General features: G+C 71.5%; 217 protein-coding genes and 2 tRNA genes (1 of these 219 only partly in view). 108 read left to right on the forward strand and 111 right to left on the reverse strand.

Annotation, left to right across the window (positions count from 1 at the left end; all coding sequences use genetic code 11):
• Positions 1-82 precede the first annotated feature (82 nt).
• Positions 83-250 (reverse strand): 50S ribosomal protein L33, encoded by a 168-nt coding sequence (rpmG, locus tag FHY03_RS03845; RefSeq protein WP_022687989.1) that lies wholly within the window; start codon positions 248-250, stop codon positions 83-85.
• 175 nt (positions 251-425) lie between these two features.
• Here rpmG and FHY03_RS03850 point away from each other — a divergent pair, with 175 nt between their 5' ends.
• The 7 genes from FHY03_RS03850 (at position 426) to FHY03_RS03880 (ending at position 4,659) form a co-directional block, all read left to right on the forward strand.
• The gene (locus FHY03_RS03850) at positions 426-734 is read left to right on the forward strand and encodes a hypothetical protein (RefSeq protein WP_183921924.1); all 309 of its coding nucleotides are present in this window, start codon (positions 426-428) and stop codon (positions 732-734) included.
• A gap of 223 nt (positions 735-957) precedes the next feature.
• Entirely contained in the window at positions 958-1,455 is a 498-nt protein-coding gene (locus FHY03_RS03855; RefSeq protein WP_183921925.1) for a Dps family protein, read from the forward strand.
• A gap of 28 nt (positions 1,456-1,483) precedes the next feature.
• A complete protein-coding gene (locus FHY03_RS03860) occupies positions 1,484-1,669 on the forward strand; it encodes a DUF1328 family protein (protein WP_183921926.1) in 186 nt (61 codons plus the stop codon).
• Positions 1,670-1,700: 31 nt separating this feature from the next.
• Complete coding sequence (locus tag FHY03_RS03865) at positions 1,701-3,302, forward strand: cisplatin damage response ATP-dependent DNA ligase (RefSeq protein WP_183928839.1); 1,602 nt, start codon at positions 1,701-1,703, stop codon at positions 3,300-3,302.
• Between the two features lie 88 nt (positions 3,303-3,390).
• A complete protein-coding gene (locus FHY03_RS03870; RefSeq protein WP_183921928.1) occupies positions 3,391-3,837 on the forward strand; it encodes a VOC family protein in 447 nt (148 codons plus the stop codon).
• The gene (locus FHY03_RS03875) at positions 3,834-4,136 is read left to right on the forward strand and encodes a polyhydroxyalkanoic acid system family protein (RefSeq protein WP_183921929.1); all 303 of its coding nucleotides are present in this window, start codon (positions 3,834-3,836) and stop codon (positions 4,134-4,136) included. The genes FHY03_RS03870 and FHY03_RS03875 overlap by 4 nt, the downstream gene beginning before the upstream one ends.
• 88 nt (positions 4,137-4,224) lie before the next feature.
• Complete coding sequence (locus tag FHY03_RS03880) at positions 4,225-4,659, forward strand: response regulator transcription factor (protein WP_183921930.1); 435 nt, start codon at positions 4,225-4,227, stop codon at positions 4,657-4,659.
• Between the two features lie 203 nt (positions 4,660-4,862).
• On the opposite strand, the gene FHY03_RS03885 is transcribed toward FHY03_RS03880, so the two are convergent.
• Positions 4,863-5,642, reverse strand: coding sequence for a hypothetical protein (locus tag FHY03_RS03885; protein WP_183921931.1), 780 nt, complete (start codon positions 5,640-5,642; stop codon positions 4,863-4,865).
• A gap of 57 nt (positions 5,643-5,699) precedes the next feature.
• Here FHY03_RS03885 and FHY03_RS03890 point away from each other — a divergent pair, with 57 nt between their 5' ends.
• On the forward strand, positions 5,700-6,380 hold the full coding sequence (locus FHY03_RS03890; RefSeq protein ID WP_183921932.1) for a tRNA (guanosine(46)-N(7))-methyltransferase TrmB: 681 nt from the start codon (positions 5,700-5,702) through the stop codon (positions 6,378-6,380).
• A 159-nt stretch (positions 6,381-6,539) separates the two neighbouring features.
• Here FHY03_RS03890 and FHY03_RS03895 read toward each other — a convergent pair whose 3' ends face one another.
• The 12 genes from FHY03_RS03895 to FHY03_RS03950 form a co-directional block, all read right to left on the reverse strand.
• Positions 6,540-6,905, reverse strand: a complete 366-nt coding sequence (locus FHY03_RS03895; RefSeq protein ID WP_183928841.1) for a TrbC/VirB2 family protein — start codon at positions 6,903-6,905, stop codon at positions 6,540-6,542.
• Positions 6,902-7,432, reverse strand: a complete 531-nt coding sequence (locus FHY03_RS03900) for a TrbG/VirB9 family P-type conjugative transfer protein (protein WP_311721312.1) — start codon at positions 7,430-7,432, stop codon at positions 6,902-6,904. Before FHY03_RS03900 ends, FHY03_RS03895 begins: the two co-directional genes overlap by 4 nt.
• A gap of 270 nt (positions 7,433-7,702) precedes the next feature.
• Positions 7,703-8,170 carry a PilZ domain-containing protein gene (locus FHY03_RS03905; protein WP_183921935.1) on the reverse strand — a complete coding sequence of 156 codons (468 nt, stop codon included), beginning with the start codon at positions 8,168-8,170 and terminating at the stop codon, positions 7,703-7,705.
• A 111-nt stretch (positions 8,171-8,281) separates the two neighbouring features.
• On the reverse strand, positions 8,282-8,476 hold the full coding sequence (locus tag FHY03_RS03910) for a hypothetical protein (RefSeq protein ID WP_183928845.1): 195 nt from the start codon (positions 8,474-8,476) through the stop codon (positions 8,282-8,284).
• A 132-nt stretch (positions 8,477-8,608) separates the two neighbouring features.
• Positions 8,609-9,487 (reverse strand): polysaccharide deacetylase family protein, encoded by an 879-nt coding sequence (locus tag FHY03_RS03915; protein ID WP_183928847.1) that lies wholly within the window; start codon positions 9,485-9,487, stop codon positions 8,609-8,611.
• Between the two features lie 119 nt (positions 9,488-9,606).
• Entirely contained in the window at positions 9,607-9,888 is a 282-nt protein-coding gene (locus FHY03_RS03920) for a DUF427 domain-containing protein (RefSeq protein ID WP_183921938.1), read from the reverse strand.
• Positions 9,889-9,935: 47 nt separating this feature from the next.
• Positions 9,936-10,391 carry a globin domain-containing protein gene (locus tag FHY03_RS03925; protein ID WP_183921939.1) on the reverse strand — a complete coding sequence of 152 codons (456 nt, stop codon included), beginning with the start codon at positions 10,389-10,391 and terminating at the stop codon, positions 9,936-9,938.
• 173 nt (positions 10,392-10,564) lie between these two features.
• Positions 10,565-11,140 carry a YkgJ family cysteine cluster protein gene (locus FHY03_RS03930; RefSeq protein ID WP_183921940.1) on the reverse strand — a complete coding sequence of 192 codons (576 nt, stop codon included), beginning with the start codon at positions 11,138-11,140 and terminating at the stop codon, positions 10,565-10,567.
• 59 nt (positions 11,141-11,199) lie between these two features.
• A complete protein-coding gene (locus FHY03_RS03935) occupies positions 11,200-11,676 on the reverse strand; it encodes a cupin domain-containing protein (protein ID WP_183921941.1) in 477 nt (158 codons plus the stop codon).
• A gap of 82 nt (positions 11,677-11,758) precedes the next feature.
• Entirely contained in the window at positions 11,759-12,448 is a 690-nt protein-coding gene (locus FHY03_RS03940; protein ID WP_183928849.1) for a DUF2490 domain-containing protein, read from the reverse strand.
• Positions 12,445-13,836 (reverse strand): chromate efflux transporter, encoded by a 1,392-nt coding sequence (gene chrA, locus FHY03_RS03945; RefSeq protein WP_311721299.1) that lies wholly within the window; start codon positions 13,834-13,836, stop codon positions 12,445-12,447. Before chrA ends, FHY03_RS03940 begins: the two co-directional genes overlap by 4 nt.
• Positions 13,833-14,651 carry a chromate resistance protein ChrB domain-containing protein gene (locus FHY03_RS03950; protein WP_183921943.1) on the reverse strand — a complete coding sequence of 273 codons (819 nt, stop codon included), beginning with the start codon at positions 14,649-14,651 and terminating at the stop codon, positions 13,833-13,835. The genes chrA and FHY03_RS03950 overlap by 4 nt, the downstream gene beginning before the upstream one ends.
• 157 nt (positions 14,652-14,808) lie before the next feature.
• Between FHY03_RS03950 and FHY03_RS03955 the strand changes: the two genes are divergently transcribed.
• Positions 14,809-16,053: a cyclopropane-fatty-acyl-phospholipid synthase family protein gene (locus FHY03_RS03955; protein WP_183928851.1), complete on the forward strand. Its 1,245-nt coding sequence runs from the start codon at positions 14,809-14,811 to the stop codon at positions 16,051-16,053.
• On the opposite strand, the gene FHY03_RS03960 is transcribed toward FHY03_RS03955, so the two are convergent.
• Positions 16,023-16,583 carry a hypothetical protein gene (locus FHY03_RS03960; RefSeq protein WP_183921945.1) on the reverse strand — a complete coding sequence of 187 codons (561 nt, stop codon included), beginning with the start codon at positions 16,581-16,583 and terminating at the stop codon, positions 16,023-16,025. The genes FHY03_RS03955 and FHY03_RS03960 overlap by 31 nt on opposite strands.
• A 389-nt stretch (positions 16,584-16,972) precedes the next feature.
• On the opposite strand from FHY03_RS03960, the gene FHY03_RS03965 reads away from it, so the two are divergent.
• Entirely contained in the window at positions 16,973-17,194 is a 222-nt protein-coding gene (locus tag FHY03_RS03965) for a hypothetical protein (protein WP_183921946.1), read from the forward strand.
• 147 nt (positions 17,195-17,341) lie between these two features.
• On the opposite strand, the gene FHY03_RS03970 is transcribed toward FHY03_RS03965, so the two are convergent.
• Entirely contained in the window at positions 17,342-20,236 is a 2,895-nt protein-coding gene (locus tag FHY03_RS03970) for a TonB-dependent receptor (RefSeq protein WP_183928853.1), read from the reverse strand.
• Positions 20,237-20,631: 395 nt separating this feature from the next.
• On the opposite strand from FHY03_RS03970, the gene FHY03_RS03975 reads away from it, so the two are divergent.
• The 3 genes from FHY03_RS03975 to FHY03_RS03985 all read left to right on the forward strand — a co-directional run bounded on the left by FHY03_RS03975 (position 20,632) and on the right by FHY03_RS03985 (position 23,879).
• Entirely contained in the window at positions 20,632-22,014 is a 1,383-nt protein-coding gene (locus FHY03_RS03975) for a glycoside hydrolase family 27 protein (RefSeq protein ID WP_183928855.1), read from the forward strand.
• An 86-nt stretch (positions 22,015-22,100) separates the two neighbouring features.
• Positions 22,101-22,772 carry a FadR/GntR family transcriptional regulator gene (locus FHY03_RS03980; protein WP_183922056.1) on the forward strand — a complete coding sequence of 224 codons (672 nt, stop codon included), beginning with the start codon at positions 22,101-22,103 and terminating at the stop codon, positions 22,770-22,772.
• Between the two features lie 483 nt (positions 22,773-23,255).
• Complete coding sequence (locus tag FHY03_RS03985) at positions 23,256-23,879, forward strand: phosphatase PAP2 family protein (protein ID WP_183928857.1); 624 nt, start codon at positions 23,256-23,258, stop codon at positions 23,877-23,879.
• A 177-nt stretch (positions 23,880-24,056) separates the two neighbouring features.
• Here FHY03_RS03985 and FHY03_RS03990 read toward each other — a convergent pair whose 3' ends face one another.
• Positions 24,057-24,707: a uracil-DNA glycosylase gene (locus tag FHY03_RS03990; RefSeq protein ID WP_183928859.1), complete on the reverse strand. Its 651-nt coding sequence runs from the start codon at positions 24,705-24,707 to the stop codon at positions 24,057-24,059.
• 23 nt (positions 24,708-24,730) lie between these two features.
• On the opposite strand from FHY03_RS03990, the gene folK reads away from it, so the two are divergent.
• Positions 24,731-25,231, forward strand: coding sequence for a 2-amino-4-hydroxy-6-hydroxymethyldihydropteridine diphosphokinase (gene folK / locus FHY03_RS03995; protein WP_183928861.1), 501 nt, complete (start codon positions 24,731-24,733; stop codon positions 25,229-25,231).
• A tRNA-Lys gene (locus tag FHY03_RS04000) sits at positions 25,232-25,307 on the forward strand.
• 90 nt (positions 25,308-25,397) lie between these two features.
• Here FHY03_RS04000 and FHY03_RS04005 read toward each other — a convergent pair.
• From FHY03_RS04005 to FHY03_RS04015, 3 genes are all read right to left on the reverse strand, one after another.
• The gene (locus FHY03_RS04005; RefSeq protein WP_183928863.1) at positions 25,398-26,420 is read right to left on the reverse strand and encodes an alpha/beta fold hydrolase; all 1,023 of its coding nucleotides are present in this window, start codon (positions 26,418-26,420) and stop codon (positions 25,398-25,400) included.
• A gap of 411 nt (positions 26,421-26,831) precedes the next feature.
• Complete coding sequence (locus tag FHY03_RS04010; RefSeq protein ID WP_183928865.1) at positions 26,832-27,131, reverse strand: hypothetical protein; 300 nt, start codon at positions 27,129-27,131, stop codon at positions 26,832-26,834.
• A complete protein-coding gene (locus FHY03_RS04015) occupies positions 27,128-28,912 on the reverse strand; it encodes a YbhB/YbcL family Raf kinase inhibitor-like protein (protein ID WP_183928867.1) in 1,785 nt (594 codons plus the stop codon). Before FHY03_RS04015 ends, FHY03_RS04010 begins: the two co-directional genes overlap by 4 nt.
• Before the next feature lie 141 nt (positions 28,913-29,053).
• On the opposite strand from FHY03_RS04015, the gene FHY03_RS04020 reads away from it, so the two are divergent.
• Together FHY03_RS04020 and FHY03_RS04025 are read left to right on the forward strand one after the other, a co-directional pair.
• On the forward strand, positions 29,054-29,434 hold the full coding sequence (locus FHY03_RS04020; RefSeq protein ID WP_183921955.1) for a hypothetical protein: 381 nt from the start codon (positions 29,054-29,056) through the stop codon (positions 29,432-29,434).
• 103 nt (positions 29,435-29,537) lie between these two features.
• Positions 29,538-30,434, forward strand: a complete 897-nt coding sequence (locus FHY03_RS04025) for a Gfo/Idh/MocA family protein (protein ID WP_183928869.1) — start codon at positions 29,538-29,540, stop codon at positions 30,432-30,434.
• 245 nt (positions 30,435-30,679) lie between these two features.
• On the opposite strand, the gene FHY03_RS04030 is transcribed toward FHY03_RS04025, so the two are convergent.
• The 3 genes from FHY03_RS04030 to FHY03_RS04040 all read right to left on the reverse strand — a co-directional run bounded on the left by FHY03_RS04030 (position 30,680) and on the right by FHY03_RS04040 (position 33,068).
• Complete coding sequence (locus tag FHY03_RS04030) at positions 30,680-31,177, reverse strand: glycine zipper 2TM domain-containing protein (RefSeq protein WP_183928871.1); 498 nt, start codon at positions 31,175-31,177, stop codon at positions 30,680-30,682.
• A 230-nt stretch (positions 31,178-31,407) separates the two neighbouring features.
• Positions 31,408-31,728, reverse strand: a complete 321-nt coding sequence (locus tag FHY03_RS04035; protein ID WP_260158636.1) for a hypothetical protein — start codon at positions 31,726-31,728, stop codon at positions 31,408-31,410.
• A gap of 278 nt (positions 31,729-32,006) precedes the next feature.
• The gene (locus tag FHY03_RS04040) at positions 32,007-33,068 is read right to left on the reverse strand and encodes a glycosyl hydrolase (protein ID WP_183928873.1); all 1,062 of its coding nucleotides are present in this window, start codon (positions 33,066-33,068) and stop codon (positions 32,007-32,009) included.
• 111 nt (positions 33,069-33,179) lie between these two features.
• Here FHY03_RS04040 and FHY03_RS04045 point away from each other — a divergent pair, with 111 nt between their 5' ends.
• Positions 33,180-33,326: a DUF2256 domain-containing protein gene (locus tag FHY03_RS04045; RefSeq protein ID WP_183921959.1), complete on the forward strand. Its 147-nt coding sequence runs from the start codon at positions 33,180-33,182 to the stop codon at positions 33,324-33,326.
• A 389-nt stretch (positions 33,327-33,715) separates the two neighbouring features.
• On the opposite strand, the gene FHY03_RS04050 is transcribed toward FHY03_RS04045, so the two are convergent.
• The 5 genes from FHY03_RS04050 to FHY03_RS04070 form a co-directional block, all read right to left on the reverse strand.
• Positions 33,716-36,985 (reverse strand): autotransporter domain-containing protein, encoded by a 3,270-nt coding sequence (locus tag FHY03_RS04050; RefSeq protein WP_183928875.1) that lies wholly within the window; start codon positions 36,983-36,985, stop codon positions 33,716-33,718.
• Between the two features lie 110 nt (positions 36,986-37,095).
• Positions 37,096-39,789 (reverse strand): methionine synthase, encoded by a 2,694-nt coding sequence (metH, locus tag FHY03_RS04055; protein WP_183928877.1) that lies wholly within the window; start codon positions 39,787-39,789, stop codon positions 37,096-37,098.
• 254 nt (positions 39,790-40,043) lie between these two features.
• Complete coding sequence (locus FHY03_RS04060; RefSeq protein ID WP_183928879.1) at positions 40,044-41,090, reverse strand: homocysteine S-methyltransferase family protein; 1,047 nt, start codon at positions 41,088-41,090, stop codon at positions 40,044-40,046.
• A 151-nt stretch (positions 41,091-41,241) separates the two neighbouring features.
• Complete coding sequence (metF, locus tag FHY03_RS04065; protein WP_183928881.1) at positions 41,242-42,183, reverse strand: methylenetetrahydrofolate reductase [NAD(P)H]; 942 nt, start codon at positions 42,181-42,183, stop codon at positions 41,242-41,244.
• On the reverse strand, positions 42,180-43,130 hold the full coding sequence (locus FHY03_RS04070) for a metalloregulator ArsR/SmtB family transcription factor (RefSeq protein WP_183921964.1): 951 nt from the start codon (positions 43,128-43,130) through the stop codon (positions 42,180-42,182). Before FHY03_RS04070 ends, metF begins: the two co-directional genes overlap by 4 nt.
• 311 nt (positions 43,131-43,441) lie before the next feature.
• On the opposite strand from FHY03_RS04070, the gene FHY03_RS04075 reads away from it, so the two are divergent.
• A complete protein-coding gene (locus FHY03_RS04075) occupies positions 43,442-43,768 on the forward strand; it encodes a hypothetical protein (protein WP_183928883.1) in 327 nt (108 codons plus the stop codon).
• 64 nt (positions 43,769-43,832) lie between these two features.
• Positions 43,833-44,783, forward strand: coding sequence for an aldo/keto reductase (locus FHY03_RS04080; protein ID WP_183928885.1), 951 nt, complete (start codon positions 43,833-43,835; stop codon positions 44,781-44,783).
• A gap of 6 nt (positions 44,784-44,789) precedes the next feature.
• Here FHY03_RS04080 and FHY03_RS04085 read toward each other — a convergent pair whose 3' ends face one another.
• The 6 genes from FHY03_RS04085 to FHY03_RS20920 form a co-directional block, all read right to left on the reverse strand.
• The gene (locus FHY03_RS04085) at positions 44,790-45,227 is read right to left on the reverse strand and encodes a DUF805 domain-containing protein (protein ID WP_221189958.1); all 438 of its coding nucleotides are present in this window, start codon (positions 45,225-45,227) and stop codon (positions 44,790-44,792) included.
• A 9-nt stretch (positions 45,228-45,236) separates the two neighbouring features.
• The gene (locus FHY03_RS04090) at positions 45,237-45,704 is read right to left on the reverse strand and encodes a DUF805 domain-containing protein (RefSeq protein ID WP_183928887.1); all 468 of its coding nucleotides are present in this window, start codon (positions 45,702-45,704) and stop codon (positions 45,237-45,239) included.
• Between the two features lie 99 nt (positions 45,705-45,803).
• Positions 45,804-48,335 carry an EAL domain-containing protein gene (locus FHY03_RS04095; RefSeq protein ID WP_183928889.1) on the reverse strand — a complete coding sequence of 844 codons (2,532 nt, stop codon included), beginning with the start codon at positions 48,333-48,335 and terminating at the stop codon, positions 45,804-45,806.
• 259 nt (positions 48,336-48,594) lie between these two features.
• Positions 48,595-50,385 (reverse strand): histidine kinase famiy protein, encoded by a 1,791-nt coding sequence (locus FHY03_RS04100; protein ID WP_221189959.1) that lies wholly within the window; start codon positions 50,383-50,385, stop codon positions 48,595-48,597.
• Positions 50,386-50,730: 345 nt separating this feature from the next.
• Entirely contained in the window at positions 50,731-52,554 is a 1,824-nt protein-coding gene (gene typA / locus FHY03_RS04105) for a translational GTPase TypA (protein ID WP_183921969.1), read from the reverse strand.
• 117 nt (positions 52,555-52,671) lie between these two features.
• Positions 52,672-52,794, reverse strand: a complete 123-nt coding sequence (locus tag FHY03_RS20920; RefSeq protein WP_260158637.1) for a hypothetical protein — start codon at positions 52,792-52,794, stop codon at positions 52,672-52,674.
• Between the two features lie 88 nt (positions 52,795-52,882).
• Between FHY03_RS20920 and FHY03_RS04110 the strand changes: the two genes are divergently transcribed.
• From FHY03_RS04110 to FHY03_RS04125, 4 genes are all read left to right on the forward strand, one after another.
• On the forward strand, positions 52,883-54,088 hold the full coding sequence (locus FHY03_RS04110) for a toxic anion resistance protein (protein WP_183921970.1): 1,206 nt from the start codon (positions 52,883-52,885) through the stop codon (positions 54,086-54,088).
• Positions 54,085-54,783 (forward strand): hypothetical protein, encoded by a 699-nt coding sequence (locus tag FHY03_RS04115; protein WP_183921971.1) that lies wholly within the window; start codon positions 54,085-54,087, stop codon positions 54,781-54,783. Before FHY03_RS04110 ends, FHY03_RS04115 begins: the two co-directional genes overlap by 4 nt.
• 464 nt (positions 54,784-55,247) lie before the next feature.
• Positions 55,248-55,862: an opacity protein gene (locus tag FHY03_RS04120; protein ID WP_183921972.1), complete on the forward strand. Its 615-nt coding sequence runs from the start codon at positions 55,248-55,250 to the stop codon at positions 55,860-55,862.
• Positions 55,863-56,061: 199 nt separating this feature from the next.
• Positions 56,062-56,766, forward strand: coding sequence for a DUF2490 domain-containing protein (locus FHY03_RS04125; RefSeq protein ID WP_311721300.1), 705 nt, complete (start codon positions 56,062-56,064; stop codon positions 56,764-56,766).
• Between the two features lie 201 nt (positions 56,767-56,967).
• On the opposite strand, the gene FHY03_RS04130 is transcribed toward FHY03_RS04125, so the two are convergent.
• Positions 56,968-58,749 carry an ABC-F family ATP-binding cassette domain-containing protein gene (locus FHY03_RS04130; protein WP_183928891.1) on the reverse strand — a complete coding sequence of 594 codons (1,782 nt, stop codon included), beginning with the start codon at positions 58,747-58,749 and terminating at the stop codon, positions 56,968-56,970.
• Positions 58,750-58,812: 63 nt separating this feature from the next.
• Positions 58,813-59,748 carry a DUF2726 domain-containing protein gene (locus tag FHY03_RS04135; RefSeq protein ID WP_183928893.1) on the reverse strand — a complete coding sequence of 312 codons (936 nt, stop codon included), beginning with the start codon at positions 59,746-59,748 and terminating at the stop codon, positions 58,813-58,815.
• Between the two features lie 314 nt (positions 59,749-60,062).
• Between FHY03_RS04135 and FHY03_RS04140 the strand changes: the two genes are divergently transcribed.
• The 6 genes from FHY03_RS04140 (at position 60,063) to FHY03_RS04165 (ending at position 64,003) form a co-directional block, all read left to right on the forward strand.
• Complete coding sequence (locus FHY03_RS04140) at positions 60,063-60,518, forward strand: copper chaperone PCu(A)C (protein WP_183921975.1); 456 nt, start codon at positions 60,063-60,065, stop codon at positions 60,516-60,518.
• A 114-nt stretch (positions 60,519-60,632) separates the two neighbouring features.
• Positions 60,633-61,088: a vgr related protein gene (locus tag FHY03_RS04145; RefSeq protein WP_183928895.1), complete on the forward strand. Its 456-nt coding sequence runs from the start codon at positions 60,633-60,635 to the stop codon at positions 61,086-61,088.
• A 294-nt stretch (positions 61,089-61,382) separates the two neighbouring features.
• Complete coding sequence (locus tag FHY03_RS04150; protein WP_183928897.1) at positions 61,383-62,282, forward strand: DUF6662 family protein; 900 nt, start codon at positions 61,383-61,385, stop codon at positions 62,280-62,282.
• An 11-nt stretch (positions 62,283-62,293) separates the two neighbouring features.
• Positions 62,294-62,815, forward strand: coding sequence for an FMN-binding protein (locus FHY03_RS04155; protein WP_183928899.1), 522 nt, complete (start codon positions 62,294-62,296; stop codon positions 62,813-62,815).
• Positions 62,802-63,599, forward strand: a complete 798-nt coding sequence (locus tag FHY03_RS04160; protein ID WP_183928901.1) for an FAD:protein FMN transferase — start codon at positions 62,802-62,804, stop codon at positions 63,597-63,599. Before FHY03_RS04155 ends, FHY03_RS04160 begins: the two co-directional genes overlap by 14 nt.
• On the forward strand, positions 63,596-64,003 hold the full coding sequence (locus tag FHY03_RS04165) for a hypothetical protein (protein WP_183921979.1): 408 nt from the start codon (positions 63,596-63,598) through the stop codon (positions 64,001-64,003). Before FHY03_RS04160 ends, FHY03_RS04165 begins: the two co-directional genes overlap by 4 nt.
• A gap of 296 nt (positions 64,004-64,299) precedes the next feature.
• On the opposite strand, the gene gorA is transcribed toward FHY03_RS04165, so the two are convergent.
• The 5 genes from gorA to rpiA form a co-directional block, all read right to left on the reverse strand.
• The gene (gorA, locus tag FHY03_RS04170; RefSeq protein ID WP_183921980.1) at positions 64,300-65,649 is read right to left on the reverse strand and encodes a glutathione-disulfide reductase; all 1,350 of its coding nucleotides are present in this window, start codon (positions 65,647-65,649) and stop codon (positions 64,300-64,302) included.
• A 264-nt stretch (positions 65,650-65,913) separates the two neighbouring features.
• On the reverse strand, positions 65,914-66,297 hold the full coding sequence (locus tag FHY03_RS04175) for a response regulator (RefSeq protein ID WP_183921981.1): 384 nt from the start codon (positions 66,295-66,297) through the stop codon (positions 65,914-65,916).
• 514 nt (positions 66,298-66,811) lie between these two features.
• Positions 66,812-67,921 carry a transaldolase gene (gene tal / locus FHY03_RS04180; protein ID WP_183928903.1) on the reverse strand — a complete coding sequence of 370 codons (1,110 nt, stop codon included), beginning with the start codon at positions 67,919-67,921 and terminating at the stop codon, positions 66,812-66,814.
• A 218-nt stretch (positions 67,922-68,139) separates the two neighbouring features.
• The gene (gene tkt, locus FHY03_RS04185) at positions 68,140-70,221 is read right to left on the reverse strand and encodes a transketolase (protein ID WP_183928905.1); all 2,082 of its coding nucleotides are present in this window, start codon (positions 70,219-70,221) and stop codon (positions 68,140-68,142) included.
• Between the two features lie 139 nt (positions 70,222-70,360).
• Entirely contained in the window at positions 70,361-71,029 is a 669-nt protein-coding gene (gene rpiA, locus FHY03_RS04190) for a ribose-5-phosphate isomerase RpiA (protein ID WP_183928908.1), read from the reverse strand.
• A 206-nt stretch (positions 71,030-71,235) separates the two neighbouring features.
• Between rpiA and FHY03_RS04195 the strand changes: the two genes are divergently transcribed.
• Positions 71,236-72,297 (forward strand): DUF3644 domain-containing protein, encoded by a 1,062-nt coding sequence (locus FHY03_RS04195; protein WP_183928910.1) that lies wholly within the window; start codon positions 71,236-71,238, stop codon positions 72,295-72,297.
• A 12-nt stretch (positions 72,298-72,309) separates the two neighbouring features.
• On the opposite strand, the gene FHY03_RS04200 is transcribed toward FHY03_RS04195, so the two are convergent.
• The gene (locus tag FHY03_RS04200; RefSeq protein WP_183928912.1) at positions 72,310-72,792 is read right to left on the reverse strand and encodes a hypothetical protein; all 483 of its coding nucleotides are present in this window, start codon (positions 72,790-72,792) and stop codon (positions 72,310-72,312) included.
• A gap of 12 nt (positions 72,793-72,804) precedes the next feature.
• Positions 72,805-73,803 (reverse strand): energy transducer TonB, encoded by a 999-nt coding sequence (locus tag FHY03_RS04205; protein ID WP_183928914.1) that lies wholly within the window; start codon positions 73,801-73,803, stop codon positions 72,805-72,807.
• 122 nt (positions 73,804-73,925) lie between these two features.
• On the opposite strand from FHY03_RS04205, the gene uvrA reads away from it, so the two are divergent.
• Together uvrA and FHY03_RS04215 are read left to right on the forward strand one after the other, a co-directional pair.
• The gene (gene uvrA / locus FHY03_RS04210; protein WP_183928916.1) at positions 73,926-76,847 is read left to right on the forward strand and encodes an excinuclease ABC subunit UvrA; all 2,922 of its coding nucleotides are present in this window, start codon (positions 73,926-73,928) and stop codon (positions 76,845-76,847) included.
• Positions 76,848-77,044: 197 nt separating this feature from the next.
• Complete coding sequence (locus tag FHY03_RS04215; protein ID WP_183928918.1) at positions 77,045-77,221, forward strand: stability determinant; 177 nt, start codon at positions 77,045-77,047, stop codon at positions 77,219-77,221.
• A 102-nt stretch (positions 77,222-77,323) separates the two neighbouring features.
• Here FHY03_RS04215 and FHY03_RS04220 read toward each other — a convergent pair whose 3' ends face one another.
• The 3 genes from FHY03_RS04220 to FHY03_RS04230 form a co-directional block, all read right to left on the reverse strand.
• On the reverse strand, positions 77,324-77,803 hold the full coding sequence (locus FHY03_RS04220) for a hypothetical protein (protein ID WP_183928920.1): 480 nt from the start codon (positions 77,801-77,803) through the stop codon (positions 77,324-77,326).
• 64 nt (positions 77,804-77,867) lie between these two features.
• Positions 77,868-78,167: a BrnA antitoxin family protein gene (locus FHY03_RS04225; protein WP_183928921.1), complete on the reverse strand. Its 300-nt coding sequence runs from the start codon at positions 78,165-78,167 to the stop codon at positions 77,868-77,870.
• Positions 78,115-78,399: a BrnT family toxin gene (locus FHY03_RS04230; RefSeq protein ID WP_183928923.1), complete on the reverse strand. Its 285-nt coding sequence runs from the start codon at positions 78,397-78,399 to the stop codon at positions 78,115-78,117. Before FHY03_RS04230 ends, FHY03_RS04225 begins: the two co-directional genes overlap by 53 nt.
• A gap of 1,558 nt (positions 78,400-79,957) precedes the next feature.
• Here FHY03_RS04230 and FHY03_RS21395 point away from each other — a divergent pair.
• On the forward strand, positions 79,958-80,419 hold the full coding sequence (locus tag FHY03_RS21395) for a DUF3597 domain-containing protein (RefSeq protein ID WP_183922061.1): 462 nt from the start codon (positions 79,958-79,960) through the stop codon (positions 80,417-80,419).
• Between the two features lie 36 nt (positions 80,420-80,455).
• Here FHY03_RS21395 and FHY03_RS04240 read toward each other — a convergent pair whose 3' ends face one another.
• Positions 80,456-81,166, reverse strand: coding sequence for a glutathione S-transferase (locus FHY03_RS04240; protein ID WP_183928925.1), 711 nt, complete (start codon positions 81,164-81,166; stop codon positions 80,456-80,458).
• Positions 81,163-81,453, reverse strand: a complete 291-nt coding sequence (locus FHY03_RS04245; protein WP_183921993.1) for a BolA family transcriptional regulator — start codon at positions 81,451-81,453, stop codon at positions 81,163-81,165. The genes FHY03_RS04240 and FHY03_RS04245 overlap by 4 nt, the downstream gene beginning before the upstream one ends.
• Positions 81,454-81,497: 44 nt before the next feature.
• Between FHY03_RS04245 and FHY03_RS04250 the strand changes: the two genes are divergently transcribed.
• The gene (locus tag FHY03_RS04250) at positions 81,498-82,097 is read left to right on the forward strand and encodes a DnaJ domain-containing protein (RefSeq protein WP_183921994.1); all 600 of its coding nucleotides are present in this window, start codon (positions 81,498-81,500) and stop codon (positions 82,095-82,097) included.
• A gap of 48 nt (positions 82,098-82,145) precedes the next feature.
• Here the strand turns inward: FHY03_RS04250 and FHY03_RS04255 are convergent, their stop codons facing one another.
• A complete protein-coding gene (locus FHY03_RS04255) occupies positions 82,146-82,715 on the reverse strand; it encodes an ATP-dependent Clp protease proteolytic subunit (protein WP_183928927.1) in 570 nt (189 codons plus the stop codon).
• Positions 82,716-82,811: 96 nt separating this feature from the next.
• On the opposite strand from FHY03_RS04255, the gene FHY03_RS04260 reads away from it, so the two are divergent.
• Positions 82,812-83,057 (forward strand): hypothetical protein, encoded by a 246-nt coding sequence (locus FHY03_RS04260; RefSeq protein WP_221189960.1) that lies wholly within the window; start codon positions 82,812-82,814, stop codon positions 83,055-83,057.
• A gap of 8 nt (positions 83,058-83,065) precedes the next feature.
• Positions 83,066-83,287 (forward strand): type II toxin-antitoxin system BrnA family antitoxin, encoded by a 222-nt coding sequence (gene brnA / locus FHY03_RS04265; protein WP_183921996.1) that lies wholly within the window; start codon positions 83,066-83,068, stop codon positions 83,285-83,287.
• Positions 83,288-83,568: 281 nt separating this feature from the next.
• Here brnA and sdhA read toward each other — a convergent pair whose 3' ends face one another.
• Genes sdhA through sdhC form a run of 3 tightly spaced genes read right to left on the reverse strand, consistent with a single transcriptional unit; the run spans position 83,569 to position 86,177 of the window.
• Positions 83,569-85,371, reverse strand: a complete 1,803-nt coding sequence (sdhA, locus tag FHY03_RS04270) for a succinate dehydrogenase flavoprotein subunit (protein ID WP_183921997.1) — start codon at positions 85,369-85,371, stop codon at positions 83,569-83,571.
• Complete coding sequence (gene sdhD / locus FHY03_RS04275; RefSeq protein WP_183921998.1) at positions 85,371-85,748, reverse strand: succinate dehydrogenase, hydrophobic membrane anchor protein; 378 nt, start codon at positions 85,746-85,748, stop codon at positions 85,371-85,373. The genes sdhA and sdhD overlap by 1 nt, the downstream gene beginning before the upstream one ends.
• Complete coding sequence (gene sdhC, locus FHY03_RS04280) at positions 85,749-86,177, reverse strand: succinate dehydrogenase, cytochrome b556 subunit (protein WP_183921999.1); 429 nt, start codon at positions 86,175-86,177, stop codon at positions 85,749-85,751. It abuts the gene before it with no gap.
• Positions 86,178-86,359: 182 nt separating this feature from the next.
• Here sdhC and FHY03_RS04285 point away from each other — a divergent pair, with 182 nt between their 5' ends.
• The 4 genes from FHY03_RS04285 (at position 86,360) to FHY03_RS04300 (ending at position 91,001) form a co-directional block, all read left to right on the forward strand.
• The gene (locus tag FHY03_RS04285; protein WP_260158638.1) at positions 86,360-87,715 is read left to right on the forward strand and encodes a methyl-accepting chemotaxis protein; all 1,356 of its coding nucleotides are present in this window, start codon (positions 86,360-86,362) and stop codon (positions 87,713-87,715) included.
• Positions 87,716-87,744: 29 nt separating this feature from the next.
• Positions 87,745-89,094, forward strand: coding sequence for a methyl-accepting chemotaxis protein (locus tag FHY03_RS04290; RefSeq protein WP_221189961.1), 1,350 nt, complete (start codon positions 87,745-87,747; stop codon positions 89,092-89,094).
• Between the two features lie 274 nt (positions 89,095-89,368).
• On the forward strand, positions 89,369-90,064 hold the full coding sequence (locus tag FHY03_RS04295) for an SDR family NAD(P)-dependent oxidoreductase (RefSeq protein WP_183922000.1): 696 nt from the start codon (positions 89,369-89,371) through the stop codon (positions 90,062-90,064).
• Positions 90,054-91,001, forward strand: a complete 948-nt coding sequence (locus FHY03_RS04300) for a 50S ribosomal protein L11 methyltransferase (RefSeq protein ID WP_183928929.1) — start codon at positions 90,054-90,056, stop codon at positions 90,999-91,001. The genes FHY03_RS04295 and FHY03_RS04300 overlap by 11 nt, the downstream gene beginning before the upstream one ends.
• Before the next feature lie 196 nt (positions 91,002-91,197).
• On the opposite strand, the gene FHY03_RS04305 is transcribed toward FHY03_RS04300, so the two are convergent.
• On the reverse strand, positions 91,198-91,560 hold the full coding sequence (locus FHY03_RS04305) for a response regulator (RefSeq protein WP_183922002.1): 363 nt from the start codon (positions 91,558-91,560) through the stop codon (positions 91,198-91,200).
• 32 nt (positions 91,561-91,592) lie between these two features.
• Here FHY03_RS04305 and FHY03_RS04310 point away from each other — a divergent pair, with 32 nt between their 5' ends.
• Both FHY03_RS04310 and FHY03_RS04315 read left to right on the forward strand, forming a co-directional pair.
• On the forward strand, positions 91,593-91,874 hold the full coding sequence (locus tag FHY03_RS04310; protein WP_183928931.1) for a DUF3572 family protein: 282 nt from the start codon (positions 91,593-91,595) through the stop codon (positions 91,872-91,874).
• Positions 91,871-92,521, forward strand: a complete 651-nt coding sequence (locus FHY03_RS04315; protein WP_183928933.1) for an HAD family hydrolase — start codon at positions 91,871-91,873, stop codon at positions 92,519-92,521. Before FHY03_RS04310 ends, FHY03_RS04315 begins: the two co-directional genes overlap by 4 nt.
• A 30-nt stretch (positions 92,522-92,551) precedes the next feature.
• Here FHY03_RS04315 and FHY03_RS04320 read toward each other — a convergent pair whose 3' ends face one another.
• Together FHY03_RS04320 and FHY03_RS04325 are read right to left on the reverse strand one after the other, a co-directional pair.
• Positions 92,552-95,416 carry a TonB-dependent receptor gene (locus FHY03_RS04320; protein ID WP_183928935.1) on the reverse strand — a complete coding sequence of 955 codons (2,865 nt, stop codon included), beginning with the start codon at positions 95,414-95,416 and terminating at the stop codon, positions 92,552-92,554.
• A 62-nt stretch (positions 95,417-95,478) separates the two neighbouring features.
• A complete protein-coding gene (locus tag FHY03_RS04325) occupies positions 95,479-97,839 on the reverse strand; it encodes an endo-beta-N-acetylglucosaminidase (protein WP_183928938.1) in 2,361 nt (786 codons plus the stop codon).
• Between the two features lie 239 nt (positions 97,840-98,078).
• On the opposite strand from FHY03_RS04325, the gene FHY03_RS04330 reads away from it, so the two are divergent.
• Both FHY03_RS04330 and FHY03_RS04335 read left to right on the forward strand, forming a co-directional pair.
• A complete protein-coding gene (locus FHY03_RS04330) occupies positions 98,079-98,549 on the forward strand; it encodes a RidA family protein (protein ID WP_183922007.1) in 471 nt (156 codons plus the stop codon).
• Positions 98,550-98,792: 243 nt separating this feature from the next.
• Positions 98,793-99,923, forward strand: a complete 1,131-nt coding sequence (locus FHY03_RS04335) for a GNAT family N-acetyltransferase (RefSeq protein WP_183928940.1) — start codon at positions 98,793-98,795, stop codon at positions 99,921-99,923.
• Positions 99,924-100,022: 99 nt separating this feature from the next.
• Here FHY03_RS04335 and FHY03_RS04340 read toward each other — a convergent pair whose 3' ends face one another.
• The 5 genes from FHY03_RS04340 to FHY03_RS04360 form a co-directional block, all read right to left on the reverse strand.
• Positions 100,023-100,250 (reverse strand): BrnA antitoxin family protein, encoded by a 228-nt coding sequence (locus FHY03_RS04340; RefSeq protein ID WP_183928942.1) that lies wholly within the window; start codon positions 100,248-100,250, stop codon positions 100,023-100,025.
• Entirely contained in the window at positions 100,237-100,512 is a 276-nt protein-coding gene (locus FHY03_RS04345; protein ID WP_183928944.1) for a BrnT family toxin, read from the reverse strand. The genes FHY03_RS04340 and FHY03_RS04345 overlap by 14 nt, the downstream gene beginning before the upstream one ends.
• Before the next feature lie 108 nt (positions 100,513-100,620).
• Positions 100,621-102,324 carry a hypothetical protein gene (locus tag FHY03_RS04350; protein ID WP_260158639.1) on the reverse strand — a complete coding sequence of 568 codons (1,704 nt, stop codon included), beginning with the start codon at positions 102,322-102,324 and terminating at the stop codon, positions 100,621-100,623.
• A gap of 10 nt (positions 102,325-102,334) precedes the next feature.
• Positions 102,335-104,281 carry a hypothetical protein gene (locus FHY03_RS04355; RefSeq protein ID WP_183928946.1) on the reverse strand — a complete coding sequence of 649 codons (1,947 nt, stop codon included), beginning with the start codon at positions 104,279-104,281 and terminating at the stop codon, positions 102,335-102,337.
• 4 nt (positions 104,282-104,285) lie between these two features.
• Positions 104,286-105,836, reverse strand: a complete 1,551-nt coding sequence (locus FHY03_RS04360; RefSeq protein ID WP_183928948.1) for an NAD(P)/FAD-dependent oxidoreductase — start codon at positions 105,834-105,836, stop codon at positions 104,286-104,288.
• 59 nt (positions 105,837-105,895) lie between these two features.
• Here FHY03_RS04360 and FHY03_RS04365 point away from each other — a divergent pair, with 59 nt between their 5' ends.
• The 4 genes from FHY03_RS04365 (at position 105,896) to FHY03_RS04380 (ending at position 110,925) form a co-directional block, all read left to right on the forward strand.
• Positions 105,896-106,063 (forward strand): hypothetical protein, encoded by a 168-nt coding sequence (locus tag FHY03_RS04365; RefSeq protein ID WP_183928951.1) that lies wholly within the window; start codon positions 105,896-105,898, stop codon positions 106,061-106,063.
• Between the two features lie 476 nt (positions 106,064-106,539).
• A complete protein-coding gene (locus tag FHY03_RS04370) occupies positions 106,540-107,199 on the forward strand; it encodes a hypothetical protein (protein WP_183928953.1) in 660 nt (219 codons plus the stop codon).
• Positions 107,114-108,169: a hypothetical protein gene (locus FHY03_RS04375; protein WP_183928955.1), complete on the forward strand. Its 1,056-nt coding sequence runs from the start codon at positions 107,114-107,116 to the stop codon at positions 108,167-108,169. Before FHY03_RS04370 ends, FHY03_RS04375 begins: the two co-directional genes overlap by 86 nt.
• A 344-nt stretch (positions 108,170-108,513) precedes the next feature.
• Positions 108,514-110,925, forward strand: coding sequence for a hypothetical protein (locus tag FHY03_RS04380; protein ID WP_183928957.1), 2,412 nt, complete (start codon positions 108,514-108,516; stop codon positions 110,923-110,925).
• Positions 110,926-110,984: 59 nt separating this feature from the next.
• Here the strand turns inward: FHY03_RS04380 and FHY03_RS04385 are convergent, their stop codons facing one another.
• Entirely contained in the window at positions 110,985-112,067 is a 1,083-nt protein-coding gene (locus FHY03_RS04385; protein WP_183928959.1) for an acyltransferase, read from the reverse strand.
• Between the two features lie 310 nt (positions 112,068-112,377).
• Here FHY03_RS04385 and FHY03_RS04390 point away from each other — a divergent pair, with 310 nt between their 5' ends.
• Positions 112,378-113,265 (forward strand): SGNH/GDSL hydrolase family protein, encoded by an 888-nt coding sequence (locus tag FHY03_RS04390; RefSeq protein WP_183928961.1) that lies wholly within the window; start codon positions 112,378-112,380, stop codon positions 113,263-113,265.
• A 10-nt stretch (positions 113,266-113,275) separates the two neighbouring features.
• Here FHY03_RS04390 and FHY03_RS04395 read toward each other — a convergent pair whose 3' ends face one another.
• The 5 genes from FHY03_RS04395 to FHY03_RS04415 form a co-directional block, all read right to left on the reverse strand.
• On the reverse strand, positions 113,276-115,627 hold the full coding sequence (locus FHY03_RS04395) for a TonB-dependent siderophore receptor (protein ID WP_183928963.1): 2,352 nt from the start codon (positions 115,625-115,627) through the stop codon (positions 113,276-113,278).
• A 148-nt stretch (positions 115,628-115,775) separates the two neighbouring features.
• Positions 115,776-117,068: a nitrate/sulfonate/bicarbonate ABC transporter ATP-binding protein gene (locus FHY03_RS04400; protein WP_183922078.1), complete on the reverse strand. Its 1,293-nt coding sequence runs from the start codon at positions 117,066-117,068 to the stop codon at positions 115,776-115,778.
• Between the two features lie 11 nt (positions 117,069-117,079).
• Entirely contained in the window at positions 117,080-118,834 is a 1,755-nt protein-coding gene (locus FHY03_RS04405; protein ID WP_221190027.1) for an ABC transporter permease subunit, read from the reverse strand.
• 14 nt (positions 118,835-118,848) lie between these two features.
• Positions 118,849-119,031, reverse strand: coding sequence for a hypothetical protein (locus tag FHY03_RS04410; protein WP_183922082.1), 183 nt, complete (start codon positions 119,029-119,031; stop codon positions 118,849-118,851).
• Positions 119,032-119,630: 599 nt separating this feature from the next.
• A complete protein-coding gene (locus FHY03_RS04415) occupies positions 119,631-122,099 on the reverse strand; it encodes a PAS domain S-box protein (RefSeq protein ID WP_183928965.1) in 2,469 nt (822 codons plus the stop codon).
• A 185-nt stretch (positions 122,100-122,284) separates the two neighbouring features.
• On the opposite strand from FHY03_RS04415, the gene FHY03_RS04420 reads away from it, so the two are divergent.
• The 8 genes from FHY03_RS04420 to FHY03_RS04450 all read left to right on the forward strand — a co-directional run bounded on the left by FHY03_RS04420 (position 122,285) and on the right by FHY03_RS04450 (position 129,002).
• Positions 122,285-123,181 carry an NAD(P)-dependent oxidoreductase gene (locus FHY03_RS04420; RefSeq protein WP_183928967.1) on the forward strand — a complete coding sequence of 299 codons (897 nt, stop codon included), beginning with the start codon at positions 122,285-122,287 and terminating at the stop codon, positions 123,179-123,181.
• Between the two features lie 320 nt (positions 123,182-123,501).
• Positions 123,502-124,767 (forward strand): Na+/H+ antiporter NhaA, encoded by a 1,266-nt coding sequence (nhaA, locus tag FHY03_RS04425; RefSeq protein ID WP_183928969.1) that lies wholly within the window; start codon positions 123,502-123,504, stop codon positions 124,765-124,767.
• Positions 124,768-124,812: 45 nt separating this feature from the next.
• A complete protein-coding gene (locus FHY03_RS20925) occupies positions 124,813-124,944 on the forward strand; it encodes a hypothetical protein (protein ID WP_260158640.1) in 132 nt (43 codons plus the stop codon).
• 178 nt (positions 124,945-125,122) lie between these two features.
• The gene (locus FHY03_RS04430; RefSeq protein ID WP_183924024.1) at positions 125,123-125,848 is read left to right on the forward strand and encodes an alpha/beta hydrolase; all 726 of its coding nucleotides are present in this window, start codon (positions 125,123-125,125) and stop codon (positions 125,846-125,848) included.
• The gene (locus FHY03_RS04435) at positions 125,845-126,573 is read left to right on the forward strand and encodes a tetratricopeptide repeat protein (protein ID WP_183924026.1); all 729 of its coding nucleotides are present in this window, start codon (positions 125,845-125,847) and stop codon (positions 126,571-126,573) included. Before FHY03_RS04430 ends, FHY03_RS04435 begins: the two co-directional genes overlap by 4 nt.
• A gap of 254 nt (positions 126,574-126,827) precedes the next feature.
• Positions 126,828-127,280 (forward strand): VOC family protein, encoded by a 453-nt coding sequence (locus FHY03_RS04440; protein WP_183928971.1) that lies wholly within the window; start codon positions 126,828-126,830, stop codon positions 127,278-127,280.
• On the forward strand, positions 127,280-127,999 hold the full coding sequence (gloB, locus tag FHY03_RS04445; protein ID WP_183928973.1) for a hydroxyacylglutathione hydrolase: 720 nt from the start codon (positions 127,280-127,282) through the stop codon (positions 127,997-127,999). The genes FHY03_RS04440 and gloB overlap by 1 nt, the downstream gene beginning before the upstream one ends.
• Positions 128,000-128,204: 205 nt before the next feature.
• Complete coding sequence (locus tag FHY03_RS04450) at positions 128,205-129,002, forward strand: SirB1 family protein (protein ID WP_183928975.1); 798 nt, start codon at positions 128,205-128,207, stop codon at positions 129,000-129,002.
• Positions 129,003-129,182: 180 nt separating this feature from the next.
• Here the strand turns inward: FHY03_RS04450 and dapF are convergent, their stop codons facing one another.
• Both dapF and FHY03_RS04460 read right to left on the reverse strand, forming a co-directional pair.
• Positions 129,183-130,124, reverse strand: coding sequence for a diaminopimelate epimerase (dapF, locus tag FHY03_RS04455; RefSeq protein ID WP_183928977.1), 942 nt, complete (start codon positions 130,122-130,124; stop codon positions 129,183-129,185).
• Between the two features lie 45 nt (positions 130,125-130,169).
• A complete protein-coding gene (locus FHY03_RS04460) occupies positions 130,170-130,640 on the reverse strand; it encodes a DUF6456 domain-containing protein (protein ID WP_183924036.1) in 471 nt (156 codons plus the stop codon).
• 136 nt (positions 130,641-130,776) lie between these two features.
• On the opposite strand from FHY03_RS04460, the gene FHY03_RS04465 reads away from it, so the two are divergent.
• Genes FHY03_RS04465 through FHY03_RS04480 form a run of 4 tightly spaced genes read left to right on the forward strand, consistent with a single transcriptional unit; the run spans position 130,777 to position 132,545 of the window.
• On the forward strand, positions 130,777-131,280 hold the full coding sequence (locus FHY03_RS04465; RefSeq protein ID WP_183924038.1) for a response regulator transcription factor: 504 nt from the start codon (positions 130,777-130,779) through the stop codon (positions 131,278-131,280).
• Positions 131,281-131,305: 25 nt separating this feature from the next.
• A complete protein-coding gene (locus FHY03_RS04470) occupies positions 131,306-131,596 on the forward strand; it encodes a hypothetical protein (RefSeq protein ID WP_183924041.1) in 291 nt (96 codons plus the stop codon).
• A 45-nt stretch (positions 131,597-131,641) separates the two neighbouring features.
• On the forward strand, positions 131,642-132,148 hold the full coding sequence (locus FHY03_RS04475; RefSeq protein WP_183928979.1) for a hypothetical protein: 507 nt from the start codon (positions 131,642-131,644) through the stop codon (positions 132,146-132,148).
• Positions 132,099-132,545: a winged helix DNA-binding protein gene (locus FHY03_RS04480; protein WP_183924045.1), complete on the forward strand. Its 447-nt coding sequence runs from the start codon at positions 132,099-132,101 to the stop codon at positions 132,543-132,545. Before FHY03_RS04475 ends, FHY03_RS04480 begins: the two co-directional genes overlap by 50 nt.
• Positions 132,546-132,566: 21 nt before the next feature.
• Here the strand turns inward: FHY03_RS04480 and FHY03_RS04485 are convergent.
• Positions 132,567-132,642, reverse strand: a tRNA-Val gene (locus FHY03_RS04485).
• Positions 132,643-132,903: 261 nt separating this feature from the next.
• Between FHY03_RS04485 and FHY03_RS04490 the strand changes: the two genes are divergently transcribed.
• Positions 132,904-134,055 (forward strand): acyltransferase, encoded by a 1,152-nt coding sequence (locus FHY03_RS04490; protein ID WP_183928981.1) that lies wholly within the window; start codon positions 132,904-132,906, stop codon positions 134,053-134,055.
• A gap of 187 nt (positions 134,056-134,242) precedes the next feature.
• Positions 134,243-135,277 carry an acyltransferase gene (locus FHY03_RS04495; protein ID WP_183928983.1) on the forward strand — a complete coding sequence of 345 codons (1,035 nt, stop codon included), beginning with the start codon at positions 134,243-134,245 and terminating at the stop codon, positions 135,275-135,277.
• Between the two features lie 19 nt (positions 135,278-135,296).
• Here the strand turns inward: FHY03_RS04495 and FHY03_RS04500 are convergent, their stop codons facing one another.
• From FHY03_RS04500 to FHY03_RS04525, 6 genes are all read right to left on the reverse strand, one after another.
• The gene (locus FHY03_RS04500; protein ID WP_183928985.1) at positions 135,297-136,223 is read right to left on the reverse strand and encodes a winged helix DNA-binding protein; all 927 of its coding nucleotides are present in this window, start codon (positions 136,221-136,223) and stop codon (positions 135,297-135,299) included.
• A 4-nt stretch (positions 136,224-136,227) separates the two neighbouring features.
• Positions 136,228-137,724, reverse strand: a complete 1,497-nt coding sequence (locus FHY03_RS04505) for an NAD(P)(+) transhydrogenase (Re/Si-specific) subunit beta (protein WP_183928987.1) — start codon at positions 137,722-137,724, stop codon at positions 136,228-136,230.
• 13 nt (positions 137,725-137,737) lie between these two features.
• Positions 137,738-138,034, reverse strand: coding sequence for an NAD(P) transhydrogenase subunit alpha (locus FHY03_RS04510; RefSeq protein WP_183928989.1), 297 nt, complete (start codon positions 138,032-138,034; stop codon positions 137,738-137,740).
• On the reverse strand, positions 138,034-138,348 hold the full coding sequence (locus FHY03_RS04515; protein ID WP_221189964.1) for an endonuclease domain-containing protein: 315 nt from the start codon (positions 138,346-138,348) through the stop codon (positions 138,034-138,036). The genes FHY03_RS04510 and FHY03_RS04515 overlap by 1 nt, the downstream gene beginning before the upstream one ends.
• A gap of 249 nt (positions 138,349-138,597) precedes the next feature.
• Positions 138,598-139,722: an NAD(P) transhydrogenase subunit alpha gene (locus tag FHY03_RS04520; protein WP_183928993.1), complete on the reverse strand. Its 1,125-nt coding sequence runs from the start codon at positions 139,720-139,722 to the stop codon at positions 138,598-138,600.
• Positions 139,723-139,729: 7 nt separating this feature from the next.
• Positions 139,730-139,864, reverse strand: coding sequence for an aa3-type cytochrome c oxidase subunit IV (locus tag FHY03_RS04525; RefSeq protein ID WP_183924194.1), 135 nt, complete (start codon positions 139,862-139,864; stop codon positions 139,730-139,732).
• 142 nt (positions 139,865-140,006) lie between these two features.
• On the opposite strand from FHY03_RS04525, the gene FHY03_RS04530 reads away from it, so the two are divergent.
• Complete coding sequence (locus tag FHY03_RS04530; protein WP_183924196.1) at positions 140,007-141,422, forward strand: sigma-54 dependent transcriptional regulator; 1,416 nt, start codon at positions 140,007-140,009, stop codon at positions 141,420-141,422.
• A gap of 16 nt (positions 141,423-141,438) precedes the next feature.
• On the opposite strand, the gene FHY03_RS04535 is transcribed toward FHY03_RS04530, so the two are convergent.
• From FHY03_RS04535 to FHY03_RS04560, 6 genes are all read right to left on the reverse strand, one after another.
• Positions 141,439-141,870 carry a GtrA family protein gene (locus FHY03_RS04535; RefSeq protein ID WP_183924198.1) on the reverse strand — a complete coding sequence of 144 codons (432 nt, stop codon included), beginning with the start codon at positions 141,868-141,870 and terminating at the stop codon, positions 141,439-141,441.
• A gap of 2 nt (positions 141,871-141,872) precedes the next feature.
• Complete coding sequence (locus tag FHY03_RS04540; protein ID WP_183928995.1) at positions 141,873-143,483, reverse strand: hypothetical protein; 1,611 nt, start codon at positions 143,481-143,483, stop codon at positions 141,873-141,875.
• Between the two features lie 10 nt (positions 143,484-143,493).
• Positions 143,494-144,159: a PEPxxWA-CTERM sorting domain-containing protein gene (locus tag FHY03_RS20715; RefSeq protein WP_311721302.1), complete on the reverse strand. Its 666-nt coding sequence runs from the start codon at positions 144,157-144,159 to the stop codon at positions 143,494-143,496.
• Between the two features lie 300 nt (positions 144,160-144,459).
• The gene (locus FHY03_RS04550) at positions 144,460-145,095 is read right to left on the reverse strand and encodes a heme exporter protein CcmB (RefSeq protein WP_183928997.1); all 636 of its coding nucleotides are present in this window, start codon (positions 145,093-145,095) and stop codon (positions 144,460-144,462) included.
• A complete protein-coding gene (ccmA, locus tag FHY03_RS04555) occupies positions 145,092-145,667 on the reverse strand; it encodes a heme ABC exporter ATP-binding protein CcmA (protein ID WP_183924401.1) in 576 nt (191 codons plus the stop codon). The genes FHY03_RS04550 and ccmA overlap by 4 nt, the downstream gene beginning before the upstream one ends.
• Entirely contained in the window at positions 145,664-146,074 is a 411-nt protein-coding gene (locus tag FHY03_RS04560; protein ID WP_183924204.1) for a metallopeptidase family protein, read from the reverse strand. Before FHY03_RS04560 ends, ccmA begins: the two co-directional genes overlap by 4 nt.
• A 65-nt stretch (positions 146,075-146,139) precedes the next feature.
• Here FHY03_RS04560 and FHY03_RS04565 point away from each other — a divergent pair, with 65 nt between their 5' ends.
• The gene (locus FHY03_RS04565; RefSeq protein WP_183924206.1) at positions 146,140-146,439 is read left to right on the forward strand and encodes a 4a-hydroxytetrahydrobiopterin dehydratase; all 300 of its coding nucleotides are present in this window, start codon (positions 146,140-146,142) and stop codon (positions 146,437-146,439) included.
• Positions 146,440-146,597: 158 nt separating this feature from the next.
• On the opposite strand, the gene FHY03_RS04570 is transcribed toward FHY03_RS04565, so the two are convergent.
• Positions 146,598-147,380, reverse strand: a complete 783-nt coding sequence (locus FHY03_RS04570; RefSeq protein ID WP_183928999.1) for an SDR family oxidoreductase — start codon at positions 147,378-147,380, stop codon at positions 146,598-146,600.
• 60 nt (positions 147,381-147,440) lie between these two features.
• Here FHY03_RS04570 and FHY03_RS04575 point away from each other — a divergent pair, with 60 nt between their 5' ends.
• Together FHY03_RS04575 and FHY03_RS04580 are read left to right on the forward strand one after the other, a co-directional pair.
• Positions 147,441-148,238, forward strand: coding sequence for an ATP-binding cassette domain-containing protein (locus tag FHY03_RS04575; RefSeq protein ID WP_183929001.1), 798 nt, complete (start codon positions 147,441-147,443; stop codon positions 148,236-148,238).
• The gene (locus tag FHY03_RS04580; protein ID WP_183929003.1) at positions 148,235-149,773 is read left to right on the forward strand and encodes an ABC transporter permease/substrate-binding protein; all 1,539 of its coding nucleotides are present in this window, start codon (positions 148,235-148,237) and stop codon (positions 149,771-149,773) included. The genes FHY03_RS04575 and FHY03_RS04580 overlap by 4 nt, the downstream gene beginning before the upstream one ends.
• Before the next feature lie 138 nt (positions 149,774-149,911).
• Here FHY03_RS04580 and hemW read toward each other — a convergent pair whose 3' ends face one another.
• Both hemW and FHY03_RS04590 read right to left on the reverse strand, forming a co-directional pair.
• Complete coding sequence (gene hemW / locus FHY03_RS04585; RefSeq protein WP_183929005.1) at positions 149,912-151,048, reverse strand: radical SAM family heme chaperone HemW; 1,137 nt, start codon at positions 151,046-151,048, stop codon at positions 149,912-149,914.
• Between the two features lie 60 nt (positions 151,049-151,108).
• The gene (locus FHY03_RS04590; RefSeq protein ID WP_183929007.1) at positions 151,109-151,972 is read right to left on the reverse strand and encodes an oxidoreductase; all 864 of its coding nucleotides are present in this window, start codon (positions 151,970-151,972) and stop codon (positions 151,109-151,111) included.
• Between the two features lie 94 nt (positions 151,973-152,066).
• Here FHY03_RS04590 and FHY03_RS04595 point away from each other — a divergent pair, with 94 nt between their 5' ends.
• Entirely contained in the window at positions 152,067-152,969 is a 903-nt protein-coding gene (locus tag FHY03_RS04595) for a LysR family transcriptional regulator (RefSeq protein ID WP_183929009.1), read from the forward strand.
• A gap of 87 nt (positions 152,970-153,056) precedes the next feature.
• A complete protein-coding gene (locus FHY03_RS04600; protein ID WP_183929011.1) occupies positions 153,057-153,947 on the forward strand; it encodes an AraC family transcriptional regulator in 891 nt (296 codons plus the stop codon).
• A gap of 43 nt (positions 153,948-153,990) precedes the next feature.
• On the opposite strand, the gene FHY03_RS04605 is transcribed toward FHY03_RS04600, so the two are convergent.
• A complete protein-coding gene (locus tag FHY03_RS04605; RefSeq protein ID WP_183929013.1) occupies positions 153,991-155,061 on the reverse strand; it encodes an aldo/keto reductase in 1,071 nt (356 codons plus the stop codon).
• A 223-nt stretch (positions 155,062-155,284) separates the two neighbouring features.
• On the opposite strand from FHY03_RS04605, the gene FHY03_RS04610 reads away from it, so the two are divergent.
• The 3 genes from FHY03_RS04610 (at position 155,285) to FHY03_RS04620 (ending at position 157,738) form a co-directional block, all read left to right on the forward strand.
• Positions 155,285-156,121, forward strand: a complete 837-nt coding sequence (locus FHY03_RS04610; RefSeq protein WP_183924233.1) for an alpha/beta fold hydrolase — start codon at positions 155,285-155,287, stop codon at positions 156,119-156,121.
• A 195-nt stretch (positions 156,122-156,316) separates the two neighbouring features.
• Complete coding sequence (locus tag FHY03_RS04615) at positions 156,317-157,252, forward strand: DNA/RNA non-specific endonuclease (protein ID WP_311721303.1); 936 nt, start codon at positions 156,317-156,319, stop codon at positions 157,250-157,252.
• 69 nt (positions 157,253-157,321) lie between these two features.
• Positions 157,322-157,738: a DUF6278 family protein gene (locus tag FHY03_RS04620; protein ID WP_183929015.1), complete on the forward strand. Its 417-nt coding sequence runs from the start codon at positions 157,322-157,324 to the stop codon at positions 157,736-157,738.
• 92 nt (positions 157,739-157,830) lie between these two features.
• Here the strand turns inward: FHY03_RS04620 and FHY03_RS04625 are convergent, their stop codons facing one another.
• Positions 157,831-159,009, reverse strand: a complete 1,179-nt coding sequence (locus FHY03_RS04625) for a Xaa-Pro peptidase family protein (protein WP_183929017.1) — start codon at positions 159,007-159,009, stop codon at positions 157,831-157,833.
• A complete protein-coding gene (locus FHY03_RS04630) occupies positions 159,006-160,232 on the reverse strand; it encodes an FAD-binding oxidoreductase (RefSeq protein ID WP_311721304.1) in 1,227 nt (408 codons plus the stop codon). Before FHY03_RS04630 ends, FHY03_RS04625 begins: the two co-directional genes overlap by 4 nt.
• A gap of 160 nt (positions 160,233-160,392) precedes the next feature.
• Here FHY03_RS04630 and FHY03_RS04635 point away from each other — a divergent pair, with 160 nt between their 5' ends.
• Positions 160,393-161,058: a GntR family transcriptional regulator gene (locus tag FHY03_RS04635; protein ID WP_183929021.1), complete on the forward strand. Its 666-nt coding sequence runs from the start codon at positions 160,393-160,395 to the stop codon at positions 161,056-161,058.
• A 5-nt stretch (positions 161,059-161,063) separates the two neighbouring features.
• Here FHY03_RS04635 and FHY03_RS04640 read toward each other — a convergent pair whose 3' ends face one another.
• Positions 161,064-162,011 (reverse strand): NAD-dependent epimerase/dehydratase family protein, encoded by a 948-nt coding sequence (locus FHY03_RS04640; RefSeq protein ID WP_183929023.1) that lies wholly within the window; start codon positions 162,009-162,011, stop codon positions 161,064-161,066.
• Positions 162,012-162,103: 92 nt separating this feature from the next.
• Between FHY03_RS04640 and FHY03_RS04645 the strand changes: the two genes are divergently transcribed.
• A complete protein-coding gene (locus FHY03_RS04645) occupies positions 162,104-163,021 on the forward strand; it encodes a LysR family transcriptional regulator (protein ID WP_183929025.1) in 918 nt (305 codons plus the stop codon).
• Here the strand turns inward: FHY03_RS04645 and FHY03_RS04650 are convergent.
• Positions 163,005-163,241, reverse strand: a complete 237-nt coding sequence (locus FHY03_RS04650) for a hypothetical protein (RefSeq protein ID WP_183929027.1) — start codon at positions 163,239-163,241, stop codon at positions 163,005-163,007. The two genes, FHY03_RS04645 and FHY03_RS04650, sit on opposite strands and share 17 nt — an antisense overlap.
• Positions 163,242-163,380: 139 nt before the next feature.
• Positions 163,381-163,662, reverse strand: coding sequence for a hypothetical protein (locus FHY03_RS04655; RefSeq protein WP_183924248.1), 282 nt, complete (start codon positions 163,660-163,662; stop codon positions 163,381-163,383).
• Positions 163,663-164,008: 346 nt separating this feature from the next.
• Between FHY03_RS04655 and FHY03_RS04660 the strand changes: the two genes are divergently transcribed.
• Genes FHY03_RS04660 through FHY03_RS04690 form a run of 7 tightly spaced genes read left to right on the forward strand, consistent with a single transcriptional unit; the run spans position 164,009 to position 167,985 of the window.
• Positions 164,009-164,386, forward strand: coding sequence for a hypothetical protein (locus FHY03_RS04660; protein ID WP_183924250.1), 378 nt, complete (start codon positions 164,009-164,011; stop codon positions 164,384-164,386).
• 55 nt (positions 164,387-164,441) lie between these two features.
• A complete protein-coding gene (locus tag FHY03_RS04665; protein ID WP_183924252.1) occupies positions 164,442-165,341 on the forward strand; it encodes a heme o synthase in 900 nt (299 codons plus the stop codon).
• The gene (locus FHY03_RS04670; protein WP_183924254.1) at positions 165,338-165,475 is read left to right on the forward strand and encodes a hypothetical protein; all 138 of its coding nucleotides are present in this window, start codon (positions 165,338-165,340) and stop codon (positions 165,473-165,475) included. The genes FHY03_RS04665 and FHY03_RS04670 overlap by 4 nt, the downstream gene beginning before the upstream one ends.
• A gap of 2 nt (positions 165,476-165,477) precedes the next feature.
• Positions 165,478-166,032: a cytochrome c oxidase assembly protein gene (locus FHY03_RS04675; protein ID WP_219748975.1), complete on the forward strand. Its 555-nt coding sequence runs from the start codon at positions 165,478-165,480 to the stop codon at positions 166,030-166,032.
• A 35-nt stretch (positions 166,033-166,067) separates the two neighbouring features.
• Positions 166,068-166,979: a cytochrome c oxidase subunit 3 gene (locus tag FHY03_RS04680; protein WP_183924256.1), complete on the forward strand. Its 912-nt coding sequence runs from the start codon at positions 166,068-166,070 to the stop codon at positions 166,977-166,979.
• 5 nt (positions 166,980-166,984) lie between these two features.
• On the forward strand, positions 166,985-167,359 hold the full coding sequence (locus tag FHY03_RS04685; RefSeq protein WP_183924258.1) for a DUF983 domain-containing protein: 375 nt from the start codon (positions 166,985-166,987) through the stop codon (positions 167,357-167,359).
• Positions 167,356-167,985, forward strand: coding sequence for an SURF1 family cytochrome oxidase biogenesis protein (locus FHY03_RS04690; protein ID WP_183924260.1), 630 nt, complete (start codon positions 167,356-167,358; stop codon positions 167,983-167,985). Before FHY03_RS04685 ends, FHY03_RS04690 begins: the two co-directional genes overlap by 4 nt.
• A 138-nt stretch (positions 167,986-168,123) precedes the next feature.
• Here FHY03_RS04690 and FHY03_RS04695 read toward each other — a convergent pair whose 3' ends face one another.
• A complete protein-coding gene (locus tag FHY03_RS04695) occupies positions 168,124-168,882 on the reverse strand; it encodes a molybdopterin-dependent oxidoreductase (protein WP_183924384.1) in 759 nt (252 codons plus the stop codon).
• Entirely contained in the window at positions 168,879-169,571 is a 693-nt protein-coding gene (locus FHY03_RS04700; protein ID WP_183929029.1) for a cytochrome b/b6 domain-containing protein, read from the reverse strand. Before FHY03_RS04700 ends, FHY03_RS04695 begins: the two co-directional genes overlap by 4 nt.
• 26 nt (positions 169,572-169,597) lie before the next feature.
• Between FHY03_RS04700 and FHY03_RS04705 the strand changes: the two genes are divergently transcribed.
• The gene (locus FHY03_RS04705) at positions 169,598-170,218 is read left to right on the forward strand and encodes a flavin reductase family protein (protein WP_183924263.1); all 621 of its coding nucleotides are present in this window, start codon (positions 169,598-169,600) and stop codon (positions 170,216-170,218) included.
• 189 nt (positions 170,219-170,407) lie between these two features.
• Here the strand turns inward: FHY03_RS04705 and FHY03_RS04710 are convergent, their stop codons facing one another.
• Positions 170,408-170,647, reverse strand: coding sequence for a DUF6894 family protein (locus FHY03_RS04710; protein WP_183924265.1), 240 nt, complete (start codon positions 170,645-170,647; stop codon positions 170,408-170,410).
• 173 nt (positions 170,648-170,820) lie between these two features.
• Between FHY03_RS04710 and FHY03_RS04715 the strand changes: the two genes are divergently transcribed.
• A complete protein-coding gene (locus FHY03_RS04715) occupies positions 170,821-171,024 on the forward strand; it encodes a hypothetical protein (protein ID WP_183924267.1) in 204 nt (67 codons plus the stop codon).
• Here FHY03_RS04715 and FHY03_RS04720 read toward each other — a convergent pair.
• The 3 genes from FHY03_RS04720 to FHY03_RS04730 form a co-directional block, all read right to left on the reverse strand.
• Entirely contained in the window at positions 170,978-171,736 is a 759-nt protein-coding gene (locus FHY03_RS04720) for a sulfite exporter TauE/SafE family protein (RefSeq protein ID WP_260158641.1), read from the reverse strand. The two genes, FHY03_RS04715 and FHY03_RS04720, sit on opposite strands and share 47 nt — an antisense overlap.
• A complete protein-coding gene (gene rlmN, locus FHY03_RS04725; RefSeq protein ID WP_183924271.1) occupies positions 171,729-172,937 on the reverse strand; it encodes a 23S rRNA (adenine(2503)-C(2))-methyltransferase RlmN in 1,209 nt (402 codons plus the stop codon). The genes FHY03_RS04720 and rlmN overlap by 8 nt, the downstream gene beginning before the upstream one ends.
• A gap of 266 nt (positions 172,938-173,203) precedes the next feature.
• Entirely contained in the window at positions 173,204-173,671 is a 468-nt protein-coding gene (locus tag FHY03_RS04730) for a hypothetical protein (protein ID WP_183924273.1), read from the reverse strand.
• Between the two features lie 158 nt (positions 173,672-173,829).
• Here FHY03_RS04730 and FHY03_RS04735 point away from each other — a divergent pair, with 158 nt between their 5' ends.
• The 6 genes from FHY03_RS04735 (at position 173,830) to FHY03_RS04760 (ending at position 184,190) form a co-directional block, all read left to right on the forward strand.
• Complete coding sequence (locus FHY03_RS04735) at positions 173,830-174,444, forward strand: outer membrane protein (protein ID WP_183924275.1); 615 nt, start codon at positions 173,830-173,832, stop codon at positions 174,442-174,444.
• A 239-nt stretch (positions 174,445-174,683) separates the two neighbouring features.
• Positions 174,684-175,787: a DNA polymerase III subunit beta gene (dnaN, locus tag FHY03_RS04740; protein ID WP_183929031.1), complete on the forward strand. Its 1,104-nt coding sequence runs from the start codon at positions 174,684-174,686 to the stop codon at positions 175,785-175,787.
• Between the two features lie 340 nt (positions 175,788-176,127).
• Positions 176,128-178,899, forward strand: coding sequence for a TonB-dependent receptor (locus tag FHY03_RS04745; RefSeq protein ID WP_183929033.1), 2,772 nt, complete (start codon positions 176,128-176,130; stop codon positions 178,897-178,899).
• Positions 178,900-178,931: 32 nt separating this feature from the next.
• On the forward strand, positions 178,932-181,022 hold the full coding sequence (locus tag FHY03_RS04750) for a glutaminase family protein (RefSeq protein ID WP_183929035.1): 2,091 nt from the start codon (positions 178,932-178,934) through the stop codon (positions 181,020-181,022).
• A gap of 23 nt (positions 181,023-181,045) precedes the next feature.
• On the forward strand, positions 181,046-183,070 hold the full coding sequence (locus FHY03_RS04755) for a beta-L-arabinofuranosidase domain-containing protein (RefSeq protein ID WP_183929037.1): 2,025 nt from the start codon (positions 181,046-181,048) through the stop codon (positions 183,068-183,070).
• A 421-nt stretch (positions 183,071-183,491) separates the two neighbouring features.
• Positions 183,492-184,190, forward strand: coding sequence for a GntR family transcriptional regulator (locus tag FHY03_RS04760; RefSeq protein ID WP_183924280.1), 699 nt, complete (start codon positions 183,492-183,494; stop codon positions 184,188-184,190).
• Positions 184,191-184,209: 19 nt separating this feature from the next.
• Here the strand turns inward: FHY03_RS04760 and FHY03_RS04765 are convergent, their stop codons facing one another.
• From FHY03_RS04765 to FHY03_RS04800, 8 genes are all read right to left on the reverse strand, one after another.
• Positions 184,210-185,535, reverse strand: coding sequence for an MFS transporter (locus tag FHY03_RS04765; protein ID WP_183929039.1), 1,326 nt, complete (start codon positions 185,533-185,535; stop codon positions 184,210-184,212).
• Entirely contained in the window at positions 185,532-186,866 is a 1,335-nt protein-coding gene (locus FHY03_RS04770) for an amidohydrolase family protein (RefSeq protein WP_260158643.1), read from the reverse strand. Before FHY03_RS04770 ends, FHY03_RS04765 begins: the two co-directional genes overlap by 4 nt.
• 42 nt (positions 186,867-186,908) lie before the next feature.
• On the reverse strand, positions 186,909-188,054 hold the full coding sequence (locus FHY03_RS04775) for an L-lactate dehydrogenase (RefSeq protein ID WP_183929041.1): 1,146 nt from the start codon (positions 188,052-188,054) through the stop codon (positions 186,909-186,911).
• A 7-nt stretch (positions 188,055-188,061) separates the two neighbouring features.
• On the reverse strand, positions 188,062-188,838 hold the full coding sequence (locus FHY03_RS04780) for an enoyl-CoA hydratase (protein WP_183929043.1): 777 nt from the start codon (positions 188,836-188,838) through the stop codon (positions 188,062-188,064).
• Positions 188,835-190,022: a CaiB/BaiF CoA-transferase family protein gene (locus FHY03_RS04785; RefSeq protein ID WP_260158644.1), complete on the reverse strand. Its 1,188-nt coding sequence runs from the start codon at positions 190,020-190,022 to the stop codon at positions 188,835-188,837. The genes FHY03_RS04780 and FHY03_RS04785 overlap by 4 nt, the downstream gene beginning before the upstream one ends.
• Positions 190,023-190,110: 88 nt before the next feature.
• Positions 190,111-190,548 carry a c-type cytochrome gene (locus tag FHY03_RS04790; protein WP_183924284.1) on the reverse strand — a complete coding sequence of 146 codons (438 nt, stop codon included), beginning with the start codon at positions 190,546-190,548 and terminating at the stop codon, positions 190,111-190,113.
• A gap of 22 nt (positions 190,549-190,570) precedes the next feature.
• Entirely contained in the window at positions 190,571-192,574 is a 2,004-nt protein-coding gene (locus FHY03_RS04795) for a PQQ-binding-like beta-propeller repeat protein (RefSeq protein WP_183929046.1), read from the reverse strand.
• Between the two features lie 23 nt (positions 192,575-192,597).
• Entirely contained in the window at positions 192,598-193,554 is a 957-nt protein-coding gene (locus FHY03_RS04800; protein WP_183929047.1) for a cupin domain-containing protein, read from the reverse strand.
• A 140-nt stretch (positions 193,555-193,694) separates the two neighbouring features.
• On the opposite strand from FHY03_RS04800, the gene FHY03_RS04805 reads away from it, so the two are divergent.
• The 7 genes from FHY03_RS04805 to FHY03_RS04835 all read left to right on the forward strand — a co-directional run bounded on the left by FHY03_RS04805 (position 193,695) and on the right by FHY03_RS04835 (position 203,918).
• Complete coding sequence (locus tag FHY03_RS04805; protein WP_183924289.1) at positions 193,695-194,207, forward strand: CHRD domain-containing protein; 513 nt, start codon at positions 193,695-193,697, stop codon at positions 194,205-194,207.
• Positions 194,208-194,209: 2 nt separating this feature from the next.
• Entirely contained in the window at positions 194,210-196,495 is a 2,286-nt protein-coding gene (locus FHY03_RS21300) for a PQQ-binding-like beta-propeller repeat protein (protein WP_183929050.1), read from the forward strand.
• Complete coding sequence (locus tag FHY03_RS04815) at positions 196,492-197,493, forward strand: MBL fold metallo-hydrolase (protein ID WP_183929052.1); 1,002 nt, start codon at positions 196,492-196,494, stop codon at positions 197,491-197,493. Before FHY03_RS21300 ends, FHY03_RS04815 begins: the two co-directional genes overlap by 4 nt.
• Before the next feature lie 203 nt (positions 197,494-197,696).
• Complete coding sequence (locus FHY03_RS04820; RefSeq protein WP_260158645.1) at positions 197,697-200,831, forward strand: TonB-dependent siderophore receptor; 3,135 nt, start codon at positions 197,697-197,699, stop codon at positions 200,829-200,831.
• Positions 200,832-201,272: 441 nt separating this feature from the next.
• Positions 201,273-202,328: a YdiY family protein gene (locus FHY03_RS04825; protein ID WP_260158646.1), complete on the forward strand. Its 1,056-nt coding sequence runs from the start codon at positions 201,273-201,275 to the stop codon at positions 202,326-202,328.
• Positions 202,329-202,620: 292 nt separating this feature from the next.
• Positions 202,621-203,334, forward strand: coding sequence for a guanitoxin biosynthesis heme-dependent pre-guanitoxin N-hydroxylase GntA (gene gntA, locus FHY03_RS04830; protein WP_183924295.1), 714 nt, complete (start codon positions 202,621-202,623; stop codon positions 203,332-203,334).
• Positions 203,331-203,918 (forward strand): DUF1989 domain-containing protein, encoded by a 588-nt coding sequence (locus FHY03_RS04835; RefSeq protein ID WP_183929054.1) that lies wholly within the window; start codon positions 203,331-203,333, stop codon positions 203,916-203,918. Before gntA ends, FHY03_RS04835 begins: the two co-directional genes overlap by 4 nt.
• Positions 203,919-203,979: 61 nt before the next feature.
• On the opposite strand, the gene FHY03_RS04840 is transcribed toward FHY03_RS04835, so the two are convergent.
• Positions 203,980-204,159 carry a hypothetical protein gene (locus FHY03_RS04840; RefSeq protein ID WP_183924299.1) on the reverse strand — a complete coding sequence of 60 codons (180 nt, stop codon included), beginning with the start codon at positions 204,157-204,159 and terminating at the stop codon, positions 203,980-203,982.
• Positions 204,160-204,373: 214 nt separating this feature from the next.
• On the opposite strand from FHY03_RS04840, the gene fdhD reads away from it, so the two are divergent.
• The 3 genes from fdhD to FHY03_RS04855 all read left to right on the forward strand — a co-directional run bounded on the left by fdhD (position 204,374) and on the right by FHY03_RS04855 (position 210,448).
• Complete coding sequence (fdhD, locus tag FHY03_RS04845; protein WP_183929056.1) at positions 204,374-205,144, forward strand: formate dehydrogenase accessory sulfurtransferase FdhD; 771 nt, start codon at positions 204,374-204,376, stop codon at positions 205,142-205,144.
• Between the two features lie 7 nt (positions 205,145-205,151).
• Complete coding sequence (locus tag FHY03_RS04850) at positions 205,152-207,416, forward strand: FdhF/YdeP family oxidoreductase (RefSeq protein ID WP_183929057.1); 2,265 nt, start codon at positions 205,152-205,154, stop codon at positions 207,414-207,416.
• Positions 207,417-207,556: 140 nt separating this feature from the next.
• Entirely contained in the window at positions 207,557-210,448 is a 2,892-nt protein-coding gene (locus FHY03_RS04855; RefSeq protein ID WP_183929059.1) for a TonB-dependent receptor, read from the forward strand.
• A gap of 140 nt (positions 210,449-210,588) precedes the next feature.
• On the opposite strand, the gene FHY03_RS04860 is transcribed toward FHY03_RS04855, so the two are convergent.
• Positions 210,589-212,016 carry a methyl-accepting chemotaxis protein gene (locus FHY03_RS04860; protein WP_183929061.1) on the reverse strand — a complete coding sequence of 476 codons (1,428 nt, stop codon included), beginning with the start codon at positions 212,014-212,016 and terminating at the stop codon, positions 210,589-210,591.
• A 128-nt stretch (positions 212,017-212,144) separates the two neighbouring features.
• Positions 212,145-212,744 (reverse strand): NADPH-dependent FMN reductase, encoded by a 600-nt coding sequence (locus FHY03_RS04865; protein WP_183924309.1) that lies wholly within the window; start codon positions 212,742-212,744, stop codon positions 212,145-212,147.
• 69 nt (positions 212,745-212,813) lie between these two features.
• Here FHY03_RS04865 and FHY03_RS04870 point away from each other — a divergent pair, with 69 nt between their 5' ends.
• Entirely contained in the window at positions 212,814-215,072 is a 2,259-nt protein-coding gene (locus FHY03_RS04870; RefSeq protein ID WP_183929063.1) for a transglycosylase domain-containing protein, read from the forward strand.
• A gap of 264 nt (positions 215,073-215,336) precedes the next feature.
• Here the strand turns inward: FHY03_RS04870 and FHY03_RS04875 are convergent, their stop codons facing one another.
• Both FHY03_RS04875 and FHY03_RS04880 read right to left on the reverse strand, forming a co-directional pair.
• Positions 215,337-215,912, reverse strand: coding sequence for an opacity protein (locus tag FHY03_RS04875; protein WP_183924313.1), 576 nt, complete (start codon positions 215,910-215,912; stop codon positions 215,337-215,339).
• Positions 215,913-216,057: 145 nt separating this feature from the next.
• A complete protein-coding gene (locus FHY03_RS04880; RefSeq protein ID WP_183929065.1) occupies positions 216,058-217,806 on the reverse strand; it encodes a VWA domain-containing protein in 1,749 nt (582 codons plus the stop codon).
• Positions 217,807-218,133: 327 nt separating this feature from the next.
• Here FHY03_RS04880 and FHY03_RS04885 point away from each other — a divergent pair, with 327 nt between their 5' ends.
• Positions 218,134-219,138, forward strand: a complete 1,005-nt coding sequence (locus tag FHY03_RS04885; RefSeq protein ID WP_183924317.1) for a low specificity L-threonine aldolase — start codon at positions 218,134-218,136, stop codon at positions 219,136-219,138.
• Between the two features lie 88 nt (positions 219,139-219,226).
• Positions 219,227-220,153: a DMT family transporter gene (locus FHY03_RS04890; protein ID WP_183929067.1), complete on the forward strand. Its 927-nt coding sequence runs from the start codon at positions 219,227-219,229 to the stop codon at positions 220,151-220,153.
• Here the strand turns inward: FHY03_RS04890 and FHY03_RS04895 are convergent.
• Positions 220,063-220,893 (reverse strand): NAD(P)-dependent oxidoreductase, encoded by an 831-nt coding sequence (locus FHY03_RS04895; RefSeq protein WP_183929069.1) that lies wholly within the window; start codon positions 220,891-220,893, stop codon positions 220,063-220,065. The two genes, FHY03_RS04890 and FHY03_RS04895, sit on opposite strands and share 91 nt — an antisense overlap.
• A gap of 244 nt (positions 220,894-221,137) precedes the next feature.
• Here FHY03_RS04895 and FHY03_RS04900 point away from each other — a divergent pair, with 244 nt between their 5' ends.
• The 5 genes from FHY03_RS04900 (at position 221,138) to FHY03_RS04920 (ending at position 224,318) form a co-directional block, all read left to right on the forward strand.
• Positions 221,138-222,307, forward strand: a complete 1,170-nt coding sequence (locus FHY03_RS04900; RefSeq protein ID WP_183929071.1) for a sulfotransferase — start codon at positions 221,138-221,140, stop codon at positions 222,305-222,307.
• 62 nt (positions 222,308-222,369) lie between these two features.
• Positions 222,370-223,365 (forward strand): aldo/keto reductase, encoded by a 996-nt coding sequence (locus tag FHY03_RS04905; RefSeq protein ID WP_183929073.1) that lies wholly within the window; start codon positions 222,370-222,372, stop codon positions 223,363-223,365.
• Positions 223,366-223,381: 16 nt separating this feature from the next.
• On the forward strand, positions 223,382-223,879 hold the full coding sequence (locus tag FHY03_RS04910; RefSeq protein ID WP_183924327.1) for a hypothetical protein: 498 nt from the start codon (positions 223,382-223,384) through the stop codon (positions 223,877-223,879).
• An 80-nt stretch (positions 223,880-223,959) separates the two neighbouring features.
• On the forward strand, positions 223,960-224,127 hold the full coding sequence (locus FHY03_RS04915; RefSeq protein WP_183924329.1) for a Flp family type IVb pilin: 168 nt from the start codon (positions 223,960-223,962) through the stop codon (positions 224,125-224,127).
• Positions 224,124-224,318: a hypothetical protein gene (locus FHY03_RS04920; protein ID WP_183929075.1), complete on the forward strand. Its 195-nt coding sequence runs from the start codon at positions 224,124-224,126 to the stop codon at positions 224,316-224,318. Before FHY03_RS04915 ends, FHY03_RS04920 begins: the two co-directional genes overlap by 4 nt.
• Before the next feature lie 42 nt (positions 224,319-224,360).
• Here FHY03_RS04920 and FHY03_RS04925 read toward each other — a convergent pair whose 3' ends face one another.
• On the reverse strand, positions 224,361-224,391 hold the end of the coding sequence (locus FHY03_RS04925; RefSeq protein WP_183929078.1) for an Hsp70 family protein. The gene runs 1,253 nt beyond the window's last position; only the last 31 of its 1,284 coding nucleotides appear in the window; the start codon falls outside the window, past its right edge — the gene reads right to left on this strand; it ends in the stop codon at positions 224,361-224,363.

Consider the following 224,391-nt stretch of genomic DNA (forward strand, 5'->3'; position numbering starts at 1 on the left):
ACCCACGCGAAAAGAGCCGCCGGCCTGACGCCCGCGGCTCCCGCGATCAGCCGGCGACGGACGGCCGCGCCGCCCGCGACGCTTACTTGATCTTGGCTTCCTTGAACGCGACGTGCTTGCGCACGACGGGGTCGTACTTGTTGAAGCTCAGCTTCTCGGTCTTGGTGCGCGGGTTCTTCTTGGTGACGTAGAAGAAGCCGGTGTCAGCCGAGCTGACGAGCTTGATCTTGACGGTGGTCGGCTTGGCCATGACCGGTTCCTAAGCGAATGAAACAAGAAAGCGGCGAAGCTTGCCTCGCCGCGTCAGACGCGGGCGCTTGGCGCATGCGGCACGCGGAGTCAAGTGCGGCGCGGCATTAAGCATAAGGTAAGGGGCGCGGGCGCAGGGTGTGCGGATCGGGACTCACCCGAGCAGGATCACGCGCATGGACGACATGGATATCCTCGCGATCAAGGCGCATCTGGCGCGGCGCATCGCCGCGATCGACTGGCGCGCCGGGCCGGCGCGGCTCGCGCCCGAACTCGACGGCATCCGCGTCGCCGCCGAGCAGCACCGGCTGCTGCCGGTGGTGACGGTGGCACAGTCGCTCGGCACCGCGATCGGCCGCGGCGAGCGCGGCGTGCTGGTCCACGACTGGCTCGGCCTGCTCGGCGAGGCGGTGGCGAGCGGCGCGCAGGACGAGGCGACCTCGCGCGCCTTCGCCGCCGCCTGCGCGGTGCGGCTGGCGGCGTAAACGCTCAAGATCCTCCCCGCTTGCGGGGAGGGGGACCAGCTGAAGGCTGGTGGAGGGGGATCTCCCCGCAGCGCAGCGACTGTGGCAGCCCCCCTCCACCACCGCGCTGCGCGCGGCGGTCCCCCTCCCCTTGCAGGGGAGGAGCTTGCCTCCCTTGCCTTGACCGGACCCAATCGCGCCCCACATCGTTTCGCTCCCGATCAGTGAAACGACGGAGCCGCCCGTGGCCGATACCAATCCCGCCCTCGATACCCCCACCGACCTCGCGCGCAACGACACCCGCAGCGTCGCCGACGCGCTCAACGCTGCGCTGGCCGACAGCTATGCGCTGTATCTGAAAACCAAGAACTTCCACTGGCACGTGTCGGGGCCGCACTTCCGCGACTATCACCTGCTGCTCGACGATCAGGCGGCGCAGATCCTCGGCGCCACCGACGCGATCGCCGAGCGCGTGCGCAAGACCGGCAACACCACGCTGCGCTCGATCGGCGACATCGCGCGGCGGAGCTCGATCCGCGACAATGACGCCGATTTCGTCGCGCCCGAGCAGATGCTGGCCGAGCTGCGCGACGACAATCTCACGCTCGTCCAGCGCTTCCGCGACGTCAAGGAAGCCGCCGAAGAGGCGAAGGACAATGCCACCAGCGGCATCGTCGACGACTGGACCGACCAGGCCGAGGAACGCGCCTGGTTCCTGTTCGAGGCCAGCCGCAAGGCCTGACCGCACTAACCGTAGAAGGAGCCGAGCGATGCTGAAACTGGCCGTGATCTTCCTCGTCGTCGGGCTGCTGCTCGGCGCGCTCGGCTTCGGCGGCATCGGCGGCGCCTTCGTCGGGATCGCCAAGATCCTGTTCTTCATCGCGCTGGCGCTCTTCCTGATCTTCCTCGTGCTCGGCATCACCGCGGGCAAGAAGGTCAAGGACACGCTGGACTGAGACGCGCGGGCGAGTGGAGCGTTAGCACCGCATGCACGCCTTCGCCGCGCTCCTCGACTCGCTGATCTACACCCGCGGGCGCAACGCCAAGCTCAAGCTGATCGGCAATTACCTCCGCGCCACGCGCGACCCCGACCGCGGCTGGGCGATGGCGGCGCTGACGGGCGACCTCGACCTGCCCGCGGTCAAGCCGGCGCTGATCCGCGCGCTGATCGAGTCGCGCGTCGACCCGGTGCTGTTCCGCATGAGCCGCGACTATGTCGGCGACACCGCCGAGACGGTGGCGCTGCTCTGGCCGGTGCCGGACGTGCCGCCGACCGACGTCACGCCGCTGACCGTCGGCACGGTGGTCGACCGGCTCATGCACCTGTCGCGCTCGGACGCGCCCGCCGCGCTCGCGGGCATGCTCGACCGGCTCGACGCCGAGGAGCGGTTCGCGCTGCTCAAGCTGGCCACCGGCGCGCTGCGCGTCGGTGTCTCGGCGCGGCTCGCGAAACAGGCGCTGGCCGACGCGTTCGGGCTCGACGTCGAGGCGGTGGAGGAGGTGTGGCACGGGCTCGCCCCGCCCTACCCCACCCTGTTCGCCTGGGCCGAGGGCACCGGCGAGCAGCCGACCCCGGCGGACGTGCCGGTGTTCCGCCCCTTCATGCTGGCGCATCCGCTCGAGGACCTGCGCGTCGACCTCGCCGATTATGCCGCGGAGTGGAAGTGGGACGGCATCCGCGTCCAGCTCGTCCATGTCGCGGGCGCGACGCGGCTGTACAGCCGCACCGGCGACGACGTCACCGCCGCCTTCCCCGACGTGGCCGCGGCCTTCGCGACCTACGGCGTGGTCGACGGCGAGCTGATGGTGCGCGGCGATGCGCAGGGCGCGCGGCTGGGCGAGAGCGAGGGCGAGGGTGCGGGCAGCTTCAACGCGCTGCAGCAGCGGCTCGGGCGCAAGCTGGTCTCGGCCAAGATGCTGGAGGAGGCGCCCGCCTTCGTCCGGCTCTATGACATCCTGTTCGACGGCGCCGAGGACCTGCGCGCTTTGCCCTGGACCGAGCGGCGCGCGCGGCTGGAGGCGTTCGCGGCGCGGCTCGACCCGACCCGCTTCGACGTCAGCAGCGTGATCGCGGCGGAGGATTTCACCGCGCTGGAGGGGATCCGCGCCGGCGCGCGCGACGCCGCGATCGAGGGCGTGATGCTCAAGCGCCGCGACTCGCCTTACGTGGCGGGGCGCCGCGCCGGGCTGTGGTACAAATGGAAGCGTGACCCGCTCACCGCCGACTGCGTGATGATGTACGCGCAGCGCGGCAACGGCCGGCGCTCGAGCTGGTACAGCGACTATACCTTCGGCTGCTGGACCGACGAGGGCGAGCTGCTGCCGGTGGGCAAGGCCTATCAGGGCATCACCGACCAGGAGATCGCGCAGCTCGACCGCTTCGTGCGCCAGCACACGCTCAACCGCTTCGGCCCGGTGCGCGAGGTGGAGAAGTCGCTGGTGCTGGAGGTGGCGTTCGACTCGATCCACGAGTCGAAGCGGCACAAGTCCGGACTGGCGATGCGCTTCCCGCGGATCGCGCGAATTCGCACCGACAAGCCCGCCGCCGAAGCCGACACGCTGGCGGCGCTGCGCAAGCTGGTGACGTGAGGGGCATGTGGCCGCAGGCCGAGTGCGCCCAATCGCGCGACTCGCTCGCCCCTTTCCCCGGCAGCGCCGCATGAGGTACACCCATTCCATGACGCTGCGCCCCTTTCACCTCGCCTTCCCGGTCCACGACCTCGCCGAAGCGCGCGCCTTCTACGGCGGCGTGCTGGGCTGCGCGGAGGGGCGCTCAAGCGAGTCCTGGATCGACTTCGACTTCGGCGGCCACCAGATCGTCGCGCATCTCGATCCCGCCGCGCAGCCGGTCGCGGTGACCAACCCGGTCGACGGCCATGACGTGCCCGTGCCGCACTTCGGCATCGTACTGACCATGGCGGACTGGCAGGCGCTCGCCGCGCGCGTCGAGGCGGCGGGAGTGCGCTTCGGCATCGCGCCGCACGTCCGCTTCCAGGGCCAGGCGGGCGAGCAGGCCACCATGTTCTTCCGCGATCCCAGCGGCAACGCGCTGGAGTTCAAGGCCTTCGCCGACGACTCGCAGCTCTTCGCCACCGCCGCGCGCGTACCGGAGGCGGTGGCATGAGCCGCCCGGTCGAGGTCGATCTGCCGCACCAGCTCGGCCGCGCCGGCGCCAAGCAGCGGATCGAGGGCGGGTTCGGCAAGCTCGCCGGCTATGTCCCCGGCGGCCACGTCACCGAGCATCGCTGGGACGGCGACACGCTCCACTTCACCGTCGAGGGCATGGGGCAGCGCGTCGGCGTGCGGCTCGACGTGGCGGACAATAACGTCCACGCGGTGTTCGAGCTGCCCGGGCTGCTCGCCATGTTCGCCGAGCCGCTGCGCGAGAAGCTTCAGAAGGACGGGCCGAAACTGCTCTCCTGAGGGCGACGCCTCCGCGGCGCACCGCATCGTTAACCGGCCGTTCGCCATTTGATGGCATCCCGCGCCTCATCGCGGAGATCACGGGACCATGGCGCATATCATCGTCGCCGACGACGACGACATCTGGGGCGAGCTGGTGTGCGACGCACTGCGCGCCGCCGGTCACACCGCGGGCGCGCTGACCGACAGCCGCGACGCGCTGCGCGCGATCAAGGCGCGCCGGCCCGATCTGGTCGTGCTCGACTGCAGCATGCCCGAGCTGAGCGGCGTGCTGCTGCTGCAGGAGCTGCGCAAGTCGCCACAATTGTTCGACCTGCCGGTGCTGATGCTGACCGGGCGGCGCAACGACCAGGACGTGCAGCTCGCCTATTTCGCCGGCTGCAACGACTATCTCAAGAAGCCGTGCGACCCCGAGGAAGTGGTCTATCGCGTGCAGCGGCTGCTGGAGAAGTTCCCGCCGGCGGTGGCGCCGATACGCCGCGTCGCGCCGGGCAGCTTCGGGCGGCGCGCGCCCGGGCGCTGAGACCCACCGAATGGCGCCCGCCTCCCCCCGTCGTCCCGACGGGCATCGACGCCCCCCAACCTACTGGCCGCCATCCTGTAATCGGCCCGAGGCCCCATCGTGCCGCGTTCGCCCGGGCACCGGCGCGGGCGGGCCGGTGGATGCCGGACCGGGTTCAGCCTGACGCTTCGCGGAGCCAGACCAGTGTCGCGTGGCGGCGCCGCTCACCCCGCCGCGGTATAGGCCGCGAACGGCTCCTCCAGCAGCAGCCGCCCGTCGCGCCACACCTGCACCGCGCCGCCGCCCTGCGCCGGCTCGAGCGAGGCGATCACGCGATAGACGAAGCCGTCGCGCTCGAACTGGTAGGTGCGTCGCTCGCGCGCGCTATCGATCACGCGACCGCCGTCGATCGTCAGCGAGGCGCGCGTGCCGCGGCCGCCCCAGGGCACGTCGACCGCGCCGAGCTCGGCATCGTGGTTGTAGCTGGAATAGCGATAGCCGCCGCGCGCGTCGCCGGTGACCTGGATCGAGCGCTTGGCAGTGACCCCCAGCACGCGCGTCTGCGCGGCGAAGCGGCACTGGCTGGTGGTCGGGCCGTAGCGCAGCGACACCACCGTCGGCGTGGTCGCGCCGGGCTCGACCATCTGCGGGCTGACCGTCTCGACCGCGCCGACCTCGCGCCCCGCGGCGTTGGTCAGCGTGTACCAGACGTGCCCCATGCCCGCGTCGCCCTGGCCGACGCGCACCGTCGCGCGATGCGTCGCCAGTCCGGGCTTGGCGTAGCTGGTGAGCGTCACCTGGCCGTCGCGGTCGGGCGGAGACATCGCGATCGCCCAGTCGCGGTCGGTCGAGTCGCACAGGAAGGCGGCGGGCTTCCACGCGCCGTCGACCCGCTGCATCGACACCGCGCCGAGCGCGCGCAGCTGCGCCACGCCCGCCGCCGGCAGCGCCACCGCGCCCGCCGTGATCCCTGCCGTCATCGCGCCGATCACCCACGCTCGCATCGTCGATCTCCGTTTCCCGCGTTTCGTTTTGGCGCGCGAGGCGATAGGCGGCGCTGCATGAACGATCCCACAACGATCCGACGCCTCTACGGCCGCCGCCAGGGCCATGCGCTGCGCGCCGGCCAGGCCGCGCTGGTGGAAGAACTGCTGCCCCGGCTGGCGCTGCCCGAGAGCGGCGCGCTCGACTCGCGCGTACTGTTCGGCGACGACCGCCCGCTCCAGCTCGAGATCGGCTTCGGCGCGGGCGAGCATCTCGCCGCGCAGGCGGCGGCGGCGCCGGGCACCGGCTTCATCGGCTGCGAGCCCTTCCTCAACGGCGTGGTCGGCGCGCTCGGCCACGTGCGCGACCGCGCGCTCGGCAACGTGCGGATCCACATGGGCGACGCGCTCGAGGCGGTGGAGCGGCTGCCCGACGAGTCGCTCGATCGGGTCTATCTGCTCCACCCCGATCCCTGGCCCAAGGCGCGCCACGCCAAGCGGCGGATGATGAACCACGGCCCGCTCGACCTGATCGCGCGCAAGCTCAAGCCGGGGGCGGAGTTCCGCCTCGGCACCGACGATCCGACCTACTGCCGCTGGGCGATGATGATCATGGACCAGCGCCGCGACTTCACCTGGACCGCGACGACTCCCGCCGATTTCCTCGAGCGCCCGGCCGACTGGCCCGAGACGCGCTACGAGCGCAAGGCGCGGCGCCAGGGGCATGAGGTCTGGTATTTCAGGTACGTGCGGGGGTAAGCCGAGCCGCGGTCAGCGCAGGTCGACATAGCCGATGCGGCGATATTCACCGGCTCGGTCGTGTAGATGAGCACCGCGCGTCCACGCCGGCGCCAGCAGACCGATCGACAGGCCCACCATGTGTCGCATGGGGCATGTGCTGTTCGTCGCTGTCGCGCCTCACCGCACCGGCACCGCGGCGCCGGCATAGGGGTCATATTCCTCGGGCTGTGCGGGCGCGGCGAGGCGCGGGGGCGGTGCGGCCGGGAGGTCTGCGACCGCCTCGCGCTCGGACGTCGCCGCGGCGGCGTGCAGCAGCCCCGCCGCCACCGGACCGGCACCGAAGATCAGGAAGCAGCCGAGCAGCGCGCGTCCCGCGCGACGCAGCGGCAGCCGCCCTTGCAGCAGCAGCAGCCCGAGCCCCGCGACCGCCAGCGTCGCCGCGCCGGTGGCGAGCTCGCCGGTCGCGGCCGCGACGACCCACGCGGCCGCGTCCGCCAGCGGCGCGCCCGCGGCCGGGTCAGCCAGCGGCGGGGTGACGATCACCGTCGCTCCGGGCCGGAGGGAGCGGCGGCGGGCGGCAGCCGCTCGGCGCACGCGCGCTGCCGGTCGAGCCGGAAGACCAGCTCGCCGACCACTTCGTCCAGAACGAAGAACTTGCCGCGCATGTTGCCGTTGAGCAGCGTCTCGGTGCCGCGGTCGCGACGATAGACCGCGGGCAGCGGCCCGTCCGCGGGCCATTCGATGAAGGTGCGGGTGCCGTCGTCGCTGATCGCCGCGGGATAGAGCGCGCGCTGGCCGCTCAGCCGATAGTCCGCGATCATCGGTCCCGTCGCCGCGACGCTGCCGCCCGGCAGCGCGCCGGCGCCCGGCCCGGCCGGGTAGCGGAAGCGGATCGCGGAGGGCAGGTCACCGCCGGGCTCCGCCACGCCGACGAGCTCGAACTGATAGCGCCGCACGTCGGTCGCCACCGTCATGTTGGTCGGCGCGTTCAGCTGGAGCGGCTTCACGAACAGCAGGTTGCCCGCCTTGTTCGCGGTCACCTGCCAGGCCGCGCCGTCGCCCAGCGCGATGGTTGCCGATCCGCTCGTCGGAGGCGAGCTCGATCGTCACCTGATAACCCGGCGCGGCGCGAAGGCGGACGACCTGATCGTCGCGATAGGCGATCGACTGGATGCGCGAGTCGCCGGGCTGCGCGCTGGCGGGCGCGGCGAACGCCAGCGCGACGGCGCAGCGCAGCGTGCGGGAAGGACCGCCGCTGGCTCGCCTGCCGATCCCCGACCCTCGCCCCACCGCCTCGTCCCGATCGCGTCGCTCTCTCTTATAGGCGCGTCGCGCCCGCCTCAGATCGCGGCGATGAAGGTGATGATGGCGATCCAGCTCAGCGCGCAGAAGCCGGCGATCAGCAGGAAGCGCGTGCGGATCGGCAGCTTCTCGACGTCGGGCACGTCGGCGTCCGCGTCGAAGACGTGGAGCGGCCGGTCGTCGGACAGCGCCACCACCGGCGTGTCCTCGCCGACGCGCGCGAGCAGGCTGGGGGGCACGTGGCTGATGAAGGCGCAGCCGTAGCCGGTGCGGGTGCGGCGTACCACCAGCGCCTCGACCCGCCCCAGCCCCGCGATGCCGAGCGAGATCAGCTCGCCGACGCTCACCTCCTCGGGGGTGAGGATATGGCAGCCCGAGAGCGAGATCTGGTCGACCACCACGTCGAGCGGCACCTGCGACGCGCCGCGCAGCGTCGACGGCGCGTCCGTGTCGTACCGCTCACCGGCGCGACGCGTGCGATAGACTCGGGCGGCGACCTCGATCATCTCTCTCCTATCCGCTATGGGATAGGGCTGAGCTCCTTACCTTAACATTCCGTAGTTTACGTCGAAATGCCGGGTCGGTCGGGTGGCGCGGCCCGCCGGCCGCCGCTGCCCTCAGGCCGGCTTGGCGCCGGGCGTGCCGCATTTGGCGAACTGGCCCTTGGCGTTCTTGCACTTGGTCGCCTTGGCCGGGGCGGTGGCGCATTTGACGAACTTGCCGGTCTTGGGATCCTTGCACGCCGCGGCGAGCGCGGGCGTGGTGCCCGCGAGCAGTGCGGCGGCAGCGACGACGAAAGAGAGCGAACGCATCGGACCCATCCTCCCGCCCGATGATCGGGCACCGATGATGCTACGCTTAGTTAACGCCCACTCAACCTGAATCATCGTGTGCCGACAGCGGCCTAGTTCCGTCGGGCGCGCCGCTCGACGCCGAGGACGCGTTCACGCTGCGAGGTCGTTCGCCTCGACGTGCGCGGCGATCGCGCCCGCGGTGGTCCACCAGATGCGCGGGTCGTCGGCCTCGCGCAGCTCGGTCAGCACGCGCGCGAGCGCGGGTGTGCGGTGTGGCTGCCCCATGATGTACGGGTGGAGCGCGATGCCGAGCACCAGCGGGCGGCGGTCGCACTCGGAGAGCAGCTGCGTCACCGCGGCGCGGATCATCGCGGCGAAGGTCTCTGCCTCCTGGTGGCGCGCGACGATCGCGGGGATGTCGTTGACCTCCTGCGAGTAAGGGATGGAGAGCAGCCCGCCGTGGCGGGTCGAGAGCCGCGTCGGCTGGTCGTCGTGCGCCCAGTCGAGCACGTAGCGATAGCCGTGGCGCGCGAGCAGGTCGGGGGTGCGCTCGCTCTCCGAGATCCACGGGCCGAGCCATCCGGTCGGGGTCACGCCGAGCGCGGCCAGCCGCTCGGTCACCCGCGCGATCATCGACGCCTCGCCACGCCGCCCCATCTCGCCCTGCGCCTGCGCGTTGCTGGCACCGTGCGCCGCGATCTCGTCGCCGCGGTCACGGCAGGCCTCGGCGAGGCCGGGGCAGCGATCGAGCACCTCGGCGTTGAGCAGCGCGGTGGTGCGCAGCTCCAGTCGATCGAACAGCTCGAACAGACGCCACGCCCCGACGCGATTGCCATAGTCGCGCCAGGCGTAGTTGAGCACGTCGGGCTCGCCGTGCGCGGGGGCGAGCTGCGCGCCCAGACCCTTGCCGAAGCGGAACACCTCGTGGTTGACGCCCAGATAGATCGCGAGCCGGCGGCCGCCGGGCCAGTCGTAGACGGGGCGATCGACGATCGGGCGATAGGCATAGCGGTCATGGTGGTGGCTCATGCGCCGCCAACGCACGAGGAAGCTTCGGGGGGCGCGACGCCTGCGCCCGTCGTCGCCCCCTGCGCGCGGCGCCGCCGCGGGTGCCGGCGCGATGCCGCCCGCCGCGGCGGGGTCGCGCGTCAGCCGATCGTCACGCCCTTCCAGAAGGCGATGCGCCCACGGATCGCCGCCGCCTCGGGTTTCGGGTCGGGGTAATACCAGGCGGCGTCGATATTGTCGGCGCCGTCGACGCTGAGGCTGTGGTAATGCGCGACGCCCTTCCACGGGCAGATCGAGGTCGTGTCGCTCGGGCGCAGCAGCGCGGCGTCGACCGCCTCGGCCGGGAAATAGTGGTTTCCTTCCACCACGACGGTGTCGTCGCTGCGCGCGATCAGCGCGCCGTTCCACCGAGCCTCGACCATCCGCTATCTCCTGTCGACGACGTAGGTCGGCACGCCGGTCGCCACCGTCAAGGCACGCGCTCGGCCGCGGGGGCGGGCGGGTCGAGCATCGCCTCCGCCACGCCGGCGTAGAGCGTCTCCCAGGCGGCGCGGGTCGCGGTGTCGAAGCGGTCGCCCGCCATCTCGGCGAAAGTGTCGAGCAGCACCTCGCCGACATAGGCGTAATGGTGCGTCAGCACGCCGTAGCCGACGTGGCGCTGGCCGAGCGCCGCCAGCGCCGCGCGCGCCGCCCCGGGTTGGGCCTCGGGCTGGTCGAGCTGCGCGATCAGCGCGTCAACGGTGAGGCGGAACACGCTGATCTGGCGCGTCAGGTCGTCGGGGAACAGCGCGCGGGTGAAGGGATGACGCTCCAGCAGCCGGTGATAGAAGCGCGCCGAATAATCCTGCTCCATCCGCGTGATGGCGGCGTAGCTGGCGCGGACCAGCACCACCTGCGCGGGCGACAGCGTGACCGGGGCGCTCATCGCTCCCCGCACCGGCGCGCGCGACCGCAGGGAATGCCCGGCGGGTCACGCGTGATCGGGCGGCTCGGCTCCAGCATGGCGCCACGCTACACCGCCCGATCGGCTCGATCAGTAACGTGGGTGAGGAGAAAATTTGCAACTCGGACAACGACATGCCGACCAGTCTTCGGCGGCTAGGGCGCCTCGGCCGGCGGCGGCGCCGCGAACGCGGCGTAGCGCGCGCGCCACGCCGCCACCTCAGCGGCGAGCGGCGCAGGCGGGGGCGTGCCGGCGAGCACGTGGCCGGCGACCTCGGCCTCCGGGTGCATCAGCATCTTGCGCGCACCGTCGCTGAACCAGACGGGGACGAGGCGGTCGCACAGGGCATCGAGCACCGCGGCGGCGGTGCCGTCCTCGATCGCGCTGCTGCCCTCGAGCCGTCGCACCGTGATCGCGACCCCCTCGAGGCAGTTGCGCGGCGCGCGCTCGAAGCCGAGCGAGACGAGCAGCCCGGAGCGGTCGGGCCGTGCCGCGTCCGGCATGGCGGCGACGCGCCGCCAGCCGCAATACCAGTCGCGGCAGATGCGCGGGCGTACCGCGTGGATGGTGCAGCCGCGCGCGCCGAGATGCGCGCAGGGCGTGTCGGCCGGCTTGCTGAAGTCGGGCGAGGCGACGTTGAGCACGGTACAGCAGACGGTGCAGTCGCCGCACGTCCGCTCCGCCACCAGCGGGCCGAGCAGCGCGGTCTCCAGGTCGGTGTCGGCGTGCATCGCCGCCCCGTGCCGCCCGGCGCGACGCGGCGCAAGGGGCGGGTGACGACGCGACGCGGCTAGCGCTCCGCCGGCAACTTGGTGCCGAGCAGCACCAGATGATCGCCCGTGATCCCGAACCAGTGCGGCACGCCCGCGGGGATCAGCAGCACGTCGCCCGGCGCGAGCGCGCGCGTGGTGCCGCCCGCGATCCGCTCGCCCTCGATCATGCCGTTGGGGCGCGTGACCGGCGCGACGAGCGTGCCGCCCGATACCAGCGTGCCCGCGCCCTCCAGCACCGTCGCATATTCCGCCTCGGCCGGGTGCACCGCGGGACGGCCGGGCTTCTTCCACACCTCGATCGCGGCGACGCGCGCGCCGTCGCGCACCAGCGGGCGCCACAGGAAACCCTGGTCGGGGCGCATCTCGGCGAGCATCGCCGCGACCTGCGCGCGCACCGCCGCGCCGCTCGCCACCTCGGTCGTGCCCGGCGGGCTGGCGCCGACCAGCAGCGCGCCCGCGGCGGCCACGGCGATGGTGTCGATGATCCGCCGCATCGCTGACCTCTCCTCTATCCTGACGCCGCTTGTCGCACCGGCGCGCGCACCGCGCCAGAGGCCTCTTGCGCGCCGACCGCGATCACAGCCGGACGAACAAGGTCGCGCTCAGCACATGGTTGACGCGGTCCTCGCCCGTCCGGACGATCCGCTGGTTGAGATAGCCGGGCTCGAGCCGCGCGCGTGGCAGCACCGGGAAGCCCACGCCGACGAAGGTGCGCCACTGGTCGACGCCGTCGCGCACGCCCCAGCGGGTCGCGTTGAGGTTGACGAAGCCCTCGGTGGTGCCGACCAGCTGCACCGGGCTGCCGCCGCGCACCGGCAGCTGCAGCCGGACGAACTGGCGCAGCCGCCAGCTGGTGCCGTCGCGTCCCTCGACCATGCGCTGCTCCAGCCGGGTGCGGCTGATCAGCAGCGGCGTGCCGTCACGGTGGCGGACCGGCGCGAACTGCACCTGCTGCCACGGCCGGTGCTCGCGGCTGAGCGTGCCCCGCGCCGGGTCGGTGCGGACGAAGGCGTAGCCCGCCACCGCGTGCGCGTCGCGCCCGATCCGCGCGCCGATCGCGGGGCGCAGGATCAGCTGGCTGCCACCGCCCACCTCGTCGGTGGCGCGCGCCTGTCCCTCGAGCCAGAGGAACAGGTCGCCGCGCACCGGCCCCGAGGCGATCACCGCGGCCCAGGCCTGGGCGTCGTCCTCGGCGCGCGCGGGCGTGGCGGCGGCGAGCCCGATCGCACCCGCGAGCGCGGCGTGGAGAAGTGGCGAGGATCTCATGGCATTGCTCCGGCAAGGTGAAGCGCGAGGCCGCCGAGCGCGCTCGCCAGCAGCGTCGCGATGACGCCCGCGCGCGTGCGGAACAGCGCGACAGCGGCGGCGAGCGCCAACGCCAGCGCGTACGGGTCGAGGGCCGCGAGCACCGGCGCGTCGAAGCGGAACGGCCCCGCGTGCACCGCCACGGTGGCGCGGAACAAGGTGTGCAGCGCGAACCACAAGGCGAGGTTGAGCACGACCCCGACCACCGCGGCGGTGATCGCCGCCAGCGCGCCGCCCACCGCGGCGTTGCCGCGCAGCCGCTCGATGAAGGGCGCGCCGAGGAAGATCCACAGGAAGCACGGCGCGAACGTCACCCAGGTGGCGAGCAGCCCGCCCAACGTCGCGGCGAGCAGCGGCGCCATCCCGCCGGGGTCGCGATAGGCGGCGAGGAAGCCGACGAACTGGAGCACCATGATCAGCGGCCCGGGGGTGGTCTCGGCGAGGCCGAGCCCGTCGAGCATCTCGCGCGGGGCCAGCCAGCCGTACTGATCGACCGCCTGCTGCGCGACATAGGCGAGCACCGCATAGGCGCCGCCGAAGGTCACCGTCGCCATCGTCGCGAAGAAGGTGGCGATGCGCGCGAACACGTCGTCGGGGCCGAGCGCGACGCGCAGCGCCACCACCGGCACCAGCCACAGAGCGAGCCACAGCAACGTGGTCCGCAGCGTCGCGCGCCAGCCCGGCCGCGCGTGCGCGGGCAGGTCCTCGCCCAGCAGCGTGTCGGCGTCGGCCACGCCCGCGCCGCCTGATCCACCGTGGCCGCCGGGACGGAAGGCGGTGCCGCCGCGCCGCGCCGACCACCAGCCGATCACGCCGGCGCCCAGCACGATCAGCGGGAACGGCGCGCCGAGGAAGAAGATCAGCACGAAGGCGAGCGCGGCGAGCAGCCGCGCCGGCGTGCTGCGCAGCGCGCGCGCGCCGATCCGCGCCACCGCCTGCAGCACCACCGCGAGCACCGCGGCCTTGAGCCCGTCGAACAGCGCAGCGACGATGCCGACACGGCCGTAGAGGACATAGACCCAGCTCAGCGCCATGATCGCCGCCGCGCCGGGCAGCACGAACAGCACGCCAGCGACGATGCCGCCGCGCGTGCGGTGCATCAGCCAGCCGATATAGGTGGCGAGCTGCTGCGCCTCGGGGCCGGGCAGCAGCATGCAATAGTTGAGCGCGTGGAGGAAGCGTTGCTCGCCGATCCAGCGCTGCTCGTCGACCAGGATGCGGTGCATCACCGCGATCTGCCCGGCCGGGCCACCGAAGGAGAGCAGCGCGATGCGCCACCACACGCGGGTCGCGGCGCGCAGCGTCACCGGCTCGGGCCGGCCCGGCGCGGCGGGGACGCGCGCGCTCACGCGGTCACCGTGGCGGACGCGGGCCGGTGCGAGCGCGCGTCGTGGCGCTCGCCCTGCGCGTCGCGGCACCAGCGATACAGCGCGTCGTAGAGCGTCAGCCCCGCCTCGAGCTGCGCGTGGTCGTCGTCGTGGAGCCGCGACAGGCCGAGCGACAGCGCGAGCAGCCCCGCCGCTTCCGGCGCGAGGTCGAGCCGGTCGGTGTCGGCACCCCGCACGATCGCGGCCAAGCGCGCGAGCGGGGCGTGACCGGCGAGTCCGAAGCCGTCGACCAGCGCGTCGAAGCTGCAGCGCTCGCCGCGGTGCGTCCACACCACGCCCTCGCCCGCGACGTCGAACGGCTCGGCACGCTCGGCCGCCGCGACCGCCAGCACCTCGCCCGGCGCGACGTAGAGGAAGCGCGCGTCCGGATCGATGAAGCGGCGGATCAGCCAGGGGCAGGCGATCCGGTCCACCTTGGGTCGCGCGCGCGTGACCCACCACGTGCGGCCGTCGTCGTGGCGCGGCGGCAGATGCGCCAGCGCCACCGTTGGCCATCCCGCGCTCGCCCAGGCCGCGAAGCCGCCCTCCAGCCGCTCGGCGCGGACGCCGTCGCTCCGCAGCAGCGCGACCGCCGCGGCCGCGGGGGCACCGCCCGCCTCGTCCACCACCACGACCGCACGCCCGGCCGGCGCGGTCGGTCGCGTCGCGACGCCGAGCACGCGCCCGCCGGGGAGAGTCGCGGCGGGCGCGTCGCGCAGGTCGAGGATCGCCGGGGCGCCGGGCAGCGCGACGCGCCGGGCGAGCGTGTCGGGGGAGATGGCGTGGTGTGCGGGCACGGTGCGTCCTCGGCAGGATGATGCTGGACGCGAACCTTCGGCTGACGCCTCATGGGGAGGTCGCAGCCCCCATGGCGCCCAATCAGCCACCACCGGCGCGCGCTGTCAACCCGCGCGCCACGTTGGCAGCGCGCCGCGTCTCGGCTAGCCTGCGGCGATGCGGCTGCTCGCTTTCCTGCTGCGCCGGCTGATCCGGCGCGGCGTGCTCGTGGTGGTCGACGCCGCCGGGCGCACGCACCGCTTCGGCGAGCCCGCGCCCGCCGCGCCCGACGCGACGATCCGCTTCCGCGATCAGGCGACGCCTCGCCGCGCCGCGCTGGACCCGGCGCTGGCGCTGGGCGAAGCCTATGTCGACGGGCGCATGCAGATCGACGGCGACGACATCAGCGGGTTCCTCGACCTGATCGGGCGCAACACCCACTGGGACGACGACGCCGCCGCCGACCTGCGCTGGTGGCGGCCGTGGCGGCGCAGCGCCTGGCTCACCGGGATCAACTGGCGTCGCCGGGCGCGCCGCAACGTCGCGCACCATTACGACCTCTCGACCGAGCTGTACGCGCTCTTCCTCGATCCCGACCTGCACTACAGCTGCGCCTATTTCGACGCGCCCGACGCCACGCTGGAGCAGGCGCAGGCGGCCAAGCTGCGCCACATCACCGACAAGCTCGCGCTGCGCCCGGGCGATCGCGTACTCGACATCGGCTGCGGCTGGGGTGGCCTGGCACTCCACCTGCACCGCGTCGCCGGGGTCGAGGTACTGGGGATCACGCTCTCCGAGCAGCAGGTCGCGGTGGCGCGGCGGCGCGCGGAGGAGGCCGGGGTGGCGGACCATGTCCGCTTCGAGCTGCTCGACTATCGCGACGTGCGCGGGACGTTCGACCGGATCGTGTCGGTCGGCATGTTCGAGCATGTCGGCCCGCCGCACTATCGCGCCTTCTTCCGCCACTGCCGCGCGCTGCTCGCCGACGACGGGGTGATGCTGCTCCACACCATCGGCCGCGCCGACGGCCCCGCCGCGACCGACCGCTGGCTCGCGCGCTACATCTTCCCCGGCGGCTACGTCCCCGCGCTCAGCCAGATTACCCCCGCGATCGAGGACGCGCGGCTATGGGTGACCGACGTCGAGACGCTGCGGCTGCATTATGCGCTGACGATCGACCGATGGCTGGCGCGCGTCGAGGCCGCGCGCGACGCGATCGAGACGCTGTACGACGCGCGCTTCTATCGCATGTGGCGCTTCTATCTCGCGGGCGCGCTGGTCGCCTTCCGCCACGACGGGCACCTCAACTATCAGATCCAGCTCACCCGCCGGCGCGAGGCGTTGCCGCTCACGCGCGACTATATGATGCCGCCCGGTGCTCAGCGCGCTGCTCAGCCCGCGATCGGCGCGTCGGGCTTGTAGCCGGCGGTGGCGATGACGCTGCCGTCGGGGTTGCGGCCCTCGCGGTAGAAGGCGCTGACCTTCTGCCGCTCTGCCCAGGTGAGGCTGTCCCAGTCCTCGCGGTCGTTGCTGGGGTGGCGGCCGGGGACGCGCTGGCGCTGCGCCGGCTCCGCGCCGCGCGCCGGCCGCGCGCGCTCGGCCTGGCGCGCGCGCAGCGCCTCGTCGAGCTCGCCCGCCTCGACCGCCTGCTCGAGCGCGTCGAGGAAGGCGGCGAAGACGCCCTCGGGCAGGTGGTTGGTGGCGGCGCCGTTGAGCGGCAGCACGTCGCCGCCGATCTTGACGGTGAGCGCGACCACGCCGTTCTGCAGCTGCCACCAGCGGCTGGCGACACGCGCGCCGTCACCCGCGCGGGCGGCGAACTGCTCGCGCGCGCGGCGGATGCCGTCGAGCAGCGGGCGACGCGCCTTGGCGGGATCCTCCGCCTTGGCGGCGAAGGCCTCGGCCAGGCCGTTATTGTCGATGAAGCCGGCGAGTGAGTCCAAGATTGCCAAATGCGCCTCCGTGCCCCGCAGCGCCAGCTAGGCCGCGAACCTTACCGAGAGGTCAACGGATCGAGCCTCCTGCGCGCCGCTACGACGAGCCGCGCGCGCTGGTGCCGGCGTGCTCCTGCGCAGGCAGGAGCCCAGAGCACCCAGCGGCGCGCTTCGCGGCGCCAGGCTCGGGCGTTCGCCGGAGCATGGTTCAGCTCGCCCGGCCTCGCGACAGACGGCTAGCCCCATGCGGCGGTGCCGGTCACGCCGCCGCGTGCCGCCGCCGGAAAGCGTCGCTTACTTCATCCGCATGCTGGCGCGCGGCCATGGTCGCGACATGACGGAAGTTTAACGCAACACCCCGGCCGGCGGCGCGTAGGACAGGGCATCACTGAACGACGGAGGTTCTCATGCGGATGCTCTCTCTCCTCGCGGTCCCGCTGGTGCTGGCCACGGCCTCGCCCGCGCTCGCCAAGGGCTGTGTGCGCGGCGCCGCGGCGGGCGGCGTGGCCGGGCATCTCGTCGGCAAGGGCCATGCGGTGCTCGGCGCGGCGGCCGGCTGCGCGGTCGCGCACCATCACTATGCCAAGCAGGCGCGCGCACAGAAGACGGTGACCAAGACGCGGGGGTGAGAAACTCCTCCGCGGCACGGGGAGGGGGACCGCCGCGCGCCAGCGCGGTGGTGGAGGGGGCTCGCCCCGCAGCGCCGCGCCTGCGGAAGCTCCCCTCCACCAGCCTTCGGCTGGTCCCCCTCCCCGCGAGCGGGGAGGATCTAGCGATCAGAAGCGGGCGCGCACGCCGAACAGGTAGCGCGAGCCGGTGTTCTGCAGCATCAGCAGCCGGTCCTCGATCACCGAGTAATCGTGGACATATTGGTTGGTGAGATTGACCCCCTGCGCGTAGACCTGGAACACCGGCGTGACGTCGTAGGAGACGCTCATGTCGAGCTGGCCGTACGCAGCACGGTTCTCGGGCCGCGACGCCGCGCCGAAACACTGGCGCAGGAACGACGAGCGCCAATTGTACGAGGCGCGCGCCTGGAGCCCGTATTTCTCGTAGAACAGGCTGCCGTTGGCGGAGTGCGGCGACAGCCCGTTGTAGCCGCAGTTGTTGGCGTTGGTACCGCTGCCCTCGGCCCGCTCGACGTTGCTCGACACATAGGTGTAATTGCCCGCGACGCCGAAGCCGCCCAGCGCGCCGGGCAGCAGCCGGTCGAACGTATACTGGCCCCCCACCTCGACGCCCGCGATCGAGCCGCTCTGGCCGTTGCGCGTGCGCGTGTCGAGGAAGTCGAAGCCGGCGATCGTCACCGGCAGCGTCTGGCTCTCGAGGAAATCGGTGAAGGCCTTGTAGAAGCCCGAGACGCTGACGTAGCTCACGTCGGTGATGTAATATTCGAGCGACACGTCATAGTTGGTCGACTTGAACGGGCGCAGCGCCGGGTTGCCGCCGCTCGACGTCGCGTTGGTCAGCCGTCCGCCATAGCTGTTGTCGACGCCGAGCGAGGTCAGCGTCGGCCGGGTCACCGTCTTCGACACCGCGGCGCGCGCGAGCATCTTCGGCGTGATCGCATATTTGATGTTCGCCGAGGGCAGGAAGTCGGTGTAGCTGTTGCGGACGCTGAGCGCCTGCGGGTCGGTGTAGACGAAGTTCAGATTGTCGTCGCCCGGGTTGACGAAGATGCGCACGATCTGCTGCCCGAAACCGGCCGAGCGCAGCCGCGTGCTGACGAAGCGGCCGCCGACATTGCCCGACCAGTCGTCGCCCTTGAAATTGGCGTTGAGATAGGCCGCGACCACCTTCTCCTCGACGTCGAGCCGCGCGTTCGGCCGGTCGCGCCGGCCGTAGGGGCCGCCCGCCAGCGCCTGGACGCGCGCCGCCTCGGCCGCCTGCTCCTCCGCGGTGCGCCCCTGGCGCGGGCGCACCAGATTGGCGGGATCGGACAGGAAGGCGAAGATGTCCTCCTGGTTGAAGGTGAAGAAGTCCTTCGGCAGGGCGTCGCTGCCCGAGGCGCCGGGCAGGAAGTTGCCGAGCGAATAGGGCTGGACGAGGTTGGACGGGATCGGGATGTCATAGCCGCAATAGGTGCAGACCGTGTCCGAATTGTCCGAGCGGGTGCGCACCTTGCGGCGCTGGTTGTAGGAGGCGCCGAACATCAGCGATTGCAGGATGCCGCGGTCCGCCTTCCACTCGCCGTCGGCGTGGAACTCGCTGCCCTTGTCGCTCACGCGCGTGAGGTCGTTCTGCGCGAAATGCGCGCGCAGCAGGCTGGCGTCGGTGATCGGGCCGAGGTTGGTGAGGCCCGGCAGGTCGTTCTCGGGGTTGAGGTCGAACCGGACCGAGGTCTGCGCGAGCGAGCCGACGACGACGAACTTGTACGGGTTGCGCTGCGTCGCCCTGGTGGTGGAGGCGTCGAGCTTGAGCTTGAGCTGGTCGGAGACGTCCCAGGCGAGATTGGCGCCGACCTGATAGCTCTCGGTCTCGCGCTGGCTGGTCCAGACGATATTGTCGTTCTGCTGCCGCGTCACGCGCGTGTCCGACACGCCGGGCACCGGCTCGAGCAGGCCGGGGTTCGCGGCCAGGAAGTCCGAACCGGGACGGTTGAAACCGGTGACCGTGTTGTTCGCGTCGGTCTCGACGCCGATGAAGCGCTCGGTGAAGAAGTCGCCGTAGCGACGCGTGTATTGCGAGACGTTGAACTGCGAGTAGATGCCGTCGACGGTGAGCAGCAGCCGGTCGGTCAGCTGCCCCTGGATCGAGCCCGCCACGTTGATCCGCTCGCGCTTATCCTCCTCGCGATCGAAATTATACTCGCGCGGGATGTGGATGTCGTTCGGGCTGTCGACCAGCGCGTCGGTGGTCAGGCCGGTCGAGCTGGCGGTGCCGTCGATCAGTCCCTGTGACCCGAGGATCCAGCCGCCGATGCGCGCCGAGTCGAGCTGGCTCTTGCGGTTGGTGTAGGAGGCCGAGAGCAACGCGCCGAAGGTCTTGTCGGGGTTGGTCCAGGAGACGATCCCCGAGAAGTCCGGGCTGACCTTGTCGGCGAGCGAGTCGTAGATGCCGCCCGCCGCCAGCGTGGCGTGGAAGCCCGCGCGCCCGTCGAGCGGCCGCGCGGTGACGACGTTGACGGTCGCGCCGATGCCGCCTTCCTGGAGCTGCGGCAGCGAGGTCTTGTAGACGTCGACGCGCTGGATCAGGTTCGAGGACAACACGTCGAACGAGAATTCGCGTCCGGGATTGTCAGTCGCCATGATGCGGCCGTTGACCAGCACGGTGTTGAACTCGGGGCCGAGGCCGCGGACGGTGATGAACTGGCCCTCGCCGCCCGAGCGGTCGATCGCCACGCCGGTGATGCGCTGGAGCGAGTCGGCGATGTTGGTGTCGGGGAACTTGCCGGTGTCCTCGGCGGTGATCGAATCGACGATATTCTCGGCGTTGCGCTTGGTGGCGAGCGAGGAGCGCAGGCTGCTGCGAATGCCGGTGACGACGATGTCCTCGACCCCGTCCTGCGGCACCGCGCCCGGCGGCGTCTCGGACGGGCCCTGCGGCTCGGCGGGGGTGTCCGCCTGCGGCGTGCCGGTGGGGGCGACCGCGTTGGCGTTGGACGATTGCGCCATCACAGGCGACGCGGCGCAGGCGAACAGCGCCGCGCCCGCGAGCAGACGAGCTCTCATGATCCTCTCCCGAAGTGCGGGGTCTTATGCCCTCGCCCGATTGATCATCTTGTATGAGTAGTGGGGTGTCAAGCGGAACGGGTTACCCGGATCGGTGATTCTTGGCGGGACGATCATCGAGGTGCCCGGCGCAGCGATGGGCGGATACATCCTCCCCGGCACGGGGAGGGGGACCGCCGGCCGCAGGCCGGTGGTGGAGGGAGTGTGCCGCGAGCGCACCACTCGTGGAAGCCCCCCTCCACCAGCCTTCGGCTGGTCCCCCCCCCGCCGAGCGGGGAGGATATGCGTTTGCGACTCCTCTCGACAATTGTTTGAGTATTGATACGCTCGGTCACGAGATCGCGGGCAGGGAGCCGGTCACCGGCCAGCCGCCGCGCGAGCGGGAGGAGAGGATGATGGACGAGGTGCGACTCAGCCGGCGCGCGATGCTGGCGGCGGGGCTCGGCAGTGCCGCCGTGACCGCGCTGCCGGCGGCGGCGCAGCAGGCGCCGGCAGCGGCCGACGCGCGCGGCAGCGGGGCGGCGCTCGCGCCGCGGCCGCCGATGGGGTGGAACAGCTGGAACAGCTTCGCCACCACGATCACCGAGGCGCAGGCGCGCGAGACCGCGGCGATCATGCGCGAGAAGCTGCTGCCGTTCGGCTACGACGTCTTCACCGTCGACATCCAATGGTATGAGCCCAACGCCACCAGCTACGAATACAACAAGGTCGCCACGCCGACGCTCGACGCGCACGGCCGCGTCATCCCCGCACCCAACCGCTTCCCGTCGAGCGCGGATGGCTCGGGCTTCACCCAGCTCGCCGCCGCGGTGCACGCGATGGGGATGCGCTTCGGCATCCACGTGATGCGCGGCATCCCGCGCGAGGCGGTGAAGCGCAACCTGCCCGTGCTCGGCACCAGGCTGCGCGCCGCCGACGTCGCCGACATCTCGAGCACCTGCCCGTGGAACCCCGACATGTACGGCGTCGACATGACCAAACCCGGCGCACAGGCCTATTACGACAGCATCTTCGCGCTCTACGCTTCCTGGGGGGTCGACTTCGTCAAGATGGACGACATGAGCCGCCCCTATGACGCGCACGCGCCCGAGATCGAGGCGGCGCATCGTGCGATCCAGCGCTGCGGTCGGCCGATCGTGCTCAGCCTCTCGCCCGGCGAGACGCCGGTGGCACGCGGCGCGCACGTCCGCGAGTATGCGCAGATGTGGCGGATCAGCGACGACTTCTGGGACGAGTGGGCAATGCTGGAGGCGCAGTTCACCCGGCTCGAGAACTGGAACCAGTGGCGCCGCCCGGGCGCCTGGCCCGACGCCGACATGCTGCCGCTCGGCCGGCTCGCGCTGGGCAAGCGCGACACCAAATTCACCCCCGACGAGCAGCGCACGCTGATGACGCTCTGGTCGATCGCGCGCTCGCCGCTGATCATGGGCGGCGACCTGCGCCACCTCGACGCGGCGACGCTGGCGCTGCTCACCAACCGCGAGGTGCTGGCGGTGAACCAGGCCAGCACCGACAACCGCCCGCACTTCATCGCCGACGGCACGCGGATCTGGTCGGCGCGGCCCGAGGGCAGCCGCGACCATTATGTCGCTCTGTTCAACACCACCGACAAGGCGAAGGAGGTGGCGCTGCCGCTGCGCGAGCTGGGCGTCACCGGCACGGTGCGCGTGCGCGTGCGCGACCTGTGGTCGGGGCGCGACGACGGCAGCGCGAGCGGGCGGCTCGCGCGCACGCTCGCCTCGCACGGCGCGGGCCTGTATCGACTGTCCGCGGCGTGACGGAGGAGAGAGCGGTGAACGAACTACCCGGTCAGGAGGCCGCGCTGCAGTCGACCGGGCGGCGCTGGCGCGGCGCGATCGGCAACATGCTGGGGCGCGCGATCCTCTCGGGCGAATATGCGCCGGGCGACGTGCTGCCTGGCGAGATCGTCTTCGCCGAGACCAACGGCGTCTCGCGCGGCGCCTATCGCGAGGCGGTGCAGGGGCTGATCGCCAAGGGGCTGGTGGAGAGCCGCCCCAAGACCGGCACGCGCGTGCTGCCGCGGCGACGCTGGAACATGCTCGATCCCGACGTGCTCGCCTGGGCCTTCGCCGACAAGCCCGACATGGCGCTGCTGCGCAGCCTGTTCGAGCTGCGCTCGGTGGTGGAGCCCGCCGCGGCCGCCTTCGCCGCCGAGCGCCGCGACCGCGAGGATCTCAAGGCGCTCAAGGACGCGCTGGGGCGGATGCGGCGGCACACGCTGTCCACCGAGGCGGGGCTGACCGCCGACCGCGACTTCCACGGCGCGATCCTGGCGGCCTCGCGCAACGACGCCCTGGTGACGCTGTCGGCGGGGATCACCGCGGCGGTGGCCTGGACCACCCAGCTCAAGCAGCGCGACCGCGCGCTGCCGCGCGACCCGATCCCCGAGCATGCCGCGGTGTATGACGCGATCGCCGACGGCGACACCGTCCAGGCGGCGGCGGCGATGCGCCGGCTGGTCGACCTCGCGCTCGCCGACACGCGCGCCGCGCTCACCGACGCGATCGAGGGGTGAGTCTCACTTCGGCACGATTACGTCTGCAATGTGTCTGACTCGAGCGGCTTGCTCCATTATGGCTGGATCGTCGCCGCGAGGCGATACTGGGCCGTGCGGAACTCCCTTGGTTCACCACGACGCACGGCCCTTTACCGCCGCGCTGGAGTGCGTGCGGGAGGGGAAACCCTCGCTCTCCATCTGCCGCCATCTGAGCCCGTCCGAGGATCCGCTGGTGCGGACCCGCACCGGGCGGGCCTGCGCCTGCGGTCATCCGCGGTCCGCGCGGCACCGCGGCGTTGACGTCGAACCTGCGACGGATGGGGTGCGCCGCCTCCGCGACGGTGAGCATGACGGAGCCGGACCAACCTGCCGCGGGTTCCGCGCGGGATGGAGGTGCGGGCCCATCCGTCATGGAAACGGCTTCTGTATGGCCGGCGAGGACCGCAACCCGGTCCCTGCCGAGACCGTTAGCGCCCGCGACGAACAGGAGCGGGAACGGCGATGGGCAAGAAGAAGGCGGTCAAGAAGGCGGCGAAGCGCGAGCATGACGCGCTCGCACCGGTGCGCGCGCTCGCCGGCAGCAACGCGGTGCGCGCGCTCACCCCGCTCGCCAAGGCGACGGACGAGCCGCCGCTGCTCGCGCTCGGGCTCGGCACGCTCGCGCTCGGAGCGGTGCTGCGCCGGCCGGCGATGGCGCGCAGCGGCGCGCGGATGGTCACCAGCCACCTGCTCGCCACCGGGCTCAAGACGGTGATGAAGGCGAGCGTCGACCGCGTCCGCCCCAATAAAGCGGGCGACCACCCGATCGTGGAGAAGGGCCATGGCACCGACGACACGACGCGAAATGCGTTCCCGTCGGGCCACACCGCCGGGGCGGTGGCGATCGCGGAGGCGGTGCGCCACGAACTGCCCGGCGCGACCGTGCCGGCGCGGCTCGCCGCGGGAGCGGCGGGCGCGCTCCAGGTGACGCGCGGCGCGCATTACGCCAGCGACGTCGTCGCCGGCGCGGCGATCGGCTGGCTCTCCGAGCGGCTGGCGAGCTGGGCGATGGCGGCGGCGGGCGGCGCGATCGAACGCCGCGTCGAGGCGCGCGCCGAGGCGGAGACGGAGGCGCACCCGAGCTGAGCCGCGCCCGTGCTGCCGTCCGCGCGGGAGATGCCTGCGACGTCCTTTGGGGACGTCATCCCGGGCATGTTCCGCGATCCACTCCACCGCGAGAGCGATGCGCGATGGGTGAACGGAACGGTCGCAGAGGGTCTCGCGGCCGCGGGAACACGGCTTGCCCTCGCGACGGGCCTGCGCTCAGTCCCCGCGCAGCGCGAGCGCGCGCGCGAACACCGCCTCGAGCATCGCCGGGGTCAGCCGCCCGGTCTGCTGGTTGTAGCGCGAGCAATGATAGCTATCGATCACCACGCGCCCGTCGGGCAGGCGGTGCTCGGCGCCGTGCGCGAAGCGCGCCTTCGGCAGCCGCCCGCCGAGCGCCTTGATCGTCGACTGGTGCGCCAGCTGCCCCAGCGCGACGTACACGCGCGCCGCGGGCAGCGCCGCCGCCCCCGCGGCGAGATACGGGCGGCACGCCCGCGCCTCCTCGGGGGTCGGCTTGTTCTCGGGCGGCAGGCAGCGCACCGCGTTGAGGATCAGCGCGCCGGCCAGCCCCGGCGCGTCGCCGTCCGGATCGGTGCTCGCGAGGCCGAGGCGCGCCAGCGTCGCGAACAGCAGCGCGCCCGCGGCGTCGCCGGTGAAGGCGCGGCCGGTGCGGTTGGCGCCGCTGCGGCCGGGCACGAGCCCGACGATCACCAGCCACGCCGCCGCGTCGCCCAGCGCGGGCACGGGCGCGTTCCACCAGTCGGGCTGCTCGACTCGCAGCCGCTCACGCAGCGCGACGAGGCGCGGACAGCGCGGGCAGTCGCGCGGCGGCTCGGTCGCGGCGAGCGGAGAGGGTGCCAAGTCCATCGCGGTGCGATAGGCGCAGCGGCATGGAGCGGACAAGCGACGCGCAACGCTATCTGATCGGCGTCGGCAGCAACCGGCGCGGGCGCCACGGCGCGCCGCGCGCGGAAGTGGCGGCGGCGCTGGCGCTGCTCGGCGGCACCGCGGCGCCGATCCGCGCGAGCGCGCCGCTCGGCCCCTCGACCCGCACCTTCGCCAACAGCGCGGCGCTGATCGCGAGCGACGAGCCGCCCGAGGCGCTGCTGGCGCGGCTCAAGGCGATCGAGCGCGCCTTCGGGCGGCGTCGTGGCCGTCGCTGGGGCGCGCGCGTGATCGACCTCGACGTGATCCTGTGGTCGGGCGGGCGCTGGCGCTCGCCGCGGCTGACGATCCCGCACCCGGCCTATCGCGCGCGCGACTTCGTGCTGGCGCCCACTGCCGCGCTGGCGCCGCGCTGGCGCGACCCGGCGAGCGGGCGGACGCTGCGCCAGCTCCATGCCCGGTTGACCAAGCCGCGCGCGGTGCCTAGGCCGACGCGCACCGCGTGAGGGTCCGTAGCTCAGTCGGTAGAGCAAGCGACTTTTAATCGAGAGGTCCCGGGTTCGAGCCCCGGCGGACCCACCACGCGGTACCCCTTTCGTCCTCCGCCGCTCGATGTCACGCGGCTTACTGCGCCGGCGGAGACATCGCCGAGGCACGATGCCGGTCGCCCGCTCAGCGCCCGGCCGGCGCGATCGCGTCCCTCAGCGCGGCGACGAAGCCGTCGGGATCCTCCACCTGCGGCGCATGGCCGAGCGGGTCGAGCCGCACCAGCCGCGCGCCCGGGATCCGCGCCACCGCCTGCTCCGCCGCCTGCGGCACGGTGCGCACCGCGGCGCGTCGCTCGGGCGGCGCCGAGCCGGCGCGGAAGGCGGTGCGGTCGCGCTGCCCGATCAGCAGCACGGTCGGGACCGTCAGCCGCGGCAGCTCGGCGGCGACCGGCTGGGTCTGGATCATGTCGGACAGGCGCGCCTGCGCGTCGCGCACCCGGTCGCCGTCGGCGCCGGCATATTGCCCCGCCAGCATCGCCACCCAGCGGTCATAGGCGGGGCGCCAGTCGCCGTGATAATAGTTGCGGAGCTGATAGGCCTTGATCGTCGCCGCGCTGGTCTTCGCCTCCTCGGCGCGCAGCGCGCCGAGATCGGTGTAGGGCACCCCCTCCGCGAGCGTGTCGTTGAGCCCGAGCGGGTTCACCAGCACCAGCCGCGCGACCCGGTCGGGATAGAGCAACGCGAAGCGCACGGCGAGCACGCCGCCGGTGGAATGGCCGACGAGCACGACCTGGCCCGCGCCCGCGCGCTCCAGCAGCGCGCGCGTCAGCGCCGCCATGGTATGGAAGCTATACTGATAGCCCGCTGGCTTGGAGGACTTGCAGAAGCCGATCTGGTCGGGCGCGATCACGCGATAGCCCGCCGCGGCGAGCCGTCGCGCGGTGTCGTACCAGGTGGCGGCGCAGAAGTTCTTGCCATGGAGCAGCACCACGGTCGTGCCGTTGGGCGTGGCCGAGGGCGGCACGTCGAGATAGGCCATCCGCACGCGCGCGCCCTGCGAGTCGGCGGCGAACCAATGCACCGGCGCGGGATAGGCGAAGCGTTCGAGGTCGGCGCCGAGCGCGACGTCGCGTGCGGACACGGTCGCCGGGATGAACGCGGCGGCGGGAGCGAGGCAGAGCGCGGCGGCGAGGCGGAGGCGTTGCATGCCGGGTGAACCGCCGGGCGCGGCGGGATATCCGTCGTCGCGCGCGGGCGGACGAGCGAGCGGTGCACCGGCGGAGGCGGGAGCCCAGGGCCAGGCGCGCGATCGCGGGCGGCGGCAGCCGTCGCCGAAGCCACGCGCTCGATCACCCGTTCGACGCTAGATCGTATCGACAGTCGGGGAGAGGCTTATCGATTCTTCCCTGGAAGGGGAGCGCCGGCTTTGGCTTGCTCCAGGCAGGCCAAGTCGTGTCCGGGGGACACGATCTCGCCCGCCCTGCGAGCGCGCAGCGCTGACGGAGGGGTGTCGCCCGTGGTAAGAGCGCGCGAGATCGCCGGCGTCGACACCCCTCAATCAGGCCTTCGGCCTGCCACCTCCCCTGCGAGGGGAGGATCAGCTGAATGACGACACGGCCTACTCCCCGCCCGTCTCGCGCAGCAGCGCCGCGGTAATCGCGCGCGCCTCGTCCCCGGTCGGCCCCGCGGCGGCCGGGCGGCCAGCGCGGCGGTACCAATAGGCCGCGTTGCCGTCGTCACCCTCGACGCGGTGGAGCCAGGCGTGGACCCAGGCACCCGCGGCGCTCGGATCGTCCTGCGCGATCGCGTGCGCCGCCTCCCACTCGCCGCGTGCACCGTGCCACAGCGCGCGGAGGAGCCCGCCCGCGGCGGGTGGCTGATCGTCGCGCAGGAGCGCGCGCGCGGCGTCGTCGGTCATCGCGCATCCGCCTCGGCGTAGCGCCCCACCGTCTCGCCGCGCGCGAGCACGTGCCCGGCCGCCGCGGCGAGCAGCTGGTCGCGCGTCGCGCCGAGCGGCAGGTCGAGCGCGCGGTCGAGCGCCAGCACCTGGAAGTGGTAGGCGTGCGGTCGATCCCCCTTCGGCGGCCGCGGGCCGTACCAGCCGACCGTGCCGCGCGTCGTCGCGCCCTGCATCATGCCCTCGAGCGCGCCGCCGCTGAGCCGGTCGCGCTCCTGCAGCCCGGCGGGCAGCGCGTGCGTGCCCGCCGGGACGTTCCACGCCAGCCAGTGCACCACCGGCTTGGCCGAGCCGTCGGGATCCTCGACCAGGATCGCGTAGCTGGCCGCGCCGGGCACCGCACCCCAGCGCAGCGCGGGCGAGATGCCGAGGCCGTACTCGCTGTGCTCGCGCGGGATCATGCCCTGGTCGGCGAAGGCGTCGGCGTTCACCGCGAAGGCCGCGCCGCGCGCCGCCGTCTCGGGCCGCGCCAGCGCGAGCGGCACGTTGGTGCCGCGCGCCGCCTGCTCGCGCATCGGCGCCGCCGGCGGCGCCAGCGGCGCGGCCTGGCCCGCGGCACCGTCGTAGCTGATGCGGTAGAGGATACCGTTGGCATCGTCGGAGAGCAGCAGCGAGCCGTCGCGCAGCACCGCCACGCCGCACGGGCGGCCATATTGGCTGGTGCCGTCGCGGCTCATGAAGCCGCTGACGAAGCTCTCCACGCGCGTCGGGCGCCCGGCGGCGTCGAAGCGCACGCGCGCGAGCTCATAGCCCGAGGCGGGCTTGCGGTTCCAGCTGCCGCGCAGCGCGACGAAGGCGTCGCCGGCGGCGTCGGGGCCGAAGCCGCCGCCCGGGTGGAAGGCCCATTGCATCCCGGCCGAGTGCGCGACGTGCATCAGCGTGGGCGCGGTCGAGGCAGCGGCCCAGCGCGCCGCGGTCAGCCCGCCGGGCGGCTCGTCCTGCGGGTTCCGTTTCCCGTCCTCGAACACATAGGGCCAGCCGTAGCGATGGCCGCGCTCGATCAGGTTGATCTCCTCACGCTGCATGTCGTTGCCGAGCCAGTCGATCCCCTGGTCCCAGCCCCATAAGGCGCCGGTGCGCGGGTGCCAGCCGAAGCCGATCGTGTTGCGCAGCCCCGAGGCCCAGACCGAGCGGCGCTTGCCGTCGAGGCTGGCGCGCAGCAGCGTCGCATTCTCCTGGCTCGACTCGTCGCAGGCGTTACAGGTCGAGCCGACGCTGATGTACAGCATCTCGTCGGGCCCGACCGCCAGCGTGCGGTTGAGGTGCTGTCCGGCGTCGGGCAGGTCGTCGATCAGCGTCTCCACCGCGCCGATGCCGCCGTCGGGGCGGAGCGGCGCGCGGAACACCTCGTGCGCGGTCATGAAATAGAGCTGGCCGGCGTGGATCGTCAGCCCGTGCAGTCCCGGCCGGTTGACGATCACGGTGGGCGGGCCGTCGGCGCGGCCGTCGCCGTCGGCGTCGACCAGGCGGATGATGTCGGCCTCGGAGCGGCGGCTGACGTACACCGATCCGTCGGGCGCCACCGCGAGCATCCGCGTGTTGCCGAGGTCGCTCGCCCAGACCGCGGCGCGATAGCCGCTCGGCACGCGCAGCGACGCGGCGAAGTCGGCGCCCGGCTTGCGCGGGGTGAGCTCGTAGAAATGCGCCGCGACCGGGCGTTTGTCATTGTCCTCGGGGCTGCTTTGCGCGGCGGCGCCCAGCGGGAGGAACAGCAGGGCGGAAGCGAGCAGCGCGGCCTTCATCATCGTCTCCCGGTGGCGACACGGACATAATGCGCCGCAGCGCCCGCGGCTCCGGCTGATTTAGTTGACAGACCTGGGTTCTTTTCACCCGCCGCGTCGTTGACGAGCGCCGGACTGACCCGGCGATGAGAAGGAAGCCCCATGGCCGTCAAATTCGCCGGAACGATGAACGCGATCAACCGCGGGCTGGAGAGCACCAAGCCCGCCAAGGGCGCGACGATGGTGGAGGATTGGGAGGCCGCGCTGGCCGAGGTCGACACGCCCGGCGCCAAGGGCATCCTCCGCGACCTCGCCTCCCTGCGCAAGCAGCTGGAGAAGGGCGAGCCCGACGCCGACCGCGTGCACGACCTGCTCCACCGCCTCGGCGCCGCGACGACCAAGATCGCGGACAAGGCCGACAAGCAGCAGGACAAGCTCAAGGCGCTCGGCGAGGCGCTGAGCGAGGCGGGCGAGGAACAGCCCGACGAGGAGGAGGACACTGCGGCCGCGGCGGCGCCGAAGCGCGCACGCACCAAGAAGTGAGCCGCGCGGCAGGCGGGAGAACGTCTCCCGCCCGCCCGTACGCGCCATCTGCCGCTCGCGCCGGTCGCCTGCTACGGCACGGTCGCGACCGGCGGAGATGATGATGCGAGTGCTGATGGTGGGAGTGGGCGACATCGCCCGCAAGGCGTACCTGCCCGTGCTGGCGGCGCGTGGCGACATCGAGCTGCACGTCGCCACGCGCGATCCCGCGGTGCGCGACCAGGTCGTGCGCGAGCACCGCCTGCCGCATCACCACGCCAGCCTCGACGCGGCGCTCGCCGCGACCCGCTTCGACGCCGCCTTCGTCCACGCCGCCACGCCTGCGCACCCGGACCTGGTCGCCACGCTGCTCGATCGCGGCGTCGCCACCTTCGTCGACAAGCCGCTCGCCGACACACTCGCCGCGGCGGAGGTGCTGGTGGAGCAGGCGCGCCGCCGCGGCACGCCGCTGGTGCTCGGCTTCAACCGCCGCTTCGCGCCCGATTACGTCGCGCTGCGCGGCCGCGGCACGCTGATCACGCTGGAGAAACACCGCCATCGCCAGCCTGACGAGGCGCGCCGGGTGGTGTTCGACGACTTCATCCACGTCGTCGACACCCTGCTCTTCCTCGCGCCCGGCGCGGTGCGCCGCCACGCGATCGAGACGCAGGTGGCGGACGGGCGGCTCCACGCCGTCACGCTCACGCTGGCGGGCGACGGCTTCGGCGCGATCGGCCTGATGCATCGCGACAGCGGGCTCGACGAGGAGCGGCTCGACGTGATCGGCGGAGGCGAGCGCCACAGCGTGCTCGACCTCGCCGAGCGGATCGACACGGCCGGGACGCAGCAGCGGCGACGGCGCGGCGACTGGACCGCGGTGGCGCGCCAGCGCGGCTTCGAGGCGATGTGCGACGACTTCCTCACCGCCGCGCGCGAGCGCCGCCCGGTCGACGCCGACGCGATCCTGCGGACGCATGCGCTGTGCGAGGAGATCGTGCGCCACGCCGAGGCGGCAGGGTAGACTGCGCGCTACGAAACCTCCCGCATCGCCGCGAGAGCGAGCGAAGTGCGTTGCATGTCGCTTTTCATCTTGCGTCATCCCGGACTTGGTCCGGGATCCACTCTTCCCCGTGAGCAACGGTTGACGGGTTCGCGGAACCGTGGATCCCGGACCACGTCCGGGATGACGGTAAGGTTAGTCGGGAGGCTCGCATCCGCCGAAGGAGGACGGCACCGGGGCAGTACACCCCGCTGTCCTCTCGCTCCTCACCGCCGGCAGTAATCGCCGTTGTCGGCGCGCTCCACCGCATTGCCCGCGAGCGCGCCCGCGCCGGCGCCGAGCACCGTCCCCAGCGTACGGTCGCCGCCGCGGTCGATCGTGCGGCCGAGCAGCCCGCCGGCGATCGCACCGACGATCGAGCCGGTGGTGCCGCTCTGGCACCGTCCACCATAGCGATAGCGGCGGTCGTCGTAGCGGCCGCGATCGTCGTAGACGCGGCGCTCGTAGCGCTCATAGCCGCGGTCGCGATCGTCGTAACCGTAGGCCGGCTCGCGGTTCCAGCCGTCGCGATAGGCGCGGCGATAGGCGCGCGCATGGTCGCGGTAGCCGTCGTCGTCGTAGCGGCGCTGGTCATCGTCGCGCGTGTCATAGTCGCGCTCGTAGACCTCGCGCTCGTGGTAGCGCTGCGCCTGCGCCGCCACCGGGGTGAGCGCCGCCACCGCCAGCGCGACCGATCCCACGGCGACCGAGAATTTCCCCAGCATCACTCCAGCTCCTGTCCGTCACCCGCCGTGCCCCGATGGGCCGCGACGAGGATCGTGATAGAAGCCGGCGCTTGAGCGCGGGCTGAATGCGCGCGTTAGCCGCGGTTCAGCCGCGCCCGCGCGGGTCGCCCGGGTCCGGGCCGCAAGGCACTGGCGACGCGCCCGATCTGAGCCCGCGCCGCGGGGCGCAGGGAGTCGCACCGCGCCGGCGCACTGACCCAGAAGGGTGATCAGAGCCCGACGCGCAGCCCGAGCGCGTAATAACCGGCGCCGACGTTGCCCTTCAGCTTGACCAGCGGCGCGAGCGTGAACGCCACCGTGCCGTACGGCGTGGTGTCCGCCTCGCTCACGCGCAGCCCCGCGCCCAGCGTCGCGACCAGCGGGATGGCATAGGTGGCCTCGAGCTTGGCATAGGGTTTCACCACCGTCTTGTCGCAGCGGTCGTCGTCGGCGTAGCGCCCGGTCGCGCTGTCACGGCAGCGCGCGTTGCTGCCGTTGTCGTCGCGGACGTAGCGGTCGGTGTCGCCGGCGTAGAGGAAGGCGCCGACCATGGGCGTGAGCTTGAAGCCGGCCGCGCCCAGTCCATAGCCGACGCCCAGCTCGCCGCCCCAATGGTCCTCGGCGCGGGCGCCATTGGCCTCGGCGGTGAGCTGCGCCGCCGCCGGCGCGGACAGGAGAGCGAGCGCGGCGCCGAGTGCCGCGAGACGATATTAACGCATGGATCCCCCTTGCCCCGGGAACGGGAGCGGCGCGCGCTTAGCCGCGGCGCCGCCCCGAGCGCAACCGGGTCGGCGAAAGGATCAACATTTTTTCAACCGCTTGCTCGCCGTCACCGCGCGCCCAGCACGCGATAGGCGCTGGCCACCGCGGGATATTGGCCCTCGCTCAGCTTGCCCGCATAGGCCGCGTTCGAGTTCCAGTAGGAGGCGTAGACCACCTGGTGCGCGGCGAACCAGGCGAGCGCGAGCGTGACATAGGGCGCGTCCGAGTCGCGGCTGACGCCCCATTCGGCGTAGGCGGTCGGCTTGCCGTGGCGCGCGGCGAAGTCCTGGTGCCAGGCCAGGCCGTAGCGCTCGGCCACCTTGTAGTTGAAGGCGGCGACCGGGTCGGCCGGATCCCACTCGTGATTGTAGTAGAAGTCCATGCCGATCAGGTCGACGACGTCGTCGCCGGGATAGCTGTCCTCCGGGTTGGTGCCGAAGTCGCCGACATTGGGCGTCCATTCGAAGCGGAAGCGGTCCGATATCGCGCGGAAGCTGGCGACGAAGCGGCGATAGGCGGCGCGATAGTCGGCCTCCTTGCCCTTGGCCGCCCAGGGTTGCCAGTCGCCGTTGAACTCCCAGCCGGTGCGCACCGCGATGGTCGAGCCGCCCGGGCTGGCGGCGAGCAAGGTCGCCGCGGCGGCGCGCCAGCGCGGGTCATAGTCGCCCGCGGCGGCGGCGGCGAGCGTGCCGCCCTCGGCGAACAGCGGGATCGACCAGTAATGCGTCCGCGCGACGCCCTTCCAGCGGTCGGCGAGCCAGCCGATCGAGTCGGACCAGTCGGCCCAGCCGTTGCGCCCGCTGAACAATTGCACGCCGTCGGTCGGTCGGCCGAGCCACGCCTCATAGGCGGCGAGGTCGGGCACGTCGTTGCCGACGTAGACGACCGACTGGAAGGTCGGCGCCGCCGCGGGCGGGATCGCGACCGCCGCCGGCGTGGGGGTCGGCGTGGGAGCGGGCGCCGGCGTCTGGGTCGCCGTCGGCGCGGGCGTCGGCGCGGGCGTGACCACCGGCGCGGCGGAGGGCACGACCGTCACCGCGCCCGCGGCGCCGGTCTGGCCACTGCCACCGCCGCAGCCGGCGAGCAGGAACGCCGCGGCGAGCGGCGCGAGGGAACGGATCTGGGTCATGGCGGCGCGCGATCACTCTCGGGAAGCGGTGCACCGGCTGGTAAAGGAGCGGGGTTGTCATTCGGTTAGCGCCGCCGCGGAGCGCCGCGCGCGCTCGCTTGTTGGTGCCGCATGGCGCATCGCAAACCGCACCTGCCCGAGAAGATCTGCGCGAGCTGCCACCGCCCCTTCGCGTGGCGCAAGAAATGGGCGCGCGACTGGGAGCAGGTGCGCTACTGCTCCGACCGCTGTCGCGGGGTGGGTGCGCGCGAGGCGTGAGGCGCGGAGCGGCTGCGTGGCGCAGACGGGTGTGACGAGCGCCACCGCGGCGCGCTGCGGCCCGATCCATCGACGCTGAGGCGTGCTCCAGCGGACGCCGAAGCCCAGCGCCAAGCAGAACAAAACCTCGTGGCGTGTGTGACTCCGGGCTGCTGCTTCCGCAGGAGCACAGGAGCGGATCTCGCAGCGCCCCCCTGAAGGGGATCACCGCGAAACTGCTGTCATCCCGGCCTTGAGCCGGGCTCCATGGTGCCGCGTACGCATAGGCCTTCGTTCTCGCGGAGACATGGATGCCGGGATGACGGCGGGACGTGGAACGCCCGGTGCGTCACACCGTCACCTGCGATCGCCCTCGGCCACGGGGAGGATCAGCTGGATGCCGGTACGGTCTAGAACCGCACCCGCACCGAGGCGCGGTACGCCTGATCGCGCACGTCCTGCCGCCGAAGCGTGGTGTCGGCGCCGAGCGTCAGCGTCGCGCGTCCGGTGTCCAGCGCGATCCCCGCCCCGAGCTCGGCCCAGTCGCGATCGCGCCCGGGCAGCGCGAAGGCGACGTCGGTATCCGGCACCGCGGCGAACGAGGCGCCCAGCAGCGGCGACGGATCGCGGAAGTCGTGCACCATATAGACCGACGTCCACGGCCGCACCGTGCCCCCGCCGGACAGCGCCACGCCGGCGCGTCCCTGCACGCTGGCGTAGCGACGGCGATCGAGCCGCAGCGCCGCGGTGCCGCCGGTCTCGCTCACCGCCCCCAGGTCGAGCGCGCTCGCGCGCAGCGCCACGCGCGGCCCGACGCGCAGCGTCCCCACCGCGCTGTCGTGCCCGGCACCGATCTCCGCGCCATAGGCGAGCGCGTGGTCGCGGCTGCGCAGCGTGGTGGAGCTGCCGACCAGATCGGCGCTGCGTCGTGTGGCGTGTCGCCACAGGCCGGCGCTCTCTTGCGTGTCGAGGTACAGGCCGTCGGCGGCGGAGAGCTTGGCGTAGAGCGTGCCCTGGTACAGCTCGCCCTCGGCGCTCTGCCCCGCCACTGCCGTGCTGCCGGTCACGCGCGTGAACGAGAGGCCCAGCCCGACCAGCGCGCGATCGTCGACCGCGCTCTCCAGCCCGCCGGCGAGATACCAGCCCGACAGCGGATCGCGGCCGCGCGGCGCGAGCGCGGTGCGGGTCGAGGCGGCACTGCCGTCGAGATAGCCCGCCGCGAGATAGGCCGCGACGCTGTCGGGCAGGCGCGTCGGCGCGGCGACGGTGGCGGCGGTGTCGCTCGCGACCGGCGGCTGGCCGGGCAGGCGCGCCGCCTCGGCCGCGGCGAGCTGGATCGGCGCGCCCGCGAGCGTCAGCTGCCCCGCACCGGCGGCGCCGCGCCGCGGGTCGGCGGCGGCGAGCCGCGCGCGGTAGAAGCGCGCCATATTGTCGAGCGCGAGCGCGCCGAGCGCGCGGTCGAGCCCCTCCGCGCGCGGTGCCAGCGCCTCCAGCGTGTGCTGGATCGTCGGCGCGTCCTGCAGGTCCAGCACGTCATACACGCCGGCGAGCGCCGCCGCGTGCGGCCGCGCGCGATCCAGCAGGGTGGCATAGCCGCGCTGCGCGCGGGTCGAGGCGACCACGTCGGCGTAGCGCCCGGCGTCGACGCGCGCCCGCACGCTCGTGTCGTCGTAGCGTAGCGTTGGCACGAGGATCGCGCTCAGCCGCGCCGCCGCATCGAAGCGACCGGACAGGCCCTCGTCGGCGGTGAGGATCGTGTAGACGTCGCCGGCGCGGACGCGATGCCCCGCCACCGGCGCGAGCGCCACCGTGCCGCCGAGGCTCGCCTTGCCCTCCACCGCGACCCGGTCGGCGGCGCGCGCCGCACCGACGTCGATCAGCAGCAGGCTCTGCGACGCGAGCACCAGGTTGCCGCCGATGTGCAGCGTGCCGATCGTGCCCACCTGCCCCGGCGCGATCACGCCGGCGACGCTGGTGAGATAGGGCGTCTCGATCCGCCCGCCGCCCGAGAGCTGGCCGGCGACGAGCAGATAGTCGCCCGGCGTGGTCAGCGTGCCGTCGACATGGACGAAGCCGGCGAGCTGGTCGACCTCGATCAGGCTGGTGAGATGGCCCTCGGGCGCGACCGACAGCCGCGCGGCGCTGCCCGAGACGGTGAACTTGTCGACCGTGGCGCTGGTGTCGAGCGTGGTGGTGCCGGGCGCCGTGAGCGTGACGTCGAAGTAGCGCGCGCCGCGGTGCGTGGCGGCGTCGGGCTCGATATTGTCGGGCACGAAGCCGGTGGCGCCCAGCAGGCCGTTGGCGAGCGTCGGCGCGGGGAGCGGTGCGGGCGCCGCCCCTTCGTCCGCGGGCGGTGATCCCCAGTCGGGGCGCTCCACCCCGTCGACGATATAGTGGCGCGTCCTTAGGTCGAAGCAGACGTCGTAATCGGGTTCCTGATCGCACACTTGGCCGAAGCTGCCGCCGCGTCCGTCGATGCCGGCGCCAGCGGTCATCGGCACGCCGTTGACGAGCTTGCCATCGGTGATCACTCGATAAGCGGGGTCGACCAGCGTCTGCCAATGCGCGGGATCGTTCCACCTGCCGTCGCCGGCCAGTGCGCCGACGTAACGGTAGGGGTTGTTCGCGACGATGAAGTCCCAGAACAGATAGAGCGGCTGATAGAAGGCGATGTTGCCGTAGCCTGCGTTCCTCTGGTGGCTGAACCAGCGGTATCCTGACAGGACGCCGATAACCGTCTTCTCGCCGTAGGTGCGATCGAGGATGAGCGGCCCTCCCGAGTCGCCCGGCGCGATCATCCCCTCATGGGGCTGCGCCACGTCCTTGAGCAGGTTGTAATCACGCGGGTCGGCCGTTGCCGTGCCGCGTCGCGGGTCGTCGAAATCGATGTAATAGAGCGGCTGCCGCAGATTGGATCCCGTTCCCGTGAGCCCGACATCGACGTCACTGTCGGAGCCGAGCATGCCGATCATGTTCTCGGCGACCCGGCGGCGGAAGTCGAGCGGACCGACCTGGCCGGTGTCCCCGGTGCCGTAATGGCCGTAGCCGGTGATCGTCACATGATAACCGGTGCCGGTCAGCTCATCGATCGAGTCCGGCGCAGGTAGCGCGGAGAACAGCAGAGTCCACGTAGGAATGTTCTTGGCCGGCGTGTCGAGCGAAGCGACGGCGACATCGGCCTGAAGATAATTGGCACCCAGGCCGAGATCGAGCGAGTCCGCGTGATAGGCGACCTGGTTCACCGTGTAGATCGCGCCGGCCGTGTCGGTGCGGTGCAGCGTTGACCCCTCCGTGATCCAGCGTCGCTGAGCGGCGCGGTTGTTGCCGTTGAACGAGAATGCGATGTGGGTCTGATCGTCGCCGACGCCGTATTTCGACGCCGCCGCCTCGTTGACGCAATGCGCCGCGAACACCACGGTGCGCGGGTTCACCAGCGTGCCGGTGCAGACGTCGACATAACCGCCGCCCTCGTCGATCGTCATCTGGCCGACGCCGTTCACCCCGGCGGGATCGAGCGCCGTCACAGGGGTACCAGGGTCGCTGATCACGATCGCCGGCGCCCGCCCCATGCCGCTCGGGTCCGCCGCGACCTGCGCGCGTGCGCCTGCCGGGACCAGCTCAAGCGCGGTGGAGAGCAGCAGCAGCGCGCGACAGCTACGTCCGGCAAGTGACGGCATCATCTTCGGTCTCCTTTCCCTTGCCCGCGTGCGGCGGCTTGAGTCAGGATAGGAAGAGGGCGAACCGTCGCTCGCGCCTCGGCCAAATTATTTCATCAACCGGTCATTCCGCCTCAATCCAGGTTCGGCCGCAGCAGCCGCGTCGCCTGCCGCACGTCGACGCCGAGCCGCTGGGCATAGTCGGCGACCTGGTCCTCCCCGATCCGCGCCACGCCGAAATATTCCGCCTGCGCGTGGCCGAAGTAGAAGCCGCTCACCGCCGCGGTCGGCAGCATGGCGTAGCTCTCGGTCAGTTCCAGCCCGACGTTCTTCTCGGCCTCGAGCAGGTCGAACAACGTGCGCTTGAGGCTGTGCTCGGGGCAGGCGGGATAGCCCGGCGCGGGGCGGATGCCGCGATACTGCTCGCGGATCATCGCCTCGTTGGTGAGCTGCTCGTCAGGGGCATAGCCCCACAGGTCGGTGCGGACGTGCGCGTGGAGCCGCTCGGCGAACGCCTCCGCCAGCCGGTCCGCCAGCGCCTTGAGCAGGATGTCATTATAGTCGTCGTTGTCCTGCTTGTAGCGCGCGAGGTGCGAGTCGATGCCGTGGATGCCGACCGCGAAGCCGCCGATCCAGTCGCCCGCGGGGTCGACGAAGTCGGCGAGGCACATGTTCGCCCGCCCCTCGCGCTTGGCGATCTGCTGGCGCAGGAACGGCAGCCGCGTCGAATGCTCGTTGCGGCGATCGAGGTCGGGGGTGTGCATGCCGTCGGGCACGCTGCCACCGTCGGGCGAGCGCGTGTCGACGCTGTGGCGGTCGTGCACCCACACGTCGTCGTCATGGCGATGGCACGGCCACAGCCCGGCGACGCCGCGCGCGGTCAGCCACTTCTCCGCGACGATGCGGTCGAGCATCGCGCGCGCGTCGGCGTAGAGCGAGCGCGCGCTCTCGCCGACCACCGCGTCGTCGAGGATCGCGGGGTAATTGCCCGCCAGCTCCCAGGCGCGGAAGAACGGCGTCCAGTCGATGTAGTCGGCGAGGTCGGCGAGGTCCCAGGCGTCGTAGACATGGACGCCGGGCTTCTTCGCCGGGGGCGCCTTGAGCGCCATGTCCGCTGCGAAGCCGCGCTTGCGCGCCTCCTCCAGCGGCAGCAGCGCGTTGGCGCCCTTGCCCTCGCGCGCGTCGCGCACCGCCTGATATTCCGCCGCGACACCGGCGACGAAGCCCTCCGCCTGCGTCTCCGACACCAGCGCGGTGGCGACACCGACCGCGCGGCTGGCGTCGAGCACATGCACCACCGGTCCGGTGTACGCCGGCGCGATGCGCAGCGCGGTATGGACCTTGGAGGTGGTCGCGCCGCCGATCATCAGCGGCATCGTCATGCCGGCGCGCTGCATCTCCTCCGCCACGGTCACCATCTCGTCGAGCGAGGGGGTGATCAGGCCGGAGAGGCCGATCATGTCGGCGTCCTGCTCGCGCGCGGTCTCGAGGATCTTGGACCAGGGCACCATCACGCCGAGGTCGATCACCTCGAAGCCGTTGCACTGGAGCACGACGCCGACGATGTTCTTGCCGATGTCGTGGACGTCGCCCTTCACCGTGGCGATCACCATCCGACCCTTGCCGCGCTGCTCGGCGCCGCCCGCGGCCTTCTCCGCCTCGATGTACGGCAGCAGGTGCGCCACCGCCTTCTTCATCACGCGCGCGCTCTTCACCACCTGCGGCAGGAACATCTTGCCCGAGCCGAACAGGTCGCCCACCACGTTCATGCCCTGCATCAGCGGACCCTCGATCACCTCGATCGGGCGGCCGCCGCGCGCGGCGATCTCGGCGCGCGCCTCCTCGGTGTCGTCGACGACGTGCGCGTCGATCCCCTTGACCAGAGCGTGCTCGAGCCGCTTGACCACGTCCCAGCCGCGCCACTCCTGCGCCGCTTTTTCCGCGACCGCGTCGGTGCCGCGGAAGCGCTCGGCCAGCGCGACCAGCCGCTCGCCCGCCTCGGGGTCGCGGTTGAGGATGACGTCCTCGCAGGCGGTGCGCAGCTCGGGGTCGATCGCGTCGTACACGTCGAGCTGGCCGGCGTTGACGATCGCCATGTCCATGCCCGCGGGGATGGCATGGTACAGGAACACCGAGTGCATCGCGCGGCGCACCGGCTCGTTGCCGCGGAACGAGAAGCTGAGATTGGAGAGCCCGCCCGAGATATGGACGTGCGGGCAGCGCGCCTTGATCTCGCGGCACGCCTCGATGAAGTCGACGGCGTAGTTGTTGTGCTCCTCGATCCCGGTCGCCACCGCGAACACGTTGGGATCGAAGATGATATCCTCGGGCGGGAAGCCGATGCCGGTGAGCAGGTCATAGGCGCGCGCGCAGATCTCGACCTTGCGCGCCTGGGTGTCGGCCTGGCCGACCTCGTCGAACGCCATCACCACCACCGCCGCGCCGTAGTTGTGGCACAGCCGGGCGTGGTGGAGGAACTGCTCCTCGCCCTCCTTCATGCTGATCGAGTTGACGATCGGCTTGCCCGAGACGCACTTGAGCCCGGCCTCGATCACACTCCACTTCGAGCTGTCGATCATGATCGGCACGCGCGCGATATCGGGCTCGGCGGCGATCAGCTTGAGGAAGGTGGTCATGGCGTGGTGCGCGTCGAGCAGCCCCTCGTCCATGTTGACGTCGACCACCTGCGCGCCGTTCTCGACCTGCTGGCGCGCGACCTCGACCGCGCGGGTGTAGTCGCCCGCCATGATCATCTTCTTGAACGCCGCCGAGCCGGTGACGTTGGTGCGCTCGCCGACATTGACGAAGCGGGTGGAGGAAGCGGTCATGTCATTCTCTCAAATCCTCCCCGCTCGCGGGGAGGGGGACCGCGCGCGCAGCGCGGGGTGGAGGGGGCTCTCCGCGTACGCTAACGCCAGCGGAGAGCCCCCTCCGCGGCGGTCGTCTTGATGGGGCGCGTCGCAACCTACCGAGTGTAGCGTGCGTGGAGAGTCCCCTCCACCACTCGCCTGCGGCGAGCGGTCCCCCTCCCCGTGCCGGGGAGGATCGAGGGTGCGGCGCTGGCGCCGCCCCCCCTAGCCCGTCACGCCGCCATGGTGAACGGCTCCAGCCCGGCGAGCCGCGTCTGCACCGGCGGCGCGGGGATCGCGCGCGGGGCGACGCCGCGGACGCGCTCGGCGATCGCCGCGATATGCGCCGGGGTCGAGCCGCAGCAGCCGCCCAGCACGTTGACCTGCCCCGCCTCGGCCCATTCCGCCACCAGCCCCGCGGTGGTCGCGGGCGCCTCGTCATAGGCGCCGAGCTCGTTGGGCAGGCCCGCGTTGGGATAGACCATGATCAGCGTGTCGCAGATCGTGCTCAGCGTACGCACGTGCGGGCGCAGCTGCTCCGCACCGAACGAGCAGTTGAGCCCGATCGTCAGCGGGCGCGCGTGGCGGATCGCGTGCCAGAACGCCTCCACCGTGTGCCCCGAGAGGTTGCGCCCGGAGAGGTCGGTCAGCGTCATCGACAGCATGATCGGCAGGTCGCGCCCGAGCGCCGCGCCCGCCTCGATCGCCGCCATCACCCCGGCCTTGGCGTTGAGCGTGTCGAACACCGTCTCGATCAGCACGAAGTCGGCTCCACCCTCGACCAGCGCGTCGATCTGCTCGCGGTAGACGTCCTTGAGATAGTCGAAGTCGATCTCGCGATAGCCGGGATCGTTGACGTCGGGGCTGAGCGACAAGGTCTTGTTGGTCGGCCCGATCGCGCCGGCGACGAAGCGGGGCCGGCCATCCCTCGCCTGGAACTCGTCGGCGAGGCGGCGCGCCAGCCGCGCGCTCTCGACGTTGATCTCGCGCACCAGCCCCTCGGCGCCATAGTCCGCCTGGCTGATACGGTTGGCGGAGAAGGTGTTGGTCTCGGCGATGTCCGCCCCCGCCTCGAAATAGGCGCGGTGGATCGACTCGGGCACCTCCGGCTTGGTCAGCGCGAGGATGTCGTTGTTGCCCTTCTGGTCGTGGCCGAGCGTCAGCGCGCCGGCATAGTCCGCCTCGGAGAGCTTCCAGTTCTGGATCTCGGTGCCGAAGGCGCCGTCGGTGATCAGGATCCGCTTCGCCGCCTCGGCGAGGAAGGTGTCACGTGGGGTCATCTCAATCTCCGATCCTCCCCGCATCGCGGGGAGGGGGACCAGCCGAAGGCTGGTGGAGGGGGCTCTCCACCAGCGATGCATCCGGAGGAGAGCCCCCTCCACCACTCGCTCCGCGAGCGGTCCCCCTCCCCGTTCCGGGGAGGATCTAAGGTCACGCCGCCGCTGCCGCTTGCCGGGGCGTCGCCCGCACCCCGAGCAGGTGGCAGATCGCGTAGCTCAGCTCGGCCTTGTTCATCGTGTAGAAGTGGAGCTGCTTGACGCCGCCGGCGTAGAGCTTGCGGCACAATTCGGCCGCCACCGTCGCCGCCACCAGCTGGCGCGCGGCCGGCAGGTCGTCGAGCCCCTCGAACAGCCGCGCCAGCCAGCCCGGCACGTCGGTGCGGCACATCGCCGCCATCCGCTGCACGCCCGCGAAGCTGCCGATCGGCATGATCCCCGGCACGATCTCGGCCTGGATCCCCGCCGCCGCCGCCGCGTCGCGGTAGCGGAAGAAGGTCTCCGCCTCGAAGAAGAACTGCGTGATCGCGCGGTTGGCGCCGGCGTCGAGCTTGCGCTTGAGATTGTCGAGGTCGCCGGCGAGATCGGCCGAGCTGGGGTGGCACTCGGGATAGGCCGCCACCGAGATCTCGAACGGGTGCAGCCGGCGCAGCCCCGCCACCAAAGCGGCGGCATTCTCATAGCCGCCGGGGTGCGGCGCATAGTCCGCCGCGCCCGCGGGCGGATCACCGCGCAGCGCGACGATGTGGCGCACCCCCGCGGCCCAATATTCCTGCGCGACCGCGTCGATCTGCTCGCGCGTCGCCTCGACGCAGGTGAGATGCGCCGCGGCGGGCACCGCGGTCTCGCGCGCGATCCGCGCGACGGTGGCGTGGGTGCGGTCGCGCGTCGACCCGCCCGCGCCGTAAGTGACCGAGAGGAAGCGCGGACCGAGCGGGCAGAGCGTCTCGATCGACTGCCACAAGGTCTCCTCCGACTTCTCGCTCTTGGGCGGCGAGAATTCGAAGCTGACGTCCACGTCGCCGCCGACGTCGGCGTAGAGCGGCGCGTCCAACGCGCGGCGCGCCTCCTCGAGCTGGTTGACCGAGAATGTCATGCCGCCTTCACCTCTCGCCACGGCTCGCCGGCCTTCCGGCCGAGCCATAATTTCACCGTCAGTTCGCCGCCCTCGAGCGTCTCGGTTCGCGCCGGCAGCAGCCCGGCGGCGGCGAACCAGCGCTCGATCTGCGCGTCGGCGAAGCCCAGCCGCGTGTGTGCGTCGCGCGCGCGCAACTCCTCGCGGTCGTGCGGCGCGAAGTCCGCGATCAGCAGCCGCCCGCCCGTCGCCAGCACGCGCGCCGCCTCGGCGATCGCGGCGCCGGGCTGCTGCGCGAAATGCAGCACATGGTGGAGGATCGCCACGTCCGCGGCGCCGTCGCCGAGCGGCAGCGCGTAGAGGTCGGCCTGGCGCAGCTCGGCGTTGGCGAGCCCCTGCTCGCCCAGTTTGGCGCGCGCCAGCCGCAGCATCTCGCTGCTCTTGTCGATCCCCAGCGCGTGGGTGGCGCCGGGCGCGAACAGCTCGATCATCCGCCCGGTGCCGGTGCCGATGTCGATCAGCCGGCCGAGCGGCGCGTCGGCGAGCACCTCGCGCATCGCCGCCTCGACCTGCTCCTCGGCGACGTGGAGCGAGCGGATCGCGTCCCACTCGGCGGCGTTCGCCTCGAACCAGCCCGCCGCCGCGGCGGCGCGATCGGCGCGCACCGCCGCCAGCCGCGCGAGATCCGCCGCGGCCTCCTCGGTGACGCCGAGCGAGTCGAGCGCGGCGAGCACGGGCGCGAGCCGCTCGCGGTCGCCGAGCGCGACGAACACCCAGCTGCCCTCCTTGCGCCGCTCGGCCAGCCCGGCGTCGCACAGGATCTTGACGTGGCGCGACACGCGCGGCTGGCTCTGCCCCAGCACCTGCGCCAGCTCGCCCACCGACAGCTCCATCGCGCCGAGCAGCGCGACGATGCGCAGCCGCGACGGGTCGGCGAGCGCGCTGAAGATGGCGAGGGCGTGTTTCATCCGGCGAGTAGATATAAAGATATCTTTATATGAGGTCAAATGATGGATCGCGGGTCGACTGCCTAGATCCTCCCTGGAAGGGGCGGGGGACCAGCCGAAGGCTGGTGGAGGGGTGACCCGGCCGGCGTGCGTCGGTAGACTCACCGCCGGCGACACCCCTCCGTCAGCGCTGCGCGCTGCCACCTCCCCTTACCGGGGAGGATCGTGCCGCCCACCTCACCGCCCCCTCCCTTGGACCCTTTCCCCCCGCTGCCGCGTTCGCGCCCCACCCCCGGCTCTTGTGCCGGCGTAACGACAGGGGAGATATGTCCATGAAGCGCACGCTGATCGCCGCCCTCGCCGCCACCACCGCGCTGGGCCTCGCGGCCTGCAGCGAGAAGGCGCAGGACCAGTCCGCCGCGGCGGCGAACACGATGGCCGCCGACACCGCAGCCACCACCTCGAACGCGGTCGACGACGTCGATGCCGCCACCGACCGTGCGCTCAACTCGGCCGAGAACAGCCTCGACCGCACCGGCGCGGCGCTGAGCAACGCGGGCGATCGCACCGGCGACGCGCTCAGCAACACCGGTGACCGCGCCGCCGACGCAACCGGCAACGCGATGGTGCGCGCGGGCGAGAAGCTGCGCGACAACTGAGCCTGACCGACCCCGCCGTCGCCGCGTCCGCGCGCGCGGCGGCGGTCACCTCCGGATGACCCGCATGACCGACCTCCGCCGCCTCGGCGCCTCCGACCTCAAGATCGCGCCGCTGGTCCTCGGCGGCAACGTGTTCGGCTGGACCGCGGACCGCGCCGCCAGCTTCGCGGTGCTCGACGCCTTCGTCGCGGGCGGGGGCACCATGATCGACACCGCCGACGTCTATTCCGCCTGGGTCGACGGCCATCGGGGCGGTGAATCGGAGACGATCATCGGCGAGTGGCTGCGCGCCAGCGGCCAGCGCGACCGGGTGCTGATCGCCACCAAGGTCGGCATGCAGCCCGGCGAGGGCGGCGAGGGGCTGGCGCCGGCGCGGATCGCGGCGGCGTGCGAGGCGTCGCTGCGGCGGCTCGGCACCGACCGGATCGACCTCTATTTCGCGCATCGCGACGACGAGGCGCAGCCGCAGGAGGCGGTCGCCGAGGCGTTCGCGCGGCTGGTCGAGGCGGGCAAGGTGCGCGTGCTCGGCGCCTCCAACTTCCACGCCGCCCGGCTGAAGTCGGCGGTGGAAGGCGCGCGCGCCGCCGGGCTGCCGCATTATCAGGTGCTGCAGCCCGAATATAATCTCGTCAGCCGCCACAAGTTCGAGGGCGAGCTGCAGGATTATTGCGTCACCGAGAACATCGGGGTGGTGCCCTATTACGGCCTCGCCTCGGGCTTCCTCACCGGCAAGTACCGCACGCGCGACGATCTCTCCCAGAGCGTGCGCGGCGCGAAGATGGGCGAGCTGCTCGAGGGCAAGGGCGCCGCGGTGCTGGCCGGGCTCGACTCGGTTGCGGAGGAGACCGGCGCGACCTTAGCGCAGGTCGCGCTGGCATGGCTGATCGCGCAGCCCGGCGTCACCGCCCCGATCGCGAGCGCCACCTCGGCGCGACAGGTCGAGGAGCTGCTCGGCGCGATCTCGCTGACGCTCTCGCCCGACCAGCTCGAGCGGCTCACCGACGCGGGCGCATGAGCTAGGTCAGCCCACCGTCACGCTCGCGGGTGCGTCCGCGACCGGCTCGGTGGCGCGCGGATCGGGGCCGAAGCGGTTCTCGCCGGCGTCGCCGGCCTTGAGGCCGAAGAACAGGTCGATGAAGCCGCCGATGAGCGGCACGAAGCCGATCAGCAGCCACCAGCCCGACAGGCCGATATCGTGCAGTCGGCGGACCTTCACCGCCAATCCGGGGATGCCCAGCGCCGCCACGACGGGCAGGTAAAGGAGCACCATCAGGTCCTTTGTCGCCACGCCGAGCGAGAGCGCGCGCTCCAGCGCCTCGGCGACGATGAGGGCGAGAAGCATCGCCGCCAGCGCCACCGCCGCGAAGCACCAATATTCGCGCCGCGTCGATCGCCCGCGGAACACCGCGTAGAGCCGGAACGGTCGCGTGACATAAGCGGGCAGCATCGGAACCTCCATCGTCGTGACTCAGGCGGGAAGGCGCGCATGCTCGGCGAGCTCGTAGACGCCGGCGCCGTTCGCGGCGGGCGACGCCGGCGTCAAGGCCTCGGCGTCGGCCGCGCCCCCGCGGCCGAGCCCCAGCAGCGCGAGCAGCACGACGCCGCCGAACGGCGCGACCAGCAGCAGCAGCCAGCGCGGCGAGCGGCCAAGGTCGCGCAGCCGGCGCGCGCTAACCGCCAGGCTCGGCACCAGCAGGATCGGCACAGCCAGCAGCGGCATCAGCATGATCGCGAACAGCAGCAGCGCCGCGGCATTGCTCTCACCGAGCCGCAGCGCCGCGATCAGCCAAGCGAGCGAGTCCTCGACCAGCCGCGACAAGGTGCCCACCGCGACCAGCGCGCCCGCTGCACCGAGATGGAAGAACCAATAGTCGCGCCGCGTCGCGCGCCCGTCGAAGTCCGCGTACAGCCGCCAGGGCCGGATCCACTCGTCCACTCGCACCCCCCGGCCCGCCGCGCGGCGGGCTATGAGCGCATCATAGGCGAACGGCGCGACCGGGCGTGGCGAGCGCACGACGAAATGTGAGAGCGCAGCTCAGGCGGCGAGCGCGCGCGCGTGGGGGCCGGCGGCCCCCAGCGCGGCGATGCTGGCGGAGCTCACCGGGCGGCTGAACAGATAGCCCTGGAGGTGCGTACAGCCCGCCAGCACCAGCGCGTCGCGCTGAGCGCAGGTCTCCACGCCCTCGGCGACGATCGCCATGCCGAGCGCCTCGCCGAGCCCGACGATCGCCTTGATGATCGCCCCCGCCGCGCGCGACGTATCGAGCCCGCGCACGAACGACTGGTCGATCTTCACCTTGTCGAACGGGAAGCGCTCGAAATAGCTGAGCGACGAATAGCCGGTGCCAAAATCGTCCATCAGGATCTTGATCCCGGCGGCGCGCAGCCGCTCCAGCTCGACGAAGGTGCGCTCGACGTCGTGCATCACGACATTCTCCGTCACCTCCAGCTTGAGCCGGTGCGGCGGCAGTCCGCTGTCCGCCAGCGCGGCGATCACCGTGTCGTAGACGTCGCCGGCGTGAAACTGCACCGGCGAGAGGTTGACCGCGACCGCCAGATGGTCGGGCCAGGTGGCGGCGTCGATGCAGGCCTGGCGCAGCAGCATGCGGCCGAGCGGGACGATCAGCCCGCTCTCCTCGGCGATGGCGATGAACAGGTCGGGCCGGATCGGGCCACGCGTGGGGTGGGTCCAGCGCGCCAGCGCCTCGGCGCTCGCCATCGCGCCGGTATCGACGCGGAGCACCGGCTGGTACACCAGCGTGATCTCGCCGCGCTCCATCGCCGCGCGCAGGTCGAGCTCGAGCGCGCGGCGGTCGCGCGCCGCCTCGTCCAGCGACGGGTGGTAGAAGCAGATCGTGCCGCGCCCGCTGCTCTTCGCCTGGTACAGCGCGACGTCGCCGCAGTGGCGCAGCTCGGAGGTGGTGGCGGCATGAGTCGGCGCCAGCACGATGCCGACGCTGGCGCCGAGATGCGCGGTGCCCATCGCCGTCGGGAAGGGTTGGGCCATCGCCGCGATCACGCCCTCGGCCACGGCGCGCGCGCGCGCGGCGGGGGCATCGCCGATCACCAGCACGATGAACTCGTCGCCGCCGGCGCGCGCGACCAGGTCGGTCGGCTCGATCAGCCCCTGCAGCCGCTCGCCTACCGCGGCGAGCACCAGGTCGCCGGTGACATGGCCGAACTGGTCGTTGACCGACTTGAAGCGATCGAGATCGATCGCGAGCAGCGCCAGCTCGGTGCCCGACGCCATCAGCTCGTTGAGCCGGTCGACGTAGCTGTGGCGGTTGACCAGCCCGGTGAGCGAATCGAAATGCGCCAGCCGCAGGATCTCCGCCTCGGCGCGGCGCACCTCGGTGACGTCCTCCGACAGGCCGAGCAGATATTGCGCGGGCCGGTCGGGGCCGTCGAGCACGATCCGCGTGGTGCGCAGGCTCACGCGCCGCCCGTCGGAGCGGGTGAACTCGTTATCGAAGCGTTGCTCCGAACTGGGGCTCGCCAACGCGGCGCGATCCTGCTCCTCATAGGCGCTGCCGCACGCCGGATAGAGCTCGCGCGCGGTGCGCCCGATCATCTCCTCGCGCGGCCGCCCCATCAGCTCCTCGCCGGCGCGGTTGGTCAGCAGGTAGCGGCCGGTCGCGCTATCCTTGACGAACAGCATCGCGGGCAGATGGTCGATGATCGTGTCGAGGAAGGCGTGTGCCTCGGCGTTCTCGCGCTCCAGGGCGCGCTGGGCGCTCTCGTCGCGCATGACGATGCCAAAACCGCCGATCTGCTCGCCGAGCTTGCAGCTCGACAGCGTCAGCTCGACCGGGATCGTCCAGCCCGCGGCGTGGCGCGCCTCGCTGGCGTGATGCGTGCTGGCGCCGGTGTCCTGCGCGAGCGTCGCCACCTCCTGGTGCCAGTGCGGGAGAAGCGACTCCGCCGACCGGCCGATCAGCTCGAGCGGGTGCGTCCCCAGCATCGCCGCGGTGAGCGCGTTGGCGTAGATGATCTTGCCGGTGATGTCGGCGTACAGCACCGCCACCGGCGCGCTCTCCACCATCTGCCGCGCGATCTCGCCGGCGGATCGCGCCAGCCGCGTCTCGATCAGCTCCACCGTGATCTGGGCGAGCGCGATCAGCGCCTCGCGCTCGGTGAGCGACAGGCGCGCGCGGCGACGCGAGTCGAGCACATTGAGCGAGCCGAGATGATGTCCGTCCGAGGTGACCAGCGGGGCGCCGGCGTAGAAGCGCAGCCCCGGATGCTCCGCCACCATCGGGTGATCGACGAAGCGCGGGTCCCCGGCCAGGTCGAGCACCTCCATCAGCTCGGTCGAGGCCAGGGTATGCGCGCAGAGCGAGTCGTCGCGCGGCAGCTCGCACGAGGGAAGGCCGAAATGCGACGTGAACCGCGCGTGATGCTGGTCGAGCAGCGTCACCGCGCTGTACGGCACGCCCATCACCAGCGCGGCCACGCGCGTGACTCGTTCGAAGATCGGCTCCGCCAGCGTGTCGAGGGTCTGGAGCCGCGCGAGGGCCCCGAGTCGCTCACGCTCGCGCTTGGCATGGAGGGACGAGGCCGCGTTCATAGGCGACTCGTGCCAGCAACAGTTTACGAAACCAATAGCGTCGCCGTCCGTCGGCATACGTCTCGTCGAAATGAGTAATTTACAGAGTTACAGGGACTTCCCACGCAGCAATCAAAGCAAGACGAACCATGAACGTTCAGCGTTAAACCATTTATACCAACGAAGATCGTGATCCGCTCGTGCAGGAAACGGCAGCCCGACGGACACGGCCCGCTATACTGATCGACATCAAGATTCGCGACGGCGGCGGTCGCGCGCGTCAGACCTGCGCGGCGCCGAAGTCGGAACGGCGCCGTCGCGCGCCGCGCTCGCCGCGACGGTTGAGCGCCTGGCTGACGCGGTCGAGCAGCTCGGCGCGGCGATAGGGCTTGCTCAGCACGTCGGTGGCGCGCGCGCGCGGGCCGTTGATCACCAGCTCCTCATTATAGCCGGTGGTCATCAGCACCGAGACAGAGGCGTCGCGCTCGACCACCGCGTCGGCGAGCACCAGCCCGTTCATCCCGCCCGGCATCACCAGATCGGTGAACAGCAGATCGACGCGATCCCGCGGGTGGATCTCCTCGAACAGCCGCAGCGCCTGCTCGCCGTTGGTCGCGGTGGAGACGTGATAGCCCGCGCTCTCCAGGATCTCGCGCGCGATCGCGAGCACCTCGTCGCTGTCCTCCACCACCAGGATGTGGCGCGCGGTGTCGGGATCGACGATCGCGCTGGCGGCGACGTGCGGCTCGGGTGCGGCCGACTCGCGCTTCTCGGCGTGACTGCCGGGGAAGAGCATGCGGACAGTGGTGCCCTCGCCCGGCCGGCTCTCGATCTCGAGCCGCCCGCCCGACTGGCGCACGAAGCCGCTCGCCATCGCCAGCCCCAGCCCGGTGCCGCTGCCGACACCCTTGGTGGTGAAGAAAGGCTCGGTGGCGCGCTCGATCACCTCGGGCGACATGCCATGGCCCTCGTCCTGCACCTCGAGCACGACATAGTCGCCCGCGGCGAGCTCGACCCCGTCGCGCAGCGCGGTGCCGCCGGTGCCGTCGCCATTCTCGACCGGCTGGAGCTTGAGCGGGCGGGTCGCGATCGTCACCAGCCCGCCGTCGGGCATGGCGTCGCGTGCGTTGTTGACGATGTTGAGCAGCGCCATCTCGAGCTGGTCGGGGTCGACCACCACCGGCGCGAGCCCGCGTCGCAGGCTGAGATGGATCTCGACCTGCTTGTTGACCGAGCTCTCGATCAGGTCGCTGAACTCGGAGACGAGCTGGGTCAGGTCGAGCGGGCGCGGCTCCAGCCGGGTCTTGCGCGCGAAGGCGAGCAGCTGGCGGGTCAGCTTGGCGCCGCGCTCGGCCGCCGACTGCGCCGCGGCGACGTAGCGCTGCGCGCGCGCGGGGTCCTTCGCGGTGGCGACCAGCTCGAGATTGCCGTTGACCACCTGGAGCAGGTTGTTGAAGTCGTGCGCCAGCCCCGCGGTGAGCTGGCCGATCGACTCCATCTTCTGGGCCTGGCGGTACGATTGCTCGGTGTTGCGCCGGCGCGTCACGTCGAGCTGGCTGGCGAAGAAATAGCGCAGCGTCCCGCCCGTATCGTAGACCGGGCCGACGAACACCGCGTTCCAGAAGGGCGTGCCGTCGCGGCGATAGTTGAGCAGCTCGAGCGCCACCGCGGACTTGTTCTCGACCGCATGGCGCAGCTCCGCCACCGCGTTGCGATCGGTCTGCGAGCCCTGGAGGAAGCGGCAGTTGCGCCCGAGGATCTCCTCCTCCTCGTAACCGGTGAGGTCGAGGAACGCCTTGTTGGCGAAGACGATCGGATTGTCGTCCAGATTGGGATCGGTGAGGATCATCGGCATCCGCGTCATCTCGATCGCGGCGAAGAAGACGCCGCCGCGGTCGTTCAGGTCGGGATCGGTGATCGTGCTCTCGCGCCAGTGATGCAGGCCGCTGCGCTCGGTCGGCTCGTTGGCGCCGGTGTCCATCGTGCCTTCGGCCTGTTTGCCGGCGGCGAGACCCGTGGGATCGACGTCATCGTGGCTGGACGGATCGGAGGGAACGGAATCGGCGGACATTCTGCCGCGTTAGCCGGTTTGCGGGCGGCGCGGCAAGGTTTCGGTAACCTAGGTGGGCTTTGGGCGAGAAAGACTCTCCCGCACGGACCTGTCGCGCATCTCCGCGGTCCTCGATGTGTTCCGTCGGTCACTGGGCGGCACCTTGGATCTCGTCCTGAGGTGTGCGGGGCGGCTCAACCAGCCGTCATCCCGGACTTGATCCGGGATCCAGGCGGCCGCGAGTACCGGAAGCGTTGCTCGCGCGGCAACATGGATCCCGGCTCAAGGCTGGGATGACGATCGTCGGGGATACGACCGGAACGATGCGATGAAGCCGGCGACCAGGAGTGCGCCCGCCCCCTCCCCTTACGCGGCGACCTTGGCGCGGCTGGCGCGCTTGCGCTCGTGCGGGTCAAGGTAGCGCTTGCGCAGGCGGATCGACTTCGGCGTCACCTCCACCATCTCGTCGTCGTCGATATAGGCGATCGCCTGTTCCAGCGTCATCTTCTTCGGCGGGGTCAGGCGGATCGCGTCGTCCTTGCCGCCGCTCGCGCGGAAGTTGGTGAGCTGCTTCGCCTTCATCGGATTGACCTCGAGGTCGTCCGTCTTGGCGTTCTCACCGATGACCATGCCTTCGTACAGCGTCTCGCCGTGGCCGACGAAGAGGATGCCGCGGTCCTCGAGCGGGCCGAGCGCATAGCCCTGCGCCTCGCCAGCGCCGTTGGAGATCAGCACGCCGTTCTTGCGGCCCTCGATCGTCCCCTTGTGCGGGCCGTACTTCTCGAACAGCCGGTTCATGATGCCGGTGCCGCGCGTGTCCGACAGGAACTCGCCGTGATAGCCGATCATGCCGCGGCTCGGCGCGGAGAAGGTGATGCGCGTCTTGCCACCGCCCGACGGGCGCATGTCGGTCAGCTCGGCCTTGCGCAGGTTCATCTTCTCGACGACCGTGCCCGAATATTCCTCGTCGACGTCGATGATGACGGTCTCGTACGGCTCGGTCTTCTTGCCGTCCTCGTCCTCGCCGAACAGCACGCGCGGGCGGCTGATGCCGAGCTCGAAGCCCTCGCGGCGCATCGTCTCGATCAGCACGCCGAGCTGGAGCTCGCCGCGGCCCGCCACCTCGAAGCTGTCGCGGTCGGCCGCCTCGGTCACCTTGATCGCGACGTTCGACTCGGCCTCGCGCATCAGGCGATCACGGATCATGCGGCTGGTCACCTTGCTGCCCTCGCGCCCCGCCAGCGGCGAGTCGTTGACCGCGAAGCGCATCGACAGCGTCGGCGGGTCGATTGGCTGCGCGTGGAGCGGCTCGCTCACCGACGTGTCCGCGATCGTGTTGGCCACGGTGGCGACGGTGAGGCCGGCGAGGCTGATGATCTCGCCCGCGCGGGCCTCCTCGACCGGCACGCGCTCCAGCCCATGGAACGACATCAGCTTGGAGGCGCGCCCCGCCTCCACGATGTTGCCGTCGTTGTCGAGCGCGTGGATCGGCTGGTTGAGCTTGACCACGCCCGAGTTGACGCGGCCGGTCAGGATGCGGCCGAGGAAGTTGTCGCGGTCGAGCAGCGTCACCAGGAAGGTGAACGGCGCCTCGAGATCGACCTTGGGCGCGGGGACGTGCTCGACGATCTTCTCGAACATCGGCGTCAGCGTGCCCTCGCGCGCCTTGGGGTCCGTCGAGGCGTAGCCGTTGCGGCCCGAGGCGAAGAGCACGGGGAAATCGAGCTGCTCGTCGGTGGCGTCGAGCGAGACGAACAGGTCGAACACCTCGTCGAGCACTTCCTGGGTGCGCTCGTCGGCACGGTCGATCTTGTTGACCACCACGATCGGGCGCAGGCCGAGCGCCAGCGCCTTGCCGGTGACGAACTTGGTCTGCGGCATCGCGCCCTCGGACGAATCGACCAGCAGGATCACGCCGTCGACCATCGAGAGGATGCGCTCCACCTCGCCGCCGAAGTCGGCGTGGCCGGGGGTGTCGACGATGTTGATGCGCGTGTCGTTCCACACGATCGAGGTCGGCTTGGCGAGGATGGTGATCCCGCGCTCCTTCTCGAGGTCGTTCGAGTCCATCGCGCGCTCCTCGACGCGCTGGTTGTCGCGGAACGTGCCCGACTGGCGGAAGAGCTGGTCGACGAGGGTCGTCTTGCCATGATCGACGTGCGCGATGATGGCGATGTTGCGCAGGTTCATACGGATTCCTGAGGTGGCCCGCGGCGGCCGCAGGCGATGTCGCCGGCGCGCATAGCCGAAAGTGAGCGCGGGCGCCAGCCTTCGCGCCCGCAGCATGGGGCGCCGGGGCCGGACGGGTCAGGCGAGCGCGGCGATCGGGGTGAGGTCGATGATATCGGAAGCGACGCCGGCCATCTCGCCGCTCTGCCGCTCGACGAGCGACATGGACCGGTCGACACCGCCACCCACACACCTCGACAAGCCCGCCGCACCGTCTTACATCCACAACACACTTGAACAGCGCGCGCCACCGCGAGACAACAGCGCGCGACGCACGAAGGAGACGAGCATGGCGACCTCCCCCGGTACCGACACCGAGCCGGCGCTGACGCTGACCCCGCCCGATCCCGTCCCCGCGGTCCCGAGCGAGCGCGCCGCGGGCCTCGTCCCAGTCGATCCCGGCACGCGCAGCGAGCTGGAAAAGCGCGTCGATGCCTTCGTCGACCAATTGCTCGCCGAGGACGTCAACTCGCCCGAGTTCGGCAAGCGCGTCGACGCGATCACCGCGATGGGACAGAAGGAGATCCGCGACGCCGCGGGCCAGTCCAACCGCTTCCTCGACCGCCCGGTGCGCGCGATGGACAAGGAGGCGGGCGTCGGCAAGGACCTCGCCGAGCTGCGCCGCACCGTCGAACAGCTCGATCCCGGCCGCCGCGGCAATCTCTCCAAGCCGCAGAAGCTGTTCGGGGTGATCCCGTTCGGCTCGAAGATGCGCGACTATTTCGACGGCTATAAGAGCAGCCAGACGCATATCGCCGCGATCCTGCGCAGCCTCGGGTCGGGCAAGGACGAGCTGCTGATGGACAATGCCGCGATCGACACCGAGCGCGCCAACCTCTGGGCGTCGATGGGGCGGCTCGAGCAGATGATCCACCTCGCGCGCGCGATGGACGCGCGGCTGGAGGACAAGGCCAACGAGCTCGACGCGACGGATCCGGCCAAGGCCAAGGCGATCCGCGAGACCGCGCTCTTCTACGCGCGCCAGCGCACGCAGGACCTGCTCACCCAGATGGCGGTGACGGTGCAGGGCTATCTCGCGCTCGACCTCGTCAAGAAGAACAACGTCGAGCTGATCAAGGGCGTCGACCGTGCCAGCACCACCACCGTGGCGGCGCTGCGCACCGCGGTGACGGTGGCGCAGGCGCTGACCAACCAGAAGCTGGTGCTGGAGCAGGTCACGCAGCTCAACGCCACCACCGCCGGGCTGATCGACTCGACCGGCAAGCTGCTGCGCCAGAACACCGCGGCGATCCACGAGCAGGCCGCGGCCTCGACCATCCCGCTGGAGACGCTGCAGCGCGCCTTCCAGAACATCTACGACACGATGGACGCGATCGACACGTTCAAGCTCAAGTCGCTCGACACGATGAAGAGCACGGTGGAGACGCTCGGGCGCGAGGTCGACAAGTCGCGCGGCTATATCGCGCGCGCCGAGGGCGCGGCGCGCAACAGCCTCGCCAGCCCGGCCGAGCAGTTCAAGCTGGAGGCGCTGTGACGCTGCCGCCGAGCCACGACACCGACGCCGCGATCGCGGGCGCGCGCGCCGCGGCGGACCGGGTGAGCGGGCGCGGCGTGCTGACGGTGCAGCGCCGTCCGCGGCGCGGGCGTGGGGGAGCGAAGGCGCGGCTGGCGCTGATCGCGGCGGTGAACGGCGCGATCCTGCTGGTGGCGGCGCTGCTCGGCGTCGGGCTGTTCGGCGGGGTGGCGGCGATCATGGTGATGCTGGCGGCGACGCTGGCGATCGCCTTCGCGCCGGCAACGCCGGTGCCGACGCCCGAGCGGCTGGCGCGCTCCGAACTCAAGGCGCTGCCGGCGCAGACCGCGCGCTGGCTCGACGCGCAGCGCCCCTCGCTGCCCGCGCCCGCGCTGGCGGTGGTCGACCGGATCGAGCAGCGGCTCGACACGCTCGGCGTCCAGCTCGCCGCGCTCGACGAGGGCTCCCCCGCCGCGGCCGACATGCGCCGGCTGATCGGCGAGCAGCTGCCGGACTTCGTGCGCGACTATGCGCGCGTCCCGCCGGCGCTGCGCGGCACCGCGCGCGGCGGCCGCACCCCCGACCAGCAGTTGGTGGAGGGACTCGGCGTGATCGAGCGCGAGCTGGCGGCGACGAGCGAGGAGCTCGCGCAAGGCGACCTCGACGCGCTCGCGACCAAGCGGCGCTATCTGGAGATCAAGTACGAGGCGGAGTGAGCGGAGCTGAGCGCGCCGATCGCTCCAGGCCGGTCGCGCCCTCCTTCTCCCATCGTCATCCCCGCCAAGGCGGGGATCCAGACGCGCGAACCTGTCGATAGAGGCACTACGTCAGCGCCTATGGATCCCCGCCTGCGCGGGGATGACGGCGGTGGGCTGAGCGGTCGCCGACTGGGCCAGGCACGACCCTCCGAGCCGCCACGCAGTCTCCCTCACACGCTCGCCCCATGCCCGCCACGACCGCGGCGCGCCCGCCGCATCGCCGCCCGATCTCCGCCACATTGGCGCGGTCGCGTTCATGTTTCCGACAGAAAGCGTGTCACTTCGGCCACACCTCGGGATCACGTCGCATCGCAGCACGATTTCGCAGCAACCAAGCCGAACGCGCGCGGTTCAGTGGGTCCCCGGTCCGGGCGCCTGCGGCGTCACACACCGGACAACGAAACTGATCTTGAGGAATCCGTATGCGTAAGCTCGTTCTTGCGGCCGTTGCCGCGTCCGCCGCGTTCGTCGCCACCCCCTCGCTGGCACAGGACGCCACCGCGACCGACACCAGCGCCCCGGTCGACAGCTCGACCGCACAGGCGCCCGACGGCAGCAAGGCGTTCGGCTTCGAGCCCTATGTCGCGGTGCGCGGCGGCTGGGAGGAGTTCCAGACCGACAGCGTCGCGGGTGCGCCGAACCGGAACAAGCTGAACGGCTCGCTGGTCGAGGGACTGGTCGGCGCCAACGTGCCGCTCGGCGCCTTCTTCGTCGGCGCCGAGGGCAACGTCGCCAAGGGCATCTCGGGCGACATCGACTGGCAGTATGGCGCCGCCGGCCGCTTCGGCCTGCGCGCCGGCGAGAGCGGCCTGATCTACGGCAAGGTCGGCTACCAGTGGGTCAATTTCGACAAGCGCGTGAACACCGACCGTGACTTCCACGACGTCACCTACGGCATCGGCTTCGAGGTTGGCCCGAAGGAGATTGGTCTCGGCGGCCTGACCGGCAACTCGGGCATCCGCCTGCGCGGCGAGGTCTCGACCTTCGGCTGGACCAACAGCTTCCGCCCGACGCTCGGCATCGTGGCGCACTTCTGATCCCGGCTCCGGTCGCGAAGGGAGCCTAGCGCGACCGACCGCACCAGTGGCGTCCCGTGCGGGGGAGAGCGAGGGCGGGGCCGGCGACGGCCTCGCCCTTTCCTGTGTTCCGCATCGGCGCAGCCGCGCGGCTCGCCTCTGGCAAGCGGGCGCCGGCGCGTGTAGCGCCGCGCGGCTCATCCGGGGAAGGAACGGTTCGGTGGTGCCATCTCGTCGCGCGGCGGTGCTGCTCTCGGCGCCGCTCGCCGCCCTGCTCTTCTGCGCCGCGCCCGCCGCCGCGCAGGTCGAGGACCGCCAATTGTGGGAGCAGGTCAACCTCGTCGTGCCGCTCACCCCCGAGGTGCGCGTCACGCTCGAGCAGATCGGCCGCTGGGGCGACCGCATCGAGGGTCTGACCCAGACCGAGGTCGGCGGACTGCTCGGCTACAAGCTCAGCTCCGCGATCGAGCTGGGCATCGGCTACCGCTACGTCGGGCTGTACAGCGCCTCCGGGCCGACGGTGCACGAGAACCGGCTGCGCCAGCAGGTGGTGCTGACCCGCGGGCGGCTGCTCGGGCGCCTGCGCGTCGACGAGCGCTTCAATCCCGGCGGCAGCGAGATCGGTGTCCGCGTCCGTCCGCTGGCACGCTACAATCACCCGCTGGGATCGCGCGGCTACGCGCTCTACGCCAGCCACGAGAGCTTCATCGTCCCCAACAGCACCGCCTGGGGCCAGCGCTCGGGCTATGAGCGGATGCGCAACATGGCGGGCGTGACCCTGCCCTTCGTCGGCCGCAAGGTGATGCTCGATATCGGCTATCTCAACCAGTACCGCTTCGGGCTGGGCGGCGCGCGGCCGCAGATGGAACATGCGCTGAGCCTGCAGCTGACCATCAACGCGCTCGGCCCGATCCTGCACGACTGAGGCGGTAGGGATGGCGGTGACGGCGTGCAACTCGTCCTCCCCTGGAAGGGAAGGTGGCAGCGCGTCAGCGCTGACGGAGGGGTGTCGCCAGTCGTGAGTCCGCCGACCCTAACCAGCCGGGTCACCCCTCCGTCAGGCCTGCGGCCTGCCACCTCCCCTTATAGGAGAGGATCGAGTCGCCCGCCCCTCGCGCGCCTCCCCTCACCCTTCCACCTTCTCCGCCAGCTCGAGCCAGCGCAGCTCGGCCGCCTCCTTCTCGTCGCGCAGCGCGGCAATGCCCTTGCTCAGCCGGTCGAACGCGGCCGCATCGCGGGCGTACAGCCCCGGATCGGCCATCGCGGCCTCGTCGCGCGCGATCGTAGCGTCGATCTCCTCGATGCGCCTGGGCAGCAGCTCATAGTCGCGCTGATCCTTGTAGCTGAGCTTGGTGCGCGCCGGCGGCGCGGCCGGCGGTGGCGCGGCCGCCGCTTTCGCCGCGGGCCTGCGCGCCGCCTCGACGCGCGGGCGCCGTTGCCGCTCCCAATCCTCGTATCCGCCCGCGACCACGTCGACATGGCCCGAGCCGTCGAGCCCCAGCGTCACCGTCACGGTGCGGTCGAGGAAGTCGCGGTCGTGGCTGACGATCAGCACCGTGCCCTCGTAATCCGCGATCACTTCCTGGAGCAGGTCGAGCGTCTCGAGGTCGAGGTCGTTGGTCGGCTCGTCGAGCACCAGCAGGTTGGAGCGCCGCGCGAACTCGCGCGCCAGCAGCAGCCGCGAGCGCTCGCCGCCCGAGAGCGTGCCGACCTTCGCCTCGGCCAGCGAGGGATCGAACAGGAACTCCTTGAGATAGCCGTGGAGGTGCTTGCGCGTGCCGAGCACGTCGATCCACTCGCCGCCGTCGGCGACGACGTCGCGCACGGTCTTCTCGGGCGCCATCAGGCTGCGCTGCTGGTCGATGACGATGCCGTCGAGCGTCTTGGCACGCCGGATCGTGCCCTCGTCCGGCGCGATCTCGCCGGTGAGCAGCCGCAGCAGCGTCGTCTTGCCCGCGCCGTTGCGCCCGACGATGCCGATCCGGTCGCCGCGCGCGACGCGCAAATTGAGGTCGCGGATGATCGGACGCTCGCCGTAGCTCTTCGAGACGTGCTCGACGTCGATCACCACCTTGGTCTTCACGTCGTCGCTCGCGATCGACAGCGCGGCGGCGCCCTGCGGACCGGTCATCGCGGCGCGCTCGGCGCGCATCTCCTTGAGCTTGGCGAGCCGGCCCTGGTTGCGCCGGCGCCGCCCGGTGACGCCGCGCTGGAGCCAATGCTCCTCGATCTTGAGCTTGGCGTCGAGCCGCGCGGCGTTGCGCTCCTCCTCGGCATAGACCTGCTCGGTCCACGCCTCGAAGCCGCCGAAGCCGACCTCCGCGCGGCGCAGCTCGCCGCGGTCGAGCCACAGGGTCTGGCGCGTCAGCCGGGTGAGGAAGGTGCGGTCGTGGCTGATGACGACGAAGGCGCCCTTGAAGCGCTTGAGCCAGTCCTCGAGCCACTCGATCGCGGCGACGTCGAGGTGGTTGGTCGGCTCGTCGAGCAGCAGCACGTCGGGGTCGAGCGCGAGCGCGCGCACGATCGCGGCGCGGCGGCGCTCGCCGCCCGAGGCGGACTGCGCCTCGCGTGTGAGGTCGATGCCGAGCTGCCCCGCGATCGCCTCGGCCTCATAGGGCTGCGGCGGGTGCTCGCCGGAGAGGACGTAATCGGCCAGGGTGGCGAAGCCGGCGAGGTCCGGGTCCTGCTCGAGCATCACCACCTTGGTGCCCGGCACGATCGTGCGGCGGCCCTCGTCGCTGTCGATCGCGCCGGCGATCAGCTTGAGCAACGTAGACTTGCCGGCGCCGTTGCGCCCGATCAGCGCGAGCCGGTCGCGCTCGCCGATGAACAGGTCGAGGTGGCGGAACAGCCAGCCGGCGCCCTGCACCAGCCCGAGGTCTTCGTAGGAGAGGATGGGTGCGGCCATCGCGCGGACCTAGGTGGCGGGGGCGCGGCTGGCAATGGCGGGGGCGCGGCGGGGCGCGAGCGATCAACGTCGCGGCGCGCCTGATCCGCCGCGATCGGCGCGATCGGCGCGATCGGCGCGATCGTCGAGGATCCTGGCGAGCTCCTGCTCCAGCGCGGCAAGGACGGCCCCTCGATGGTCCTCGTCGTACGTCTCCACCAGGCCGATGCCGGCGCGGTCAAGGGCAAGCCGCTTGACGCGGTCGCGGTCTTCCGCGTCGCCCTGGAAATGACCCTTGCCCTGATGCTCCACGGCGATGAGGGGCCGCCAGTCCTCGCCGCAGATCAGCAGGTCGACCCGCTTGCTGTTGAACGATCGGAAGGCTCTCCCGCTGTGATCGCCCCACTCGGTGCCGATGAATTCACCCATGTTGACCTGCGGACAGACCTTCATGCCGCGTCCTCGGACGAAGTCGAGACAGGCCCAGAACTGTCGTCCCTCTCCGTCGTTTAGCAGCGGCTTCGGGTGGAGCCTGGTTCCGCCGATGAAGCGCAGCTGGTTCTCCGTGTCCTGCACGCTATTCGCCTGCGCCTGCTCGCGGCGGTGCTCCCACTCGGTCAGCGTCTGCCGCGCCGCGTCGCGCTCGACCCACAGCGCGGCGGCCCTGCTTCGCTCGGCGGTGAGGCTCGTCTCGAGCTCGGCGACCCGCCTCCGCCACTCTCGATCCGCGAGCAGCAGGCGGCGGCGGTCGCGGTGGCTGTGAAACCAGCCCGCGGCCGCGCCGACGACCGACAGCAGCGCCGCGACCAGCCCACCGCGCATCATGGCCGGTGTGATCGCCCCGACGATCGGGAGAGAGGCCGTCGCGGCGACGGGAACGGAAACAGGAACGGAAGGGGTCGGCCGGGTCACCGGCGCTGTCCGATGATGAGCGGGGCGGTGCGTGCCGCGTCTGTGATGCCGCCTGGCTTCCGCCCCGCTCGCCGCGCCGGAAAGGAGAAGCGCGAGCAGCGCCATCATCAGGGGTCGTCCGACGGCTACCATACGGGGCACGTTCCTGTGGCGGTCGCGCCGCAGGGCGCGGGCGAGAGGCGGACGAGGCGCGCACCACGACTGCGCGGACGACGGTCGCACGGCGCTTCCTTCATCATAGGGTCACTCTGGGATGTTTTCGGCGCCCTGTGCAACTCGCGTCCGGCAGCCGCGCCCGGGAGGAAGCCCGACCCACCATCGCGGCGCGTGGCGCGGGCAAGGGCCATGGAGTGGTGCACCCCGCGGTCCGCCGTTGCCCCGCTCGCTCGGTGCACCTACACCGCTGGAAAGGAGACGCTCACGTGACCGCACGCCGATGGACCTTCGCCGCGCCGCTGCTCGCGGCCGGGTCGCTCGCCGCCTGCTCGGCGCAGCCGAGCGCACCGGTAGCGGGAGACGCCTATGTCCGGCTCGCGGCGGTGCCGGGGCGGCCGGCGGCGGGCTATTTCCTGCTCCACGGTGGCGCGAAGGATAGCACGCTGGTGCAGGTCGAGGCGCCGGGCGGCGCGCGCGCCGAGCTCCACACCAGCCGGATGACCGGCAACGGCATGGCGACGATGGACTCGCTGCCGAGCGTGCGCGTGCCCGCGCGCGGCAGCGTCGCCTTCGCACCCGGCGCGCAGCACGTCATGCTGTTCGGCCTGCCCGCCAGCGTCGCGCCCGGCGGCACGCTGCCGCTGACGCTTCGCTTCGCCGACGGCAGCGCGGTGCGCGCCGACGCGCGCGTGATCGCGGCGGGCGATGCCGTGCCGGAGTGAGCCGCGGTGCGCGGTGCGGCGGAGTTGGCGAGGGCGGCCGCGGCATCGTCCGCCGGGGCACGAAACGGGGCGGAGCGCGCCTCCCTTTCTCCGCCTCGCCCGTTTGACCCGCACATGACCCGCCCGCTCACCCCCGGCGAGATCGATCTCGCGCGCTCGGTCTACGGCGACGCGATCGATTATGCGCCGGTGCGGCTGGCGCGTCGGAAATGGGCGTTCTTCCAGCCGCGCGACGTGGTGATGGCACCGCGCGGCACGATCCACTTCCACCCCGCGGGCGAGCTGTGGCGCGAGGATTTCGCCGCCGCGCCGCTGGGGCTGCAGGGGTTGTTCGTCCACGAGCTGTGCCACGTCTGGCAGCACCAGCGCGGCGTGTGCCTGCCGCTCGCGCGCCATCCGTTCTGCCGCTACCATTACACCATCCACCCCGGCTGGCCGCTCGAGCGCTACGGGCTGGAGCAGCAGGCCGAGATCGTCCGCCACGCCTTCCTGCTGCGCCGCGGCGCCACCGTCGCGGGCGCACCCGAGCTGGCGCGCTACGAGACGATCCTGCCATTCGGCACGGGGTGAAGGGGCAAGCGCAATTCCTCCCCGCTCGTGGGGAGGGGGACCATCGCGGAGCGATGGTGGAGGGGGGCTTCCGCAGGCGCCGCGCTGAGTTATTGCACTGGCGATTGTCCCGCCCGCGGAGAGCCCCCTCCACCACCGGCCTGCGGCCGGCGGTCCCCCTCCCCGCCATGCGGGGAGGATTTGCCAGCACCCCCGCCCCCCTCCCCACCGCGGGTCACCCGTCGCTTGTGACCGCGCCCGACCCCCGCCTACATGCGAGCCGATCGCAAGAACCGACACGGGGGAACCATCCGTATGACATCTCACGCGCGCGCGCTCGGCGTTGCGCTGCTCGCCGGCGCGTGCCTCGCCGCCGCGCCGGCCCGCGCCGGCGAGGGCATGTTCTCGCGGCTCTACACCACCGATCTCACGCCGCAGGGCCATGTCGAGGTCGAGCAGGTGGTGCGCGAGCGCGCCGGCCGCCGCTTCGGCCATTATGACGCCACCGATTTCCGCAGCGAGCTGGAAGTCGGCGTCACCGACGATCTTCAGGCCTCGCTCTACGTCAACTCCAACCGGATGCACGCCACCGGCGCGCCCGACGACGACGACCCGAGCGCCGACGCCGGCTTCACGCGCCACCGCTTCTCGCCGCAGAGCGTCTCGGCCGAGTTCGTCTATCGCGCGCTCAGCCCGTACAAGAACAAGGGCGGCTGGGGGCTCGCGCTCTACATCGAGCCCGAGTACGACTTCCACGATCTCCACAACGGGCTGCGCTACGCGCCGGGCACGTTCGAGCTGGAGACGCGCGCGATCGTGCAGAAGAACTTCGCCGAGGACCGCGTGATCGTCGCGTACAACCTCGTGCTCGAGGCCGAGTCGATCCGCTTCGCCGGGCGCGACGACACCAACAGCGAGCTCGACTGGAACAACGAGCTGGGCGTCACCACGCGCGTCGCGCCCAAGGTCTACCTCGGGCTCGAGGGGCGCAACCACAACGAATACGGCAATTTCATCCACCACGAGCATTCGGTCTACTGGGTCGGGCCGACGCTCCACCTCGCCGGGCAGCACGGCTGGGCGACGCTCGGCTGGCTGCACCAGGTCGCGGGCGATCCCGGCTATGACGAGGACGGTCGCGACATCGGCCGCCACCTCTTCCTGCGCAGCCACGAGCGCGACGAGGTGACGCTCAAATACGGCATCCCCTTCTGAGGCCCGCTCGGATGCGCTGCCGCTTCGTCCTGCTCGCCGCCGCGCCGGTGCTGGCGAGCCCGGCCTGGGCGACCACCTACATGACGGTCGACCAGGCCAAGGCCGCGCTCTTCCCCGGCGTGGCGCTGGTGCGCGACGACCGTGAGCTCACCGACGCGCAGGCGGCGGCGATCCGCGCGCGCTCGGGGGTGAGCGTCCACGCGCGCACGGTGCACAGCTGGCGCGCGCCCGACGGGGCGCGGCTGATCGTCGACCAGGTGCTGGGCAAGCACGAGAACATCACGCTCGCGCTCGCGCTCGACCCCGCCGGCGCGGTGCGCGCGCTCGAGATCCTCGACTATCGCGAGAGTTACGGAGGAAAGGTGCGCGACCCGGCGTGGCGCGCGCAGTTCACTGGCAAGCGCGACGGCGCGCCGCTCGCGCTGGGGCAGGACATTCGCAACAACTCGGGCGGTACGCTCTCGGCGCGCCACGTCGCCGACGGCGTGCGCCGCCTGCTCGCCACCGACCGGATCGTCTTTGCGCCGCATTGAGCGCGCCCGTCCGCTGCTCGGCACGCTCGTCGCGGTGCGTGCAGAGGGGACGGGCGAGCTGGAGCGCGCGGTCGAGTCCGCCTTCGCCGCGATCACCGAGGTGGAGACGCGGCTCAGCGCCTTTCGCGACGACAGCGACCTCGCCGCGGTGGCGCGGCTCGGCGCGGGCGAGCGCGTGCCGGTCGATCCGCTCACCGCGCGCTGCCTGTGGCTCGCGCTGGCGCTGGCGCGCGCGAGCGACGGCGCGTTCGACCCGGTCGTACCCGCGCCGGCGGGGGCGCCGCGCGCGGCGTCGTGGCGCGACCTCCACCTGGCGCGCGGCGCGGTGGCGGTGGCGCGGCCGCTGCGGCTCGACCTCGGCGGGATCGCCAAGGGCTTCGCGGTCGATCGCGCGATCGCCGCGCTGCGCCGCGCCGGCGTGGCGGCGGCCACGGTCAACGCCGGCGGCGACCTGCGCAGCTACGGGTCGGACGAGTGGGTCGCGCTCGCGCCGCGCCACGCCGCGCCGCCGGTCGCGGTGCTGATCGCCGACGGCGCGCTCGCCAGCAGCGACGTCGCCGCCGCGACCGCGGACTGCGGCGCGCCGCAGCACCGCGACCCTACGAGCGGCGCGCCGCTGCCTCGCGGTTTCGCCAGCGTCGCCGCGCCGCGCTGCGCCGTGGCGGACGCGCTGACGAAGGTGGTGCTGGCCCGCGGCACCGCGGCGGGTCCGCTGGTGGCGCGGCTGCGCGCGCGCGCCTTCCTCCACCGCCCCGGCCGCGCGTGGCAGGAGATCGTGGCGTGACGCGCGGGCTGCGCCGGGTCGCGCAGGCAGTGCTGCTGAGCGTGTGGGCGAGCGGCGCGGCGTGGCTGGTGCTGCACCATTGGGGCCAGCGCGCCGGCGAGTTCGGACCCGAGCCGAGCGCCGCCGAGCCCTGGGCGCTGCGCGTGCACGGCGTGGCGGCGACCGCGACGGTGGCGCTGCTGGGGCTGCTCTACGGCCTCCACGTCGCACCGGGCTGGCGCGCGCGGCGGCGGCGCTGGTCGGGCGGTGCGCTGTTCGGCACCGGGGTCGCGCTCGCGCTCAGCGGCGACCTGCTCTATTATCTCGCCGACGAGGACTCGCGCGCGGCGGTGGCGCTGGCGCACTGGGCGGTCGGGCTGGCCGCGCTGCCGCTCTTCCTGGCGCATCGGCGGCGGCGGGGATGAGGTTCGTGCGGCGGCACGGAAGCCGCGCGATCGCGCCCGGCGTCCTCCTGGATGCGGCGACCGGAGAAGCTGTTCGCCCCCCGTTCGTACTGAGGAGCCGCTGAGCCCGTCGAAGCGGCGTCTCGAAGCACCCCGCCGCTACCGGCAAGCGTGGTTCAAGACGAGGCTTCAGCAAGCTCAGCCGCTCCTCGGCGCAAACGGCACGGGGCAAGCGGGTATGTCGTCTCCGGCATCACGTGCCGCGCTCGCCCGCCTCATGCCCGAGCGTCACGTCGCCATCGCAACATACCGCCCCCTCACCGCAGCAGCACCAGCTCCTCCGCCATGGTCGGGTGGAGCGCCACGGTGGCGTCGAACTGCGCCTTGGTCAGCCCCGCCTTCACCGCCACCGCGGCGGCCTGGATGATCTCGGGCACGTCCGGCCCGATCATGTGGATGCCGACGACGCGGTCGGTCTCGCCGTCGCACACCATCTTGTAGAGCGCGCGCTCGTCGCGCCCCGCCAGCACGTTCTTCATCGGGCGGAAGTCCGACGAATAGACCTTCACCGAGCCGAGCTGCTGCCGCGCCTGGCTCTCGGTCAGCCCCACGCCCGCGATCGGGGGGTGGCTGAACACCGCCGAGGGGACGCAGTCGTAGTCGACCCGCGTGTCCTTGCCGCCGTACATCCGGTCGGCGAAGGCCTGACCCTCGCGGATCGCGATCGGCGTGAGCTGGATGCGGTTGGTCACGTCGCCCACCGCGAAGATCGAGGGGCAGGTCGAGCGATTGTCGTCGTCGACCTTCACCGCGCCCTGCTCGTCGAGCTCGACGCCCGCGCTCTCCAGCCCCAGCCCGGCAGTGTTGGGACGGCGCCCGGTGGCGAACATGACGAGGTCGACGATCGCGGGCTCGTGCCCGCTCATGCTGACCTTGAGACAGCCGTCGTCCATCTTCTCGATCCCCTCGAAGGTGGCGTCGAAGCGGAACTCCAGCCCCTTCGTCATGCTGATCTGGAGCAGCCGGTCGCGGATCTGCAGGTCGTAGCCGCGCAGGATCTCCTTGGTGCGGTTCATCAGGATGACGTGCGCACCGAACTGGTGGAAGATGCCCGCGAACTCGTTGGCGATATAGCCCGCGCCCGCGATCAGCACGCGCCTGGGCACCGAATCGAGGTGGAACGCCTCGTTGGAGGTGATGCCGTGCTCGTGGCCGGGGCAGGAGGGCACCGCGGGATGCGCGCCGACCGCGATCAGGATCGTCTTCGCCGTGCGCGTGGTGCCGTCGCCGAGCGTCACCTCGTTGGGGCCGGAGACGGTGGCGCGCTGGTGGATGATCTCGGCGCCCGCGTTCTCCAGCGTGTGGGTATAGGCGCCGTTGATACGATCCACCTCGCGCAGCACGTTGTCGCGCAGCCGCTGCCAGTCGAACGCGCAGTCGCTCGGCACGTCCCAGCCGAAGTGGCGCGCGTCGCGCAGGTCCTCGGCGAAATGCGCGCCGTAGACGAGCAGCTTCTTGGGCACGCAGCCGCGGATCACGCAGGTACCGCCGACGCGATATTCCTCCGCCACCGCGACCCTGGCGCCGTGCGCGGCGGCGACGCGCGCCGCGCGGGTGCCGCCCGAGCCGGCGCCGATGACGAAGAGGTCGTAATCGTAGTCGGGCATAAGCGGGCGGCTCCGTGGACGCGGGAGAACGTGTGCGCGCGCCGGGGCGTCGAGACGGCGCGCTGCGGTCCCGGCGCTGCTAAACGCCGGCCCCACCAAGCTCAACCGTGCTCCTGCGCACGCAGGAGCCCAAGGTCACGGAACGAGATGCTCGCGGCTCCGGCCTCCTGCGTGTGCAGGAGCACATCAGCGATCCGATAACCATCTGCCGAGCTTGATGCGCGTCAGATGGGGTCGCGCGCCGGCTGGGGAAAGGGGGCGCGCTCAGCACATCCCCGGGCTGAGCAGCTCGCTGAGCTCGCGTTGCAGCCGCGCCATGGTGAAGGGCTTGCCGATGAAGCGGTCGGCGGCGCGGGTCTCGAGATGGTCGTCGCCGACGAAGCCCGACATCACGATCGTGCGCGCGTCCGGCAGCAGCGCGAGCACGCGACGCACCAGCCCGAAACCGTCGATCGTGCCGGGCATGCGCACGTCGGTGAGCAGCACGTCGAAATGCACCCCCTCGCTGATCATGTCATAGGCCTCGTCGCCCGAGGCAGCGGTGTGGACGCTGTAGCCGGTGCTCTGGAGTTGCTCGCACACGGTGCTGCGCACCAGCGGCTCGTCGTCCACCACCAGGATCACTGGCGTGCGCTGGTCATCAGACATCCCGTGCAAAGTCCCGTGCGACACCGTTCATCGTATAAAGTCATCCACTCGACGATGTCTTGCCGCTGGCTCGACGCGTGTCAAGGCGGGACAGGAGCGCTGCCGCTCCGAACTTGACGCGACGGTAATTTACAAGCGCGGGTGTGGCGCGGAGTCCGCAGTTCTGACGGCGGCGGGCGGGGGTGGGGCCGCTGGCGTGGGGCGGCCGCGGCGGAGACCGAGGGCTTGGGGGTGCGCAGCCGATGTGAGTGATTCGGGGGATGCGTCGTCGCCCGCACCTCGTCATCCCTGCACAGGCAGAAATCCAGACGCGCGGACCTGGCGATAGAGCCGAGACGTCAGCGCGTCTGGACCCCTGCCGCCGCGGGGATGACGGGAATAGGTGAGGCAGCGGAGCGAAGGGCACGGACGCGCGAGCCTCTGCCAGGCGCTCGCCCGCAATGTGCCGTGATCCGGAGCGGAGCGCCGGCCACGCCCGCCGCCGCCGCCGCTCCCCTGCCGGCTCACCCCGGCATCACGCCGCGGCGGGCTGCTTCGACTTGATCACCGCGAGCAGGTCGTCGAACGACTTGGAGAAGCTCGCCACGCCCTCGTCGACCAGCTCCTTGGTCACCGCGTCGAGGTCGAGACCGAGCCGCGCCTGCTCCGCGATCACGTGGCGCGCGTCCTCGACGTCCCGCTGGAGCGTCGGCGCCACCGTGCCATGGTCGCGAAAGGCGTCCATCGTCTTGGGTGGCATGGTGTTGACCGTGTCGGGCCCGATCAGCTGGTCGACGTAGAGCGTGTCGGGATAGTCCGGGTTCTTGGTACCGGTCGAGGCCCAGAGCAGCCGCTGCGGGCGCGCGCCCTTCGCCGCCAGCTTCTGCCAGCGGTCGGAGGCGATGAACTCCTCGTACCAGGCATAGGCCAGCTTGGCGTTGGCGATCGCGACCTTGCCCTTGAGCGCCTTGGCCTCCTCGCCGCCGACCCCCGCATCGATCTTGTCGTCGATCTTGCTGTCGATGCGGCTGACGAAGAAGCTGGCGACGCTGGCGATCTTGTCGATCGACAGGCCCTTGCTCACGCGCTCCTCGAGGCCCTCGACATAGGCGTGCGCGACCTGCTTGTACGCCTCGACGCCGAACAGCAGCGTCACGTTGACGTTGATGCCCTTGGCGATCGTGTCGCGGATCGCGCGGACGCCGTCGTCGGTGCCGGGGATCTTGATCATCAGGTTGGGGCGGTCGACCGCCTGCCACAGCCGCTCGGCCTCCTCGGCGGTCTCGGGGCCCTTGAGCGCGAGATAGGGCGAGACCTCGAGGCTGACATAGCCGTCCGCCGCGTCGAGCCGCTGGTAGACCGGCAGCAGCGTGTCGCACGCCGCCTGGATGTCCTTGATCGCCTGCGCCTCGTAGCGCGCCATCGGCTCGGCGCCGGGGTTGGCGCGATCGAACGCGGCGAAGCCCTCGTCATAGGCGTCGCCCGCGCCCATCGCCTTCTCGAAGATCGTCGGGTTGGAGGTGACGCCGGTCAGGCCGTCCTCGTCGACCAGCTTCTGCAGCCCGCCCTGCGCGAGGAACTTGCGGTCGACGAAGTCGAGCCACACCGCGGTGCCCGCCTTGCTGAGGTCCTGTAGCTTGCTCATTCGCCTTCCTCCATCTCGTCGCGCGTCCCGCCGATATAGGGGCGGCGGGGGCGTAGAATAAGCCTGTGCGGGGCGCGGGGCTTCTATCGCCGCGGTGAGCGCCCGCGCCGCCCTCCCGCCCTCTCGTCATTCCATTCTCACGTCATCCCCGCGGAGGCGGGGATGACGGACGTGCGCGGTCGCCGGCACGACGGCCGCCCGCTCGCCGCCCCTGCGGACTACCGCCCCATCGCCTCCTTGGCGACCTTGACGACATTCTCGACGGTGAAGCCGTACTTGTCCTGCAGCTTCGCCAGCGGGGCCGAGGCGCCGAAGGTCGACATGGTGATCTGCCGCCCCTCGAAGCCGACATAACGGTCCCAGCCGAGCGAGCCCGCCATCTCGATCGCGACGCGCGCGGTCACCGCCTTGGGCAGCACGCTCTCCTTGTAGGCGGCGTCCTGGCGCTCGTAGCGGAACCAGCTCGGCATCGAGACGACGCGCGCCTTCACGCCCTCGCCGACGAGCTGCTCATAGGCCGCCACCGCGAGCCCCACTTCCGAGCCGGTCGCGATCAGGATCACGTCGGGCACGCCGCCCTCGGCCGCGTCGGCCAGCACATAGGCGCCCTGCTCGATCCCGTCCGCGCTCGCGTACTTCGAGCGGTCGAGCGTCGGCAGCGCCTGGCGCGACAGCACCAGCGCGGTCGGGTGGTCGGCCGACTTCATCACCGCGCGCCACGCCGCCGCCACCTCGTTGGCGTCGCCCGGGCGGATCGTGTCGAGCCCCGGGATCGCGCGCATCGTCGCGAGATGCTCGATCGGCTGGTGGGTCGGCCCGTCCTCGCCGACGCCGATCGAATCGTGCGTGAAGACGTAGACCGCGCCGATCTCCATGATTGCCGCCAGCCGCACCGGCGCGCGCATGTAATCGAGGAACACCAGGAAGGTGGAGCCGTAGGCGCGCAGGTGCGACAGCGCCATGCCGTTGACCACCGCGCCCATCGCATGCTCGCGCACGCCGAAGTGGAAGTTCGTCCCGCCGTAATTGTTCGCCTCGAACGAGGGCGCGCCCTTCACGTCGGTCTTGGTCGAGGGGGCGAGGTCGGCCGAGCCGCCGACCAGCCACGGCACCTTCTTGACGATCGCGTTGAGCACCTTGCCGCCCGCGTCGCGGCTCGCCACGCCCTTGGCGTCGGCGTCGAAGGTCGGGATCTCGCTGTCCCAGCCGTCGGGCAGTTCGTCCTTGAGCAGCAGGTCGAGCTCGCCCGCCTGCTCGGGGAACTCGGCGCGATAGCGGTCGAACAGCGCGACCCACTCGTCGCGCGCCGTGCCGCCGCGTGACGCCACCGCCTCGCCGAACGCCTCCTTGACGCCCGCGGGGACGTAGAAGTCCTTGTCGACCGGCCAGCCATAGGCCTCCTTGGTCTTGGCGACATTCTCGGCGCCGAGCGGCTCGCCGTGCGCCTTCTCGGTGCCGGCGCGCGGGCTGCCCCAGCCGATCACCGAGTGGACGACGATGAAGGTCGGCCGGTCGTCCGTCTTCTTGAACGTCTCGATCGCGGCCGACAAAGCGCCGACGTCATTGGCGTCGTCGACGTGGATCACGTTCCAGCCATAGGCCTGGAAGCGCGCGCCGACGTCCTCGTCGAACGCCAGATCGGTGCCGCCCTCGATCGAGATATGGTTGCTGTCGTAGATCCAGCACAGGTTGCTGAGCTTGAGATGCCCCGCGAGGCTCGCCGCCTCGGCCGCGACGCCCTCCATCATGTCGCCGTCGCCGCAGAGCGCGTAGACGTCATGCGAGAACAGGTCATAGCCCGGGCGGTTGTAGCGCGCCGCGAGCCAGCGCTCGGCGATCGCCATGCCGACCGAATTGCCGCAGCCCGCGCCGAGCGGGCCGGTGGTGGTCTCCACGCCGGTGGTGTGGCGATACTCCGGGTGGCCCGGCGTCTTGGAGTTGAGCTGGCGGAACTGCTCGATGTCCTCGAGGCTCACCGCGGGCTTGCCGCTCTTCTGCCCGTCCGCGTCGATCTCCTCGACCCCGGCGAGATACAGCAGCGAGTAGAGCAGCATCGAGGCGTGGCCGACCGACAGCACGAAGCGGTCGCGGTTGGGCCAGTCGGCGTGGCGCGGGTCGTAGCGGAGGAACTGGGTCCACAGCGTCCAGCCCACCGGGGCGAGCGCCATCGGCGTGCCGGGGTGGCCCGAGTTGGCCTTCTGGACCGCGTCCATCGACAGGGTGCGGATCGTGTCGATTTGGAGCCGCTCGGGGCTGCCGTCCTCGTGGACGTCCGCGTTGATGGTAGCGGTATCAGTCATGTCAGCCCCTCGCCTCGTCTAGTCGCAACAGGTTCGATCGCACCGTGAGAATATAGGCGCGCGCCGGGCACGTCACCGCCCCGGACCTCGCGCGATCGAACGCACCGGCGCACCGCCGGTTGCCCGATTCACCGCATCCTTAACGCCTCGGCGCGGCGCGTTCCAGTCGCGTAACGACGCCGTCCCGCGCCACGTAGGCGGCGTCGACCTCGTCGAGGAACAGCCCGTGCCCCATCACGCCGGGGGTGGCCTCGAGCGCACGGGCGAGATCGCGCGGCTCGGGGAAGGCGGCGAAGCGCGCGTCGAGGATGAGGTTGCCGTTGTCGGTGAGCGAGTCGCGCTGGGTCGTGACGGCGCCCAGCGCGGCGAGCCGCGCGGCGACGAAGGCGCGCGCGAAGGGGATCACCTCGACCGGCAGCTTGGCGGCGCCGATCGCATCGACCTGCTTGGCGCCGTCCGCGATCACCACCATCCGCGCCGAGGCGGCGGCGACGATCTTCTCGCGCAGCAGCGCGCCGCCCGCGCCCTTGATGGCGTAGAAATGCGGGTCGAGCTCGTCGGCGCCGTCGACGGTGAGGTCGACCTGCGCGACATCGGCGAAGTCGTCGACCGCGATGCCCGCGGCGCGCGCGCGCTCCTCGCTGGCGCGGCTGGTGGCGACGGCGCGGATCGCGAGCCCGTCACGGACGCGCGCGGCGAGCGCGTCGATGAAATACGCGACGGTGGAGCCGGTGCCGAGGCCGACGAGGAGGCCGGGGGTGACCTCGGCGACGGCGGCTTCGGCGGCGAGGCGTTTGTCGTTGGGCATGGTCGTCGTACCCCCTCCTCCACCAGCTTTGCAGATCGCCGATGCTAAGTGCATTGTGGCCTTCCGGCACTGACCTCGGAGCCAGAACCTGTGCCAACACGCATGAGGTTCAACAACCCTCCACTTCGACGCGAATTAATCTTGATCGAAGAGGAGGGCCCGAGGCTAGACACGGTTCAAACGATACGAAATTTTCGGACGGAAGCATGAAGCGAGAAGCCAGAGCTCTCCACACAAAGGCCGTTGATTCCCTTGTTCTTGCGGTAGATCATTTCAATCGCTGCTGGGATCGCGGACGAGCGGAGGCAGTGCTCATCTTTCTTGATAGAGCATTCGAGCTTTTGATGAAATCTGTTATCCTTGCGAAGGACGGTAGCATCCGGGACAAACGCGATCGCGCCCTAACAATTGGCTTCGATCAATGCCTCCGCAAATGCGTTTCGGATCACCAGCTTAAATGCCTCAACGACGAAGAAGCGATGAGTCTACAGAACCTGAACAATCTTCGTGACGCAGCTCAGCATTATATTGTCGAGCCATCTGAGGGGCAGCTCTATGTCTACGCGCAAGCAGCGGTTACCCTTTTCTCAAAGATAACCAAGAATGCTTTAAACCTGCCCTTGCGAAACGACATTCCGGATCGAGTTTGCCTTGTATCTGCTCTGCCGCCTACCGAATTCGGCGCGTTGCTTGATGCCGATTTCGCCGAAATCGCAAGCATGGTCTCTCCAGGCTCTCGTAAGCGACTTGATGCCAAAGCTCGCATACGCACTCTCGCTGTTCTAGAAAGCTCTATAAGCGGCGAAAAGACACAGCCCACGGATCGCGACCTCGATAGAACTGTTGCTCGCATTAACAATGGAGAGGGTTGGCGCACAATCTTCCCCGGGGTCTCGACGCTACGCATCAACCCTGAAGGCAACGGTCCGGAACTCACGTTACGCATAACAAATAATCAGGGTGAGGCCGTCCGGCTTGTAACGGAAGATGCGCCCGGCGCCGCTGTTGTCGCCGTTCGCAAAATCAACGAACTTGATCACTTTTCTTTAGAGTTTAACGTCTTTTCTGGAAAGCTAATTCGCAAGTTTCCCGCTCTTAATAGGTCATCGGTCATAAAACTGATTACCGAAGCCGGCATTAAAACCGACGCTAGTCTTTACAAGAAGTATATTCTAAGCGGTGTTCCACATCAGCGCTACAGTGCGGCTGCACTTGACCGCTTGATAAAGCTACAGGAATCGAAGGCGTCGCCGGCGACAAACTCGTAGCCATCCACCTAATCACCCCCGCCCCTTCAGCCCGCCGAAGAACGCCGTCGCCACCCGCGTCACCGCGTCGCCGATCTCCTGCTCGCGCGTGCGCTGGCCACCACCGGCGCCCGCCGCCGCGGCTCCCGCGCCCGCACCCTGCGCCTCCGCCGCGCCGCCCGCCGGCGCCGCGCTCCTCGCCGCCTTCTCCGCCGCCTTGGCCGCGACCGCGCTCGCGGCCATGCCCGCCACCGCAGTCAGCGCGCTCGCGATCGCCTGCTGGCCAGCGGGCGACTGGGCGCGCTCGATCCACGCCTCGCCCTGGCGGCGCAGCTCCTTGGGCAGCTTCACGCCGAACAGCTCCTTGGGCAGCTTCGCCGACCGGCCCGCGCCTTTGCCCGCGTCCTTGCCGGCGCCCCCGCCCGAGCCCCCGCCCGAACCCCCGCCCGAACCCTTGCCGCCCGCACCCTTCTTCTTGCCCATGCGCACCTCCTGTGTGCCATAGAGGTAAGACACGCGCGCGGGCGATCAACCCTCGGCGCGCGCGGCCTCGCGGCGCTGGCGCACATAGGCGCGATAGGCGGGATCGTCCTGCCACGCGCCGGGCAGCTCCCATCTGATCACCTGGGTGGTGTGGCTCGTCATCGGCCGGCCGTCGCGCCCCGTCGCAGGGGTGAAGCGCGCGCGCAGCCGCGCCGCGTCGCAGCCGGCCTTGTCGAGCGCCTCGCTGCCGCTCGGGATCACGGTGCGGCACTCGCTGACGCGCCCGTCGGTGGCGATCGTCCACACTTGCGCCGAGGTGCCGAGCTCGCCGCGCGCCACCGCCGCCTTGGCGTAATCCTCGGGGCCGATGAAGCGCGCCGGGTCGCCGCGCGACTGCGCCTCGGTCGCCACCGCCGCGCGTTCGCCCGGCGCGATGCCCCAGCCGCGCGCGATATCGTCGTTGCAGCGCGCCAGCGCGGCGAGCGCGCGCGCGGTGCCGACCAGCGACACCGCCAGCGCGGGCTCGCTCGAGGGGGTGAGCGTCAGCACCGCGCGCTCGGGCAGATCGGCGAACAGCGCGGGGTTGGTCCAGCCGCGCAGCGTGCGGAGCTTGTCGCCGGTGCCGTTGAATGCCTCGTAGACGGTCTGGTCGCCGCGCCCCTCCACCGCGATCGTGAGCACGCCGCGGCGCAGCCCGCGCTGGCCGAGGCGGCGCTGCACGCTGAGCTCGACGCGGTCGCTGAACGGCAGCGAGCGCCACGCCACGATCACGGGCGCGTCCGCCGGGCCGAAGGCGCGCGCCATCGCGCAGCCGCGCTCGCCGTAATTGACCACCCATTTGCCCTGCGGTGCGAGCGGGGCGGGGGCGAGCGGGGCGGGGGCGAGCGGGGCGGGGGCGAGCGGGGCGGGGTCGGGCGGCGCCGCGGCAGCGAGCGCGAGCGCGCTCCCCAGCAACGCCGCGCCGGCCAGCGCGCGCGCCGCCGTCGCCCCGCGCCGCTCAGCTCGCCCGCGCGCCCGCCCGCTCCGCCGCTCAGCCTGCCGCATCGCTTGCTCCCGTGCCGGCGCGTGCCCGTGCGCGCCTTGTCGCCCGCAGCCTAGCGTCCCACATCGCGCGGGCAAGCGCCCGGCGCTGGACCTGCCCGAACAAATCTGGAACAAACAACCGCATGGCCCTTACCACCCTCTCCGTCCGCGGCGCGCGCGAGCACAATCTCAAGGACGTGTCGGTCGACATCCCGCGCGACACGCTCACCGTGATCACGGGGCTGTCGGGCTCGGGCAAGTCGAGCCTGGCGTTCGACACGATCTACGCCGAGGGCCAGCGCCGCTACGTCGAGTCACTCTCGGCCTATGCGCGCCAGTTCCTCGAGCTGATGCAGAAGCCCGACGTCGACCATATCGAGGGCCTCTCCCCCGCGATCTCGATCGAGCAGAAGACGACCAGCCGCAACCCGCGCTCGACCGTCGCCACCGTCACCGAGATCTACGATTACATGCGGCTGCTGTGGGCGCGCGTCGGCGTGCCCTACTCGCCCGTCACCGGGCTGCCGATCGCGGCGCAGACGGTCAGCCAGATGGTCGACCGCGTGATGGCGCTGCCCGAGGGGACGCGGCTGTACCTGCTCGCGCCGGTCGTGCGCGGGCGCAAGGGCGAGTATCGCAAGGAGCTGGCCGAGTGGCAGAAAGCGGGCTTCACCCGCGTCCGCATCGACGGCGCGGTGCATGAGATCGACGAGGCGCCCGCGCTCGACAAGAAGTACAAGCACGATATCGAGGTGGTGGTCGATCGCCTGGTGGTGCGCGAGGACGTCGCGACGCGGCTCGCCGACAGTTTCGAGACCGCGCTCAAGCTCGCCGACGGGCTCGCCTATGTCGACCCGGCCGATCCGGTCGAGCCGCGCACCCCCGAGAGCGTCGTGCTGGGCGACCACGCGCCGCCGGGGCGGATCGTCTTCTCCGAGAAGTTCGCCTGCCCGGTCAGCGGCTTCACCATCGCCGAGATCGAGCCGCGCCTCTTCTCGTTCAACGCCCCGCAGGGCGCCTGCCCGGCGTGCGACGGGCTCGGCGAGAAACTGGTGTTCGACGAGGACCTGATCGTCCCCAACCACGAGCTCAGCATCAAGAAGGGCGCGGTGGTGCCCTGGGCCAAGAGCAACCCGCCCTCGCCCTATTACATGCAGGTGATGGCGAGCCTGGCGCGCGAGTTCGGCTTCTCGCTCGACACGCCCTGGGGCGAGCTCCACCCCGAGGTGGCGGACAAGATCCTCTACGGTACGGAAGGCCAGCCGGTGACGCTCACCTTCATCGACGGCAAGAAGAGCTACGACGTCAAGAAGCCGTTCGAGGGCGTGATCGGCAACCTCAACCGCCGCATGCTCTCCACCGAGAGCGCGTGGATCAAGGAGGAGCTCGCCAAGTACCAGTCGTCGCAGGCGTGCGAGACCTGCCACGGCGCGCGGCTGAAGCCCGAGGCGCTCGCGGTCAAGATCGCGGGCGAGGACATCAGCCACGCCACCCGGCTGAGCGTGGTCGACGCGCTCGCCTTCTTCACCGACCTGCCGAACCATCTCGGCGACCAGCAGCGCGCCATCGCCGAGCGGATCCTCAAGGAGATCATCGAGCGGCTCGGCTTCCTCAACAACGTCGGGCTCGATTATCTCAACCTCGACCGCACCTCGGGCACGCTCTCAGGGGGCGAGAGCCAGCGCATCCGCCTCGCCTCGCAGATCGGCAGCGGGCTCTCCGGCGTGCTGTACGTGCTCGACGAGCCCTCGATCGGGCTGCACCAGCGCGACAACGACATGCTGCTCGCCACGCTGCGCCGGCTGCGCGACCTCGGCAACACCGTGCTGGTGGTCGAGCACGACGAGGACGCGATCCGCACCGCCGACTATGTCATCGACATGGGGCCGGGCGCGGGCGTGCGCGGCGGCCAGGTGGTGGCGCAGGGCACCTTGCCCGAGCTGCTGGCGAGCGAGGGATCGATCACCGCCGACTATCTCAACGGCGTGCGCGAGGTGCCGGTGCCGGCCAAGCGCCGCAAGGGCTCGGGCAAGAAGCTGACGGTGCACAACGCGCGCGCCAACAACCTCACCGGCGTCACCGCCTCGATCCCGCTCGGCACCTTCACCTGCGTGACCGGCGTGTCGGGCTCGGGCAAGTCGAGCTTCACCATCGACACCTTGTTCGCGGGGGCGGCGCGCCAGCTCAACGGCGCGCGCGTGCTGGCGGGCAAGCACGACAAGATCACCGGACTGCAGCATCTCGACAAGGTGATCGACATCGACCAGTCGCCGATCGGCCGCACCCCGCGCTCGAACCCGGCGACCTACACGGGCGCCTTCACCCAGATCCGCGACTGGTTCGCCGGGCTCCCTGAGTCACTCGCGCGCGGCTACAAGCCGGGGCGGTTCAGCTTCAACGTCAAGGGCGGGCGCTGCGAGGCGTGCCAGGGCGACGGCGTGCTCAAGATCGAGATGCACTTCCTCCCCGACGTCTACGTCACCTGCGACGTGTGCCACGGCGCGCGCTACAATCGCGAGACGCTGGAGGTGAAGTTCAAGGGCCACTCGATCGCCGACGTGCTCGACATGACGGTGGAGGACGCCGCGGGCTTCTTCGCCAACGTGCCGCCGATCCGCGACAAGATGGCGATGCTGGTCGAGGTCGGGCTGGGCTACGTCAAGGTCGGCCAGCAGGCGACGACGCTCTCGGGCGGCGAGGCGCAGCGGGTCAAGCTCGCCAAGGAACTGTCGCGGCGCGCGACGGGGAACACGCTGTACATCCTCGACGAGCCGACGACGGGGCTGCACTTCGAGGACGTGCGCAAATTGCTCGAGGTGCTCCACGCCTTGGTGGAGCAGGGCAACACCGTGGTGGTGATCGAGCACAACCTCGACGTGATCAAGACCGCCGACTGGATCATCGACCTGGGGCCCGAGGGCGGCGTCAAGGGCGGCGAGATCGTCGCGGCCGGCACGCCCGAGGAGGTGGTGAAGGAGAAGCGGAGCTACACCGGGCGGTATCTGGCGCCGCTGCTGCGGAAGCGCGGGGCGGGCGTGAAGGCGGAGGCCGAGGCGGCGGAGTGAGGCCGCACCGGCCCGAGCTGCTGCGCGCCCTGGCATTCTGGCGCGGAGGTATTGGCGGGCGACCCGGACGGGTGAGCGTCCCGCTCGCGAGCGAACCGCAGGGCCGCGCCTACCCGAGGCGCCGATCTGAGGCAATGCGGCAAGGCAGAACGGAGAGCGCGCTTCCACCCCTGGCCGCCATCTAGCATTATGCAGGCATGGCGGAGCTACCAACCGACACGGCCACCGCGACGACGCACGACGAGGCTGCTGCCTATGACGCGTGGTTCCGCGCCAAGGTCGAGAAGGCGATGGCCTCGACCGAACCGGGCATCCCGCATGAGGAAGTGATGGCGATGGCGCGGGCGATCATCGATCGGCATCGCGGGAGATAATGCACCCACTCGTCTGGACGGACGACGCGACCTCGGACCTGCTCGCCATCCTCGACTAGATTCAGTCGGACGACACGCTCGACGGAGAACGCGTCGCCGCCATCACGATCGATCCGGCGACGGCAGGTGCTGTCTCCACACGACGAGCGGCTCCTCGGGCGCGGGCCAGAGCGTCAGCCGATAATGGTCGTCGCCGTCCAGGCCGTCCTCGCTCAGCGTATCGAGGCCGCCGAGGCAGAGCCGGACACGATAGCTGCCCGGCGCGACCGCGATCCGGTCGATCGGCTCTTCCTGCCATCCTTCCAGCTCCAACTCGCCCGACGGCAGTGCTAGGCTGACGTCGACGACGTGATCCCACTCGGTCAGTTCGGGCTCGGCGGGCGCCGTGTCGCGCAGGTCGAGCGCAACCGGCACGGTCATGTTGCGGATCGGCATGATGACGATCGCGTGCGGCGCGATTTTGACGTGCCGCGCGCATTCCTCGTCGGTGAAGACGCCGAGGTCGTCGGGATGGTAGCGCCCATCCCAGAGATAGAATTGGAAATAGTCGGCGAAGATGTCGTAGCGTCTCAGCTCACCCATCAGCGTTCCTCGCGGACCTCCCTGCCGAGCGACGAGGCGGCGGAGCGGACGCGGTAGTTCGACATCACAACCCCGCCGCCTTGCGCAGCGCCTCGTTCATCCGCCCCTGCCACCCCGGCCCGTCGGCGCGGAAGCGCTCGACCACGTCGGGGTCGAGCCGCAGCGTCACCTGCTGCTTGGCGCGCGCGCGCTGCGGCGGGCGGCCGCGCACCACGCCGTTCGGGCCGAGATAGCCCGTCGCGGGGCGGATGACCTTGCCGCCGATCGAGAATTCGGCGATCTCGAACAGCTCGTCGGTCATCTCGGGCGCGTCATCCGCCGGGTCGAGCCAGCCGGGGTCCGTAGTGGGCACGTTCTCGCTCATTGGCCTTCCTCATCGAGATCACGCGGCGTCCATTCGCCGCCTCGGTCCACACCAGCGCCACCATGCGGCCGTCGAGCAGACCGTAGGTGGCGAAGCGGCGCTCCGGATAGGCGAAGCGGACGTCCTCGAACTCGACCACCGGACCGGCGAACACCGCCCCCGCGTCCGCGAAGTCGAGCCCGCGGCGTTCGAGCGCCCTCCGCCGTTTCTCCGGATCGAAGCTGATCTCCATCCCTACATTATGTAGCTACATAACCGCCGACAAGCCCTGAGCTCATCTTCCGCCGACCCGATGCGGCGCCCGCTGTCCTACACCGTCCAACACCGCGCACCCTCGCCGCCTCCCCCAGCCGCAGCGAGCCGCGCCCATGACCGTCATGACCCCGATGGAAGGCATCACCGCCCCCGCCCGCCGGGCCGACAAGCCCCCCGCCCCCGACTCGCTCACCGACCCGCTCGCCGCCCCGTTCACCGCCTCCCGCCGCGCCGACGGCTGGTCCGCCGAGCGCCAGCGCGCCTTCCTCGAAGCCATCGCGGAAGGCCACGGCGTCGAGCGCGCCGCCGCGCGCGTCGGGCTCTCCGCCACCTCGGCCTTCGCCTTCCGCCGCTCGGCCAAGGGCAGCGCCTTCGCGCTCGGCTGGCGCGCCGCCACGCTGGTCGCGCGCGAGGCCGTCGCCGAGACGCTGATGGTGCGCGCGCTGGAGGGCCAGACCGACAGCTATGTCCGCGCCGACGGCACCACCGTCACGCGCCACCGCCACGACAACCGGCTCGCGCTCGGGCTGCTCCACCGGCTCGACCGCCAGGTCGAGTCCGCGCCGGCGGCGGACGCGCAGGCGGCGCGGCTGGTCGCGCAGGAGTTCGACGCCTTCCTCGACTGCGTCGCGGCCGAGGGCGGCGCCGCGCGCGCCGGGCTGTTCCTGGCGCGGCGCAGCGGCGCGCTGCAGGCGCTGCTCGGCGCCGCCTCCGCTGACCCCGCCGCGCCCGACGGCGCCGCCGCTTCGCCCGACCCCGCCGCCGCCGACGCGCTCGCGCGCGAGCTCGCGCCGATCCTTGCGCTCGCCGCGGCGGATCGGTTCCAGCGCGTCGCCGCCGCGCGCGCCGAGGAAGTCGACATCGCCGACCTCGACGCCGCGGCGCGTCACACGTGGAGCGCGGCGCAATGGGCGCGCGCCGAGGCGGCGGGGCTTGTGGTGCTCGCCCCGCCCGCGCCCGATCCGGCGCCGGCGGCGGACTCGCCCGAGGCGCAACATTCGCAACATTCGAGCGCGCCGGTGTGGTGGGACGAGGAAGCGCGCGACTGGCGCACGCGCTTCCCGCCGCCCTACGCCTTCGTCGGTGAGGAACAGGGGCTGCCGGGCGATCGCGCCTATGCGCGCGCGCTCAGCCCGGCCGAGGCGCGCGCGATGGGGCCCAACCCCGATCGCTACGACGACGACGAATATGACGCCTTGTTCGACGCGCGCGACGCCTGGTTCACCGCCGCCGCCGCGCGCGCGGGCGTGCCGCCGCCGCCGACCGCGCGGAGCACGCGCGACGAGCAGGCCGCGGGCGCGTGGGACCGGCGCCGCGGCGGCGCACCGCTCAGCGCGACGCAGGTGGAGCTGATCCGCCGGATCCGCGTGGCGGCGCGCACGCCGCCGACGCCGGAGGAGATCGATCCCGACAATTGGGGCAGCTACGAGGAGGGCATCGCCGAGGCGGACGCGCTGCTGGCGGAATGCGACGGTGAACCTTCATGGCGACGCGACGTTGCCGGGGACGACCTGGATCAGATGGGAGTTGGTGACATGAGCATCTTCGGCGCGATCAAGAGCGCGATCTTCGGCGACAAGGGCCCGCTCGGCGGCCAGTTCGGCGGCCACAAGGAGGCACCCGCCACCCCGGCGACCCCGGCCACGCCGGCGACGCCGGGCACGTCGGCCGCGCCCGCCACGCCGGCTGCCCCCGCCGCACCGGCGGCGCCCGCGGCGCCCGCGGCGCCGGCCGCCGCGGTCGACGTCGAGCAGGTGCTCACCGCCACCGCGCAGGCGAAGGGCAACCCCGACCTCAACTGGCGCACCTCGATCGTCGACCTGATGAAGCTGCTCGACATCGACTCGAGCCTGTCCAACCGCAAGGAGCTCGCCACCGAGCTCGGCTATACCGGCCAGCTCGACGGCTCGGCCGAGATGAACATCTGGCTCCACCGCGCGGTGATGCGCGCGCTGGAGCAGAGCGGCGGCATCGTCCCCGACTCGCTGCGGGGGTGACGCCGAAGTCCTCCCCGCGCCGCGGGGAGGATCGGCTTAATCCCCGTCGAGCTCGGGATAGTGGCGGAAGATGCCCTCCTCGCTGAACGGCAGCCGCCGCTCGCTGGTGAGATAGGCGTTCACCCCGGGAAGCGCGGCGACGCGGTCGTGCAGCGCCGCCAGACCGGGGTAGCGCGGCGCCAGCGTCGCCATCCGCCGCGGAAAGGCATAGCGCAGTCCCGCGATCACCTGGAACAGCGAGGTGTCGACATAGCTCCAGCGCCCGCCCGCGACCCACTCGCCCTCGATGACGCGTGTCGCCGCCTCGAAGTGATCGAGGAATTTGGGGATTCGCTCGTCGCGGAACGTGGCGGCGGCGCGTGCCGCCTCGGGCTTCTGTTCCTCGTAATAGGCCATGGCGGCGACCGGGTGGTGGACGTTGTGCGCCTCCGCCACGAGGTCGGCGACGGTGAGCTGCAGCTGGTGGAGCCAGTAGCGCGTCGCCGCGTCGCCCGGCGCCAGCCCGTGGTGGCCGCCGAGGTAGAGCAGGATGTCGGCGACCTGCGCCACCGCGCGCCCGTCCGCTACCAGATAGGGCGGCGCGAACGGCGCGAACGGCGCGTGCCCCGCCATGTCGGCGAGCATCGCCTTGACGCCATGCACCCGCGCGCTGTCCTCATAGGCGATCCCGCCCGCCTCGAGCGCGAGCCGGACGAACTCGCCGCGGCCCTGGATCGTCGGCCAGTACCACAGCCGGTAGCCGCTCACGCCGGCTCGCCCGGCGCGGTGGCGCGGATCGCCAGCGCGTGGACGTGGTCGGCGAGCAGCTCGGCGAGCGCGCGGTTGACCAGCCGCTGGCGCTCGACGCGCGAGCGACCGGCGAAGGCGGGGCTCTCCACCAGCACGCGGAAGTGGCTCTCGCCGCTGCCGTCGTCGCCGGCGTGGCCGCGGTGAAGCGCGCTCTCGTTGATCACCTCGAGCCGCGACGGGGCGAGCGCCGCGGTGAGACGGGCGGTGATCTCGGCCGCGATCGGCCCGGTGGAAGCGTCGGTCATCGCCCCCATATACCCTCCTTTGTCCGGGAAGCGACGGCAGTTCAGTGAAGCCCCACAAGGATCGACCGCAGACGAGATTCCACGGCCGCGTCGAGGGCGCGGCGCAGGAATGTGCGCACCCCGGCTGTACCGAGCCGGGCGAGTTCCGCGCGCCGCCGCTCGAGGGCGCGGGCCACGGCGAGGGACCGCCGCGCTTCCGCTGGTTCTGCCTCGACCATATCCGCGCCTTCAACGCGGGCTACAATTACTTCGACGGGATGACAGCGGACGAGATCCACCACGCGCAACGCCCGCTGGCGGGCTGGGAGAACGCGACACGCGCCTTCACGCGCGCCGGCGGCGGCGACCAGGGCCCGCGCTGGGCCGACTTCACCGACCCGCTCGACGCGATCGGCGCGCGCTTCCGCCGCGCCGCCGCGCCCGAGCGGAGCGACGGCAAGCTGTTGTCGGGCGAGGACCGGCGCGCCCTGGAGACGCTCGGTCTGGCGGCGGACGCGGACCGCGCCGCGCTGCGCCGCCGCTATTCCGAGCTGGTGCGCCGCTATCACCCCGACCGCAACGGCGGCGACCGCAGCCACGAGGCGATGCTGGCCAAGGTGATCAGCGCCTATCACCAGCTCCGCCAGGCGCCGGCCTTCGCGTGAGGCGCGCCGCGGTGGGTCAGCGCAGGGGCTGACCGGGCGGCGGGAATGTCATATGACGTCGAGCACCAGGCCGAGGTCACGTGCCTCGTTGGCCTCGATGTACCAATTGTCGGGCGCGCGCTTCTTGAGCTCGTCGAGCGTCACCTGGCTGCCGCGGACGAGGTCGGCGAAGCCCTCCTCCTGGATGCGGATCGAGTCGGCAATCTCGTTGAGCTTGGCCTTGAGGATCGGCGGGATCGTATTGAGCGGGCCGGAGAGCTGGATCGTGCTCGTCATGCTGCGCTCGTGGATCATCAGGCGTGAGTTGCGCGTGAGGAAGCGATTCTCGACCGGGAAGGCCGACATGAAGGTCGCGCCGGCGGAATAGACCGCGACCTTGCCGAGGAACAGCGCCTCGCGGCCGGTATATTCGCGCAGCAGGCGGATCGAGTCGCCCATCGCGCGCGCCATCTCGGGGTCGCCGCCGAGCGTGGTGAGCGAGACGACGATCGGGCCCTCGGCGGGCACGGCGGCGAGTTGCTCTTTGAACCGTGCATACATCATGTCGTCCACGGTGCCGTGGAGCTGAATGTGCGGGATGGCGAGGAGCGGGTAGCGAGCGGCGTTGCTGTCGGTCATGGCGGCGGTAAGCGACGGCGGGGGCGAGGGTTCCCTACGGCGCAGAAAACGTGGGCGCGGTGGAGGTGGGCTCGTTCCGCGTGTCTATGACAGAGCGTGTTCGAGTTCGACGCCGCGAAGAGTGCCGCGAACCGGCTCAAGCTCGGCATCGACTTTCCTACCGCGCGGGCGCTGTGGCATGATCCGCTGGCGTTGCGTATTCCGGTGAGACGATCGGCCTCGTCAAGCCGCGCTGGCTGGTCGTCGGCCATATCGACGGACGGCTGTGGTGACCGAGCGCGGCGACCGGATCCGAATCAACTCGGTGCGCCGCGCGCGACCGGAGGAAGCGAGAGCCTATGAGCGGGCAGATGAGCAGTGAGGACTTCGACCGACGTTTCGACGCGGTGGACGACATCAGCGACCTGATCGACTGGAGTGCGGCGGAGCGGATCAACGACATTGAGCGTGTCGCGCTCGACCTGCCCACGTGGCGCGTCCGCCGGCTCGACCAGCTCGCCGCCGATAGCGGCACCACCCGCCAAGCGCTGATCGCGCGCTGGCTCGCCGAACGGCTCGACGGCGCCGCCTAATCCGAGCCGCGCCCGGCCGTCCGCATCATGGCCTTGCTCGCCTTTGCGGTGCGCGACATGGCGCGGTTGAGGCGCTCTCACCTGCGACGCTGGCAATGCTCCTGCGCCGCCGCGGTCGGGTCGGGCACGGCCAGGATCTGATCGAAGCACGAGCGTGCTCCTGCGCACGCAGGAGCCTAGAGCCACGAGCGCCATCCCTGGCGCCCTGGGCTCCGGCGTTCGCCGGAGCACGCTTCAGCTTCGATGAATTAGCCTCTAAGGGCTCGACCAAGGCGCGTTGATCAGTAGACGCGCTTCTTCGGCTTGATGTAGTCGACGTCGTCGGTGAGCGTGTAGTCGTGCACCGGGCGATAATCGATCGCGGTGGCGCCGCTCTTGCCGCCCCAGCCCTCGAAGGTCGTGATCGTGTGCTTCATCCAGTTGGCGTCGTCGCGCTCGGGGAAGTCCTCGTGCATGTGCGCGCCGCGGCTCTCCTTGCGGTTGGCCGCGCTCTTCATCGTCACCACCGCTTGGCCGATCAGATTGTCGAGTTCGAGCGTCTCCACCAGGTCGGTGTTCCAGATCAGCGAGCGATCGGTCACGCCGACGTCCTGGACGCCCTGGTAGATCGCCTCGATCTTCTCGACGCCCTCCGCCAGCAGCGCCGAGTCGCGGAACACCGCGCAGTGGCGCTGCATCGTCCGCTGCATCTCGCCGCGCAGCTTGGCGGTCGGCGTGCCGCCCGAGGCGTGGCGGAAATGGTCGAGCCGGCTCAGCGCCATCTCTTCCGAGCCCTTGGGCAGCGGGTTGTGCGGCGTGTCGGGCTTGAGCGTCTCCTTCAGCCGCAGCCCGGTAGCGCGGCCGAACACGACGAGGTCGATCAGCGAGTTGGAGCCGAGGCGGTTGGCGCCATGGACCGAGACGCACGCCGCCTCGCCCACCGCGAACAGCCCGGGGACGACCGAGTCGGGATCGCCGTCGCGCAGCCGCACGACCTCGCCGTGATAGTTACACGGCACGCCGCCCATGTTGTAATGGACCGTCGGGGTGACCGGCAGCGGCTGGCGCGTCAGGTCGACGCCCGCAAAGATCTTGCCCGTCTCGGTGATGCCGGGCAGCCGCTCGTGCAGCACCTTGGGATCGATATGGTCGAGGTGGAGGAAGATATGGTCCTTCTCCTTGCCGACGCCGCGGCCCTCGCGCATCTCCATCGCCATCGAGCGCGCCACGACGTCGCGGCTGGCGAGGTCCTTGGCGCTGGGGGCGTAGCGCTCCATGAAGCGCTCGCCCTCGGAGTTGGTGAGATAGCCGCCCTCGCCACGCGCGCCCTCGGTGATCAGCACGCCCGCGCCGTAGATGCCGGTCGGGTGGAACTGCACGAACTCCATGTCCTGCAGCGGCAGGCCGGCGCGCAGTGCCATGCCGTTGCCGTCGCCGGTGCAGGTGTGCGCCGAGGTGGCCGACTGGTAGACGCGCCCGCCGCCGCCGGTGGCGAGCACCACCGCGTGCGCGCGGAAGCGGTGGATCGAGCCGTCCTCCATGCACAGCGCGATCACGCCGCGGCAGGCGCCGTTCTCCATGATGAGGTCGAGCGCGAAATATTCGACGTAGAAGTCCGCGTCATACTTCAGGCTCTGCTGGTAGAGCGCGTGGAGCATGGCGTGGCCGGTGCGGTCCGCTGCGGCGCAGGTACGCTGCACCGGCGGGCCCTCGCCCATGTTCTGCATGTGGCCGCCGAACGGGCGCTGGTAGATCGTGCCGTTGTCGTTGCGGCTGAACGGCACGCCGGCGTGCTCCAGCTCGTAGACCGCGGCGGGCGCCTCGCGCACCATATATTCGATCGCGTCCTGGTCGCCGAGCCAGTCGGAGCCCTTGACGGTGTCGAACATGTGCCACGACCAGTGATCGGGCGAGTTGTTGCCGAGCGAGGCGGCGATCCCGCCCTGCGCCGCGACGGTGTGGCTGCGCGTGGGGAACACCTTGGTGATGCAGGCGGTCTTCAGCCCGCTCTCGGCGATCCCCATGGTCGCGCGCAGCCCCGAGCCGCCCGCACCGACGACCACCGCGTCATAGGTGTGGTCGATGATCTTATACGCGTCGGACATCAGGCGGCAGCTCCGAAGGCGACCTTGAGGATCGAGAAGATGGCGACCCCGGCGGTCGCGGCGGTGAACACGTTGAGCAGGATCGTCAGCACGAAGCGGTTCTCTTTGTGCGAATAATCCTCGATCACCGTCTGCAGCCCGAGGCGGAAGTGGTAGAACACCGAGGCGATCAGCAGCGCCATCGGCACCGCCGCCCAGGCCGAGGAGAGCCACAGCCGCACCGTGGTGTGATCATAGGACGGCAGCATGGCGATCGACGCCAGGAACCACACCAGCAGCAGGAAATTGGTGCCGGCGGTAATCTTGTGGTGCCACCAGTGATGCGCGCCGGCGTGCGCGCTGCCCAGCCCGCGGACGCGGCCGATCTCGGTCGTCATTTACTTGATCCCCACGAGGAGAAACCAGAAGCCCGCGGTGAGCAGCACCGACATCACGAAGGTGAGCACCGCCAGCGTGCGGTTGACCTTCAGCTCGAACGCCGCGCCGGTGTCGAGGATGAGGTGGCGGATGCCGCTCATCATGTGCTGGAACAGCGACCAGGTCAGCCCGACGCCGACGATCCAGCCGAGCGGGTTGAGCGCGCCGCTCGCGGTGGTGAACACGTCGAGGAACACGCCGTACGCCTGCGGCCCGGCGGCGATCGCGGCGAGCCACCAGACGAGCAGCAGCGTGCCCACCGTCGCCATGCCGTCGCCGGTGACGCGGTGGAAGATCGAGGCGGTCATCGCCGGCGACCAGCGATAGTGCAGCCGCAGCGGGCCGCTGAACAGATGCGGGCTGCGCGGGCGGGCGGGTTTGGAGGCCAAGCGCTGGGTTCCTCGGGTGACGAAAACGACGGACAGATTTGGCGCTGCCTATGCGTCCAGCGGCGCGCCGATGCAAGCTTGGTGCCGGGTCCCCCGAGGGAAACGACGGTGGTTGCCTAACCCACTATTAACCCGTGAGCGGTAGCTACGGTCGCGACTCTGACCCCAGCGGGAGCCGCTCCTTGTCCCACGACCTGCCGCCGATCGGATCGGTCGCCGCCGCCTTCGACCTCACCGCCCGCTTCCGCGTGTTCGACGTCGACGGGCGGCTGACCCAGGCGTCGCGCGACGTGTGGGAGGCGCTGGCACCGCGCGCTCGCGCGATCGCGCAGGCCTATTGGGAGCAGTGGCAGCGCTGCTTCGCCGACCGCCGTTCCTGGGCACAGCACGAGAGCGAGCGGATGATCGAGCTCGGCTGCATCTTCCTCGAGAACCGCTTCCTGCGCACGCGCGAGCGCGCCTGGATCGAGTCGATCGAGCGCTCGGTGGCGGGCGCCTACGCCGCTGACGTCACCCCGATGGCGCTGCTGTCGATGATCAGCGCCAGCGACCGCGCCGCGCTGGAGGTGCTGATGGCGTCGGTGGCGCGCGACGATCCGCGCCTGCCCGAGATGCTCGACACGCTGATGCGGCTCTCCGCGCTGGAAGGCGAGATCACGGTGGAAATGTACGCTTCCTATCGCGAGCATCGCGCGCAGGTGGCGCGCGACCGGCTCGCCGCCGAGTTCCGCGACGGCATCGCGGTGACGGTGGAGGACACCACCCGCGAGGGCGACCATCTCCGCGCCCAGGCCTCGCACGCCTCGTCGGCGGCGCGCGGCATGCTCGGCAAGACCAGCGAGGTCGCCGCCGCGGCGGAACAGTCCGCGGTCGCGATGCGCGACGCCGCCTCGACCGCGGCCGGGCTGATCCGCGCGATCGAGGACGCGCGCGCCGAGGTCGAGGTCGCCGCCGACATCGCGACTCGTGCCGCCGGCCAGGCGGGTGACGCGGTCAACGTCTCGGGCGCGCTGAGCGACCACGCCAAGTCGATCGAGTCGATCCTGGGGCTCATCCGCGACATCGCGGGGCAGACCAACCTGCTCGCGCTCAACGCCACGATCGAGGCGGCGCGCGCGGGCGACGCCGGGCGCGGCTTCGCGGTGGTGGCGCAGGAGGTGAAGAGCCTCGCCAGCCAGACCGCGCGGGCGACCGACGACATCGCCGCCAAGATCGCCGCGATCCAGGCCGCGACGCGAGTCACCGTCGACACCTCGGCCTCGATCCGCACCACCGTCGCCGAGGTACAGGATTCGGCGACGCGGATCCGCCATGCGATGGAGTCGCAGGCGCAGACCGTCACCGCGATCACCGCCGCGGTGGACGAGACCGCGCTCGCCGCCGACTCGATGTCGCACACGATTGCCGCGATTCGCGAGGACACCGAGACGGTGGCGACCGAGATCGACCGGCTCGGCGCCGGCTTCGACTCGCTCGCGGGCCGGCTCGGCGCGCTCGACGGCCATGCCGGCGACTTCGCCAGCAAGGTCGCGGCCTGATCCCTCTTCCCCGGTCCGAGTGAGCGTCGATGCGGATGGTCCACCACGATGAGCGCGGCCTGGCCGATCGCGTCGGCGACTTCGACTGGGACGGCGGCATCCTGCCGGCGTGTCGCGAGATCGCCGACCTGCTCGACGCCACCGACGGATGGCGCCAGGTCGCGCGCACCTTCTGGGACCATCTGCTGGCGCTGCCGACGCTGCCCGCGGCGACGCGGGACATCCCCCCGGAGCGGCTCGCCGACCAGCTCGGCCGCGCCACCCATTACATGCGGCTGCGCTACACCGAGCCGTTCAGCGACCGCTGGCACGCGATGGTGGTCGGTCAGGTCGACGTCTCGCAGGCCAATGGCGTGCCCCTCACGCTGCTGCTCGCCGCGCTGACCCGCGCACACGGCCACACGCTGTCGCTGCTCGCCGCGGGCTGCGCCGGCGACGCGGCCCGCCTGGAGCGGCTCAGCAATGTCGTGCTGCGGCTGGCGATGATGGAATCGGACCTGATGGCGTCGCGGCTGGGGGAGCTCTCGCTCGACGCGGTCCGCTCCGCCCGGGCCGAGCGCTCGGCGGCGTTCCGCTCGAGCATCAGCGACGGCATCGGCGCGATCGCCGCGCGCGGCCATATCGTGCGCGAGAAGGCGCGCGCGGCAGCGGGCTCGACCCGCGGCATGCTCGACAAGACCAGCGAGGTCGCCACGGCGGCGGAACAGTCCGCGCTGGCGATGCGCGACGCCGCCGCGACCGCGGCCGGGCTGATCCGCGCGATCGACTCGGTGCAGAACGACATGCGCGCCTGTACCATCACGCTGGAGGATGCCAACGCCCAGGCCGAGGACGCGGTGAGCGCCAGCGCGGCGCTGAGCGACCATGCCAAGTCGATCGAGTCGATCCTGGGGCTCATCCGCGACATCGCGGGGCAGACCAACCTGCTCGCGCTCAACGCCACGATTGAGGCGGCGCGCGCGGGCGACGCCGGGCGCGGCTTCGCGGTGGTGGCGCAGGAGGTGAAGAGCCTCGCCAGCCAGACCGCGCGCGCCACCGACGACATCGCCGCCAAGATCGCCGCGATCCAGGCCGCGACGCGAGTCACGGTCGACACCTCGGCCTCGATCAAGGACACGGTGGGCAAGGTCCGGCGCTCGGCGGTGCAGGTGACCGCGGCGATGCAGCTGCAGGCGCAGACCGTCACCGCGATCACCGCCGCGGTGGACGAGACCGCGCTCGCCGCCGACTCGATGTCGCACACGATCGCGGCGATCCGCGAGGACACCAACGACGTCACCGGCGAGATCGTCTCGCTCGGCCACGCCTTCGAGCAGATCGGCGACCGCTTCGACACGCTGCGCGACTCGGCCGAGAGCTTCTCGGCGAGCGAGGGGTAAGGGTGCGTGCGATAACGCTTCGAGACGAGGCTTCGACAGGCTCAGCCTCTCCTCAACGCGAACGGGACAACATACCCCTCCGTTCGTGCTGAGGAGCCGCCGAGCCGCGAACGAAGGAATGACCCACCGTTCGTGCTGAGGAGCCGCTGAGCCCGTCGAAGCGGCGCCTCGAAGCACCGCCCGCTCGTGGCGAGAGCGCTTCGCGGCAAACCGGCTCACCCCCACCCGCGCAACCCTCTGGCCCCGCCCCCCGCTTCCGTCCTATCGCGGCCGCATGGTCAACATCCTCCTCACCGGCGCGAGCCGCGGCATCGGCGCCGCCATCGCCGCGACGCTCGACGCCACCCCCGATGTCGTGCTCGCGCGCCACGCCACCGCGAGCGACCTCGCCGCCGACTTCGCCGACCCCGCCGCCCCCGCGCGCCTGTGGGACGCCGCGCTCGACCGGCTCGGCGGCCGCGTCGACGTGCTGATCAACAACGCCGGCGTGTTCGAGGCCAACCCGCTCGACTCGGACGACTGGGTCGCCAACTGGGAGCGCACGCTGCGGATCAACCTCACCGCCGCGGCCGAGCTCAGCCGGCTCGCGGTGCGCCACTGGCAGCAAGGCGGCCGCGGCGGACGGCTGGTCAACGTCGCCAGCCGCGCCGCCTATCGCGGCGACAGCCCGGCACACTGGCATTATGCCGCCGCCAAGGCGGGCATGGTGGCGATGACCAAGACGATCGCGCGCGGCTATGCCCGCGACGAGATCCTCGCCTTCGCGATCTGCCCCGGCTTCACCATGACCGGCATGGCCGACGACTATCTCGCCAGCCGCGGCGGCGACAAATTGCTCGCCGACATCCCGCTCGGCCGTGTCGCCCAGCCCGAGGAAGTGGCGGCGGTGGCGCGCTTCCTCGCGCTCGAGGCGCCACCGTCGATGACCGGGGCGGTGCTCGACGTGAACGGGGCCAGCTATGTCCGCTGAGGCGATCGACAGCTGGCGCGTCACCTTGCCGTGCACCCGCGCCGAGGCGGAGGCGATCGACGCCGCCGACGATCTCGCGATCGACGCGGTGCTGATGACCAGCGAGGAGGTCGAGGACGATCGCGAGCGCTGGCGGCTCGACGCGTACATGGAGCACGAGCCCGACGCCGCGATGCTGGCCGCGCTGCGCGCGCTGGTGCCGAGCGCGGCGGCGACCGAGCCGGCGGTCACCCCGCTCACCGCGCAGGACTGGGTGACGCTGAGCCAGGCCGGGTTGGAGCCGATCAGCGAGGGGCGGTTCGTCGTCCACACCAGCGCGCATCCCGTGGAGGTGCCGCCGGGCGGGCGCGCCTTCCTGATCGACGCGGGCCAGGCGTTCGGCACGGGGCATCACGCCACCACCTCGGGCTGCCTCGCGATGCTCGACTCGCTCGCCGACCGGACGGTGAGCAACGTCATCGACCTTGGCACCGGCACCGGACTGCTCGCCTTCGCCGCGCGGCATCTCTGGCCCGCGGCGCAGGTGACCGCGACCGACATCGACCCCGCCGCGATCGCGGTGACGCGCGAGAACATGGCGGCCAACGCGGTCGACGACATCGCGCTGGTGGTGGCGGACGGCGCGCTCTCCGAGGCGATCGCGGCGCGCGCGCCCTACGACCTGGTGATCGCCAACCTCCTCGCCGGCCCGCTGATCTCGATGGCGCCCGAGGTGGCGGCGATCGCCGCGCCGCGCGCCGCGATCGTGCTCGCCGGGCTGCTCGAGACGCAGCGCGGCGAGGTGGTGGCGGCGTTCGAGCGCTGCGGCTGCGCGCTGGAGGCGGTCGACCGCCGCGGCGACTGGACGATCCTGCGGCTGGGCGCGGGCGCTACCCGCTACGTGCCGGAGCAGGCGCCCGACCCGCGCGGGCGCGACGGCTGGGCGCTCGATCTGTAGGGTAGAGGCGATGGCGGGCGGTCGCGGAGCTCTACCTCGCCTCATGAGCCTGTTCCCCGGCGAAAGCCGGGGCCCAGGTGGGAAGGCGGCGGTGGGTCTCATCAGCGTCCCCCAACTGGACCCCGGCTTTCGCCGGGGAACAGGGACGAGGCAGAGAGTATCGCTCAGCCGCGCGCGGGCGGCACCGCCGCGCTGCTCACACAAGCGCCCCCACCGCGGTGATGAAGCGCGCCAAGGTGATCGGCTTGGAGATGTACGCGTCCGCCCCGGCCGCGCGGATGCGATCCTCGTCCTCGCGCCCGGCATAAGCGGTCACCGCCATCACCGGGATATGGCGCAGCGCGGCGTCGGCCTTCAGCTCGAGGATCAGCTCATAGCCGGTGACGTGCGGCATCTGGATGTCCATCACGATCAGGTCGGGCATGAAGGCGCGGGTGCGCTCCACCGCCTCGCGCCCGTCGCGCACCGGCTCGACCGCGAAGTCGTGCGCCCGCAACAGGTCACAGAACAGCTTGAGATTGAGTTCATTGTCCTCGACAACGAGCACCCGCTTGGCCACGCGCCGCTTTCTCCTCTGACGCCAGATAGATAATGGTCCGAACCGATCCAAACCAGCCCGACGCGGCCACGATCGCGCTCGACGCTCTCGCCTGGACGCTTAACGAACCGTTGCGCGCCGAGCGACTGATCGGCGTGACGGGGCTCGCGCCCGACGACCTGCGCGCGCGGCTGCGCGACCCTACCGTTCTCGCCGCGTGCCTCGCCTTCCTCGAGGCGCACGAACCCGATCTTCTCGCCTGCGCCGCGGCGACCGGTACCACCCCGGCCGCGCTGGTCGCGGCGCGCGCCCGACTGGAGGAAGCGCCACGATGACCCGACCGCTGCTGATCAGCGACTGCGACGAGGTCTTACTCCACATGGTGCGCCACTTCGCCACCTGGCTCGACGAAGCGCACGACATCGAGTTCCGTTATGACAGCTGGGAACTGGCCAAGAACATGCGCCGCCGCGGCGGCGCTGCGCTGACGCAGGAGGAGATGTTCGGCTATCTCGGCGGCTTCTTCCCCGCCGAGATGGCGCGCCAGACGCTGGTGCCGCACGCCGGCGCGGCGCTGGCGCGGCTGGCCGAGCGCGCCGACATCGTCATCCTCACCAACCTCGAGGACCAGTGCCGCGCCCACCGCATCGAACAGCTGGAGCGCTTCGGGATCGCGCATCGGGTCGAGTGCAACCAGGGCGGCAAGGGCGCCCCGGTGGCACGACTGGTGGCGGAGCACGGCGACCCGGTGACCGTTTTCGTCGACGACCTGCCGCACCACCACGAATCGGTGGCCAAGCACGCGCCCGGCGTGTGGCGGCTCCACATGATCGCCGAGCCCGCACTCGCCGCGGGCGTGCCCGCCGCACCGCTGGCGCACGCGCGGATCGACGACTGGCGCGCGGCCGAGGCCTGGATCGACGAGCGCTTCGCCGCGGGCGAGCCCGCGCCCGCGGCGGAAACGACGGCGGCACGGGCATGACCAGCGCGTGCGCGCGCCGCCGTCCGTCCGTCAGAAGCGCAGCCGCGCCCCGGCGTTGACGCGGCGATAGGAGATGCCGCGCTCGATGAAGCGCGACTCCACCCCGCCGTAGATCAGGCTGTCGGCGTCGCCCAGGTTGGTGACGTCGGCGAAGAGCTGCAGCATCGGGTTGAAATTGTATCGCAGCGCGAGATCGACCTGGCCGTAGGCGGCGTGGACCTGGTCGACCCCCGCCCCGCCCCAGTCGCACGCCATCGTCCAGCGCGAGCGCCAATTGTACGAGGCGCGCAGCTCCAGCCGGCCGTCATCGTAGAAGCCGCTGGCATTGTACGAATCGGGCGAGATGCCGGTGAAGCCGCACGCGCCCGCGGCACCGCGCGTCGTGGCGTCGACATGCGTGTAATTGGCGCTGGCGCCCAGGCCGGAGAGCCAGCCGAAGCGATCGTCCAGCGTATATTGCGCCGCCACCTCGACGCCGTCGACCCGCCCGCGCGCCAGATTGACCGTCTGGGTGACGAAGACGCGCTCGGGCGCGAGCGGCAGCGTCGCCTCGATCGTGCGCGACTGGAACAGGTCGGAGAGATCCTTGCGGAAGCCGGTGACCGAGACGTAGCTCACCTTGGAGAGATAATATTCGAGCGACAGGTCGTAATTGGTCGCGAACTGTGGCTTGAGCGCCGGGTTGCCCAGCCCCAGCGTCAGCCGCCCGGCCTGCCCGCCCCATGACTCGCCGTAGCGCAGATCGTTGAGGTCGGCGCGGCTCAGCGCGCGCCCCACCGCGCCGCGCAGCAGCAGCTCGGGGGTGATCTCGTAGCTCAGGTTCGCCGAGGGCAGCACCGCGGTGTAGCGCGCGCCCTGCGCCTGCGGGCCGGCGGGCGAATAGGCGAACACGTAATTGGTGCCGCCCGGCGGCAGCGTGATCGCGGTGACGGTGGAGCCGTAACCGCGCGACTCGGTGTCGACGTGGACGAGGCGCGCGCCGACATTGCCCGACAGCGCGCCCGCGGCCAGCGTCGCGTCGGCATAGCCGGCGGCGACCCGCTCGCGCGTCGCGAAGCTGCCGCCGGGATCGTACACCAGCGCGAGCGGGCCGCCCGGCATCTTGGGGTCGGACCCGATCAGCGCGCAATTGCCGGTGCAGCTGGTCGTCCCATCGGCGGCGCGCGTCGGCAGGTAGCTGCTGCTATATTGCCCGCGGCGGTCGAGCTGCGCGGGCTGCGACAGCCACGCGATCAGCCGGTGCGGATCATAGCCGAAAAACTGGCGGCTCGGCGGCTTGACCGCGCCGTGCAGGAAGTCGTCGCCCAGCGTCATCGGCCGCAGCAGCGAGGGGTCGACCGGGAAGGTCAGCGTGTCATAGGGATCGGAGCGCGAGCTGTCATTGTCCTGCCCCTTGGTGCGGTCCTGATAGTCCGCGCCGAGGCTGATCGCGCCGATCACCGACGCGCCCCGGCGCCAGCGCGCGCCCAGCTGCGCCTCGGTGAGGCGATCGTCGACCGTCTGCCCCCAATTGCCGGAATAGCCGAGCCGGATCCGCGCGGGATCGGTGAACACCGTGTCGCTCGTCGCGATCTGCGGATTGCCCTGCTTGAAGGCGTAGCTGACGTCGTTGGCGGCGTAGTTGCCGATCAGCACATAGGGATCGAAGCGCTTGTCGCCGGTGGCGCGGCCGTGGGAGACATCGGCGGTGATCGTCAGCGCGTCGCTCGGCCGCCACGCCGCGTTGAGGCCGAGGTCATAGCTCTCCGCGAGCCGGTCGCGCGAGCGGATCACCGAGAGGTTCTGCGGCTGCGCCACCTGCCTCCCCGCCAGCGCGGCGGCGACCGCGGGGGCATTCAGGGACGCCTGCCCGGGATAGGTGCCCGCGGTGACGATGCCGTCGCGGTCCACCGTCGGGTCGATGATCGTGTTGCCGAACACGAGGTTGACGATCGAGTCGCCGATCTTCTGGTCCAGCCGCGTGTAGAAGCCGTCGGCGCTCAGCGTCAGCCGGTCGCTCGGCGCGACCTGGAGCGCGATGCTGCCGAAATAGCGTTTCGTGCCACCGTCATAGGTGCCGTAGCTCGCCTGCCGCGGGCCGTTGAGCTGCTCCGAGGTGACCACCGGCGCGGCGGCGCCGCCGCGGACGACGTGGAAGGCGGCGGCATCCCATTGGTTGATGCGCGCATAATCGCCCGACATGCGGAAATCGGCGTAGGAGCCGGACACCAGCACGCCCACGGTCTTGGCCGGATTGACCCAGGAATAGAGGCCGCTGACATTGGGGCGGACGGTGTGGGCGCGCTCCACCGTCATGCCGCTGAGCGACAGCGCGCCATAGCTCTTCCCGATCGTCAGCGGGCGCGGGGTGAGGATGTTGACGGTGGCGCCGATGCCGCCCTCGGTCAGGCTCGGCAGCATCGTCTTGTTGACGTCGATGCGCGAGATCATGTCGGCGGGCAGCACGTCGAAGTTGAAGCTGCGCCCGCGCCCGCCGCCGTCGGCCGACCAGGCGCCGGTGTCGGACGGCAGGGTGCGCCCGTCGAGCAGCACGTTGGTGAAGTCCGGCCCCAGCCCGCGCGCGGCGATCTGCTGCCCCAGGCCGAAGCCGCGCACCACCTGCACGCCGGGCACGCGCTGGAGCGACTCGGCGACGTTCACCTCGGGGAACTTGCCCGCGTCCTCGGCGGAGATGCTGTCGATCACGTTGGGCGCGAGCCGCTTGGCGGAGAGCGCCGAGGCGAGGCTGGCGCGGATGCCGGTGACGACGATATCCTGCGCGCCGGTCTCGTCCCCGTGCGGGGAAGGTGCGCGGTCCGCCGCCGGAGCGACGGGCTGCTGCGCCGAGGCGGCGGCCGGCAGCAGGGTCAGCGTGGACACGCTCGCCAGAAGCGCGAGCCGCCGCAGGATGGTCATTGTAGTCTCCCCTCTCGTTGACTGGTGGCCCGGCGCGCGCGTCGGGCCGCGATCCCCCCGGATCAGACGCGGAGCCGCGCCGCGCCGCCGCGTCGGCTTTCGCCGATCGCCTGCACCTCGATGATCGCCGACGTGGTTCCCGCGGGCAGCGCGGCGGGGCCGTAGAAACACCGACCGTCGATGCGCCCGAGCCAGCGGCGCGCGCCGCCTGGCGCGTCGACGCGGAAGACGTCGAAGCGCCCGTCGTCGTCCCAGCGCAGCCCGAGCCCGATCGCGCCGGTCGCGGCGTCGACGACGCGGCGATCGAGCCGCAACCCGCGCGGCGCCGCGAACGAGACGTGATCCTGGGCGGTGACTGCGAAGCGCCCGACGCGCAGGTCGAACGGCGCGGCGCCGTTGTCGCCGGGCTCGAACCCGAGCAGGATGCTCGCCACGCGGCGGCCGACGAAGCGGCCGAGCGCGAGCCGGCTGAGCGTCCAGCCGCCCTCGCCCGCGGCCGGCCAGCCCGGCGGCAGCGGCAGCCACTCCGCCTGGTCGGGTCGGTCGGCGAAGATCAGCCCGAGCCGGGAGCGCGCGCGGTCCGCCGCGCTGGCGAGCGTCACGAGCTCGACCGCGGTCGCGCCCGTCACCGCGATGTCGGTCTTGAACAGATGGACCCGCGTCGCCGCATCGGCGCCGAGCAGGCCGTGCACGCGCAGCGACGAGCCGCCGTCATAGGCGATCGCCTGATCGAGGCCGACGTCGAGCAGACCGGGCAGTGCCGCGGCGACGCGGTCGGTCAGCCCGTCGAACGGCGCGCGCCACCATTGCCAGGTCGGCAGCACGTCCTGGATGCCGAGGTTGAACCAGGCGGCGTCGCCGACGCGTCGCCCCTCGACGAAGAAGGACCGCCCCTCGCCCTCGTTGAAATGCGTGGCGAACGGTGCCGCGCCGATCACCGAGCGCTCGGCGATGAAATTGGCCACGCCGTAGGTGATCGGCAGGTCGGCCTGGTCGGGGCTGAAGCGCGCGAGCGTGCCGTCGGTCGTCGCCCATTCGGACAGGCGGTAGAAGGTCGTGTCGCCCCAGCTGAGCCGGCCGCTGTCGTACATCGCCTGCTGCGCTTCGCTCGGCGCGTTCGACAGCGCAGGGTTCTGCGTCTGGCCGCTGTAGACCAGCCGCTCGATCGTCGCGACGTCGGCGGCCGCGTCGAGGAAGGCGGCGCCGCGCGCGGCCTGGCGCGCGCGCCACAGGTTGAGGCAGCCGTCGTCGACCGAGTAAAGCTGGAGCCCGCCACCGCGTGCGGTCCCCCCCTCCTGGCCGGTCCCACCGTTCGGGCTGATCACGCGCGGCGCCGCGACGCCGATGAACCCCGGCCCGGGATAGAGCTGCAGCCCGAAGAAGACGTCCTCGGGGGCGCGCTGGAACGCGCTCGCGCCCGACGCGAGCGTCGCCGGGTCGGCGGGCCAGCTGGTGCAGCAGCCGCCCGGTCCGTTGTAGCCGCTCCAGCCCTGGTCGATCATCACGGTGTCGGCGGCGGGGGCGCCGCTCGCGTCGGGCGCGAACAGGTCCCTGAGGTCGCCGTGCCCGTCGTAATGCTGGAGATGGAACGGCGCGACGCGCGCGCGCCGCGCCGCCGCGTGCATCGCCGCCATCAGCCCGGCGACCTGCGCCTTGGCCTGGGCGGAGCCGAGCTCGTGGTTGACGAAATAGCCGTCGAACCCGAAGTAACGCGCCAGCGCGACCAGCTTCTCCGCGACGCGCTCGACCGGCACCACGCTGCCGTCGAACAGCCGCGCGTCGGGCTGCCAGATCGTCCCGAGGCAGAGCGCGCCGTTGCGATGCGCCGCGTCGGTCAGCGCCGGGTTGGGGACGATCCCGGTGCCGCCCCATTGCACCACGATGTCGTGCACGCCGAGCCGCCGCGCGACCTGCACCCCGCCCGCCGGGCTGGTCGCGTGTCGCACCGCGCGCCAGACGTCGGGCACGTCGGGCGCGATCGTGCGGTTGGTGGTGGCCAGCGTGGCGGCGCCGGCGCGCGGGTCGAGCCGCGGGTGCGCCTGCGTGGCGGCGAAGGGCGCGATCCGCGGCGCGAGCGGCACGGTCGAGCGGAAATAGGCCGCATCCGGGTCGGCCGCCGGATCATAGGCCATCAGCCGCGCGAAGGCATCGGTCGCGCCGCCCGGCAGCAGCGGCAGGATCGGCGCCGCACCCGATACCTCGCCGGGCGCTACCGCCCCCGCACCCAGCGAAAGCCGCTCGATCGGGCCCAGCGCCTCACTGCCAGCGGCCGCAACGTCGCCGTCGCGCCCGCCGCCGAGCACCGCGGCGAGACTCGCGCTGGAGAGGAGGCCCAGGCCGGCGAGGACGACCTCGCGGCGCGCGATCGCTGCGGTACCGTGCGCGACAGCGACGGCGGAATCAGTCGAGGATTGGTCTGCCATGTTCCGTCACCCCCTCCCGGCCGCCCCTTCGCTCGCCGGCATCACGCTGCGCGCTGCCGGACCGGGACGTGCTCACTCGAACTGAGGCCATGATAGGAAGGGCGGCGTGCGGGCCCCGGCGCGTCGCGAGAAATTTTGAGCCGGCGCGATGTGGCGCGGCGTTCGGCGCGATGCGGCGTCGACCCGGACTCGACCGTCCCCGACTTGACCCGCGCGGGCGCGCGCCGCAGGGACAGTGCATGACCGATCGTATCGACCGCGCGCTCGCCGAGCTCGGCCTGACGCTGCCCCAGGCCGCCGCCCCGGTGGCCGCCTATGTCCCCGTCGTGGCGGCGGGCGGGTTCCTCCACGTTTCGGGCCAGCTGCCCTTCAAGGACGGCGCGGTCGTCACCGGCCGGCTCGGCGACGACGTCTCGCTCGAGCAGGGGCAGGACGCGGCGCAGCGCTGCGCGCTGATGCTGGTGGCGCAGCTCAAGGCGCACCTCGGCTCGCTCGAGCAGGTCACGCGGGTGGTGAAGCTGGGCGTGTTCGTGAATTCCACCGCCGACTTCACCGACCAGCCCAAGGTCGCCAACGGCGCCAGCGAGCTGATGGTCAAGCTGTTCGGCGACGCGGGCAAGCACGCGCGCTCGGCGGTGGGCGTGGCGGCGCTGCCGCTCGGCGCCGCGGTGGAGGTCGACGCCATCGTCGAGGTCGCCGCCTCGCTCTGACGCTGGACGGTCAGAGGCAGTGACGCGCTCTGCCCGGGTGATCACCGTCATCCCGGCCTCGAGGCGCGATCCATCTCTCCTCAAGAGCGTCGGCCGATGCGTGCCCGGCACCATGGATCCCGGGTCAAGCCCGGGATGACGGTGATGGGCGGGGCGATCGACGGCACCGAACCGGCGGACGAAACCGCACTCTCCGCGCCTGCGTCCTTTAACCCCAGCGCGCGCCGCCCTAATTAGGCGGCGATGACCTCGCTCACCGCGCGAATCGCCGAGGGGGTCGGCGCCGTCCCCGCCGACCAGTGGAACGCCTGCGCCGGCACCGCCAACCCTTTCCTCAGCCACGCCTTCCTCGCCGCGCTGGAGGAATCGGGCAGCGTCGGCGGGCGCAGCGGCTGGCAGCCGATCCCGGTGGTGGTCGACGGTGCCGACGGCACCCCCGCCGCGATCGCACCGGCCTATGCCAAGAGCCACAGCCAGGGCGAATATGTCTTCGACCACGGCTGGGCCGACGCGTGGGAGCGCGCCGGCGGTGCTTATTACCCCAAGCTCCAAATCGCGGTGCCCTTCACCCCCGTGCCGGGGCCGCGGCTGCTGCTGCGCGATCCCGATGCCGCGCCCGCGCTGATCGCCGCGCTGGAGGCGGTGGCCGACCGGCACGACCTCTCCTCGGCGCACGCCACGTTCGTTGCCCCCGACCAGATCGCGCCGTTCGAGCACGCCGGCTGGCTGATCCGGGAGGGCACGCAATATCACTGGCAGAACCAGGGCTATGCCAGCTTCGACGACTTCCTCGGCGAACTCGCCAGCCGCAAGCGCAAGGCGATCCGCAAGGAGCGCGCCGCCGCTGCGGAGGGGTTGACGATCCGCCATCTCAGCGGCGCCGCGATCGGGCAGCGCGAGTGGGACGTCTTCTGGCGCTTCTACCAGGACACCGGCAGCCGCAAATGGGGCCGCCCCTATCTCACCCGCGCCTTCTTCCCGCTGCTCGGCGCTGCGCTGGGCGAGCGCGTGCTGCTGGTCCTGGCCGAACGCGACGGGGTGCCGATCGCGGGCGCGCTCAACCTGATCGGCGACGATGCGCTGTACGGCCGCTACTGGGGTTGCACCGAGGAGGTGCCCTTCCTCCACTTCGAGCTGTGCTATTACCAGGCGATCGACGCCGCGATCGCGCGCGGGCTGAAGACGGTCGAGGCGGGCGCGCAGGGCGAGCACAAGCTGGCGCGCGGCTATGTCCCGGTGCCGACCTGGTCGGCGCACTACATCCCGGACGCGTCGTTCCGCCGCGCGGTGGCGGACTTCCTCGTCCGCGAGCGCGCCGCGGTGGCGCAGGAGCAGGAGTTCCTGGGCGAGATGACCCCGTTCCGGCGGGGGTGAGGCCGCACCAGCGAGCGGTAGCGCTCATGCCACGATCCTTGCCATCGGAGCTGACGTGCTCCGGCGTGCGCCGGAGCACGACCGACGTTGGATGGCCCGCTAGATCTCGCCGGCCGACACCAGGCGACCGAGCACCGCGTTGACCCGGGTCTGCCAGCCGGGGCCGCTCGCGCGCAGGTGCGCGACCGTCGCGGCGTCCAAGCGAATCTTGACCTCCACCTTCGGTGCCTCCGATCGCGGCCGACCGCGCCGCGACGGCGTCATCCCTGCCATGAAGGCCGCATCTAGCGGCGGATTATCGTCGTGCTCGGTGTCAACGGAGGCCATGATAGAATCTCACCTCGTGCTTCTCCGCCCTGCGCAGGCTGATGGCGCGTATCGCAAGATCGTGAGATCCCTCAGCGAACACCAGCACATGCAGCCGGTCCGCGATGAATCCGAGCGCCACGAAGCGAACCTCACCGTAGTCGAAACGGTCATCCTCGCGTTCGAGCGCCGTTTCCCAGTCGAACGCTGCGGCAGCCTTTAGCGACAGGCCGTGCCGCTTCATATTGGCGCGATCCTTGGCCGGGTCGAGCTCGATCTTCATGGGGGTCGTACAATCACGCGCGCGCCGTCGCAACGATTTATCGTGCACCCATCAACTCAAGGCACGTTCTCCCCGTCATCATAGGCGATCCGTCGCCGTCCCGGCCTGCTACCGCTCCTGTTCCACCCGCAGCCGCTCGAGCCGCTCCTGCTCGCGCTCCTGCCGCTCGCGCAGCCGCTCGAGCCGCTCGCGGCGGCGTTGCATCCGCTCGATCAGCCACTTGGGCACGCCCAGCTCCTCGTCGCTGGCCTCGATCGGCGGCGCATCATGGTCGACGCGGAACAGCACCGAGTTGCTCGACGGCGACCGCCACACCGGCACCAGGCCGGCGGTGAAGCGCGGGTTGTACGCCGGCGGGCGGATCAGCCAGACATAGTCAAAGGCGTCGCGCGGGAAGCGCGCCAGCGCGTAATTGGCCGGGCGCCACCATTCGTACGGGCATTTCACCGAGGTGACGATCTGCGTCGGATCATGCGCATAAGGCCCCGCCTCGCCGTAGCGCACGGTCAGCAGTTGCGCCCCCGCCATCGACCATTGGTCGTCGGTATAGGCCAGCCGCCGCTCCAGCGCGATCGCGGGCAGATGCTCCAGCCGCGACATGCGCCAGGCGTTGACGCAATTGTGCCCGACGAAGCTGATCAGCCGCGCTCCGATCGGCACGTGCGGCAGCGCCGCGAGCTCGGCGTCATAGTCGGCGTCGAAGCGCGCGAAGCTGATCGTCGTGGCAGTGAGGCGCACCGCGTAGAAGCTCAGCCCCGCGGCGGCGAGCAAAGCCGCGTGGCGCAGGTCCGCGCCGGGCTTGGGCCGGATCGCGATCACCGCCACCGCGACCATGAAGGGCGCCATCCGCATGTCGGCATAGGCCGAGCCGAACACGATCCGCGGCAGCAGGATGTACACCAGCAGCATCAGCAGCGCGGACAGGCCGAGGTGGCGGGAATAGCCGATCCGCGGGTCACGCACGGCCTTGAACAGCACGAGGTAGATCACCGCCATGCTGGCGACGTCGAACCACAGCCAGCGGTCGCGCAGCGCCATCACGATCCAGGCGATCTTGGTGCGCCAGTAGAAGAAGTCGGCGGTCTGCCCGGTGACATCCGCGCCCGAGCGCCACGCCACCATCAGCACCATGGGCAGCGCCAGCGGCACGCAGCCCAGACCGGCGCGCACCCAGCTCTCCAGCCAGTGCCCCCCCGCCCGATCCTTGCGCAGGTCGTGCTGGCGGATCAGCTCGCTCGAGAAAGCGAGCACGCCCAACACGCCCCAGCCGAAGGTGTGGCACACCCACAACAGGCACGACAGCGGCACGAACAGCGCCGCCCGCAGCGTGAACCGCCCCAGCCGCGCCAGCCGCAGCCACAGGCCGAACAGGCACAGCGCCCAACTCATCGACAAGGCGAAATTCACGAAGCCGAAGTGGAACGGATAGCCATAGGCGAGCGGCAGCGCGAACAAGGCGGTCGGCGGGATGCGCCCGTGCACCTCGCGCGCGATCCACAGCAGTCCGCCGACGGTGAGCGCGGGGATGGTCAGGATGATCAGCTTGACCGCCGGCTCCAGCCCGATCAGCGGCGCGAGCGGCTCGATCAGCAGGTCGACCCCAAGGTTGCCGATCAGCGACCAGCGGAACTGGTACCAGTCGATCAGCCACGGGTGCGCGCCGCGGTCGAGCTGGACGCGATAGCGCCCCATATGGCCGGGCAGGTCGACGATCGGGGGGATGTCGGGCCACAGCAGCGGCACGCACGCCGCCACCATGGCGGCGAGCACGAACCACCGCGTCTGCCACCAATGGAGCCGGTCTGCCTGCATCGCGAGCGCCTTAAGGGCGCGCGGCCCCCGCGGGCAAGGGGTCGCGCGCGACACGCCACGCGAGCACCGGACCGCGCACCTTGAGCGGTGTTAGCCAGGCGACCCGCTCGCCGCGCTCCAGCCGCGCCCACAGGCCGTCGGGCGCGGCGGCGCGATAATGTGCCAGCTCGGGCAGGCCGGGGCAGGCGATCAGATAGTCGGCGCCGCTCGCCGCCACGATCGCGCGCGCGCGATCGGGCGGCAGCGTGTAGCCGAGCAGCACCCGCTCCATCGCGCGCGCGCCGCGGTGATAGCCGCCCGCGATCGCGCGGTGACGCGTGCTCACCAGCAGCTCGGGGGTGATGTCGATCGGCGCGAACACGATGCCGGGCGGCGGCGCGGCGAGCGCGCGCACGTCGGTGGCGGTGGCACAGCTCGGCCGGCGCGAGTCGTCGCGCGCGCGCTCGACCGGGCCGGGCACGAGCAACAGCGCGGCGGCGGCGACCTGGCCGGGCGAGGCGAGCAGCAGCGCGCCGAGCGTGGCGAGCATGCGCGGCAACGGCGCGGTGAGCCGGCGCGCGCGCGTCAGCAAGGTCGCGAGCAGCACCGCGGCGCCGGGCACCGAGAGCGCGTTGGCGGTGGCGGCGGCGCGGCTCACCCAGACGGCGATCGCGGTCGCGGCGAGCAGCAGCAGCAGGTAGAGCCACCAGCGCTCGCGCGCGGCCTCGGTCAGCCCGCGCGGCGGCAGGCGATGCAGCGCCAGCGCGGTGCCCGCTAGCCCGGCGAGCGGCAGGCCGATCGCGGCGGCGGCGAGCGCGGGCGGCTGGTCCCACAGCGGCCGGCCTTCGAGCACGTCGAGATACCACAGACGATACACGAGCGGCGGCAGCGTCGCGAACGGCCCGGCGAGGCAAGCCGGGGCGAGCGCGAGCAGCGTCGCCGCCGCGGCGGCACCGGCAAGCGCGAGGAGAAGGAGACGGAGCGTCAGCTGGGCGGGTGTTCCTGTACAGGCAGGAAGGCGAAGCGGCGAGCGGCGCGCGTCCCCTGCGCCATCGGGCACAACGCCACCGTCCGGCTCAAGGAGTCCTGACCGAAAGAGCTGGGATCCTACCCGGGATGACCGGAGGAACGAGGCGAACGGTCCACCCCCGACCGATCGCCCCGCCCCCACCGCCACCGTCAGCCCCGCCGCGGCGACCCACAGCACCGCGAGCCACGCCGGCGCCACCGCGTCGCACGCCGGCTGCGCCCATAGCGGCCCGCGCGTGGCGAGGTGGAGCGCGCTCGCCGCGCCCGCCAGCGTCCAGCCGAGCGTCACCACCATCGCCCCGCGCGCCGGCCGCCACGCCCAGCCGAGCGCGGCGATGCCCACGGTGGCGGCGGCGATCGGCAGTCCCTCGAGCGAGATCGTCAGCAGCACCGCCAGCGCCGCGCCCGCGAGCGCGCCGCTGCGCCGCGTCGGCGGCGCCAGCAGCGCCGCGGCGGTGGCGAGGGCGGCGGCGACCTGCCAGCCGTGATGGTCGATCCGGAGCGGGCGCAGCTGGAACAAGAGCGGCGAGGCCAGTGCCACCAGCAGCACCGCGTAGGGCACGCGCGCCCGCCCCGCGAGCCGTCGCGTCAGCAGCGCGGCGAGCGCGGTCACCGCCAGCAGCGTCAGCAGCGGCACCAGCACCAGCGCCACCCGCTCGGCGCCGCCCGCGCCCAGCAGCGGGCGCAGCGCCAGCATCGCGCCCGCCAGCGGCAGGTCGACCAGCCGCGACCAGTGCATCGGGAAGTCGCCGCGGTTGAGCCGGTGCTGTGCAACGTCGAACCAGCCCTGCCCGCCGAGCCAGTCGCGCACCTCGAGCAGCCGCATCGCGTCGTCGGCGTCGAGGAACATCCGCACGCGGATCGCGTCCCAGCTCGCCGCGACCAGCAGCAGCGACATCAGCAGCCAGCCGGCGAGCACCGACACGGCGGGGCGCCGCCGCAGCGTCATCGCATCACGCCGCGCGGCGCACGTCCGCGCCGATCCGCCCGGGCACCTGGCGCAGGCTGGACAGCGCCGCGGCCTCGCCCTCGCGCCCGCTCTCGTGATACTCCGCGTCCTCGTTGACCGCCCAGGTGTCGTACACGCGCGCGCCGGCCTGAATGTTGCGGACCGTCAGCATCGCGGTCATCATCGCGTGGTCCTGGTTGTTGTAGCGGTGCATGCCGTTGCGGCCGACGCAGTGGAGCGTCGGGTAGCGCCCCTCCAGCTCGCGCCGCAGCATGTCGACGTTCTGCGCATAATCCTCGTCGTAGACGGGATAGGCCTTCTCCTGGCGCACCACGGTGCCGCCGACGACGTGCGACGGGTCGCACAGCCCCAGCGCCGCCATCTCGCGCGTCGCCAGCGCGACCAGTTGCTCGTCGCTCGACGTCCACAGCCCGTCGCCCTCGAAGCAGAAATATTCCAGGCCGACGCAGGCGATCGCGGGATCGGGCACCATCTCGGGCGACCACGAGCGGAAGTTCTGGATGCGGCCGACCTTCACCTTGGGATCGTGGATGTAGATCCAATTGTCCGGGAACAGCTCGGGCGAGCGGATCATCAGCGCGACGGTGAGGAAGTCGCGATACTTCAGGTTCGCCGCCTCCGGCAGCGCCGCGGGCAACGGGTGGAGCCGGCTGGCGAGCTCGCGCATCGGCGCCGAGGAGATCACGTGCGCGGCGTGGATCGTCGCGATGCCGGTGTCGGTGTCCGCGCTCACCGTCCAGCGCCCGCTCGGCGCATGGTGGTGGAGCTGGCGCAGCGAATGGCCCATCAGCACCGTGCCGCCGCGCTCGACGACGCGGTCGCGCGCCGCCTCCCACATCATCCCCGGCCCGAGCCGCGGGTAGCGGAAGTTCTCGAGCAGGGTCTTGGTCTGCATCCCGTCGTTGGGGCGCCTGTTGAGCCCGAGCGAGCGCTTGACCCCGTCGATCACCGCCTTGCCGAGCGACAGGCCCTTGATCCGCTGCGCCGCCCAGTCGGCGCTCATCTCGTCGCACGGCATGCCCCATACCTTCTCGGTATAGGTCTTGAAGAAGATCGAGTAGAGCTTGTGGCCGAAGGCGTTGACGGTCCAGTCCTCGAAGCTGCGCACGCGCCGGCGCGGCAGCAGCCGCGCCTTGGCGAAGCTGGCCATGCACAGAGTGGAGCGGACGATGCCGAGATGCCCGAGCGCCTCGAACGCGCGCAGCGGGTAGCTGTAGAACTTGCCCTCGTAGTAGATGCGGCTCATCCGCGGGCGCTCGATGAAGTCGTGCGGCAGGATCTCGTTCCAGAGATCGACCACGTCCTTCGACTTGGAGAAGAAGCGGTGCCCGCCGATATCGAAGCGGAAGCCCTGGTGCTCGACCGTGCGGCTGATCCCGCCGACGTAGCGCCGGTCCTTCTCGAGCACCGCGACGCTATAGCCCGCCTTGGTGAGCAGATAGGCGGCGGTGAGCCCCGCCGGGCCGGCGCCGATGATGGCGACGTCCACCGTCTCGCCCGCCTGTGCCGCAGAAGTCGCGCCGATCGCCGTCATCACCCTCGCCCGATCCTGTGACCCGTGATGGCGAGGAGATGACGGAATTTGGTTGAGGGGTGGTTAACGATGAGGTGCGCTGGCGATCGGCGTGGGTCGCAGATGGGGCGACGTTGCTGGCCACGATCGCAGCGCGCGTCCTCGCATCGATGATCTGCCTCGACGACGCGACAAGCCGACACCGCTCTAATCCGTTCGGCCTCTACGATGAAATCCAGATCACGTGATCTCTTTGCATTTCCTTTCAGGAGACGATCGATGAACACGATATCGCGATTTCAGTCCTATCCGGCATCGTCGCGGGATCCGCAGCTGAAGGCGACGGCCAACGATCACAAGGTCGCGATTAGCTGGCTCGAACAAGCCAGCCTCCGACATCAATATTCTACGTCTCGGCGGCACGAGCGGACCGAGCCTGTATCCCGACCATCTCCGAACAGGCGGCGCGTGGAAGACATCCAAACTCAAGGACGAGGCGCCGTCGCTTACCGGCACGGGCGGCGGCGGCGGGGGCGACTGCGGGAGCAACTCCACCCCGCCCGACATCGTCGTCGAGGGTCCGCGCTCCACTCCTGACACGTCCACCCCTACCCCTCCGTCCAGTACGGACTCCTCTTTACCACCCGATGTCGTCGTGCAGGGGCAACGACCCGCGCCCGAGAACACGTCACCAGCGCCAGTGCCGTCGCTCGCCGACCGCATCGTGACCGTCGCGATCGACCAGCCATCGGATGACCAGAAAAGGGTGATTGGAATCCTGAAGAACCAGATTAACGCTATGGATTCGCAGATTTCCAAAATTGATGACAAAAAAGAATTAAGCGTCAAACTATCGAACGGAAAGACAAAAACCGTAACAGGTGCCGAAGTAAAAAAACTTTGGTCTGCTCTAAAGATACAGATAGACGATCCTGCAAATGCAAACTATCCTAACGGCTCTGGAAGAGGAGCAAGCACAGATAAGAACGGGGTAACTCACTTTAACGTTAAAACAGTAAGCGAATATCTACCTTCAACAAATCAATCTGACTACAACAACCAGCTTGCACAATATTTAGTTTTGCATGAACTAGCTCACAACACAGCCGCTGGCAAGGCAGAAAATAGGTGGCAATCCTCCCATGGAACCTTGGATGAAAACGACTCCTACCCAGCAAGCGAAAAGCTCGCCAACTCGATAGCAAAGGCGATTGAAAAAGAAGCCGGCCTCACACCGATCCCTGATCCAAGGTACGGTTATGACGAGTCCTATACGAGCTTCAGCGATGGCGTAAGTGATGGTTCGCCCGATTCTTCCCCGTCACCTGCCGATCGCCCTCGCAGCAACAACGTTGACCGATCACATCACACGGATATTCCCTAACAAGGTTTCTTCGATGCGAACTCTCTTCCATGCAGTTGGCGCGATTATGTTGGCGGGCTTTCTCGATCGACCTGCCGCTGCGCAGAACCCGGACTCGAACGCTACTCATCGCCTGATGGTCGAGAACGGCTTCACCCCGATCGACGACATGATCTTCGGGGATCGTGACGTCCGACGCGTCCTGCCGATCGATCCCTATGGCATCCTCCCGATCCCCGGCATCGAGCTCGAGCGCCATCACGACGGCAGGCTGACGCTTCGGACGCAATATCGGCATTGGACCGGCACGACCTACATCATCTCACCTGAGGAGTGGCGCCGCCTGGCGCCACTCGAAATTGCCGCGTTCGCTCCAGACCAGAACAAGCGCACGAAGCCTGCAGCGAACGCGCTCGCGCACTGTTGGAGCGGCGCCGTTGAAGCGAGTTCTCCCAGGGCTAGTCGGTTTTGGCATTGTAGCGACGAGTCGAGAGCAGCCCAGGCCTATGCGGAAGCCGCATTGACCTTGGCGATGGAGAAAAACAATTGCCCCGCGAGCGATAAGGGACTGTTCTGGCGCTACGCCGATTGCTTCGAAGATCGGGGCACGATCGCCGATCCCGGGGCGCAGCGATGGTTGGCGGGGCTGGTCGATCGATGGACGAAAATACGAGCGCCTGTCGCTGATCTGTTGGCCGCCGCCCGTGGCTCACTACAGGAAGCGGCGGCCGCACCAACACCAGAACGGGTGTCGGCAGCACGCGGCGCGGTCATGGCCTTCGGTCGGCAGAAGAGAGCGTTAACCGCCGTCCTGACGGATAGCGCTTCCAGCTCCCGCGACGATGAAGCGCGCGACGACCGATCGCGAGCCATTATCTCGCAGACCCGAAAGGAGTGGAAGGATGATATCGCGAACACCGACCACCTCTACGTGGAGTTACTCGAGGATCTCACGAAAGTGCTTTCGGACCCACGTGCCAAGGCCAGCTAACTGAAGGACGCTCGGTCGCCTCTCACTTCCGCCTCGGGCGTGACTTCACTGTATCAAACAGGCATGCCGACGCCCCGGCCGCCCTTTTAGCGCGCGCTCCGTCCCCTCCGACTGTCCTACATTCGGCGATTCTGCGACATGCCGGGCGTGTTTTCGCCCCGCCCCCGCCCCGACCCATGCGCGACCGCGCCGGCCACTCAACATTCGCAACATTCGCTCCAACAGGACTCACCATTCGCGCCCGCCCCACCATCCCCACCGCGCCGCCGCATCCTCGCCCAGATCGCGCGCCACCCATGGCGGCGGTGGCGCGGGCGCGCGCGGCTGGGCTATAGCGAGGGGTGATGCGGCTTCTTCTTCAACGCGTGCTGGCGCTGCTGGCGCTCTCCTCGCTCGTGCTGTCGCCCCTCCCCGCGAGCGCGCAGGGCAACAGCTTCGACCTCGCCGGCCCGGCGCTGACCATGGCGGTGACGCGCGAGAAGGTGACGCTGCCGATCGGCCAGGTGCCCTCCTTGCGCGTCGGCGACCAGCTCGAGCTCAAGGCGGACCTCCCCGCCGACCAGGCCGCGCGCTACCTGCTCGTCCTCGTCTTCCTGCGCGGCGCGACCAACCCGCCGCCCAAGAACTGGTTCTACGAGGCCGAGACCTGGAACCCCAAGAAGGCCACGCTCCGCGTCAAGGTGCCCGAGGGCGCGCAGCAGGCGATCGCGCTGATGGCGCCCGAGACCGGCGGCGGCTACAACGCGTTGGTCAAGGCGGTGCGCGGCCGCCCCGGCGTGTTCGTCCGCGCCGCGCAGGACCTCTATCAGGCCTCGCTCGACCGCGCCCGGCTGGAGACCTTCGTCAACGGCGTCGCGCGCGTCGAGGAGAGCGCGCCCGAGCGGCTCGTCCCGGTCTCCACCGCGCTCGCCGGCTCGCTCGGGATCAAGCTCAACGCCGACTGCCTCGCGCGCAGCCGCGCGCTCCAGGCCTCCTGCCTGACGCAGAACCGCGACGGCATGGTGCTCCAGACCGGCGGCGGCGCGGCCTCGATGATCGACGTGATCGGCGGCACCACCACGCAGTTCGCCTACAGCCTCGCCGCCACCAAGGAGGGCGGCGCAGGCGAGTTCAGCCCGTACATCTCGCTGGCACGCGACTTCGCGCGGCTGTTCGGCGTGTTCCGCAGCGCGGACTATCAATATTCGCCCGCGCTGGCGGTGGGGCAGAACGAACGGCTGCGGCTCCAGCTCAACACGCCGCCGTCGTTCCAGAACCCCAAGTCGGTGCTGGTGGCGCCGCTGCCGCCGATCGGCGCCGCCGCTCCGCCGCCGCTGCGCGCCGCGCTCAAGGACGCGGTGTGCCTCGCCAGGCCCGGGCTGGTGCTGCCGCTCGAGGACGCGCCGCTGGTGTTCGCGACCGATTACGCGCGCGCGCTGACGCTGCGGCTCGCGCTGGCGGACGGCAGGACGGTGGAGCTGCCGGTGACCGCCGACGCCGAGCGCGGCGGCCTCGTCGTCGGCCCCGACGCGCAGAAGCTGGGCGCGAGCACGATCGGCGAGGCGACGCTGACCGGCAGCTGGGGCTTCGAGACGTTCACCGGCCCGCGCTTCCCGCTCCAGAACGGCGCGCCGGCGGCGTGGCAGCCGCGCCCCGACGACACGGTGGTGGTCGGCCGCGACGCGCCGCTGACGCTGCGCGGCGGCGCCGCCGCCTGTGTCGAGCAGGTCGCGCTGCGCGACCGCTCGGGCACGATCAGGCCGGTCGAGTGGAAGGCCAGCGCGCCCGACGAGATCAGCGCGACGCTGCCGCTCCAGCGCGCGCGCCCGGGCGACCTGACCGTGCTGGTGTCGCATTATGGTGCCAGCGCGCCGGCGCAGCTGACGCTCAAAGGCCAGAGCGAGGCGAGCCGGCTGGAGGGGTTCACGCTCTACACCGGCGACAAGGAGGGGCGGCTGGTCGGCGCGCGGCTCGACCAGGTCGCGTCGCTCGAGGTGGCGGGGCTGACCTTCACCGCGGGCGCGCTGTCGCGCGACATGAGCGGCGGCGACCGACTTGCGCTCACCACCGACGCCAACACCGAGACGGTGCCGACCGGGACGAGCGACGCCAAGGTGACGCTCAAGGATGGGCGCACCACCGCGGTGCGCGCCACGATCACGCCGCCGCGGCCGCGGCTCGAGCTGGTCAGCCGCAGCGTCGCCGCGCCCGCGGCGCCCGACCGGCTCGCGCTCGAGCTGCCCGAGTTCGCGCTGGCGCCCGAGGCGACGCTCACCTTCTCGGCGCGCGCGGTCAACACGCGGCTGAGCGCGGGCGACCTGATCGAGGTGGCGACCGCCGACGACACCGCCAGCGCCAAGCTCAGCGTGGCGAGCGGTAAGCTCCAGCTGATCGGCAGCGACGTCGCGGTCGCCAGCCTCACCCCGCGCGAGGCGCTCGGCGCGGCGGCGACGGGGCCGCTCAAGATGCGGCTGGTGCAGGGCGAGCTGGTCGGCGACTGGCAGCCGCTGGCGCGCGTGGTGCGGCTCCCCGAGCTGACCGAGCTGCGCTGTGAGGGCGCGACCTGCACGCTGCACGGCCAGGAGCTGTTCCTGATCGCGCAGGTAGCGGACGAGGCCGGCTTCCAGAAGCCGCAGACGGTGCCGCTCGGCTTCGTCGGCGGCGAGCTGGCGGTGCCGCACCCGGTGGCGGGCGCGCTCTACCTCAAGCTGCACGACGCGCCCGACGACGTGGTCAAGCTGGTCGTACCCGCGGGGGCGGCGAAGAAGGCGAAGTGAGAGGGGAGGGAGCGCTCAAGCCACCTTGTCCTTACCCCTCGTGGGAAGGATCGCTCCCCTCACACCACCACGGTACGCGCCGCTATCGGCCGCAGTCGGTAGCCGCCGCGGTGAAGCGCGCGCCGCACCCGCGCCAGCGGCTGGTCGACCCAGCGGTACATCGCCGCGGCGTAGACGAAGGCGAGCGGGTAGGCGATCAGCGCCGCCGCACCGCGGCTCGCGGTGCCGGTCAGCGCCATCACCAGCGTCAGCAGCAGCAGATGCGAGAGATACAGGCTGTACGAATAGTCGCCGACCAGCTTCATTGGCGCCGACGACAGCCAGCGCGCCACCCGGCCGCGCGACTGCAGCACCGCCGCGAACAGGACGAAGAAGGCGAGCGACTGGAGCGAGTAGCGGATCGTCTGGCGGAACAGCTCATTGCGGATTGCCAGCGTGGCGAGCAGCAGCGCCGCCGCCAGCAAGGTCTCGCGCCGCCGCGGCCGCCACGCCGCGGCGCCGTCGAGCACCGGGTTGCGGTGGAGCGCGAGGCAGGAGCCGGCGAGGATGCTGTCGACCCGCGTGTGCGACCAAAAATAGAGCGGGTCGAGCGGGTTGCCGGCGAGCGCATGCGCGCCCCGCACCAGCAGCACCAGCATGCAGAGCGCGAGGCACAGCTGCGCCGCGCGCGCGTTGGGCAACCGCCGCAGCACCGCGACGTACAGCAGCGGGAAGGCGAGGTAATAATGTTCCTCCACCGCCAGCGACCAGACCGGCATGCCCGGCACCGCGCCGCTCAGCCCGAAGCTGTCGGTATAGTTGTTGAGGAAGAGGAACTGCGCCGCCAGGCCGCGCCCATCGAGCCCGTTGCCCCCGCTCGCCGGCAGCACACCGGCGAGCACCAGCAGCAGCCCGAGACCGAGCGTGATCCACATCGGCGGCACGATCCGCAGCACGCGCCGCGCGTAGAAACCGCGCAGGCTCACCGCCTGGGTGCGCGTCTGCTCGACCCGCATCAGCGTGGTGATGAGATAGCCGGACAGGAAGAAGAAAGCGGAGACGCCCAGCCCGCCGGGTACGATCCGATCGAGGCCGGCATGCGACAGCATCACGATCGCCACCGCGCAGGCGCGAATGCCGTCGAGCGGTGCGATATGTCCCATCGGTGCGCCGGGCGCCCCGTCACCTCTCGCCAAGTCCCCGCCCCCACTCGCCGCAGTCGCCAACATGGGTGAGGGAGTCGCGAGCGATCCCGTCCACCGGCCCGACCGATCCCTATCACCCCGCCGACCCTGGCACGACGCGGCTTACATTTGCTTTAATGTACAATCTGCTCCACTTCTGGACAGTGATGTCGCGCCTCATCGTGGCGGGAACGGGTCCGGGGCGACGGGAACCATTTACTTCTTGTCAACCACGAGCCGGTAACCACGCGTTCGATGGCCGCGGCGCGGCGCAGGAGAGAGCTTCCCCATGACGATCGCGTCGATGTCGCCGGCCGCTGGCACCCGACCGCTGCGGCGCCCCCTTCCCCTCACCCGGGCCGCGTCGCTGATCGCCTTCGCGTCGCTCTCGGCGTGTGGCGGCGGCGGTGGCAGCGCCGCGGCGGCCTCGCTCGCGGCACCGGTCGCTGTGGTCGCGGCGGCCACACCGATCGCCGCCCCCGCGCCCGCCCCCGCCCCCGCCCCGAGCGCGTCGCCCAGCGCGATGCCGAACTCGGCGGCGGCCGCCGAGCCCGCGCCCGCCGCCACGCCGAGCGCCACCGCCGCGCCGGCGGCGAGCGGCAGCGGCGTGCTGTCCGAGGGCGACTCGATCTCGGTCTTCTGGGGCGGCAGTCACACCGGCCTCTACGCCGCGTCGCATCCCAAGGTGACTTTCTACGGCAAGGCGGTCGGCGGCTCGGGCGTCAACGACCTGGAGGCACGCGCCGACGCCGACCTCGCGCTCCACCCGCGCCTGCTCACCGTGCTGATCGGCGCCAACGACCTCCAGGCTGCCGGCGGTGCGCGCGCCTGGCTCGAGCAACTGTTCCGCTATACCGCGCGCTTCAAGGCCGCGGGCGTGACGGTGGCGGTGGGCACGCTGCTGCCGATCAACATACCCGACCAGCCGCGCTATACCAGCGTCCACAATGAGCGTCGCCAGATCGTCAACGCCGAGCTCCGCGCCGCGGTCGGGCATGAGATCGACGCGGTGATCGACTTCGCCGCCGATCCCGTGATGGGCCCCGACACCGCGCCGCTCGACAAGACGCTCTACAAGGACGGGCTCCACCCCACCGACGGCGGCCCCAACGGCGCGGGCGGCCAGGGCAAGCTCGCGCTGATCTACGCCAAGGCGGTCGACGCGCTGCTGAAGTGAGCCGCGTGGTTCACGCACCCAGCCGCAGCCGCAGGTAGTAGAAGCCGCCGTCCTGCCCGAGCTGCTGGCTCGCCAGGTCGTAGCGCATCGCACCGATGTACGAGTTCGCCGCGGGCAGCCGCGACGGATACGCGTCGAACAGGTTGCTCGCCCCGATCGCGGCGCGGAGCGAACCGGCGAGACGCAGGCCGAGCTCGACGTTGGTCACCCAGCGCGCCGCGTTGGTGAAATTTCGGAAGCGCTCGGTCGAGAAGGCGTCCGGGCCGGCATAGTAGGTCAGCTGTGAGCGCGTCGCGCCGTAGCGGAGCTCGTGCAGCGTGACGTCCCAACGCGACGTCGCCACCGCGCCGCCGGCGATCACGCGCGACGCGGGATAGGCGGTGGTGAGATAGCCGACACCCTGCACGTCAAGCAGCGCGCGGCCGAGCTGGTCGCGGCCGACATGCGTGACCGCGGTGCGCCCCGCGGTCGCGGCCAGGTCGGCGTCGAGCGTCGCGCCGCCCGCCAGCGCCGCGTGGTAGCGCAGCGTCAGATCGAGGCCGCGCGTCCGCGTGCGCACGCCGTTGGCGTAATATTGCACCGCGGTGCTCTCCGGCGTCAGCTCGGCGGGCAGCGTCACCCCCTGTAGCGCGAGCGCGTCGAGCGCGGTCCGGCCGGTATAGGCGCCACCGGTGACGATGCGATCGCGCACGATGATCTGATAACCGTCGAGCGTCAGGTCGAGCGAGTCGCGCAGGTGCGCCACCGCTCCCGCCCCGATATGCGTCGAGCGCTCCGGGCGCAGCGGCGCGGCACCGAGCGCGCGCGCCGCTGCGGAGGTCACCGCCACCTGCGCGTTGGCATAGCTGGGCGAGACGACGATGCTGCTGAAGTGCGACTGCGCCAGCGTCGGCGCACGGAAGCCGGTCCCGGCGCTGGCGCGCAGCGCGATCGCGTCCGTGAGCGCGAGCCGCGTCGCCAGCTTGCCCGTCAGCGTCTCGCCGGCATCGCTGTAATGTTCGTAGCGTCCCGCCGCGTCGAGCCGCCACGCGCGCGCGAGCGGCACTTCCAGATCGGCATAGCCAGCAGCGACCGAGCGATCAGCGCGCGTGCGATTGTCGGGCGAGAGCCCCTGATAGCCCTGCGTCCCGCCGAGCACATAGGCCGCCGGCTCGCCCGGATCGATCGCATAGGTCTCGCGGCGATATTCCCCGCCCAGCGCGAGATGGAGCGGCGCGGCGAGCCAGGCCAGCGCGATCGGTCGGCGCAGGTCGAGCGTGCTGGTCCATTGCCCGAGGCGGTAGCGCCCGATCGCCACCGCGGTCGGCGTCGCGCCGGTCGCGGCGTAGAGCCCGAGATTGGCGGTGTCGCGCAGACCCAGGTCGATGCGGTCGCTGCCGTACGTCGTGCTGAGGTCCCAATGCCAGCCGTCGCGCGCGCCGCCGCGTGCGCCGATCGTGGCGGCGGCGTCCTGCTCGGCGATCGTCTCCTCGGGCTGGAAGCCGCGCGGGTACAGCGCGGGGAGCACGTCGCCGAGCCGGCGAAAGGCGAGCCGTCCCGCGTCGCGGCGCGCCCAGCTGGCGTCGCCGTACAGCGTCGCCGCGCCGAGCCGGTAGTCGGTCTCGAGCGCGAGCGCTGCCCGATCGGTCCGTGGCGCGCCGATCGCGGGATTGTCGTACAGGCCCGTGCGCGTGTCGCGGCCCTCGCGGTCGGTGCGGTCGCGATGGACCAGCTCGGCGGTCCAGCGGGCGTCCCCGCCCTCGCCCAGCGCCACGCCCGCGCCGGCCGACAGCGTGCCCGATGCGCCGTCGCCGGCATAGGTTCGCCCCGCCAGCGCGCGCGCTTCGCTGGCGGTGTCGTCGCGGAGGATCAGGTTGATCACTCCCGCGATCGCGTCCGAGCCATATTGCGCGGCGGCGCCGTCCTCGAGCACTTCCACGCGGGCGATCGCCGCGGCGGGGAGCAGGTCGAGGTCGACCGGCGCGGTGCCCTGCTGCGGGCCGGGATCGAGCACCACCGCCGCGGTCGGGTGGCGGCGCTTGCCGTTGACCAGCACCAGGGTCTGGTCCGCGGTGAGCCCGCGCAGGCTGATCGAGTCGACCAAAGAGGCCTGATCGAGCCCGTGCAGCGGGCGCGACAGCGACGGCACCAGCTGCACGAGCGAGTCGCGCAGGTCGGGCAGCCCGATCGAGCGCAGCGCGGCATCCGAGACGATCGTGATCGGGCTCGCGCTCTGGCCCGCCGTCACGTTCGGGTCGCGCGAGCCGGTGACCACCACGTCCGCCGCCTGGGCGGGCGCGTCGGCGGCCTGCTGCGCCAGCGCCGGGCTGGTGATGGCGGCGAGCGCGGCGGCGACGGACAGGCGGGAAGAGACGGACGGCATGATCGAACCCTCGACGAGGCCGCGACGCTGCTATCCCCTTGACGCGCGGCGCGGCACGTCAGCGTCTCTTAGGAAGGCGGCGCACGGCCTTGTCGCGCGAGAGCGTGCCTTATCTTGCCGCCCGCCAAGCCCGGCTATGCGCCGTACCTCAGCCCGGATCGTCCAGCGTGAACAGGTCGCCCGCCTCGTCATAGGCGAACAGCTCGGCGTAGCGGCCCCATTCGGTCACCGCGCGCAGCGTGTCCTCGGCGAAGTCGGGCGAGAGCGCCTCCTCCAGCTCCTCGCGGAAGAGCCGCGCCGGCACCTGGTGGCCCGTGCGCGCGTCGAGCGCGGCGCGGATCGCCCCGGCCAGCGGCACATGGCCGAGCAGCGCGGCGCGGAACATCGCCTTGCGCTGGTCGACGTCTTCCTGCGCGAATCCCGCGCCCGCCGCGGTGAGCGCTACCTCACCCTCCGCCAGCGTGACGAAGCCGAGCTGCTGCAGCGTCTCGACGATCGGGAACAGCTCGTCGACCTCGAGCTGGAGCGTGTCGCCCAGCTCCGCGAGCGGCGCCCGCCCGTCGAACGGCGCCGCCTCCACCTCCTCGATCAGTCCGGCGAGCGCGGTGACCGAGACGGGCGCGAGCGGACGGCCGAGCGCCGGCGCCGGCGCGTGCGCCTCCTCCGCCGCGGGCACAACGCGCTGGGTCATGCGCGCGTAGATCCGCTCGACCAGGTCGCGGAAGGCGGGATCGAGCCGGTCGCGCGGCTGCGGCAGGCCGACGCGGAACTCGGCGACGATCCGGCCGGGATTGGAGGAGAGCACCAGCACGCGGTCGCTCATCAGCACCGCCTCCTCGATATTGTGCGTGACGATCAGCACCGCGGCGATGCCGAGCCGCCCGTCGCCCCACCACTCGATCAGGTCGCTGCGCAGCGTCTCGGCGGTGAGCACGTCGAGCGCGGAGAAGGGCTCGTCCATCAGCAGCAGCGACGGCTCCACCACGAGCGCCCGCGCCAACCCGACGCGCTGGCGCATGCCGCCCGACAGCTCGCGCGGGAAGGCGTTCTCGAAGCCGTCGAGCCCAATGAGATCGATCGCAGCGAGCGCGCGCCGGCGCCGCTCGGCCGCTGGTACCTTCTTCGCCTCCAGCCCGAGCTCGACGTTCTGCAGCACGGTCAGCCACGGCATCAGCGCGAACGACTGGAACACCATCGCCACCGAGCGCGCGCGCCCGTCCGCGCCGGGGGTGAAGCGCAGCGTCCCCGCGTCGGGCGTCACCAGCCCGGCGATCGAGCGCAGCAGCGTCGACTTGCCCGAGCCCGAGCGGCCGAGCAGCGCCACCACCTCGCGCTCGTGCACCGTCAGCGCCACGTCGTCGAGGATCGGCGGCCCCTCGCTCCCGCCGTAGCGGTGGCTCAAGGCCTCGACGGTGACGAGCGGTGGGTTGTGCTGCGCCATGGGCGCCTCCTTCACGACAGCCGCAGCCGGCGCTCGGCCAGCCGGTAGAGCGGGCGGAACAGCGCCCGGTTGATCGCGATCACCAGCGCGGACATCACGAGGATGCCGAGCAGCACGCGCGCTTCGTCCCCCGCCGCGGTCGCCTCGGCGATATAGCTGCCCAGCCCCGCCGCGGTGAGCCGCGTGGAGCCCCAGCTCACCGCCTCGGCGACGATGCTGGCGTTCCACGAGCCGCCGCTCGCGGTCAGCGCGCCGGTGACGTAATACGGGAAGATCGCGGGCAGGATCAGCCGCCGCCACCATGCCCAGCCGCTGAGGCCGAACAGCCGCGCCGCCTCGCGCAGGTCGCTCGGGATCGCGCTGGCACCGGCGATGACGTTGAACAGGATGTACCATTGCGTGCCGAGCCCGATCAGCGGGGTGAGCCAGATGTCCGGGTTCGCGTGCCAGCGCACGATCAGCACCACCGCGACCGGGAACAGCACGTTGGCGGGGAAGGCCGCGAGGAATTGCGCGACCGGCTGCGCGCGCGCGGTCCAGCGGGGGCGCAGCCCGATCCACACGCCGATGGGTACCCAGACGAGACTCGCCGCGACGATCAGCACCGCCACGCGCACCAGCGTGTAGAAGGCGAGCCGCAGCACTAGACAAGCGTCGCTCGGGCTCAGCCGCGCCGCCAGGTAGCGCGCGGCGAGCAGCGCCGCGCCCGCCGCGGCGAGCGCGACCGCCACCTGCCAGACCCGCTGCGACCGCGCCGCTCGCTTCCCCGCGTCCTCGCGCGTGCCGAACGTGCGGTGCTGGGCGGCAGCGCTCGGGGCTGGGTCGAGCAGCAGCATCGCCCCCGCCACGGCGCGCCACGGCTTCACCAGTGCGGGCAGCAGCCGCGCGCGCCGCAGCAGCTCGAACAGCCAGGAACGCGGCGGCGCCACGCTGGCGGTCTGCTCGACGCGGAAGCGATCGGCCCAGGCGATCGCGGGGCGGAACACGAGCTGGTCGTACAGCAGGATCACCGCCGCCATGGTCGCCACCGCCAGCGCCACCGCGCCGAGATCGCGCCGCTCGATCGCCAGCCCCAGCCATGAGCCGACGCCGGGCAGCATCACCTGCGTCCGCCCGACGCTGATCGCCTCCGAGGCGACGACGAAGAACCAGCCGCCCGACATCGACAGCATCGCGTTCCACACCAGCCCCGGCGCGGCGAAGGGCAGCTCGACCCGCAGCAGCCGGCGCAGCGGAGACAGGCCGAAGCCGCGCGCCACCTCGGCGAGGTCGTCGGGCACCTGGCGCAACGACTGGTAGAGGCTCAGTGCGATGTTCCACGCCTGGCTGGTGAAGATCGCGAAGACCGCGGCGCATTCCACGCCGAGCCGACTGCCCGGGAACAGCCCCATGAAGGCGGTGACGGTGAAGGTGAGGAAGCCCAGCACCGGCACCGACTGGAGGATGTCGAGCGCGGGGACGATCACCAGCTCGGCGCGGCGGCTCTTGGCGGCGGCGGTGGCGACCACGACGCTGAACACCAGCGAGGCCGCCAGCGCCGCGAACAGCCGCAGCGTGGTGAGCAGCGCGTAATAGGGCAGAGCGCGCGGATCGAGCGTGATCGGCTCGAGCTGGAGCCGGCGGAGCGGCTCGACCGCGTCGTGCGCGCCCGCGGCCACCGCGGCGCCGAGGCCGGCGAGCAGCGCGAAGAGCGCGAGATCGGGCCAGCCGAGTGCGATACGACGCGCTCCCAGCGGCGGGGCGGTGCGGCCGAGCGGACGGGACAGCACGGGCGATCCTGTCAGGCGACGCGGCGGCGCGCCGCCACCATCGCGCGCAGCAGCCGGGCGCGGTGGAGTGGCGCGGCGGCGAGCGCGGCGCGGATCGCGCACCCGCGCGCGGCGGCGCGAAGGGCGAGCAGGCGCTGGTCCTTGTTGAGGGTGACGAAAGCTGGATCGGTCCCGCCCGGGCCATGATCCGGCAAAGGCGACACTCTTGCAAGAGCCGCGCAACGCTCCCCCACTTCCGTCATTCCTGACTTGTTCCGGGATCCACGCTTCCGCGAGAGCAACGCACCGGCTGTCTGCGGCACAGTGGATCCCGGACCAAGTCCGGGATGACGGAAGGTTTTGCAGGGGTCCCGCGAACGCCGAGATTCAAGGTCGCCGGGATCGGGCTCGCGGCGCTGGGTTCCTGCGTGCGCAGGAGCACGCTGATCGTGCGATGAAGACAGGTCGAGTTCAGGCGAACGCACGACGGCGCGCGGGTCATATCGGGTCATGGCGACCTCCATCGGGGTTCCGGTGACGGGACCCGGCGGCGGTCGGCTCAGGTCAGCGCGTGCCGACCTCGCGAGCCACCGACGGACCCGTGCGCTGACGTGCGGTGACGGCGAAGCGGGTGCTTCGACTGTCTCCGTCGTCGGACAAGGGACTAGATCGGGGCATCGGTGCGCGTTTCTCCGAGTCGCACGGGAGCGCGCGACGCGGTCGCCCTTACGCCTGTCGCGCCGCGGATCAACCCCGCGCCCGCCGCGTCGCTACCCGATATGAGCGAGCGGCCGTCCGGCGCCGTGCCGGACGCTCAGCCGGTTGCGCCCAGCATCTCCGCTACCTTGGCGGTGAGCGCGTGCATCGTGAAGGGTTTGGTCAGCAGCTCCATGCCGGGCTCGAGATGCCCCCCGCCGACCGCGACATTCTCGGCATAGCCCGTCACGAACAGCACCTTCAGCCCGGGGCGCAGCGCGCGCGCCGCATCGGCCACCTGGCGGCCGTTGAGCCCGCCGGGCAGGCCGACATCGGTGATCAGCAGGTCGATCGGCGCGTCCGAGCCGAGCACCTTCAGCCCGGCCGCGCCGTCGGCGGCCCCAATCACCGTATAGCCCGCCTCCTCGAGTACCTCGTCGATCAAGTGGCGGATCGTGGTCTCGTCGTCGACCACCAGCACGGTCGCGCTGCGCACCGCCGCGGCGGCGTCTTCCACGCCCTCCTCCTCACCACCGAGAGCGGCACCGGCGTGGCGCGGCAGATAGATGGTGATCGTGGTGCCCGCGCCCAGCGCGGAGTCGATGCGCACCTGCCCGCCCGACTGGCGCGCGAAGCCGTAGATCATCGACAGCCCCAGGCCCGTCCCCTGGCCGATCGGCTTGGTGGTGAAGAAAGGCTCGAACGCGCGCTCCACCGTCTCGGGCGCCATGCCGGTGCCGGTGTCGCTCACCGCGACGCTGAGATAGGGTCCCGGCTCCAGCTCGAGCTCGCGCGCATCCGACTCGTCGATCCAGCGATTGGCCGTCGCGATCGTCACGCGGCCGGCGTCGGGCATGGCGTCGCGCGCGTTGATGGCGAGGTTCAGGATCGCGCTCTCCAGCTGGGTGGCGTCGATCATCGCGGTCCACAGCCCGGGCGCAGCGATCACCTCGATCGCGCTGGTCGGGCCGATCGAGCGCTGCAGCAGCTCCTCCATCCCCGCGATCAGCCGGTTGACGTCGGTCGGGCGCGGGTCGAGCGTCTGGCGGCGCGAGAAGGCCAGCAGCCGCTGGGTCAGCGACGCGGCGCGGCGGCTGGCACCCTGCGCGGCGAGGACAAAACGCTCAAGGTCGTCGTGCCGCCCGCGCGCCAGCCGCGCCTGCACCAGCTCCAGATTGCCCATCACGCCCGTGAGCAGATTGTTGAAATCGTGCGCCAGCCCTCCGGTGAGCTGGCCGACGGCCTCCATCTTCTGCGCCTGGCGCAGCTGTCCCTCGGCGAGCGCCAGCGCGGCGGTCTGCGCCTTCTCCTCGGTGGCGTCGCGGCCGACCGCAATGATCTTGCCGTCGCCCGGCCCCGCCGCCCAGACGAGGTCGCGGTAGCTGCCGTCGCGGTGGCGGTAGCGGTTGTCGAAGCGCGCGAACGCCTGTCCGGCGCCGATCCCCGCCGCGGCGGCGCGCGTCTCGTCGAGGTCGTCGGGGTGGACGAAGGCGAAGATCGGGCGGCCGAGCAGCTCGAACTCGGCCCACCCCAACACCCGCGTCCACGCCGGATTGACCGCCTCGATCGTGCCGTCGAAGCCGGCGACGAGCATGATGTCCGACGACAATTGCCACAGCCGGTTGCGGTCGGCGGTGCGCGCCGCGACCTCCTGCTCGAGCGTGGCGTTGAGCCGCTCGAGCTCCTGCTGCGCCTGCCAGCGCGCGGTCTCGTCGCGTGCGATCTTGATGAAACCGCGCTCCTGCCCCTGCGCATCGGCGGGCAGCGGGTGGACCGAGCCGTTGAGGAACACCCGCGTGCCGTCGCGGCGCAGGTGCCAGCGCTCGTCGGGCGCGCAGCCGTCGCGCGCGGCGCCGGTGATCTCGCGCACGTCGGCCCCCGCGGCGCGGTCCTCGGGCGTGAAGATCATCGCGGCGGGCTGACCCACCGCCTCCTCCGGCGTCCAGCCGAGCACCGCCTCCGCCCCCGCCGACCAGCTGGTGATCACCCCGCCCGCGTCGGTGGTGAAGATGACGTGGTCGCGCGCGCCCTCGATCACCAGCCGCAGCCGCTCCTCGCTCTGGCGCAGCGCGGCGTCGCTCAGCACGCGCTCGGTGGTCTCGTTGGTGAAGATAAACAGGCCCGCCACCCCACCGCTTGAGTCGAGCACGCGCGAGTAGGAGAAGGTGAACCAGGTGTCGGACTGGCCGCGGTCGGTGTCGAGCTTCCACGGCAGGTCGGTGAAGCGCTGGCTGCGCCCGGCGAAGGCGTCGTCGATGATCGGCTTCGCCTGCGCCCAGGCGTCCGCCCAGACGGTGCGGAACGGCGCCCCCATCGCCCAGGCCAGACGCGGCCCGAGCAGCGGAAAATAGGTTTCGTTGAAGAAGAAGGTGAGCTCCTCCGCCCCCCAGCAGAGGATCATGGACTCGGGCGAGTTGAGCACGGTGCTCAGCGTCGCCTTGAGCGCCTCGGGCCAGTCGGCCGGCGTGCCGAGCGGGTGATCGGTCCAGTCGCGCGCAAGGATCAGCTCGGTCGCGCGCCCGCCCCCGGCGAGGAAGCGCAGCGGCGCGGGCAGCTCGGCTGGATCACGGTAGAGAGCGGAGATCATGGGCCGATCGCGTTAGCGCTACAGCGGCGGCAAAGATACCGCTCGACGTGGTGGCCGTACGAACCGCCAGGGGACTCCTGCGAACGCCGGAGCCCGGACCCACGGGCAGGTCGCCCTGCCACCCTGGATCCCCGCGTGCGCAGGAACACGATGCGTGCCGGACCAATCCCGTCTATCGCTGATCCATGGCCAGACCCGACCTCTTCCTTGCCCAGCCCCAGTCCGCCGCGCTCGAGGCTGCGCTGGCGGCGCGCTTCACGCTCCACCGCGGCACCGCGCCGGCGACGACGCGTGCCGTCGTCGGCGGCGGCTCGCTGCGCTGGGGGGCGGCTGACTGCGACCGGCTGCCCGCGCTCGAGATCGTCGCGATCCATGGCGTCGGCCACGACGGCGTCGACCTCAACGCGGCGCGCGCGCGCGGCGTGCGCGTGACCATCACGCCCGAGGTGCTGACCGACGACGTCGCCGATCTCGCGCTCGCCCTGTGGCTGGCGGCGGAACGCGCGGTGGTGGCGAACGACCGCGCGGTGCGCGACGGGGGCTGGAGCGTACCACTGGCGCGGCGCGCGACGGGGCGGCGAGTCGGCATCTTCGGCCTGGGGCAGATCGGCCGTGCGATCGCGACGCGCGCCGCGCCCTTCGCCGGCTGGATCGGCTATTGCGCGCGTTCGGCCAAGGACGTGCCCTATCAGCGGCTGCCCGACATCACCGCGCTGGCGGCGGCGTGCGACGTGCTGATCCTCGCCGCGCCGGGGGGTGCAGCGACCGAGCGCGCGATCGACGCCGCGGTGCTGGACGCGCTCGGCGCGGGCGGCGTGCTGGTCAACGTCGCGCGCGGCAGCCTGGTCGACGAGGCGGCGCTGGTGAGCGCGCTGGAGCGCGGCGTGATCGCGGGCGCGGGGCTCGACGTCTTCGCCGACGAGCCGCGCGTGCCCGCGGCGCTGCGCGCGCTGCCGCAGGTGGTGCTGGCACCGCATCAGGGCAGCGCGACGCGCGAGGCCCGCGCGGCGATGGAGGCGCTGGTGCTCGCCAACCTCGACGCCTGGCTGGCGGGAAAGCCGTCGGTGTCCGCGATCGCCTGAGCGGTGGGCGGCAAGCATCGCCGAGTCAACCAGCGCCACCGCCGTCATCCAGGGCTCGTCTCAGGGTCCACCATCCCGCGCACACGCCGGCCGGAGAGCGTGCGGCGCGGTTGATCCCGGACCAAGGCTCTCCCGAGCGTGTCGGCGGATCCGGGATGACGGAAAGGGGAGGCGGCGAGCGGGTGACGCCCGCCTAATCGTCGGCACCACCGGGCGGGCTCCCGCGCATGCAGGAGCCCAGCGCCACCGCCGCCCCGCCCGCGACCCTGAACGTCGGCGTCCGCCGGAGCACGGCTAGCCCTTGCCCCCGGGGATACCCGATGCGATACGCGCCGCGGGTGTCCGCGCTGCTCCAGCGCGGGCAGGTTCTCGCGCTGGTCGGGCCGCCAGCGCGTCGACGCCTGCCCGGAGTCCGCGCCATCACCCAGCCGAACCACCCGCCCCGGTCGCGCGCCAGCGCGCTGCGCCGCTTCCTCACCGGCCAGGCCGCCGGCGGCGCGGTGCTGATCGCCGCCGCCCTGCTCGCGCTGCTGCTCGCGAACTCGCCGCTCGGACCCGGTTATGCCGCGCTGCTCCACGGCAACGTCGGACCGCTCACGCTGGAAGCCTGGATCAACGACGCGCTGATGGCGGTGTTCTTCCTGCTCGTCGGGCTCGAGATCAAGCGCGAGACGCTGCACGGCCAGCTCGCCTCCTGGTCACGCCGGCTGCTGCCGGGCATCGCCGCCGCGGGCGGGATGGCGGCGCCCGCGCTGCTCTACCTCGCGATCAACCGCGGCGGCGCGACGCAGGGCTGGGCGATCCCGGCGGCGACGGACATCGCCTTCGCGCTCGGCGTCATCGCGCTGCTCGGGGAGCGTGTCCCCGCCTCACTGCGCGTCTTCCTCGCCGCGCTGGCGATCATCGACGATCTCGGCGCAGTGGTGATCATCGCGCTGTTCTACACCGGTGCACTGGCGCTGCCTTACCTCGTCGCGGCGGGCGCGGTGCTGGTCGTGCTGACGCTGCTCAACCGCGCGGGCGTGACCCGGCTCACCCCGTATCTGCTGCTCGGCGTCTTGCTGTGGTGGCTGGTGCTGCGCTCGGGCGTCCACGCGACGCTCGCGGGCGTGATGCTGGCCTTCACCATACCGGCGCAGGACGGGCGCGAGGGCAGCCCGCTCTGCCGGCTCGAGCACCGGCTGCACGCGCCGGTCGCCTTCGTCATCCTGCCGCTGTTCGCGCTCGCCAACGCCGCGGTGCCGGTGCTCGGCCTGCCAGTCGGCGCGCTCGCCGCCCCGGTGACGCTGGGGGTGGCGGCGGGGCTGCTGCTCGGCAAGGTGGCGGGCGTGTTCGGCTTCGCCGCGCTCGCGGTGCGACTGCGCTGGGCCGAGCTGCCGGCGCATGCCGGCTGGTTGCAGCTGCTCGGCGTCGCTCTGCTGTGCGGGATCGGCTTCACGATGAGCATCTTCATCACGCTGCTCGCCTTCGCCGGCGCGCCGCTGCTCCAGGCCGAGGCCAAGCTGGGCGTGCTGACGGGCTCGCTGCTGTCGGGCGCGGCCGGCTACCTGCTGCTGCGCGTCGCCGCGCGTGAGACGGATCATTAGCGCTTTCAGCGGGTTACGATGCCGAACCGGCACGGGAGAGCGACCATGCGGCACGACGACCACGGTGACCAGAGCTTCGGCAAATCGGGCGTGAAGATCCGCGGCGGGCTGATCTACCTCGCCTTCCTGCTGGCGAGCAGCATCGGCATCCTGTTCTACGCCGGCGACGTGATCTGAGGCGGCGGGGAGAGCGGGCGGACCCGCTCGGTCGGAAGCCGGTCTTCCAATCGAAGGATCGGCCGCCTCCCTCCTCCACCATGATCCACGCCTGCACGCGAGTGACGGTGAGGCGTCTACCCACCCGCCGGACTTCCCCGCCTTCGCAAAGCGCTGCACCGCGTCTAAGCCACGGCGCATGAGCATCGTCACCACCGCGCCGAAGCGACCGCGCCTCGCCTACCACCATCACGCCGGCACCGCGCCGACGGTGATCTTCCTCCCCGGCTATGCCTCCGACATGAGCGGCACCAAGGCGCTCGCGCTCGAGCGATGGGCCAAGGCACGCGGCCAGGGCTTCCTGCGCTTCGACTATGGCGGCTGCGGCGCCTCCGACGGCAAGTTCGAGGAGCAGGCGCTCGCCGACTGGCGCGACGACGCGGTGGCGATGATCGACCATGTCGACGGGCCGGTGGTGCTGGTCGGCTCGTCGATGGGCGGCTGGGTGATGCTGCTCGCCGCGCTGGCGCGCCCCGCGCGTGTCGCCGCACTGGTCGGGATCGCCACCGCGCCCGACTTCACCGATTGGGGCTTCTCGCAGGACGAGAAGATGTACCTGCTCGAGCACGGCCGGCTCGAACGCGCCAACCCCTATGGCCCGGCACCGACCGTCTACACCCGCCGCTTCTGGCAGTCGGGCGAGGCCAACCGGCTGATGTCGGGAACGATCGCGTTCGATGGACCAGTGCGGCTGCTGCACGGCCAGGCCGACCCCGACGTGCCGTGGCCTCGCTCGGCACGGCTCGCCGAGCTGATCCGTTCGCCGCACGTTCAGACCTGGCTGGTCAAGGACGGCGACCACCGCCTGTCGCGCGAGGACGATCTCGCGCTGCTGATCCGCGCGGTGGAGGATGTGGTGCCATGATCCCGCTCGCCGCGCTGCTGCTCACCGCCCAAGCCGCGACGCCCCCGGGTGTGGCGGGCAGCGACCCCGCGGCGGGCTGCGTGGCCGAGACGCGCAGCGACCCCGCCGCGGCGGAGGCGCGCGCGCGGCGCGGTGGCGCGGGGCTGCGCGCGTGCCTCGCGCTCGCGCTGGCGGCGCAGGACCGCTACGCCGAGGCGGGCGCGGCCTTCGCCGAGGCGGCGCGCGGCGCCGAGCTGGCGCACGACTCGCACGCGGCGGACTATTGGGCGCAGGCGGGCAACGCTTGGCTGGCCGCGGGCGACGCCGCCAAGGCGCGCGGCGCGCTCGACGCCGCGCTGGCGGCGGGCACGTTGGTGGAACTGCAGCGCGGCGAGGCGCATCTCGACCGCGCGCGCGCGCTGGTCGCGCTGGGCGACGCCGCCGGCGCGCGCACCGACCTCGACCAGGCGCTGGCGACCGCGGGCGACGACCCGTTGGCGTGGCTGCTCTCCGCCACCTTGGCGCGGCGCGGCGGCGATCTCGGCCGCGCGCGCGCCGACATCGCGCAGGCGCTGCGCCGTTCCGCCGACGACGCCTCGGTCCAGCTCGAGGCGGGCAATATCGCCGCGGCGGGCGGCGACGCCGATCGCGCCAAGGCGGCGTGGCAGGAAGCGGCGCGGCTCGCGCCCGACTCGCCCGCCGGTCAGTCGGCGGCGCAGGCGCTGACGCAGTTTGGCGGGAAATAGACCGCGCTACCGCCCGTGGTCCTCCACTTGTTTTCCCCGCGGAGGCGGGAACCCAGAGTCAAGCAGGACCGCGGCGTGCGGCGATCGGGGCTCCTGGGCCCCCGCGTGCGCGGGAGCACGATGAGAACTGGCATAGCTCGCTAGGCCGAATGGTCCAGAAGTGAGCAACCAGTATCGCCCTCGCTCATTCCATTGAAACCGCGGTCGAGCGCACGCTGTCTGACCACCGCCCGCCTCCACCAACGGAAGGTACAATGACCCAATATCTCCACACCATGATCCGCGTCAGCGACCCCGACGCGACCGTCGCCTTCTTCGCGCTGCTGGGCCTCACCGAAGTGCGCCGGATCGACAATGAGGCGGGGCGGTTCACGCTGATCTTCCTCGCCGCCGAGGCAGATAAAGCGATCGGCGAGCGCCGCGTCGAGGTCGAGCTGACCTACAATTGGCCGCCCGCCGACGGCAGCGCCGCCGAGGTCTACACCGGCGGTCGCAACTTCGGCCATCTCGCCTACCGCGTCGACGACATCTACGCGACCTGCCAGCGGTTCGCCGACGCCGGGGTGACGATCAACCGGCCGCCGCGCGACGGCCATATGGCCTTCGTGAAGACGCCTGATGGCATCTCGATCGAGCTGCTCCAGGCGCGCGCGCCGCTCGCCCCGGCCGAGCCCTGGGCGTCGATGCCCAACACGGGGACGTGGTGATGCTAGAGATCGTCCGCGTGCCGGTCCTCAAGGACAATTACAGCTGGCTGGTGCGCGCCGAGGACGGCGCGGTCGCAGTGGTCGATCCCGGCGACGCGGCCCCGGTGCTCGACGCCGCCCAGGCGCGCGACTGGACGATCGGGCAGGTGTGGATCACGCACTGGCACCGCGATCACACCGGCGGCGTCGCGGCGGTGAAGGCAGCGACCGGCGCGACCGTCACCGGCCCCGAGGCGGAGCGCGCCAAGATCGACCCGCTCGACCGCGGCGTGCGCGAGGGCGACTCGCTCACGCTCGGCCAGCATCGCGCCACCGTGCTGGAAGTGCCGGGCCATACCGCGGGCCATATCGCGCTCCACCTCGCCGACGACGCGGTGATCTTCACCGGCGACACCTTTTTCGCGCTCGGCTGCGGGCGGTTGTTCGAGGGCGATGCGGCGCAGATGTACGCCAACATGCGCCGCTTCGCCGCGCTGCCCGACGCCACCTCGGTCTATTGCGGCCACGAGTACACGCAGAGCAACGGCCGCTTCGCGCTGACCGTCGAGCCGGAGAATGCCGCGCTGGTGGCGCGCGTGGCCGAGGTCGACCGCGCCCGGGGCGCGGGCGAGGCGACGGTGCCGACCACGATGGCCGCCGAGCGCGCGACCAACCCTTTCCTGCGCGCAGCGGACGTGGCGACCTTCGCGCGGTGGCGCGCGGCGAAGGATTCGTTCTGAGGAGCTGAACAGATCCTCCCCGCTCAGCGGGGAGGGGGACCGCCGCGCGCAGCGCGGTGGTGGAGGGGGCTCTCCGCACACGCACCGGCTCGAGTCGGGCGGGCCCCCTCCACCATCGCTGCGCGATGGTCCCCTCCCCGTGCCGGGGAGGATCATCGACGCCTGCCCCTCGCATGTCGCGCCCCGCGCCCCCATCTCAGCCGATATGACCGACGACCTCCTTCGCCTCGGCCTGATCGACGAGGACGATATCGTGCTCGACGAGGCCGCGCTGCTGCTCGCCCTGCTCGACCACCCCGACACAGACCCCTCCCCCGCGCACGACCTGCTCGAGGCGATCGCGACCCGGCTCGACGTCGCCGGCGCCGACGCCGAGACCTCGCTCGAGCGCGCCGACGCGCTCGCCGAGGTGTTCGCGGGCGAGTTCGGATTCCTCGGCGATTCCGCCAGCTACGATGACCCCGCCAACGCCGACCTGCTCCAGGTGCTGGAGCGCCGCCGCGGGCTGCCGGTGAGCCTGGCGATCCTCTACGTCGCCGCGGCGCGGCGGCTCGGCTGGAGCGCCGACGTGCTCGACGTGCCAGGCCACGTGCTGGTGCTGATCGAGGCCGAGAGCGAGCCGGTGATCGTCGACCCCTTCGCGGGCGGCGCGCGCGTCGGCGCGGAGCGGCTGTCGGCGCTGCTCGAGGCGGCGCGGCCGGGGCGCGCGGTGACCCACGTCGCCGCCATGCCCAACCGCGCGGTGCTGGTGCGTCTGCTCCAGAACCAGGCGGCGCGCGCCGAGCTCGCCGGCAAGGGCCGCCGCGCGCTCGAGCTGTACGAGCGGATGACGGTGTTCGCGCCCGACCAGCCGCACGGCTGGTGGGAGCGCGCGCGGCTCGAGCTGGTCGACGGCGACCACGAGCGCGCGCGCCGCAGCCTGGGTGCGATCCTCGAGATCACGCGCGACGCCGAGCTGCGCGGCAAGGTGACCGATCTGCTGGAGCAGCTCGGCGGGGAGTGAGGGGGGATCCTGGGCCCGCTTCTGCTCCCCAAACTGCCGTCATCCTGAGCTTGTCGCAGGATCCACCGGTCCACTGGCTCAGCAGCGTGTGAACGCGCGAAAGGGTGGATCCTGAGATAAGCTCAGGATGACGGCGGAGGCGGGGGAGGGGTCGCCTGCCCTGCCCCCCCCCTGCCCGACCTACGCCGCCGCGACCACGCGCGCCCAGGCGGCGATCTCGTCGGCGGCGTGGCGGTCTACCGCCAACTCGCCAGCGACGCCGCGGGCGGGATCGACGGTGACGCTGCCCTCCCACTCCCAGGTGGCGTTCCCGTGGAGCGTCACCATCGCGTCCGCACCCGCGCGCGCGCGCACCAGGCCGCCGCGGTTGTACACCGTCAGCGCGCGGTCGAACGCCACGCGCCCGGTCAGCCCCGCGGCGTAGGTCGAGGCCGCCATCGCGCTGCCGCAGCTGTCGGTCAGACCGACGCCGCGCTCGAAGGTGCGGACGTAGAGCCGATCGTCGCCGCGCAGCTCGACAAAGGAGACGTTGGCGCGATTGGGCAGCCACGGCGGCGCCGCCTCGCACGCTTGCCCGACCGCGACCAGCTCGGCCTCGTCGACCGTGTCGACGAAGGCGACCAGGTGCGGGTTGGGCATCGCCACCGCGGTGAAGGCGCGCTCGCTCGGCAGCGGCGGCACCCGCGCCTCGACGATCCGCGCCGGCGCGTCGCGCAGCGGCCAGGCGGCGGCGTCGAGCGAGGCCGGCCCCGCGGTCTCCGCGACGGTGTAGACGCCCGGCGCGAGCGCCTCGGCAAGCGCCACCTCGGCGTAGCTGGTCTTGAGCCGCACCGTGGCGCGTTCCAGCCCCAGCGCGGCGAAGCCCGCGCGCGCGACGCAGCGCAGCCCGTTGAGGCAGGTCTCGGCCTCGCTGCCGTCGCTATTGAACATGCGCATGCCGAAGGCGGCGCGTTCGTCGCCGCGGGTGAGCAGCAGCAGCCCGTCGCCGCCGACCGGACCGGCGCGGTCGGCGAGCGCGCGCGCCACGCCCGCCCAGTCGGTGCCGTCGAGCGCGGCGTCGCGCGCGTCGATCAGCGGGAAGTCGTTGCCCGAGCCATGGCATTTGACGAAGCGCAGCCGCATCGCGCCTATGTGTCCGCGCTGACGGCGCGGGGCAAGGGGCGTGGATCACGGCAGGCGGTAATGATCCGCCAGCCGGTCGAGCGCGAGCGACAGCACCAGCCGTCCGCTGCGCGCCGGCCAGCCGAGCGCGCGCTCGCTGTCGGGCAGCGACTCGCCCGCGCAGACCACGCGCCACAGCACGTCGGCCAGACCGCGCCCCGCGGCGCCGACCGCCGCGTCGAAGCGGCGCTTGGCGGCGAGCTGCGCCTCGCCCGGGTCGGGCGCGGTGCCGCGGCCGTTGTCCACGCGCGGCGCCCAGCGCATCGTCACCGCGGGGGCGAGCTGCGCGCGCTCGTAATCGGCGCGCAGCCGCTCGCCCGCCTCGGCCTGGCGCGCGTCGACCAGCCCGCGCGCGGCGAGCCACGCCAGCGGCGACTCGCGCCGGTTCACCGTCACCGTCCGCCCGCGCCGCGCGCCGCGCACCACCGCGCCGCGCCGCCCGCTCGAGTCGATCACCTGCTCCACCAGCTCTCGCATCGTCCCTCCCTCGGATCCAACGAGGCGACGGGGTGGCAGATGTTGGACGATGTAGGACAGCGCCCGCGGCCCGCCGCGGCACGCGCCCCGCATCTTGGTTGATGACTTGGATCGCGCGCTATCCCATCTCGGGACCATGTCGCCGGACCGATTCGCCAAACTGACGACCCGGCAACGGGAATGCCTGCGCCTCTACCACCAGCGCTACCGCGTGAAGGAGATCGCGCGCGCGCTCGCCATCTCGGAGAATACCGCCAGCGGCTACCTCACCGAGGCCACCGCGCTGCTCGGCGTCGGCGGCCGCCCCGCCGCGGCCGCCGCTCTGGCCGCCTATGAGGCCGCCCACCCCGATGCGAGGGGTCGCTTCTCGGTGGGAGACCCCACCCCCCTGCCGACCGCAGAGCCGTCGCCGCCGGGCGATGACGCACCGGCACCGGCCGCCACGGTCGGGACGGGAGCGCCGACACACGCCCCCGCCGCCTCGTGGCTGCCGTTCCGCAAAGGGGATGGTAATGACCTCACTGTCGCACAGCGCCTCTTCTGGCTCGGCGCTATCATATTCGGCCTCGTCACCGGCTTCGGTCTTTTCGCTCTCTTCGTCCGCACCCTCAGCGACGTCGTCGCGCAGCTCGCGCGGTGAGTCCGCCTCGGTCGAGGTCGAGGCGGTGGCCACGCTGCTGCGCGAGCTCGAGATGCTGCAGGACCGCGCCTTCGCGGTGTGCGGCCGGCTCATGGCGGCGCTCATCGACGCGCGCATCGAGCAGAACATCGCGCCGATCGTCGGCAAGTCGATCCGCGCCGGGATCAGCGACGTCGCGGTGCAGATCAGCGGCGCGCAGGGCGCCACCGCCGACGTCCACCGCCTGCTCGAGGCGCTGGCCAAGGCGCGCGGGCTCGACGTGCGGCTGTACGGCGATACCGACAAGCAGGACCCCCGCCCCGGCTTCACCGCCTGAGCCGCGGCGGAGCGAACGTGATCAACATGATCGGGAAAGCGGCCGATGACGCGAGTCCTCGTCTTCGCCGCGGTGCTGCTGGGCACCTGCCTCTATGCCTTCCGGCGCGGCGGCGCGCCGGAACGCTGGGTGGCGGCGCTGCTGCTGACGGCGGCGATCGCCTCCTACCTGCTGCCGCACGTGCGCGGTTACACCTACTTTCACGTCGAGTGGCAGCGGGTGGCGATCGACACCGCGCTGCTCGCCGGGCTGGTCGCGGTGAGCCTCACGGCGGACCGCTTCTGGCCGCTGTATCTCACCGCCTTCCACGCGCTGACGGTGATGACTCACGGCGTGCGCGCCTACGATCCGGCGGTGCTGCCGATCGTCTACACGCGCGTGGCGGCGTGGCTGGCCTATCCGGGGCTGCTGCTGCTGGTGATCGGCGTGGCGCGGCATCACCGCCGGCTGCGCGCGGGGGCGCGCGAGTTCGACTGGACCCACCAGCGGCGGGAGGCGGCCGATGAGGCACGAACCTGCCACGCGCGAGGAGCTGGGCTGCGCCATCCGTGAGATCGAGGCGCTGCTCGAGCGACTCCGCGCCAAGGAGGCGCAGCAGCCGGCACCCGCGCCCGGGCTGCTCGAGCGCGCCGAGCTGATGTACCAGGAGCGCCGCTCGCGCGACCGGCTGTTCGGCACCGACCTGTTCGGCGAGGCCGCCTGGGACATGCTGCTCGATCTCTACATCCATCACGGCCGCGGCGCGCTGGTGCCGGTGTCGAGCGCCTGCATCGGCGCCGCGGTGCCGCCCAGCACCGCGCTGCGCTGCCTCGGCAAGCTCGAGTCGCGCGGGCTGGTGGTGCGCCGCGCCGACGTCGACGACCGTCGCCGCTCGCTGGTGACGCTCAGCGCCAAGGGGCTGCGGATGATCGAGCTGTACCTGGCGAGCAGCTGGGTCGGGCTGGGGTAAGAGGGGGCGGCGGCACGGCGGTGGTGGGCGCTGACGGGTTCGAACCGCCGACCTACTCGGTGTAAACGAGCCGCTCTACCAGCTGAGCTAAGCGCCCGGCGCGAGGGATGCCTCGGTACCGCCGTTACGCGCTCCCTCTACACGCTCGATAGAAGGGAGCAAGAGGTACGAACGTCGGCTCGCGCTGAGAGACCTGCTTATGCCCGCAACCACTGCATCGGTCATGGCACAAACGATTTCGCAACGGTTTGGTTGGTAACTCTGCGTCACTTCGGATGTTCTTGTAGGCCGGTGGCGATTTTCGCGGCTGATTTCTCCTGCTAGTGGCCGTGCCAAATCGGGGCCGGGGGGTTCACAGATGCAGGCGACGTTGAACCGGCAGGCGGGCAAACGCCTGCCGGAGCTGGACGGTATTCGTGGCTGGGCAGCACTGGCAGTGCTGCTATACCACTTCGTCGGGGAAGTGTTCGGTGTTCGCTTCCCTCATTTTCAGAACCCCGTGCTAACCTGCCTGAACGGCCGTCTCGCCGTCGCCATATTTTTCGTATTGTCGGGGGAAGCCTTGAGTTCGGGCTTCTTCGCCGGTCGAGGCATCGATCAGGTGACCGGTCTCGCCCTGCGCCGGATCCCTCGACTGCTTATTCCGATCGTCGCGGTATCGGCCATCGTCTTCACACTGGTCACCGTCGGTCTGACGTTCAACGTCGAAGCGGGGCAGATCGTGCGCCGTTCGGCGTGGCTCAGCCAGATGGCGCTCGCGCCCATGAGCCTCACGGGCATGATCTCGTTCGCGACCCATGGCGTGTTCCTGTCGTCGGATCCGAACGAGCAATACGGCCCCTTCCTGTGGACCATGTCGATCGAACTCCTCGGCTCGATCGTCACCTTCGTGATACTTTTCGCCTGGTCCTCGACCAGGCACATGCCCGCCCTCGTCGTGAGCCTCGCCGGACTTCTGCTGCTGGCGACGTTTCCGTGCGGTATGTACGCGGACTTCCTCCTGGGTATCTGGATCGCTTATGCTCGCTCGGTCGGCATCGTTCAGCGCTGGGCGACGAACCGTCTGATGATAGCGGCCAGCTATGTCATCCTCCCCGTCGGCGCGCTCGCCTCCGGGTTCGCGATGGCGACGCACTATGATGGCGTCATTTCGCCTGTCATCGCGCCGATCGTTGTCATCGCCATCTTCTGCAATCCGCTGGCCATGTGGGTGCTGTCGGGCCGGTTCTCTCGTTTTCTCGGTAAAGTCTCGTTCCCGGTGTACCTCGTCCACTTTCCGGTTCTGATTTCACTGACCTCATTCGCGATCGTGTGGTGCGAGCACCGCGGTCTCCTGAATGGCGCCACCGCCTTCGCCATCGCCGTCGGGTCGATCGTGATCAGCATCGCCGCCGCCATCGCGTTCGAGCCGGTGGAAGTCTTTACCAAGAGGGTCGGCCAACGGATCACGCGGGCCTTCCTGATACAAAGGACTGCCAAGGCACCGGTGGTTCCCTCGGCCATGGCGTAACCCGAAGGCGCCAGCCTGGCCGACAGTGTGCTGGCCGCGCTTCCCTCTCGTTGCCAGCTCCCTCGCCGCCAAGTCCCATCAAGGCACGCACTCCTGACCCAAATTTGCGGAATCTGCGCTTTCGACGTAGGTTGAGGTGCAGGGATCCGGCCGCCGTGCCGGGCTGGGTTATCGGGGGTCAACATTCATGGATCTTGCAGCCGCGTCCGCGGACGGCACCGGCGCGACCGTCCAGCACAGCGCCACGCATCACAAGCGCGAGCTGATCTACTCGATTCAGCAGATCCGCGCCGCCGCCGCCTTCATGGTGGTGCTCACCCACGTGTGGGGCGCGCTTCATAGCGTGCCCAGGACGGTGACGATCGACTTCCGCGAGATCAACATCGGTTTCACCTTCGCCGCCGGCTATCTTTTCCACGCGCTCTCGCTCAACCGGCCTTATCGCACCTTCCTCGAGGGTCGCGTCCGTAACGTGGTGATCCCCTATTTGATCGTCTCGGCCCCAGCGGTCGCGGTGTACGCGTTCGGGCACAAGACGCACCCGCACGTCGATCTCAGCCAGCTGGCGGCCTGGCAGCTGCCGCTCTACCTCTACGCCACCGGACTTCACCTCGGGCCGCTGTGGTTCGTGCCGATGATCATGATCATCTACGCCGCAACGCCGCTGCTGCGCCTGATCGACCGCCACAACGCGTACTGGCTGGCGCTGCCGCTCGCGCTGGTCGGCTCGATGACGCTGTTCGAGCGTCCCGAGTTCAACGAGATGCCGCCGGTCGCTGCGGCGCATTACGTGCCCATCTTCCTCTTCGGCATGGTGGCGTCACGCTACCGGCTGCAGATCGAGCCGGTCGCGCGGCGGCTCTGGCCGCTCGCGCTGGTGCTCCTGATCGGCCTGTGGAGCCTGTCCGCGTGGCTCGACGATCACACGCAATGGCCGGTGAAGATCGTGATGCTCGGCTGCATGCACGCGGTCACGGTGCGCACCCAGGCGCTGCGCTCGGTGGTGATCGACGTGCTCGCCAAATATTCCTTCGGCATCTTCTTCCTCCATGGCTATTTCGCGAGCGTGCTGCGCGTGCTGGAGGGCAAGGGCGTGGTGATCGACGCCACTTTGCTCAACGCGTTGCTGATCAGCCTGCTCGTGGTGGGGATCTGCGTGGCGGTCATTGCGGTGCTGCGAACCGTGATGCGCAGCAAGAGTCGCTATATCGTCGGCGTGTGACGGCGCCTCCCCGCCCCGCTCACGCCAGCGGCAGCCCCGCCTCCGCGAGCGCGCCGAGATAGGCCTGGAGCGCGCGCACCGCCTCATCGGTCAGCCCGATGAAGACGCGGCGGCGGTCGCCCGGATCGGGCGTGCGCGCGAGCAGCCGCCGCTCGGTCAGCCGCGTGATCCAGCGCAGCGCGGTGGTCGGCGCCACCGCGGCGGCGATGCACAGGCTTGAGACCGAGACCCGCCGCCCCTCCAGCCGCGAGGCGTAGAGGTCGAGCAGCATGTCCCACGCGGGATCCTCGCACAGGCCCTTGCCGAGGAAGCGGTCGCGCAGCCGCCGTGCGCGCAGCACGGCGCGCAGCTGCGCGGCGGTGACCGTCACCGCGGCGGCGGGGGCGGCGTGGAAGGCGAGCCGCGGCTCTTCGGCGCGGTCGAGCCCGACATCGCCGTCGCTCAGCTGCGCCAGCAGCGCCGCGATCCGCGCCACCTCGGCGCTGAGCCGCGCCAGCCGCTCGGAGTCGCGCTCGGGCGAGCGCACGCCTCCGCCGCCGAGGTGAGCCGCCACCGCGAGCGCGCCGATCCACTCGGCGCGGTCGGGCTCGCACAGCAGCTGCACCGCGCCCGCTTCCTCGCCCAAGGCGGCGACGACGGGATCGATCTGCGCCAGCGAGAAAGCGACGATGACACGCCATCCCCGCGCCGCCGCGAGCGAGTCCACCGCGGCGACGACGTCATGCGCCAGCGCGTCGTCGGCGCCGGCGAGGTCGAGCACGATCGCGGGCGCGCCGTCGGAGCGGGCGAGCGCATCAGGCGCCTCGGCGAGCGGGTGGTGCGCGACGATCGTGCCGCCGAGCAGCGCGATCGCCTCGCGCGCGTCGAGCGCACCGGCGCCGTTCAGGCTGGCGAGCGCGAACGCGGGCGTGGCCGGACCGGCGGCATGATAGAACGGCAGGGCCATGGCGTCAGTCGAGCGACTTGACGATCTCTTCCACCATCTTCTTGGCGTCGGCGAGCAGCATCATCGTATTGTCCCGGTAGAAGACCTCGTTGTCGACTCCAGCATAGCCGACTCCGCCCATCGAGCGCTTGATGAAGAGAACCGTTTTGGCCTTTTCGACGTCGAGCACGGGCATGCCGTAGATCGGCGAGCTACGGTCGGTCTTCGCCGCCGGGTTGGTGACGTCGTTGGCGCCGATCACGAACGCCACGTCGGTCTGCGCGAACTCGGAGTTGATGTCCTCCAGCTCGAACACCTCGTCATAGGGGACGTTCGCCTCGGCGAGCAGCACGTTCATGTGACCGGGCATGCGCCCTGCCACCGGGTGGATGGCATATTTCACGCGGACGCCGTGCGCCTTGAGCTTGTCCGCCATTTCGCGCAGCACGTGCTGCGCCTGCGCCACCGCCATGCCGTAGCCGGGCACGATGATCACCTGCTCGGCCTGGCTCATCAGGAAGGCGGCGTCCTCGGCCGAGCCGCGCTTCCACGCGCGGTCGCTCGCCGCCGCGCCGCCGCCGCCGGCGCCCGCCTCGGCGCCGAAACCGCCCGCGATCACGCTGACGAAGCTGCGATTCATCGCGCGGCACATGATGTAGCTGAGGATCGCGCCGGACGAGCCGACCAGCGCGCCGGTGATGATCATCGCGCTATTGTGCAGCGTGAATCCCATCGCCGCCGCGGCCCAGCCCGAATAGCTGTTGAGCATCGACACGACCACCGGCATGTCGGCGCCGCCGATCGGCACGATCAGCAGGAAGCCGATCGCGAACGACAGCAGCGTCACCGTCCAGAACACCCAGGGCGACTGGTCGACGGTGAAATAGGCCACGAGCAGGAGGATCGCGGCGAGCACGCCGAGGTTGATCGCGTGCCGCGCCGGCAGCAGGATCGGCTTGCCGCCCATGTTGCCGTTGAGCTTGAGAAAGGCGATCACGCTGCCCGAGAAGGTGATCGCGCCGATCGCCACGCCGAGCCCCATCTCGACCCGGCTGACCGGGTTGATCAGCGCCACCGCGCTGCCATCGGGGAAGAGCACCGGCACCGCGATGCCGAAGGCGACGGGGTTGAGGAAAGCCGCCGCGGCGACCAGCACCGCGGCGAGCCCGACCAGGCTGTGGAAGGCGGCGACGAGCTGCGGCATCGCAGTCATCGCGATCCGCCGCGCCACACCGACGCCGATCACCGCGCCCAGCGCGATCGCGGCGACGATCTCGAACGCCGCGGCGTAATCGACGCGCGCGATCAAAGCGGCATAATCCGCGCCCTCGATCAGCGTGGCGGTGAGCGGCACGTGCGTGACGAGCGTCGTCACCACCGCCACGCCCATGCCGATCATGCCGAGGCGGTTGCCACGCTGGCTGGTGGCGGGGCTGGAGAGCCCGCGCAGCGCCAGGATGAAGCACACGCCGGCGACGAGATAGGCCAGCGCGACCCAGGGGTTCACCGCGACATGCTCCACTTGGCTCTCCCCCTCACGGCCGCGGTGCCGGCCGTTCCTTCTTCCTGTACATGGCGAGCATCCGCTGCGTCACCGCGAAGCCGCCGAAGATGTTGACGCTGGCGAGCACCACCGCGGCGAGCCCGAGCCATTTCGAGCCGGTGCTCCCCGCCGCCGCGCCCGCGATCAGCGCGCCGACGATGATGACGCTGGAGATGGCGTTGGTCACCGCCATCAGCGGCGTGTGCAGCGCGGGCGTGACCGACCAGACGACGTAATAGCCGACGAAACACGCCAGCACGAAGATCGACAGGATCGCGACGAAGTCCATCATTGTGCTCCGGCGGTGCGGGTGGCGGCGAGCGTGACGAGGTGGCGGACGACGGCGTCGAGGTCGTCGAGCACGTCGCACGCGGCGAGGCGGGCGGTGAAGAGGCCGCGTTGGGCGAACCAGGCGTCGCGGGCGGCGTCGCGCGCGGGGCGGTCGCCGCGCTCGTGCGCCTCGCTGTCGAGCTCGATGATCAGGCGTGCGGCGTGGCAGTAGAAGTCGGCGACATACGGGCCGGACGGATGCTGGCGGCGGAAATTGAAGCCACCTGGCCGGTCACGCAACGCGCGCCAGAAAAGGACTTCTGGTAGCGACATGGCCTGTCGCGCTGCCCGTGCCCGCGCGGCCACACCTTCTTGCCCTTGCAGCACCTAGATCCTCCCCTGCGAGGGGAGGTGGCAGGCCGCAGGCCTGACGGAGGGGTGACCCGGCCGGCGAGTGTCGGTGGACTCACGACGGGCGATACCCCTCCGTCGCGCTTCGCGCGCCACCTCCCCTTTCAGGGGAGGATCGAGAAGGAGGTCCGCCACCATCATTCTAGTCTGTAAGAGAACATTGGGGCCCCCTCACGACACCAGCCTCGCGTTGACCACTGCGCCGCCGCGCGTCAGCCGCACCGCGTCGCCGATCTCGGCGTCGAGCACCGGGCGGCCCTGCTCCTTGTCCCAGAAGGTCGAGAGGAAGTTGTACAGGTTGCGCGAATAGAGCGCCGCCGAATCGGCCGCGAGCCGCGACGCCGTGTTGCGGTGCCCGATGATGCGCACGCCGTGACGCTCGACGATCTCGCCCGCTACCGCGCCCTCGACGTTGCCGCCCTGTTCCACCGCCAGGTCGACCAGCACGCTGCCCGGGCGCATCGTCGCCAGCTGCGCGTCGCTGACCAGCCGCGGCGCCGCGCGCCCCGGGATCAGCGCGGTGGTGATCACGATATCCTGCTTGGCGATGTGCGCCGACACCAGCTCGGCCTGCGCCTTCTGATACTCGGACGACATCTCGCCGGCATAGCCGCCGCTGCCCTCGCCCTCGATCCCCGCCACCGCCTCGACGAACACCGGCTTGGCGCCGAGCGACAGGATCTGCTCCTTGGTCGCCGAGCGCACGTCGGTGGCGGAGACCTGCGCGCCGAGCCGCCGCGCCGTGGCGATCGCCTGCAGCCCGGCGACCCCGACACCCATCACGAACACCCGCGCCGCCGAGACGGTGCCCGCCGCGGTCATCATCATCGGGAAGGCGCGGCCATATTCCGCCGCGGCGTCGATCACCGCCTTGTAGCCCGCCAGGTTCGACTGCGACGACAGCACGTCCATCGACTGCGCGCGCGTGATCCGCGGCATCAGGTCCATCGCCAGCGCCTCGTAGCCCGCCGCGGCATAGCCCTCGACTCGCGCGCGACCGTCGCCGAACGGCGCCATGATCGCCACCACCCAGGCGCCCGGCGCGATCCCGGCGAGCGAATCGGGCGCGGGCGGCTGCACCGCCAGCACGATCTCGGCGCCCGCCAGCGTCGCGGCGCGGTCGCCCAGCGCGGCGCCCGCGGCGGCATAGTCCGGATCGGCGATCGCCGCGCCCGCACCCGCGCCGGCCTCGACCGCGACCTCGGCGCCCAGCGCGATGAACTTGCGTGCGGTCTCGGGCGTGGCGGCGACGCGGCGCTCGCCCGATGCCTGCTCGCTGACGACCGCGATCTTCACGCCGCGGTTACGCGATCAGCCAGATAACGAAGAAGGCGAGGAGAAAGCAGATCACCGCGCCGTACTTCAACCAGCCGATCATGCCGGAATAGGTCGCCTCGTGCGCCTTGATGTCGCCGCGCCCCGCGCCACTCTCCGCCATCTTTTCCTCATATTTGTCACTATCGTCTTCGGCAGCGTAGAGGCGCGCTCTCGCGGAGGCAATATCACCGTTGCGGCTTAAGCCCGCCTTTACTCGCAGCGGTTAGGCGATAGGCAGGGAGCCACGGGACGATAGGCCAGACATGACGCGTAACGGACAACGTCTGCTGATGCTGATCGACGAGGACGCGGCACAGCGTCGCGTGATCGCGACGCTCGCCGCGCGCGGCGGGTGGCGAATCGTGTTCGCGGACGATCCCGCCGCGGCGGTGGCGACGCTCGCCACGCCCGACGGCATGCAGCTCGACGCGATCCTGCTCGATCCGGGCAGCGCGGGCTGGGACCCGGCCGAGCTGATCGGCGAGCTGCGCGGCTATCGCGCGCAGCTGCCGATCCTGATGCTCACCGCGCAGGCCTCGGTGGCGCAGGCGGTGGACGCGATGCGCGCCGGCGCGACCGACTATCTCGCCAAACCGCTCGCGCCCGAACGGCTGCTCCAGGCGCTCGACCGCGCGGTCGCCGCCACTGCGGCGGGCGAGCTGCGCCCGCTGACCGAGAAAATCCCGGCGATGCTGGGCTTCGACGAGATCATCGGCACCGCACCCGAGTTCCGCGCCGCGCTGACGATCGCGGCCAAAGCGGCGCGCGCGCGCGTCCCCGTGCTGATCGAGGGCGAGAGCGGCGTCGGCAAGGAAGTCGTCGCCGAGGCGATCCACGCCGCCAGCCCGCGCGCGGAGGCGCCGCGGATCACGCTCAACTGCGGCGCGATTCCCGCCAACCAGATCGAGAGCGCGCTGTTCGGCCATGAGGAGGGCGCTTTCCCCGGCGCGTTCCAGCGCAAGACCGGCCGCATGGTCGAGGCTGACGGCGGCACGCTCTTCCTCGACGAGGTCGATCACCTGCCGCTCGACGCGCAGCGCCGGCTGCTGTCCGCGCTCCAGTCGGGCGAGGTGCTGCCGCTCGGCGGGCGCCACGCGCGCGCGGTCGACGTGCGCGTGATCGCCGCCACCAACAAGCGCCTGCTCGACGAGGTCGCCGCCGGGCGCTTCCGCGAGGACCTCTACTACCGCCTCAACGCGGTGTCGGTGGTGATCCCGCCGCTGCGCGAGCGCGCCGGCGACATCCCCGCGCTGACGCGCCACCTGCTCGAGCGGATCGCGACCCAGCCGGGGTTGCGCGAGCTCGCGATCAGCGACGACGCGGTGATGCTGCTGATGACCTACGACTGGCCGCACAACGTGCGCCAGCTGCAGGACGCGCTGTTCCGCGCCGCGGTGCAGTGCGACGGCGACACGCTGACTCGCGCCGATTTCCCGCAGATCGCGGCGCTGGGCCAGCGCGGCCCGCGCGCGGCGAGCCGCGGCGGCGAGGCGGCGGGCGTGCCCCTGTTCCGCTCCGACGGGCACCTGCGCACGATCGAGGAGATCGAGGCCGATCTGATCCGGCTGGCGATCACGCACTATCGCGGCCGCATGACCGAGGTGGCGCGACGGCTCGGCATCGGACGCTCGACGCTCTACCGCAAGCTCGGCGAGCTCGGCATCGACAGCGCGGCGTGAGTCGCGCACGGCCGCTTCACCGCCGCCGCGTCGCGCGGGCCTCGGCCAGCGCGGTGCGCGCCGGGCGGTGGAATACCAGCAGCCGCGCCACGGTGTAGTTGACCGGCAGCACCACCGCGATCGCGAGCAATTTGGCGAAGGCTGGCGCGATCAGCAGCGACGCCTCGGCGACGATGGCGGTGCTCAGCGTCAACCCGATCAGCACCATGATCGCGAAGCGCAGCGCCTGCGCCAGCACCGCGCCCTCGCGCGCGGCGAAGGTCCACTCGCGGTTGAGCCAGAAGTTCACCACCGAAGCGACCGCATAGGACACGACGTTGCTCAGCCCCGGGTCGGTGCCGAGCTCGGCGAGCAGCAGGAACAGGCAGGCGTCGAGCAGCGTCGCGATCGCGCCGACGCTGGCGAACCGCGCGCCGCTCCCCGCGAGCGACGTCAGGACAGCGCGCATCGTCACTTCACCTCTCCCGGTGCGACGAAGGCGTGGGCGCGGGCGGTCACCAGCGCCGCGGCGCGATAGCCGTGCGCCAGCGCGTAGCGCTCGAACGCCGGATCGAACGGCGTCTCCCAGCCGGTGACGATCGCGCTCGGCGGCCGTGCGGCGAGGAACGCGTCGAGCGTCGCGGGCGCGGCGGTGGTGAACCAGCGGCGGTCCGCAGGCGCGAGATAGGGTGCGAGCCGGTAGACGAACGGCCCGTTGGCGAACTCGGGGTAGATCGCCAGGCCACCCTCGAGCGGCAGGATCGGCGCCAGCGTCGCGACCGGCGCGGCGCTGCCGCCGACCAGCACGCGCAGCCGCTCGCCGTCAGCATGGACCTCGACCCCGGCCCAGCGCGCCGGCCGCAGCGAGTCGGGCACGCCCGCGAGCAGCCGCGGCCCGAGCAGGAGGAGGCAGATCGCCGCCCCCGCCCACAGGGCCGCGGTCGCGGGCGCGCGCGCCTTGGCGGGCACGGCGGCGTAGGCGAGGATCACGGTCGCCGCCACGAACGGCAGCGGCGGCAGGTAATATTGCGGAAAGGCCGGGGTCGGCAGGAACGACAGCGCCGCGCCCGACAGCGCCAGCGCGCCGCACAGCACGAGCGGCCAGGCCGGCGCACCGCGCTCGCGCTGCCCGCGCCACGCCGCCGCGACGAACAGCGCGATCAGCAGCAGCGCGAGCGCGCCGCCGGCGCCGAGCCACACCTGGTCGGCGACCATGATCTTGCCCGCCAGCGTCATCACCTTGGGCTCGGTCGCCTGCTGCCAATAGGCGCGGTGCGGTCCGGTGAAATAGCGGATGGTGTGCGCCAGCAGCCCCTCGGGCTCGCGCGCGAGATACACCAGCAGCGGCGTGCCGCCGACCAGCCCGCCGAGCAGCAGCGGGATCACTACGGTGCGGAGTCGCTCGGCGAGCGACAGCGTCTCGCGCCGCACCAGCAGCGCGGCGACCCCGACGCAGGGCAGCACGAAGACGAACGCCACCTTCATCATCACCGCGAGCGCGAGGCTGCACCCCGCCGCCGCGATGGTCACCGGCGCCGGCCGCTCGCGCCGCATCCCGACGATCAGCAGGTGCAGCCCGAACAGCGCGAACGGCACCGGCAGGAAGTTGTTGGTGACGAGCATGCCCGCCGGGTCGAGCAGTCCGCCGCTCGCCAGCGCCAGCCCGGCGAACAGCGCGGCGGGGAGGCGCTCGCGCGGCACGGCGACATGCGCGCGCGCCATGACCCACAGCAGCGCGGCGGTGGCGATCCAGCAGGCCGCGACCAGCAGCCGCCCGACCAGCAGCAGATGGTCCGCGCCGGTCAGCACATAGACGCCGCCGAGCAGCAGCGGCAGGCCGGGGAAGTGGTTGTAGCCGAGCGTCTGGTACAGCGGCTCGCGGAACACCAGCCGTGCCGCGGCGACATGGCCCTGCTCGTCGTGACCGAGCGGGAAGGCCATGATCCGCCCGAACAGCCCGAGCAGCAGCGTTCCCGCGCTCGCCGCTACAGCGGTGCGTCGGACCAACGCGGCCCCGCCGCGCGCCGCGGCGGTGTGCCGCACCGGCGCGGGGTCGATCGCGACGAGCGGCAGCGCGCCCATCGCGCGCGCCTCAGGCCGCTGCGCCGCGGCGCGCGCGCCGCCGCAGCATCGCGCCGACCAGACCGAGTCCGGCGATCATCGTCATCCACGTCGCCGGCTCCGGCACCGCGCCGCCGGTGGCCTGCTGGAAGACGATGTCGTCGAGCTCGAACGAGGTCGGCGAGCTGAAGGTCAGGCGGCGCAGCGTCTCGCCCGCGGCCAGCGCGACGGCGACGCGGCGGTTGCCCGTCGCCGAGGTCTCGCTGCCATAGCCGCGCGTGATCAGGTCGCTGCCCAGCACGCTGAGCACGCCCGCGCTGGTCTCGACGATCAGTTCGTTGGCGCGGTCGATCGAGCCCCAGTAGAAGCTGAAGTCGCCCAGCGCGGCGCCGACAAAGTCGGTGAAGTCGAGCGTCGCCGATCCCGCCACGCCGCCGCCCGGCACCGAGAGGTAGCGCGTCAGGTCGCCCGCGGGCGCATAGCCCTGCTTGGGCTGGAAGCCCTGGAGGATCTGATAGGTGCTCCCCGCGGCGAAGACGATCCCGGCGGGCAGCGCGCCCTCGAAGTCGAGCGTCAGTATGCCGCTGGCGCCCGGGTCGGGGGCGCCGGGCACGCTGCCGACGAGCGTCGCCGCCGCGGCGGGCGTGCCCGCAAGCGCGGCGATGCCGAGAAGAAAGGATGCCGCGAGTGTACGCACCGTTACTGCCCCCATGTTCGTGTCACACGAGTCGTGTCATGTCCCCGCGGCGAGTGTAGCGGGCGGCGGCGCGGCACGGCGGGCGCATCGGGTGTAATACCGGGAGCCGCGGCGCGCGCTCGATCGGGATCGGGTGTCGCTCCTTTGATCCATGTCAAAAGCGGACTGTTCCCCGCGACCGCCGGAATCCCGGGGCGAAGCGGACGAAACGATGGTTCGCGACGTCGTGGCGCCTCGGCCCCGCGCTCGCGGGCGCACGATGGGCCGCAAGTCGAAGCACGGGCTAGGCCAGCGCGACCATCACTCCAGCGCAGCGCGAATCGCCGCGCCCGCGGCGAGCGGCGCGCCGACGAGCAGCACCAGGCTGGTCGCGGCGAGCAGTTGGAGACCGCCGGCCCCGCCGGTCAGCGTTCCCGCGCCGAAGATCAGCAGTGGCACCGCGAGCGGCAGCATCACCAGCCCCGCCACCGCGCCCGCGCCGCGCACCCCCGCGGTGAGCGCCGCGGTCGCCACCGCCAGCGCCGCGAGCCCCGGCGTCCCGAGCGCCAGCCCGGCCAGCACCAGCAGCAGCTGCTCGGCCGAGAGATCGAGCAGAGCCGCCGCCACCAATGTCGCGAGCAGCAGCGGCGGCGCGAACGCCAGCCAATGCGCCGCCACCTTGGCCAGGGCGACCGTCGCCGGCGTCCGGCCGCGGACGACGAGTTGGTCGATTACCCCGGACTCGAGGTCGGGCGCGACCAGCCGCTCGACCGGCAGCAGCGCGGCGAGCAGCGCCGCCGCCCAGATCACCCCGCCGCCGACGCGCGCCAGCAGCGTCGCGTCGGGGCCGATCGCGAAAGGGAACAAGGTCGCGACCAGCAGGAAAAAGCTGATCAGCAAGGTCGCGCCCCCGCCCCCATAATATCGACGCACGTCACGCCAGATCAGCGCGGTCACAGCACCACCTCGACCGCGCCCGGCAGCGCGAGCGGCTGGTGCGTCGTCACCACCGCCGCGCCGCCGGCGCCGCGATGCCCCTCGAGCAGCAGCGCCAGCCGCGATACCGCGGCGGCGTCGAGCCCGCTCGCCGGCTCGTCGAGCAGCCACAGCTCCGCGCCCGAGGCGACCACGCGCGCCAGCGCGGCGCGGCGGCGCTGCCCGGTGGACAGCAGCCGCACCGGCACGTCGGCGAGATCATCGAGCGCCACCGCCGACAACGCAGCGGCGACCCGCGTCTCCGCCGCGGGCACGTCGTCCTGCGCTGCCCAGAAGCGCAGCGCGTCGGCGAGCGCGCGCTCGGGGTCGAGCGCCGCGGCCTCGCCCATCCACGCCACGCGCCCGCCGCACGTCACCGTTCCCGCGGCGGGCGCGAGCAGCCCCGCGAACACGCGTAGCAGCGACGACTTGCCCGCGCCGTTCGGGCCGGTGACCAGCGCCGCCGCGCCGCGTTCCAGCGTCAGCTCGATGCCCTCGGCGAGCAGCCGCCCACCGCGCGCCACCGTCAGCCCGCGCGCCGCCAGCAGCGTCAATCCGCCACCGCCTCTTCCAGCGCGTGCATGTCGTCGTCGCTGAGGCCGAAGTGATGGCCGATCTCGTGGATGGTGACATGCGCGACGAGCTCGTCGAGCCGCACCCCGGTCTCGCACCATTCGGCCAAAATCGCTTGGCGGTAGAGGTGGATGCGGTCGGGCAGCGCGGCGCTGTCGAAGGCGCTCTTCTCGCCGATCGGGCGGCCGTGGTAGATCCCGGTGAGGTCGAGCGGGTGATCGATCTCCAGCGCCGCGAGCGTCTCGGCGTCGGCCTCCTCCTCGACCAGCAGCACCACGTCGCCGAGATGGCGGCGGAAGGCGTCGGGCAGGCGCGCGATCACCGCGCGCGCGTGCGCCTCGATCGCGTCGGCGGAGGGCGCCGCGCCCATCGGCTCTTGCTCGTTCATTCCCCGCGCCATACCGCTCGCGCTCGGGCCGCGGCAAGCGGCGTGGGCGGCGAGAGGAGCGCGACATGGCGGCGATCGAACAACTCAGCGAGGCCGAGCGCGCCGACGCGCTCGATGGCCTGCCCGAGTGGGACTATGACGACGCGCGCGACGCGATCACGCGCACGATCGTCTTCACCGACTTTGCCGAGGCGTTCGGCTTTATGACCCAGGTGGCACTGCTGGCGGAGCGCGCCGACCACCATCCCGAGTGGAGCAACGTCTGGAACCGGGTGGAGATACTGCTGACGACGCACGACGCGGGCGGCCTGTCCGAGCGCGACATCGAGCTGGCGACCGCGATCGACGCGATCTTGGGGGGTTGAGATGAGATCCTCCCCGCTCGCGGGGAGGGGGACCACCGTGCGTTAGCGCGGTGGTGGAGGGGGCTCTCCAGACACGCACAGGCTCGTTTGCGGACGCCCCCCTCCACCACGCGCTTCGCGCGCGGTTCCCCTCCCCGCGAGCGGGGAGGATTTCTTCGTCACCGCATCACCCGCCGCCGCATCGATCGCCGCAGCCGCCCCGGCAGCCAGCGCGCCGCGAAGGCGAGCCGCCGCGCGGTCGGCCCGACCATCGTGTGCAGCCGATCGCCCTGCACCGCCGCCCAGGCCTGCTCCGCCACCACCTCGACCGGGGTGAACTCGAGCCCCGCCGCCACCACCGCCTCGCGCGCGGTGCGGTTCGAGCCCGCGACCGGCGCGGACAGCAACGCGGTGTCGATGAACCCCGGCATCAGCGAGCGCACGCGGATGCCCTCGCGTGCCCACTCGCCGTCGAGCGCCTCGGTCAGCCCGCGCACCGCGAACTTGGTCGCCGAGTACACCGCGAGCCCGGACGAGCCGTAGATCGCCGAGGCCGAGGCGGTGTTGAGCAGGCACGATCCCGGGGTCGCGCGCAGGTACGGGTACGCCAGCCGCGCGCCATAGGCGACGCCGCGGAAGTTGACGTCGATCACGCGGTCGAGCGCCTCGACCCCGATCTCGCCGAACGCGCCCCCCGCCGCCACCCCGGCGTTGTTGAACAGCACGTCGAGCCGCCCGTCGCTGATCGCCGCGAACTCGGCGAGCACATGCTCCCACTCGGCCGGGTCGCGCACGTCCATCTGGTGCGTGCTGGTGCGGTCGCGCGGCAGCAGCGCGGCGGTCGCGGCGAGCCCGCGCTGGTCGATGTCGGCGAGCCCGACGCGCCAGCCCTCGGCGGCGAAGCGCTGCGCCACCGCGCGACCGATCCCCGAGCCGCCGCCGGTGACGAGTATCGCCTTCATCCTGCTCTCCCGCGTCTTGACGCTTGTTAGTCGCGCAGGCTTCCCGCATCGTCGCGCGTGATGCCAGCACAAAAGCTGCCCCTGCCGGCGAGCGGCCCGGCGATCGCGTTCGAGCGCGTCGCCAAGGTCTATGCCGACGGCACCGCGGCGGTGGACGACGTCTCGCTGACCGTCGCGCCGGGTAGCCTGGTGGCGCTGGTCGGCGCGTCGGGCTCGGGCAAGTCGACGCTGCTCAAGACAATCAACCGGCTGGTGGTGCCGAGCGCGGGCCGGGTCACGCTCGACGGCATCGACGTGGCGGAGGGGCCGCCGCCCGCGCTGCGGCGGCGGGTCGGCTATGTCTTCCAGGAGGTCGGGCTGTTCCCGCACCTCAGCGTGGCGGAGAATGTCGCGCTGCCGCTGCGCGTCGCCGGCCGGCGCGACGACGATCGAGTCGCGGCGATGCTCGACCTCGTCGACCTGCCCGCCGCGCTTGCGACGCGGCGGCCAGCCGAACTCTCGGGCGGGCAGCGCCAGCGCGTCGGGGTCGCGCGCGCGCTCGTCACCGGGCCGCGGCTGCTGCTGATGGACGAGCCCTTCGGCGCGCTCGACCCGGTCACGCGCGAGGCACTGATGGAGTCGGTCGCGCGGCTCCACCGCGAGCTCGGGCTGACCACGGTGATGGTCACCCATGACATGGCCGAGGCGCTGCTCGCCGCCGATCGCGTGCTGGTGATGGAGCGCGGCCGCGTCGTCGCCGACGAGACCCCCGCCGCGCTGCTCGCCGGCGCGGGCGGCGAGCGCGCCGCGGCGCTGGTCGCGGTGCCGCGCGCGCAGGCCGAGCGGCTCGCCGCGCTGGCGCGTGAGGGCGGCGCATGAGCGAGGCACTCGCCCGCGTCCCGGCGCTGGCGGCGCAGCACCTGCTGCTGGCGCTCGCGGCGCTGCTGCTCGCGCTCGCGCTGGCGCTGCCGCTCGGGCTGCTCGCGGCGCGGCGGCGCCACCTCGGCGCGGCGGTGCTGGGGTTCGCGAGCCTGGTGCAGACCATCCCCAGCCTCGCGCTGCTCGCGCTCTTCTACCCCGCTTTGCTGTGGCTCTCCGCGCTGGTGGGCGGCGGCATCCCCGCGCTCGGCTTCCTGCCCGCCTTGCTCGCGCTGACGCTCTACGCGCTGCTGCCGATCGTGCGGAACCTCGTGACCGGGCTCGCCGGGATCGACCGCGCGCTGCTGACCGCCGCGGACGGGATCGGCATGACCGCGGCGCAGAAGCTGCGCTGGGTCGAGGCGCCGCTGGTGCTGCCGGTCGCCATGGCGGGGGTGCGCACCGCCGCGGTGTGGACGATCGGCGCGGCGACGCTCTCCACCACGGTGGGCCAGCCGAGCCTGGGTGACCTGATCTTCGCGGGGTTGCAGACCCAGGCCTGGACGCTGGTGGTGGCGGGTTGCGTCGGCGCGGCGGCGCTGGCGCTGGCGGTCGACGCGCTGCTGGGCTTCGCCGAGCGCGCGGCGGGGCGGCGGCAGTGGCGGCGCATGGCGGCGGCGCTGGCGCTGCTGGTCGCCACGGGCGTCGCCGCGAGCGCGCCCTTGTGGCGCGGCGGGAGCGGCGGCGAGCGCGCGGTGGTGGTTGGCGCCAAGAACTTCTCCGAGCAATATATCCTCGCGCGGCTGATCGGCGCGCGGCTGGAGCGGGCGGGATACAGCGTGACCTATCGCGACGGGCTCGGCTCGGCGGTGGCGTTCGGCGCGGTGGCGAGCGGCGCGGTCGACGTCTACGTCGATTACGCCGGCACCTTGTGGACCGGCGCGATGGCACGACGCGACACCCCGCCGCGCGCGCGACTGGTGGCCGAGCTGGCGCGCTGGACCGAGCGGTCGCGCGGCGTCGCTTTGCTGGGCACCCTCGGCTTCGAGAACGCCTACGCCTTCGCGATGCGCGGCGCCGATGCACGCGCGCGCGGGATCGCCTCGCTCGACGACCTGGTCTCGGCGGCGCCGGGGCTGCGGCTCGGCGCCGACCTCGAGTTCCTCGACCGGCCGGAATGGGCCGCGATCCGCGCCGCCTATCCGCTGCGCTTCGCCGCCGCGACGCCGTACAGCCCGACCTTCATGTACCGCGCGCTGGCGAGCGGGCGCGTTGACGTGATCAGCGCTTTCTCCTCGGACGGGCGGATCGCGGCGGAGCATCTCACCGTGCTGAGCGACCCGCGCGGCGCGATCCCCTCCTACGACGCGGTGCTGCTGCTGGCGCCCGCGCGACGCGGCGACGCGCGCTTCCGCGCCGCGCTGGCGCCGCTGGTCGGACGCATACCGGTGGCAGCAATGCGCTCGGCCAATTACCTCGTCGACCGCGACGGCGACAAGAAGTCGCCCGAAGAAGCGGCGGCCTGGCTGGCGACGACGGTCGGGCTGACGAAGTAGCGGCTCCCCTCCCCCTTCAGGGGAGGTATTGGGGGTGGGGCCTTACCGCAAGCGCGCCGCTCGCGATCGTTAGCGCGCCGCCCGCGGAAGCGCCCCATCCCAGCCCTCCCATGTAGGGGAGGGAGCGCGCGCCCGGCCTCAGCGCACCACGCGCGGCAGGATCGAGTCGAGCAGCAGGATCCCCGCCTCGGTCACGCGCAGCCGCTCACCGTCGCGCGCGATCAGCCCCGATAGCGACGCGATCGCGCCGGCGTCGACGATCGCCTCGACCGCGAGCCCCGTCACCCGCGCCACCCGGGTCAGGTCGACGCCCTCGGCCAGCCGCAGCCCCATCAGCAGCGCCTCGCGCGCGCGCGCCTCCGGGGCGAGCGGCTCCTCGCTGACGAGACCGTGGCCGTTGCGCGCGACCGCGCCGAGCCAGTTCTCGGGCTTGCGGTGGCGCTGCGTCGCGCTCGCCTGCCGCCGGCCGTGCGCGCCGGGCCCGACGCCGGCATAGTCGCGGTAGCGCCAGTAAGCGAGATTGTGGCGGCTCTCCGCGCCCGGCCGGGCGTGATTCGACACCTCATAGGCGGGCAGGCCGGCGGCGGCGGTAATCGCGCGCGTTGCCTCGAACAGGTCGGCGGCGGCGTCGCCGTCGGGGATGGTCAGCCGCCCCGCCGCCGCCTCGGTGTGGAAGCGCGTGCCCGGCTCGATCGTGAGCTGATAGAGCGACAGATGCTCGGTGCCGAAGCCCAGCGCCTGCCGAAGCTCGCGCTCCCAGGCGGCGAGCGATTGGTCGGGGCGCGCGTAGATCAGGTCGGTGCTCACCCGCGCGAAGTGGCGCTGCGCGACGTCGAGCGCGCCGAGCGCCTCGGCGACGTCGTGCGCGCGGCCGAGGAAGTGCAGCGCGGCGTCGTCGAGCGCCTGCAGCCCGAGCGAGACGCGGTTCACCCCCGCGGCGGCGAGGTCGGCGAAGCGCGCCGCCTCGACCGAGGAGGGATTGGCCTCGAGCGTCACCTCCAGGTCGGGCAGCGGCGCCCAGGCGGCGGTGGCGGCCTCGATCACCGCGGCGACGGTGGTAGGCGGCATCAGCGAGGGCGTCCCGCCGCCGAAGAAGATCGAGCCGAGCCGCCGCCCCGGCAGCGCCGCCGCCTCATGCGCGAGGTCGGCGAGCAGCGCGTCGCGCCACGCCTCTTGGTCCACCGCGGCGCGGACGTGGCTGTTGAAGTCGCAATAGGGGCATTTCGAGACGCAGAACGGCCAATGGACGTAGAGCGCCAGCGCGGAGTCGGTCATGGCGGCGCCGCTATGCCCTGCCGCGCCGCGCTTGGCCATGGCGCGCGACGCGGCCCGCGCTCACCGTGTCGCGCCGATCGTGTCGAGCGCGTCCAGCGCCGCCGCGTCGAGCACGATCGCTGCCGCGGCGAGGTTCTCGCGCAAGTGCGCCACGGAGGACGTGCCTGGGATCAGCAGGATGTTGGGCGAGCGGTGGAGCAGCCACGCCAGCGCCACCTGCATCGGCGTCGCGCCCAGCCGCGCCGCCACCGCGTCGAGCGCGCCCGACTGGAGCGGGCTGAAGCCGCCGAGCGGGAAGAAGGGGACATAGGCGATGCCGTCGGCCGCAAGCCGGTCGATCAGCGAATCGTCCTCGCGATGCGCGAGATTGTACATGTTCTGCACGCACACCAGCGGCGCGATCGCGCGCGCCTCCTCCACCTGCGCGGCGGTGGCGTTGCTGATCCCGAGATGGCGGATCAGCCCCTCGTCCCGCATCGCTGCCAACGCGCCATAACCCTCGGCGATCGACCCCTCGCTGCGGCCGTGGCTACCGTCGTGGACGCGGAAGTTGACCACCGCGAGCTGCTCCAGCCCGAGGTTGCGCAGATTGTCGTGGACCGCGGCGCGCAGCGCGGCGGGCGACGGCGCCGGGTCCCACGATCCCTCCGGCCCGCGCACCGCGCCCACCTTGGTGACGATCGTCAGATCGTCGGGATAGGGCGCCAGCGCCTCGCGGATCAGCTGGTTGGTGACGTGCGGCCCGTAGAAGTCGCTGGTGTCGATATGGTCGACCCCGGCAGCGACCGCGGCGCGCAGCACCGCCAGTGCGGCGTCGCGGTCGCGCGGCGGGCCGAACACGCCGGGGCCGGCGAGCTGCATCGCGCCATAGCCGAGCCGGCGCACCGCGCGATCGCCGAGCCTGTAGGTCCTGTTACCGTCCATGGTGCGTCTCCTCGTTCGTGAACACGCAGATAAGCGCTTGCGATTGTGCCGATTAGTCGGGAAGATCGGGACGACCCGTGCGGGAAGCCGAACGATGGACGCCGATCTCTCCGACCTCGAGGCCTTCGTCGCGGTGGCGCGCGCGCGCGGCTTCCGCGACGCCGCGCGGGCGACCGGCCGGAGCGCCTCGACGCTGAGCGAGGCGCTGCGCCGGCTCGAGGCGCGCGTCGGTCTGCGGCTGCTCCACCGCACCACGCGCAGCGTCGCGCCCACCGAGGCCGGGGCGCGGCTGCTCGAGCGGCTCGCGCCCGCGCTCGACTCGGTCGCCGCGGCGCTCGGCTCGGTCGACGAGCTGCGCGAGCGACCGACCGGGCTGCTGCGGCTCAACGTGCCGGTGAGCGCGGCCAAGCTCGTGCTGCCATCGATCCTGCCCGGCTTCCTCGCCGCCTTCCCCGACATCCGCGTCGAGATCGATGCCGAGGACTCCTTCGTCGACATCCTCGCCTCGGGCGCGGACGCCGGCATCCGCTACGACGAGCGGCTCGAGCAGGACATGATCGCGGTGCCGATCGGGCCGCGCGTGCAGCGCTTCGCCGCCGCGGCCGCGCCCGCCTATCTCGACCGCCGCGGCCGCCCCGCGCACCCGCGCGCGCTGCTCGACCACGACTGTCTGGTCGGCCGCTTCTCGAGCGGCGCGCTGGCGAGCCCATGGGAGTTCGAGCGCGACGAAGAGGCGGTGCGGATCGAACCGCGCGCGCGGCTGATCGCGCGGGTGGCGGGCGCCGCCGACCTGCTCGTCGACGCCGCCACGGGCGGTGGCGGCATCGTGTACCTCTTCGAAGAGTGGCTCGCCCCCGCGCTCGCCGCCGGCTTGCTCGTGCCGGTACTGGCCGAGTGGTGGCCGAGCTTCCCCGGCCCGTTCCTCTATTACTCGAGCCGCCGCCTGGTCCCGCCGCCGCTGCGCGCCTTCATCGACCATGTCCGCGCGCTCGGCTGAGTCGGATTCGCCGCGATCCTTGCCCGATCGTCGCGGCGGTAACGGCTGCGGCTTGCGGCGGCCGGCGCGTACGATCACGGAGAAGCGATGACCCACGGCGAGCCGCTCGCACGCGCGATCGCGCGCCACCTGCCGGCGGACGGCACCGTCAGCACCGCGCTCCCCGGCGTCACGCTGATCCGCGCCTCGACGCCGACGCTGCCGATGCCGGTGGTCTATGAACCGACGGTCTGCTTCGTCGCGCAGGGTCGCAAGCGCGCGCTGCTCGGCACCGCGGTCTACGACTATGATCCGGCGCACCACCTGATCGCTTCGGTCGGCCTGCCCGTGGTCGGCGCGGTGACCGCGGCGTCCCGGGAGGCGCCTTACCTAAGCCTCCAGCTCGACCTCGACGCGCGCGAGCTCGCCGAGCTGGCGCTCGATCACCCGGTCCCCGCGCGCGGCGACGCGGGCGCGCCGCCCGGACTGACGCTCGGCACCACCGCGCCCGCGCTGCTCGACGCTGCGACCCGACTGGTCGCGCTGCTCGACACGCCCGCCGACGCGGCCGCGCTGGCACCGCTGGTGCGGCGCGAGATCCACTATCGCCTGCTCGCCGCGCCCGAGGGAGCGGCGCTGCGCCAGCTCGCGCGCGCCGACACGCGGCTGAGCCAGATCGGCCGCGCCATAAGGTGGATCCGCGACCATTATCGCGAGCGCTGCCCAGTCGACGAGGCGGCCGCGGTGGCGGCGCTCAGCCGCTCGGCCTTTCACCACCATTTCAAGGCGGTGACCGGACTGAGCCCGCTCGCCTTCCGCACCCGGCTGCGCTTGCAGGAAGCGCGACGGCTGATGCTGAGCGAGGCGATCGAGGCGGCGAGCGCGGGCTATCGCGTGGGTTACGAGAGCCCGTCGCAGTTCAGCCGCGATTATGCGAGGCTGTTCGGGGCGCCCCCCGCCGCCGACGCCGGGCGGCTGCGCGCCGCCGCGGCCGGGTGAGCATGTCGACGCCGCGGCCGGGTGAGCGCGCGGCGGGCGCGGCTCAGCGCCGCGTCGCCACCGGGTGCGTGCCGAAGATCAGCTGCTGCGCCATCGGCCGCCCGATGAAGCGCTCGGGAAAGATCGGCGCGGGCCGGCTCGCCGCGTCGAGCCTGGCGAGCTGGTCGTCGTCGAGCACCACCGCCAGCGCGCCGAGATTGTCCTCGGCCTGCGCCAGCGTCCGCGCGCCCATCACCGGCGCGGTCACCGCGGGGTGGCGCAGCGTCCAGGCGAGCGCGACCTGCGAGCGCGACGCCCCGGCCTCCGCCGCCACCGCGCCGACCACCTCGGCGATCGCGAGCGAGCGCTCGTTGAGGTGGCCGGTCGAGGCGATCACGCCCTTGCGCGTCGCGGCGACATCGGCGTCATTCTCGTCGGAGAGGTCGGCGCGCGTGTACTTGCCGGTGAGGATGCCGCCACCCAGCGGCGACCAGGGCAGCACGCCGAGCCCCAGCGCCTGCGCCATCGGCATCAGCTCGTGCTCGACGGTGCGCTCGACCAGGCTGTACTCGATCTGCAGCGCCACCAGCGGCGACCAGCCGCGCAGGTCGGCGATCGTCTGCAGCTGTGCCGCGCGCCACGCCGGCGTGTTGCACAGGCCGACATAGACCAGCTTGCCCGCGCGGACGAGATCGTCGAGCGCGCGCAGCACCTCGTCGGGCCCGGTCGTGAAGTCCCAGGCGTGGAGGTAGAGCAGGTCGATCCGGTCGGTGTCGAGCTGGCGCAGGCTGGCCTCGACCGAGCGCACCAGGTTGAGCCGGTGGTTGCCGCCCGAGTTCGGGTTCGCCGGATCACGCGCCATGGTGAACTTGGTGGCGAGCACCGCGCGCTCGCGCCGGCCGCGCAGGAAGCGGCCGAGCAGCCGCTCCGACTCGCCGTTGGTATAGTTCACCGCGGTGTCGATCAGGTTGCCGCCGCGGTCGAGGTAGAGGTCGAGGATGCGGCGCGCCTCCGCCTCCTCGGCGCCCCAGCCCCAGTCGGCGCCGAAGGTCATGGTGCCGAGCGCGAGCGGCGAGACGCGCAGGCCGGAGCGGCCGAGCAGGCGATAGTCGGTGAGCGCGATGGGGGGTGTCATGGATCGTGGCTCCGTGTCGGGTTCGCGCCCGAGATGGCGTGGCCGACGCGGCGACGGTAACCGCTTCGTCCGCGAGGCTTGCCCGATCGTCCGCAGGCCGCGCCTGTTCGAATTTCTCGAACGGATAGCGCGACCTTATCGCGCTCCCCCGACTCGGTTCGCTGGCGTAACTCTCTGATCGCCGGACGCCTTCCGGCGACAGTCACGAGACAGGGAGCGAGCCATGCCGACGATCACCACGCAGGACGGGACCGAGATCTTCTTCAAGGACTGGGGCGCCAAGGACGCGCAGCCGATCATGTTCCACCACGGCTGGCCGCTGTCGTCGGACGACTGGGACAATCAGATGCTGTTCTTCCTGGCGCAGGGCTATCGCGTGATCGCGCACGATCGTCGCGGCCACGGCCGCTCGGCGCAGGTCGATCACGGCCATGACATGGCCACCTATGCCGCCGACGCCGCCGCCGTGGCCGAGCACCTCGACCTGCGTAACGCGATCCACATCGGCCACTCGACCGGGGGCGGCGAGGTCGCCGCCTATGTCGCGCGCCACGGTCTGCCGCAGGGCCGCGTCGCCAAGGCGGTGCTGGTCAGCGCGGTGCCGCCGATCATGGTCAAGACCGAGCGTTACCCCGGCGGGCTGCCGATCGAGGTGTTCGACGGGCTGCGCGCCGCGCTCGCCGCCGACCGCGCCTCCTTCTACCGCGACCTGCCCGCCGGCCCCTTCTACGGCTTCAACCGCGACGGCGCCGAGGTGAAGCCCGCGGTGGTCGACAATTGGTGGCGGCAGGGGATGACGGGCAGCGCCCAGGCGCATTACGAGGGCATCAAGGCCTTCTCCGAGACCGACCAGACCGACGACCTGCGCGCGATCACGGTGCCGACCTTGGTGCTGCACGGCGACGACGACCAGATCGTGCCCTATCAGAACGCCGGCGTGCTCTCGGCCGAGCTGCTGCCGAACGCGACGCTCAAGATCTATCCCGGCTATTCGCACGGCATGCTGACCGTGAACCACGAGGTGCTCAACGCCGACCTGCTCGCGTTCGTGCGGGGATGATCGTTCCGGTACGCTCCTCTTCAGGGAGCGTACCGGCGAGGTGCAGCGACGACGCGCCGGCGGGATGAACCATACCCGCCGGCGACCCCGCGCGAACAGGTCGGCATGGCGCGACGGCGCGGTGCGACACCGTCGCGGCGCCGTCACGCAAATCGCTATACCGGGTCGGTCCGATCACAGCGCAGGAGACCGACCGTGCCGATCTCGACCTACCGCCCTCGCCTGCGCGACCTGCGCCCGCTGGTGCCCGGCGCCGTCGCCACGCCGCCCGCGCCGACGCTCGCCCCCGCGCCGGCGCGCACCACCCCGGCGAGCGACTTCGCCGGCCGCGCCGGCTACGACCCCGCGCACCTGCCCGACTTCGCGGTGGCGCTGCCCTCCACCGCCGGCGTGCGCAGCGACGTGCGCGCGGTACCCGGGCGCGACGACGGCCGGCTCGATTACACGCACTTCTCGCTCGTCCTCTCCGCCAGCCGGCGTCTCGCGCTGTTCACTGCCGCCAACCTCGACGGCGCGCAGAGCGTGTCGGTGCCGCGCGGCGGCGATCCCTGGGCGCTCGACGGGCGCCTCCCCGCCGAGGCGCAGGTCGGCGAGGAGCTGTACGCCGACAACGACTTCGACCGCGGCCACCTGGTACGGCGCGAGGATCCCAACTGGGGCACCGACGCCGCCACCGCCAACCGCGACACCTTCCACTTCACCAACTGCGCGCCACAGCTCTCCGCCTACAACCAGCAGACCTGGCTCGGGCTGGAGGATCTGGTGCTGGGCAACACGCGGCGCCAGCGCGAGCGCGCCAGCGTCTTCACCGGGCCGGTGTTCCGCGCCGACGACCCGGTCTATCGCGGCGTCGCCATCCCCTTGGCCTATTGGAAGGTGATCGCCTTCGTCCACGACGACGGCACGCCGTCCGCGACCGCCTATATGATCGACCATGACGTCGATCTCGGTCGCGTCGAGCTGATCTTCGGGCCGTACAAGACCTATCAGCGCTCGGTCGCCGCGGTGGAGCGCGCCACCGGGCTCGACTTCGGCGCGCTCGCGCTGCGCGACGGCTTCTCCAACGAGGAAGCCGCGACCGGCGCGCGGGTCGAGCGCGTGATCCGGGTCGCCGCCGACGTGCTGGTGTGACGCGCCGCCCGACCTCGCGTGCGCCGCGCCTATAATGAGCGCTGATGCCACGAGGGACGGGGTGATGACATGGGGGACGTAGCGCGGCTGGCGGAACGGTTCGCGGCGGCGCACCGGGGCGAGCCGCTCGATTACTCGGTCGACAGCCTGGCGGTGGTCGATCGCCTGCTCGACGCGCGGCGGCAGGCGAAGGGCAAGGCGGCGAGCGTCGCCGCCGAAGCGGGCTGCTATGTCGGCGAGGTGATCCGCCGCCAACTCGGCGGCCGCTGGCGCGACACGCCCGCGGCGCCGGTCAGGCGCGGCTTCCTCGGCCTGTTCGGCGGCGGCCGCCCCGTGTTCGCGCCGGTGCTCGATCTCGGCGTGATCACCGTCTCGCCGGTCGAGAAGGTCCGCGCGCGGCTGCGCGGCCCCAGCGAGGACACGATCGAGATCTATTACGAGGCGGTGGAGCGCACCATCATCCCGCGCGTGGAGGATCTGGCCTAGGACGCGCGCCGGTGGCGACTCCGCCCGCGCGCTGAGGAGAGGCTGGGCCTGTCGAAGCCTCGTCTCGAAGCGCGATCCGGGCCGCGCCCCCCTCAGCCGAACGGCCGCTCGAGCGACTCCTGCGGCGGCGTGAACCAGGCCGCGCCGTCGGCGGTGACGCGGAAATGATCCTCCAGCCGCACGCCGTAGCGCTCGGGCACCACGATCATCGGCTCGTTGGAAAAGCACATGCCCGGCTCCAGCGGGGTGCGGTCGCCGCGCACGAGATAGGCGGGTTCGTGGATCGAGAGGCCGATGCCGTGCCCGGTGCGGTGCGGCAGGCCCGGCAGCCGATAGCCCGGCCCGAGCCCGGCGCGCTCCAGCACCGTCCGCGCCGCGGCGTCCACCGCCTCGCACGTCACTCCCGGCCGCACCGCGGCGAAGGCGGCGGCCTGCGCCTCGCGCTCCACCGCGAAGGTCTCGTACACCTCGGGCGCGACTCGGCCGAAGGCGTAGGTGCGCGTGATGTCGGAATGGTAGCCGTGGACGCGGCAGCCGGTGTCGACCAGCACCAACTGGTCCTCCTCGAGCAGCTGGTCGCCCGGCAGGCCGTGCGGATAGGCGGTCGCCGCGCCGAACTGCACCGCGCAGAAGAAGGAGCCGCCCCCGCCGATCGCCTGGTGCGCCGAGTCGATGAAGCGCTTGACCGCGCTCGCCGCGATGCCGGGGCGCAGGATCGCGGCGGCGCGGCGCTGTACCTCCAGCGTCATCGCCTTGGCGGCGGCGAGGCAGGCGAGCTCGGCGGCGGACTTGACCATGCGGCAGCGGTCGATCACGGCCGCGCCGTCGCTCACCGCCAGCCCGACGCCGCGCAGCCGCTCGCCCCAGCCGAACGGCAGCAGTGGGTCGAGCGCGAGCCGCGCCCCCGGCGCGAGCGCGCGCGCCACCAGTGCGATCGGATCCTCGTCCTCCTCCCACAGCGCTGTCTCGGCCGGGATCGCCAGCTCGGCGGCGAGCGAGCCCTGCTCGAACGCGGGACAGATCATCAGCGGGTCGCCGCTGACCGGCAGCAGCAGCGCCACCATCCGCTCGCTCGCGCCCCAGCCTACCCCGGTGAAGTAGCGCAGGCTCGCGCCCGCACCGACCAGCAGCGCGTCGAGTCCGAGCGCCCCCGCCAGCGCGCGCGCGCGCGCCAGCCGGGCGAGATGCTCGGTCGCGGCGATCGGCGGCACCGCCGGGGCCGGGCGGATCGCGGCGAGCTCGGTGGCGGGGTCGGAGGTGCCGATGGTCATGCGAGCGTCCCGAAGCGGCGGAGATCGTAGGGCGCGAGATCGATCGCGGGCGCCGCGCCCGCGATCGTGTCCGCCAGCAGCTCGGCGGTGACCGGCGCGAGCGTCAGCCCGAGATGCTGGTGGCCGAAGGAATAGTACAGGTTGGCGGCACGGGTCGAGCGGCCGATCGCGGGGAGATAATCGGGCAGGGTCGGGCGTGCGCCCATCCAGCGCTCGAACGGCGCGGCGAGCGGCAGCCCGAGCGCCGCGGCATGCGCCTCGAGCCGCTGCCACTTGCGCGGGTCGGGCGGCGCGTCGGCGCGCCCGAACTCGACGAACCCGGCGAGCTGGACTCGATCGGCGTAGCGCGTGGCGATGATCGAGCAGTCCTCGAAGACGAGCGGCGGCAGGTCGGCGGGCCAACCGTGGGCGGCGGCGCGGACGTGATAGCCGCGCTCGGCGATCAGCGGCGCGCGCTCGCCCGCCGCTGCCATCAGGGCGCGCGACCCCACCCCCGCCGCGACGACCACGTGATCGGCGGGATGGCCGGGCACCGCCACCCGATCGCCGGTACGCTCGAGCGTTGCCGTGCCGGTCGCACGCCGAACGCCGGCGGCGTCGAGCGCGGCGTCGAACGCGACGGCGAGCCGGTCGAGGTCGCTCACCTGCCCGCTGCCGGCGAAGCGGATGGCGTCCGCCACGCCCGGCGCGAGCGCGCGCACGCGCGCCAGCGTCGCGGCGTCGAGTGCGTGAACCGTCGCGGTGCCGGTGTCTGCCGCCTGCCAGGCCGCGAGGCCGCGCGCCGCGCTGGCGTCGCTCTCCCAGGCGACGAGATGACCGTCCGCGCGCACCAGCGCAGGGTCGCCCAGCGCGCCGGCGAGCCGCTGCCACGCCGGCAACGCCTCGGCGAGCAGCGCGCCCAATGCGGCGCGCCCGCGACGGTATCGCGCCGGTCGCGACGCCCAGGTCAGCCGCAGCGCGAAGGGCAGCCAGTCGCGCGCCTGCGCGGGCGGCAGGCTGAGCGACCCGCCGCGCCAGAACAATCGCCGCGGCACGCCGCGCAGCGTGGCGGGCGAGGCGAGCGGCTCGACCTGTTCGGTAGCGATATGGCCGGCGTTGCCCCAGGATGCGGCGGGCGCGGCAGCGCGCTGATCCAGCAGCGTCACCGCCGCGCCGCGATGCGCCAGCGCGAGCGCCAGCGTGCGCCCGACCACGCCGCCGCCGACGATCAGGATGCGTATCACCGGGTCATCCACACCGCTTCTCATCATCCACCCTATCGTATACGATGGCTCGTCACAAGTAGCTGGATTCACTCAACCGGCCTTGTTGATTGATCGTTAACTACGCATCTGGGATTATACGCCGATCGCGCACGTCCCCTGTGCCGCTCCGAGGACCGTCATGCCCGTTAGCATCATCGCCCGCACCCTGTCCGATCGCGTGTTTGAGATCGTGCGCGAGCGCATCGTCACCGGCGAGCTGCGCGGTAACATGCCGATCCGCCAGGACGCGCTCGCCAGCGAGCTGGGCGTCAGCAAGATCCCGCTGCGCGAGGCACTGGCGCGGCTCGAGCAGGAGGGACTGCTGACGAGCCAGGCCAATCGCGGCTATTCGGTGCAGCCGATGTCGGCGGCGCAGGCGGACGAGATATTCGCGCTGCGCCTCTCGATCGAGCCGGCGGCCTCGGCGAGCGCGGCGCTGGCGGCGGACGAGGCCGGGCGGCAGGGCGCACTGGCGGCGTTCCACGCGCTCGACGAGGCGGCGTCGAGCAACCTCGCCGAGGTGGCAGTGCGCAACCGCGTCTTCCACATCGCGCTGGTGCGCCCCGCCGGGCGGCGGCTGACCACCTCGCTGGTCGAGCGGCTCGGTATCCTGGCGGAGCGCTACACCGTCGCGCATCTCGCCCCCGCGGGCCGCGACGCGCGCGCGCACGTCGAGCATCAGGGGCTGATCGACAGCTGGATGGCGCGCGACGCCGCAGCGCACGAGCGGCTGCTCCACGATCATATCGCCGGAACGCTCGCCGACCTGCGCGCCCAGTTCGCGGCGGGTGCGGTCGCCGCTTAGAAGGTTCATACGCAGCGTAGGCTCGCCAGCGTCGCGCGCACCGCCTCCACCAGCGGGGTGTGCGGTTCCCGGCCCACCGTCGCCACCAGCCGGGCGTTGTCGAGTCGCAGCGGGCGCTGCCACAGATAGCGCATCTCCATCAGCTCGCGCGGCGTCTCCGCCACCAGTGCGGCGAGGCGCAGCTGCCACCACGGCAGCCGGCGGATCGGCACCGCGGGGTCGCCGAGCACGCGCACGATCGCCTCGACCATCTCTCGCCCGTCGGCGTCCCACTGGCCGTCCATATGGTAGCGCGCGAAGGCGGGCAGGTCGGCGCGATCGAGCAGTTGCGCGATCGTCTCGGCCACGTCGGGCAGATAGGCCCAAGCATGCCCGACCCCGCGCCGCCCGGGCTGGCGCACCACGCGCGGGCGCGCGCCGGGGGTCACCAGCCCCTGCGCGAACCAGTTGTTCGCCGCGCCCGGGCCGAAGAAGTCGCCCGCGCGCACGATCAGCACGGGCGCCGCGCCGCGCGCCGCCAGCGCCTCGAGGCGTCGCTCGAGCTCGACCCGGATCGCGCCCTTGCGCGTGACCGGCCGCTGGAGCGCGTCCTCCGCGACCAGCGGGAAGGCGTCGGGACCGTAATTGTAGACCGTGCCGGGCAGCACCACGCGGGCGCCGGTCGCGCGCGCCGCGGCGATCGTGCTGTCGAGCATCGGCAGCACCTGGCCGGCCCAGTCGCGATAGCCCGGCGGGTTGACCGCGTGGACGATCGCCGACGCGCCCACCGCGGCAGCGGCGACCGCGGCGGCGTCACGCGCGTCGCCGCGGAACGGCTCGCAGCGCGGGTCCAGCCGCGCCGCGTCGCCGCGCACCAGCGCGCGGACGCGCCAGCCGCGGTCGAGCAGCCGTCGCGCGGTGGCGCCGCCGATGCCGCCGGTAGCGCCGAGGATCAGGGCCAGTCGCTCGTTCATCACTATGCTCCTTGTTCGTGATGGGCAGAGGATGGCGATCGTCCGGTTCATCGAAAATTGCCGATTACCGGTGGTCTGCTATACGCGAATGAATGAACGACGAGCCGAGCTGGGACGTCTATCGCAGCTTCGCCGCGGTGCTGCGGGAGCACTCGCTGTCGGCCGCGGCACGCGCGCTGGGGCTAACGCAGCCGAGCGTCGCGCGCCACGTCGCCGCGCTGGAGCAGGCGGTGGGCGGCGCGCTGTTCGTGCGCTCGCCGCGCGGCCTGTCGCCGACCGATCGCGCGCTGTCGCTGCGCCCGCACGCCGAGGCGCTTGTCGCCGCCGCGACCGCGCTGCGCCGCGCCGGGACAGGATCGCCCGACGCGCCCGAGGGCGTGGTGCGGGTCAGCGCGAGCCAGGCGGTGGGCGTGTGGCACCTGCCGCCGATCCTCGCCGCGCTGCGCCGCGCCTACCCGCGGCTCGCGGTCGAGCTGTCGCTGAGCGACTCGGTCGACGATCTGCTCCAGCGCCACGCCGACGTCGCGGTGCGGATGGTCGAGCCGGCGCAGCAGGCGCTGGTGGCGCGGCGAGTCGGCGCGGTGCGGCTCGGCTTGCACGCGCACCGCGACTATCTCGCGCGACGCGGCACGCCCGCGACCGCCGCGGACCTGCGCGACCATGACCTGATCGGCCCCGACACCGAGACCGCCTTCACCCGCGCTGCGGCGGCGCGCTGGCTGCCGGGGCTCGACCGCGCCGCCTTCGCGCTACGCACCGACAGCGATGCCGCGCACGTCGCGGCGATCGCGGCGGGGTTCGGCATCGGCATCTGCCAGACCGCGGTGGCGCGGCGCGATCCGGCGCTGGTGCGCGTGCTGCCTCAGGCGCTCGACGTCGCGCTGCCGCTGTGGATCGTGATGCACGAGGACCTGCGCGGCGGGGCGCGCTATCGCGCCGTGTTCGACGCGCTGGCGGACGGGCTGGCGCAGGTCGTTGCGGCCGATCGGGCGATCACTGCGCCGGGATGAAGTAGGGCGTGTGATGTTCCCAGCTCTTGAAATCGGCGCAGCCAGTAAGCGCGCCGTTTCCCGGATCGTCGGTGTTGAAATGTGGCAGCGCCTTGCCGCCCGCGGTGCGCTGGGTGAGCAGCAGCGCATACCAGGCGGAGCAGGCCTGCGGCGTGACATTGCCGTCGGCGCTGCTGAGGTTGCAGATGGCCGTGATGGCGATGCCTCTGCCGTTCGACACGCCCGTGTAGACATAGCCGTTGCCGCCGACGCCGAGATAGGCGTGCGGATCCGCGTCGCAGTAGAAGCTGGCGGCGCGCGCCGCCGGCGCGGCGACGTTCAGGACGACGAGCGCTAGCGCCGCTGCGATGGTCCGGGCCTCACGTATCGGCGTCCAGCGGGATGATCGTAAGGCCGTTGAGCGGCACGACCACCACGCCGGTCGGCCTCATCACGGCGGCACCGTCGCCGGTGTCGTCACCGGCGCGGTTCGCACCGGTCACTGTATAATTCGTACGGTTGCCGGCGGGATCATATTGGATCTTGGTCGTCACTGTCGCGCCGTCGGTGGAGACGTCGCTCTGCACCAGCCGCCCGAGCGCGTCATAGGTATAGGTGGTGACGTTCGCCGGCGGGGAGATGGGTGGTGCCGGGGAACTCACTGGGGCCGGGAGCTTCTGAGTGTCGTCTGGGTTTCCGAAGTGCCATTTTCCGCCATCCGGTGCCCTTGGGGAAGGCGCTCTGGCCGGTTCCTGTGAGGGCTGCTGGCCCGCCACGGGCGCCGCGACCGCGAACAAAAGAAGCAGAAGTAGTTGCACGTGAGACTCCGACGGCAGCGTCACCGTCTTCATTGTAGAGCAGCCACGAAGTGAACGTCGGCATCCTCGACTTCGGTGACCCGCTATGTCGATCCTTGCTCGTCGTCGCGCGATGCGGCCCAAAAAGGGGAGCGAAGACCCGCGCTGCCCGCACACCTCCTATGATGAATTGATCATAGGAGATCGCGCGATGTCCGACGCAGCCGTTCGTCTGATCCGCCACCGGGCCTTCCTGATGGGGCCGGCGTGCTGCGCTCTCGCGCTCGCGGTCGTCACTGCGAATCCCGCGGCGGCGGACAACAGCTACAATACGAACAGCAGCGGGCAACTCAGTGAGGTGCTGACCTACACAAGTGACACGACGATCCTGTTCGCCTTCCCTAACATGCCCAAGGTCCCGAACTGCACGGGCAGATATTTCGTCATCCCCGCCGACCAGGGGCTCGCGCGCGAGCAGGAACTCAGCCGCCTGCTGACCGCCTATACGACGCACGAGTTCGTCAACATCGGCTTCGACGGCCAGACCTGCGGCCCGAATGGCTACATCCTGGTCTACCGCGTCGGCTGAGAACCCGCCGCGCGCCCTTTCCCTCGCCCCCTCAGCGGAGTAGGAGCGGCGGGCGATGACCACTGCCGCTCCCCTCCTGCCCCCGGCCGATTGGCGCGACTTCCTCGCGCTGACCAAGCCGCGCGTGATGACGCTCGTCGTTTTCACCGGCCTGTGCGGGATGCTCGCGGCGCCGGTCGCGGTCGATCCGGTGCTGGGCTTCACCGCGATCCTGTGCATCGCGCTCGGCGCGGGCGCGGCGGGGGCGCTCAACCAATGGTACGAGGCCGATCTCGACGCGGTGATGAAGCGCACCGCGGCGCGCCCGCTGCCGGCGGGGCGGATGGAGCGCCAATCCGCGTTGCACTTCGGCGTCGGGCTCGGCGCCTTCTCGGTGATCCTGATGGGGCTGGCGGTCAATCTCGCCGCGGCGGCGATCCTGGCGGTCTCGATCCTGTTCTACGTGCTGATCTACACCGTGTGGCTGAAGCGGCGCACGCCGCAGAACATCGTGATCGGCGGCGCCGCGGGCGCCTTCCCGCCGCTGATCGGCTGGGCCGCGGCGACGGGCGAGGTCGCGCTGCTGCCGCTGCTGCTGTTCGCGCTCGTGTTCCTGTGGACGCCGCCGCACTTCTGGGCGCTCGCGCTGTTCGTGAAGACCGATTACGCCAACGCGGGCGTGCCGATGCTCCCCGTGGTGGCGGGCGAGCGCGTGACGCGGCGCCAGATCGGTCTGTACACGATCCCGATGGCGCTGGTGGCCCTGGCGCCCTGGCCGCTCGGGCTGGCCGGGCCCGTCTACGGCGTGGTCGCGACCGCGATGACCGCGGTTTTCGCGCTGCTCGCGGCGCTGGTCGCCGCCGGGCGGACCAGCGCGGTGAAGCCGATGCGCCACGAGAAGCAACTGTTCGGCTTCTCGATCCTGTACCTGTTCGTCGTGTTCGGAGCGCTCGTGGTGGATCGGTGGGTGGCATGACGCCGGAGGAACAGAAGCTCGTCCAGCAGCGGCAGAAGGCGCGCGCGATCGTGGTGGCGCTGCTGCTCGCCGCCTTCGTGGTGCTGATCTTCTTCATCACGATCGCCAAGATCCACCAGGGCATGGGGCATTGAGCGTGCCGCGGTCATTCCTGGGGCTCTCGCGCACCGGCCGCACCGCGCTGCTGGCGGTGCTTGGCATCTGCTTCATGACCGGGCTCGCCTTCGCCAGCGTGCCACTCTACCGCCTGTTCTGCCAGGCGACCGGGCTCAACGGCACCACCGGCCGCGCCGAGCGCGCGCCCGGCGGGGTGCACCGCTCGATCACGATCGCCTTCGACGCCAACACCAGCCCCAAGCTGCCGTGGCGCTTCCAGCCTGAGCGCGAGCAGGAGGTGGTGGAGATCGGCGCGCGCGACATGGCCTTCTTCGCCGCCACCAGCCGCGCCGCGCAGGAGACCACCGGCACCGCGACCTACAACGTCACCCCCGCGATCGCCGGCAAATATTTCACCAAGATCCAGTGCTTCTGCTTCACGCAGCAGACGCTGAAGGCGGGCGAATCGCAGCGCATGCCGGTGATCTTCTACGTCGATCCCGCGATCCTCACCGATCCGGACACCAAGGACGTGCAGACGATCACGCTCTCCTACACATTTTACCCGGTGGATTCCGCCGGACGAGCGGGCTAGACGAGAGCCGATAAGCGTAACGGGGAGAGCCGCGCATGGCGGGTGCCAAGAACCACGAGTACCACATCCTGCCGCCCAGCCCCTGGCCGCTGCTCAGCTCGATGGCGGCGCTGGTGCTGGCGACCGGCGGTATCATGTACATGCATTCGGCGACGGCCGGCGGCTGGGTCTTCCTGATCGGCCTCGCCGCGGTGCTGTTCTGCATGTACGGCTGGTGGCACCAGGTGATCCGCGAGGCGCATGCCGGCGACCACACGCCAGTGGTGCAACTCCATTTCCGCTACGGCATGATCCTGTTCATCGCCTCCGAGGTGATGTTCTTCGTCGGCTGGTTCTGGGCCTTCTTCGACTTCTCGCTGTTCCCGACCGCGATGTCCTTCGTCGACGGCCAGGTGGAGCGCGCCGCCGAGGGCGCCGCGGCGATCGCCGCCCAATGGCCGCCCAAGGGGCTGGAGGTGATCAATCCCTTCGAGTTCCCGCTGCTCAACACGCTGATCCTGCTGTGCTCGGGCACCACGGTGACGTGGGCGCACCACGCGCTGATCCACGACCAGCGCGGCGGCGAGAAGCGCGGCTTCTGGGGCCTGCTCGGCGTGGGCGACCGCGACGGCGTGCTCAAGGGCTTGTGGCTGACGGTGGTGCTCGGCGTGCTGTTCAGCAGCATCCAGGCCTATGAGTACATGCACGCGCCGTTCCCGTTCAAGGGCATCAACTACGGCGCCGCGTTCTTCATGGCGACCGGCTTCCACGGCTTCCACGTCCTGGTCGGCACGATCTTCCTGATCGTCAACCTGATCCGCGCCTACAACGGCGCCTTCACGCCGCGGCAGCATTTCGGCTTCGAGGCGGCGGCCTGGTACTGGCATTTCGTCGACGTGGTGTGGCTGTTCCTGTTCGTCACCATCTACGTCTGGGGTGGCTGGGGCGCGCCGGTCCACGCGGGCTGAGGCATATGTCGAGCGAGGAGCGGATCGCGCCGCGCCCGCTCGACGTCGGGCTGAAGGGCCTCTGCCCGCGCTGCGGCGCGCCGACATTGTTCGCGGGCCTGTTGCGCTTCGCCGAGCGGTGCGGCGCCTGCGGGCTTCGCCTCGCCGACTTCAACGTCGGTGACGGCCCCGCCGCTTTCCTCACCCTGATCTGGGGCACGATCGTGGTCGCGCTGGCAATCACGCTCGAGCTCTCGTTCGGTCCGCCGTGGTGGGTCCATGCGCTGCTGTGGGTGCCGCTGACGCTCGCGGGCGTGATCGGCTCGCTGCGGCTGGCGAAGGGCTGGCTGATCGCGGCCGAGTATCGCAACGCCGCGCGCGAGGGGCGCGTGGCGGAATGAGGCGGGTGCCGCTCGTGCCGACGCTGCTGGTCGCGCTCGCCGCGGCGGCGATGGTGGCGCTGGGGCTGTGGCAGCTGCTCGAGCGCAAGCCGCAGAAGGAGGCGCTGCTGGCGCAGCTCGCCGCCAACCCGCGCCTGCCACCGGTCGCCTTCCCGCGCTTCCCCGACGAGACGCTGCTGTTTCGCCGGGCGAGCGCCTTCTGCCTCCAGCCGGTCGGGTTAGAGCGCGCGGGGGCGGGCGCGGCGGGGTTCCGCGTGATCGCGATGTGCCGAACCGGGGCGGAGGGGCCGGGATTGCGCGTGCAGATCGGCACGACGCGGGACGTCAAGACCAAGCCGGCGTGGCGCGGCGGCGAGGTGCGCGGCTGGATCGCGCACGCGCCCGACGCGCGCCCGCTGATCGCGACGGTGATGGCACCGCGCGCGCGCGAGCTGATGCTGGTGAGCGACCGCCCCGCGGCGGGTCTGGCGGCGAACGCGCCGCCCGATCCCGCGAGCGTGCCCAACAACCACCTCGCCTATGCGGTGCAGTGGTTCCTGTTCGCGGGGGTCGCCGTCGTGGTCTACGTCGTCGCGCTGCGGCGGCGGGGGGACGGGCGGACGAACCCTCAAGATCCTCCCCGCTAGCGGGGAGGGCGACCGCCGCGAAGCGGTGGTGGAGGGGGCTCTCCATGACCGCTGCACCATGGGGAGAGCCCCCTCCACCACCGCGCTAGCGCGCGGCGGTCCCCCCTTTCCGGGGAGGAGTTGACTCACCTCACCCGCTCAGATCCCCGCCCACCAGTCGTAGTCGACATTGTCTTCCCAATAGCCGCCGCGCCCCTTGCCGACGCCGGCGAGTGACTCCACCGCGGTGACGCGCATCAGATATTTGGCCTGCTTGTACCCCAGCTGGCGCTCCACCCGCAGCCGCAGCGGCGCGCCATGGCCGACGTCGAGGAAGCGGTCGTTCATCGCCCAGGCCAGGATCGTCTGCGGGTGGAAGGCGTCCACCAGGTCGATCGATTCATAATAGGGCGCCCCGCCGTAATAGTCCGCGCAGGTGAACACGACGTAGCGCGCGCGGTCGCTCAGCCCCGCGGCGCGTAGCACGTCGGCGAGCCGCGGCCCCTGCCATTTGCCGATCGCGCTCCACCCCTCGACGCAGTCGTGCCGCGTGATCTGCGCGCGCTGCGGGAAGGCGCCGAGGTCGCTCAGCGACAAAGCGAGCGGCCGCGCCACCAGCCCGTCGACCGTCAGCCGCCAGTCGGCGAAGCGCCCGGCGCGCAGCGCGGCATAGGCGTCGGTGCCCGGGTCGCGCGTGCCGTTGGTGCGGAAGCGCGGCGACATCTGATCGGGGCGGAACTCGGGCGCGAGCGCGTCGCGGTCGAACAAGGCGCGCTGGAGGCCGCGGTGGATGTCCTCGCCCTTGAACAGGATCGTGCGCACCGTGGGCCGCTCGATGACGCGGTCGCACGCGCCGAGCAGCAGCGCGCTCCCCCCCACCGCGCCGCGCGCGAGCAGCTGACGCCGGCGCAGCATCATTCGGGCACCCGCCACCAGCCGGTGATCATCGAGCGCAGCTCGTTGCCGACCCCGGCGAGGATCACCAGCGTCAAGTGCACCACCGTGAACAGCGCCAGTCCCGCCATCGCGAGGAAGTGGAGCGAGCGCGCTGACTGGCGCCCGCCGAACAGCTCGAGCAGCCACGGCCAGGCCGCGTCCATCCCCGGCGAGAGCGCCAGCCCGGTGAGGATCACCAGCGGCAGCAGCACGAAGATCACCGCGACATAGCTCAGCTTCTGCAGCACGTTATATTCGCCCGGTGCCTCGGGATCGTGGAAGCGCAGGTCGAGGTGCGCGCGCACGTCGGCGGCGATGTGGCGCGGCGCGAGGTCGCGGCGGCGCAGGCGCAGGTCGCGCTGGATATGGCGGTTGATCAGGCTCACGATCAGGTAGCCGAGCAGCGAGAAGGCCAGCACCAACGCGAAGAACAGGTGCCAGCGCCGCGAGATCGCGAGATTGTAGTTGGCCGGGATCGTCAGCCAGGCGGGAAAGCGCGGCAACTGCGCCCAGGCATGGTCGAAATTGGCGCCGTAGCGTCCCCAGTAGAGCCGGGGATGCGCGTTGGAGATGCCGAGCCCCGAGCCGATCAGCACGAACACGGCGACCGCGTTGAGCCAGTGCCACAGCCGCGTGGCGAGCCGGTGGCGATGAATGGCAGTTGCACCCATGCCCCTGTCCTAGCAGAGGTTAGCCTATGACCGAATGGCATTTCTACGAGCCCGCCCGGGGCCACGGCCTTCGCCACGACCCGCTCAACGCGATCGTCGCACCGCGCCCGATCGGCTGGATCAGCACCGTCTCGCATGACGGCGTGCGCAACCTGGCGCCGTACAGCTTCTTCAACCTGTTCAACTACAAGCCGCCGATCGTCGGGTTCTGCTCGGTGGGGGCAAAGGACTCGCTGGCGAACGCGCGCGAGACCGGCGAGTTCGTGTGGAACCTGGCGACGCGTGACCTCGCCGAGGCGATGAACGCCTCCTCCGCGATGGCGCCGCCCGACGTGGACGAGTTCGCGCTGGCGGGGCTGGAGACGCTCCCCTCCGCCAGGGTGCGCCCGCCGCGCGTCGCGGCGAGCCCGGTGCAGTTCGAGTGCGTCGTCACCCAGGTGGTACAGCTCGAGGCGCGGCACGGCGATCGGCTGCCCTCGTGGCTGGTGCTCGGCGAGGCGGTGGCGGTGCACGTCGATCGCGCGCTGATCGACGACGGCGTCTACCAGACCGCGCGCGCGCGCCCGATCACCCGCGGCGGCGGCCCGGCCGATTATTTCGAGATCACGCCCGAGCAGCTGTTCCGGCTGGAGCGGCCGAAGGGCTGAGCGACGGGAGAGCTGCGATACCAGCTTGGAGTCGCACGCCGCGGAGATCGCCGAGCAGCGGGAGATTGTCGCGCCTGCTCTCCCCACCGGCGGGCTCCTGCGCACGCAGGAGCCCGGAGCCACGAGCGCCCTTCCTGCAACCCTCGACTCCGGCGTCGTCCCGGGCACGCCGGTCAGCAAGCGATCGTTTTACGCCACCGGCTCCGTACCGACCGTCGCGACGATCACCGAGAAGACCAGCCCGTTGTCGGCGTCGACCAGCTCGACCCGCCAGTCCTGGCCGCGCAGCAGCGCATCGACCTCGTCGCGCATCACGTCGGCGGCGAAGCGCACCGCCGCCACGCGGGCGTCCGCCAACGTTCTGTATTCCTGGCCGATCGTGTCGGGATGCGAGACGCCGTCGCGCACGTTGAAGAAATAGCGCTGCATCAGCGGCTCCTTTCCCGACCAGCTACCCTTGCTCTCGATCAAGGGTCCTCAATGAAGGTTAGGAAGGTTGCCGTTTCTCCCGCGCACGCCGCGAGCATCGTTCGGTCGAAGTGAGTGCGCGCGCGACGTCGGCGCCTAGGCTCAGCCGCCCGTCGCCTTCGACGGAGTCGCGCATGGCCGATCCCAGGCTGCCGAGCCGGCGCGCGCTGCGCCTCCCGGCGATCCTCGCCGCCTTCGTCGCGGCGCTGTGGCTCATCGTCTTCGTCGGCGATGATATCGCGCATTATCGCTCGCTGGCGACGCAAGAGCGCGGCGGGGTGCCGCGCGGCCTCAGCCGTAGGCGCGCCAGAAGAACACCGCGGTGGTGGCGGCGGTGACCAGGATCGTCCAGCCGCGCACCACGCCCGCGGGCAGTCGCTTGCCCACGCTCGCGCCGGCCCAGCCGCCGAGGATCCCGCCCAGCAGCATCGGCGCGCCCGCCTGCCAGCGCACCAGTCCAGTGGTGATGAACACCAGCGCCGCCGCGCCATTCGCCATCGCCAGCATCAGCGTGCGCGGCGCGAACAGCGCGCGCGGGCTGGCGCCGGCAAGCAGGCCGTAGGTCGCGGTCAGCATGATCCCGACCCCGCCGCCGAAATAGCCGCCATAGGTGCCGAGCAGCGCCTGGGCGACGAACAGGCTGCGCCGCCCGATCGTGACCCGCCGCGCCAGCCACACCGCCCCGGCCGGGCCGAGCACGATCGCGACCAGCGCCACCAGCAGCAGCCACGGCACGATCAGGTCGAAGGCGCGGCTGGGCGTCACCACCAGCAAGGTGCTGCCGACCAGCCCGGCGACGAAGGTCACCGCCGCCAGCCGGCGCAGCGACACGCCTGCGACCGGGCCGAGCTCGTCGCGGAAGCTCCACACGCTCGCGCCCGCGCCGGGCAGCAGCGCGACGTTCGAGGTGGCGTTGGCGACATTGGCGGGCAGGCCGAGGCCGAGCAGCGCCGGCAGCGTGGCGAAGGTGCCGCCGCCCGCGAGCGCGTTCATCGCGCCGCCGACCGCGCCCGCCCCGGCCGCCAGCGCGACCGCACCCCACTCAGCCAAGCGCCGCCTGCTTCTCCGCCGCGATCCGGTCGAGCTCGGCGCGGCTCTTCTTCTCGGCCGCGGTCTTGAGCTGGCCGCAGGCGGCATCGATGTCGCGGCCGCGCGGGGTACGCACCGGCGCGGAGATGCCGCCCTCGAAGATGATCTCGCTGAAACGGCGCACGCGCTCGGGCGTCGACGTCTCGTAAGCCGCACCGGGCCAGGGATTGAACGGGATCAGGTTGACCTTGGCGGGCAGCTGATAGTGGCGCAGCAGCCGCACCAGCTCGTGCGCCTCCGCGTCCGAGTCGTTCTTGTCCTTGAGCATCACATACTCGAACGTGATCCGGCGCGCGTTGTTGGCGCCGGGATAGTCGGCGCACGCCTGGAGCAGCTGCTCGATGCCGTATTTGCGGTTGAGCGGCACGATCTCGTCGCGCACCTCCTTGGTCACCGCGTGCAGCGACACCGCGAGATTCACCCCGATCTCCTCGCCCGCGCGCGCCATCATCGGCACCACGCCCGAGGTGGAGAGCGTGATGCGGCGCTTGCTGAGCGCGAGGCCGTCACCGTCCATGACGAGCTTGAGCGCGTCGCGCACCGCGTCGAAATTGTAGAGCGGCTCGCCCATGCCCATCATCACGATGTTGGTGAGCATGCGGCCCTCGGGCTGGCTCGGCCACTCGCCGAGCGAGTCGCGCGCCAGCATGACCTGGCCGACGATCTCGCCCGCGGTCAGGTTGCGCACCAGCCGCATCGTGCCGGTATGGCAGAAGGTGCAGTTGAGCGTGCAGCCGACCTGGCTCGACACGCAGAGCGTGCCCCGATCGGCGTCGGGGATGAACACCGCCTCGTAATCCTGCCCGTCGGGCGAGCGCAGCAGCCACTTGCGCGTGCCGTCGCTGGAGACCTGCGCCTCCACCACCTCGGGGCGGCCGATCACGAAGCGCTCGGTCAGCCACGGATGCTGCGCCTTCGCGATGTCGGTCATCAGCGCGAAGTCGGTGGCACCGCGATTGTACATCCAGTGCCAGATCTGCTTGGCGCGCAGCTTGGCCTGCCGCGGGTCGAGCCCGGCGGCGGCGAGCGTCTCGCGCAGCTGGTCCTTGGACAGGCCGATCAGGTCGATGCGACCGTCGGGGCGCGTCGCCGCGGCGCGCGGGACGGGCACGGGATCGATGTGCCCGGGGATGGGCATGGGGGCGGCCGGCTCTGTCAGCATCGCGCGCACATAGGCGATGTGCGTGGGTTTTTCCAGTTCGGTGTGGGGCGAGAGAGCTGCGTCGTAGAAGGCGTCCGTCGATCCTCCCCCGTGGGGGGAGGTGGCAGCGCGAAGCGCTGACGGAGGGGTGACCCGGTCGGCGAGTGTCGCAGGACTCACCACCGCTGACACCCCTCCGTCAGGCCTGCGGCCTGCCACCTCCCCTTGCAGGGGAGGATCAGTCATAGGCCAACAGGCTTCACTCTCTCCCTATGGGGGCAGCACCCTTAGCCGCCCGCACACCCCAGCTGCGCCGCGTCGATCGCGGTCGGCGCGCCAGCGAGCGTGTAGCTGTCCGCGATCGGCCGTCCCGCGCGGTCGGCGGTGGTGAGCGTCATCAGCCGCCCCGCGCGCAGCGCCGCGACGATCGCGCGGTCGGTCGCGGCGTCGGGCGCGCGCGCGCTCGTCACGTCGCCCGCCAGCGCGAAGCGGCGCTCGCCCACCGCCAACGTCACGCGCGCATCGTCGCCGCGCGGGCGCGACAGACGGAAGTAGACGCTGGGCGTGCGCGTCGCCCTCGCGCGCGCTACCACGCTGGCGAAACCGCCGCGGCGATCGGTGGTGCCGTCGTCGCGCACCGGCTGCGCGACCGCGAAGCAGCGCGGCGGCTCGCCCTCGCGCAACGCCGCCCAGCGCTGCCACACGCCGAGCGCTCCGCGCTCCGCCGCCAGTGCCAGCGCCGCCGCGATCAGCATGACCCTGCCCCCATCCGCGCCTCCTCGCCCCACCTAGGGAGCGCTGTGGCCCGAGAGCAACGGTTTTTCCTGTTTATGTGAGGTTCATGCAACGACGCGCGCGTTAACTAATTGACCCCCCACGCCCCAGGGTCGGGGCGAGAGGACTGGAGTGAGACATGCGTAAGCTTGCATTTGCCACCGCCGCGGCCGCGTTCGGCGTCGCGCTGGCAACCCCCGCGCTGGCACAGAACGGCGACTTCAGCGGCCCGCGGCTCGAGGCGCTCGCCGGCTACGACAATCTGCAGGACGGCGGCGACGGCGACTCCGAGGGCCGCGAGGGCTTCACCTATGGCGCGCTGCTCGGCTACGATTTCCAGCGCGGCAACATCGTCTACGGGATCGACGGCGAGATCACCGACGCGACCACCAAGAGCCGCAGCTACAACGAGGTGACCGCGGGCGACCGCTTCTCGGTCGAGGCGGGGCGCGACCTTTATATCGGCGGACGGCTCGGCTACGTGATCTCGCCCGCGGCGATGATCTACGCCAAGGGCGGCTACACCAACGCGCGCGTCGAGAGCCGCTACCAGCCCAATACCGGCGCGGACAACGAGCTGGTCGACAAGGCCGACCTCGACGGCTTCCGCCTCGGCGCCGGGCTCGAGTACAAGCTCACCCCGACCGCCTTCGTGAAGGGCGAGTATCGCTACTCGCATTACGGCGAGATCGAGGGCTATAACATCGACCTCGACCGTCACCAGCTGATGGCAGGCCTCGGCATCCGCTTCTGATGATCGTCGGGCGGGGCGGGCGGAACCGAGGCGATCGTGTTCCTGCGCACGCAGGAGACCAGAGCCGACAGCGCCGGCCTGCGTGACCCTGGGTTCCCGCCTGCGCAGGAACACGAGGCTCACCACGCCCTCATATAGACGCGAAGGGTCGGGGCGCTTGCTCCGGCCCTTCACTTTTGGCTAGGACGAGTCGGCCAATTGCCCCTGGTGAGTGACCTGCGGGCCCGGGGGACGTGACGATGAAGGCGACGATCGAACGCGCGACGCTGCTCAAGGGGCTGAGCCACGTGCAATCGGTGGTGGAGCGCCGCAACACCATCCCGATCCTCTCGAACGTGCTGCTCGAGGCCACGGCCGAGGGCCAGCTGCGGCTGATGGCGACCGACCTCGACCTCCAGATCAACGAGAGCGTCGCGGCCGCGGTCGACCAGCCCGGTGCCACGACCGTCTCGGCGCACACCCTGTTCGACATCGCGCGCAAGCTGCCCGAGGGATCTCAGGTCTCGCTCGCCGCGGCCGAGGGCCGCGTCACGATCGTGGCGGGGCGCGCGCGCTTCTCGCTCGGCACGCTGCCGCGCGACGATTTTCCGGTGATCGCCGAGGGCGAGCTGCCGGTCCAGTTCGAGCTGCCGGTCGATACGCTCAAGCAGATCATCGACAAGACGCGCTTCGCCATCTCCACCGAGGAGACGCGTTACTATCTCAACGGCATCTTCCTCCACGTCGCCGAGGGCGTGCTCAAGGCGGCGGCGACCGATGGGCACCGGCTGGCGCGCGTGACGGTCGACCAGCCCGAGGGCGCCGCTGCCATGCCCGACGTGATCGTCCCGCGGAAGTGCATCGCCGAGCTGCGCAAACTGCTCGACGAGGTGGACGGCTCGGTCGGCGTGTCGCTGTCGGGCACCAAGATCCGCTTCGATCTCGGCAGCGCGATCCTCACCTCCAAGCTGATCGACGGCACCTTCCCCGACTACAGCCGCGTGATCCCGACCGCCAACGACAAGATCCTCAAGCTCGATCCGAAGAGCTTCATGCAGGGCGTCGACCGCGTCTCGACCATCGCCACCGAGAAGACGCGCGCGGTGAAGATGGCGCTGGATCGCGACAAGATCACGCTGTCGGTGACCAGCCCGGAGAACGGCACTGCCGCCGAGGAAGTACCGGGCGACTACGCCGCGATGCCGTTCGAAATCGGCTTCAACAGCCGCTATCTGCTCGACATCCTCGGCCAGATCGACACCGACCTGGTGGAGGTCCACCTCGCCGACGCCGCCGCGCCGACGCTGATCCGCGAGAACGACAAGAGCCCCGCACTCTACGTGCTGATGCCGATGCGGGTGTGAGGCGCGGGCAGGCGGCAGTGTAAGCACCGATTGGGCCGAGCGATGTAGCGATCAACATCGGCCTTATTCGTAGCTTCATCGACACTTTCTGTGGCGCGCGCCCGCGCGACCACGCGGGAAGGCGGCTGGTCCGCCCCGCGACCACTACCTGCGCCCTTTTCGTCCATGAAGTTTCAACCGAGACGCGCGCGCGAGCGGGTGACGTCGCGCCCCCGCACGCTGAGCCTTTCCAGCGCGTGAGAACGCTTCCAGAATAATCTGATTATATGCTTTCTTTTATCAACGGTGCACGGTACTCCTGCCCGTAAGCCGCTGAAAAAGCGGTCACGGGAGAGACAGAATGACAATCAGGGACTCTGTGTCCGTGCTCGCGGTCGCGTGCGCGCTCAGCTGGACATCGGCCGCTTGGTCCCAGGATCTTGCGACATCGACGCAGGAGGCTCCACCGTCGAGTGACGGCCAAGTCGCCGCCGCCGACGCGAGTGCACCCCCGGCCGTCGGCGAGGAGGACATCGTCGTCACCGGCCTGCGCCGCAGCGTCCAGGGGGCGCAGGCACTCAAGCGCGACTCCGACCAGATCCTCGATGCGGTCGTCGCCGAGGACATCGGCAAGCTGCCCGACAACAACGCCGCCGAGGCGCTGGCGCGGATCACCGGCGTGCAGGTGTCGCGCTCGCAGGACGAGGCCAACGGCGTCTCCGTACGCGGCCTGCCCGACGTCACCACCACCTTCAACGGGCGCGAGCTCTACACCGCCGAGGGGCGCCAGGTGGCGTTCCAGGATTTCCCCGCCGCCTCGCTCGCCGGGCTCGAGGTCTACAAGGCGACCACCGCCGATCTGGTCGAGGGCGGCATCGCCGGGCTCGTCAACGTGCGCTCGCGCCGTCCGTTCGACTTCGACGGCTTCGAGATCGCCGGCTCGATCCGCGGCATCTACGGCGACCAGGCGCGCAGGGTCGATCCGCAGGGCAGCCTGTTGGTCACCGATCGCTTCGACACGCCGATCGGCGAATTCGGCGCGCTGATCAACGTGTCCTACACGCAGACCAACTATCTCACCTCGGCGCGATGGGACAGCGGCGACGTCGACACGCCGGTCGACGGCCAGGTGATCACCACCCCCGGCGTCGGCCGCGACTTCAAGATCCCGGAATCGGTCGGCATCTTCTACAACAACGGCAAGCGCTGGCGCCCGTCGGTGAACGGCTCGCTGCAGTGGCGCCCGGCCGCCAACGTCGAGCTGTACCTGGAGGGCCTCTACCAGGGCTATCGCGGCCGCGAGCAGAACAGCGAGCTCGCGATCCGGCTGCGCAACGGCAACCCGACCTTCAGCAACGTCGTGCTCGACGAGGACGATCCGGGCAAGGTCAAGAGCCTCACCCGCTCGGGCGGCGAGGGCTCGATCGGCACCGACCTGTTCCGCGGCGTGCCGCACAGCACCACCAACACCTATCAGTTCGCCGGCGGAGGCAGCATCAAGGGCGAGCACGCCAGGTTCAGCACCGATATCGCTTATACCGACACGCGAAACTATTTCACCGACTACGGCTTCGACTTCGCCGCGCGCGACCCGGCGACCGCCGACATCAGCTTCGACATCGACCGCGACTATGGCGGGGTCGAGTTCTCGCTGCCGGGCTTCGACCTGACCGACCCGAACAATTACGTCATCCGCGGCATCTTCGACCGGCGTCGCGAAGGGCGCGGCTCGGGCTGGCAATGGCGCAACGATCTCGAGCTCGACTTCGATCTCGACGGGATCGACAAGATCCAGTTCGGCACGCGCTTCACCACGCGCAAGAGCAGCTTCGCCGACGGCACGCGCTACGCCAACATCCGCGCGCAGCGCGTGCCGCTGACCGCGGCGCCGATCGGCATGGGCGGGCTGGTGAAGGAAGGTTTCCGCGGCAGCGACGCGCAGCCGACGCGGCAATGGTACGCCCCCAGCGGGCAGGACGTCTTCGATAATATCGAGGCGCTGCGCGCCTTCGCGCAGGACCGTCTGCGGATCAGCAATCTCGGCAACGCCGACCAGCGCCCCGAATTGTGGGACCCGGCACTGCCGCCCTATACCACGCAGTTCGCCGCGGACGAGAAATCCTATGCCTTCTATGGCCAGCTTCACTACGCCTTCGAGCTCGGCGGCCTCCCGCTCGACGGCGTGGTCGGCGCGCGCGTCGTCAACACCACCATCCAGACGGTCGGGCTCGGCTCGGTCGACGGCGACGTGCGCATCACCGACGATCGCAAGAATTACGTCGACGTGCTGCCCAACGTCAGCCTGCGCGCGCGGCTGACCGACCAGCTCCAGTTCCGCGCCTCCGCCACCGAGACGCGCACGCGCCCCACCTTCGGCCAGAGCAATCCCGCCTTCGTGCTCCAGCGCGACTCGGTGAATCTGGGCGACTATAACGGCAGCAGCGGCAACATCGACCTCGAGCCGATCCAGTCGAAGAACTACGACGTCTCGCTGGAATGGTATTTCAGCCGCACCGGATCGCTGACCGGCGCGGTGTTCCGCCGCGACCTCAAGGGCTTCATCAGCAACTACACGGTGTTCCAGCAGGTCCCCGGCTTCGGCAACATCCAGGTGACCCGCCCCGAGAATGCCGGCGAGGGACGCATCCAGGGCGTTGAGCTGGCCTTCACCACCTTCTTCGACTTCCTGCCCGGCGTGTTGAGCGGCTTCGGCACCCAGCTCAACGGCACCTATCTCGACGGCAAGCAGGCGCTGCCGACGGTATTGGGCGAGCAGGGCCGGCTCGTGCGGGTGCCCAACACGTCGAAATGGACCTACAACGCCAACCTGCTCTACGAGAAGGGACCGGTGTCGGCGCGACTGGCGTACAATTACCGCACTGACTGGGTGAACTTCTACAACAACACCGAGAGCGAGTCGGCGGTCGCCGGCGAATATACGCGCGCGACCGCGCGGCTCGACTTCTCCGCCGCCTTCACCCCGGTCGAGTTCCTGACCTTCACCTTCGACGCCACCAACCTGACCGGGGTGCCGTTCCAGAACGTCCGCAACTTCAGCGACACGCAGAGCTACCCGCGCGACATCCGCTACGAGGCGCGGACCTTCTCGCTCGGCGCGCGCTTCCGCTTCTGATGCCGTCGCCTCTCCCTCACGCAGGAGCCAGGATGCCCGCCACCCGTCTCGCCGCCCGCGCGTTCACGCTCGCCGGCCTCGTCGCACTGCCGCTCGCCGCGCCGCTCCGCGCGCAGGCGCCGGTCACCGTGCGCACGCCCGCCACCCCCCTGGTGGCGCACGACCCGTACTTCAGCCTGTGGAGCCTGACCGACAAGCTCAACGACGCGCCGACGCGGCACTGGACCGGCAGCGAGCAGCAGATCAGCGGCTGGGTCCGCGTCGACGGCAAGGCGCTGCGCTTCATGGGCGGCGGCCGCGGCGACGCGATGACGCAGGTGTCGCGCGAGCTCACCCCGACGCGCACCAGCTACGACTTCGACGGCGGCGGGGTGCGGCTCACCGCCACCTTCCTCTCGCCCGCGCTGCCCGACGACCTCGACCTCGTCTCGCGCCCGGTCACCTATCTCAGCTGGACGGTGCGCTCGACCGACGGGCGCGCGCACGCGGTGCAGGTCTATGTCGACGCCAGCGCGCAGCTCGCGGTCAACGACGAGCAGCAGCAGGTGGTGTGGGGCAGCAGCCGCGTCGGCGACATGGCGGTACTGCGCGTCGGCACCACCTCGCAGCAGGTGCTCCAGAAGGTCGGCGACAACGTGCGGATCGACTGGGGCTGGGCGCAGCTCGCGGTGCCGCAGCAGCCCGGCACCACCACCGCGACGATCGGCGAGGGCGAGCGCGCCGCCTTCCGCGATGGCGCCGCGCCGATGCCCGACGACCTCGCCATGCCGCGGCTGGCGCACCAGAACCGCCCGTTGCTGGCGGCGCGCTTCGATCTCGGCAGCGTCGGCGCCGAGCCGGTGACGCGGCGCGCGATGCTCGCCTATGACGACATCGACTCGATCGAATATTTCAAGCGACGCCTCCCCGCCTACTGGCGCCGCGACGGCATGACGATGGCGCAGCTGCTCCAGGTCTCCGAGCGCGACGAGCCGGTGCTGCGCGAGCGCGCCGCCGCCTTCGACCGCGAGCTCACCGCCGACCTCGAGCGCGCCGGCGGCCGCGCCTATGCCGAGCTGGCGGTGCTGGCGTATCGCCAGACGCTCGCGGCGCACAAACTGGTCGCCGACATCGACGGCACGCCGCTCTATTTCTCCAAGGAGAATTTCAGCAACGGCTGCATCGCGACGGTGGACATCACCTATCCCACCTCGCCCTTCTTTCTGCTGCTCAACCCCCGCCTGCTCGAGGCGCAGCTGCGCCCGATCCTCGACTATTCCAATATGCCGCGGTGGCGCTTTCCCTTCGCGCCGCACGATATCGGCACCTACCCGCAGGCCAACGGGCAGGTTTATGGCGGCGGGGAGCGCAGCGAGGACGACCAGATGCCGGTCGAGGAGAGCGGCAACATGCTGCTGATGATCGGCGCGCTCGCCAAGGTGCAGGGCAACGCCGACTTCGCCCGGCGCTACTGGCCGCTGCTGACGCGCTGGGCCGAGTTCCTCCGCGACAAGGGGCTCGACCCCGAGAACCAGCTCAGCACCGACGATTTCGCCGGACATCTCGCGCACAACACCAATTTGTCGATCAAGGCGATCAGCGCGCTCGACGCTTATGCCGAGCTGGCACGGCTGCTCGGCAAGAAGCAGGACGCGGCGCGCTATCGCGCCACCGCCAAGCAGATGGCGGCGCGCTGGCAGGTGATGGCGCAGGACGGCGACCACACCAAACTCGCCTTCGACCAGCCCGGCACGTGGAGCCAGAAGTACAATCTGGTGTGGGACAAGGTGCTGGGCCGCGGGCTGTTCCCGGCGTCGCTCCGGCGCAGCGAGCTGGCCTTCTACCAGCGCCACCAGGGCAAGTACGGCCTGCCGCTCGACAGCCGCAAGACCTACACCAAGCTCGACTGGATCACGTGGAGCGCCACGCTGGCCGATGATCGCGCCACCTTCGAGGGCCTGGTCGAGCCGCTCCACCGCTACATGCAGGAGACGCCGACGCGCGTGCCGCTGAGCGACTGGTACGAGACCAAGGACGGCGCGCAGGTCGGCTTCCAGGCGCGCGCGGTGGTCGGCGGCGTGTACATCAAGATGCTCGACGACCCGGCGCTGTGGCGCAAATGGGCCGCGCGTGCCGCCAAGTGAGCCGGACAGCGAGGACGAGAGACATGGCCTATTCGATCAGCCGCCGCGCGCTGCTCCGCGCCACCACCGCGAGCGCGGCGCTCGCCGGTCTCGCGAAGCTCGCCCCGCTCCACGCCGCGCCTAGGGCCGCGCCTGAGGCGGCACCGCTGACGCAGAACCGCGCCCCGCTCGCGCCGCAGCCGCTCCAGCCGCTGCCGACCGGCGCGATCAAGCCCGCCGGCTGGCTGCGGCGCCAGCTCGAGATCCAGGCGCGCGGCATGGGCGGACGGCTCGACGAGACCTGGCCCGACGTCGGCGCCAACAGCGGCTGGCTCGGCGGCACCGGCGAGAGCTGGGAGCGCGGCCCCTATTTCCTTGACGGGCTGCTGCCGCTGGCGTGGCAGCTCGACGATCCCGCGCTCAAGGCGAAGGCGCAGCGCTTCGTCGAGTGGACGCTGGCGAGCCAGCGCCCCGACGGCATGTTCGGTCCCGCCAGCAACGACGACTGGTGGCCGCGCATGGTGATGCTCAAGGTGCTCACCCAATATCACGAGCTCACCGGCGACCCGCGCGTGCTCCGGCTGATGACCGCCTATTTCGCGCAGCAGCTGAACGCCCTGCCCGCGCGCCCGCTGAAGGACTGGGGCAAGTTCCGCTGGCAGGACCAGGTCGTATCGGTGATCTGGCTGTACAATCGCACCGGCGAGGCCAGCCTGCTCGAACTGGCCGCGCTGCTCAAGCGGCAGGGCTATGACTGGCAGGGGCTGTTCGCCGATTACCCCTATCGCACCAAGACCAGCAAACGGGCGATCGGGCTCGACAAGCCCGACGTGCCCGGCGAGGTGCCCGAGGGGCTGAAGGATCCGGCGCTCTCGGTCCACGGCGTCAACAACGCGCAGGCGCTCAAGGTCTCGCCGGTCTGGTCGGTGGTGTCGGGCGACGCGGCGGATCGCGCCGCGATCCGGCGGCAGCTCGGCGCACTCGACCGCTATCACGGGCTGCCGATCGGCATCTACTCGGCCGACGAGCATCTCGCCGGGCGCAGCCCGAGCCAGGGGGTCGAATTGTGCGCGATCGTCGAGGCGATGTACTCGCTCGAACAGGCGCTGGCGATCACCGGCGACGCGGACCTGGCCGACCGGATCGAGCGGCTCGCCTATAACGCGCTGCCCGCCACCTTCACCGACGACATGTGGGCGCACCAGTACGATCAGCAGCCCAACCAGGTGCAATGCGTCCACGGTCCCGGTCCCTGGACCACCAACGGGCCTGAATCGAACATGTTCGGGCTCGAGCCGCATTTCGGCTGCTGCACCGCCAACTTCCACCAGGGCTGGCCCAAGCTGACCACCCATCTGTGGATGGCCTCGGCCGACGGCGGGCTGGCGGCGACGCTCTACGCGCCCTGCACCGTCGCGACGCGAGTGCGCGACGTGCCGGTCACGCTGCGGCAGGAGACCGACTATCCGTTCCGCCATGCCGTCGCCATCGCGGTAGAGCCCGCGCGACCGTTGACCTTCCCGATCCGGCTGCGGGTCCCGGGCTGGTCCCAGCAAACGAGCGTGCTCGTCAACGGCGAGGCGCAGCCGGCGCGGCCCGACCGGGGCTTCGTGCGCGTCGAGCGCGAGTGGCGGCCGGGCGATCGCATCGAGCTCGCCTTCACCAGCAGCCCGCGCGCGGTCGTCTCTCCGGAAGGATGGACCAGCTTCGAGGACGGTGCGCTGGTGTTCGCGCTGCCGATCGAGGAGAAGTGGACCAAGGTGCGCCAGCGCGGGCTCACCGCCGACTGGGAGATCCGTCCGGCCAGCCGCTGGGCGTTCGCGGTGACACCCGGCGCTCCCCTCGAGCGTGTCGAGCGCTCGGTCGGGCCAGTGCCCTTCTCGCGCCGCTCGCCCGCGGTGCTCCTCACCACACAGGCAGTGCCGATCGACGGGTGGGGGATCACGGATGGTGCGGCAAGCCCCCCTCCGGCGGCAGCGAAGCCATCCGGTGCCCGACGTACGCTCGTCTTGATGCCTTACGGTGTGCCCAAGCTCCGCATCACCGCCTTCCCGTCGCGCGTCCTCTGATCGACCCGACCAGCGAGCGCGTCGCAGCGGCGGGCAGAGCAAACAGAGGCGGCCTCGCGTACTCGGTCGGGCTGTTCCTCCGACTGACGCGCGGTTTCTCAGAGGGCCATTCACAGCAGGCGCGATCCTTCGCCGTGATCGTATCTTCTCTCCGCGTCGAAGCGATCGGCCCCGCGCGGCGGCGTCAGGTTCGGTCCGCGTGCGGAAGGCGGACGACGAGGCGGGCGAGTTCGTCGACGCGCGCCCGCCCCTGCTCGGGTTGCCACCCCGCCGGCGGGCTCGAGCTGCGGCGAGGCGGTGCAGCGCGTCCCTCGTCTTCTCCGGCACGAAGGCGCGCGTGACATCGCCCCGGTTTGCCGTTGTCGACACGTTCGGTTATGAGCATGCAATGTCCGCCGAGGCTCCTCCCATCGATGTCCGCGTGCCTGCGCGCAAGGGTGACCGCCACCAGGAGGCGGTCACGCTGCTGCGCCGGATGATCCTCTCCGGCGAGCTCGCTCCCGGCGAACCGCTCCGCGAGGTCGCGCTCAGCGAGCAGTTCGGCACGTCGCGCACGCCCGTTCGCGAGGCATTGCGGACGCTGGCGGCAGAGGGACTGGTGACGCTGCTGCCCAACCGGACGGTGCAGGTCAGCCAGCTCGACGAACAGGCCGCCTCGGACGTCTTCAGCGTGCTCGGCGCGCTCGAGTCGCTCGCGGCACGGCTCGCGTGCGAGCGGATGCGGCCCGAGGACATGGAGGTGCTCTCCGAGCTGCAGGGCGATCTGGCGCATTATTTCGAGGTGCGCGACCGGCCGCGCTATCTGGAAGCCAACCGGCTGATCCACGAGCATATCGTCGAGTCCTCCGGCAATACCTCTCTGGTGCTGGCGTGGCGGCTGCTGCTGCCGCGGGCGGAGCGCGCGCGCCACGTCAGCACGCTCGACCACGCGCGCTGGGCCGAGGCGTTCCAGGAGCATGTCGAGATCGAGCGCGCCTTCCGCGCCCGCGACGTCGCCGCGATCGCGCGGCTGATGGAGGCGCACTTCGACAACGGGGCCAACAGCATCCAGGAGGCGCGCAAGCGCGCGCGGCGCGAGCAAAGGTCGCGGGCGTACAGGAGCGCGCCCGGCGCCGAGTGACGCCGCCGCGGCAACGGGCTCAGCCGCCGCCGCGATAGAGCAGGCGCGACGCGTCGATCCGCAGGAACAGCAGCCCGCCCAGCGCCGACAGCGCGGCGAGCACGTACATCGCCGCATTCCACCCGCTCCAGTGGAGGATATAGCCGGTGATCACCGCCGCGAGCGCGCCGCCGATATTGCCGAACGTGTTCATCACCGCGGACACCGACCCGGCATAGACCCCGCCGACGTCGAGCGTCAGCGCCCAGGAGACGCCGACGGTCAGCTCCAGCCCGAACACCGCGAGCGCGAACCAGGCCACGCTCACCAGCGGCGAGTGGCTCAGCACCCCCGCGGGGATCGCCACGGCGGCGAGCGCGAAGCCCACCACCGCCACCGCGCGCCGCGCCCAGGTGACGCGGCCGGTGCGCCGCAGCAGATGGTCCGACACCCAACCTCCCGCCACGTCTCCGACCACGCCCGCCATCAGCGGCAGGCTGGCGAACAGCCCCATCCGCGCCAGCTCGAAATCGCGCACCTCGCCGAGATACTTGGGGAACCATGTCAGGAAGATGTTGATCGAATAGGCGTAGCAGAAATACATCGCCGAGATCAGCCAGAGCTGCGGCTGCGCCAGGATGCGCCGCCACGGCACCCGCGCCGTAGCGCCGGCCGCGGCCTGCGGCGCCAGCGCCGCCGCGATCATCTCGCGCTCGGCGGCGTTGGTGCCGGCATGATCCTGCGGCCGGTCGCGGTAATAGCCGAACCACACCGCGGCCCAGACCAGTCCCAGCCCCGCGAAGATCAGGAACGGCGCGCGCCAGCCGAGGTGGATCATCAGCCATACCACCAGCAGCGGCGTCAGCGCCGCGCCGAGCCGCGCGCCCGCGTGGGTCACGCCCTGCGCGAAGCCGCGCTCGGCGGGCAGCATCCAGCGGCTGAGCGAGCGCGTCGCGTTGGGGAAGGCGCCCGCCTCGCCGCAGCCGAACAGGAAGCGGCAGGCGATCAGCGAGCCGATGCTCCAAGTCGCGGTCGTCAGCGCGGTGAAGCTCGACCACCATATCACCACCGCGGTGAGCACGCGGCGCGGGCCGAAGCGGTCGCCGAGCCAGCCACCGGGGATCTGGAACAAGGCATAGCCGATCTGGAACACGCCCAGCACCCAGCCCCAGGCGCGGTCGCCGATGCCATATTCCTGCTGGATCATCGGCCCGGTCACCGAGATGACCACGCGGTCCATGTAGGTGATCATATAGGCCAGCACGGTGAGCCACAGCACGACGTGGCGCACCCGCGTCGGCCGCATCGCCGCGGGGGCGCCGGCGGATGCGGGCACCGGCGCCGCGGCGAGCGGCACCCCGCTCATCGGACCGACGGTACCTTGGTGCCGCCGACATAGACCGCGGCGATGCGGCGGCTGTTGCGGATGTCGCGCGTCGGGTCGGCGTCGAGCACGACGAAATCGGCGAGGCGGCCGGTCGCGATCACGCCGCGGTCGCCGGTGCCGAGCCACTGCGCGGAGCGGCCGGTCGCGGCGTGGATCGCCTGCGCCGGGGTGAAGCCCGCCTTCACCAGCTGCTCCAGCTCCCAATGTTCGGAATAGCCCGGCAGCCGCCCCGGCGGCCCCGCGTCGGTGCCGAAGCCGTAGCGGACCCCAGCGCGCGCCAGCGCCATTTCATTGTCGCGCGCCTGCTCGTCGATCCTCGGCAGCGCGGGATAGATGCGGCTCGACGCGATCGACTTCTCGCGCTCGGGACTCTCCAGCCCCGCGATCGTGGCGGGGTCGGCGGCCTGGCGGAAGAACGGGTCGCGCGTGCGCGGATTGTCCGCGGCGAAGGCGTAGACCGCGGCCTCGCGGCTGAGCGTGCCGGCGCCCTGCCACACGCCGTGCGCCTTCATCGCCCCGATCAGCTCGGCGTCGACCGGCCTGTCGCGCACGCTGTGCATGAAGCCGTCGATCCCCTGCGCCACCAGCATCTTGGCGTCGGCGAGGTAGAAGACATGGGCGAGCACGCGCTTGCCGCGGCGGTGGCCGGCGTCGATGATCGCCTTGCTGATCGCGTAGGGCATCTTCGGCATCGCGCCGAGCTCGTCGTCCATCCACAGCTTGATATAGTCGACGCCCTTGCGCGCCTGCGCGTCGACCTCGGCGGCCGCCTCCTCGGGCGTGGCGACGGGGTGATTGATCCCCGGCACGCCGCCATAGCCGCCCTTGAACACCAGCCCCTGCCCCGCGGTCAGCAGCCGCGCCATCGTCTGCGGACCGTCGCGGCCGGCGTCGCGGATCGCGAGCACGCTGTCCTTGTCGGTGCCCATCGACTGTACCGTGGTCACGCCGAAGGCGGCGTAGGTGCGCAGGTCGCGCCGTACCGACTCGGGGGTGAAATACTCCGCCTTCTGGACGAGGTCGCGCACCGTGCCGATGTGGATGTGGAGATCGATGATCCCGGGCATCAGGTACTTGCCGCCGAGGTCGACGGTGCGCACGCCGCGGCGCTTCGGCGCCTTGCCCTGCGCGCCGACCCAGCGGATCCGCGCGCCCTCGACCAGCATCGCCTGCCCCGCGCGCGGCACGGCGCCGGTGCCGTCGATCAGCGTGAAGCCGCGGTAGAGCACCGGCTCCGCGCGCGCCGCGCCCGCCAGCAGCAGCGCGGCGAGCGGCGCCCATCGCGCCGCACCCGTCATCGTCCGTCGCATCGTCATCCTCCCAGGCTGTTCCAGCATCACGCGGCGGGTCGCTCAGCGCGGCGGGGCGACCAGCACGTCGCGCCCCACCGCCGTCACGTCGCGCTGCCCCGCCAGCGCCATCGCCACCGCCAGCTCGTGGCGCAGCAGCGCGAGCATCCGCGTCACCCCCGCCCCGCCCTGCGCGCCGAGCGCATAGGCCCAGGCGCGCCCCAGCAGCACGCCGCGCGCGCCGAGCGCGAGCGCGCGCAGGATGTCGGTCCCCGAGCGGATGCCGCCGTCCATCAGCACCTCGGCGCGGCCGTCGACCGCCGCCACCACGCGCGGCAGCGCGGCGATCGCGGAGGGCGCGCCGTCGAGCTGACGGCCGCCGTGGTTGGAGACGATGATCGACTCCGCCCCGGCCGCGACCGCGTCGCGCGCGTCCTCGGCGTCGAGCACGCCCTTGATGACGAGCCGCCCGCGCCAATGCCGGCGCAGCCAGTCGAGGTCGGCCCAGGTGACCGAGGCGTCGAAGTTGCGGCTGACCCAGGCGGTGAACTCGGCCAGCCCGGCGCCGCCCGGCATCTTGGCGGCGTAGTTGCCGAGCGTGTGCGGCCGCCCGCGCACGCCGACGTCCCATGCCCACGCCGGATGGCGTGCGATCTCCACCGCGCGCCGCAGCCGCGCCGCCGCGCCCTGGTCGCCGGTCAGGCTAGTGCGCACATCGCGGCGGCGCGGGCTGTGCACGATCAGGTCGACCGTCAGCACCAGCGTCTCGACCCCCAGCGCGGCGGTGCGCGCGAGCAGGTCCTCCATGAAGCCGCGGTCCTTGATGATGTAGAGCTGGAGCATCACCGGCGCCGCCGCGGCCACCTCCTCGATCCCGCAGCAGGACGAGGAGGAGAGGATGAACGGCACCCCCGCCGCCGCCGCCGCGCGCGCCGCCTGCACCTCGCCGCGCCGCGCGTACAGCCCGGCGAGCCCGATCGGCGCGAGCGCCACCGGGAAGTCCGCCGCCTGCCCCATCAGTGTCGTGCCTAGGCTGAGCCCGTCGACGTCGCGCATCACGCGCTGGCGCAGCTTCAGCGCGGCGAGATCGGCGGTGTTGGCGCGCAGCGTCTCCTCGGCATAGGAGCCGCCGTCGATATATTCGAACAGGAAGTCGGGCAGGCGCCGCCGCGCCATCTCCCGGAAATCGTCGACCGAGGCGGCGATCATCGCCCGCTCACGCGCCACGCCACTGCGGCGTGTCCTTGGCGAGGAAAGCGCGCACGCCCTCGGCGAAGTCGGCGCTGCCGTAGACGCGCGCGATCAGGTCGGCGATGTCGGGCTGCGCGGCGACGGCGGCGCGGCGGATCGCCTCCTTGCTCACCGCCATCGTCAGCGGCGCGTGCGCGAGCAGCCGCTCGACCAGCGCGGCGACGGTGGCGTCGATCTCCGCGGGCGCGACCACCGCGTTGACCAGCCCGAGCGCGTGCAGCTCGGCCGCGTCGACGATCTCGGCGCCGAGCAGCAGCCGCTTCGCCATCGCCACGCCGGCATGCTGGACCAGCCGGCCATAACCGCGCGCGGACAGGCAGTTGCCGATCGTCCGCGCCAGCGGCGAGCCGAACCGCGCGCCCGCGGCCGCGACGCGGAAGTCGCTCGCGAACGCCAGCGCCAGCCCGCCGCCGACCGCCCAGCCGTCGACGATCGCGATCACCGGCTGCGGCAGCGCCTCGACCGCGCCGACATAGCCGTCCATCTCGGCCTCGTAGGCGACGCCCTGTTCGCCGCCGGTGAAGTCGCGGAAGCCGGCGATGTCGGTGCCCGAGACGAACGCCTTGCCCCCCGCGCCGCGCAACGTGACGACCCGCACCTCGCGGTCGGCGGCGATCGCGGCGCAGGCCGCGCCCAGCCCGCGCCACATGTCCCAGGTGAGCGCGTTGTACGCCGCGGGGCGGTCGAAGGTGATGCGCGCGACCGCGCCCTGCTTCTCGTAGCGGGTAACGCCCGCGCTCACGCCGTCGCGCCCTGCGCCAGCCGGCCCGCCGCGCGCAGCTCGCCGCGGATCTCGTCGCCGTGCTGGTCGAGCAGCGGTGGGGGATAGCGCACCTGCTGCGGGGTCGCCGACAGCTTCACCGGAAAGCCGAGCGCCTTGATGCTGCCCTCCACCGGGTGCGGGATGTCCTGCACCATCGCGCGCGCCTGCGCGTGCTCGCTGGTGGTCGACTGCGCATAGTCGAGGATCGGCCCGGCGGGCACGCCGGCGGCGAGCAGCGCGTCGACCCAGTCGGCGACGGGGCGCGCGCGGAAGCTGGGACGGAGCAGCTCGATCAGGTCGCGCGCGTTGCCGACGCGCGCGCTGTTGTCGACGAAGCGCGGGTCGTCCGCCAGCTCGCCGCGATCGATCACGCCGAGCAGCGCGAGCCACAGCTTCTGGTTGGCGGCGGCGAAGACGAACCAGCCGTCCGCCGCCTCCACCGCCTGATAGGGCGCAGACATGCGATTGGCGCTGCCGAGCGGGCGCGGACTCTTGCCGGTGCCCCACAGCTCCGCGGTCTCCCACACCGACAGGCCGAGCGCGGCCTCGAACAGCGAGGCGGTGACGAGCTGCCCCTCGCCGGTGCGCTCGCGCACGAACAGTGCGGACAGGATGCCATAGGCCGCGAACAGCGCCGAGCCGAGATCCCCGACGGGCGTGGTGTTCTTGACCGGTTCGGCGTCGGGGAGGCCGACCGCGCTGATCAGCCCCGACATCGCCTGCGCGATGAGGTCATAGCCGGGCCGCGTCGCCCAGGGTCCGCTCGCGCCGAAGCCCGAGATGCTGGCGTAGATCAGCCGCGGGTTGCGCGCGCGCAGCGTCTCATAGCCCATGCCCAGCCGCGCGGCGACGCCGGGACGGCCGTTCTCCACCAGCACGTCGGCGGTGTCGACCAGGGCGTAGAAGGTGTCGCGGTCGGCCGCGTCCTTGAGGTCGAGCACGATGCTGCGCTTGTTGCGGTTGAGCGCGAGGAAGCCGGGACTGTCCTCGCCCTTGAGCCGGAACCCCATCGAGCGGCGCGAGCTGTCGCCGACGTGCGGCGGCTCCACCTTGATGACGTCGGCACCCATGTCGCCCAGCAGCATGCAGCAGAACGGCCCCGCCATCACCTGCGACACGTCGAGCACCCGGATCCCCGTCAGTGGCTGATTGCCCGTCATCATCCTCGCCCCGCCCCCCGGCGCTCTCGTGTATTCACCTTACACATCTTGCATACAATAGACGCATGCGACGGCAAGGGCCAGCGCGCGCTCATGCGCCCGGCTTGTCCTGCGTGATCGCGATCGTGCCGAGCGCCCCCGCGTCGCTCGGCAGCTCCGCCGCGCCCGCAGGGAAGCCGTTCTTCGACAGGATCATCGCCTCGACGTCGGCCACCTTGGCGGCGCCGAGCGAGTTGGGATTGTCGAACGGCATCGTCGTCTTGATCCGCGTGAACAGCGCCGCCGCGGTCTGGCCGTTCCAATTGGCGAGGAAGCCACTGCCCGCCAGCGCCGGCGCCTGGTCGTTGCCGCCGAGTGCGTCGCCGTGGCAGCTCGCGCAGTTGGCGGCATAGACCGCGGCGCCGCGCTGCACCTGCGCCTCGGTGTAGACGCCGCCCCAAACACTTGTGGGCGCGGCCTGCGACAGCGCCACCGCGGGCAGCGCGACCAGCGCGACGGCGAGCAACGGGCGGAGCGACGGCTGGGTCATGCGCACCTCTGGGGATGGCCGCTCACGCGGCGGGAAGACGGAAGGCGACCAGCTCGCTGCTGTACGCGCCGCCGCCGATCGCGATGACGATGTACTGGCGCTGGTCGAGCATGTAGGTCATCGGCGCGCCGGTCTGGCCCGCGGGCATGTAGACCGCGCCCTTCTGCTCGCCGCTGGCCTTGTCATAGGCGCACAGCATCGCACCGCGGCGCCCGTCCGGCAGCGTGAAGACGCCGGGCTCGCCGCAGATCACCAGCGTCTTCGTCACCAGCGGCCCGACGTTGCCCGAGCGCCCCGTCTTGGGGATGGTCAAACCCTTGAGCTTGGGATGGTTGCGCACCGTGTCGGGGGTCTCGCCGTGCGCCACCTGCCACAGATGCGCGCCGCGCCGGAGGTCGATCGCGGTGATCCTTCCGTAAGGAGGCTTGAGCAGCGGCAGCCCCTCCACCGTCAGCGCGCCATAGGTGTGGTCGCCACGGCGCGGCGCGTCGGGCATGCCGCGCACGTTGATGACCGCGAAGTCGGATCGCTTCGGGTCGTCGTTCGGCAGCTCGCTCATCACGTCGGCCACGGTCTTGGAATAGACGTAGACCACGCCCGTCTCGGGATCGGCGCCACCGCCGGGCCAGTTGGTGCCGCCGGTCAGGTTGGGCGCGGTGAGCGTGCCCCAGGTGCCCTCCCGGTCGAACATCGAGGCCGGGGTGAAGAGCGGGCCGCGGCGATAGTTCTTCGCCAGCGCCAGCGCCTTGGCGCGCAACTCCGGGGTGAAGTCGATCAGGTCCTCGTCGCCGACACCCTGGACGTCATAGGCCGCAGGACGCGACGGGATCGGCTGGGTCGGCGCATACCATTCGCCGGGCACGTCGCCCTTGGGCACCTTGCGCTCGGGGATCGGCCAGATCGGCTTCCCCGTGGCGCGGTCGAGCACGTAGAGGAAGCCCTGCTTGGTCGGCTGCGCGAGCAGCTGCCGCACGCGCCCACCCACCGGCACGTCGAGCAGCATCGCGGCGCAGGGGATGTCATAGTCCCACAGCCCGTGGTGGACGAGCTGGTAGTGCCACTTGCGCTCGCCGCTATCGAGGTCGACCGCGACGATGCTCTCGCCGAACAGCCCCGGTCCGCGGCGATACTGGCCGCCGACGTCGCCGGTCGGCAGCTCGATGCCGAGATAGGCGAGGTTGAGCGCGGGATCGGCCGAGATCTGGCACCACATGCCGGCGTTGCCGATCGCCGCCGTTCCGTCGAGCCACGTGTCGTAGCCGAACTCGCCGGGGCGCGGGATGGTGTGGAAGATCCACTTCCGTCGCCCGGTGCGCGCGTCGTAGCCGCGCACGTAGCCGCGGACGTTGTCGCGCGTCCTGGGGACGTTGCCAGCGGTATGCGCGGCACCGACCACGACCGTGTCCTTGGCGACGAGCGGGGTCGAGTTGAGCCCGACGTCGCCCTCGATCAGGTCGATCTCCTGGTCGAACTCGGTCTTGAGGTCGACCGCGCCGTCGCTGCCGAAGCCGGGGATGCGCTGGCCGGTGCGCGGGTCGAGCGCGATCAGCCGGTAGCCGATCGTGACGTAGAGCAGCCGCTCCTCGGTGCCGTCGGTCCAGTAGGAGACACCGCGCCCGGAGAGCTGGCGCGGTGCCTTGCGCGCGCGCTCGCCCTCGTCCTCGCGATGGATCCACAACAGCTCGCCGGTCGCGGCGTCGAGCGCGACCACGTCGCGGCGCGACCCGGCGGTGGAGTAGATCACGCCGTTGACCACCAGCGGCGTCGCCTCGAGCTGGTAATCGGGGCGCGCGCCGAGCGAGTCGGTGCGGAAGCGCCACGCCACCTCGAGGCTGTCGAAATTCGTAGCGTCGATCTGGTCGAGCGCGGCGTAGCGCGTGCTCGCCAGATCGTTGGCATAGTGCCGCCAGTCGGTGTCGCCGGGGGCGCGCCGCCGCGGGCTGACCTGCGCCGCCGCGAGGGGCGCGCGCAGCGCCAGCAGCGTGAGCGGCGGCAGCGCCAGCAGCGCGCGTCGTGTGAAGCGCATCGCGCGATCCCCTGCCGGCCGCCTCAGTGCGCCGGCTCGAAATTGTGCAGGATGACCGGGCGCGGGTTGATCGGGATGCGGGTCGACATCGGCGCGCTGGGATCGTTGCCGGCGCGGTGCCAGCGCCCGCGCGCCGCGGTCACGACGTCACCCGGCTCCGAGGTGAAATAGGGATAGCCCTCGATCTTGTAGCCGATCTTGCCTTCCATGATGAACCAGAACTCGGTCCATTCGGTGTGGAAATGGCCCTTGTTGGTGTCGGGCGGCACCGCGTCGGCGGCCTTGCCGCGCAGGATGTTCGAGGTCCAGTGATCGTCCCACACGAACTTGCCGTTGTACGGCTTGTCGCCGACCGCGATCGTCTTGAAGAAGTCGACGTAGATCGGGTTGGTGTCGCGGTCCTTCGCCGGGCCGGGATTGCCCGTCACCTTGACATAGGTGCGGCCCTTGACCGGATCGGGGGTCTCGCTAGCGGGATAGAGCGGCGCGGTGCCGGCCTGGCGCACCTCGAACCAGATGGCCGGCTGCTGCCCGACATTCTCGACCGAATAGACGTGGCGGAACGGCACGCTGACCATGAAGCCCTTGGTCGCGGTGAAGGGCTCGGCGCCGTCGATCGTCACGCGCAGGCTGCCGTCCCACACGATGAACATGATGCGGTCGTCGGCGAAGAAGCGCGGCTTGGTCTTCTTGCCCGCGCCGAGCGAGACGTAGTCCGCGTCCTGCTCGGGGTTGCGCACGACGGGATGGACCCAGTCGCTCTGGCCGCGATGCGCCACGCGGATGTCGGCGAGCTTCCAATGGACCTTGTTGGGGGCGCTGTAAGCGGTCGGCTGCGTGGGCTTGGGCGCCCAATACTCGCCGGGCATCTTGGGCTGGGTCACCGGCATCGGATCCTCGCGCCCGGAGAATTGGGCAGAGGCCGCGACGCCACCGCCGAGCGCCGCGAGCGCGCCGCACAGGTACAGCAACCCTTTCATCCCACTCTCCTTTTTGCGACGCTGCCCGTGGACGCGCCGTTTGTATGGACAGGTGCAATCTTGTATGCGATCTGAAATCACGTCAAGCACACTGACGATGATCATCGGCAGGATGAGCCGGGGTGGCGGGGAGGATCGGGATGCGCTGGACGCTGGCGGGATTGCTGTTGACCGCGATCCTCGCCACCTCGGCGCACGCCGCCGACTATCAGGCTGATCTCGGCCCGATGCCGCTCGACGACGAGACCAAGGCGGTGATCGCCGGCCGCGGCGAGGCGGAAGCGCGGCTCGACGGCGCCCGGCTGACCGTCAGCGGCCGCTTCCGCGGGCTGCCGTCGCGCGCCACCGCGGCGCATCTGCTGATCGGCCCCGCGATCGGCGTGCCGGGCAGAAAGGCGCTGGCGCTGACGGTGAGCGGCGACACCGACGGGACGATCGCTGGCCGCTACCGGCTGAGCGAGGCACAGGCCGCGGCGCTGCGCACCGGGCGGCTGTACGTCCAGATCGACAGCGAGAAGGCGCCGCCGGGCTATAGCTGGGGGCCGAAGGGGACCTTGTGGGGCTGGCTGCTCCCCGCTCACGCGCGCGCCACCCCCGGCGTGCCGCAGCGCGGCGCCTGGTTCCTGCCGCAGCTCGACACGCCGCGGCGCTGACCATGCGACACTTCGCCCTCCGCCCCCGCGCCGCGCTCCTGCTCGCCGCCGCCGGTGTCGCGCTCGCGGGCACGATCGCGGTCGCGCAGCAGCCCGGCGGTTTCTTCACCCGCGCGCAGGTCGCCGCCGGGCGCAGCGCCTATGCCGAGCAATGCGCCGCCTGCCACCAGAGCGACCTTACCGGCGCCACCGACGCGCCGGCGCTGACCGGCGCCTCGTTCAACGCTGTGTGGGGCAAGCGCGCCGTCGCGGCGCTCTACAGCAAGATCCACGCCTCGATGCCGTACGGCCGCGGCGCCAGCCTCGACGACGCGACCTATGACGCGATCGTCGCCTACATCCTCTACGCCAACGGCGCGCCCGCGGGCGACACGCCGCTCGACCGCGGCGCGACGACCTTGCTCGGCGCGGTAGCGAGCGGGAAGCCTCCCGCGGACGCCTTCGCCGACCCCGCCGCGCCGTCCACCGCCGCGACCGGCGCGCCCGCCGGCAGCACCGCTTCGCAGGAGGCGCAGATCGGCGGTGCCAAGGAGTCCGCCCCCGCCAACGGCCCCGGCGGCGCCGCCGCCCCCGCCACCTCGGCGGGCTTCGCCGCGCCGGGGCAGAAGGTGAAGTACGCCGATCCCGGCCGCTTCGTGCTGCCGAGCAAGCCGGGGCTGAGCCTCAGGGGAGCGATCGCCGGCTATCGCCCTGTCACCGACGCGATGCTGCGCGACCCGCCGCCGGGCGACTGGCTGATGTTCCGCCGCAACTACCAGGGGTGGAGCTACAGCCCGCTGGCGCAGATCGACACCGGGAACGTCGCGCGGCTCCAGCTCAAGTGGATGTGGTCGATGCCCGAGAACGGCACGATGGAGGACACCCCCATCGTCCACGACGGCATCATGTACATGTGGGGCGTCGGCAACGTCATCCAGGCGCTCGACGCGCGCGACGGCGAGCTGTTGTGGGAGAACCGGCTCGGCCCCTTCCCCACCAGCGCCGGGCCAGGCCCGTCCTCGGTGGAGACGCGCGCGATGGGTCTGTGGGGCACCAACCTCTACGTCAACACGCCCGAGGGCTGGGTCTATGCGCTCGACGCGCGCAGCGGCGAGGAAGTCTGGAAGACGCATATCACGGACGAGAAGCCCGGCGTCGGCCGTTCCACCGGCGGGCTGATCATCATCAAGGGCAAGGTGATCGTCGGCATGACGAACTGCGGGCGCAAGGGCACGCCCGACCATTGCTATATCAGCGCCTACGACGCCGCGACGGGGAAGCGCGACTGGACCTTCACCACCGTCGCGCTGACCGGCCAGCCCGGCGGCGACAGCTGGGGGGCGCTGCCCGACGACGAGCGCAAGGGATCGGAGACCTGGATCGCGGGCACCTACGATCCCGCGCTCGACACCACCTACTGGGGCACCGCGCAGGGCAAGCCGTGGCGCCGAGACGAGCGCGGCTCCGCCACGGGAGCGACCGATTACGCCAACTCCACGCTCGCGCTCGACCCCGGCACGGGCAAGCTGCGCTGGTGGTTCAACCACGCCCCCGGCGAGACGTTCGACCTCGACGAGGTGTTCGAGCGCGTGCTGGTCGACCACGGCGAGCGCAAGTCGCTCTTCACGATCGGCAAGGCCGGCGTCCTGTGGCAGCTCGACCGCGCCAGCGGCAAGTTCCTCGGCGCGACCGAGACCGTGTTCCAGAACGTCTTCACCCGGATCGACCCGGTGACCGGCCGGCCGAGCTACCGTGACGACGTGGTGAAGCAGCAGTCCGACCAGTGGCTCGCCTCGTGCCCCGGCCCGGAGGGCGGGCACAATTGGCAGGCGATGAGCTATCACCAGCCGAGCGACGCGCTGGTGATCCCGCTCAGCCAGAGCTGCGTGCTGATGCTCGGCAACGGCAGCCAGGTCTATTACGAGATGCCCGGCACCGGCGGCAATCTGGGTCGGCTGTCCGCCTACCGCGCGCGCGACCGTGCGCCGCTGTGGACCGTGCAGCAGCGCGCGCCCTTCCTCACCTCGGTGGTGTCGACCGCGGGCAACCTCGCCTTCGTCGGTGACTTCGACCGCGTGTTCCGCGCGGTCGACGTCCGCACCGGCGAGACATTGTGGAAGACGCGGCTGGGCACCACGGTGCAGGGCTTCCCCGTCTCCTTCGCGGTCGACGGGCGGCAATATGTCGCGGTCACCACCGCGCTGGGCGGTGGCAGCCCGCAGCTCAAGCCGGGGACGATGCTGACCGAGGTGCATCGCCCGATCACCGGCTACGCTGTCTATGTCTTCGGGCTGCCGGAGGAGAAATGACCCTCATCGCCTGGCTCGCCACGCTGCTCGCCGTCACCCCCGCCCCGACATCCAGCGCGGTTGACTATCCTCGCCCGCTCGCCTTCCCGAAGGAGGATCGTGCCGCGGCGGCGCGCGCGTTCGACGCCGCGCGGCGGATCGCGCGCGACGACCTGTTCGTCGACTTCGCGCACCGCTGCATCCTCGACGCGCGCTACAAGCCGCGGACGCAGGGCGAGCAATATAACGGCATGGTCGAGCCCTTCGCCGCGTTCGACGAGCTGTTCTCGGTCGGCCAGATGGCGGTCTCGGCCTGGGCGCTGCGCACGCGCGACGGCATCGTGCTGTTCGACTCGCTCAACAACGCCGACGAGGCGCGCACGCTGATCGAGCCCAACCTGCGCGCGATGGGGCTCGACCCGCGCGATGTCCGCTACGTGATCCTCAGCCACGCGCATGGCGACCATTACGGCGGCGCGGCGCATTTCCAGCAGACCTATGGCGCGCGCGTGATCGCCTCCGCCGCCGACTGGGACGAGATGCAGTCGCCGCAGCGGCTCGCGGTGCGCGGCTGGGGACCGCCACCGCGCCGCGACATCGCGGTAGCGGACGGCGAGTCGCGCGTGATCGGCGGCGTGCCGATCCGCTTCCACGTTACCCCCGGTCACACGCGCGGCACGCTCTCGACGATCTTCCCGGTGCACGATCGCGGGCGACGCCACATGGTCGGCTTCTACGGCGGCTCGGGCCTGCCCTGGACACCCGAGCTGCGCGCGGCGCAGGTCGGATCGATCCGGCGGTGGATCGGGCTGACCCGCGCGGCCGGAGTGGACAGCCAGATCGGCAACCACCCGCTCCATTACGAGGCACTCGAGCGGCTCGAACTGCTCCGCTACCGGCGAGGCGGTCAGACCAATCCCTTCGTGCTCGGTCGCGACCGCTACCGCCGCTACATGCAGGTACAGGAGCAATGCACGCGGTTGTGGATCGCGCGCAACGGTGAGCCGCAGCCGTTGTAAGAAACGACGGTGCACACACTGCAACTTTTCTGTCGACAATGATTCAGATCTGTCAGACAACTCGACGGACGGAGAGGATCAGGTCGGCGACGCCCGGCCGGCAGCGCAGGTTCGAGCGGAACAACCGCCGGACCGATCGGGTCGCCGATGCGCCGCGCGGGGTGTCGACCTGCCTCTCCCATGACGGGAGGAGGGGTCTGGACATGATGGCGTTCGAGATGGAGCTGAGGCACGGCCTGGCGGCATGCCGCCGAAGCGCCCTGATGGCGGCGAGCGGGGCGGCGCTTGCGATGGCATTGACGATGCCGGCGCAGGCGCAGGCGCAGACTGAACCGGCCGCGCAGACCGCACCGTCCCCGACGATCCAGCCCGGTTCGGCCGCCGCGACGCCATCGGGCGCCGACCCCGCCACCGCCGACAGCGCGGCGACGGTCGACCAGCCCGATCCCGCCGCCGAGCCCGGCAGCGACATCATCGTCACCGGCTCGCGCATCACCTCGAGCGGTTTCAACGCGCCCACGCCGACGCAGGTGATCGGCGCGGCCGACCTGCAGCGGCTGGCGCAGCCCAACATCTTCAACGCGGTCACGCAGCTGCCCTCGCTGCAGGGATCGACCGGGCGCGCCACCTCGGTGGGCAGCACGTCGAGCGGCATCCAGGGACTGAGCTCCTTCTCGCTGCGCGGTCTGGGCGCGATCCGCACGCTGACGCTGCTCGACGGGCAGCGCTTCGTCGGCGCCAATTACTCGGGCGTGCCCGACGTCAGCCAGTTCCCGCAATTGCTCGTCCAGCGCGTCGACGTGGTCAATGGCGGCGCCTCGGCCTCCTACGGGTCGGACGCGGTCGGCGGCGTGGTCAACTTCATCACCGACAAGCGCTTCAAGGGCTTCAAGGCGAACCTCCAGGGCAGCATCACCACCTACGGCGACGACGCCGGCGTCACCGCCCAGGCGGCCTGGGGCAACAGCTATTACGAGGACCGGCTCCACGTCGTGGTCAGCGCCGAATATGGCCGGCAGGGCGGCGTGCCCAACCCGGGGTTCGGGATCGTCGGCGCCAACGGCCGCGACTGGTACAACTCGCCCGCGTTCGTGCAGACCGGCGTGACCAACACGCCCGCGGGCCAGCCGCGCATTTTCTACATCCAGAACGCGCAGCAATACCAATATTCGAAGTTCGGCCTGATCACCTCGGGCCCGCTCCAGGGCACCGCCTTCGGTGCCAACGGCCAGCCCTATCAGTTCCAGTACGGCTCGAACGGCGTGCCCACCGGGACCGGCGCGGTGACCGGCTGCACGCCCTCCTTCTGCTCGGGCGGCGACACCAGCGGCGTGGTCGGCGCGGGCACCAGCCTCGCCTCCAAGCTGGAGCGCTACAATTACTACTCGCGCGTCGGCTTCGACTTCGCGCCCAACAACGAGGTCTACTTCACGTTCAACGGCTCGCGCGTCAGCTCGGAGAATTCGCCCAACCCGGGCTACGCCCAGCAGGCCAACCTCACGATCCAGTGCGGCCTCAACAACGCCAACGCCAACCCGTTCGTGCCGCAGTCGATCCAGCAGGCCTGCACCAACGCCGGCATCACGCAGTTCCAGTACGGCTCGGCGCTGGCGCAGCTCGGCGACTTCATCGAGGTCAAGCCGGTGCGCACCAACCTGCGCTACGTCGTCGGCGCCAACGGCAAGTTCCGCGGCCTCGGCACCGAGTGGAGCTACGACGCCTACTACGAGTACGGGCGCAACTACACCGACCTGCACGTCGACAACATGCTCAACATCTCGCGCTTCCGTGCGGCCTATCAGGCGGTGCGGCTGCCCAACGGCACGATCGGCTGCGCCAACGCGGCGGCGCGCGCCGCCGGCTGCGTCCCGCTCAACATCATCGGCGACGGCGGCGTGACCGAGGCCGCGCTCAACTACGTCAAGCCGGCGATCGGACCCTATCAGCACACCTGGTCGACGCAGAACGCGGGCGCGATCAGCTTCAACGGCCAGCCGGTCTCGACCTGGGCGGGTCCGCTGTCGGTCGCCTTCGGCTACGAGTACCGCCGCGAATGGTATCGCACCAAGGCCGATCCGTACGGCAACGGCGTCACCGCGGCGAACCCGAACACCACCGACTATCCCGCCGACCCCACGCAGAACACGCTGACCGGCGGCAATTGGTACGCCGGCAACTACAAGAACGGCACCGGTCGCTACAACGTGCACGAGGGTTTCCTCGAGCTCGACATCCCGATCTCGAACGAGGACCAGATCGGCCGCGCCAACATCAACGCGGGCGTCCGCCAGACGCGCTACAGCACCTCGGGCTGGATCACGAGCTGGAAGGTCGGCGGCACGTGGGACACGCCGCTCACCGGCATCAAGCTGCGCGGCGTGACCTCGCGCGACGTGCGCGCGCCCAACCTATCCGAGCTGTTCCGCACGCCGACCTTCGCCAACGCCACCTTCCTCGATCCGCGCGCGCCCGGCAGCTCGCCGACCGCGGGGCAGTTCGTCCAGGCGCCGTCGAACACGATCGGCAACACCGCGCTGAAGCCGGAGACCTCGCGCAACACCACCGGCGGCATCGTCTTCGACGGCACCACCGCCGGCTTCCTGCCGGGCTTCAGCGCCTCGTTCGACTATTACAACATCAAGGTGGAAGGCATCATCACGCCGTTCAGCGGGCAGTCGGCGATCAACCAATGCTTCCTGCAGAACCTCGCGCAGTTCTGCGGCTCGTTCAATCTCGACGCCGCGGCCGGGCCGCTGTTCGTCAACGAGCAGCTGTTCAACTTCGCGCGCGTGCGCACCAACGGCTTCGACATCGAGGCGAGCTATCGCCGCCCGCTCAGCGGCGTCGGGCTGCCGGGCGCCTTCACGATCCGCGGCCTCGCCACGCGCACGCTGCATTACACCGAGACGTCGGGCCTCCCCGGCACGATCCCGACCGAGCAGGCCGGCAACAACCGCGGCAACGTGCCCGACTGGAAGGTGTTCGCGATCCAGAGCTGGGACACGGACGACTTCTCGCTGTCGGTGACCGAGCGCTGGTTCTCCGACGGCGTCTACTCGAACGAATATATCCAGTGCGATCCGGGCAGCTGCCCGGCGCCGGATCCGACCGGCAACATCACCACGATCAGCGACAACACGATGCCCGGCGCGCTCTACGTCGATCTCGGCGGCTCGTTCAACATCAGCAAGAGCATCTCCGCCTATGCCAAGGTGGACAATCTCTTCAACAAGGCGCCCGAACCCTCGCCGCAGAACGGCGTGACGTACGGGTTCAACCCGGTGTTGTACGACGTGCTCGGCCGCACCTTCCGGCTCGGCCTGCGCCTCAGCCTCTAGGCCGCTCCCCTTGGCCTTGCCCTGGCTCCCGAGGACCTTCCTCGGGAGCCATTTTTTATGAAAGCGTCTGCAGTGACGGGGCCCCGCGCTCAGCTCGCCCCCACCGGCAGCCGGCGCGGCCGTCGCCGGCCGTTCCGCTCTCAGCGGCTGACCGACAGGATGATCCGGCGAGCGCCGGGACGATCCTCTCGCCCTGGCGCAGTTCGTCGCGCCGGCGCGCGCCGCACCCTTCCACCCGCGACCAAGCGGCTCTATGCGCTGCGCTGTCGCAGGGAGATCGGCGTTGCCTGGTCGGTCCCGCACCAGTGCGCCGTGACGCGGACGCGCGATGCCGCCCGCAGGCCTCGGGAGTGTGAGAGATGAATGTCGGTCGGAACGTCAGCCCAGCCCCGGCACGCGTGATCGCACGCGACTGACACTCGTACCGACCGCGCCCGACCGATGATCCTGCTCACGCTCTCTGCCCTCACGCTCACCGCCCCCGCCGCGGCGGCGGCGCCGCTCGCCCAGGCGAGAAGCCGCCGCGCGGCGCGGCGCGCGCGCGGCACGCTGCGGCTGCCCGAGCTCGAACTGCCCCCGGTGGTGGTCGAGGCACCCGAGCCCGAGGTGCCGCCGCCGACGCTCGGCGACGTGGGCGTCACCCTCGCGAAGATCCCCGGCCCGACGATCCCGCCCGAGATCCGCGCCATGCTCGACGCCGCGATCGCGGCCAACGACGAGGCCGGCGTCGCCACCATTGTCAAATACGCGCGCGCGGGCGATCCCGGCTCGGCCGACCTGGTGCTGCGACAGGCGAGCGACTGGCGCTCCGCGCGCGCGCGGGCGCACGACGAGCGCTTGCAGCAGGCCAGCGCGTTCGAGCTGTGGACCGGCAAGGTCGAGGCAGGTGGGTTCGTCTCCACCGGCAACTCGAACATCACCGGGCTGACCGGCTCGGCCGATCTCACCCGCGAGGGGCTGCGCTGGCGCCACCGGCTGCTCGGCCAGGCCGACTTCCAGCGCACCGACGGCGTCACCAGCCGCGAGCGCTACACCTTCGGCTACCAGCCCAATTACAAGGTCAGCGACCGCGCCTACATCTATGGCAACCTCGGCTATGAGTCGGATCGCTTCCTCGGCTATGTCAGCCGCTACGCGGTCTCGGTCGGGGCCGGCTACGGCGTGTTCCGCCGCTCCGGGCTGACGCTCGACCTCGAGGCCGGTCCCGCCTTCCGCCAGACCGATTTCACCGACGAGTTCATGCAGAGCAGCCTCGCCGCACGCGGCAGCATGAATCTCAACTGGACGCTGATCGGCGGCCTGCGGCTGAGCCAGGAAGCCTCGGCCTATCTCGAACATTACAACAGCACGGTGCGCAGCGTCAGCGCGCTCGAGGCCAAGCTGCTCGGCCCGCTCTCGGCGAAATTCTCCTACACCGTGCAATATGAGAGCGAGCCGCGCGACGAACGGCTCAGCACCGACACGCTCAGTCGATTGTCGCTGGTGTATAGTTTCTGAGGAAAGCTCGTATCGACGTCCCTCGTTGGTCTCGATATGTATGGCGACCCTGATCACCTTACCTGCCGTCATTCCGGACTTGGTCCGGGATCCACCGTGCCGCGTACTCAGACCGCGTCGCTCTCGCGGAAGAGTGGATCCCGGACCAAGTCCGGGATGACGGGGCGGTAGTTCTGGATCGCCCGCATGGCCGTTCCGCGCACCAGCCATTTCGCGCCAAACCTCCCCCATTGATCCGTATCAGTTTGATTAGGCGGAACGATTCATCGGCGCCACCCGTATCCTCGGCCCTATGCCTGCTCCCGAGACACCGTTGTTCCGCTGGACGCACCAGGCCCAGGAGGAGCTCGAGACGCTGCTCCACGGCCATGTTGCCGAGCGATCCTTCCCCTGCGTCGGCGCCAAGGCGGCGCTCGCGCGCGGGACGCTGGACGTGCTCGCCTGCTCGCGCATCGACAGTGCGTGGGACGATCTGCGCATCCACGACGGGCTGGTCCGCTTCGCCGCCGCCTATCGCGCCGAGCCGACGCTGTTCCGCAGCTATGCCGTGGTGTTCGAGGGACCTGACGTGCTCGACGAGACCACCTTCGAGGCGGCGCTGTGGGAGCGGATCCAGTCGCTCTCCGACAAGGACGTGTGGCGCGGCCAGTCCTACGACGGTCGCGTCAGCCATGATCCCGACAGCCCGCATTTCTCGTTGAGCTTCGGCGGTGAGGCCTTCTTCGTCGTCGGCCTCCACCCCAACGCCTCGCGCCCGGCGCGGCGTTTCGCGCGGCCGACGATGGTGTTCAACCTGCACGACCAGTTCGAGCAGCTGCGCGCCGACGGTCGCTACGAGACGATGCGCGAGGCGATCATGGTGCGTGACGAGAAAGTCGCGGGCTCGCGCAACCCGATGCTGGCGCGCCACGGCGAGCTGAGCGAGGCGCGCCAGTATAGCGGGCGCGTGGTCGACTCGGCGTGGCGCTGCCCGTTCCATTATGCCGGCGGGAGCGACCCCGCGTGAGCGCGACGATCGAGATCGCGCCGCGCAGCGGCACCGCCTTCCGCCTGCTGGCGGGCCAGCGGCTCACCGTGATCGACCCGCGCGGCGTCCAGGTGGCGGACCTGCTGGGGTACAATGCCGAGGACGTGCGCGAGGTGATCTCCTCGGGGCGCACCTTCGACTATGCCGAGACGATCCGGCTCACCGCCGGCCATCTGCTCTACTCGAACCGCTCGCGCCCGATGCTGGCGATCGTGGAGGACACCGTCGGGCGGCACGACTTCCTGCTGACGCCGTGCTCCTACGACACGTTCCACCATTTCTACCCGGAGCTGCCGCCGCATCGCGGCTGCTTCGGCAACCTCGCCGAGGCGCTCGCGCCGTACGGCGTGACCGAGGACATGATCCCGGTGGCGTTCAACTGCTTCATGAACGTGCCTGTCGACGGCGCGACGGGGAAGCTGGAGGTGCTTCCGCCGACCAGCCGCGCCGGCGACCATCTCACGCTCGAGGCACGGATGGACCTGATCATCGGCCTCACCGCCTGCTCCGCGCCGGCGTCGAACGGCGGCAGCTTCAAGCCGATCCATTATCGCGTGGAGTGAGCGGCGGAAGCCTGACCCTTCGTGTTCCCCGGCCTTCGCCGGGGCACGACGACCGCGCCGCTTAGTTCACCCCCGCCCGCGGTGTCGGCGCGCGCTGTTCCGCCTCGGCGATGCGTTCGGCGTAGCGCGAGGCGAGGTCGAGGTGGAGACGTCGCATCGGCGCGTCGCGCGCGTGGCGCGCGGCCGCGCTCTCCTGCTCGGCGCGGCGGCGATAGTAATCGAGATCGTCCATCGTGGTCATCGCGTGATCCCTCCCGGTGTGGAGACTCTGTCACGGTACGCTGCGACTCGCCCCGCATTGTGCGCTCATCTGGTCGCGATGCACCAACATTCGTCACAAAGAGCGACGCGACTCGAAAAGAATCAGTACTACTTAGGTCAACACGACGCGCGGCGGCCGAGCGCCGCTGCCCGCGCGCTGGCGCCGCGCCGGCGGCTGCGGCATGGGATCGCCGATGGACCGTGACTTCCGCCGCGTCGCCGCCGACGGCACCGCCGCCCCGCATCGCCGGGCGGTGATCGCCGAGCATCCGGTGGCGATCGAGGTCAACGGCCTCGGCTATGCGGTGATGATGGCGACTCCCGACGACCTCGCCGACTTCGCCACCGGCTTCGCGCTGTCCGAGCGGATCGTCGCGGCGGCGGACGAGATCGCGGAGCTGGACCTCGTCGAGACCGCGCAGGGCGTGATCGCCCGGCTCGCGGTGCCGCCCGCGCGCGCCGCCGCGGTCGCCGACCGGGTGCGCCGCCGCGCCAGCGACAGCTCGTGCGGGCTGTGCGGGATGGACAATCTCGACGCGGTCCACCGCGCGCTGCCGCACGTCACCGGCGCACCGGTCGCGCCCACGGCGATCTTCGCCGCGCTCGCGGCGATGCGCGACCATCAGCCGCTCAACCGCGCCACCGGTGCCGCGCACGCCGCGATGCTGTGCGATGCCGCGGGTGCGATCCGGCTCGCGCGCGAGGACGTCGGCCGCCACAATGCCTTCGACAAGCTGATCGGCGCGATGGCGCGCGGCGGGCTGGCGTGGGACGACGGCTTCGCTTTGCTGTCGTCGCGCTGCTCCTACGAGCTGGTCGAGAAGGCCGCGCTGGCGGGCTGCGCGACGCTGGTAACGGTGTCGGCGGCGACCAGCCTGGCGCTCGACCGCGCCGCCGCGGCGGGGCTGACGCTCGTCTCGCTCGCGCGCTCGGATGCGGTGCTCTTTTCGGATCCCACGCGTTAGGACGCGCATGACCAAGCAGCACGACGATCGCCCTGATTTCACCCCCTATGACGGCCCGGCGGGCGGCTGGGGCTCGATGCGCTCACTGGCGGACATCGTCCCGCGCGAGAAGAACGTGGCGGTCACCACCGCCGAGCTGACGCGCCAGAACAAGCCCGACGGCTTCATGTGCGTCAGCTGCGCCTGGTCCAAGCCCAACCCGCCCAGCGTCGCCGAATTCTGCGAGAACGGCGCCAAGGCGACCGCCTGGGAGATCACCAGCCAGCGCGTCACCCCCGACTTCTTCCGCGCCCATGCGCTGACGGAACTGCGCGGCTGGAGCGACTATCGGCTGGAGGAAGCCGGAAGGCTGACGCACCCGATGAGGTACGACCGCGCGACCGACCGCTACGTCGTCGCGCCGTGGGAGGAGGCCTTCGCCGCGATCGGGGCGCGGCTCAAGGCGCTCGCGCCGCGCTCGGTGGTGTTCTACGCCTCGGGCCGCGCCAGCCTCGAGACCTCGTACATGTACCAGCTGATGGCGCGGCTGTACGGCAACCAGAACCTGCCCGACAGCTCCAACATGTGCCATGAATCCACCTCGGTCGGGCTCAAGGCGGCGATCGGCGTGCCGGTCGGCACCACCACGCTGGAAGACTTCGACCACACCGACTGCATCCTGCACTTCGGCCAGAACGTCGCCACCAACAGCCCGCGGATGCTCCACCAGCTCCGCGCGGTGCACAAGCGCGGGGCGCAGATCATCGTGTTCAATCCCCTGCGCGAGCGCGGGCTGGAGCGCTTCACCGACCCGCAGAATCCGGTCGAGATGGCGACGCGCAGCGAGACGCCGATCGCGACGCAATACCACCAGGTGAAGGCGGGCGGCGATCTCGCGGCGATGATGGGGATCGCCAAATGGGTGATCGAGAACGGCCATGTCGACCACGAGTTCGTGACGGCGCACACGCACGATTACGCCGCCTTCGAGGCGCGCGCGCGGGCGACCGGCTGGGACGAGATCGAGCGCGAATCGGGGCTGACCCGCGCCGCGCTCGAGCAGGCCGCCGAGGCCTATGCGCGCTCCACCGCGACGATGGCGATCTACGGCATGGGCCTGACCCAGCACGTCAAGGGCGTCGACAACGTCCGCATGCTGGTCAACCTGCTGCTGCTCCGCGGCAACATCGGCAAGCCCGGCGCGGGGCCGTGTCCGGTGCGCGGGCACAGCAACGTCCAGGGCCAGCGCACCGTCGGCATCACCGAGAAGACCGAGCTCGCGCCGGTCGAGAAGCTCAAGGAACTCTACGGTTTCGATCCGCCGACCGAGAAGGGGCTCGACACCGTCGAGGCGTGCGCCGGCGTCATCGACGGCACGGTGAAGGCGTTCGTCTCGCTCGGCGGCAATTTCGTCCGCGCCGCGCCCGAGACCGAGCTGCTCGAGGAGGGTTGGGCGAACCTGGATCTCTCGGTGCAGATCGCCACCAAGCTCAACCGCAGCCACCTCATCCCCGCCGCGGGCGAGACCTGGCTGCTGCCCTGCCTCGGCCGGATCGAGCGCGACCTGCAGGCGAGCGGCCCCCAGCGCGTGACGATGGAGGATTCGACCAGCGTGATCCACCCGTCGCTCGGGAAGGTCGACCCGGCGAGCCCGCACCTTCTCTCCGAGCCAGCGATCGTCGCGGGCATCGCCAAGGCGCTGCTCCCGCCCAACCCCGCGATCGACTGGGACGCCTGGGTCGGCGACTATGCGCTGGTGCGCGACGAGATCGCCAAGGCCATCCCGCATTTCTTCGCGCGCTTCAACGAGCGGCTGCGCCAGGAGAAGGGCGGCTTCTGGAAGGGCAACAAGGCCGCCGAGCGCGTCTTCGAGACGGAGAGCGGCAAGGCCGAGTTCCTGGTGCCCGACGTGCTCAACGCCACCGGCTTCACCGACAGCGACGGGCGCTACCGCTTGCTGACGCTGCGCTCGAACGACCAGTTCAACACCACGATCTACGGCTATTCGGACCGTTTCCGCGGCATCAACGGTACGCGCCAGGTGGTGCTGATGAACCGCGACGACATCGCGCGCGCCGGGCTCACCGCGGGTGCCAAGGTGACGCTGGCGAGCGACGCGGGCGACAATCACGAGCGCCGCGTCGGCGACCTGATCGTGGTGGAATATGACGTGCCGCCGGGCTGCATCGCGGCCTATTATCCCGAGTGCAACCCGCTGATCGCGCTCGCGCACCACGCCGAGGAGAGCCACGTGCCCGCGGCCAAGTCGGTGCCGGTGCGGATCGTGGGGTAGAGAAGATCCTCTCCTTTCAGGGGAGGATCGTTATCCCGCCGCGCTCAACACCATCCACACCAACCCCGCCCGGCATAATTGTGCGACAAACCCGCCGTAGCGCGCTCGTCCGGCCCGATATCGCCGGCAGGGAGCGAGTGATGCGCGTGATCTACCTTCTGCTGGCGTCCGCCGCCCCGATGGCCGCGCCCGCGGCGGCGCAGCAGCCGGCGCAGCGCGACCTGCCCGGCACGGTCGCGCCGACCGGCAGCGCCGCCGCCACCCCAGCGCCCGGCGCCGCCACCGCCGCTCAGTCGAGCCAGGCCACCCCCGCCACCGCGCCGGCCGACGACCCCGCCGAGAACGAGGACGAACCCGCCGACATCGTCGTCACCGGCGCCCGGACCCAGCGCGGCGCGGTGGTCGGCGACATCACCCCCGAGGAGCAGCTCTCCCCCGCCGACATCCGCAGCTACGGCGTCAGCTCGGTGACCGAGCTGCTCAACGAGCTCAGCCCGCAGACCCGCTCGGGCCGCGGCGCCGGCGGCGCCCCGGTGGTGCTGCTCAACGGTCGGCGGATCTCGGGCTTCCAGGAGATCCGCGACCTGCCGACCGAGGCGATCGCGCGCGTCGACATCCTGCCCGAGGAGGTCGCGCTCAAATACGGCTATCGCGCCGACCAGCGCGTGGTGAACTTCGTGCTGCGCCGCCGCTTCCGCGCGGTCACCACCGAAATCGAGGACCGGCTCGCCACCGAGGGCGGGCGCAACGCGCCCGGCGGCGAGCTCGACCTGCTGCGTATCCGCGAGCAGGGCCGCATCAACCTCCATCTCGAATATAACCACGCCGACTCGCTCACCGAGGCCGAGCGCGACATCCTGCCCTCGCCCAACACCGCGGCGATCGGGGGCAATGTCGCCACCCGCGGACGAGTCGCGATCGACCCGCTGTTCGGCACCGCCACCTCGCTCGGCGTTCCCGCAATCGCCGCCACGCGCGCGCCGCTGCTCGGCGAGTTCAGCGCGACGCGCAACACCACCGACCAGTCGGCCTATCGCACGCTGCTGCCGCAGGAGCGCACCTTCTCCGCCAACGGCACCTACGCCACGACGATCTTCGGCAACGTCGCGGCGACGCTCAACGCCACGGTCGATCACAGCCGCACCGAGTCGCTGCGTGGCCTCGCCGAGCTCGACCTCGCGCTGCCGGTGGGCAGCCCCTTCTCGCCCTTCGCGGTACCGGTGACGCTGACGCGCGCCTCCGACTCGATCGCGCCGCTGAGGCAGCAGGTCGAAACGACGCAGCTCCATCTCGGCGGCACGCTCAACGGCGACAAGGGACGGTGGCGCTGGTCGCTGACCGGCAACGTCGACCGCGACACCAGCGACACCGTCACCCAGACCGGACTCGACACCGCCGCCTTCCAGGCGCGGCTCGACGCACTCGATCCGGCGGCGAACCCCTATGGCCCGCTCACGCTCGGCCGCTCGGCCGACAACAGCGCGCGCTCGACCGCGACCACCGCGGGGCTCGACGCGCTGGCGAGCGGGCCGCTGTTCGCGCTGCCCGCGGGCGACGCCAACGCCAGCCTGCGCATCGGCGCCTCGACGAGCGACTTCTCGAGCCGCTCGGTGCGCTTCGGCACGCCGGTCGCGGCCGACATCGGGCGCGACCTGGCCTCGACCCAGCTCAACCTCGACCTGCCGATCGCCAGCCGCGCCGAGGGCGTGCTGGCCTTCCTCGGCAATCTCTCGCTCAACGGCAATGTCGCGGCGGACCGCGTCTCCGACTTCGGCACCTTGTGGACCTATGGCTATGGCGCGAACTGGCGCCCGATCGAGGCGGTGCGGCTGCTCGCCTCGGTGACCGACCAGGCCGAGGCGCCGACCGCGGCGCAGCTCGGCAACCCGGTGGTGTCGACCCCCGGCGTGCGCGTGTTCGACTATGTCCGCGGCACCACCGCGACGGTGACGACGGTGACCGGCGGCAACCCGCTGCTGGTGCGGGACGAGCGCCACGCGCTCAAGGTCGGGCTCGACGTCAGGCCGTGGAGCGCGCGCGACATCCGCTTCCGCGCCGACTACACCCGCCAGACGACCGACGACCCGATCGCCAGCTTCCCCAGCGCCACCGCGGCGATCGAGGCGGCCTTCCCCGATCGCTACACGCGCGACGCCGAGGGCAATCTGCTGCGCATCGACACGCGCCCGATCAACTTCGCGCGTCGCGAGACGTCGCAGCTGCGCTACGGCGTCAACCTGTCGTTCCGGCTCAAGTCGAAGATCCAGAAGGAGCTGGAGGCGTTCCGCGCCGGCACCGGGCCCAATCCCTTCGCCGGCATGCGCCCGCCGGGCGAGCGGCGCGGCGGCGAGGGCGGCGGCCGCGAGGGAGCGGGCGACCGCACCCGGCCCGACGGCAGCGCCGCGCGCGGCGGCGACGGCGCGCCGCCCGCGGCCGGCAGCGGCACCGCGCCCGGCGGGTCGGGAGCTGGCGGCGGTCCGGGGGGCGGCGGCCCAGGCGGCGGCGGCTTCGGGCGGTTCGGGCGCGGCGGCGGCGCGCAGGCGGGCGGCCGGCTCCAGTTCGCGCTCTACCACACCTGGCATCTCACAGAGCGGGTCACGGTCGCGGACAGCGGCCCGGTGCTGAACCTGCTCGACGGCGACGCGATCGGCAGCGCCGGCGGCCAGCCCCGTCACGAGCTCGAGGGCCAGGCCGGCTATACCAACAACGGCCTCGGCGCGCGGATCTCGGTCAATTACCAGAGCGCCACGCGCGTCAACGGCGGGACCGCGGCGGCCCCGGAGACGCTCGACTTCGGCAGCATCGCCACCGCCAACCTGCGCCTCTTCGCCGACCTGGGCGGCCGGATCGACTGGGTCCGCGCGCACCCCTGGATGCGCGGCGCGCGCGTCAGCCTGCAGCTCGACAACCTGTTCAACACGCGCCAGCGAGTCACCGACCAGGCCGGCGAGGTGCCGATCGGCTTCCAGCCGGGCTATCTCGACCCGATCGGGCGCACCGTGCGGCTGTCGTTGCGGAAGTTGTTCTATTAACGGGGTGGTGATCGCGGGGCGAACCCACCCCGCGCCCGCTTGGATCAGGAAAGCGCGCGGTGCTCCTGCGCACGCCGGAGCCTAGAGCGTCACGCCAGAGCCCGTGGGCTCCTGCGTGCGCAGGAGCACCGCGGCGAGGCTCAGAACGATGACCAGTCGTCCTCCGCCACCGCGACCGCCGCGCTACCGCGCCGAGCGACCGGCGCGTGCCGACGCACCGGCGCCGGCGCCGGGCTGGCCGCGCGCGTCGGCAGCGCGCGAACGGTCGCGCGCGGCGCCGCCACCGGCGCACCGCCGAGCGTGAAGCGCGCGATCTCGGCGGCGAGCGTGTCCGCCTCGCCCGCCAGGTTGCGCGCCGCCGCGGTGGCCTCTTCCACCATCGCGGCGTTGCGCTGGGTCACGCCATCCATCTCGCCGACGGCGGTGTTGACCTGCTGGAGGCCCTGCGACTGCTGCTCGGCCGAGCCGGAGATGTCGGACACCAAGGTGCTGATCTCGCCGATGCGACCGATGATCCGCTCGAGCGAGCGACCCGTCTCGCTGACCAGCGCGACCCCGGCGTCGACCGTCTCGACCGAGGCGGTGATGCGCTGCTTGACGTCCTTGGCGGCCTCGGCCGAGCGCTGCGCCAGCGCGCGCACCTCGGAGGCGACCACCGCGAAGCCCTTGCCGGCGTCCCCGGCGCGCGCCGCTTCGACGCCCGCGTTGAGCGCGAGCAGGTTCGTCTGGAAAGCGATCGCGTCGATCACCGCGATGATGTCGGAGATCTCCGACGAGGTCCGCTCGATCCCCGCCATCGCCTCGACCGCGCGACGCACCACCGCGCCCGATTCCTCCGCCTCGGCACGGGCGACGCCGACGATCTGGTTGGCGCGGCCGGCGCCCGACGCGGTCTCGCGGACGGTGGCGGTGATCTGCTCCATCGCCGCCGCGGTCTCCTCCAGGCTCGCGGCCTGCTGCTCGGTGCGCTGCGACAGGTCGTCCGACGCCGCGCTGATCTCGCCCGCGCCGCGGTGGATGCCCTCGGACACCTGGGCGACCGAGCTCATCGTCGCCTGCAACGCGGTCACGGCGTCGTTGAAGTCGTGCTTGAGCTTGAGGAACGGCCCGCTGAGCTCGGCCTCGATCCGCGCGGTGAGGTCGCCCGCGGCGAGGCGGCCGAGCCCCTCGCCCATCGCCAACGCCATCTGGCGCTGCGTGTCGCATTCGCGCGCGGCGAGCGAGCTCTCGCGGAAGATCGCCATCGCCTTGGTCATGCGGCCGACGCAGTCGCGGTTGGCGGTGTGATCGACCGGGCTGTCGAGGTCGCCCGCGGCGAGCCCCTCCATCCGCACCACGGTCTCGACGTACGGCGTGCAGATCAGCCGCGCGGCGATCAGCGTCACCGCGACGACGGCGACCACCCCGGCGAGCGCGCCGCCGATCACGAGGCGCGGATCGGCCGCGGCGCCGGCGAGCACGCCGTAAGCGGCGCACCCCGCGATGGCGCCCGACAGCACCAGATATACCAAGGTCAGGACCTTGAACTTCACGCGAATCGGCGCGTGCCGACCGAACCACTCGACCATCCGGGCCGCCCCCGCTGACGGCCGAACGAGATGAGCGGCCGAGGAGGCCACCCTGCGCCCGACACGGCTAAGATTCCGCTAAGTGACTGTGCTCACCAACAAAGTATAACATCCATGGCGGTGGTAATTCACTCCGCCGGCACCGCGCCGGCGAGCGGCGCGAAGCGCGCGACCTGCCGCCCGATCAGCCGCAGTTGCTCGCGCACCGCCGGGTCGCTGACCCCGCCGGCGTCGTCGAACTTGGTGAGCTGGGTGTTGATCGCCGCGGCGAACGGCGTCGGCCAGCCGCGCAGCGCGTGGACGATCGAGCGCAGCGCCGCGATCGTCGAGCCGGTCGCCTGCCAGCCATAGGCGGTGGCGATCAGCCCTACCGGCAGGTCGGCCAGATACGGGCGCCGGTCGCGCGCGGTCTCCTCGAGCAGGTCGAGCGCGTTCTTGACCACGCCCGAGATGCTGCCGTGATAGCCCGGGCTGGCGATGATCACCGCCGAGGCCTGGCGCACCGACTCGACGAAGGCCTGCTCCTCGGGCGTGCGGCTGGTCGCGCGCGGGTCGTAGAGCGGCAGCCGCGCCATGTCCTCGCCGCCGAACAGCCGCGTGCGGAATCCCTCCTCGCGCGCGGCGTCGAGCGCGACGCGCAGCGCGCGCTCGGTCGATGAGATGCCGCCGATCGTACCACCGATCCCGACCACCAGTGGCGCGCCCGCGCCTGTCGCTTCCTCGCTCATGCTGGCGACCTCATGGCACGCGGTCGCGCCTTGCGACAACTGTCATATCGCTGTAAGACACTTCGCAGCATGCGCCCCCCCTACGAACCCGGCCGCGTCCGCTACCATCACACGCGCGGCGACTCGCCCGGCGCGGTGAGCGACGAGCACGGCGCGCCGCTCCCCTCCTTCGATCCGTGGCGTGACGATCGCGCCCCGCCGCCGCCGCCTCCACCGCGCGACGAGCGCCCGTGGGACGAACCCTCGCGCGACGACGGCGGCTTCTGGCAGCAGGAGCGGCGGCGCTGGCCCGATCCGCTGCCGCCGCCGCGGCCATGGTGGCGGCGCGTGCGCTGGGGGCGCTGGCTGGTGCGCGGCGCGGCGGCGTTCATCATGCTGTTCGTGGTGGCGGTGATCTGGCTCGCGGTGACGGCGCCCCTGTCGCGCTCGCTCAAGCCGCCGACGCCGCCCTCGATCACGCTCACCGCCGCGGACGGCACGCCGATCGCGCGGCGCGGCGCGATCATCGGCGCGCCCGTCGACGCCGCCAAGCTGCCCGCGCACGTGCGCGAGGCGTTCCTCGCGATCGAGGACCGCCGCTTCTACTCGCACTGGGGCGTCGACCCGCGCGGCATCGCGCGCGCGGCCTGGGCCAATCTCGGCTCGGGCGGGGTGCGCCAGGGCGGCTCGACGATCACGCAGCAACTCGCCAAGAACGCCTTCCTCGACTCGGACCGCACCGCCGCGCGCAAGCTGCGCGAGGCGATGATCGCCTTCTGGCTGGAGGCGTGGCTGAGCAAGGACGAGATCCTCTCGCGCTATCTCTCCAACGTCTATTTCGGCGACAACGTCTACGGCATCACCGCGGCGTCGAAGCATTATTTCGGGCGCACCCCGATGCAGCTCAACGTCGGGCAGGCGGCGATGCTGGCCGGGCTGGTCAAGGCGCCGTCGCGGCTGGCGCCGACCGGCAACCTCAAGGGCGCTCGCGCGCGCCAGGCGGTGGTGGTCGGCGCGATGGTCGACGCCGGCTTCCTGTCGCAGGACGAGGCCGCCCGGGTGCAGCCGCAGCGCGTGCTCGCCGAGCGGCCTGAGACGCTGCCGACCGGCACCTATTTCGCCGACTGGGTGCTGCCCTCGGCGCGCGAGGTGGCGGGCGAGTCGGGCACCGAGGCCACCGTGCGCACCACGCTCGATCGCGGCTTCCAGCGCACCGCCGAGCGCGTCGTGCGCCAGGCGACGCTGCGCGGCATGCAGGCGGCGCTGGTGGCGATGAAGCCCGACGGCACCGTTGTCGCGATGGTCGGCGGCAAGGATTACGGCGCCAGCGCATTCAACCGCGCGGTCCAGGCCAAGCGCCAGCCGGGCTCGACCTTCAAGCTGTTCGTCTATCTCGCCGCGATGCGCTCGGGCCTGACTCCCGCGACGGTGATGGACGACACGCCGGTCGAGATCGCGGGATGGAAGCCGCGCAACGACGACGGCCGCTACCTCGGCCCGATCACGCTGCAGCGCGCCTTCGCACGCTCCTCCAACGTGGTGGCGGCGCGGCTGACGCAGCAGGTCGGCGTGCGCAACGTGATCCGTGCCGCGCGCGATCTCGGCATCACCACGCCGATCGCCAACGAGGCGACGATCGGGCTGGGCACCTCCGAGGTGTCGCTGCTCGAGCTGACCGGCGCCTATGCCGCGGTGGCGAGCGGGCGCTACCCGGTGGTGCCGCGCGGCGTCGAGGGCGGGCGCGGCGCGAGCTGGTACGAGGCAATCGCTGGGCGCGACACCGCCATGCCCGCCACGATCCGCGACGAGATGCGCACCTTGCTGGGCTCGTCGATCCGCGGCACCGGACGCGGCGCCAATCTGCCGGTCAGCGCCTTCGGCAAGACCGGGACGAGCCAGGGCGGCCGCGACGGCTGGTTCATCGGCTTCGCCGGCGACCTGGTGGTGGGCGTGTGGGTCGGGCGCGACGACAGCGCGCCCAACCCGGGGCTGCACGGCGGCGGCATCCCGGCGCAGATCTGGCGCCAGTTCATGATGTCGGCGCTGCACATCCCGGTCGCGGTGGCGCCGGTGGAGGACGAAGCGGCGGCGCCGATCGACCCGGGCAACATGCTCGACCAGATGGGCGTCGACCTGGGCGGCGAGGTCGGCCGCGCGATCGACGGCGCGCAGCCGCGGATCGAGGACGCGCTCGACCGGCTGCGCGAGATGGGCATCGAGCTGCCCCGCCCGCCCGCGCCCGGCGAGCGCCTGCCCGAGCGGCGGCGCCTAGACGAGGGTCGCGGCGAGCGCGGCGGCGGGGAAGGCGGCGACGGCTTCGAGGAGGATGGCGGACCGGGCGCGTTCTGACCGAGGGCTTGGTGGAGATGCACGCGGAGGCGCGGGGGCGCTGAGACGCAGTTCGCCGCGTCAGCGGCTCTCCAGCATCTTGTTCACGCGAAACGCGAAGACGGGCTGAAGGATCTGCGCAGAGGCGCAGGGCCATCGTGCGTCAGGGCCGTCATGCAGGTGACGAGCAGCCGTCGCGGCAGGCGCGCCCTCTTTGCGCCTCCGCACCTCCGCGTGAGCCGCCCCCACGCGCGACAGCACGCGCGCGGGGGCGGCACGCACGCCTCAGAAGTGCGCGATCACGCCGGCCATCGGGCGCACCGTCTCGAAGTCGCCGCGCGTCGAGATCTCGGCGCGGAAGCGCACGCCCTCCTTCTTCACCAGCCCGTCGAGGCCGATCGCCGACGGCCCGAACTCGCCGCCGATGCCGTAGGACATGCGGCCATAGTCACCGCTGTTCGAGCCGTAGCGGTCGAAATTGACCCACTGGTAGCCGACCTTGCCGTAGACCAGCCCGGTCTCGCCCGCGCGCACGCCGGCGCGGCCGTGGACGCCATATTCCCAGTCGATATCGCCGGTGAAGCCCTTGGCGGCGTTGCCCTCGACGCCGACGAAGAACGAACCAAGCGGCACGTTGACGCCCGCCACGCCCTCGACCAGCCCGCCCTTCAGACGGTTGCCCGGCGCGTTATAGGGAATGCCGTGACCGGGATCGCTCTCGAACCCCTCGTAGCCGCCCATCACGCCGACATACGGGTCGATACCGAACGCGCGCGACCCGTCGCTGGTGGTGTCCTGCGCCTGAGCGGCCGCGGGAACGAGGAAAGCGGCAGCAACGGCTGCCAGAAGCAACGTCTTCATGAGATACCTTCGTGAGAGAGGCGCGATCCATCGGCGCCTCACCCGGTCGAACGGGTCGCCGCCGCGGCAGGTCCGACGAAATTGGAAAAAACCGTCGGTGTGGCCGATCGGCCACGCCCGTGCTGCCGCTCCTCAGAGCGCCGGCCTAGCGCGCCGCGGCGGCGAGCCCGGCGAGGCGGACGAACTCCTGCCGCCAATAATCCTCCTGCCGCCCGGCGAGGCGCTGCGCGTCGGCGAAGGTGAAGTCGCCGAGCAGCGTGTCGCCGCGCAGCTTCTGCCCATAGGCCGCGACCGCGGCGACGAAGGCCATGTCGCCGCGCGCGGGCAACGCCGCGGCGAGCGCGCGCGCCGGCACCGCGCGTGCCAGCTCGCGCGAGCGCGTGCCGTCCGGGTCCTTGTAGCGCAGCCGCACGTAACAGGCCTCACCGCCGCGCGCTCCCGCCGCGGCGCCGGCGGCAGGAGCGGCGTAGCGGTGCGGCGCGGTCCAGCCCGGCGTGCCGGCGGGCACCACCTCGTAGAGCGCGGTGACCTGATGCCCCGCGCCCATGTCGCCGGCGTCAACCGAGTCGTTGCGGAAATCCTCCTCGCGCAGCGCACGGTTCTCATAGCCGATCAGGCGATACTGGCTGATCTGCGCCGGGTTGAACTCGACCTGGACCTTCACGTCCTTGGCGATCGTCACCAGCGTGGCGGAGAGCTCGTCGCCGAGCACCTTCTGCGCCTCCATGGCATTGTCGATATAGGCGTAATTGCCGTTCCCGACGTCGGCGATCCGCTCCATCATCGCGTCATTGTAGTTGCCGGAGCCGAAGCCGAGCGTGGTCAGCGTGATACCCTCGTCGCGGCGGCGCTTGACCAGTTCCTCCAGCGCGCGCGTGTCGCTGATGCCGACGTTGAAGTCGCCGTCGGTGGCGAGGATGATGCGATTGATCCCGCCCTTGCGGAAGTGCGCGCGCGCGGTGGCATAAGCGAGCTCGATCCCCTGCCCGCCCGCAGTCGAGCCGCCGGCCTCGAGGCAGGCGAGCGCCGCCTCGACGAAGCGCTTGTCCGCGGTGGGCTCGAGCACGATCCCGGCGCTGCCGGCATAGGCGACGATCGCGACGCGGTCGTCCGGGCGCAGCCGCTCCGCCAACCCGCGCAATGCCGTCTTCACCAGCGGCAGCTTGTCCGGTTCCGCCATCGAACCCGAGGTGTCGACGAGGAAGACGAGGTTGGCCGGCGGACGCGCGGCGGCGGTGCGATCGTCGCCGCGTAACCCGACGCGCAGCAGCCGCGTCGCCGGGTTCCACGGCGTCACCGCGACGTCGGTGGTGATGCTGAACGGCTGCCCCGGCGTGGTCGAGCGCGGATAGTCGTAGCGGAAATAGTTGATCAGCTCCTCGGTCCGCACCGCCTCGGGCGGCACGGTCGCGCCCTGGTTGAGCAGGCGGCGGACGTTGGCATAGGCGCCGGTGTCGACGTCGATCGCGAAGGTGGAGACCGGCGCGGTGGCGGTGTCCATCACAGCGGCGACGGCGCGACCCTCGTAGCGCTCGCGATTCGCGGCGGAGCCGTACGGGGCAGACGGCGCGACGACGGCGGAGGCGGTGTAGCCGGGCGCCGGCGGCGCGGCGGGCGCGCTGCCAAGCTGGGGCGGAGGTGGCGGCGGAGGTGGAGGTGGAGGTGGCGGGGGCGGAGGCGGAGGCGGAGGCGCACCCGGCGCGAACACCGGAGGCGGCGTCGGCACGCCGGCGGTGACGATCGCGCCCGACGCGGCCCAGGATCGCTCGCCCGCCGGGGTGCAGCGCACCGGCGATCGTGCCACGGTCGCGGCACGCGCCGGCTCCCGCGGCAGCGCCGCCCCGACCAGCAGCGCGGCGCTGACCAGCGATCCGATGACGGTGCGACCCGACATGACCTTCTCCCTTTTGGCCGTCAGCGTGACAGCCCGGTTCCGCCCGCACAAGCCGCCCCGCCGGCGATCGCCACCGCTGTGGGTCAGATGCCGTGCCTCGCAGGCGCCGCCTCTGCCGCGCGACCGAGATCTTCGTGCGACGCTGTCCTACACGCCCAGGCTCATGCCATTCCCCGTCGCATGCTCCACCATCTCTGCACTCCGCTGCGCCGCCGTCCGCGCCCGCTCGTTCCCCGCCCGACACACGCCAGCGACTCAACATTCGCAACATTCGCGCGCGCCGGCACCACCTTGACCGCCCCGCTTGGCTGACCGAAGGCACTGACCATGCGCTTCTTCTCCGACAATGCCGCGCCGGTTCACCCCGCCGTGCTGCGCGCCCTCGCCGATGCCGACCGGCTCGACACCGCCTATGACGGCGATCGCTGGTCCAAGGCGCTCGACGCGCGCTTCGCCGCGCTGTTCGAGACCGAGACGCTGCGCGTGCTGTGGGTGCCGAGCGGCACCGCCGCCAACTGCCTCGCGCTCGCGGCGCTGTGCCCGCCGCACGGCGCGGTGCTGTGCCACCGCGAGTCGCACATCCAGAATGACGAGTGCGGCGCGCCCGAGTTCTTCACCCATGGCGCCAAGCTGCTGCTCGCCGAGGGCGGGGGCGCCAAGCTGACGCCCGAGACCGCCGCCGCGGTGCTCGACCTGCAGCGCTACGACGTCCACCAGCAGCGCCCGCACGCGCTGTCGATCACCAACGCGACTGAATATGGCCGGGTCTACGCGCCCGCCGAGGTCGCCGCGCTCGGGTCGCTGGCGGCGGCGCGCGGGCTCGGCTTCCACATGGACGGCGCGCGCTTCGCCAACGCGGTGGTCTCGACCGGCGCCTCGCCCGCCGATCTCACCTGGCGCGCCGGGATCGACGCGTTGAGCTTCGGCTTCGTCAAGAATGGCGGGATGAACGCCGAGGCGCTCGTCTTCTTCCGCCCCGAGCTGGCGGAGGAGACGCTGTTCCGCCGCAAGCGCGCCGGGCACCTGCTGAGCAAGGGGCGCTATCTCGCCGCGCAGCTGCTCGCCATGCTCGACGGCGACCTGTGGCTCGACTGCGCGCGCGCGAGCAACGCGGGCGCGGCGCTGCTCGCCGAGGCGGCGGGGGAGCGGCTGGTCCACCCGGTCGAGGCAAACGAGGTGTTCCTGCGCGTCACGCCCGCGGAAGCGGCCCGGCTGCGGTCGCTCGGCTTCGACTTCTACGACTGGGGACCGGGCGAGGCGCGGCTGGTGATCAGCTGGGACCAGCGCGCCGAGGCCATCCGCCCGCTCGCCGAGGCGATCGCGGCGCTGTGAGGGGGGGTGAACTTCTCGCCTCCCCTTCAGGCGAGGGGTCGGGGGTTCCCGCAAGGGAAGGGGCTCCGCTCGCGGGCACATCCGCGCCATGACTCCCCGCCCCAACAGCACGCGCGCCGCGGTGCTGGTGCCCTTCGCGATCGTCACGCTGATCTGGGGCTCGACCTGGATCGTCATCCGCGACCAGCTCGCCGGCGCGGGCGTGCCGCCGAGCTGGTCGGTGAGCTATCGCTTTTTCGTCGCCGGGCTGACCCTCACCGCGGTCGCCGCCTGGCGCGGCGAGCTCGGCGGGGCGCACCGCCGCGATCCCGGCTTCTGGCGCTTCGCCGCGCTCGTCGGGCTGCTCCAGTTCGTGATGAACTTCAACTTCGTCTACCGCGCCGAGCAGCATATCACCTCGGGCCTGGTGGCGGTCACCTTCGCGCTGCTGCTGGTGCCCAACGCGTTGTTCGGGCGAATCTTCCTGGGTCAGAGACTGGGCCCGCAGCTGTTGCTCGGCTCGGCGATCGCGATGGCGGGGGTGGCGCTGCTGTTCGTGCGCGAGGCGCGCGGCGACGCCAACGGCGCGCACCAGACCGTGCTGGGCATCGCACTCACCCTGGTGGCGATCCTCTCGGCCTCGGTGTCGAACGTGATGCAGGCGACCGAGCGCGCGCGGCGCTACCCGATGGTCCCGATGCTCGCCGCCGCGATGCTGATCGGCGCCGGCATGGACGCGGGCTGGGCCTGGCTCACCACCGGCCCGCCAGTGTTCGACCCGCGGCCGAGCTATGTCGCGGGCGTATTGTACCTGGGGATCGCCGCCTCGGCGCTGGCCTTCACGCTCTACTTCCGCCTCATCCGCGTGATCGGCCCGGCCAAGGCCGCCTACAACAGCGTGATCGTGCCGGTGATCGCGATGCTGCTGTCGACCTTGTACGAGGGTTATCGCTGGACGCCGCTGGCCGCGACCGGGGCGGCGCTCGCCGGCATCGGGCTGGTGGTGGCGCTCAGCGCGCGCAGGCCGGCGCGATAGTCGGGGTACAGCAGGTGCCAGCCGAGCACGCGTTTGGCCTTCGCGTTGGCGACGCGACGGTTCTCGGCGTGGAAAGCGCGCGCCGCCGGGCTGAGCGCGTCCACCGGGACGATCGGCGGTGCGGGCACGCCCAGCAGCCGGGCGGCGTGCTCGAGCACCGCGTCCTGCGGCGCTGGCACGTCGTCGGCGAGATTATAGGCCCCGGCGGGCGCATCGAAGCCGGCCACGACGCCGCGCGCGAGGTCGGCGACGTGGACCCGGCTGAACACCTGACCCGCCACGCCGGTTCGGCGCGCCGCGCCGGCGGCGACCCGGTCGAGCGGCGAACGGCCGGGGCCGTAGATGCCGGGCAGGCGGAAGACGTGCGCGCCGAGCGCCAGCCAGGCCGCGTCGGCGCGATTGCGCCCGGCGCGGCGGCCGCGGTCGGCGGGAGCGCTCTCGTCGACCCATGCACCTGCGGTGTCGCCGTAGACGCCGGTCGAGGAGAGATAGCCGAGCCACCGCCGGCCGAGCAGCGTGCCATACCGCGCGAGCACCGGATCGTCGCCGGCGCCGTCGCGCTCGGGCGGGACGGAGGCGAGCACGTGCGTGGCGGCGGCGAGCCCGGCGCGCACGGCGTCGGCGTCGTCGAAGCGGATCGTGCCGTCGCGTCCGTCGCGCGTGGTGGCGAGCAGCGGCGCCCCCGCCGCGTCGGCGATGGCGCGGGCGGCATAGCCGAGCCCGAAGACGAACAGCCGCATGTCGTGTTTCCCCTTGATCTACCCCGGCGAGCAGACGAGCGGGCCGGCGCGCGGTTCCGCCGACCGGAACGCGCCGGCGAGCGGGGCAACGCCGCCGGGCGGTGTCCTCGTAAATTATTGTTATCTGTCGCGCGCTTAGGGCACGTGCGGCGACGCAGCGCGTTCTCGCTCGATGCTGCCCCCCGCCGTTCCGCCCCCGTCGCTGCACCGGGGGCCGCCCTCGACCCGGATCCGCGTCGCCGATGTGGCGCTCCGTCGGCTCTGGGCGGCGGGCTGGGCCGAGACGCCGAGCCTCGATCCGACGGTACTGATCACCAAGGCAGTGCGGCGCGCGGGGGTCGAACCGGACGAGGACCGGGTCGGCTGGCGCCGCCGGCTCGCGCTGTTGTGCGACGACCTCGAGGGTCCGGCGCAGCTCAGCGGCCTCGGCCGGACGATCGCGCACGGCCAGCTCGTCGGCGCACTGGCCACGCGCTTCCGCGCGCACGCGCTGTGGCGACGCCACCCCGAGATCGCGGCGCAGCCGATCGCCGCGCCGGTGATCGTGGTGGGCCAGATGCGCTCGGGCAGCACCCGCGTGCAGCGGCTGCTCGCCTGCGACCCGCGGTTGACCTACACGCGCTTCTACGAGGGCTGGCACCCCGTCGGCGCGGGCGCGGCGCGGCTCGACTCGCGCCGGCTCAAGGGCCGCCTGGGGCTCGCCTGCGCGCACGCGCTCAACCCCGACTTCGCCGCGATCCACCCCACCAGCCTCGACGCCGCCGACGAGGAGATCGGGCTGCACAACGTCTCGATCTTCGGCGCCGCCTTCGAGGCGCAGTGGCGCGTGCCGGGCTTCACCGCCGCGGTCGAGCAGGACGATGCCGCGCCGGTCTACGCCGAGTTCCGCCAGTTGCTTCAGACGATCCGCTGGCAGCGGCGTGAGCGGTGCGCGCGGCCGTGGATCCTCAAGGTGCCACAGTTCGCGCAGGACCTGCCCAGCCTGCTCGGCGCCTTTCCGGACGCACGGCTGGTCCACCTGCACCGCGACACCGAGGCGGTGGTGGCCTCCTCGGCCTCGCTGGTGTGCAACCAGATGCGGCTGCAGTCGCACCACGTCGACCCGGCCTGGATCGGCGCGGAGTGGCGCCGCAAGGTCGCGCTGCGCGCCGCGCGCACCGCCGTGGCGCGGGCGCGCGCCGACGGGCCGCAGCTCGACCTCGCCTATGACGACGTCGGCGCGGACTGGCTCGGCGAGATGCGCCGCGTCTACCGCCTGCTCGGGCTGCCGCTCACCGCCGGGGTGAGCGCGGCGATGCGCGCCTATGTCGCGGCCACCGCGCCGGGGCGCCGCGCGCCTCACCGATACGACCCGGTCGCTTATGGGCTCGCGCCGACGTCTCCGCTACCGACCGGGGCGGCGGTCGCGGCGTGAACGACGGACCGTGGCGCGATCCCGCACGTTCGGGCAAGGCGAACTCGAGACGAGGCACCCAGATGGACTATCGCAAACTCGGCACCACCGGCCTGGACGTGTCACCCTTGTGCCTCGGCTGCATGACCTTCGGCGTGCCCGACCGCGGCAATCACGGCTGGACGCTGGACGAGGAGGCGAGCCGCCCGATCCTGCGGAAGGCCGTCGAGGCGGGGATCAACTTCTTCGACACCGCCAACGTTTATTCCGACGGGACCTCGGAGGAGATCGTCGGCCGCGCGCTCAAGGAATTCGGCCGGCGCGAGGAGCTGGTGATCGCCACCAAGGTGCACGGCCGGATGCGCCCCGGCCCCAACGGCGGCGGGCTCAGCCGCAAGGCGATCATGACCGAGATCGACGCCAGCCTGCGCCGCCTCGGCACCGACTATGTCGACCTCTACCAGATTCACCGCTTCGACTTCGAGGTGCCGATAGAAGAGACGCTCGAGGCGCTCCACGACGTGGTCAAGGCGGGCAAGGCGCGCTACATCGGGGCGTCGTCGATGGCGGCGTGGCAGTTCGCCACGATGCTCCACGTCGCCGACGCGGAGGGCTGGACCCGCTTCGCGACGATGCAGAACTATCTCAACCTGCTGTACCGCGAGGAGGAGCGCGAGATGCTGCCGCTCTGCGCCGCGGAAGGGGTGGGCGTGATCCCGTGGAGTCCGCTCGCGCGCGGACGACTAACGCGCGACTGGGACGAGGCGACCGAGCGCTCGCGCACTGACGAATTCGGCAAGACATTGTACGAGCATACCGCCGCGGCTGACCGCCGGGTCGTCGAGGCGGTCGCGGCGGTGGCGGCCGAGCGCCGCGTGCCGCGCGCACAGGTCGCGCTGGCGTGGGTCCTCGCCAAGCCGGAGGTGTCGGCGCCGATCGTCGGCGCTTCCAAGCCGGCGCACCTCGACGACGCGATCGCCGCGCTGGAGCTGGGGCTCAGCGAGGGCGAGATCGCGCGACTGGAGGAGGCCTATGTCCCGCACGCGGTGGTCGGCCACTCGACGCAGGGCTTCCTGTGAGCGGGGGGCGTAGGGCGTGACCCCGCTGCTGCTCCTCGCCGCCGCGGCGGCGCCGGTGCCGGGCACGGTGGCGGTGGTGGTGCGAGACCGCGACTCGGTGCCCGCCGCGGCGCGCTACGTCGAGGCGGCTACCGCAGCGCTGGCGCGCGCCGACTTCACCCCGCTGCCCGACGCCGGACACAGCCGCTACGTCGCCGAGCTTGCGGTGAGCGCGAGCGAGAATGGCGTGGTCGCGTCGCGCGGCGCCGAGGTGGCGCCGCCGGTCTATCATGGCGGCGGCTTCTCAGTCGGCCTGCCCTCGCGCAAGGAGCAGCTCCACGCCTTGGTGGTGACCAAGCTGCGCGTCACCGTCTCGCTGCGAGCCGACTCGCAGGTGGTGTGGACGGCCGAGGCCAGCACCGCGCGCGCTGCCGGCACGGCGACCGGCTCACCCGAGGCAGTGGCCACCGCGTTGTGCGACGCGCTGCTGCGCTGGTTCCCCCACGCTCTGCCCGGCCCACTGTCGGTGCCGTGAGGCTGGTGGCGAAGCGTTAACGTCGCCTGGTTAAGACGGTGGCGACCGGCCCGCCGCACGGGCGCCGAGGATGCGCTGCCATGTTCCGTCGCTTATGGGGTAATCGCCGCGGTGCCACCGCGGTCGGATGTAGGCTGATCACCGCGCTGGTGGCTGTTGCCGCGAGCTCGGCGATGACACGCCTCGGCAACCAGCTCGGCGACAGCGACCGCGGCACCGCCGCCAAGATCAGCGCGACGGGCGCGTGAGCGCGCTGACGCTCGGCTGGGCGATGGCGCAGCTCCTCACCGCGGGCGCGCTCGTCGCCAGCGCGCTGGGTGCCGGCGTGGCGATGGCGGCACGCGGCGAGCGGCGCCGCCTGGTGACGCTGCCGCGTGCGGCGCCACGCGGCCGGCTCTCGGCCCAGACGGTCGCGCTGATGGAGCGCGTGGCCGACTGACGCGCCACCGACGCAGACACATCCGGCAGCACCGCGGGGCGGCTATCCCTCCGCCTGTACCCAGACGGTGGGA

Source organism: Sphingomonas sp. BK345 (assembly GCF_014193845.1).
Classification (GTDB): domain Bacteria; phylum Pseudomonadota; class Alphaproteobacteria; order Sphingomonadales; family Sphingomonadaceae; genus Sphingomonas.

Coding starts and splice junctions, on each gene's coding strand:
- rpmG (WP_022687989.1), bottom strand. CDS start 250: ATGGCCAAGCCGACCACCGTCAAGATCAAGCTCGTCAGCTCGGCTGAC.
- FHY03_RS03850 (WP_183921924.1), top strand. CDS start 426: ATGGACGACATGGATATCCTCGCGATCAAGGCGCATCTGGCGCGGCGC.
- FHY03_RS03860 (WP_183921926.1), top strand. CDS start 1,484: ATGCTGAAACTGGCCGTGATCTTCCTCGTCGTCGGGCTGCTGCTCGGC.
- FHY03_RS03865 (WP_183928839.1), top strand. CDS start 1,701: ATGCACGCCTTCGCCGCGCTCCTCGACTCGCTGATCTACACCCGCGGG.
- FHY03_RS03870 (WP_183921928.1), top strand. CDS start 3,391: ATGACGCTGCGCCCCTTTCACCTCGCCTTCCCGGTCCACGACCTCGCC.
- FHY03_RS03875 (WP_183921929.1), top strand. CDS start 3,834: ATGAGCCGCCCGGTCGAGGTCGATCTGCCGCACCAGCTCGGCCGCGCC.
- FHY03_RS03880 (WP_183921930.1), top strand. CDS start 4,225: ATGGCGCATATCATCGTCGCCGACGACGACGACATCTGGGGCGAGCTG.
- FHY03_RS03885 (WP_183921931.1), bottom strand. CDS start 5,642: ATGCGAGCGTGGGTGATCGGCGCGATGACGGCAGGGATCACGGCGGGC.
- FHY03_RS03890 (WP_183921932.1), top strand. CDS start 5,700: ATGAACGATCCCACAACGATCCGACGCCTCTACGGCCGCCGCCAGGGC.
- FHY03_RS03905 (WP_183921935.1), bottom strand. CDS start 8,170: ATGATCGAGGTCGCCGCCCGAGTCTATCGCACGCGTCGCGCCGGTGAG.
- FHY03_RS03910 (WP_183928845.1), bottom strand. CDS start 8,476: ATGCGTTCGCTCTCTTTCGTCGTCGCTGCCGCCGCACTGCTCGCGGGC.
- FHY03_RS03915 (WP_183928847.1), bottom strand. CDS start 9,487: ATGAGCCACCACCATGACCGCTATGCCTATCGCCCGATCGTCGATCGC.
- FHY03_RS03920 (WP_183921938.1), bottom strand. CDS start 9,888: ATGGTCGAGGCTCGGTGGAACGGCGCGCTGATCGCGCGCAGCGACGAC.
- FHY03_RS03925 (WP_183921939.1), bottom strand. CDS start 10,391: ATGAGCGCCCCGGTCACGCTGTCGCCCGCGCAGGTGGTGCTGGTCCGC.
- FHY03_RS03930 (WP_183921940.1), bottom strand. CDS start 11,140: ATGCACGCCGACACCGACCTGGAGACCGCGCTGCTCGGCCCGCTGGTG.
- FHY03_RS03935 (WP_183921941.1), bottom strand. CDS start 11,676: ATGCGGCGGATCATCGACACCATCGCCGTGGCCGCCGCGGGCGCGCTG.
- FHY03_RS03940 (WP_183928849.1), bottom strand. CDS start 12,448: ATGAGATCCTCGCCACTTCTCCACGCCGCGCTCGCGGGTGCGATCGGG.
- FHY03_RS03955 (WP_183928851.1), top strand. CDS start 14,809: ATGCGGCTGCTCGCTTTCCTGCTGCGCCGGCTGATCCGGCGCGGCGTG.
- FHY03_RS03965 (WP_183921946.1), top strand. CDS start 16,973: ATGCGGATGCTCTCTCTCCTCGCGGTCCCGCTGGTGCTGGCCACGGCC.
- FHY03_RS03970 (WP_183928853.1), bottom strand. CDS start 20,236: ATGAGAGCTCGTCTGCTCGCGGGCGCGGCGCTGTTCGCCTGCGCCGCG.
- FHY03_RS03975 (WP_183928855.1), top strand. CDS start 20,632: ATGGACGAGGTGCGACTCAGCCGGCGCGCGATGCTGGCGGCGGGGCTC.
- FHY03_RS03980 (WP_183922056.1), top strand. CDS start 22,101: ATGCTGGGGCGCGCGATCCTCTCGGGCGAATATGCGCCGGGCGACGTG.
- FHY03_RS03985 (WP_183928857.1), top strand. CDS start 23,256: ATGGGCAAGAAGAAGGCGGTCAAGAAGGCGGCGAAGCGCGAGCATGAC.
- FHY03_RS03990 (WP_183928859.1), bottom strand. CDS start 24,707: ATGGACTTGGCACCCTCTCCGCTCGCCGCGACCGAGCCGCCGCGCGAC.
- folK (WP_183928861.1), top strand. CDS start 24,731: ATGGAGCGGACAAGCGACGCGCAACGCTATCTGATCGGCGTCGGCAGC.
- FHY03_RS04005 (WP_183928863.1), bottom strand. CDS start 26,420: ATGCAACGCCTCCGCCTCGCCGCCGCGCTCTGCCTCGCTCCCGCCGCC.
- FHY03_RS04010 (WP_183928865.1), bottom strand. CDS start 27,131: ATGACCGACGACGCCGCGCGCGCGCTCCTGCGCGACGATCAGCCACCC.
- FHY03_RS04015 (WP_183928867.1), bottom strand. CDS start 28,912: ATGAAGGCCGCGCTGCTCGCTTCCGCCCTGCTGTTCCTCCCGCTGGGC.
- FHY03_RS04020 (WP_183921955.1), top strand. CDS start 29,054: ATGGCCGTCAAATTCGCCGGAACGATGAACGCGATCAACCGCGGGCTG.
- FHY03_RS04025 (WP_183928869.1), top strand. CDS start 29,538: ATGCGAGTGCTGATGGTGGGAGTGGGCGACATCGCCCGCAAGGCGTAC.
- FHY03_RS04030 (WP_183928871.1), bottom strand. CDS start 31,177: ATGCTGGGGAAATTCTCGGTCGCCGTGGGATCGGTCGCGCTGGCGGTG.
- FHY03_RS04035 (WP_260158636.1), bottom strand. CDS start 31,728: ATGGTCGGCGCCTTCCTCTACGCCGGCGACACCGACCGCTACGTCCGC.
- FHY03_RS04040 (WP_183928873.1), bottom strand. CDS start 33,068: ATGACCCAGATCCGTTCCCTCGCGCCGCTCGCCGCGGCGTTCCTGCTC.
- FHY03_RS04045 (WP_183921959.1), top strand. CDS start 33,180: ATGGCGCATCGCAAACCGCACCTGCCCGAGAAGATCTGCGCGAGCTGC.
- FHY03_RS04050 (WP_183928875.1), bottom strand. CDS start 36,985: ATGATGCCGTCACTTGCCGGACGTAGCTGTCGCGCGCTGCTGCTGCTC.
- metH (WP_183928877.1), bottom strand. CDS start 39,789: ATGACCGCTTCCTCCACCCGCTTCGTCAATGTCGGCGAGCGCACCAAC.
- FHY03_RS04060 (WP_183928879.1), bottom strand. CDS start 41,090: ATGACCCCACGTGACACCTTCCTCGCCGAGGCGGCGAAGCGGATCCTG.
- metF (WP_183928881.1), bottom strand. CDS start 42,183: ATGACATTCTCGGTCAACCAGCTCGAGGAGGCGCGCCGCGCGTTGGAC.
- FHY03_RS04070 (WP_183921964.1), bottom strand. CDS start 43,130: ATGAAACACGCCCTCGCCATCTTCAGCGCGCTCGCCGACCCGTCGCGG.
- FHY03_RS04075 (WP_183928883.1), top strand. CDS start 43,442: ATGAAGCGCACGCTGATCGCCGCCCTCGCCGCCACCACCGCGCTGGGC.
- FHY03_RS04080 (WP_183928885.1), top strand. CDS start 43,833: ATGACCGACCTCCGCCGCCTCGGCGCCTCCGACCTCAAGATCGCGCCG.
- FHY03_RS04085 (WP_221189958.1), bottom strand. CDS start 45,227: ATGGAGGTTCCGATGCTGCCCGCTTATGTCACGCGACCGTTCCGGCTC.
- FHY03_RS04095 (WP_183928889.1), bottom strand. CDS start 48,335: ATGAACGCGGCCTCGTCCCTCCATGCCAAGCGCGAGCGTGAGCGACTC.
- FHY03_RS04100 (WP_221189959.1), bottom strand. CDS start 50,385: ATGTCCGCCGATTCCGTTCCCTCCGATCCGTCCAGCCACGATGACGTC.
- typA (WP_183921969.1), bottom strand. CDS start 52,554: ATGAACCTGCGCAACATCGCCATCATCGCGCACGTCGATCATGGCAAG.
- FHY03_RS04110 (WP_183921970.1), top strand. CDS start 52,883: ATGGCGACCTCCCCCGGTACCGACACCGAGCCGGCGCTGACGCTGACC.
- FHY03_RS04120 (WP_183921972.1), top strand. CDS start 55,248: ATGCGTAAGCTCGTTCTTGCGGCCGTTGCCGCGTCCGCCGCGTTCGTC.
- FHY03_RS04130 (WP_183928891.1), bottom strand. CDS start 58,749: ATGGCCGCACCCATCCTCTCCTACGAAGACCTCGGGCTGGTGCAGGGC.
- FHY03_RS04135 (WP_183928893.1), bottom strand. CDS start 59,748: ATGATGGCGCTGCTCGCGCTTCTCCTTTCCGGCGCGGCGAGCGGGGCG.
- FHY03_RS04145 (WP_183928895.1), top strand. CDS start 60,633: ATGACCCGCCCGCTCACCCCCGGCGAGATCGATCTCGCGCGCTCGGTC.
- FHY03_RS04150 (WP_183928897.1), top strand. CDS start 61,383: ATGACATCTCACGCGCGCGCGCTCGGCGTTGCGCTGCTCGCCGGCGCG.
- FHY03_RS04155 (WP_183928899.1), top strand. CDS start 62,294: ATGCGCTGCCGCTTCGTCCTGCTCGCCGCCGCGCCGGTGCTGGCGAGC.
- gorA (WP_183921980.1), bottom strand. CDS start 65,649: ATGCCCGACTACGATTACGACCTCTTCGTCATCGGCGCCGGCTCGGGC.
- FHY03_RS04175 (WP_183921981.1), bottom strand. CDS start 66,297: ATGTCTGATGACCAGCGCACGCCAGTGATCCTGGTGGTGGACGACGAG.
- tal (WP_183928903.1), bottom strand. CDS start 67,921: ATGAGCAAGCTACAGGACCTCAGCAAGGCGGGCACCGCGGTGTGGCTC.
- tkt (WP_183928905.1), bottom strand. CDS start 70,221: ATGACTGATACCGCTACCATCAACGCGGACGTCCACGAGGACGGCAGC.
- rpiA (WP_183928908.1), bottom strand. CDS start 71,029: ATGCCCAACGACAAACGCCTCGCCGCCGAAGCCGCCGTCGCCGAGGTC.
- FHY03_RS04195 (WP_183928910.1), top strand. CDS start 71,236: ATGAAGCGAGAAGCCAGAGCTCTCCACACAAAGGCCGTTGATTCCCTT.
- FHY03_RS04205 (WP_183928914.1), bottom strand. CDS start 73,803: ATGCGGCAGGCTGAGCGGCGGAGCGGGCGGGCGCGCGGGCGAGCTGAG.
- uvrA (WP_183928916.1), top strand. CDS start 73,926: ATGGCCCTTACCACCCTCTCCGTCCGCGGCGCGCGCGAGCACAATCTC.
- FHY03_RS04215 (WP_183928918.1), top strand. CDS start 77,045: ATGGCGGAGCTACCAACCGACACGGCCACCGCGACGACGCACGACGAG.
- FHY03_RS04220 (WP_183928920.1), bottom strand. CDS start 77,803: ATGGGTGAGCTGAGACGCTACGACATCTTCGCCGACTATTTCCAATTC.
- FHY03_RS04225 (WP_183928921.1), bottom strand. CDS start 78,167: ATGAGCGAGAACGTGCCCACTACGGACCCCGGCTGGCTCGACCCGGCG.
- FHY03_RS04230 (WP_183928923.1), bottom strand. CDS start 78,399: ATGGAGATCAGCTTCGATCCGGAGAAACGGCGGAGGGCGCTCGAACGC.
- FHY03_RS21395 (WP_183922061.1), top strand. CDS start 79,958: ATGAGCATCTTCGGCGCGATCAAGAGCGCGATCTTCGGCGACAAGGGC.
- FHY03_RS04245 (WP_183921993.1), bottom strand. CDS start 81,453: ATGACCGACGCTTCCACCGGGCCGATCGCGGCCGAGATCACCGCCCGT.
- FHY03_RS04255 (WP_183928927.1), bottom strand. CDS start 82,715: ATGACCGACAGCAACGCCGCTCGCTACCCGCTCCTCGCCATCCCGCAC.
- brnA (WP_183921996.1), top strand. CDS start 83,066: ATGAGCAGTGAGGACTTCGACCGACGTTTCGACGCGGTGGACGACATC.
- sdhA (WP_183921997.1), bottom strand. CDS start 85,371: ATGTCCGACGCGTATAAGATCATCGACCACACCTATGACGCGGTGGTC.
- sdhD (WP_183921998.1), bottom strand. CDS start 85,748: ATGACGACCGAGATCGGCCGCGTCCGCGGGCTGGGCAGCGCGCACGCC.
- FHY03_RS04290 (WP_221189961.1), top strand. CDS start 87,745: ATGCGGATGGTCCACCACGATGAGCGCGGCCTGGCCGATCGCGTCGGC.
- FHY03_RS04295 (WP_183922000.1), top strand. CDS start 89,369: ATGGTCAACATCCTCCTCACCGGCGCGAGCCGCGGCATCGGCGCCGCC.
- FHY03_RS04300 (WP_183928929.1), top strand. CDS start 90,054: ATGTCCGCTGAGGCGATCGACAGCTGGCGCGTCACCTTGCCGTGCACC.
- FHY03_RS04310 (WP_183928931.1), top strand. CDS start 91,593: ATGGTCCGAACCGATCCAAACCAGCCCGACGCGGCCACGATCGCGCTC.
- FHY03_RS04315 (WP_183928933.1), top strand. CDS start 91,871: ATGACCCGACCGCTGCTGATCAGCGACTGCGACGAGGTCTTACTCCAC.
- FHY03_RS04320 (WP_183928935.1), bottom strand. CDS start 95,416: ATGACCATCCTGCGGCGGCTCGCGCTTCTGGCGAGCGTGTCCACGCTG.
- FHY03_RS04325 (WP_183928938.1), bottom strand. CDS start 97,839: ATGGCAGACCAATCCTCGACTGATTCCGCCGTCGCTGTCGCGCACGGT.
- FHY03_RS04330 (WP_183922007.1), top strand. CDS start 98,079: ATGACCGATCGTATCGACCGCGCGCTCGCCGAGCTCGGCCTGACGCTG.
- FHY03_RS04335 (WP_183928940.1), top strand. CDS start 98,793: ATGACCTCGCTCACCGCGCGAATCGCCGAGGGGGTCGGCGCCGTCCCC.
- FHY03_RS04340 (WP_183928942.1), bottom strand. CDS start 100,250: ATGGCCTCCGTTGACACCGAGCACGACGATAATCCGCCGCTAGATGCG.
- FHY03_RS04345 (WP_183928944.1), bottom strand. CDS start 100,512: ATGAAGATCGAGCTCGACCCGGCCAAGGATCGCGCCAATATGAAGCGG.
- FHY03_RS04350 (WP_260158639.1), bottom strand. CDS start 102,324: ATGCAGGCAGACCGGCTCCATTGGTGGCAGACGCGGTGGTTCGTGCTC.
- FHY03_RS04355 (WP_183928946.1), bottom strand. CDS start 104,281: ATGACGCTGCGGCGGCGCCCCGCCGTGTCGGTGCTCGCCGGCTGGCTG.
- FHY03_RS04360 (WP_183928948.1), bottom strand. CDS start 105,836: ATGACGGCGATCGGCGCGACTTCTGCGGCACAGGCGGGCGAGACGGTG.
- FHY03_RS04375 (WP_183928955.1), top strand. CDS start 107,114: ATGGTTCGCCCGATTCTTCCCCGTCACCTGCCGATCGCCCTCGCAGCA.
- FHY03_RS04380 (WP_183928957.1), top strand. CDS start 108,514: ATGCGGCTTCTTCTTCAACGCGTGCTGGCGCTGCTGGCGCTCTCCTCG.
- FHY03_RS04385 (WP_183928959.1), bottom strand. CDS start 112,067: ATGGGACATATCGCACCGCTCGACGGCATTCGCGCCTGCGCGGTGGCG.
- FHY03_RS04390 (WP_183928961.1), top strand. CDS start 112,378: ATGACGATCGCGTCGATGTCGCCGGCCGCTGGCACCCGACCGCTGCGG.
- FHY03_RS04395 (WP_183928963.1), bottom strand. CDS start 115,627: ATGCCGTCCGTCTCTTCCCGCCTGTCCGTCGCCGCCGCGCTCGCCGCC.
- FHY03_RS04400 (WP_183922078.1), bottom strand. CDS start 117,068: ATGGCGCAGCACAACCCACCGCTCGTCACCGTCGAGGCCTTGAGCCAC.
- FHY03_RS04415 (WP_183928965.1), bottom strand. CDS start 122,099: ATGATCTCCGCTCTCTACCGTGATCCAGCCGAGCTGCCCGCGCCGCTG.
- FHY03_RS04420 (WP_183928967.1), top strand. CDS start 122,285: ATGGCCAGACCCGACCTCTTCCTTGCCCAGCCCCAGTCCGCCGCGCTC.
- nhaA (WP_183928969.1), top strand. CDS start 123,502: ATGCGATACGCGCCGCGGGTGTCCGCGCTGCTCCAGCGCGGGCAGGTT.
- FHY03_RS20925 (WP_260158640.1), top strand. CDS start 124,813: ATGCGGCACGACGACCACGGTGACCAGAGCTTCGGCAAATCGGGCGTG.
- FHY03_RS04430 (WP_183924024.1), top strand. CDS start 125,123: ATGAGCATCGTCACCACCGCGCCGAAGCGACCGCGCCTCGCCTACCAC.
- FHY03_RS04435 (WP_183924026.1), top strand. CDS start 125,845: ATGATCCCGCTCGCCGCGCTGCTGCTCACCGCCCAAGCCGCGACGCCC.
- FHY03_RS04440 (WP_183928971.1), top strand. CDS start 126,828: ATGACCCAATATCTCCACACCATGATCCGCGTCAGCGACCCCGACGCG.
- gloB (WP_183928973.1), top strand. CDS start 127,280: ATGCTAGAGATCGTCCGCGTGCCGGTCCTCAAGGACAATTACAGCTGG.
- FHY03_RS04450 (WP_183928975.1), top strand. CDS start 128,205: ATGACCGACGACCTCCTTCGCCTCGGCCTGATCGACGAGGACGATATC.
- dapF (WP_183928977.1), bottom strand. CDS start 130,124: ATGCGGCTGCGCTTCGTCAAATGCCATGGCTCGGGCAACGACTTCCCG.
- FHY03_RS04460 (WP_183924036.1), bottom strand. CDS start 130,640: ATGCGAGAGCTGGTGGAGCAGGTGATCGACTCGAGCGGGCGGCGCGGC.
- FHY03_RS04465 (WP_183924038.1), top strand. CDS start 130,777: ATGTCGCCGGACCGATTCGCCAAACTGACGACCCGGCAACGGGAATGC.
- FHY03_RS04475 (WP_183928979.1), top strand. CDS start 131,642: ATGACGCGAGTCCTCGTCTTCGCCGCGGTGCTGCTGGGCACCTGCCTC.
- FHY03_RS04480 (WP_183924045.1), top strand. CDS start 132,099: ATGAGGCACGAACCTGCCACGCGCGAGGAGCTGGGCTGCGCCATCCGT.
- FHY03_RS04490 (WP_183928981.1), top strand. CDS start 132,904: ATGCAGGCGACGTTGAACCGGCAGGCGGGCAAACGCCTGCCGGAGCTG.
- FHY03_RS04495 (WP_183928983.1), top strand. CDS start 134,243: ATGGATCTTGCAGCCGCGTCCGCGGACGGCACCGGCGCGACCGTCCAG.
- FHY03_RS04500 (WP_183928985.1), bottom strand. CDS start 136,223: ATGGCCCTGCCGTTCTATCATGCCGCCGGTCCGGCCACGCCCGCGTTC.
- FHY03_RS04510 (WP_183928989.1), bottom strand. CDS start 138,034: ATGGACTTCGTCGCGATCCTGTCGATCTTCGTGCTGGCGTGTTTCGTC.
- FHY03_RS04515 (WP_221189964.1), bottom strand. CDS start 138,348: ATGTCGCTACCAGAAGTCCTTTTCTGGCGCGCGTTGCGTGACCGGCCA.
- FHY03_RS04525 (WP_183924194.1), bottom strand. CDS start 139,864: ATGGCGGAGAGTGGCGCGGGGCGCGGCGACATCAAGGCGCACGAGGCG.
- FHY03_RS04530 (WP_183924196.1), top strand. CDS start 140,007: ATGACGCGTAACGGACAACGTCTGCTGATGCTGATCGACGAGGACGCG.
- FHY03_RS04535 (WP_183924198.1), bottom strand. CDS start 141,870: ATGCGCGCTGTCCTGACGTCGCTCGCGGGGAGCGGCGCGCGGTTCGCC.
- FHY03_RS04540 (WP_183928995.1), bottom strand. CDS start 143,483: ATGGGCGCGCTGCCGCTCGTCGCGATCGACCCCGCGCCGGTGCGGCAC.
- FHY03_RS04560 (WP_183924204.1), bottom strand. CDS start 146,074: ATGAACGAGCAAGAGCCGATGGGCGCGGCGCCCTCCGCCGACGCGATC.
- FHY03_RS04565 (WP_183924206.1), top strand. CDS start 146,140: ATGGCGGCGATCGAACAACTCAGCGAGGCCGAGCGCGCCGACGCGCTC.
- FHY03_RS04570 (WP_183928999.1), bottom strand. CDS start 147,380: ATGAAGGCGATACTCGTCACCGGCGGCGGCTCGGGGATCGGTCGCGCG.
- FHY03_RS04575 (WP_183929001.1), top strand. CDS start 147,441: ATGCCAGCACAAAAGCTGCCCCTGCCGGCGAGCGGCCCGGCGATCGCG.
- FHY03_RS04580 (WP_183929003.1), top strand. CDS start 148,235: ATGAGCGAGGCACTCGCCCGCGTCCCGGCGCTGGCGGCGCAGCACCTG.
- hemW (WP_183929005.1), bottom strand. CDS start 151,048: ATGACCGACTCCGCGCTGGCGCTCTACGTCCATTGGCCGTTCTGCGTC.
- FHY03_RS04590 (WP_183929007.1), bottom strand. CDS start 151,972: ATGGACGGTAACAGGACCTACAGGCTCGGCGATCGCGCGGTGCGCCGG.
- FHY03_RS04595 (WP_183929009.1), top strand. CDS start 152,067: ATGGACGCCGATCTCTCCGACCTCGAGGCCTTCGTCGCGGTGGCGCGC.
- FHY03_RS04600 (WP_183929011.1), top strand. CDS start 153,057: ATGACCCACGGCGAGCCGCTCGCACGCGCGATCGCGCGCCACCTGCCG.
- FHY03_RS04605 (WP_183929013.1), bottom strand. CDS start 155,061: ATGACACCCCCCATCGCGCTCACCGACTATCGCCTGCTCGGCCGCTCC.
- FHY03_RS04610 (WP_183924233.1), top strand. CDS start 155,285: ATGCCGACGATCACCACGCAGGACGGGACCGAGATCTTCTTCAAGGAC.
- FHY03_RS04620 (WP_183929015.1), top strand. CDS start 157,322: ATGGGGGACGTAGCGCGGCTGGCGGAACGGTTCGCGGCGGCGCACCGG.
- FHY03_RS04625 (WP_183929017.1), bottom strand. CDS start 159,009: ATGACCATCGGCACCTCCGACCCCGCCACCGAGCTCGCCGCGATCCGC.
- FHY03_RS04635 (WP_183929021.1), top strand. CDS start 160,393: ATGCCCGTTAGCATCATCGCCCGCACCCTGTCCGATCGCGTGTTTGAG.
- FHY03_RS04640 (WP_183929023.1), bottom strand. CDS start 162,011: ATGAACGAGCGACTGGCCCTGATCCTCGGCGCTACCGGCGGCATCGGC.
- FHY03_RS04645 (WP_183929025.1), top strand. CDS start 162,104: ATGAACGACGAGCCGAGCTGGGACGTCTATCGCAGCTTCGCCGCGGTG.
- FHY03_RS04660 (WP_183924250.1), top strand. CDS start 164,009: ATGTCCGACGCAGCCGTTCGTCTGATCCGCCACCGGGCCTTCCTGATG.
- FHY03_RS04665 (WP_183924252.1), top strand. CDS start 164,442: ATGACCACTGCCGCTCCCCTCCTGCCCCCGGCCGATTGGCGCGACTTC.
- FHY03_RS04670 (WP_183924254.1), top strand. CDS start 165,338: ATGACGCCGGAGGAACAGAAGCTCGTCCAGCAGCGGCAGAAGGCGCGC.
- FHY03_RS04680 (WP_183924256.1), top strand. CDS start 166,068: ATGGCGGGTGCCAAGAACCACGAGTACCACATCCTGCCGCCCAGCCCC.
- FHY03_RS04685 (WP_183924258.1), top strand. CDS start 166,985: ATGTCGAGCGAGGAGCGGATCGCGCCGCGCCCGCTCGACGTCGGGCTG.
- FHY03_RS04690 (WP_183924260.1), top strand. CDS start 167,356: ATGAGGCGGGTGCCGCTCGTGCCGACGCTGCTGGTCGCGCTCGCCGCG.
- FHY03_RS04695 (WP_183924384.1), bottom strand. CDS start 168,882: ATGATGCTGCGCCGGCGTCAGCTGCTCGCGCGCGGCGCGGTGGGGGGG.
- FHY03_RS04700 (WP_183929029.1), bottom strand. CDS start 169,571: ATGGGTGCAACTGCCATTCATCGCCACCGGCTCGCCACGCGGCTGTGG.
- FHY03_RS04705 (WP_183924263.1), top strand. CDS start 169,598: ATGACCGAATGGCATTTCTACGAGCCCGCCCGGGGCCACGGCCTTCGC.
- FHY03_RS04710 (WP_183924265.1), bottom strand. CDS start 170,647: ATGCAGCGCTATTTCTTCAACGTGCGCGACGGCGTCTCGCATCCCGAC.
- FHY03_RS04715 (WP_183924267.1), top strand. CDS start 170,821: ATGGCCGATCCCAGGCTGCCGAGCCGGCGCGCGCTGCGCCTCCCGGCG.
- rlmN (WP_183924271.1), bottom strand. CDS start 172,937: ATGCTGACAGAGCCGGCCGCCCCCATGCCCATCCCCGGGCACATCGAT.
- FHY03_RS04730 (WP_183924273.1), bottom strand. CDS start 173,671: ATGCTGATCGCGGCGGCGCTGGCACTGGCGGCGGAGCGCGGAGCGCTC.
- FHY03_RS04735 (WP_183924275.1), top strand. CDS start 173,830: ATGCGTAAGCTTGCATTTGCCACCGCCGCGGCCGCGTTCGGCGTCGCG.
- dnaN (WP_183929031.1), top strand. CDS start 174,684: ATGAAGGCGACGATCGAACGCGCGACGCTGCTCAAGGGGCTGAGCCAC.
- FHY03_RS04745 (WP_183929033.1), top strand. CDS start 176,128: ATGACAATCAGGGACTCTGTGTCCGTGCTCGCGGTCGCGTGCGCGCTC.
- FHY03_RS04750 (WP_183929035.1), top strand. CDS start 178,932: ATGCCCGCCACCCGTCTCGCCGCCCGCGCGTTCACGCTCGCCGGCCTC.
- FHY03_RS04755 (WP_183929037.1), top strand. CDS start 181,046: ATGGCCTATTCGATCAGCCGCCGCGCGCTGCTCCGCGCCACCACCGCG.
- FHY03_RS04765 (WP_183929039.1), bottom strand. CDS start 185,535: ATGAGCGGGGTGCCGCTCGCCGCGGCGCCGGTGCCCGCATCCGCCGGC.
- FHY03_RS04770 (WP_260158643.1), bottom strand. CDS start 186,866: ATGCGACGGACGATGACGGGTGCGGCGCGATGGGCGCCGCTCGCCGCG.
- FHY03_RS04775 (WP_183929041.1), bottom strand. CDS start 188,054: ATGATCGCCGCCTCGGTCGACGATTTCCGGGAGATGGCGCGGCGGCGC.
- FHY03_RS04785 (WP_260158644.1), bottom strand. CDS start 190,022: ATGATGACGGGCAATCAGCCACTGACGGGGATCCGGGTGCTCGACGTG.
- FHY03_RS04790 (WP_183924284.1), bottom strand. CDS start 190,548: ATGACCCAGCCGTCGCTCCGCCCGTTGCTCGCCGTCGCGCTGGTCGCG.
- FHY03_RS04795 (WP_183929046.1), bottom strand. CDS start 192,574: ATGCGCTTCACACGACGCGCGCTGCTGGCGCTGCCGCCGCTCACGCTG.
- FHY03_RS04800 (WP_183929047.1), bottom strand. CDS start 193,554: ATGAAAGGGTTGCTGTACCTGTGCGGCGCGCTCGCGGCGCTCGGCGGT.
- FHY03_RS04805 (WP_183924289.1), top strand. CDS start 193,695: ATGCGCTGGACGCTGGCGGGATTGCTGTTGACCGCGATCCTCGCCACC.
- FHY03_RS21300 (WP_183929050.1), top strand. CDS start 194,210: ATGCGACACTTCGCCCTCCGCCCCCGCGCCGCGCTCCTGCTCGCCGCC.
- FHY03_RS04815 (WP_183929052.1), top strand. CDS start 196,492: ATGACCCTCATCGCCTGGCTCGCCACGCTGCTCGCCGTCACCCCCGCC.
- FHY03_RS04820 (WP_260158645.1), top strand. CDS start 197,697: ATGATGGCGTTCGAGATGGAGCTGAGGCACGGCCTGGCGGCATGCCGC.
- FHY03_RS04825 (WP_260158646.1), top strand. CDS start 201,273: ATGATCCTGCTCACGCTCTCTGCCCTCACGCTCACCGCCCCCGCCGCG.
- gntA (WP_183924295.1), top strand. CDS start 202,621: ATGCCTGCTCCCGAGACACCGTTGTTCCGCTGGACGCACCAGGCCCAG.
- FHY03_RS04840 (WP_183924299.1), bottom strand. CDS start 204,159: ATGACCACGATGGACGATCTCGATTACTATCGCCGCCGCGCCGAGCAG.
- fdhD (WP_183929056.1), top strand. CDS start 204,374: ATGGACCGTGACTTCCGCCGCGTCGCCGCCGACGGCACCGCCGCCCCG.
- FHY03_RS04850 (WP_183929057.1), top strand. CDS start 205,152: ATGACCAAGCAGCACGACGATCGCCCTGATTTCACCCCCTATGACGGC.
- FHY03_RS04855 (WP_183929059.1), top strand. CDS start 207,557: ATGCGCGTGATCTACCTTCTGCTGGCGTCCGCCGCCCCGATGGCCGCG.
- FHY03_RS04860 (WP_183929061.1), bottom strand. CDS start 212,016: ATGGTCGAGTGGTTCGGTCGGCACGCGCCGATTCGCGTGAAGTTCAAG.
- FHY03_RS04865 (WP_183924309.1), bottom strand. CDS start 212,744: ATGAGCGAGGAAGCGACAGGCGCGGGCGCGCCACTGGTGGTCGGGATC.
- FHY03_RS04870 (WP_183929063.1), top strand. CDS start 212,814: ATGCGCCCCCCCTACGAACCCGGCCGCGTCCGCTACCATCACACGCGC.
- FHY03_RS04875 (WP_183924313.1), bottom strand. CDS start 215,912: ATGAAGACGTTGCTTCTGGCAGCCGTTGCTGCCGCTTTCCTCGTTCCC.
- FHY03_RS04880 (WP_183929065.1), bottom strand. CDS start 217,806: ATGTCGGGTCGCACCGTCATCGGATCGCTGGTCAGCGCCGCGCTGCTG.
- FHY03_RS04885 (WP_183924317.1), top strand. CDS start 218,134: ATGCGCTTCTTCTCCGACAATGCCGCGCCGGTTCACCCCGCCGTGCTG.
- FHY03_RS04890 (WP_183929067.1), top strand. CDS start 219,227: ATGACTCCCCGCCCCAACAGCACGCGCGCCGCGGTGCTGGTGCCCTTC.
- FHY03_RS04895 (WP_183929069.1), bottom strand. CDS start 220,893: ATGCGGCTGTTCGTCTTCGGGCTCGGCTATGCCGCCCGCGCCATCGCC.
- FHY03_RS04905 (WP_183929073.1), top strand. CDS start 222,370: ATGGACTATCGCAAACTCGGCACCACCGGCCTGGACGTGTCACCCTTG.
- FHY03_RS04915 (WP_183924329.1), top strand. CDS start 223,960: ATGTTCCGTCGCTTATGGGGTAATCGCCGCGGTGCCACCGCGGTCGGA.